This is a genomic window from Tsukamurella ocularis (genome assembly GCF_024807615.1).
Lineage (GTDB): Bacteria > Actinomycetota > Actinomycetes > Mycobacteriales > Mycobacteriaceae > Tsukamurella > Tsukamurella ocularis.
Map to the genome: position 1 here is coordinate 872,361 of NZ_JANUCJ010000001.1, position 230,147 is coordinate 1,102,507.

209 protein-coding genes, 3 tRNA genes and 3 pseudogenes (1 of these 215 only partly in view) are annotated in these 230,147 nt (G+C 67.7%); 119 read left to right on the forward strand and 96 right to left on the reverse strand.

What is annotated here, in order from left to right:
• Positions 1-91: 91 nt before the first annotated feature.
• The 11 genes from HNP44_RS04385 to HNP44_RS04435 are packed head-to-tail and all read left to right on the forward strand — an operon-like array spanning position 92 to position 9,383.
• Positions 92-949 carry an ABC transporter permease gene (locus tag HNP44_RS04385; protein ID WP_259141284.1) on the forward strand — a complete coding sequence of 286 codons (858 nt, stop codon included), beginning with the start codon at positions 92-94 and terminating at the stop codon, positions 947-949.
• Between the two features lie 37 nt (positions 950-986).
• On the forward strand, positions 987-2,102 hold the full coding sequence (locus HNP44_RS04390) for an MCE family protein (protein ID WP_259141687.1): 1,116 nt from the start codon (positions 987-989) through the stop codon (positions 2,100-2,102).
• Between the two features lies 1 nt (position 2,103).
• A complete protein-coding gene (locus HNP44_RS04395) occupies positions 2,104-3,123 on the forward strand; it encodes an MlaD family protein (RefSeq protein ID WP_259141283.1) in 1,020 nt (339 codons plus the stop codon).
• Positions 3,111-4,175, forward strand: coding sequence for an MlaD family protein (locus HNP44_RS04400; protein WP_259141282.1), 1,065 nt, complete (start codon positions 3,111-3,113; stop codon positions 4,173-4,175). Before HNP44_RS04395 ends, HNP44_RS04400 begins: the two co-directional genes overlap by 13 nt.
• Positions 4,175-5,284, forward strand: coding sequence for an MlaD family protein (locus HNP44_RS04405; protein ID WP_259141281.1), 1,110 nt, complete (start codon positions 4,175-4,177; stop codon positions 5,282-5,284). The genes HNP44_RS04400 and HNP44_RS04405 overlap by 1 nt, the downstream gene beginning before the upstream one ends.
• Positions 5,281-6,324, forward strand: coding sequence for an MlaD family protein (locus HNP44_RS04410; RefSeq protein WP_259141280.1), 1,044 nt, complete (start codon positions 5,281-5,283; stop codon positions 6,322-6,324). Before HNP44_RS04405 ends, HNP44_RS04410 begins: the two co-directional genes overlap by 4 nt.
• Positions 6,321-7,280, forward strand: a complete 960-nt coding sequence (locus tag HNP44_RS04415; RefSeq protein ID WP_259141279.1) for an MlaD family protein — start codon at positions 6,321-6,323, stop codon at positions 7,278-7,280. Before HNP44_RS04410 ends, HNP44_RS04415 begins: the two co-directional genes overlap by 4 nt.
• 14 nt (positions 7,281-7,294) lie before the next feature.
• Positions 7,295-8,029 (forward strand): hypothetical protein, encoded by a 735-nt coding sequence (locus tag HNP44_RS04420; RefSeq protein WP_259141278.1) that lies wholly within the window; start codon positions 7,295-7,297, stop codon positions 8,027-8,029.
• Positions 8,030-8,045: 16 nt separating this feature from the next.
• Positions 8,046-8,261 carry a hypothetical protein gene (locus HNP44_RS04425; protein WP_259141276.1) on the forward strand — a complete coding sequence of 72 codons (216 nt, stop codon included), beginning with the start codon at positions 8,046-8,048 and terminating at the stop codon, positions 8,259-8,261.
• Complete coding sequence (locus tag HNP44_RS04430) at positions 8,261-8,455, forward strand: hypothetical protein (protein WP_259141275.1); 195 nt, start codon at positions 8,261-8,263, stop codon at positions 8,453-8,455. The genes HNP44_RS04425 and HNP44_RS04430 overlap by 1 nt, the downstream gene beginning before the upstream one ends.
• A gap of 10 nt (positions 8,456-8,465) precedes the next feature.
• Positions 8,466-9,383, forward strand: a complete 918-nt coding sequence (locus tag HNP44_RS04435) for an oxygenase MpaB family protein (protein WP_259141274.1) — start codon at positions 8,466-8,468, stop codon at positions 9,381-9,383.
• 48 nt (positions 9,384-9,431) lie between these two features.
• Here the strand turns inward: HNP44_RS04435 and HNP44_RS04440 are convergent, their stop codons facing one another.
• Entirely contained in the window at positions 9,432-10,616 is a 1,185-nt protein-coding gene (locus HNP44_RS04440; RefSeq protein ID WP_259141273.1) for a TetR/AcrR family transcriptional regulator, read from the reverse strand.
• A gap of 128 nt (positions 10,617-10,744) precedes the next feature.
• Here HNP44_RS04440 and HNP44_RS04445 point away from each other — a divergent pair, with 128 nt between their 5' ends.
• On the forward strand, positions 10,745-11,677 hold the full coding sequence (locus tag HNP44_RS04445) for an oxygenase MpaB family protein (RefSeq protein ID WP_259141272.1): 933 nt from the start codon (positions 10,745-10,747) through the stop codon (positions 11,675-11,677).
• Positions 11,678-11,778: 101 nt separating this feature from the next.
• Here the strand turns inward: HNP44_RS04445 and HNP44_RS04450 are convergent, their stop codons facing one another.
• Complete coding sequence (locus tag HNP44_RS04450; protein ID WP_259141271.1) at positions 11,779-13,362, reverse strand: AMP-binding protein; 1,584 nt, start codon at positions 13,360-13,362, stop codon at positions 11,779-11,781.
• A gap of 107 nt (positions 13,363-13,469) precedes the next feature.
• Here HNP44_RS04450 and HNP44_RS04455 point away from each other — a divergent pair, with 107 nt between their 5' ends.
• Both HNP44_RS04455 and HNP44_RS04460 read left to right on the forward strand, forming a co-directional pair.
• Positions 13,470-14,684, forward strand: coding sequence for an acetyl-CoA C-acetyltransferase (locus tag HNP44_RS04455; protein WP_259141686.1), 1,215 nt, complete (start codon positions 13,470-13,472; stop codon positions 14,682-14,684).
• A 33-nt stretch (positions 14,685-14,717) separates the two neighbouring features.
• Positions 14,718-16,889: a 3-hydroxyacyl-CoA dehydrogenase NAD-binding domain-containing protein gene (locus HNP44_RS04460; protein WP_259141270.1), complete on the forward strand. Its 2,172-nt coding sequence runs from the start codon at positions 14,718-14,720 to the stop codon at positions 16,887-16,889.
• Positions 16,890-16,977: 88 nt separating this feature from the next.
• On the opposite strand, the gene HNP44_RS04465 is transcribed toward HNP44_RS04460, so the two are convergent.
• The 3 genes from HNP44_RS04465 to HNP44_RS04475 all read right to left on the reverse strand — a co-directional run bounded on the left by HNP44_RS04465 (position 16,978) and on the right by HNP44_RS04475 (position 19,351).
• Complete coding sequence (locus tag HNP44_RS04465) at positions 16,978-17,493, reverse strand: DUF805 domain-containing protein (RefSeq protein WP_259141269.1); 516 nt, start codon at positions 17,491-17,493, stop codon at positions 16,978-16,980.
• Positions 17,494-17,603: 110 nt separating this feature from the next.
• A complete protein-coding gene (locus HNP44_RS04470; RefSeq protein ID WP_259141268.1) occupies positions 17,604-18,365 on the reverse strand; it encodes an enoyl-CoA hydratase-related protein in 762 nt (253 codons plus the stop codon).
• Positions 18,362-19,351: an NAD(P)H-dependent flavin oxidoreductase gene (locus tag HNP44_RS04475; protein ID WP_259141267.1), complete on the reverse strand. Its 990-nt coding sequence runs from the start codon at positions 19,349-19,351 to the stop codon at positions 18,362-18,364. Before HNP44_RS04475 ends, HNP44_RS04470 begins: the two co-directional genes overlap by 4 nt.
• A gap of 78 nt (positions 19,352-19,429) precedes the next feature.
• Here HNP44_RS04475 and HNP44_RS04480 point away from each other — a divergent pair, with 78 nt between their 5' ends.
• From HNP44_RS04480 to HNP44_RS04490, 3 genes and pseudogenes are all read left to right on the forward strand, one after another.
• Positions 19,430-20,920, forward strand: a complete 1,491-nt coding sequence (locus HNP44_RS04480) for an aldehyde dehydrogenase family protein (protein ID WP_259141266.1) — start codon at positions 19,430-19,432, stop codon at positions 20,918-20,920.
• Between the two features lie 101 nt (positions 20,921-21,021).
• Complete coding sequence (locus HNP44_RS04485) at positions 21,022-21,858, forward strand: CPBP family intramembrane glutamic endopeptidase (protein ID WP_259141265.1); 837 nt, start codon at positions 21,022-21,024, stop codon at positions 21,856-21,858.
• Positions 21,859-22,422: 564 nt separating this feature from the next.
• Positions 22,423-22,992: pseudogene (locus HNP44_RS04490) on the forward strand (hypothetical protein); the annotation flags it as partial.
• A 149-nt stretch (positions 22,993-23,141) separates the two neighbouring features.
• On the opposite strand, the gene HNP44_RS04495 reads toward HNP44_RS04490, so the two are convergent.
• The 3 genes from HNP44_RS04495 to HNP44_RS04505 all read right to left on the reverse strand — a co-directional run bounded on the left by HNP44_RS04495 (position 23,142) and on the right by HNP44_RS04505 (position 28,013).
• Positions 23,142-24,824, reverse strand: a complete 1,683-nt coding sequence (locus tag HNP44_RS04495; protein ID WP_374758730.1) for a glycosyltransferase family 87 protein — start codon at positions 24,822-24,824, stop codon at positions 23,142-23,144.
• Positions 24,821-27,550: a transglycosylase domain-containing protein gene (locus HNP44_RS04500; protein WP_259141263.1), complete on the reverse strand. Its 2,730-nt coding sequence runs from the start codon at positions 27,548-27,550 to the stop codon at positions 24,821-24,823. The genes HNP44_RS04495 and HNP44_RS04500 overlap by 4 nt, the downstream gene beginning before the upstream one ends.
• Before the next feature lie 64 nt (positions 27,551-27,614).
• Complete coding sequence (locus HNP44_RS04505; RefSeq protein WP_259141262.1) at positions 27,615-28,013, reverse strand: DUF5318 domain-containing protein; 399 nt, start codon at positions 28,011-28,013, stop codon at positions 27,615-27,617.
• 229 nt (positions 28,014-28,242) lie between these two features.
• Here HNP44_RS04505 and HNP44_RS04510 point away from each other — a divergent pair, with 229 nt between their 5' ends.
• The 4 genes from HNP44_RS04510 to HNP44_RS04525 all read left to right on the forward strand — a co-directional run bounded on the left by HNP44_RS04510 (position 28,243) and on the right by HNP44_RS04525 (position 31,993).
• Positions 28,243-28,779, forward strand: coding sequence for a PadR family transcriptional regulator (locus tag HNP44_RS04510; RefSeq protein ID WP_068526204.1), 537 nt, complete (start codon positions 28,243-28,245; stop codon positions 28,777-28,779).
• Between the two features lie 11 nt (positions 28,780-28,790).
• The gene (locus tag HNP44_RS04515; protein ID WP_259141261.1) at positions 28,791-29,888 is read left to right on the forward strand and encodes an inositol-3-phosphate synthase; all 1,098 of its coding nucleotides are present in this window, start codon (positions 28,791-28,793) and stop codon (positions 29,886-29,888) included.
• 165 nt (positions 29,889-30,053) lie between these two features.
• The gene (locus tag HNP44_RS04520; protein WP_259141260.1) at positions 30,054-30,803 is read left to right on the forward strand and encodes a DUF1542 domain-containing protein; all 750 of its coding nucleotides are present in this window, start codon (positions 30,054-30,056) and stop codon (positions 30,801-30,803) included.
• 80 nt (positions 30,804-30,883) lie between these two features.
• Positions 30,884-31,993, forward strand: coding sequence for a DUF475 domain-containing protein (locus tag HNP44_RS04525; protein ID WP_259141259.1), 1,110 nt, complete (start codon positions 30,884-30,886; stop codon positions 31,991-31,993).
• 214 nt (positions 31,994-32,207) lie between these two features.
• Here the strand turns inward: HNP44_RS04525 and HNP44_RS04530 are convergent, their stop codons facing one another.
• The gene (locus tag HNP44_RS04530; protein WP_259141258.1) at positions 32,208-34,187 is read right to left on the reverse strand and encodes an OPT family oligopeptide transporter; all 1,980 of its coding nucleotides are present in this window, start codon (positions 34,185-34,187) and stop codon (positions 32,208-32,210) included.
• A gap of 126 nt (positions 34,188-34,313) precedes the next feature.
• Between HNP44_RS04530 and HNP44_RS04535 the strand changes: the two genes are divergently transcribed.
• The 6 genes from HNP44_RS04535 (at position 34,314) to HNP44_RS04560 (ending at position 40,833) form a co-directional block, all read left to right on the forward strand.
• On the forward strand, positions 34,314-35,189 hold the full coding sequence (locus HNP44_RS04535; RefSeq protein ID WP_259141257.1) for an LLM class flavin-dependent oxidoreductase: 876 nt from the start codon (positions 34,314-34,316) through the stop codon (positions 35,187-35,189).
• A gap of 212 nt (positions 35,190-35,401) precedes the next feature.
• Entirely contained in the window at positions 35,402-37,468 is a 2,067-nt protein-coding gene (locus HNP44_RS04540) for a PhoX family protein (RefSeq protein WP_259141256.1), read from the forward strand.
• An 80-nt stretch (positions 37,469-37,548) separates the two neighbouring features.
• Positions 37,549-38,034 carry a MarR family winged helix-turn-helix transcriptional regulator gene (locus HNP44_RS04545; RefSeq protein ID WP_259141255.1) on the forward strand — a complete coding sequence of 162 codons (486 nt, stop codon included), beginning with the start codon at positions 37,549-37,551 and terminating at the stop codon, positions 38,032-38,034.
• A gap of 74 nt (positions 38,035-38,108) precedes the next feature.
• Positions 38,109-39,380, forward strand: a complete 1,272-nt coding sequence (locus HNP44_RS04550) for an MFS transporter (protein ID WP_259141254.1) — start codon at positions 38,109-38,111, stop codon at positions 39,378-39,380.
• Positions 39,381-39,468: 88 nt separating this feature from the next.
• A complete protein-coding gene (locus HNP44_RS04555) occupies positions 39,469-40,152 on the forward strand; it encodes an SDR family oxidoreductase (protein WP_259141253.1) in 684 nt (227 codons plus the stop codon).
• Positions 40,153-40,194: 42 nt separating this feature from the next.
• On the forward strand, positions 40,195-40,833 hold the full coding sequence (locus tag HNP44_RS04560) for an O-methyltransferase (protein ID WP_259141252.1): 639 nt from the start codon (positions 40,195-40,197) through the stop codon (positions 40,831-40,833).
• 18 nt (positions 40,834-40,851) lie between these two features.
• On the opposite strand, the gene HNP44_RS04565 is transcribed toward HNP44_RS04560, so the two are convergent.
• Positions 40,852-42,033 carry a winged helix DNA-binding domain-containing protein gene (locus tag HNP44_RS04565; RefSeq protein ID WP_259141251.1) on the reverse strand — a complete coding sequence of 394 codons (1,182 nt, stop codon included), beginning with the start codon at positions 42,031-42,033 and terminating at the stop codon, positions 40,852-40,854.
• Between the two features lie 214 nt (positions 42,034-42,247).
• Between HNP44_RS04565 and HNP44_RS04570 the strand changes: the two are divergent.
• A pseudogene (locus tag HNP44_RS04570) lies at positions 42,248-43,240 on the forward strand (DUF222 domain-containing protein); the annotation flags it as partial.
• 645 nt (positions 43,241-43,885) lie between these two features.
• Here HNP44_RS04570 and HNP44_RS04575 read toward each other — a convergent pair.
• Genes HNP44_RS04575 through leuS form a run of 3 tightly spaced genes read right to left on the reverse strand, consistent with a single transcriptional unit; the run spans position 43,886 to position 48,431 of the window.
• Entirely contained in the window at positions 43,886-44,530 is a 645-nt protein-coding gene (locus HNP44_RS04575) for a maleylpyruvate isomerase family mycothiol-dependent enzyme (RefSeq protein ID WP_310437661.1), read from the reverse strand.
• Positions 44,531-44,534: 4 nt separating this feature from the next.
• Positions 44,535-45,539, reverse strand: coding sequence for a hypothetical protein (locus HNP44_RS04580; RefSeq protein WP_259141250.1), 1,005 nt, complete (start codon positions 45,537-45,539; stop codon positions 44,535-44,537).
• 39 nt (positions 45,540-45,578) lie between these two features.
• Complete coding sequence (leuS, locus tag HNP44_RS04585) at positions 45,579-48,431, reverse strand: leucine--tRNA ligase (RefSeq protein WP_310437655.1); 2,853 nt, start codon at positions 48,429-48,431, stop codon at positions 45,579-45,581.
• Between the two features lie 133 nt (positions 48,432-48,564).
• Between leuS and HNP44_RS20925 the strand changes: the two are divergent.
• Positions 48,565-48,795, forward strand: a pseudogene (locus HNP44_RS20925) (SdpI family protein); the annotation flags it as partial.
• Positions 48,796-48,987: 192 nt separating this feature from the next.
• Positions 48,988-49,977, forward strand: coding sequence for a bile acid:sodium symporter family protein (locus tag HNP44_RS04595; RefSeq protein WP_259141248.1), 990 nt, complete (start codon positions 48,988-48,990; stop codon positions 49,975-49,977).
• Positions 49,978-49,981: 4 nt separating this feature from the next.
• Here the strand turns inward: HNP44_RS04595 and HNP44_RS04600 are convergent, their stop codons facing one another.
• The 3 genes from HNP44_RS04600 to HNP44_RS04610 form a co-directional block, all read right to left on the reverse strand.
• A complete protein-coding gene (locus HNP44_RS04600) occupies positions 49,982-50,956 on the reverse strand; it encodes an ABC transporter substrate-binding protein (RefSeq protein WP_259141247.1) in 975 nt (324 codons plus the stop codon).
• Positions 50,956-51,957: an ABC transporter substrate-binding protein gene (locus HNP44_RS04605; RefSeq protein WP_259141246.1), complete on the reverse strand. Its 1,002-nt coding sequence runs from the start codon at positions 51,955-51,957 to the stop codon at positions 50,956-50,958. Before HNP44_RS04605 ends, HNP44_RS04600 begins: the two co-directional genes overlap by 1 nt.
• An 83-nt stretch (positions 51,958-52,040) precedes the next feature.
• Positions 52,041-52,670 (reverse strand): YqgE/AlgH family protein, encoded by a 630-nt coding sequence (locus HNP44_RS04610; RefSeq protein WP_259141245.1) that lies wholly within the window; start codon positions 52,668-52,670, stop codon positions 52,041-52,043.
• Positions 52,671-52,744: 74 nt separating this feature from the next.
• On the opposite strand from HNP44_RS04610, the gene HNP44_RS04615 reads away from it, so the two are divergent.
• Genes HNP44_RS04615 through HNP44_RS04625 form a run of 3 tightly spaced genes read left to right on the forward strand, consistent with a single transcriptional unit; the run spans position 52,745 to position 55,181 of the window.
• A complete protein-coding gene (locus HNP44_RS04615) occupies positions 52,745-54,073 on the forward strand; it encodes an MFS transporter (protein WP_259141244.1) in 1,329 nt (442 codons plus the stop codon).
• 1 nt (position 54,074) lies between these two features.
• Complete coding sequence (locus tag HNP44_RS04620) at positions 54,075-54,632, forward strand: hypothetical protein (RefSeq protein ID WP_259141243.1); 558 nt, start codon at positions 54,075-54,077, stop codon at positions 54,630-54,632.
• A gap of 45 nt (positions 54,633-54,677) precedes the next feature.
• Positions 54,678-55,181, forward strand: a complete 504-nt coding sequence (locus HNP44_RS04625; protein ID WP_259141242.1) for a hypothetical protein — start codon at positions 54,678-54,680, stop codon at positions 55,179-55,181.
• On the opposite strand, the gene HNP44_RS04630 is transcribed toward HNP44_RS04625, so the two are convergent.
• The gene (locus HNP44_RS04630; protein ID WP_259141241.1) at positions 55,178-56,650 is read right to left on the reverse strand and encodes a CCA tRNA nucleotidyltransferase; all 1,473 of its coding nucleotides are present in this window, start codon (positions 56,648-56,650) and stop codon (positions 55,178-55,180) included. The genes HNP44_RS04625 and HNP44_RS04630 overlap by 4 nt on opposite strands.
• 75 nt (positions 56,651-56,725) lie before the next feature.
• On the opposite strand from HNP44_RS04630, the gene HNP44_RS04635 reads away from it, so the two are divergent.
• From HNP44_RS04635 to HNP44_RS04645, 3 genes are read left to right on the forward strand one after another with little or no spacing between them, the layout of a single operon-like run.
• On the forward strand, positions 56,726-57,631 hold the full coding sequence (locus HNP44_RS04635) for an NUDIX hydrolase (protein ID WP_259141240.1): 906 nt from the start codon (positions 56,726-56,728) through the stop codon (positions 57,629-57,631).
• On the forward strand, positions 57,628-60,099 hold the full coding sequence (locus tag HNP44_RS04640; protein ID WP_259141239.1) for a glycoprotein: 2,472 nt from the start codon (positions 57,628-57,630) through the stop codon (positions 60,097-60,099). The genes HNP44_RS04635 and HNP44_RS04640 overlap by 4 nt, the downstream gene beginning before the upstream one ends.
• Positions 60,096-63,782 (forward strand): murein biosynthesis integral membrane protein MurJ, encoded by a 3,687-nt coding sequence (locus HNP44_RS04645; RefSeq protein ID WP_259141238.1) that lies wholly within the window; start codon positions 60,096-60,098, stop codon positions 63,780-63,782. The genes HNP44_RS04640 and HNP44_RS04645 overlap by 4 nt, the downstream gene beginning before the upstream one ends.
• Here the strand turns inward: HNP44_RS04645 and HNP44_RS20790 are convergent.
• Positions 63,754-64,641: a hypothetical protein gene (locus tag HNP44_RS20790; protein ID WP_310437656.1), complete on the reverse strand. Its 888-nt coding sequence runs from the start codon at positions 64,639-64,641 to the stop codon at positions 63,754-63,756. The genes HNP44_RS04645 and HNP44_RS20790 overlap by 29 nt on opposite strands.
• Positions 64,642-64,755: 114 nt before the next feature.
• Here HNP44_RS20790 and HNP44_RS04655 point away from each other — a divergent pair, with 114 nt between their 5' ends.
• Positions 64,756-65,358 (forward strand): DNA-3-methyladenine glycosylase I, encoded by a 603-nt coding sequence (locus HNP44_RS04655; RefSeq protein WP_259141237.1) that lies wholly within the window; start codon positions 64,756-64,758, stop codon positions 65,356-65,358.
• A 19-nt stretch (positions 65,359-65,377) separates the two neighbouring features.
• Here the strand turns inward: HNP44_RS04655 and HNP44_RS04660 are convergent, their stop codons facing one another.
• Entirely contained in the window at positions 65,378-68,833 is a 3,456-nt protein-coding gene (locus tag HNP44_RS04660; RefSeq protein WP_259141236.1) for a bifunctional proline dehydrogenase/L-glutamate gamma-semialdehyde dehydrogenase, read from the reverse strand.
• A gap of 206 nt (positions 68,834-69,039) precedes the next feature.
• Between HNP44_RS04660 and sigM the strand changes: the two genes are divergently transcribed.
• From sigM to HNP44_RS04685, 5 genes are all read left to right on the forward strand, one after another.
• On the forward strand, positions 69,040-69,672 hold the full coding sequence (sigM, locus tag HNP44_RS04665; RefSeq protein WP_259141235.1) for an RNA polymerase sigma factor SigM: 633 nt from the start codon (positions 69,040-69,042) through the stop codon (positions 69,670-69,672).
• 114 nt (positions 69,673-69,786) lie between these two features.
• Positions 69,787-70,401, forward strand: a complete 615-nt coding sequence (locus HNP44_RS04670; protein WP_259141714.1) for a hypothetical protein — start codon at positions 69,787-69,789, stop codon at positions 70,399-70,401.
• 100 nt (positions 70,402-70,501) lie between these two features.
• On the forward strand, positions 70,502-71,458 hold the full coding sequence (trxB, locus tag HNP44_RS04675) for a thioredoxin-disulfide reductase (RefSeq protein WP_259141682.1): 957 nt from the start codon (positions 70,502-70,504) through the stop codon (positions 71,456-71,458).
• A 34-nt stretch (positions 71,459-71,492) separates the two neighbouring features.
• Positions 71,493-71,816 (forward strand): thioredoxin, encoded by a 324-nt coding sequence (trxA, locus tag HNP44_RS04680; protein WP_224644759.1) that lies wholly within the window; start codon positions 71,493-71,495, stop codon positions 71,814-71,816.
• A 101-nt stretch (positions 71,817-71,917) separates the two neighbouring features.
• A complete protein-coding gene (locus HNP44_RS04685) occupies positions 71,918-73,111 on the forward strand; it encodes an N-acetylmuramoyl-L-alanine amidase (protein WP_259141234.1) in 1,194 nt (397 codons plus the stop codon).
• 81 nt (positions 73,112-73,192) lie between these two features.
• Here the strand turns inward: HNP44_RS04685 and HNP44_RS04690 are convergent, their stop codons facing one another.
• From HNP44_RS04690 to rpmH, 9 genes are all read right to left on the reverse strand, one after another.
• Positions 73,193-73,915, reverse strand: coding sequence for an acetyltransferase (locus HNP44_RS04690; RefSeq protein ID WP_259141233.1), 723 nt, complete (start codon positions 73,913-73,915; stop codon positions 73,193-73,195).
• A 6-nt stretch (positions 73,916-73,921) separates the two neighbouring features.
• Complete coding sequence (locus HNP44_RS04695; protein ID WP_259141232.1) at positions 73,922-74,947, reverse strand: ParB/RepB/Spo0J family partition protein; 1,026 nt, start codon at positions 74,945-74,947, stop codon at positions 73,922-73,924.
• Positions 74,948-74,949: 2 nt separating this feature from the next.
• The gene (locus HNP44_RS04700) at positions 74,950-75,864 is read right to left on the reverse strand and encodes a ParA family protein (protein ID WP_259141231.1); all 915 of its coding nucleotides are present in this window, start codon (positions 75,862-75,864) and stop codon (positions 74,950-74,952) included.
• Positions 75,865-77,691: 1,827 nt separating this feature from the next.
• Positions 77,692-78,363, reverse strand: a complete 672-nt coding sequence (rsmG, locus tag HNP44_RS04705) for a 16S rRNA (guanine(527)-N(7))-methyltransferase RsmG (protein WP_259141681.1) — start codon at positions 78,361-78,363, stop codon at positions 77,692-77,694.
• A 163-nt stretch (positions 78,364-78,526) separates the two neighbouring features.
• Positions 78,527-79,090, reverse strand: coding sequence for a Jag family protein (locus tag HNP44_RS04710; protein ID WP_259141230.1), 564 nt, complete (start codon positions 79,088-79,090; stop codon positions 78,527-78,529).
• Positions 79,091-79,136: 46 nt separating this feature from the next.
• Complete coding sequence (gene yidC / locus HNP44_RS04715) at positions 79,137-80,276, reverse strand: membrane protein insertase YidC (RefSeq protein ID WP_259256828.1); 1,140 nt, start codon at positions 80,274-80,276, stop codon at positions 79,137-79,139.
• 107 nt (positions 80,277-80,383) lie between these two features.
• Positions 80,384-80,644: a membrane protein insertion efficiency factor YidD gene (gene yidD / locus HNP44_RS04720; RefSeq protein ID WP_259141228.1), complete on the reverse strand. Its 261-nt coding sequence runs from the start codon at positions 80,642-80,644 to the stop codon at positions 80,384-80,386.
• Positions 80,641-81,042, reverse strand: coding sequence for a ribonuclease P protein component (gene rnpA, locus HNP44_RS04725; protein WP_259141227.1), 402 nt, complete (start codon positions 81,040-81,042; stop codon positions 80,641-80,643). The genes yidD and rnpA overlap by 4 nt, the downstream gene beginning before the upstream one ends.
• An 89-nt stretch (positions 81,043-81,131) precedes the next feature.
• Positions 81,132-81,275, reverse strand: a complete 144-nt coding sequence (rpmH, locus tag HNP44_RS04730; protein ID WP_224644767.1) for a 50S ribosomal protein L34 — start codon at positions 81,273-81,275, stop codon at positions 81,132-81,134.
• Positions 81,276-81,918: 643 nt separating this feature from the next.
• Between rpmH and dnaA the strand changes: the two genes are divergently transcribed.
• Entirely contained in the window at positions 81,919-83,412 is a 1,494-nt protein-coding gene (gene dnaA / locus HNP44_RS04735) for a chromosomal replication initiator protein DnaA (protein WP_259256829.1), read from the forward strand.
• A gap of 63 nt (positions 83,413-83,475) precedes the next feature.
• Here the strand turns inward: dnaA and HNP44_RS04740 are convergent, their stop codons facing one another.
• Positions 83,476-84,336: a hypothetical protein gene (locus tag HNP44_RS04740; protein ID WP_259141225.1), complete on the reverse strand. Its 861-nt coding sequence runs from the start codon at positions 84,334-84,336 to the stop codon at positions 83,476-83,478.
• A gap of 456 nt (positions 84,337-84,792) precedes the next feature.
• On the opposite strand from HNP44_RS04740, the gene dnaN reads away from it, so the two are divergent.
• From dnaN to HNP44_RS04820, 16 genes are all read left to right on the forward strand, one after another.
• On the forward strand, positions 84,793-85,956 hold the full coding sequence (gene dnaN, locus HNP44_RS04745) for a DNA polymerase III subunit beta (protein ID WP_259141224.1): 1,164 nt from the start codon (positions 84,793-84,795) through the stop codon (positions 85,954-85,956).
• 37 nt (positions 85,957-85,993) lie between these two features.
• Positions 85,994-86,878 (forward strand): phosphogluconate dehydrogenase (NAD(+)-dependent, decarboxylating), encoded by an 885-nt coding sequence (gene gnd, locus HNP44_RS04750; RefSeq protein WP_259141223.1) that lies wholly within the window; start codon positions 85,994-85,996, stop codon positions 86,876-86,878.
• 18 nt (positions 86,879-86,896) lie between these two features.
• On the forward strand, positions 86,897-88,099 hold the full coding sequence (gene recF / locus HNP44_RS04755) for a DNA replication/repair protein RecF (RefSeq protein ID WP_259141222.1): 1,203 nt from the start codon (positions 86,897-86,899) through the stop codon (positions 88,097-88,099).
• A gap of 84 nt (positions 88,100-88,183) precedes the next feature.
• The gene (locus HNP44_RS04760) at positions 88,184-89,503 is read left to right on the forward strand and encodes a glycosyltransferase (RefSeq protein WP_259141221.1); all 1,320 of its coding nucleotides are present in this window, start codon (positions 88,184-88,186) and stop codon (positions 89,501-89,503) included.
• A gap of 1 nt (position 89,504) precedes the next feature.
• Positions 89,505-91,217, forward strand: a complete 1,713-nt coding sequence (locus HNP44_RS04765; RefSeq protein ID WP_259141220.1) for an MFS transporter — start codon at positions 89,505-89,507, stop codon at positions 91,215-91,217.
• A gap of 66 nt (positions 91,218-91,283) precedes the next feature.
• Positions 91,284-91,826, forward strand: a complete 543-nt coding sequence (locus HNP44_RS04770) for a DUF721 family protein (protein ID WP_259141219.1) — start codon at positions 91,284-91,286, stop codon at positions 91,824-91,826.
• Positions 91,827-92,263: 437 nt separating this feature from the next.
• Positions 92,264-94,330, forward strand: coding sequence for a DNA topoisomerase (ATP-hydrolyzing) subunit B (gene gyrB / locus HNP44_RS04775; RefSeq protein ID WP_374758745.1), 2,067 nt, complete (start codon positions 92,264-92,266; stop codon positions 94,328-94,330).
• 65 nt (positions 94,331-94,395) lie between these two features.
• Entirely contained in the window at positions 94,396-96,897 is a 2,502-nt protein-coding gene (gene gyrA, locus HNP44_RS04780) for a DNA gyrase subunit A (RefSeq protein WP_259141217.1), read from the forward strand.
• Positions 96,898-96,924: 27 nt separating this feature from the next.
• The gene (locus HNP44_RS04785; RefSeq protein ID WP_259141216.1) at positions 96,925-97,644 is read left to right on the forward strand and encodes a DUF3566 domain-containing protein; all 720 of its coding nucleotides are present in this window, start codon (positions 96,925-96,927) and stop codon (positions 97,642-97,644) included.
• 53 nt (positions 97,645-97,697) lie between these two features.
• Positions 97,698-97,774, forward strand: a tRNA-Ile gene (locus tag HNP44_RS04790).
• Between the two features lie 11 nt (positions 97,775-97,785).
• Positions 97,786-97,858 (forward strand) — tRNA-Ala (locus HNP44_RS04795).
• Positions 97,859-98,088: 230 nt separating this feature from the next.
• On the forward strand, positions 98,089-99,444 hold the full coding sequence (locus HNP44_RS04800; RefSeq protein WP_259141215.1) for a hemolysin family protein: 1,356 nt from the start codon (positions 98,089-98,091) through the stop codon (positions 99,442-99,444).
• Entirely contained in the window at positions 99,437-100,429 is a 993-nt protein-coding gene (locus tag HNP44_RS04805) for a CNNM domain-containing protein (protein ID WP_259141214.1), read from the forward strand. The genes HNP44_RS04800 and HNP44_RS04805 overlap by 8 nt, the downstream gene beginning before the upstream one ends.
• A gap of 167 nt (positions 100,430-100,596) precedes the next feature.
• Positions 100,597-100,809 carry a CbtB domain-containing protein gene (locus HNP44_RS04810; protein WP_259141213.1) on the forward strand — a complete coding sequence of 71 codons (213 nt, stop codon included), beginning with the start codon at positions 100,597-100,599 and terminating at the stop codon, positions 100,807-100,809.
• Positions 100,810-100,820: 11 nt separating this feature from the next.
• Positions 100,821-101,579 (forward strand): CbtA family protein, encoded by a 759-nt coding sequence (locus HNP44_RS04815; protein WP_259141212.1) that lies wholly within the window; start codon positions 100,821-100,823, stop codon positions 101,577-101,579.
• Between the two features lie 41 nt (positions 101,580-101,620).
• Positions 101,621-101,794: a hypothetical protein gene (locus HNP44_RS04820; RefSeq protein WP_259141211.1), complete on the forward strand. Its 174-nt coding sequence runs from the start codon at positions 101,621-101,623 to the stop codon at positions 101,792-101,794.
• Positions 101,795-101,798: 4 nt separating this feature from the next.
• On the opposite strand, the gene HNP44_RS04825 is transcribed toward HNP44_RS04820, so the two are convergent.
• Positions 101,799-102,317 carry a hypothetical protein gene (locus tag HNP44_RS04825; protein WP_259141210.1) on the reverse strand — a complete coding sequence of 173 codons (519 nt, stop codon included), beginning with the start codon at positions 102,315-102,317 and terminating at the stop codon, positions 101,799-101,801.
• A 103-nt stretch (positions 102,318-102,420) separates the two neighbouring features.
• Here HNP44_RS04825 and HNP44_RS04830 point away from each other — a divergent pair, with 103 nt between their 5' ends.
• Entirely contained in the window at positions 102,421-102,954 is a 534-nt protein-coding gene (locus HNP44_RS04830; protein ID WP_224644801.1) for a peptidylprolyl isomerase, read from the forward strand.
• Positions 102,955-103,319: 365 nt separating this feature from the next.
• Positions 103,320-103,808, forward strand: a complete 489-nt coding sequence (locus tag HNP44_RS04835; RefSeq protein ID WP_259141208.1) for a C40 family peptidase — start codon at positions 103,320-103,322, stop codon at positions 103,806-103,808.
• A gap of 1 nt (position 103,809) precedes the next feature.
• Here HNP44_RS04835 and HNP44_RS04840 read toward each other — a convergent pair whose 3' ends face one another.
• Positions 103,810-104,214 carry a PH domain-containing protein gene (locus HNP44_RS04840; RefSeq protein ID WP_259141207.1) on the reverse strand — a complete coding sequence of 135 codons (405 nt, stop codon included), beginning with the start codon at positions 104,212-104,214 and terminating at the stop codon, positions 103,810-103,812.
• 54 nt (positions 104,215-104,268) lie between these two features.
• Positions 104,269-104,562, reverse strand: coding sequence for a cell division protein CrgA (crgA, locus tag HNP44_RS04845; RefSeq protein WP_259141206.1), 294 nt, complete (start codon positions 104,560-104,562; stop codon positions 104,269-104,271).
• Between the two features lie 81 nt (positions 104,563-104,643).
• Here crgA and HNP44_RS04850 point away from each other — a divergent pair, with 81 nt between their 5' ends.
• Positions 104,644-105,285 (forward strand): aminodeoxychorismate/anthranilate synthase component II, encoded by a 642-nt coding sequence (locus HNP44_RS04850; RefSeq protein ID WP_259141205.1) that lies wholly within the window; start codon positions 104,644-104,646, stop codon positions 105,283-105,285.
• A 46-nt stretch (positions 105,286-105,331) separates the two neighbouring features.
• Here HNP44_RS04850 and pknB read toward each other — a convergent pair whose 3' ends face one another.
• The 7 genes from pknB to HNP44_RS04885 all read right to left on the reverse strand — a co-directional run bounded on the left by pknB (position 105,332) and on the right by HNP44_RS04885 (position 114,973).
• The gene (pknB, locus tag HNP44_RS04855; protein WP_259141204.1) at positions 105,332-107,317 is read right to left on the reverse strand and encodes a Stk1 family PASTA domain-containing Ser/Thr kinase; all 1,986 of its coding nucleotides are present in this window, start codon (positions 107,315-107,317) and stop codon (positions 105,332-105,334) included.
• Between the two features lie 18 nt (positions 107,318-107,335).
• Entirely contained in the window at positions 107,336-108,784 is a 1,449-nt protein-coding gene (locus HNP44_RS04860) for a serine/threonine-protein kinase (RefSeq protein ID WP_259141203.1), read from the reverse strand.
• A complete protein-coding gene (locus HNP44_RS04865) occupies positions 108,784-110,298 on the reverse strand; it encodes a peptidoglycan D,D-transpeptidase FtsI family protein (protein ID WP_259141202.1) in 1,515 nt (504 codons plus the stop codon). The genes HNP44_RS04860 and HNP44_RS04865 overlap by 1 nt, the downstream gene beginning before the upstream one ends.
• Complete coding sequence (locus tag HNP44_RS04870) at positions 110,295-111,716, reverse strand: FtsW/RodA/SpoVE family cell cycle protein (protein WP_259141201.1); 1,422 nt, start codon at positions 111,714-111,716, stop codon at positions 110,295-110,297. The genes HNP44_RS04865 and HNP44_RS04870 overlap by 4 nt, the downstream gene beginning before the upstream one ends.
• Entirely contained in the window at positions 111,713-113,161 is a 1,449-nt protein-coding gene (locus tag HNP44_RS04875; RefSeq protein WP_259141200.1) for a PP2C family protein-serine/threonine phosphatase, read from the reverse strand. The genes HNP44_RS04870 and HNP44_RS04875 overlap by 4 nt, the downstream gene beginning before the upstream one ends.
• Complete coding sequence (locus HNP44_RS04880) at positions 113,158-113,622, reverse strand: FHA domain-containing protein FhaB/FipA (protein ID WP_224644811.1); 465 nt, start codon at positions 113,620-113,622, stop codon at positions 113,158-113,160. Before HNP44_RS04880 ends, HNP44_RS04875 begins: the two co-directional genes overlap by 4 nt.
• Positions 113,623-113,719: 97 nt before the next feature.
• Positions 113,720-114,973: a DUF3662 and FHA domain-containing protein gene (locus HNP44_RS04885; protein ID WP_259141199.1), complete on the reverse strand. Its 1,254-nt coding sequence runs from the start codon at positions 114,971-114,973 to the stop codon at positions 113,720-113,722.
• Between the two features lie 212 nt (positions 114,974-115,185).
• On the opposite strand from HNP44_RS04885, the gene HNP44_RS04890 reads away from it, so the two are divergent.
• Positions 115,186-115,268 (forward strand) — tRNA-Leu (locus tag HNP44_RS04890).
• A 366-nt stretch (positions 115,269-115,634) separates the two neighbouring features.
• Here HNP44_RS04890 and HNP44_RS20880 read toward each other — a convergent pair.
• The 3 genes from HNP44_RS20880 to HNP44_RS04900 all read right to left on the reverse strand — a co-directional run bounded on the left by HNP44_RS20880 (position 115,635) and on the right by HNP44_RS04900 (position 118,696).
• Positions 115,635-115,913, reverse strand: coding sequence for a nucleotide-binding domain-containing protein (locus tag HNP44_RS20880; protein ID WP_374758731.1), 279 nt, complete (start codon positions 115,911-115,913; stop codon positions 115,635-115,637).
• A gap of 249 nt (positions 115,914-116,162) precedes the next feature.
• Positions 116,163-116,924, reverse strand: coding sequence for a hypothetical protein (locus HNP44_RS04895; RefSeq protein WP_259141198.1), 762 nt, complete (start codon positions 116,922-116,924; stop codon positions 116,163-116,165).
• Entirely contained in the window at positions 116,921-118,696 is a 1,776-nt protein-coding gene (locus HNP44_RS04900) for a hypothetical protein (RefSeq protein WP_259256830.1), read from the reverse strand. The genes HNP44_RS04895 and HNP44_RS04900 overlap by 4 nt, the downstream gene beginning before the upstream one ends.
• 383 nt (positions 118,697-119,079) lie before the next feature.
• Between HNP44_RS04900 and HNP44_RS04905 the strand changes: the two genes are divergently transcribed.
• From HNP44_RS04905 to HNP44_RS04920, 4 genes are all read left to right on the forward strand, one after another.
• The gene (locus HNP44_RS04905; protein ID WP_259141196.1) at positions 119,080-120,996 is read left to right on the forward strand and encodes an ATP-dependent nuclease; all 1,917 of its coding nucleotides are present in this window, start codon (positions 119,080-119,082) and stop codon (positions 120,994-120,996) included.
• Positions 120,993-122,648, forward strand: a complete 1,656-nt coding sequence (locus HNP44_RS04910) for an ATP-dependent helicase (RefSeq protein WP_259141195.1) — start codon at positions 120,993-120,995, stop codon at positions 122,646-122,648. Before HNP44_RS04905 ends, HNP44_RS04910 begins: the two co-directional genes overlap by 4 nt.
• 310 nt (positions 122,649-122,958) lie before the next feature.
• On the forward strand, positions 122,959-123,999 hold the full coding sequence (locus tag HNP44_RS04915; protein ID WP_259141194.1) for a hypothetical protein: 1,041 nt from the start codon (positions 122,959-122,961) through the stop codon (positions 123,997-123,999).
• A gap of 140 nt (positions 124,000-124,139) precedes the next feature.
• A complete protein-coding gene (locus tag HNP44_RS04920; RefSeq protein WP_259141193.1) occupies positions 124,140-124,526 on the forward strand; it encodes a hypothetical protein in 387 nt (128 codons plus the stop codon).
• Positions 124,527-124,545: 19 nt separating this feature from the next.
• On the opposite strand, the gene HNP44_RS04925 is transcribed toward HNP44_RS04920, so the two are convergent.
• Positions 124,546-124,878: a hypothetical protein gene (locus tag HNP44_RS04925; protein ID WP_259172193.1), complete on the reverse strand. Its 333-nt coding sequence runs from the start codon at positions 124,876-124,878 to the stop codon at positions 124,546-124,548.
• A 113-nt stretch (positions 124,879-124,991) separates the two neighbouring features.
• On the opposite strand from HNP44_RS04925, the gene HNP44_RS04930 reads away from it, so the two are divergent.
• Both HNP44_RS04930 and HNP44_RS04935 read left to right on the forward strand, forming a co-directional pair.
• Positions 124,992-125,366, forward strand: coding sequence for a hypothetical protein (locus HNP44_RS04930; RefSeq protein WP_259144846.1), 375 nt, complete (start codon positions 124,992-124,994; stop codon positions 125,364-125,366).
• An 80-nt stretch (positions 125,367-125,446) separates the two neighbouring features.
• On the forward strand, positions 125,447-125,743 hold the full coding sequence (locus HNP44_RS04935; protein WP_259144845.1) for a hypothetical protein: 297 nt from the start codon (positions 125,447-125,449) through the stop codon (positions 125,741-125,743).
• Positions 125,744-126,692: 949 nt separating this feature from the next.
• Here HNP44_RS04935 and HNP44_RS04940 read toward each other — a convergent pair.
• Together HNP44_RS04940 and HNP44_RS04945 are read right to left on the reverse strand one after the other, a co-directional pair.
• Positions 126,693-127,925 (reverse strand): NAD(P)/FAD-dependent oxidoreductase, encoded by a 1,233-nt coding sequence (locus HNP44_RS04940; protein ID WP_259144844.1) that lies wholly within the window; start codon positions 127,923-127,925, stop codon positions 126,693-126,695.
• Positions 127,926-127,941: 16 nt separating this feature from the next.
• A complete protein-coding gene (locus tag HNP44_RS04945; RefSeq protein WP_259144849.1) occupies positions 127,942-128,517 on the reverse strand; it encodes a TetR/AcrR family transcriptional regulator in 576 nt (191 codons plus the stop codon).
• Between the two features lie 284 nt (positions 128,518-128,801).
• Between HNP44_RS04945 and HNP44_RS04950 the strand changes: the two genes are divergently transcribed.
• The 11 genes from HNP44_RS04950 to HNP44_RS20890 all read left to right on the forward strand — a co-directional run bounded on the left by HNP44_RS04950 (position 128,802) and on the right by HNP44_RS20890 (position 140,354).
• Entirely contained in the window at positions 128,802-129,056 is a 255-nt protein-coding gene (locus tag HNP44_RS04950; RefSeq protein ID WP_259144843.1) for an acyl carrier protein, read from the forward strand.
• Between the two features lies 1 nt (position 129,057).
• A complete protein-coding gene (locus HNP44_RS04955; RefSeq protein WP_259144841.1) occupies positions 129,058-130,275 on the forward strand; it encodes a beta-ketoacyl-[acyl-carrier-protein] synthase family protein in 1,218 nt (405 codons plus the stop codon).
• Positions 130,272-131,249, forward strand: a complete 978-nt coding sequence (locus HNP44_RS04960) for a beta-ketoacyl synthase N-terminal-like domain-containing protein (RefSeq protein ID WP_259144840.1) — start codon at positions 130,272-130,274, stop codon at positions 131,247-131,249. Before HNP44_RS04955 ends, HNP44_RS04960 begins: the two co-directional genes overlap by 4 nt.
• 4 nt (positions 131,250-131,253) lie before the next feature.
• The gene (locus HNP44_RS04965) at positions 131,254-131,724 is read left to right on the forward strand and encodes an ester cyclase (RefSeq protein ID WP_259144839.1); all 471 of its coding nucleotides are present in this window, start codon (positions 131,254-131,256) and stop codon (positions 131,722-131,724) included.
• Positions 131,721-132,455: a 3-oxoacyl-ACP reductase FabG gene (fabG, locus tag HNP44_RS04970; RefSeq protein WP_259144838.1), complete on the forward strand. Its 735-nt coding sequence runs from the start codon at positions 131,721-131,723 to the stop codon at positions 132,453-132,455. Before HNP44_RS04965 ends, fabG begins: the two co-directional genes overlap by 4 nt.
• Positions 132,456-132,475: 20 nt before the next feature.
• The gene (locus tag HNP44_RS20885) at positions 132,476-132,910 is read left to right on the forward strand and encodes a hotdog fold thioesterase (protein WP_374758732.1); all 435 of its coding nucleotides are present in this window, start codon (positions 132,476-132,478) and stop codon (positions 132,908-132,910) included.
• A 1-nt stretch (position 132,911) separates the two neighbouring features.
• Entirely contained in the window at positions 132,912-133,958 is a 1,047-nt protein-coding gene (locus HNP44_RS04975) for a ketoacyl-ACP synthase III family protein (protein ID WP_259144837.1), read from the forward strand.
• An 853-nt stretch (positions 133,959-134,811) separates the two neighbouring features.
• On the forward strand, positions 134,812-135,912 hold the full coding sequence (locus HNP44_RS04980) for a phenazine antibiotic biosynthesis protein (protein ID WP_259144836.1): 1,101 nt from the start codon (positions 134,812-134,814) through the stop codon (positions 135,910-135,912).
• The gene (locus HNP44_RS04985; RefSeq protein WP_259144835.1) at positions 135,912-137,267 is read left to right on the forward strand and encodes an aldehyde dehydrogenase family protein; all 1,356 of its coding nucleotides are present in this window, start codon (positions 135,912-135,914) and stop codon (positions 137,265-137,267) included. Before HNP44_RS04980 ends, HNP44_RS04985 begins: the two co-directional genes overlap by 1 nt.
• 72 nt (positions 137,268-137,339) lie before the next feature.
• Positions 137,340-138,770, forward strand: coding sequence for an MFS transporter (locus tag HNP44_RS04990; protein WP_259144834.1), 1,431 nt, complete (start codon positions 137,340-137,342; stop codon positions 138,768-138,770).
• Positions 138,771-139,679: 909 nt separating this feature from the next.
• Positions 139,680-140,354 (forward strand): 3-oxoacyl-[acyl-carrier-protein] synthase III C-terminal domain-containing protein, encoded by a 675-nt coding sequence (locus tag HNP44_RS20890; protein WP_374758746.1) that lies wholly within the window; start codon positions 139,680-139,682, stop codon positions 140,352-140,354.
• A 49-nt stretch (positions 140,355-140,403) separates the two neighbouring features.
• Here the strand turns inward: HNP44_RS20890 and HNP44_RS04995 are convergent, their stop codons facing one another.
• Positions 140,404-140,991 carry a TetR/AcrR family transcriptional regulator gene (locus HNP44_RS04995; protein WP_259144832.1) on the reverse strand — a complete coding sequence of 196 codons (588 nt, stop codon included), beginning with the start codon at positions 140,989-140,991 and terminating at the stop codon, positions 140,404-140,406.
• A 201-nt stretch (positions 140,992-141,192) separates the two neighbouring features.
• On the opposite strand from HNP44_RS04995, the gene HNP44_RS05000 reads away from it, so the two are divergent.
• Positions 141,193-141,615: a hypothetical protein gene (locus tag HNP44_RS05000; protein ID WP_259144830.1), complete on the forward strand. Its 423-nt coding sequence runs from the start codon at positions 141,193-141,195 to the stop codon at positions 141,613-141,615.
• 640 nt (positions 141,616-142,255) lie between these two features.
• On the opposite strand, the gene HNP44_RS05005 is transcribed toward HNP44_RS05000, so the two are convergent.
• Positions 142,256-142,588 carry a hypothetical protein gene (locus HNP44_RS05005; RefSeq protein ID WP_259144829.1) on the reverse strand — a complete coding sequence of 111 codons (333 nt, stop codon included), beginning with the start codon at positions 142,586-142,588 and terminating at the stop codon, positions 142,256-142,258.
• A gap of 84 nt (positions 142,589-142,672) precedes the next feature.
• Between HNP44_RS05005 and HNP44_RS05010 the strand changes: the two genes are divergently transcribed.
• From HNP44_RS05010 to istB (HNP44_RS05020), 3 genes are all read left to right on the forward strand, one after another.
• Positions 142,673-143,047 carry a hypothetical protein gene (locus HNP44_RS05010; RefSeq protein ID WP_259144828.1) on the forward strand — a complete coding sequence of 125 codons (375 nt, stop codon included), beginning with the start codon at positions 142,673-142,675 and terminating at the stop codon, positions 143,045-143,047.
• A gap of 544 nt (positions 143,048-143,591) precedes the next feature.
• Positions 143,592-145,349: an IS21 family transposase gene (gene istA, locus HNP44_RS05015; protein WP_231703188.1), complete on the forward strand. Its 1,758-nt coding sequence runs from the start codon at positions 143,592-143,594 to the stop codon at positions 145,347-145,349.
• Positions 145,346-146,173 (forward strand): IS21-like element helper ATPase IstB, encoded by an 828-nt coding sequence (istB, locus tag HNP44_RS05020; RefSeq protein WP_068526535.1) that lies wholly within the window; start codon positions 145,346-145,348, stop codon positions 146,171-146,173. The genes istA (HNP44_RS05015) and istB (HNP44_RS05020) overlap by 4 nt, the downstream gene beginning before the upstream one ends.
• On the opposite strand, the gene HNP44_RS05025 is transcribed toward istB (HNP44_RS05020), so the two are convergent.
• Entirely contained in the window at positions 146,170-146,421 is a 252-nt protein-coding gene (locus HNP44_RS05025; RefSeq protein ID WP_133298647.1) for a hypothetical protein, read from the reverse strand. The genes istB (HNP44_RS05020) and HNP44_RS05025 overlap by 4 nt on opposite strands.
• Positions 146,422-146,919: 498 nt before the next feature.
• On the opposite strand from HNP44_RS05025, the gene HNP44_RS05030 reads away from it, so the two are divergent.
• Positions 146,920-147,201, forward strand: coding sequence for a hypothetical protein (locus HNP44_RS05030; RefSeq protein ID WP_259144818.1), 282 nt, complete (start codon positions 146,920-146,922; stop codon positions 147,199-147,201).
• A gap of 168 nt (positions 147,202-147,369) precedes the next feature.
• Here HNP44_RS05030 and HNP44_RS05035 read toward each other — a convergent pair whose 3' ends face one another.
• A complete protein-coding gene (locus HNP44_RS05035) occupies positions 147,370-147,924 on the reverse strand; it encodes a hypothetical protein (protein ID WP_259144817.1) in 555 nt (184 codons plus the stop codon).
• Between the two features lie 554 nt (positions 147,925-148,478).
• Here HNP44_RS05035 and HNP44_RS05040 point away from each other — a divergent pair.
• From HNP44_RS05040 to HNP44_RS05115, 16 genes are all read left to right on the forward strand, one after another.
• Positions 148,479-150,185 carry a ParB/RepB/Spo0J family partition protein gene (locus tag HNP44_RS05040; RefSeq protein ID WP_259144815.1) on the forward strand — a complete coding sequence of 569 codons (1,707 nt, stop codon included), beginning with the start codon at positions 148,479-148,481 and terminating at the stop codon, positions 150,183-150,185.
• 658 nt (positions 150,186-150,843) lie between these two features.
• Positions 150,844-151,134, forward strand: coding sequence for a hypothetical protein (locus HNP44_RS05045; protein ID WP_259144813.1), 291 nt, complete (start codon positions 150,844-150,846; stop codon positions 151,132-151,134).
• 41 nt (positions 151,135-151,175) lie between these two features.
• Positions 151,176-151,532: a hypothetical protein gene (locus HNP44_RS05050; protein ID WP_259144812.1), complete on the forward strand. Its 357-nt coding sequence runs from the start codon at positions 151,176-151,178 to the stop codon at positions 151,530-151,532.
• A 63-nt stretch (positions 151,533-151,595) separates the two neighbouring features.
• Positions 151,596-151,931: a hypothetical protein gene (locus tag HNP44_RS05055; RefSeq protein ID WP_259144810.1), complete on the forward strand. Its 336-nt coding sequence runs from the start codon at positions 151,596-151,598 to the stop codon at positions 151,929-151,931.
• Positions 151,928-152,107: a hypothetical protein gene (locus tag HNP44_RS05060; RefSeq protein ID WP_259144809.1), complete on the forward strand. Its 180-nt coding sequence runs from the start codon at positions 151,928-151,930 to the stop codon at positions 152,105-152,107. Before HNP44_RS05055 ends, HNP44_RS05060 begins: the two co-directional genes overlap by 4 nt.
• 437 nt (positions 152,108-152,544) lie before the next feature.
• The gene (locus HNP44_RS05065) at positions 152,545-152,904 is read left to right on the forward strand and encodes a hypothetical protein (protein ID WP_259144808.1); all 360 of its coding nucleotides are present in this window, start codon (positions 152,545-152,547) and stop codon (positions 152,902-152,904) included.
• Positions 152,905-152,945: 41 nt separating this feature from the next.
• Complete coding sequence (locus tag HNP44_RS05070; RefSeq protein ID WP_259144807.1) at positions 152,946-153,566, forward strand: hypothetical protein; 621 nt, start codon at positions 152,946-152,948, stop codon at positions 153,564-153,566.
• Between the two features lie 101 nt (positions 153,567-153,667).
• A complete protein-coding gene (locus HNP44_RS05075; RefSeq protein WP_259144805.1) occupies positions 153,668-153,952 on the forward strand; it encodes a hypothetical protein in 285 nt (94 codons plus the stop codon).
• Positions 153,953-154,263: 311 nt separating this feature from the next.
• Positions 154,264-154,941, forward strand: coding sequence for a DUF2637 domain-containing protein (locus HNP44_RS05080; RefSeq protein WP_259144803.1), 678 nt, complete (start codon positions 154,264-154,266; stop codon positions 154,939-154,941).
• A gap of 495 nt (positions 154,942-155,436) precedes the next feature.
• On the forward strand, positions 155,437-155,682 hold the full coding sequence (gene nrdH / locus HNP44_RS05085) for a glutaredoxin-like protein NrdH (protein WP_259144801.1): 246 nt from the start codon (positions 155,437-155,439) through the stop codon (positions 155,680-155,682).
• Positions 155,683-155,738: 56 nt separating this feature from the next.
• On the forward strand, positions 155,739-156,299 hold the full coding sequence (locus HNP44_RS05090) for a hypothetical protein (RefSeq protein ID WP_259144800.1): 561 nt from the start codon (positions 155,739-155,741) through the stop codon (positions 156,297-156,299).
• Positions 156,300-156,312: 13 nt separating this feature from the next.
• Positions 156,313-156,618 carry a hypothetical protein gene (locus HNP44_RS05095; protein ID WP_259144799.1) on the forward strand — a complete coding sequence of 102 codons (306 nt, stop codon included), beginning with the start codon at positions 156,313-156,315 and terminating at the stop codon, positions 156,616-156,618.
• 57 nt (positions 156,619-156,675) lie between these two features.
• The gene (locus HNP44_RS05100; RefSeq protein WP_259144797.1) at positions 156,676-157,017 is read left to right on the forward strand and encodes a hypothetical protein; all 342 of its coding nucleotides are present in this window, start codon (positions 156,676-156,678) and stop codon (positions 157,015-157,017) included.
• The gene (locus tag HNP44_RS05105) at positions 157,014-157,385 is read left to right on the forward strand and encodes a hypothetical protein (RefSeq protein WP_259144796.1); all 372 of its coding nucleotides are present in this window, start codon (positions 157,014-157,016) and stop codon (positions 157,383-157,385) included. Before HNP44_RS05100 ends, HNP44_RS05105 begins: the two co-directional genes overlap by 4 nt.
• On the forward strand, positions 157,382-157,969 hold the full coding sequence (locus tag HNP44_RS05110) for a thermonuclease family protein (protein WP_259144795.1): 588 nt from the start codon (positions 157,382-157,384) through the stop codon (positions 157,967-157,969). The genes HNP44_RS05105 and HNP44_RS05110 overlap by 4 nt, the downstream gene beginning before the upstream one ends.
• Entirely contained in the window at positions 157,969-158,181 is a 213-nt protein-coding gene (locus HNP44_RS05115; RefSeq protein ID WP_259144794.1) for a hypothetical protein, read from the forward strand. The genes HNP44_RS05110 and HNP44_RS05115 overlap by 1 nt, the downstream gene beginning before the upstream one ends.
• 134 nt (positions 158,182-158,315) lie before the next feature.
• Here the strand turns inward: HNP44_RS05115 and HNP44_RS05120 are convergent, their stop codons facing one another.
• The 3 genes from HNP44_RS05120 to HNP44_RS05130 form a co-directional block, all read right to left on the reverse strand.
• Positions 158,316-158,609: a hypothetical protein gene (locus HNP44_RS05120; RefSeq protein ID WP_259144793.1), complete on the reverse strand. Its 294-nt coding sequence runs from the start codon at positions 158,607-158,609 to the stop codon at positions 158,316-158,318.
• A gap of 88 nt (positions 158,610-158,697) precedes the next feature.
• Positions 158,698-159,282, reverse strand: a complete 585-nt coding sequence (locus HNP44_RS05125) for a hypothetical protein (RefSeq protein WP_259144791.1) — start codon at positions 159,280-159,282, stop codon at positions 158,698-158,700.
• Positions 159,283-159,328: 46 nt separating this feature from the next.
• Positions 159,329-159,751, reverse strand: a complete 423-nt coding sequence (locus HNP44_RS05130; RefSeq protein ID WP_259144789.1) for a hypothetical protein — start codon at positions 159,749-159,751, stop codon at positions 159,329-159,331.
• A 534-nt stretch (positions 159,752-160,285) separates the two neighbouring features.
• Here HNP44_RS05130 and mobF point away from each other — a divergent pair.
• On the forward strand, positions 160,286-164,965 hold the full coding sequence (gene mobF / locus HNP44_RS05135; protein WP_259144788.1) for a MobF family relaxase: 4,680 nt from the start codon (positions 160,286-160,288) through the stop codon (positions 164,963-164,965).
• A 50-nt stretch (positions 164,966-165,015) separates the two neighbouring features.
• Here the strand turns inward: mobF and HNP44_RS05140 are convergent, their stop codons facing one another.
• The 28 genes from HNP44_RS05140 to HNP44_RS05275 all read right to left on the reverse strand — a co-directional run bounded on the left by HNP44_RS05140 (position 165,016) and on the right by HNP44_RS05275 (position 191,597).
• Entirely contained in the window at positions 165,016-165,867 is an 852-nt protein-coding gene (locus tag HNP44_RS05140) for a hypothetical protein (RefSeq protein WP_259144787.1), read from the reverse strand.
• A gap of 56 nt (positions 165,868-165,923) precedes the next feature.
• Positions 165,924-166,322 carry a hypothetical protein gene (locus HNP44_RS05145; RefSeq protein WP_259256831.1) on the reverse strand — a complete coding sequence of 133 codons (399 nt, stop codon included), beginning with the start codon at positions 166,320-166,322 and terminating at the stop codon, positions 165,924-165,926.
• A 101-nt stretch (positions 166,323-166,423) separates the two neighbouring features.
• Complete coding sequence (locus HNP44_RS05150) at positions 166,424-166,714, reverse strand: hypothetical protein (protein ID WP_259144785.1); 291 nt, start codon at positions 166,712-166,714, stop codon at positions 166,424-166,426.
• Positions 166,704-167,519: a hypothetical protein gene (locus HNP44_RS05155; protein ID WP_259144784.1), complete on the reverse strand. Its 816-nt coding sequence runs from the start codon at positions 167,517-167,519 to the stop codon at positions 166,704-166,706. Before HNP44_RS05155 ends, HNP44_RS05150 begins: the two co-directional genes overlap by 11 nt.
• A 59-nt stretch (positions 167,520-167,578) precedes the next feature.
• A complete protein-coding gene (locus HNP44_RS05160; protein WP_259144783.1) occupies positions 167,579-168,208 on the reverse strand; it encodes a hypothetical protein in 630 nt (209 codons plus the stop codon).
• A gap of 1 nt (position 168,209) precedes the next feature.
• Complete coding sequence (locus HNP44_RS05165) at positions 168,210-168,425, reverse strand: hypothetical protein (protein ID WP_259144782.1); 216 nt, start codon at positions 168,423-168,425, stop codon at positions 168,210-168,212.
• A gap of 60 nt (positions 168,426-168,485) precedes the next feature.
• On the reverse strand, positions 168,486-168,836 hold the full coding sequence (locus HNP44_RS05170) for a hypothetical protein (protein WP_259144781.1): 351 nt from the start codon (positions 168,834-168,836) through the stop codon (positions 168,486-168,488).
• 10 nt (positions 168,837-168,846) lie between these two features.
• Positions 168,847-169,566, reverse strand: a complete 720-nt coding sequence (locus tag HNP44_RS05175; protein ID WP_259144779.1) for a hypothetical protein — start codon at positions 169,564-169,566, stop codon at positions 168,847-168,849.
• Positions 169,567-169,726: 160 nt separating this feature from the next.
• Positions 169,727-170,263, reverse strand: coding sequence for a hypothetical protein (locus tag HNP44_RS05180; protein ID WP_259144777.1), 537 nt, complete (start codon positions 170,261-170,263; stop codon positions 169,727-169,729).
• A complete protein-coding gene (locus tag HNP44_RS05185; RefSeq protein ID WP_259144776.1) occupies positions 170,260-170,814 on the reverse strand; it encodes a hypothetical protein in 555 nt (184 codons plus the stop codon). Before HNP44_RS05185 ends, HNP44_RS05180 begins: the two co-directional genes overlap by 4 nt.
• Before the next feature lie 22 nt (positions 170,815-170,836).
• Positions 170,837-171,322: a MarR family winged helix-turn-helix transcriptional regulator gene (locus HNP44_RS05190; protein WP_259144774.1), complete on the reverse strand. Its 486-nt coding sequence runs from the start codon at positions 171,320-171,322 to the stop codon at positions 170,837-170,839.
• Positions 171,315-171,599, reverse strand: a complete 285-nt coding sequence (locus HNP44_RS05195) for a hypothetical protein (protein WP_259144773.1) — start codon at positions 171,597-171,599, stop codon at positions 171,315-171,317. Before HNP44_RS05195 ends, HNP44_RS05190 begins: the two co-directional genes overlap by 8 nt.
• Before the next feature lie 53 nt (positions 171,600-171,652).
• Complete coding sequence (locus HNP44_RS05200) at positions 171,653-172,009, reverse strand: hypothetical protein (protein ID WP_259144772.1); 357 nt, start codon at positions 172,007-172,009, stop codon at positions 171,653-171,655.
• Positions 172,010-172,016: 7 nt separating this feature from the next.
• Complete coding sequence (locus tag HNP44_RS05205) at positions 172,017-172,577, reverse strand: hypothetical protein (RefSeq protein ID WP_259144771.1); 561 nt, start codon at positions 172,575-172,577, stop codon at positions 172,017-172,019.
• 34 nt (positions 172,578-172,611) lie between these two features.
• Positions 172,612-173,253, reverse strand: a complete 642-nt coding sequence (locus HNP44_RS05210; RefSeq protein ID WP_259144770.1) for an LGFP repeat-containing protein — start codon at positions 173,251-173,253, stop codon at positions 172,612-172,614.
• Complete coding sequence (locus tag HNP44_RS05215) at positions 173,250-174,554, reverse strand: DUF1173 domain-containing protein (RefSeq protein ID WP_259144769.1); 1,305 nt, start codon at positions 174,552-174,554, stop codon at positions 173,250-173,252. Before HNP44_RS05215 ends, HNP44_RS05210 begins: the two co-directional genes overlap by 4 nt.
• Positions 174,555-174,903: 349 nt before the next feature.
• Entirely contained in the window at positions 174,904-175,722 is an 819-nt protein-coding gene (locus HNP44_RS05220; protein ID WP_259144768.1) for a hypothetical protein, read from the reverse strand.
• Positions 175,701-177,587 carry a type IV secretory system conjugative DNA transfer family protein gene (locus HNP44_RS05225; RefSeq protein WP_259144767.1) on the reverse strand — a complete coding sequence of 629 codons (1,887 nt, stop codon included), beginning with the start codon at positions 177,585-177,587 and terminating at the stop codon, positions 175,701-175,703. The genes HNP44_RS05220 and HNP44_RS05225 overlap by 22 nt, the downstream gene beginning before the upstream one ends.
• On the reverse strand, positions 177,584-179,143 hold the full coding sequence (locus HNP44_RS05230; protein ID WP_259144766.1) for an ATP/GTP-binding protein: 1,560 nt from the start codon (positions 179,141-179,143) through the stop codon (positions 177,584-177,586). The genes HNP44_RS05225 and HNP44_RS05230 overlap by 4 nt, the downstream gene beginning before the upstream one ends.
• Before the next feature lie 55 nt (positions 179,144-179,198).
• Positions 179,199-180,860 carry a hypothetical protein gene (locus tag HNP44_RS05235; RefSeq protein WP_259144765.1) on the reverse strand — a complete coding sequence of 554 codons (1,662 nt, stop codon included), beginning with the start codon at positions 180,858-180,860 and terminating at the stop codon, positions 179,199-179,201.
• Positions 180,857-183,049, reverse strand: coding sequence for a hypothetical protein (locus HNP44_RS05240; protein ID WP_259144764.1), 2,193 nt, complete (start codon positions 183,047-183,049; stop codon positions 180,857-180,859). The genes HNP44_RS05235 and HNP44_RS05240 overlap by 4 nt, the downstream gene beginning before the upstream one ends.
• 12 nt (positions 183,050-183,061) lie before the next feature.
• Entirely contained in the window at positions 183,062-183,805 is a 744-nt protein-coding gene (locus HNP44_RS05245) for a hypothetical protein (RefSeq protein ID WP_259144763.1), read from the reverse strand.
• 30 nt (positions 183,806-183,835) lie between these two features.
• Complete coding sequence (locus HNP44_RS05250) at positions 183,836-184,210, reverse strand: hypothetical protein (RefSeq protein WP_259144762.1); 375 nt, start codon at positions 184,208-184,210, stop codon at positions 183,836-183,838.
• Between the two features lie 33 nt (positions 184,211-184,243).
• On the reverse strand, positions 184,244-184,696 hold the full coding sequence (locus HNP44_RS05255) for a hypothetical protein (protein WP_259144760.1): 453 nt from the start codon (positions 184,694-184,696) through the stop codon (positions 184,244-184,246).
• Positions 184,697-184,728: 32 nt separating this feature from the next.
• The gene (locus HNP44_RS05260; RefSeq protein ID WP_259144759.1) at positions 184,729-186,246 is read right to left on the reverse strand and encodes a MinD/ParA family ATP-binding protein; all 1,518 of its coding nucleotides are present in this window, start codon (positions 186,244-186,246) and stop codon (positions 184,729-184,731) included.
• 77 nt (positions 186,247-186,323) lie between these two features.
• Entirely contained in the window at positions 186,324-187,040 is a 717-nt protein-coding gene (locus HNP44_RS05265) for a hypothetical protein (RefSeq protein ID WP_259144758.1), read from the reverse strand.
• Positions 187,040-188,689, reverse strand: a complete 1,650-nt coding sequence (locus HNP44_RS05270; RefSeq protein ID WP_259144757.1) for a peptidoglycan DD-metalloendopeptidase family protein — start codon at positions 188,687-188,689, stop codon at positions 187,040-187,042. The genes HNP44_RS05265 and HNP44_RS05270 overlap by 1 nt, the downstream gene beginning before the upstream one ends.
• Positions 188,690-188,888: 199 nt before the next feature.
• Positions 188,889-191,597, reverse strand: a complete 2,709-nt coding sequence (locus tag HNP44_RS05275; RefSeq protein WP_259144756.1) for a cutinase family protein — start codon at positions 191,595-191,597, stop codon at positions 188,889-188,891.
• Positions 191,598-192,136: 539 nt separating this feature from the next.
• Here HNP44_RS05275 and HNP44_RS05280 point away from each other — a divergent pair.
• Genes HNP44_RS05280 through HNP44_RS05290 form a run of 3 tightly spaced genes read left to right on the forward strand, consistent with a single transcriptional unit; the run spans position 192,137 to position 194,410 of the window.
• Positions 192,137-192,946 carry a hypothetical protein gene (locus tag HNP44_RS05280; protein ID WP_259144755.1) on the forward strand — a complete coding sequence of 270 codons (810 nt, stop codon included), beginning with the start codon at positions 192,137-192,139 and terminating at the stop codon, positions 192,944-192,946.
• Positions 192,947-192,983: 37 nt separating this feature from the next.
• A complete protein-coding gene (locus HNP44_RS05285; RefSeq protein WP_259144754.1) occupies positions 192,984-193,700 on the forward strand; it encodes a class I SAM-dependent methyltransferase in 717 nt (238 codons plus the stop codon).
• Between the two features lie 2 nt (positions 193,701-193,702).
• On the forward strand, positions 193,703-194,410 hold the full coding sequence (locus tag HNP44_RS05290) for an SDR family oxidoreductase (protein ID WP_259144752.1): 708 nt from the start codon (positions 193,703-193,705) through the stop codon (positions 194,408-194,410).
• Positions 194,411-194,678: 268 nt separating this feature from the next.
• Here HNP44_RS05290 and HNP44_RS05295 read toward each other — a convergent pair whose 3' ends face one another.
• A complete protein-coding gene (locus HNP44_RS05295) occupies positions 194,679-195,125 on the reverse strand; it encodes a helix-turn-helix transcriptional regulator (protein WP_259256832.1) in 447 nt (148 codons plus the stop codon).
• A gap of 518 nt (positions 195,126-195,643) precedes the next feature.
• Between HNP44_RS05295 and HNP44_RS05300 the strand changes: the two genes are divergently transcribed.
• The 5 genes from HNP44_RS05300 (at position 195,644) to HNP44_RS05320 (ending at position 200,408) form a co-directional block, all read left to right on the forward strand.
• The gene (locus HNP44_RS05300; protein ID WP_259144751.1) at positions 195,644-195,841 is read left to right on the forward strand and encodes a hypothetical protein; all 198 of its coding nucleotides are present in this window, start codon (positions 195,644-195,646) and stop codon (positions 195,839-195,841) included.
• A 393-nt stretch (positions 195,842-196,234) separates the two neighbouring features.
• Complete coding sequence (locus HNP44_RS05305) at positions 196,235-198,328, forward strand: hypothetical protein (RefSeq protein WP_259144749.1); 2,094 nt, start codon at positions 196,235-196,237, stop codon at positions 198,326-198,328.
• Positions 198,329-198,501: 173 nt separating this feature from the next.
• Positions 198,502-199,314, forward strand: a complete 813-nt coding sequence (locus tag HNP44_RS05310) for a ParA family protein (RefSeq protein ID WP_259144747.1) — start codon at positions 198,502-198,504, stop codon at positions 199,312-199,314.
• On the forward strand, positions 199,298-199,786 hold the full coding sequence (locus HNP44_RS05315) for a hypothetical protein (protein WP_259144745.1): 489 nt from the start codon (positions 199,298-199,300) through the stop codon (positions 199,784-199,786). Before HNP44_RS05310 ends, HNP44_RS05315 begins: the two co-directional genes overlap by 17 nt.
• A gap of 97 nt (positions 199,787-199,883) precedes the next feature.
• Positions 199,884-200,408, forward strand: coding sequence for a hypothetical protein (locus tag HNP44_RS05320; RefSeq protein ID WP_259144744.1), 525 nt, complete (start codon positions 199,884-199,886; stop codon positions 200,406-200,408).
• 28 nt (positions 200,409-200,436) lie between these two features.
• Here HNP44_RS05320 and HNP44_RS05325 read toward each other — a convergent pair whose 3' ends face one another.
• Together HNP44_RS05325 and HNP44_RS05330 are read right to left on the reverse strand one after the other, a co-directional pair.
• On the reverse strand, positions 200,437-201,933 hold the full coding sequence (locus HNP44_RS05325) for a type IV toxin-antitoxin system AbiEi family antitoxin domain-containing protein (protein ID WP_259144905.1): 1,497 nt from the start codon (positions 201,931-201,933) through the stop codon (positions 200,437-200,439).
• 169 nt (positions 201,934-202,102) lie between these two features.
• Positions 202,103-203,176: a hypothetical protein gene (locus HNP44_RS05330; RefSeq protein WP_259256834.1), complete on the reverse strand. Its 1,074-nt coding sequence runs from the start codon at positions 203,174-203,176 to the stop codon at positions 202,103-202,105.
• 191 nt (positions 203,177-203,367) lie between these two features.
• On the opposite strand from HNP44_RS05330, the gene HNP44_RS05335 reads away from it, so the two are divergent.
• The 4 genes from HNP44_RS05335 (at position 203,368) to HNP44_RS20930 (ending at position 209,004) form a co-directional block, all read left to right on the forward strand.
• The gene (locus tag HNP44_RS05335; protein ID WP_259144907.1) at positions 203,368-204,594 is read left to right on the forward strand and encodes an MspA family porin; all 1,227 of its coding nucleotides are present in this window, start codon (positions 203,368-203,370) and stop codon (positions 204,592-204,594) included.
• 68 nt (positions 204,595-204,662) lie between these two features.
• Complete coding sequence (locus tag HNP44_RS05340) at positions 204,663-206,366, forward strand: alpha/beta hydrolase (protein WP_259144908.1); 1,704 nt, start codon at positions 204,663-204,665, stop codon at positions 206,364-206,366.
• 550 nt (positions 206,367-206,916) lie between these two features.
• Positions 206,917-207,900 carry a hypothetical protein gene (locus HNP44_RS05345; protein WP_259144909.1) on the forward strand — a complete coding sequence of 328 codons (984 nt, stop codon included), beginning with the start codon at positions 206,917-206,919 and terminating at the stop codon, positions 207,898-207,900.
• 615 nt (positions 207,901-208,515) lie between these two features.
• A complete protein-coding gene (locus tag HNP44_RS20930) occupies positions 208,516-209,004 on the forward strand; it encodes an LppU/SCO3897 family protein (protein ID WP_445515061.1) in 489 nt (162 codons plus the stop codon).
• Positions 209,005-209,324: 320 nt separating this feature from the next.
• Here HNP44_RS20930 and HNP44_RS05350 read toward each other — a convergent pair whose 3' ends face one another.
• Positions 209,325-209,525 (reverse strand): hypothetical protein, encoded by a 201-nt coding sequence (locus HNP44_RS05350; protein ID WP_259144910.1) that lies wholly within the window; start codon positions 209,523-209,525, stop codon positions 209,325-209,327.
• Between the two features lie 335 nt (positions 209,526-209,860).
• Between HNP44_RS05350 and istA (HNP44_RS05355) the strand changes: the two genes are divergently transcribed.
• Both istA (HNP44_RS05355) and istB (HNP44_RS05360) read left to right on the forward strand, forming a co-directional pair.
• Positions 209,861-211,618 carry an IS21 family transposase gene (gene istA / locus HNP44_RS05355; RefSeq protein WP_231703188.1) on the forward strand — a complete coding sequence of 586 codons (1,758 nt, stop codon included), beginning with the start codon at positions 209,861-209,863 and terminating at the stop codon, positions 211,616-211,618.
• Positions 211,615-212,442 carry an IS21-like element helper ATPase IstB gene (gene istB, locus HNP44_RS05360; RefSeq protein WP_068526535.1) on the forward strand — a complete coding sequence of 276 codons (828 nt, stop codon included), beginning with the start codon at positions 211,615-211,617 and terminating at the stop codon, positions 212,440-212,442. Before istA (HNP44_RS05355) ends, istB (HNP44_RS05360) begins: the two co-directional genes overlap by 4 nt.
• Here istB (HNP44_RS05360) and HNP44_RS05365 read toward each other — a convergent pair.
• Positions 212,439-212,690: a hypothetical protein gene (locus tag HNP44_RS05365; protein WP_133298647.1), complete on the reverse strand. Its 252-nt coding sequence runs from the start codon at positions 212,688-212,690 to the stop codon at positions 212,439-212,441. The two genes, istB (HNP44_RS05360) and HNP44_RS05365, sit on opposite strands and share 4 nt — an antisense overlap.
• Before the next feature lie 136 nt (positions 212,691-212,826).
• Here HNP44_RS05365 and HNP44_RS05370 point away from each other — a divergent pair, with 136 nt between their 5' ends.
• From HNP44_RS05370 to HNP44_RS05380, 3 genes are all read left to right on the forward strand, one after another.
• Complete coding sequence (locus HNP44_RS05370; protein WP_259144827.1) at positions 212,827-212,988, forward strand: hypothetical protein; 162 nt, start codon at positions 212,827-212,829, stop codon at positions 212,986-212,988.
• 668 nt (positions 212,989-213,656) lie between these two features.
• On the forward strand, positions 213,657-214,457 hold the full coding sequence (locus HNP44_RS05375; protein ID WP_259144826.1) for a hypothetical protein: 801 nt from the start codon (positions 213,657-213,659) through the stop codon (positions 214,455-214,457).
• Positions 214,454-216,232, forward strand: a complete 1,779-nt coding sequence (locus HNP44_RS05380) for a hypothetical protein (protein WP_259144825.1) — start codon at positions 214,454-214,456, stop codon at positions 216,230-216,232. The genes HNP44_RS05375 and HNP44_RS05380 overlap by 4 nt, the downstream gene beginning before the upstream one ends.
• 505 nt (positions 216,233-216,737) lie before the next feature.
• On the opposite strand, the gene HNP44_RS05385 is transcribed toward HNP44_RS05380, so the two are convergent.
• The 11 genes from HNP44_RS05385 to HNP44_RS05435 all read right to left on the reverse strand — a co-directional run.
• Positions 216,738-217,298, reverse strand: coding sequence for a TetR/AcrR family transcriptional regulator (locus tag HNP44_RS05385; RefSeq protein ID WP_259144824.1), 561 nt, complete (start codon positions 217,296-217,298; stop codon positions 216,738-216,740).
• 420 nt (positions 217,299-217,718) lie between these two features.
• A complete protein-coding gene (locus HNP44_RS05390; protein ID WP_259256836.1) occupies positions 217,719-218,492 on the reverse strand; it encodes an isochorismatase family protein in 774 nt (257 codons plus the stop codon).
• Complete coding sequence (locus HNP44_RS05395) at positions 218,390-219,256, reverse strand: NAD(P)-dependent oxidoreductase (RefSeq protein WP_259144821.1); 867 nt, start codon at positions 219,254-219,256, stop codon at positions 218,390-218,392. The genes HNP44_RS05390 and HNP44_RS05395 overlap by 103 nt, the downstream gene beginning before the upstream one ends.
• Positions 219,257-219,819: 563 nt before the next feature.
• A complete protein-coding gene (locus tag HNP44_RS05400) occupies positions 219,820-220,422 on the reverse strand; it encodes a TetR/AcrR family transcriptional regulator (RefSeq protein ID WP_259144820.1) in 603 nt (200 codons plus the stop codon).
• Between the two features lie 612 nt (positions 220,423-221,034).
• On the reverse strand, positions 221,035-221,913 hold the full coding sequence (locus HNP44_RS05405) for an MlaD family protein (protein WP_259142236.1): 879 nt from the start codon (positions 221,911-221,913) through the stop codon (positions 221,035-221,037).
• A gap of 71 nt (positions 221,914-221,984) precedes the next feature.
• Positions 221,985-222,974 (reverse strand): MlaD family protein, encoded by a 990-nt coding sequence (locus HNP44_RS05410; RefSeq protein ID WP_259142235.1) that lies wholly within the window; start codon positions 222,972-222,974, stop codon positions 221,985-221,987.
• 56 nt (positions 222,975-223,030) lie between these two features.
• Positions 223,031-224,014: a hypothetical protein gene (locus HNP44_RS05415; RefSeq protein WP_259142234.1), complete on the reverse strand. Its 984-nt coding sequence runs from the start codon at positions 224,012-224,014 to the stop codon at positions 223,031-223,033.
• 143 nt (positions 224,015-224,157) lie between these two features.
• A complete protein-coding gene (locus HNP44_RS05420; RefSeq protein WP_259142233.1) occupies positions 224,158-225,195 on the reverse strand; it encodes an MlaD family protein in 1,038 nt (345 codons plus the stop codon).
• Positions 225,180-226,244 carry an MCE family protein gene (locus HNP44_RS05425; RefSeq protein WP_259142231.1) on the reverse strand — a complete coding sequence of 355 codons (1,065 nt, stop codon included), beginning with the start codon at positions 226,242-226,244 and terminating at the stop codon, positions 225,180-225,182. Before HNP44_RS05425 ends, HNP44_RS05420 begins: the two co-directional genes overlap by 16 nt.
• Complete coding sequence (locus tag HNP44_RS05430; protein ID WP_259142230.1) at positions 226,244-227,200, reverse strand: MlaD family protein; 957 nt, start codon at positions 227,198-227,200, stop codon at positions 226,244-226,246. The genes HNP44_RS05425 and HNP44_RS05430 overlap by 1 nt, the downstream gene beginning before the upstream one ends.
• Before the next feature lie 260 nt (positions 227,201-227,460).
• On the reverse strand, positions 227,461-230,147 hold the 3' portion of the coding sequence (locus HNP44_RS05435) for an MMPL/RND family transporter (protein WP_259142229.1). It continues 190 nt past the right edge of the window; 2,687 of the gene's 2,877 nt are visible here — the last part of the coding sequence; the start codon falls outside the window, past its right edge; its stop codon occupies positions 227,461-227,463.

Genomic DNA, 230,147 nt, shown 5'->3' on the forward strand with positions numbered 1-230,147 from the left:
CGTACGACCCTCTACGTCCCGCACGAGGGTGGGCTGACCATGCACCTCCACGCACAATCCTCTACGTCCCGCACGAGAGTCGGCTGACCGGATGACCATCGCCCCCTACCGCCCGAAGGGCCTTCGCACCGTCGGACGGCTGACCGATTCGCTGCGTGGAGCCCTGGCCCGCCTCGGCCAGATGGTCTCGTTCGTCGTCTCCTCGGTCGCGCTCATCCCCCACGCGCTCCGGAACTACCCCAAGCAGACAGTCCGCACCATCACCGACCTCACGTGGGGCCGCGGCGCCGTGATCGTCGGCGGAGGCACGTCGCTGATGATGGTCGTCCTGGGTCTCGCCGTCGGCGGCACCGTGGCGATCCAGGCCTTCGCCTCCCTCGACCTACTCGGGATGGGCCCGCTCACGGGCGTCATCGCCGCGCTCGCCAACACCCGCGAGTTCGCGCCGATCCTCGCCGCCGCCGGCTTCGCCGTCCAGGCCGGCTGTCGCATGACCGCCGAGATCGGCGCCATGCGGATCACCGAAGAAATCGACGCGCTGGAGGCGCTCGGCCTCCGCTCGATCTCCTTTGTGGTCAGCACGCGCATGATCGCCGGCATCGTCGCGATCGTGCCGATCTTCCTCATCGCGATCATCGTGAGCTTCTTCGCCAGCAGCACGATCGTCACGCTGGCGCAGGGCGACGCGGCCGGCACCTACGAGCACTACTTCCAGCAGTTCCTCTCCCCCGCCGACCTCATCGCCTCCATCGCCAAGGTGATCGTCTTCATCTGTGCTGTGATCCTCATCCACTGCTATCAGGGCTTCTTCGCCGGGGGCGGCCCCGAGGGCGTGGGCGTGGCGTCGGGCCGCGCCGTCCGGGCCTCGATGGTCGCCATCGTGGTGCTCGACATGCTGATGACCCTCAGCATCTGGGGCGCCAGCAGCGAACTGGTCTTCCGGGGGTGACGGCATGACGACGCGATGGCCTTCACCGGTGACGGGCATGATGACGCCCGGCCCCGTCCTCCTGCGGCGCGGCGTGGCCGCGGTCCTTGCGGCGCTCCTCACCATCACCGCGATCTGGGCGGTGCGTGCGGTCGTGACCGCGCCCCCGAAGACCCTCACCCTCGTCGTGCGCAGCGTCGCGCCCGGCGTCGGGCCGGGTACCGCCGTCGAGATGGACGGCCTCCGCGTCGGCGCGGTCACCGACGTCGTCGACCGCGGAGCCGGCAGACTCGGCGTGGGGATGCAATTCAACGGCGCCGCCGACGATCTGATCACCGATGCCGTCAAGGTGGCCTTCGCCCCGGGCAACACCTTCGGCATCACCGTCGTCGCGCTCACCCCGGGACGCGGCGGCCGGACCCTCGCCTCGGGCGCCTCCTGGGAGCCGCTCTCGGCCCCCGACGACGGCACGATGGCGTCCCTGCTCCGGTCACTGAGCACGATGGAGCGCGAGAGCTTCCGTCCGCACATGGCGCAGCTCATCGCGCAGATGGACACGGCCACCCGGCAGTTCCTGCCCTTCCTCGGGGCGGTCGGCGCCATCGCGGAGGCGAACGCCGACACCCAACGGATCCCGACCGCTGAGACGCTGCCGACGATCGCCGCGACACTCGGCGCACTGGACACGTCCGTCAAGCGGATGCTGCCCGGGCTCCGCGCGCTCTGGTCCTGGACCGGCCCGGACGCCCCGGGCTACCCGGAACGCCAGAAAGCCACCATCGACGCCTTCGCCTACGACTTCTCCCCGGCGCTGGCGGCCCTGCTCAGTGCGCCCAACGTCGCCGCACTCACGGAGGTGCTGGTACCCATCCGCGAACTCTCGACCCGGGCCGTGACGAGCTTCCCCGAGGCCGCCCGCAACGGACGCCAGCTCGAGGAACTCATCGAACGGATCCGACGGTCGATGCCGGACAACGGTTCCGGCCCCGTGCTGAACCTCGACGTCACGTTCCAACAGTTCCCCGCCATCGCCTCGATGTTGCCGCCCGCGCCCCAGCTCTCCGTGACGCCCCCGGGCAAGCCCACGCCGCCCAGGCGGACGACCGGCGCGACAACGCCGACCACCACCACGCCGGCCTCCGCCACCACGCGGACCACGACGAAGGGCCGCTGACGTGCGCACCGCCCGCAATCCCGGAACCCTGCTCCTGATCTTCGTCGTCCTCATCGCCGTCGGCGGGGCGTTCACCGTGCGTGCGCTCACGCGTCCGGCCCAGGCGGCGCAGACGGCGTACGCGGCCATGTTCACCAATGCCTCCGGCCTCCGCTCCGGCGACGACGTGCGACTACTCGGCGTCCAGGTCGGGAAGGTCCGCGACGTCGCCCTCGACCAGGACGATGCCGCGCGCGGCACGCTCGCCCGGGTCGACTTCACCGTCAACCGCGACCAGCGGATCACCACCGCCACCACCCTGTCGATCCGGTTCCAGAACCTGACCGGCCTGCGGTACCTGGACCTCTCGCCGAGCGCAGCGCAGGCGGCAGCGGTCGCGCCGGGGTCCACGATCGACACCGGCCGGACGGTGCCGTCCTTCGACGTGACAACGATCTTCAACGGCCTGCAGCCGGTTCTCGCCGCGATGCAGCCGGATCAGATCAACCACCTCGCACAGTCGATCGCGGCCGTCGTCGAAGGCGACGGTTCCGGGCTCGGTCCGCTGCTCGACGCCCTCCAGACGCTCGGCAGGTTCACCAACGACCGCTCGGCCCTCCTCCAGACCCTGGTCGGCAACCTCAAGGCGATCAACGACAGCCTCGGTGGGAAGTCCGGTTCCCTGCCCACCGTGATCGGCTACCTGAAGGGCATCGGCGAGGTCCTGCGGAACGCGGCGCCATCGACGAAAGTCCTGTCCGACCAAGGCGCCGAGCTCATGGCCGCGGCCGACTCGCTGCTGCGGGGAGCGGGACTGCAACCCGCCGGCAGCTCGCTCCTCGAACTCGCCCGTCCGGAAATACCGCGCCTGCAGAGCCTCGTCGACCTCGCCGCACTGCTCCCGGGCCTGTTCGCGAATCTGACCCAGCAGCAGGTCCCCTCCGCCGGTGGGGACACCGGCTGCAGCCGCGGCGAGGCGCAGCTGCCCGCCGGTGTCCTCGTCTTCCTCCGCGGATCGAAGGTGACGCTGTGCAAGCGCTGAACCTGCTCGTGCCCCTGCTCCGCGACGGCTGCGGGCTCGCGACGAAGTTGGCCTCCGGCCTCGAAGAGGCTTGGGCGCAGCCGAGTTCGAAGAACCGTCAGCTCACCTTCGGCGTCCTCGGTGTGGCGCTCGCTCTGGTGCTGATGATCGCCAGCTCGGTCCTCGCGGTCCGGCCCCTCGGTACCACCACCTACACCGCGAACTTCCCCGAGGCCGGTATGGTCCGCCCGGGCGACGACGTCCGCGTGGCCGGTGTCTCGGTCGGCTCCGTCGAACGGGTGGCACTGGAGGGCGGCCACGTGAACGTCGGTCTCCGCGTCACGAAGAAAGTGCACATCGGCGATCAGTCCCGGGTCGCGGTGAAGATGCTGACCGGCGTCGGTGGCTACTTCGTCGACATCGACTCGATCGGCACCACGCCGCTGGGTGCGACCGCGATCCCCCCGGCGCGCGTGCGGATCCCCTACAGCCTGGTGGAGACCTTCCAGCAGGCCGATCCGAAGATCCGCGCGATCGACCCGACGCCGCTGCGGGAGTCGCTGGCCCAGATCCAGCGGGCGACCAGTGGCAAGCCCGGGCAGATGAAGGAACTCCTGTCCACCCTGCAGGGCGTGGTGCAGAGCATCTCGACGCAGAAGGACGAGGTCGGTGGCTTCGTGCAGACCCTCTCGGAGTACTCGGCCGCCATCGACCGCAACGGCGACGTGCTCACGCAGGCGATGCGCGACATGAACATCTACTTCTCCACCGCGCGGCTGAACGTCGCCGGCTACCAGCGCTTCATGCGCTCGCTCGACCTGGTGCTCAAGCGGATCATCCCGCCGGCGAACTTCTACCAGGAGAATCTCGCCTCCATGGAGGCCCAGTTCAACCTCATGTCCGGCCAGATCAGCGGGCTTCTCGTCAAGTACCAGAAGATGATCGACGACGCGATGGCCCTCCTTGGGCGGATCCAGTCCTCGGTGAAGCCGGACGGCACCATCGTCCTCGACGGCTCCGTTCCCACGATCTCGTCCCAGTACTGCATCCCGCTGGAAGGGGCTCCGTGCTGATGATCTCCAAGATCCTGGGCTCGAAATGGCTGGTCACTGCGATCGCGATCACGGTGGTCGGGTCGATCATCGCGGCGGCCCTCTACGTCGCGCGCACCCCCGACAAGGCGCAGGCGCGGTACTGCGCGCTCATGCCCGACGCGATCGGCCTCTACGTCGGCAACCCCGTGACCCGGCTCGGCGTGCCGATCGGCAAGGTCACGGCCGTCAGTCCCGACAGCACCGCGGCGCGGGTCGAGTTCGACGTCGACGGCGACCAGTCCGTGAGTGCGAGCACCGGGGCGGTCACCGTCGCCGCGTCGCTGATCGCCTCCCGCCAACTCGCCCTCGTCGACGGTGCCACGAAGGGGCCTGCGCTGCAGGCCGGGAAATGCTTGACCGACACCAAGACCCCGCAGTCGCTGAGCCGCAGCCTCAGTTCCATCGGCGACGCAGCGGCGAAACTCACCACGGGCGGCGGCCCCGAACAGGCCAAGCAGGTGCAGGATTCGTTGACCTCCCTCGCGGCGGCGGTCGACGGCACCGGGCCCGACGTCAACGGCGTCATCGAGAGCCTCGCCACGCTGCTCGACGACCCCGGCCCCGGCATCGGCGACGTGGGCCGCAGCCTCGATTCGATCTCCTCTCTCACCGGCGGCATGACCTCGAACTGGAACCCGCTCAAGCAGCTCCTCGTCACCGCCCCCGACGGTCTCGCCGACATCATCGTCCCCACCGCGAAGACCACCGAGACCCTCGCCGAGGCCCTGATCCCGCTCGGAAAGCTCCTGCGCGACCTGATCTCCCACTACGGCCACAACCTGTGGCCCATCCTCGACACCGTGATCCCGGCGTCGCGACTGGTCAGCGCCGGTGTCAAGAACTGGGGCGACCTCCTCGGCTTCCTTCCGCCGCTGATCGACGCCTTCAACGTCTCCTTCGATCAGCGCACCCTGGGACTCAAAGTCGTCTTCACTCCGCCGTCGACGAAGATGGTCGCGCGGAACCCGGAACTGACCTGCGCGAACGTCAACCGGATCGCGCCGGGCCAGTGCAAGGTCGTCGACCCCGGCCACATCGACGTCGACCTGATCTCGGCCATCCTCCGCGGGACGGGAGCCGCCCGATGAACCGCCCGACTCTACGTGGCCGCATCTCCCGCGGCCTGCTCCTGCTGGTCGTCCTCGCGCTCGGCGTCGTCGGCGTCCTCCGGGCGAGCCCCTCGACGCTGCCCGACCCGACCACCTGGTCCACCTCGGGATGGCCACTGCGCGTGGAGTTCTCCAACGCCCTGAACCTGCCCGACCAGGCGCAGGTCCGGTTCAACGGCCGGTCCGTCGGACGGATGGAGTCGGTGCGGCTCGACGGGGACCGCGCGGTCGCGACCCTCACCATCAGCGAGCCGGCCAGCATCCCCGCGGACACCAACGCCGAACTGCGGCAGGACACCCTGCTCGGCGACGTCTACATCGCCCTCGTCTCGGCGCCCACCTCGACCGCGCAGCCGCTGCGGGCCGGCGGGCTCATCCCGCTCGCGCAGAGCCGCCCGCCGGACCACGTCGAGGACCTCATGACCAGCCTCTCGGGCTTCCTCGGCAGCGGCGGCGTCTCCCAGCTCGGCAACACGGTGCAGCGGATCGACGGTGCCTTCCCCGACGATCCCGCGCGCACCCGCAAGATCACCGACAACCTGGCATCCACGATCATGGCCTGGGCCAACGACACGAGCTCGCTGGACACTGCGCTCCGCTCCGTCGTCGGGGTCACCGGCACGATCGCCGCCGAACACGGGATGCTCAGCGAGTACCTCGCTCCGGAGGGCCTCCGGCGCTGGGGCGTCATCTCCGAGACCGCCCGGGTCACGGAGGTCTTCGCCTCGCTGGCCCCGCTGCTCACGAATGCGGCGCCCCTGACGCCCGGCATCCGTGATCTCGCCGCACTCTTCACACAGGTGATCAGCCCGCTCCTGCTCCTCGACCGGCCCGTGGGCGCCACCCGCCCGGACAACCTCATCAACCTGCGCAACCTGTTCCGGGACAAGATCATCCCGTGGGTGGAGCACGGCCCCAAGGTGAACGTCGTCAAGGTGTCCGACGGCCCCGCGGTGCCGACGGCCGAGAAGGCGGAGCAGGCGCTCCGCGCGATGCGCATGATCGGGGCAGTCCGATGAAGAAGGAAGTCCTTGCGAACGCGATCACGTTCACCGTCGTCCTCCTGGTCGGACTCTTCATCCTCCTCGTCGGCTACATGGGACTGCGGCCGGGCGTAACGTACACGACGCTCTCGCTCAAGCTCGCGCACACCGGACAGCTGTCAGCCGGCACGCCCATCCTCCTGCGCGGCGTCCGGATCGGTGATGTGACCGGCGTGGAGCCGTCGACCGACGGCGTGCGGATCGCCCTCAGGTACCCGGCGGAGTACCGGATCCCCGTCGACTCCGCCCTGTCAGTCGAGCAGCTCAGCGCGCTCAGCGAGCCGTACGTGGAGTTCGCACCCCGCTCGTCCGGCGGCGCCGTCTTCACCTCCGGCAGCGAGATTCCGGCGACCGCGGTCTCCCAGTCCCGGTCCGTCAGCGACGTCTTCGAAGCGCTCGCCGCGCTCAACCGCACGGCCGACACCGGGGCGCTCGGCGGGATCGTGAAGACAGCCTGGCAGGCAACGTCGGGCCGCGATGACGACCTGACCACACTGAGCCGGGCCGGTCAGCTACTCAGTTCGACGGTGCTCAGCCGGATGCCCGCGATCCGCAGCATGTTCGCCAACACCCAGGTCTACTCGGCGGATCTGGACTGGACCGCGAACGCCGTGCAGCGGCTCGGCGCCGAGTTCCAGAACACCGCGAACGTGGTGCTCAGCGCGGTGCAGGCCGTGCAGCGGATGGTGCTGACGCTCAACGCACCCGACCCGTTCGTGAACACCATCGACCCGTTCCTCAAGCGGCTCAAGCCCTACCTCGACGAGCTGCTCCCCGCACTCGCCACCACCGGCGGCCCGTTCATCTCGATCTTCTCGGCGCTCAATCGCACGGTGCCGCAGATCGATCTCAGCACGCTCCTGTCGAACGCCCTGCAGGTCGCCGGCACCGACGGTGCCGCCCGCGTCACCCTGACCCTTCCCCGCCCCTGACTCGAGAGGACCACATGGCGCAGGAGCACGATCCCGACGAAGCCGCCGCCGGCACACCGGAGACCGACCCCCGCGGCACCGCCGGCGCCCGGAAGAAGGTGCGCCCGGAGAGCGCGGAGCCGACGCGGCGGTCACCGTCGGGCACGGTGCGCACCGTCCTCGCGACGGTCGTGGTCGTGGCCCTCATCGTCGCCTCGGTACTGCTCTACCTGCAGACCCGCACGCTGGGCACCGAGCGCCAGGAGGCCGCCGACCGGGCGCGCGCGGAGCAGATAGCCTCCGATTACGCCGTGAAGGCGGCGACGATGGACTACCGCGACCTGACCCCGTGGCTCAACGGCGTGAAGGCCGGGGTGACACCGGAACTGGCGAAGAAATTCGACTCCATCCTCGACCTGATGCGGGAGGTGGTCACGCCGCTGCGGCTGACCTCCACGGGGCGAGCGTCTTTCGCCAAGACCACCTCCGAGGTGAACGGCATCTACCAGGTGAAGGTCGCCGTCGACGTCTCCTCGCAGAACGTCCAGGCCCCGCAGGGCACTGTCAGCACGAGCACCTACTCGGTGAGCCTGGACCGGAACCGCGACTGGATCATCACGGAGGCCGGCGATCCCGCGAACCCCAACGCCGTACTCAGCGGCGTCGGCGGGGGCTCTGCCCCGACCGCGAACCCGTCGGCCTCGGCCACCCCGCAGCCACCCACCCCCACCATGCCCGCGCTGCCCGCACCGTCGGGCACCCCCAACTGACTCCGAAGGACGAACGATGCTGCAGCGCTTCCTGGACTACGAGATGAAGGTCTCGGAGTTCATCGGCTTCCTGATCCTCGTCGGCATCCCCTACGGGATCATCGGCCTCATCTGGTCGCTCACCCACATGGACCACCTCGGGGATCTCACCGGGATCGACCGCATCATCTCGTTTCTCGGCGCCATCGTCTGCTGGCCCGTGCTCCTCTTCTCGAACGTGACGATGCAGTGATGGCCCTGGTGCGGATCATCGACGTGGTGGTCCAGTACGTGAAGATCCTCGGCGGCCGGCAGAAGGCGCCCGCCGTGGTCCGCTTCGCGGCGTGGCTCCTTCTCCTCGCCGCCGTTCTCGCGGCCGTCGCCGTCGTGGTCGTGGGGCTGATCCGCCTCAACGACTACCTCGCCACCCTGCCGCCGACCCGATAGGAGCACCCCCATGTCAGGCTCGTCCAGCCCCGTCGGCGACGTCGGCTCGTCCGACGGTGCGCCGCTCACCCTCGAGTGCACCCGGATCACCATCCCCGCCACCCACCGTCGGTACACCAGTCGGGATCTCGCGGTCACCGACGCCCTCGACCTCTGGGGGTTCGCCGGCGCCGCCGCGAACGTCGCGATGCAGATGATGAGCCCGGGTGTCGGGCACGGCGTCGTGGAATCGACGGTGGACAGCGGCGCGCTGATGAAGCGCCCCTGGAAGCGGGCACGCACCACGACCCAGTACCTCGCGGTCGCGATCCTCGGCACCGAACAGGAGAAGGAGGCGTACCGCGAGGCGGTCAACGTCGCGCATCGCCAGGTGAAGTCCCGGCCCGGAGCCGCGGTGAAGTACAACGCCTTCGACCGGAACCTGCAGCTCTGGGTCGCCTCCTGCCTCTTCGTCGGCTTCGAGGACACGTACCAGATGCTCAACGGGAGGCTCCCCGACAACCAGGCCGAGAGCTTCTATCAGTCCTGCGCGACGCTCGGCACCACCCTGCAGGTGCCGCGCGACATGTGGCCGGCCACACGCGCCGAGTTCGACGAGTACTGGGTCCGGGCTTGCGCCGAGGCGCGGCTCGACGAGCCCGTGGCGGCGTACGTCGACGACCTGCTGAATCTGCGGATGATCAACCTGCCCATGCGCATCGTCTTCGGCGGCCTGCTGAAGTTCCTGACGGCCGGATTCCTCGCCCCGTATTTCCGCGAGCAGATGCAGGTCGAGTGGAGCGCGGCCGATCAGCGCCGGTTCGACAACCTCTTCGCGTTCGTCGCCCTCGTCAACCGGTTCATCCCACGGTTCCTGCGGTTCGGGCCGACCCGCTCGCTCATGGTCGACCTGCGGCTGCGGATGAGCGCGGGCAAGCCCCTCGTCTGACCCGGACCGGGACCCCGGTCTGGGACCCGGGCCCCGCAACGGCTCCGCTCAGCCGGGGAAGAGCACCGCGCAGACCAGGGCGTACACCTCGGCCTGGAACTCCGGGTCGGTATCGAAGCGACGCGTGCGGCCCACGTCGAAGACCACGGCGAAGGCCGCGTGCACGAGGAAGACCGCCTCGGCGGCGCTGAGCTCGGGCCGGACCGCCACGACCGCATCGGCGAATGCTGCGATGTTGGCCCGCTGGATCCCCGCAAGCCGGCTGCGGTCGGCGTCCGGGACGTTGCCGATCTCGCGGAAATAGACGGTCATCAGCTTCGATCGCAGGAAGGACAGCTGCACGTAGGCCTGCGCGAGCGCGGCGAGCCGGTCCGCGGGATCCTGCACCGAGGTGGAGACCTCGGCGATCGCCCCCGCGACGCCGTCTGCTGCTTGATCGAGGGCGCTCACCAGGATGCCGGCCTTGCTCGGGAAGTAGCGGTACATGCCCGACGGGACGATGCCCGCGGCGCGCCCGATCTGTCCCATGCTCACGTTGTGGAAGCCGTGCTGGAAGATCTGCTCGATCGCCTCGACCAGCACCTGCTCCTGGCGACCCGCCTCCGGCGCGGGCTCGACCGGCGGTGCGACCGTGTAGGGCACCCGCGGCGCGGGCAGCGCCAGCACCTGCCGCGCGGCCGCGGTGAGCACGACCTCGGCTCGCTTCTGCGCCAACACCGTCCGGTGCGCGGTGACGCTGCCGGTCACGCTGATCAGGGCCACGCTGCGCAGGTCGACCTCGCTCCGGTCCACGCCCGGGAGCGCGGGCTGCGCGGCATCGGCGACGGTGCCGATCATCTCGGTGAGCTGCTCCCGGATCCGTGCCCTGTCTTCGCCCTCGAGGAGACGCTGCTCCCACCGGAACAGTCCTCCGGTGTTGCGGCGCTCGAAAGAGACGCCCAGGGCGGCCTCGATGATCGCGTCGACGCGCTCCCCCGGCGCCTTTCCCGCCGTGGCCTCGGCCGCATCGTCGACGGCGTGGCACAGCGCATCGGAGGCGGAGGTGATGGCGTGCTCGAGTAGCGCGTACTTGTTGGGGAAGTGCCGGTAGACGGCGGGCCCACTGATGTCGAGCGACGCGGCGATCTCCTCGATCCCGACGCCGTGATAGCCGCGCCGGGAGAAGTCCTCAGCAGCGACCCGCGCGATCTGCTCGCGCCGGTCCTTGGGCCGCTTCCGCCGCGCCTGTGTCACGTCTACTCCTCTTCACCGTCCGCATCGAGAGTACTCACTGTCTGGAACCCTTCCGCGGTGTACCGTCAACCCTATAAGTAAGTGAACATTCACACACCGATTCGGTGCAAGATCTGAGAGGACCGCTCATGACCACGAGCGCCGAGCCGAACATCGCGAGCGTGCCGGCGGCGAACGCCGCACTGTCGCGCCCCGTCGATCCGGTGGCCGAGGGCTACCGCATCACGATATCCGCGCCCGCGCGGCCTGCTCACGTCCTCACCGTGCTGTCGGACGCCATGGACGTCACCTCGCTCGCGGCGGGGGCCGCCAACGTGGTCATGCAGCTCGTGAACAAGCCCGTCGCCTACGGCGTGATGGAGTCGCCGGTCGACTCCGGCTCGCTGTACAAGCATCCCGTCAAGCGCACCCGCACCACGATCAGCTACCTCGCCGTCGCGGTACTGGGCACCCCGCAGGACAAGGCCCGGTATCGCGAGGCGGTCAACTCCGCACACCGTCAGGTCCGCAGCACCGCAGCGAGCCCGGTCAAGTACAACGCGATGGACCGGGGCCTGCAGCTGTGGGTCGCGATGTGCCTCTACATCGGCTACGAGGACACGCACCAACTGCTCCGCGGCCGCATGAACCGCGAGCAGCGCGCTCTGTTCTACCGCGACGCCGCGCCGCTGGGCACCACGCTGCAGGTGCCCGCCGACCTGTGGCCCACGACGCCGGAGGAGTTCGACGCGAAGTGGGTCGAGCTGTGCGCCACGCGGATCAACCCCGACGAGACGGCGCGCACCTACCTGCGCCAGCTGGTGGACTTCACCTTCGTCGGCAACCTGCCCACACCGGTCAAGGCCTTCAACCGGTTCCAGAACGCGGGCTTCCTCGCGCCGAAGTTCCGGGAGGCCATGGAGATCGAGTGGACCGCGCGCGATCAGCGCCGGTTCGACGCCTTCTGGCGGCTGGTCGCGTTCAGCAACCGCTTCACGCCGCTCGCGCTCCGGCGCCTGCCGTACCACCTGCTGCTGGCCGACCTGCGCCTGCGCGCGCGGCTCGGCCGCACGCTGGTCTAATCCTGCACGCACGACGAAGCCGGGCCCTCGCTCGGAGGGCCCGGCTTCCTCGTCCCCGGCACCCGCCCGACGGGGCCGGCACCGTCGGGCGGGAAGAACCGTCAGCCGAACTGCTGGCGAAGAACCGGCTTGGTGACCTTGCCCGTGGGGTTGCGCGGCAGGGCCTCGATCACGACCAGGTGGCGCGGGTGCTTGTAGCGGGCGATGTGGTCGTTGAGGAACTCCGACAGCGCGTCGACGGTGAGCTCAGCGCCGTCACGCAACTGCACCACCGCGACGACCGCTTCGCCGAAGCGCTCGTCCGGCTTGCCGATCACGGCCACTTCGGTGACGTCGGGGTGCGCCGCGACGGCGTTCTCCACCTCGACCGAGTAGATGTTCTCGCCGCCCGAGATGACCATGTCCTTGGCACGGTCGACGACGTAGACGAATCCCTCCTCGTCCATGCGGACGAGGTCACCCGAGTGGAACCAGCCGCCGTGGAAGGCCTCCTTCGTGGCCTCGAGGTTGTTCCAGTAGCCCGACATCATGTTCGGGCCGCGGTAGACGATCTCGCCCACCCCGCCGCGCGGCACATCATTGCCCTCGGAGTCGATGACCCGGGCCGCGACGGTGCGCACCACCTTGCCGACGGAACCGAACTTGCGCAAGGCATCGGCGCCCGAGAGCGCGCAGGTGACGGGCGACATCTCGGTCTGGCCGAAGACGGCGCAGATCTCGGCGTCGGGGAACGTGGCGGCGAGCTCGCGGAGCAGGGTCTCACTGGCGGGCGCGGCGCCCCACCACACGAACTTGAGCTTGAGATTGCGCGGGCGCGCCTTCTGTTCGTTCACCGCGAGCTGCCACTGCATCGGCACCATGAACATGCTGGTGATGCCCTCGCGCTCCAGCGCGTCCAGGGTCTGCGCCGGGTCGAACGCGCCGAGCGGGAAGATCACCGAGGTCAGGCCCTGCAGGAAGGCCGTCGCGAGCACGCCGAAGCCGGCGATGTGGAACAGGGGGACGGCGACGGCGCCCACGGCGTCGGCGTCGACGACGCCCGGCGCGACGAGGTTCGTCCACCCCTGCGCGGTCATGTTGACATGGGTGAGCACCGCTCCCTTGGGGCGGCCGGTGGTGCCCGATGTGTACATGATCAGCGCCGGCGAATCCTCGGGGACGTCGACGTGGGGATCGGGCCGCCCCTCCGCGACCAGGTCCTCGAAGCCCAGGGCACCCGCAGCCTCATCAGCACCGTCGAACCGGATGCGCAGGCCGAACTCGGCGCCGGTCCCGGCGACACCCGCGATGAGCGGGTCGAAAAGCGCCTCGTAAACGACGGCGCTGCACATCGTGTCCTGGACCAGGAAGGCCACCTCGGGCGGCGCCATTCGGAAGTTGACCGGGACCGCTATCGCGCCGAGCGCCGTGACGCCCAGCGCCGCCTCGACGTACTCGATGCGATTGAGGCCGAGGATCAGCACGCGATCGCCCGCACCGATGCCGCGCTCGCGCAGTGCGCCGGCGAAGGCCCCGACCCGCTCCGCGAGGCCCGCCCAGGTGACCTCGTTGTCGAGGTACCGCAGGGCCACCTGATCGCCGCGCATGACGGCGTGGTTGCGGACACTGTTGTTCCAGGTGTTGCGCTGCGAACTGCGGGGTTCCTCCGTACGCGGGAACCAGGCGATGTTCTCAAGAGACGTCATGTATGCGATTGTGTTCTAGAACATGTTCGACGGGAGCCGAATCGCGCAAAGTTAAAGAATAGTGATTCACTTGTGACATTCCCCGAGACAGTACCCATGGAAGGAACATCGTGCCCGAAGCATTCATCTACGAGGCGATCCGCACGCCGCGCGGCAAGCAGCGAGGCGGCGCCCTGCACGCCACCAAGCCCCTGGACCTGGTGGTCGGCCTGATCGACGAGCTCAAGAACCGCTACCCCACCATGGACCCGTCGGCGATCGACGACATCGTGCTCGGCGTGGTTTCCCCCGTGGGCGAGCAGGGTGGCGATATCGCCCGCACCGCTGCCACCGTCGCCGGCCTGCCCGAGACCGTCGCCGGCGTGCAGATCAACCGCTTCTGCGCCTCGGGGCTCGAGGCCACCAACATGGCGGCCCAGAAGGTCGCCGCGGGCCTGGGCGACGACCTGGTCCTCGCCGGCGGCGTGGAGTCCATGTCGCGCGTGCCGCTCGGCTCCGACGGCGGTGCCATGCACCAGGACGTCACCACCAACTACGACACCTACTTCGTGCCGCAGGGCATCGGCGCCGACCTGATCGCGTCGATCGACGGCTACACCCGCGAGGACGTCGACCAGTACGCCGTGCAGTCGCAGGCCAACGCCGCGGCCGCGTGGGAGAACGGCTGGTTCGCCAAGTCCGTCGTGCCCGTCAAGGACATCAACGGCCTGACGGTGCTCGACAACGACGAGCACCGCCGCCCCGGCACCACCATCGACGGCCTCGGCAAGCTGCGTCCGGCCTTCGACGGCATCGGCGAGATGGGCGGTTTCGACGCCGTCGCGCTGCAGAAGTACTACACCGTGCCGAAGATCAACCACGTCCACACGGGCGGCAACAGCTCGGGCATCGTCGACGGTGCCGCCCTGCTGCTGATCGGCAACGAGGCCGGCGGGAAGAAGGCCGGCCTGACCCCGCGCGGTCGCATCGTCGCCACCGCGGTCACGGGCTCGGAGCCCACCATCATGCTCACCGGCCCGACGCCGGCCACCGAGAAGGTCCTCGCCAAGGCGGGCCTGTCGAAGGAGCAGATCGACCACTGGGAGCTCAACGAAGCCTTCGCGTCCGTCGTGCTGCGGTGGATGAAGGACATGAAGCTCGAGCGCGAGCAGGTGAACCCGCTGGGCGGCGCCATCGCGCTCGGCCACCCCCTCGGCGCGACCGGCGCGATGCTGGTCTCGACGGTGCTCGACAACCTCGAGCGCACCGGCGGCCGCTACGGCCTGATGACCCTGTGCGTCGGTGGCGGCATGGGCATCGCCACCATCATCGAGCGCCTCTGACCGGCCGGAAAGACTACGGAGACAACAATAGACATGGCTGAGAACATGATCCGCTGGGAACAGGACGCCGACGGCATCGTCGTGCTGACGATGGACGACCCCACCAGCTCCGCGAACACCATGAACGACCTGTACCGCGAGTCGATGGGCGCCACCATCGACCGCCTGGAGGCCGAGAAGGACTCCCTCACCGGCGTCGTGCTCACCTCGGCGAAGAAGACCTTCTTCGCCGGCGGCAACCTGGGCCTGATCCGCCAGGCCCGCCCCGAGGACGCCGCGACGCTGCGGGACAACGTCGAGTCGATGAAGGCCGCGCTGCGCCGCCTCGAGACCCTCGGCAAGCCCGTGGTCTCCGCGATCAACGGCGCCGCCCTGGGCGGCGGACTCGAGATCGCACTGGCCACGCACCACCGCATCGCTGCAGATGCGCGCGGCTCGCAGATCGGCCTCCCCGAGGTCACCCTGGGCCTGCTCCCCGGCGGCGGCGGCGTGACCCGCACCGTGCGGCTGCTCGGGCTGCAGGGCGCGCTCATGGGCGTCCTGCTGCAGGGCCCGCGCATGAAGCCCGCGAAGGCCAAGGAGGTGGGCCTGGTCCACGAGGTCGTCGGCACCGTCGAGGAGCTGGTCCCGGCCGCGAAGGCATGGATCAAGGCCAATCCCGAGGGCGGCGTGCAGCCCTGGGACGTCAAGGGCTACAAGATCCCCGGCGGCGCGCCGAGCTCCCCCGCGATCGCCGCGAACCTGCCCGCCTTCCCCGCGAACCTGCGCAAGCAGCTCAAGGGAGCCCCGATGCCGGCGCCCCGCGCCATCATGGCCGCCGCGGTCGAGGGCGCGATGGTGGACTTCGACACCGCCAGCGTGATCGAGGGCCGCTACTTCGTCTCGCTCGCCACCGGCCAGGTCTCGAAGAACATGATCGAGGCGTTCTTCTTCGACCTGCAGCACATCAACGGCGGCGGCTCGCGCCCCGACGGCTACGACAAGTACACCGCCAAGAAGGTCGGCGTCATCGGCGCCGGCATGATGGGCGCGGCCATCGCGTACGTCTCCGCCAAGGCCGGCATCGAGGTCGTCCTCAAGGACATCGACCTCGACGCCGCCAAGCGCGGCAAGGCCTACTCCGAGAAGCTCGAGGAGAAGGCGCTGGCCAAGGGCCGCACCACCGCCGAGAAGTCGGCGGAGCTACTCGCCCGCATCACGCCCACCGTCGACCCTGCCGACTTCGCGGGCGTCGACCTCGTGATCGAGGCCGCGTTCGAATCCGTCGAGGTCAAGCACAAGGTCTTCCAGGAGATCGAGGACATCGTCGAGCCCGACGCCATCCTCGGCTCCAACACCTCCACCCTGCCGATCACCATCCTCGCCGAGGGCGTCAAGCGCTCCGAGGACTTCATCGGCATCCACTTCTTCTCCCCCGTGGACAAGATGCCACTGGTCGAGATCATCCGCGGCGCCAAGACCTCGGATGCGGTGCTGGCCAAGGTCATCGACTACACGCTGCAGATCAAGAAGACGCCGATCGTGGTCAACGACTCGCGCGGCTTCTTCACCTCCCGCGTGATCGGCACCTTCGTTAACGAGGCGATCGCGGCCGTGGGCGAGGGCGTGAACCCGGTGCTCATCGAGCAGGCGGGCCAGCAGGCCGGCTACCCGGCCGCACCACTGCAGCTCATGGACGAGCTGACGCTCACCCTGCCGCAGAAGATCCGCAAGGAGAGCCGCGCCGCCGCCGAGGCCGCTGGCACGCCGCTGCCCGCGCACGGCAGCGACGCCGTGGTCGACGCGATGGTGGACGCGGGCCGCACCGGCCGCAAGGACGGCGCTGGCTTCTACGACTACGTGGACGGCAAGCGCACCGGCCTGTGGCCGGGCCTGAAGGACCTGTTCCCGGGTGGCAAGGACATCCCACTGCAGGACATGATCGACCGGATGCTCTTCGCCGAGTCGCTGGAGACGGTGCGCTGCTTCGACGAGGGAGTCATGGACTCCGTCGCCGACGCGAACATCGGCTCGATCTTCGGCATCGGCTTCCCCGCGTGGACCGGCGGCGTGCTGCAGTTCATCAACGGCTACACCGCTCCCGACGGCACCATCGGCCCGAAGGCCTTCGTCGCCCGTGCGCAGGAGCTGACCAAGTACGGCGCGCAGTTCACCCCGCCCGCCTCCCTGGTCGCCAAGGCCGAGGCCGGCGAGACCTACGAGTAGGACGCGCCGCTAGGCCGTAGCGCGAAGGGCCCGGCACCGTCGTTCGACGGTGCCGGGCCCTTCGCCATGTCCGCGTTTCGGCGGACCGCTAGACCTGCGCCGACTGCACCGAAGGATCCCGCTGGTCGAACCGGATTCCGGCAGGATTGCTCGCCAGCACGCCGATCACGATCGGACCCACTGCGCCGATCATCGGGACGATTCCCACAACGCAGACCAGTAGGTACCACCAACCCGAGGCGTTCGCGTCGTGCAGACGGCGGACGCTGAGCGCGATGTTCGCCACCCCCATCGCGAGGCCGAGAAGCAACCCGGCGATCGCGAGGCAGAGGAAGATCCACGAGAGCACCGGAGCGGTGTTCTCGAGGGCACCGCCGATCAGGCTGCAGGCGAAGACGGCGACGAAGAGGATCACGTACAGCAGCCAGGTCCACCAGTACTCGCTCTGCGAGGCCCGGCCTCGGTAGCGGAACGCCGACTTGAAGAGGCGTTTGGTCGCTTCGCCGAAACTCGCGCCGTAGAGCGGCCGTGTCAGATCGTCGGGATTGCGCATCCCAATCACTGGTGCTTGGTACTGGTGCTGGTGTTGGTAATGGTCCGTCATGTGATTCCCCCTGGTCACTCGGCCGCTGTACGACCGTCGGGGAAAAACTTAGAGTGCCATAAGATGAACGTGCAATATGCTTTACATCACCTGGGGTTGATCAGAAGCCGTCAGTCGGTGAAGCGGGCGGGGCGCTTGTTGAGCATGGCGTCGACGCCCTCGCGGTGGTCGTCGGTCTTGAGCAGGATGACCTGCGATTCGGTCTCGCGGCGCAGGGCGTCGTCGAGTCCGGCGAGGGTGGAGGCGTTGACGGCGCGCTTGGTGGCGGCGATCGCCTCCCGCGGGCCGGACGCGAGCTGCGCGGCGGCCGCGGCGACGGCACCGTCGAGCTCGTCCGCCGGGTGGACGGCGGTGATCATGCCCGAGGCGAGCGCCTCCGGGCCGTAGATCCGGTTGCCCAGCAATGCCATTCCCATCGCGCGCGTGCGCCCGATGGCGGCGGGCACGAGCGCGGTGGTGCCCGCGTCGGGCAGCAGTCCGATGCCCACGAAGGGCAGCAGGAAGTACGCAGTGTCGGCGACGAACGTGAGATCGGCCGACAGCGCGAGGCCCACCGCCATGCCCGCGCAGGGCCCGTTCACCTTGGCGATCACCGGGATCGAGGCCCCGATGATGGCGCGGATGTAGGCGTTGACGGCTTCGAGGGCCTCCTGCGGCTCCGCGGCCTCCCCGGCCAGGTCGGCGCCGGTGGAGAAGGCGCGGCCCTCGCCGGTCACCACGAGGACGCGAACCGCCGCATCGGCGTCGGCCTCCTCGACGATGCGCGCCAGCTCCCACGCGGCGCGGATCCCGAACGCGTTCATTCGCTGCGGGCGGGCGATGGTCACCGTCAGGACGCCGCCCTCGGCGACGCGCCGGAAGTCCTCGCTCATGCCACGCCCTCCGCGACCTTGGCCAGCGGCGCGAGTCGCCGCTCGATGATGGAGCCGCCCTCGGCGATCATCCGCTCGATGAGCTGCGCGCACGTCGGGACGTCCCGAATCAGGCCCTGGCACAGGCCGACGCTCCAGATGCCGGCCTCCACGTCGCCGTCCTCGAAGACCTTGCGGCCGCGGGCACCCGCGACGAGGTGCCGGATGTCCTCGAATTCGCAGCCCTGCGCCTCGGTCTCGACGACCTCGACGGAGACCGAGTTCTTCGCGACGCGGGCGGTGTTGCCGAGCGTGCGGAAGATGAGCTTCGTGTCCAGCTCGGAGTTCGCGACGATCTGGGCCTTGACCTCGGGCGCGATCGGCGATTCGACGGTGCACAGGAAGCGGCTGCCCATGTTGATGCCGTCGGCGCCGAGCGCGATCGCGGCGACCAGGCCGCGGGCGTCGGCGATGCCGCCGGAGGCGAGGATGGGGATGTCCAGCGCGTCGGCTGCGGCGGGGATCAGCACCAGGCCGGGGATGTCGTCCTCGCCGGGGTGGCCCGCGCACTCGAAGCCGTCGATGGAGACCGCGTCGACGCCGATGGCTTGCGCCTTGAGCGCGTGCCGGACGCTGGTGCACTTGTGGATCACCTTGACGCCGTTGTCCTTGAGGTACGGCAGGAACTTCGCCGGGTTGGAGCCGGCGGTCTCGATGATCTTGATCCCCGATTCGACCGCAGCGCGCAGGTACTCGTCGTAGGGCGGCGGGTCGATCGTCGGCAGCACCGTGAGGTTCACGCCGAAGGGGCTCGCAGTGAGCTCGCGCGTGCGCGCGATCTCCTCGCGCAGGTCCTGCGGCGAGGGCTGGGTGAGCGCCGTGAGGATCCCGAGGCCGCCGGCCTCGGAGACGGCGGCGGCGAGGCGGGCTCGGCCCACCCACATCATGCCGCCCTGGACGATCGGGTACCGGACGCCGAACTGCTCGGTGAAGCGCGTGGAGAACATGCTCCGAAAGCTAGCACAGATGAGAGAACAGTCTCTAACATATCGAGCAGATACCTGTTCCGATCCTGGAGGACCGTCATGACCGCACCGTCGAAGACCGCGACCGGCGACCTGATCTCGACCGACCCGCGCACCGGCGCGGAGGTGGCCCGCTTCCCCGTCGCCGACGCGGTGGCCGTCATCGAGGCCGTCGACGCAGCGCGGGGCGCCGCGACGTGGTGGGGCGGCCTCGAGCCCAAGGCCCGCCGCAACTGGCTGCTGCGCTTCCGCGGCGAGCTCGCGCGCCGCTCCGAGGAGCTGGCCGGCGTCATCGCCGCGGAGACCGGGAAGCCGCACGACGACGCGCTCCTGGAGGTCATGCTCGCGATCGTGCACCTGGACTGGGCCGCGAAGAACGCCGAGAAGGTGCTCGGCCGCCGCAAGGTCGGCACCGGCATGATGGGCGCCAACCTGACCGCCACCGTCGAGCACCGCCCGTCCGGGGTGATCGGCGTGATCGGGCCCTGGAACTACCCCGTCTACACCCCGATGGGCTCGATCTCGTACGCCCTCGCCGCGGGCAACGCGATCGTCTTCAAGCCCAGCGAGCTGACGCCGGCCGTCGGCCAGTTCCTCGCCGACACATGGGCCGCCGCGTGCCCCGGCCAGCCCGTGCTCCAGGTGGTACACGGCTACGGCGACACCGGCGCCGCGCTCTGTCGCGCGGGCGTCGACAAGCTGGCGTTCACCGGCTCGGCCCGCACCGCGCGCACCGTCATGGCCACCTGCGCCGAGACGCTCACCCCCGTCACGATCGAGGGCGGCGGCAAGGACGCGATGATCGTGGACGCCGACGCGGACATCGACGGCGCCGTCAAGGCCGCGGCGTTCGGCGCCTACGGCAACGGCGGGCAGACCTGCGCCGGCGTCGAGCGGGTGTACGTCGTCGCCGACCGGTACGACGAGTTCGTCGACAAGCTGGCCGCCGCGTCCCGCGAGATCCACGGCGGCGAGTCCGACGGCGTCGACTACGGCCCCGCGACCATGCCCAAGCAGCTGCAGATCATCGCCTCGCACATCGACGACGCGCTCAACCGCGGTGGACGCGCCCTCGTCGGCGGCCGGGAGTCGGTCGGCGAGCGTACCGTCCAGCCCGTGCTCCTCGTCGACGTGCCGGACGATTCGACCGCCGTCACCGAGGAGACCTTCGGCCCCACGGTCGTGGTCACCCGCGTCCAGGACATCGACGAGGCGATCGCCAAGGCCAACGACAGCACCTACGGACTCTCCGCCGCGATCATGACGAAGAGCCTCACCCGCGGCCAGGAGCTGGCCCGCCGGCTGCGCACGGGCGCCGTCGCCGTGAACTCGTTCCTGTCCTTCGCCTCCGTGCCCGCGCTGCCCTTCGGTGGCATCGGCGACTCCGGCTTCGGCCGGATCCACGGCGCCGACGGGCTCCGCGAGTTCAGCAGGCCGCAGTCCGTCGCCGCACAGAAGTTCGCGCTGCCGATGGACCTGCTCTCGTTCACCCGCAAGGAGCGCGACATGAACACCGTGCGGATGATGCTCAAGCACGTCTACGGACGCTGATCCGTTCTGAAACCGCGCTTCAACGAGGTCGCGGCGACGTATTCGCGGCGTCGCTGCTCCGGAGGCCGGTTTCGAAACGGACGCCCCCGTACGGTGGGAATGTGAGGGCGTGGGCGGGTCCGGCGACAGCGGCGCTCGGCATCGGCGCGATCGGCGGATCCACACTGGTGGCCGCGACGACCGGGCGCGGCCTCCGATACACCGCCGACTCGATGGACACGATCCCGTGGTGGCAGCCCTGGGCACCGGTGGCCGCTGGCCTGCTGGTGGCGCTCTCCGTCCCCGCCCGCGGCACGGCGGCGGACGGGACGCAGGCACCGTCGGACCCCCGGCGCCAAGCCTGGATACTGCTGGCCTGCGGCGTCGCCTTCGCCGCGGCGCTCATCGTGCTCGGCCCCGAGGAGCCGAAGTACACGGCGCTCAAGCTCGGGCTGCTGCTCATGGTGCCGGCCGCCGTCTTCGCACTCGACCGGCGGTGGGGCCGGAGGTGGCCGGACCCGACGGCGCGGGCCGGGTGGACGCCGCTGCCCGCGGTGATCGCCTACCTGGCGGTGTACCTGGCGCTGAACGATCGGGGCGGGAACTTCCTCGCCGGGGTGCCGCTGCTCGACGCGGCGCTCCTGCTGCTCGTCGGGTTCGCGATCAACGCGCTGCTCGAGGAGGTCTTCTACCGGCGCTGGCTGCTCGCCCGCTGGCGCGCGCTGCTCGGGCCGTGGGCGGCCGTCGCGCTCTCCGCGGTGGTGTGGGCATCCTGGCACATGGCCATCCAGGGCACCGGCGACCTGCCGCTCGACGCGAGCAACGTGCTCGCGAACCAAGGCGTGAGCGGACTGTTCCTGGGATTCCTGTGGCTGCGATACCGCGTGATGTGGCCGTTGTTGGTGATCCACGGCGTATGGAACGCGAACCCGCTGCAGTTCCTCACGTCCGGATCGTGACGGCACCGTCGACCTGGGCCGTCCGCGCAGACAGATAGGGTGGGGCGCATGTCCCGGCCCAGCTTCCGCCCAGATCGGGTGGCGTGGACCGTGCTCGGTCTCACCGTTGCAGCGCTCGTCATCGGCTACCAGATCAAGGCCCAGTGCACCGGCACGCCCTTCGACGAGCTCGGCCGCTCCGAGGGCTTCGCGTCGACGCCCGGCCGGATCTGCTACTCCGACATCCAGTTCCTGTGGACCGGCCGGGAGGTCAACAACCACATCTTCCCGTACCTGACCGGCTGGATCGACGGCGACGGCAAGCTACAGGGCGGCGCCATCGAGTACCCCGTGCTCAGCGGACTGCTGTTCTGGATCGGCGCGATCGGCGCGCACAACGATGCCGAGTTCCTGCTGCACATGGCGTTACTGCTGGCCCCGTTCGGGATGCTCACCGGTTGGGTGCTCGCCAAGGTCTCGGGCCGCACCGCCGCGCTGTGGGCCGTGGGGCCGCCGCTCGCGCTCTATGCCTTCCACAACATGGAGCTACCGGTGGTCGCCGCGGCGACCGTCGGTTTCGGCATCATGGCCTGGGCCGACAGAACCGGCGGGTCGATCCGGATCCCCGCCATCGCCACGGCCGCGGTACTCGCCGTGGGCTTCGACCTCAAGATCTATCCGGGCCTGTTCGTCGCGCCGCTGGTGCTGTACGTGCTCACGCACGGCAGGTCGGGCACGGTCGCCCTGCCCGACGGCCCCGGGCGGCGCGCCCGCGTCGACTGGCGCCTGCTCGATTGGACGGGCGCCGTCGCCACGGCGGCGACGGCCCTGGTGGTCGCCGTCGCGATCAACGTGCCCTTCATGGTCTTCGGCTTCGAGGGCTGGCGGGCCTCGCTGAAGTTCCAGGAGCTGCGCACAGCAGACCTGTCGACCAACTCGATCTGGTACTGGGGCGTGCTCAAGGCCTTCGACGACCCGAAGGACTACGACGCCTTCGTCTCCTCCGTCTCACCGCTGCTCATCGCGATCTCCATCGCGGCGCTGCTGGTGTACGGCTGGGTGCGCTTCCGGCGCACCGGCGTGTACCCCTGGCTCGGCGTGAGCGGCGCGATCCTGGCCGCGTTCATGCTCTTCCACAAGGTGCACTCGCCGCAGTACGTGCTGTGGCTGCTGCCCTTCTTCATCCTGCTCAAGGTCGACTGGCGGCTCATCGCGGCGTACCTGCTGTTCGACCTGAGCCTCGAGCTCACGGTGTGGAACTACTTCTCCGAGCACGCAGCGCACCTGCCCATCACCTGGTGGGTTCAGTGGGGCGTCTGGATCGGAGTCTGGGGCAGGGCCGCGCTGCTCGTCGTCTTCATCTGGTACCTGCCGCGCTGCGCGCTGCGGCTGCGCAGCGAGGGGGAGTCGGGCGCACCGTCGAGCACGCCGCCCGCGGGATCGTCGAGCGGAGGCGAGTACGGGCCCGGGAACGTCGACCGGACGAGGTCCTCGTCGGGCCGGTAGATCTGCCGGATCACCAGCGCGCACAGCCCGATCACGGCGAGGTCGCGCAGCAGGACGGTGGCCGTGAAGGCCTGCTCCGGCAGGCCCTTGTTCTGCATGCCGAGGAAGTACATCATCCGCGGCACCCAGACGAGGGCGTCGATGGTCATCCAGGCGAGCAGGATCCGAGCGTGCGGGATCGCAAGCACCGCCAGCGGCACCAGCCACAGCGAGTACTGCGGGCTCCACACCTTGTTCACCAGCAGGAAGCCGGCCACCAGCAGGAAGGCGAGCTGCGCGACACGCGGTCGCCGCGGGGCCTTGAGCGCGAGGTAGCCGACGCCGGCGATCACCGCGAGGAAGAGCACCAGCGTGATCGCGTTCGCCAGCGACGAGGCACCGCCGCGCGGGCCCTGGCCACCGAACACCCAGCCGCCGGTGAAGGAGCTCATCACGGCGTAGATGGAGTCCATGTCGACCGCGCGAGTCGAGTTGCGGTGGAAGAACTCCCACCAGCCGCGCGGGGCGGCGACCAGGATCGGGAGGTTCACCGCGATCCACGTCGCGAGCGCCACCGCGGTCGCCGTGATCCAGGGGCGCAGCCGGCCCGCGCGCAGGCACAGGAAGAACAGCACGATCAGCAGGAAGGCGGGGTAGAGCTTCGCTGCGGTGCCCAGCCCCAGGACCAGGCCGGCCCAGGCATGCCTCTCGCGTGACCACAGCAGCATCCCGACGGCCATCGCGGCCACGGCGATCGCGTCGAAGTTGGTGAAGGCGTGCACGATCACCAGCGGCGACGCCGCCATCAGCATCGCGTCCCACGGACGTCGCGCGGCGGGGCGCGACGGGGACGCCACGCCGCCCGCTAAGCGCGTGGTGGCCCACACCGCGATCAGCCAGAACATCGCCAACCCGACGGCCGCGACGGTGAAGAACAGCACCACCTCGATCGCCGCGGGCACGCCCCACTTCTCATGCAGAGTCACCCACACCTTGGCGACCTTCATCGACACGTACTGGTACATGCCCGTGAGCACCGGGTACTCCATGTAGCGCTCCTGCCGGGCGCCCGTGGGATCGGTATCGAAGAACTGCGTCACGTAGGGCATCAGGCCCTCGTTGAGGCGCTCGGCGCCGTACAGCGGCACCGTGTCCGAATAGCACATCGCGGCGTACGGCCGGTTGCCCGACCAGTCCAGCACCAGCTGCCCACCGTCGGACTTCTGCTGCAGGCAGCCGGCCTTGGTGGTCCAGCCCAGGGCGAGGAAGAGGACCGCCACCAGCAGGATCAGGCGCAGCGGCGTGAAGAATCGCTGGAAGCCGACGAGCGCGTGCGCGCCCACCGGGCCGCCGAGCACCGTCGAGAAATCCCGCGCGACGGCGTCCGTGCGACTGGGCACGTCGCGGTCGGGCTCGATGACCGTGGCCGGGTCGAACGGGCCCGGGCTGACGTGGAGACGGTCGTCGTCCGCCTCGGGAGCCGCTGCGCGGGGTTCCGTCACGGCACCGGGTTCGTCACCCGCGGTGCCACCGTGCGGCCGCCGTTGCCGGGGACCGTCCCGTTACCGTTCCCGGCGCCCGGCCGGGGCCGCGTGGTCTGCCCACCGGGGTTCGTCGGGTTGCCGCCGGGCTGCGTCGTCGGGGGGTCCCACGGGAAGGTCGGCAGCGGCACGCCGGGCAGGCCCGGCACCGTGCGGGTCGCCGACCCGGTCTCGTCCGCCGACGCCGATGCCGACGCCGATCCCGTCGACGAGGTCCGCACCCGGGTCTCCACCGGGACGCCCGCCTGGCCGCCGATCATGCCGGGGGTCGGGAAGGACTCGTAGTCGGTGTCCGAGAGGGCGCCGTCCATCGTCTGCTTCCAGATGGTCGACGGGACTCCGGAGCCGTAGATGGGACCGCCCCAGCCGTTGGTGATCGGGCCGCCCTTGTCGTTGCCGACCCACACAGCGGTGGAGATCGACGGGGTGTATCCCACCATCCAGGCGTCCTTGTTCTGGCCCGTGTCCTGGTACTGGGCGGTGCCGGTCTTGGCAGCCGAGGCGCGGCCGCCCGCCAACCCGTTGCCGTTGGAGTACGAGGCGATGGGCTGGAGCGCGGCGGTCACGTTGTTGGCGACGTCCTTGCTGAAACGACGCTCACCCGGATCGTTCTGGCGGTCCAGCAGCGTGCGGCCGTCGGCGGTGGTGACCTTGGTGATCAGGTGCGGCGCACGGTAGATCCCCTCGGCGGCGAAGGTCGCGTACGCGGACGCCATGTCGATGGGGCGGCTCTGGTACTGGCCGAGGACGACGCCACCCTCGACGCCGCTGCCGTCGGTCTGCTGCAGCGTCTTCTTGATGTCGCCGAAACTCTCGGCGACGCCCGCCTTGTGCGCCGCGTCGGCGACGTCCTGGGCCTGGTTGTTCAGGTCCATCATGAGGCGGTAGTAGACCGTGTTCAGCGACATCTTCATGGCGGTCGCCAGGTTGCAGCTGCCGCAGGACTCGCCGTCGGAGTTGTTGACGGTGACGCCCTGGGCCTTGAACGGCGAGGAGGAGTAGACGCGGGAGAGGCCGATCCCCTGCTCCAGTCCCGCGACCAACGCGAAGACCTTGAACGACGAGCCCGTCTGGAGGCCGGCCTGGACGCGGTCGTAGCCGTTACCGTCGCTACCGCCGTAGTAGGCGAGGACGCCGCCCGTCTTCGGGTCGACGGAGACGATCGCCGTACGCAGGTCCTTCGGCTGGTTCTCCGTCATGTTCGCTGCGGCCTTCACGGCTGCGGCCTGCGCCTGCGCGTCGATCGTCGTGGTGATCTTCAGGCCCTGCGTGCTGAGCGTGGACTCGTCGATGCCGGCGTCCTTGAGCTCTCGCAGCACCTGCGTCTTGATGAGACCGTTCGGGCCCGCGGACAGGTCGTCGCCGGCACCGCGCCCCGGGGCGATGGTCTTCGGGAACTGCAGCTGGGCGCGCTGCGCGGGGTCGAGCGTCTTCATGTCGACCATGCCGTCGAGTACGTAGTTCCAGCGGCCGGTGGCATCGGCCAAGTGGGTCGTGGGCTCGTACAGCGACGGCCCGCGGACAAGACCGGCGAGGAGCGCGGCCTGCTCGGCCTTGAGGTCCTTGGCATTGACGTTGAAATAGGCCTTCGACGCCGCCTGGATGCCGTACGCCCCGCGCCCGAAGTAGATGGTGTTCAGGTACGCCGACATGATGTCGTCCTTGGACCAGGAGTTCGACATCTTCGTGGAGATGATGAGCTCCTTCCACTTGCGCGTCAGTGACGATTCGTCGCCCACCAGCGCGTTCTTCACGTACTGCTGCGTGATCGTGGAGCCGCCGCCCGCGTCCTCACCGTCGCCGGCGACGCCCGGAATGCGCTTCCACACGGCCCGTGCGAAGCCCTTGAGGGAGAAGCCCGGGTTGGTCGCGAAATCGCGGTCCTCCGCGGCCATGATCGCGTTCTTCATGACCTCGGGGATGTCCTGCGCGGGCAGGATCTCGCGGTTGCCCTCGGGCGGCACGACGCGCGCGATGGGGGTGGTGCCGTCCTTCATGACGATGGTCGCGACCTGATTGGTCTGGATCTCGCCCGGCTGCGGCACATCGGTGCGCCAGTAGCCGACGAGGAAGGCCAGCAGCGCGACCACCAGGATCAGCGCGACCGCGGCCACGCCGCCGGTCAGGACGCGTCGGAACAGTGAACCGCTCACGAGCGCTCGCAGTCCCTTCTTGTCGGAGTCGTCATGGTCGCCGTCATCCGGCTCGTCGGGGCCGTCGCCGTCACCGCCGCCCGGGCCGTCACCACCGGGGCCGTCACCACCCGGTCCGTCGCCACCCGGTCCCTCGCCACCAGTAGTGGCGGCGGCCGGGGCCGACTTGCGGATCACGACGGGCTGTTCGGCCGGAGCGGCGGGGCGCGACGGAGCGCCGCGGTCGGCCTCCGCCGCGAGCTCGGCGCCGTCGACGGGACGGCCGGAGAGCGGCTGGTAGGCGGTACGCGGCTCGCTCGGGCCCGACGGGGCCGGGCTCGACGGTGTGCGGCCCGCGCCGGGCGCGGAACCCGCTCCCGGGGCGGCGGGCGGCGTCGGGGCGTCCTTGCCGCTCGGCGGGACCACCGGGAACTGCGTGGTGGGCGCCGCCTGCGGCGGAGCGGGTCGCGGCGGAACCGGCGGGGTGGGGCCTCCGGGCCGCGGCGGCCCTCCGGCCGCCCCGTTCCGCTCGTCCTTGCCACCCGGGTTCGTCACCGCTGGTTCTCCGCTCGTCTCATCGTCGTCTCGTACGTTTCGTGCCGGTCCGGCCGTCGCTCGCTCAGCCGGGGGCCGCGCGGCGCTTGCGTCGCGGTCGCGGCGGGAGGCCCGCCACGTACGACTGCACCAGATGATTCCAGTTGCACGACCTGCACACTTCCACGACATGCACGGAGAATTCCACCCGTGTGGATTCCATCTCGCTGAGCTCGGCGTCCGTGCGGGCCGAGCCAGAGGCGTCGCCGAGGGATTCGCCGAACACCCAGGACACCAGGGTCAGCTGCTCCTTGCGGCAGATCGGGCAGCGCACCTCGGACGGCCGGCCGTGGAACTTGGCCGCACGCAAGAGGTACGGATCGGCGTCGCACACCGCCTTGACGGCGGTGCGCCCGGCGTTGACCGACGCGAGCAGCGATCGCCGCTGCAGCGCGTAGTCCACCGTTTGCCTCTGCGTCCGCACGGATCCAATGTACGTGTCCGGGCCGGGAGACGCCGCGACAAGGGCATACCGCCCGGGACCGTCCGCCCCGGTCGCGAGCCCCGGACGTCGCTGCGCGCCGCCTGTCGTTCATCGCCGGTTCACCTCTGAGGTATCGTTCTATATATCGGCGCGATACAACTGCCGATCGATTGATGAGATAGATCCACTCGCGTCAGCCGCTCGACACCGCGCACGGAAGGAGGCAGTAGTGCTCGAACTCGCAGTTCTGGGACTCCTGCACGACTCCCCCATGCACGGCTACGAGATCCGCAAGCGGCTGACGGAACTGCTGGGCCCGTTCCGCGCGTTCTCCTACGGATCGCTGTACCCCGCCCTGCGCCGCGCGCAGGATGCCGGGTACATCGCCGAGGAGGACGGACCGGGCCCGTCGAAGCGCCGCGCGCGCCGTGTCTACGGACTGACCCCGGCCGGCAAGGAGCGGTTCTCCGCCCTGGTCGCCGACACCGGTCCGCAGAACTACACGGACGACGGGTTCGGCGTGCATCTCGCCTTCTTCACCGCCACTCCGGCCCAGGCTCGGCTGCGCATCCTCGAGGGTCGCCGCCGGCAGGTCGAGGAGCGGCGTGAGGAACTCCGTCGGGCCCTTGCGGCCGGCGGGACCAGCGAGACGTACACGCGGCAGTTGCACGAGCTGGGACTGGAAACGACGGAGCGCGAGGTGCGGTGGCTCAACGAGTTGATCGCCGCCGAATCCCGCTCCGACGCGAAGACCGACACCGACTGAAGGGAACAACGGTGACTGACAACTCCACCAAGGTGCGCGTCGCGATTGTCGGCGTGGGCAACTGCGCCTCGTCGCTCGTGCAGGGCGTGCACTACTACAAGGACGTGGCCGACGACGCCACCGTGCCGGGACTCATGCACGTGAAGTTCGGCCAGTACCACGTGCGCGACGTCGAGTTCGTCGCCGCGTTCGACGTGGACGGCAAGAAGGTCGGCTTCGACCTCGCGGAGGCCATCAACGCCTCCGAGAACAACACCATCAAGATCGCCGACGTGCCGCCCACCGGCGTCACCGTGCAGCGCGGCCACACCCTCGACGGCCTGGGCAAGTACTACCGCCTGACCATCGAGGAGGCGCCGGGCGAGGGTGTCGACGTCGTGCAGGCGCTCAAGGACAACGAGGTCGACGTCCTCGTCTCCTACCTGCCCGTGGGCTCCGAGGAGGCCGACAAGTTCTACGCGCAGTGCGCCATCGACGCGGGCGTGGCCTTCGTGAACGCGCTGCCCGTGTTCATCGCCTCCGACCCGGAGTGGGCAGCGAAGTTCCGGGACGCGGGCGTCCCGATCGTCGGCGACGACATCAAGAGCCAGGTCGGCGCCACCATCACCCACCGCGTGATGGCGAAGCTGTTCGAGGACCGCGGCGTCACGCTGGACCGCACGTACCAGCTCAACGTCGGCGGCAACATGGACTTCAAGAACATGCTCGAGCGCGACCGCCTCGAGTCGAAGAAGGTCTCCAAGACCCAGGCCGTGACGTCGAACCTCACCGGCCCGCTCTCGGGCAAGGTGCACGACAAGAACGTGCACATCGGCCCGTCGGACTACGTCGAGTGGCTCGACGACCGCAAGTGGGCGTACGTGCGCCTCGAGGGCCGCGCCTTCGGCGACGTGCCGCTGAATCTGGAGTACAAGCTCGAGGTCTGGGACTCCCCCAACTCGGCCGGCATCATCATCGATGCCGTGCGCGCCGCGAAGATCGCCAAGGACCGCGGCATCGGCGGCCCCGTGATCCCCGCCTCGGCGTACCTGATGAAGTCCCCGCCCGAGCAGATCGCCGACGACATCGCGCGTAAGCAGCTCGAGGAGTTCATCATCGGCGCGGACTAGTCCCCGTCCGGCCGGCACGTCCGGCCTCCGTCGTAGGGCCCGTCACCCGTGGGGTGGCGGGCCCTTGTCGTACCCCCGGGAGGACACATTCCACCCTGGGCGAAAAGTCCGAATCGCTCAGCTTCTCGTCAGCCTCGCGGCGGTCGATCTCGGTACCGTCGGGTCATGGACCCCGTGCTGATCCTCATCGCCGTCGCCGTCGTCGCGCTCATCGTGGTGCTCGTGATCCGCGGCAACCGGAATCGCACGACCGCGCTCTCCGACGCGCAGGCCGACGCCCGCGCCGCCATCGACCGGCTGGCCGGCCAGGTGAACAACCTCGTCGGCGCGAACGACGCCGCCCGGCAGGCCCTCGCCGACGCGGGCGAGCGATACACCGCGGCAGGCGCCCAGGTCGGGGGCGCGAACACGCCCGCGCAGGCCCGGCTCGCCAAGCAGACCGCGCTCGAGGGCCTCTACTACGCGCGGGCCGCCCGGGTGGCGATGGACCTGGACCCGGGCCCGCCGATCCCCGAGCTCGACGGCCAGCGCACCGCCGGCTCCGTCACCGAGGACCGGACGGTCGACGTCGACGGTCGCGCGCTCGCGGCCTCGCCGTCGCCGTCCGACCGCACCCCGAACTACTACCCGGGCGGCACGGTGGCCGGACGCCCGGTGCCCGCCGGCTGGTACAGCGAGCCGTGGTGGAAGCCGGCGCTCGTCGCCGGCGCCTGGGGCGTGGGCAGCTACCTGCTGTTCAGCTCGATGTTCGTCGGGATGGCCGGGGTCGGGCCGGCCGTCCTCGCCGATCCGGGGGTCGACGGTGCCTCCGACGTCGGCGGGGACTTCGGGTCCGACGCGGGCGGATACGACGGCGGCGGCTTCGGGGACTTCGGCGGAGGTGACTTCGGCGGGGGCGACTTCGGCGGTTTCTAGGCCGCTGACCGCGAGGCCGTCATCCGAGGCATTGCCGTCGTCCTGAACGGTTGACTGAGTTGCCGGTATAGTTCGCCGACGTGTTCCGCATCTTCGGACTGTCCTTCGCGATCACGATCGCCGCGCTCGTGGCAGCGTTCCTCTACGGCGGTCCGGAGGCGCTGGTCCTGACGTTGATCCTCGGCGTCCTCGAGATCAGCCTGTCCTTCGACAACGCCGTCATCAACGCGACCGTGCTGCAACGGATGAGCCGCTTCTGGGTGCGCATGTTCCTCACCGTTGGCATCCTCATCGCGGTCGTGGGCATGCGACTGGTGTTCCCGCTCGCGATCGTGTGGATCACCGCCGGCCTCAACCCAAAGGATGCACTCGATCTGGCGCTGAACCCGCCGGCCGACGGTGCGGCCTCCTTCCCGGACGGTCGCGCGAGCTACGAGACTCTGATCACCGCCGCGCACCCGCAGATCGCGGCGTTCGGCGGCATGTTCCTCCTGATGCTGTTCCTGGACTTCATTTTCGATCCCGAGCGCGAGATCACCTGGCTCACCTGGATCGAGAAACCTCTCCAGCGCATCGGCCAGCTCAATCGCCTCTCGATCATCGTGGCGTTGGCCGCACTACTCGCGACAGGTGTGTGGGCGGCCCACACCATCGAAGAATCGCGGACCGTCTTCCTCGCGGGCCTCCTCGGCCTCGTCGCCTACATGGTGGTGAACGGCCTCGGCGAGTTCTTCCACGTCGAGGAGCTCGAGGAGGAGGCTGAGCTTTCGCGATCCGGCCCGTCGGAGCTGGCGAAGGCCACCGGTAAGGCTGGCTTCTTCCTGTTCCTCTACCTCGAGGTGCTCGACGCGTCGTTCTCCTTCGACGGCGTGATCGGCGCGTTCGCCATCACCGCGGACCCGATCATCATCGCCCTCGGCCTCGGCTTCATCGGCGCGATGTTCGTCCGCTCACTCACCGTGTACCTCGTGGAAAAGGGCACGCTCTCCGAATACGTGTACCTCGAACACGGCGCGCACTGGGCCATCGGCGCGCTGGCCGCCATTCTGCTGTACTCGATTCACACTCCGGTCCCCGAGCTGGTCACAGGGCTCATCGGCGTCGTCCTCATCGCGGCCGCACTCGTCTCCAGCGTCATCCGTAACCGTCGGCGGGCAGGGCTTCCCGACGGAGTTGCTTCACCGGGGTGAATCCACCACCAGCGACGACCCGATGATCATCGTCGCGAGAACGACCAGCACCGCTATTCCGGCGGCTGTCCACAGGCCCCGCCCCCGCCGCCGTCCCGTCCTGATCGCGAAGAATGGCGCGAGCACGAGAGCGACGGGGCGAACTCGCCGTCCGCTGCGCTCTCCGCCGATTTCTTCGCGCGCTTCTCCTCGACCATGTAGCTAGCCGTGCGGATCAGGTCGCCGCAGCGACCTTCTTGGTGCGGGCGTACAGCGCGACACAGATCGCCGCGAACAGCACGACGCCCAGCGCCTCGCCCCAGTGCAGCCAGCTCTCACCGATGAACGGCAGCGCCAGTGGCTCGTCCTTGTCGGTGGCGACGACGATGCCTGCGTAGATCACGCCGAACAGTGACTCACCCACGATGAGGCCGGTGGCGAGCAGCGTGCCGAGGCGCTTGCGCCCCTCGGCCACTTCGCCGGTGGCGGAGCCGTCCGCCCAGCGGTTGTAGAAGTAACCGAGCACGGCGCCGACCGGGATCATCAGGGTGACGCTCATCGGCAGGTACATGCCCATGCCCACGGCCAGCGGCGGCAGCCGGAACTTCGAACTGCGGGAGAGCACCTCGTCGATCAGGATGACGACGGCACCGATGATCGCGCCAAGGCCGATGAGGCCCCAGTCGAGGTCACCGCCGAAGACGCCCTTCGACAGGCTCGCCAGCAGCGAGGCCTGCGGCGCGGCAAGGGCGTTCTCGCCCGCGCCGGGGGCGCCGACGAAGCCGAAGCCGCTCTGCAGCAGGTCGAGTACCGGCGGGATGATGGCGGAGCCGAAGGCCACACCGATCACGAGCGCCACCTGCTGCTTCCACGGCGTCGCCCCGACGAGTTGACCCGTCTTGAGGTCCTGCAGGTTGTCGTTGGAGATGGTGGCGATGCTGAAGATGATCGCCGCGGTGAAAAGCGTGTATGCGATGAGCGCAGTGGCGGTATCGCCCTCCGACGGTCCCCAGACCGCGCGGATCAGCAGCGCCGCGGACAGCACGACGAGGATGCCGACGCCGGAGACGGGGCTGTTGGACGCGCCGATGAGGCCGGCCATGTAGCCGCAGACGGACGCGACCACGAGGCCGAGGACCAGGATGTAGACGATGCTCAGCGTGATGATGCCGCCGGCCTGGCCCTCGAGTCCGGTGCCGGTGGTGAACGTCCACAGGAGCACGCCGATCGGCACCAGGGAGGCGATCACGATGCCCGCCACGTACGGGAAGGGCATGTCGCGCTCGGTGATATCGACGAGCTCGCCGTCGCGGCGCTTGCGGGACGAGGCGATCGAGTCGGCGATGCCGCGCAGCACCGGGCCGAGGATCTTGATCAGAGTCCACACGGCGGCGATGGCGATCGCGCCGGCGCCGATGAGCCGGACCTCGGTGCTGAACGCGGTCGAGATGACCTTGGTGATGCTGCCGGTATCCGGCAGGTCGCCCGCGGTCCACATCGGGAGCAGCACGAAGTAGGAGATGACGAGGCCGACGATCATCGCGAAGCCGACGGTGACGCCCACCAGGTGGCCGACGCCGATGAGGGCGAAGGACAGGCCCGGCACGAACAGGGTGCCGCCGTTACCGATCCGCAGGGTCGTCGACAGGCCCTCGGCGACGAGCTTCATCTTGGCGAGCAGCGCGTAGCCCGCGGAGGCCAGCGAGCCGAGCACGATGAGACCCAGGCCGCGCTTGCTCTCGCTGGCGCCTTCGGCGGTGTCGCCCACCTTGAGTACCTCGGCCGCCGCGACTCCCTCGGGGAAGGGCAGGTCGGAGCCCGTGACCAGGGCGCGGCGCAGCGGGATGGAGTACATGACGCCGAGCACGCCGCCGATCAGGCAGACCAGGGTGGTGGTCCAGTACGGGAAGTTCGCCCACCAACCGATCATCACGAGGCCCGGCAGGATGAAGACAATGGCCGAGAGGGTGCCCGCGGCCGACGCGATCGTCTGCACGATGTTGTTCTCGATGATGGAGTGGTTCGCGAAGTAGCGCAGCAACGCCATCGAGATCACGGCCGCCGGGATCGACGTGGCGAAGGTCAGGCCGACCTTCAGGCCCAGGTACGCATTGGCGGCGGTGAAGACGAGCGTGATCAGGCCGCCGAGGAGGACGGCGCGGGTCGTGAACTCGCGGACGCCGGATTTCGGCGCGGCGGGTACCGGTGTGGACATGGATGTATCCCTTCTCAAGGACGTGGCCGGTTCGGCCGAACGTGAAAACCCTAGGTCCAAGCACGCGATCGTACGACTCGAACGCGCGAGGTCGTGCGTCGCGGTCACGAGTCGTAGGGTGGACGAGTGCGATTCGGAGTGGTGATCCTGCCCCAGTACCCGTGGCCCGAGGCGCGCCGGCGCTGGCGCAAGGCGGAGGAGCTCGGGTTCGATCACGCCTGGACCTACGACCACCTGTCCTGGCGCACCCTCGCCGATCAGCCCTGGGGAGCGACGGTCCCGCTCCTCACCGCTGCGGCCACCGCGACCGAGCGGATCCGGCTGGGCACCTTCGTCACCTCGCCCAACTTCCGGCATCCCGTCCCGTTCGCGAAGGACCTGGCCGGCGTCGACGAGATCGCCGGCGGCCGCTTCCTCCTGGGGATCGGCTCCGGCGGCACCGGTTTCGATGCCTTCGTCCTCGGGCAGCCCGAGCTCTCCCCACGCGAGCGGCACGAGCGCTTCGTGGAGTTCACCCGCGATCTCGACGTCCTGCTCCGGTTCGAGCAGGACGGGCCCCTCTCCTTCGACGGTCCGCGGTACCGTGCCGTCGACGCGCGCATGGTCGGTGAGCCCGCGCAGAACCCGCGCATGCCCTTCGTGCTCGCGGCCAACGGCCCCAAGGGGCTGCGGCTCGTCGCGGAGCTCGGGCAGGGCTGGGTCACCACCGGTCCCGACGGTGACGGCGGCGACGCCTGGTGGTCCCGCGTCGCCGGGCTGTCCCAGCGACTCGACGACGCGCTGGACGCGGCGGGACGCGACCGGGGCACCGTCGACCGCTACCTGTCGATCGACTCGGGCGGCACCTACTCCCTGAGCTCATCCGGCGCCGCCGACGACGCCGTGGGCCGCGCCGCCGAGCTCGGCTTCACCGACGTGATCCTGCACTGGCCCCGCGACGGCGAGCCCTACGAGGGCACCGAGGCAGCCCTGGACGCCTTCGCAGAGCGCCATCTGAGCTGACCTCCCCAGCCCTCCGCGCACCCGGCGCGGCCGAGCGCACGCACCGCGTGCGCGTGGCCGCCCGGTGTGCGCACGAGTACGCCCGAGCGCGGCGCCGCCTCACTTGTCCTCCGTTTACCCGAGCTTTCCCTACTGATCACGTTGCCCTCCTACTGTGGCGGGGATTCAGCCCAGCCAGCCCGATCAGCCCAGCTCAGCCACAGGGAGACCCCATGCGCCTGCCCAACCTGCGCCTGCTCACCGATCACGACGGTAAGTCGGCCCGCTCGCACACGACCTGCAAGTACAAGTGCGGCAACCAGTGCTTCCGCGAGCACGACAACCAGTCCGACAACGAGTACTTCGGCGACATCACCCGGCGCACCGTGCTCCGCGGCGCCGGCGTGGCGGCGCTGGGTGCGGGCGCGGTCACCGTCCTCGCGGCCTGCGGCGACAACGGTTCCAGTGGCGCGGGCGCCTCCTCGAGCGCGGCGGCGGGGAACGGCGCACCGGCGGAGAACGTGAACGCCCCCGGCCTGAACTTCAACGCCATCACCCCGAACAAGGCCGACGCCGTGACAGTTCCCGAGGGATACGAGCAGGCCGTGGTGATCCGCTGGGGCGATCCGGTGATCCCCGGCGCGCCGCAGTTCGACTTCGACAAGCAGACCCCCGAGGCGCAGGCGCAGCAGTTCGGCTTCAACAACGACTTCACGGATCTGATCCCCGTGGATGGCAAGCCGGACACCTTTCTCATGGTGTGCAACCAGGAGTACACGACCGGCACCGCGATGTTCAAGGGCTACAAGGAGGGCGATCCCACCGAGAACCAGGTGCGGGTCGAGATGGCCGCGCACGGCATCTCCGTGGTCGAGGTCAAGGGCGAGCCGGGCTCGGGCAAGCTGACTCCCGTTCTGGGCGAGTACAACCGGCGCATCACCGCGTCGACGGAGTTCGAGCTGCGCGGCCCCGCTGCCGGCACCTTCTTCACCCGCACCGCCGCGGACCCCACCGGCACCCGCGTGCTGGGCACCATCGCCAACTGCTCGGGCGGCATCACGCCATGGGGCACCATGATCTCCGGCGAGGAGAACTACACCAACTACTTCTCCGGCACCGACAAGCCGCCGCTGCCCGGCCTCGCCGAGGGCTGGAAGCGTTACGGCGTGGGCAAGGACGAGGACGCCCACCACTGGATGAAGTACGAGACCCGGTTCGACCTGTCCAAGGAGCCCAACGAGATCAACCGCTTCGGCTATCTCGTCGAGGTCAACCCGCACGACCCGAAGTCGACGCCGATCAAGCACTCGGCCCTGGGGCGGATGAAGCGCGAGGGCGGCAACATCTACGTCACGCCCACGGGCGAGGTCGTCACCTATTGCGGCGACGACTCGAAGTTCGAGTACATCTACAAGTTCGTCAGCTCGCGGAAGATCCAGCCGGGCAAGGGCGCCGCAGCCATGGAGTCGAACATGCGGATCCTGGACGAGGGCACGCTCTACGTCGCCAAGTTCGAGGGCCAGCAGGTCGAGAACGGCAAGGTCCCCGAGGGCGGCTACAAGGGCACCGGCAAGTGGATCCCGCTGCTCACCACCAAGGCCGACGGCAGCGCCGAGTCGCACGTCGACGGCATGCCGGCCGAGAACGTTGCACTGTGGACCCGCGTCGCGGGCGACAAGGTGGGCGCCACAAAGATGGACCGCCCCGAGGACATCGAGCCGAATCCCAAGACCGGCAAGATCTACTGCGCGCTGACCAACAACAGCGATCGCGGTACCGAGGGCAAGGCCGGCATCGACACGCCGAACCCGCGCGTGAAGAACAAGAGCGGCCAGCTGCTTGAGATCACCGATAACCACACGGGCACCGATTTCTCCTGGGACCTGCTGCTGGTGTGCGGTGACCCTGCCGCCGCCGACACCTACTACGGCGGCTTCGACAAGACCAAGGTCTCGCGGATCAGCTGCCCCGACAACGTCACCTTCGACTCCCACGGCAATCTGTGGATCTCGACGGACGGCACCAACGCCACCTTCGACAGCAACGACGGCCTGTTCGGCGTCGTCCTGGAGGGCAAGGACCGTGGCCTGACCAAGCAGTTCCTCACGGTGCCCTTCGGAGCCGAGACCTGCGGCCCCGTCGTGCGCGACAACCGCGTGCTGGTCGCCGTGCAGCACCCGGGCGAGACGGACGACGCCACCGCCGACAAGCCCACCTCGCACTGGCCTGACGGCGGCTCCAGCCAGCCCCGCCCGTCGGTGGTCGCGGTGTGGAAGAAGTCGGGGAACATCGGGTCGTAATCCCCTGCTCCTCCGGTCCGACGGTGCCGGGCTCGCCTCAGGGCGGCCGGCACCGTCGCATTTGTGCCTAGTATCGGGGCATGAATTCCGTGTCCGATGCGCCCGGCGCACCGTCGACCCCGCCCTCCGACGCCGAGGTCGACGACCTCGCCGCGCGGCTGCGATCCCCACTCCTGCAGCTCCACTTCCTGATGCGGCGCAACACACCGGGCCCGGATCTCACGCCCGCGCAGCAGTCGGCGCTGCAGAGCCTGTTGCGCCTCGGCCCCGTGCGGATGGGCGAGCTGGCGCGGTTCCTGCGGATCCGGCTGCCCTCCGCGACGAGTGCCGTCGACGGGCTCGAGCGTTTGGGGCTGGCGCAGCGCACCCCCGACCCGGACGATGGGCGCGCGGTCGTGGTGCAGCTCTCCGAGCACGGCGAGCAGCTCACCTCCGAGCTCATCGCAGCCCGCAACGCGGTCCTCGCCGAGCATCTCCACGAGCTGACGGACGAGGACCGGCGGAACCTGGACCTGGCGGTTCCCGCGCTCAACAAGCTCATCGACCGCTACCGCGACGACGACTGAGGAATCGATCACACCGACTTGTTCTTTACACGAGGTAATAGTTAGAATTTCGTAGTACCCCGAGAGGAGCTGCGATGACGACCACCGCCGAACACGACCAGACAGAGCACGCGCACCCCAGCCTGCGCGACACGCTGTCCCATCAGCCCAAGGCGGTGTGGGTCACGGCCTTCGCCGCGGTGATCGCCTTCATGGGCATCGGCCTCGTCGACCCGATCCTGGTGTCCATCGCCGACTCCCTGCACGCGACGCCCAGCCAGACCACCCTGCTGTTCTCGTCCTACCTCGGCGTCCAGGTGGTCGCCATGCTGTTCATCGGCTGGTTCACCTCGATGTTCGGCGCGAAGCGCACCGTCATCGCGGGCCTGCTGCTTATCGTGATCGCCGCCGGGGCCTGCGCCCTGGCCAATTCGATCGGCGCCCTCGTCGCGTGGCGCGCCATCTGGGGCCTCGGCAACGCGCTGTTCATCGCCACGGCGCTGGCCGTGATCGTCGCCGCCGCCACCGGCGGCCAGCAGGGCGCGATCCTGCTCTACGAGGCCGCGCTCGGCGTGGGCCTGGCTGTCGGGCCGCTACTCGGCGCCGTCCTCGGCGGCGTCTCCTGGCGCGGACCGTTCGCCGGCACCGCCGTCCTCATGCTGATCGGCGCCGTGCTGTGCGCCACGATGCTGAAGCCCGATGCGGCCGAGGCGAAGGAGAAGCGGCAGCGCGAGGGCACCGTCTCTCCCCTGGCCCCGCTCAAGGCGCTGCGCCAGCGCGGCCTGTTCCTCACCGGGCTCGGCTCCGCCTTCTACACCGCCGCCTTCTTCACCATCCTCGCCTGGTCGCCGTTCGTGCTGCACCAGAGCGCGTACTTCGTCGGCGCCGTGTTCGTCGGCTGGGGCCTGCTGGTCGCCGTGAGCGGGGTGTGGCTCGCGCCGAAGGTCGCCGCCGCCCTCGGCGAGCGCACCGGCTCCATCGTGGCCGTGCTGGTCTACGGCGTGCTGCTGGTGGTCGCCGCCATCGGGCACGAGAACGTGGCGGTGGTCGTCACCGTCGTCGTGCTCTCCGGCATCCCGTCGGGCGTGCTGAACACGCTGTTCACCGGCACCGCGATGTCGATCGCCGACGCGCCGCGCCCCGTCGCCAGCGCCGGTTACAACTTCCTGCGCTGGGCCGGCGGCGCACTCGCCGCGACCTTCGTGGCGCACTTCGCGAACTGGTTCGGCAGCCCCGCGGCCCCGTTCTACATCGGCGCGATCGCCTGCGTCGTGGCCGCCGTGGTCCTGACCCAGGTGCGCGGCAAGAACGCCGACTCCCGCGAGGTCCCGGCCGAGGCCGCCCTCGTCGGCGACGCGGAGTTCTGAGCGCTCGTTCGACACCCGAGAACCCCGGCGGATCCCCAGGATTCGACCGGGGTTCTCCCGCCCCCGGGGCCTTCGGTAGCGTGACCCCATGACCGACGACGCCCGCCCCCTCGCCCTCGTCACCGGCGCCTCCCGCGGGCTCGGCGCGCACATCGCGCGCGGGCTCGGCGGCACGCACCGGCTCCTGCTCGGCGGCCGCCCCTCCCCCGCGCTCGACGGCCTCGTCGCCGAGTTCGACGGTGCCGCAGCATTTCCGGCCGACCTCACCGATCACTCCGCAGTCCGGGAACTCGTCGCACCGATCGACCGGCTCGACGTGCTCGTGCACAACGCCGGCGTCGGCCGCATCGGGCGGATCGAGGACACCTCCGCCGCCGACTGGCGGGAGATGTTCGAGGTCAACCTTCTCGCGGTCGTCGAGCTCACCCGCGCCCTGCTGCCGGCGCTCCGCGCCGCGGGCGGTCACGTCGTGCTGATCAACTCGGGCGCCGGCAAGCGCGCCAACCCCGGCTGGTCCGCCTACGCGGCCAGCAAGTTCGGGCTGACCTCCTTCGCCGAGGCGCTCCGCGCGGAGGAGCCCGCGCTGCGCGTCACCAGTATCTTCCCGGGGCGGATCGACACGGAGATGCAGCAGGACATCTTCGCCGCCGAGGGGCGCGAGTACGCGACCGAGGGCCTGCTCCGGCCCGAGAGCGTCGCCCGCGCCGTGGTCCAGGCGATCGAGACTCCCGGCGACGCGCACGCCACGGAGATCGTGCTCCGGCCCCGCTGAACCCCGTGGCCGGGGTTCGTCGATCGGCGTAGGGTCGGGACCGTGAGCAGCGAGTCCTGGGCCGAGACGGACGACTACCTCGAGCGGACGGTGGCCGTCGACGCCGCCGCGTTCGAGCCGATCCGCGCCGCGCAGGCCGCGGGCGGCCTGCCGGACATCGCCGTCTCCGCGACGCAGGGCAAGTTCCTCTACCTGCTCGCGACCATCGCGCGTGCCGACCGCGTCCTCGAGATCGGCACCCTCGGCGGCTACAGCACCGCCTGGCTGGCGCGGGCGGTCGGGCCGTCGGGGTCGGTCGTCACCCTGGAGTTCGCGCCCGAGCACGCCGCGGTCGCGCGGGCCAGCCTCGACGAGGCCGGACTGGGCGACCGCGTCGACCTCAAGGTCGGCGCGGCGCTCGACACCCTGCCCTTCCTCGACGGTCCCTTCGGCCTCGTCTTCATCGACGCCGACAAGGCGAACAACCGCGCCTACCTGGATTGGGCTCTGCGGCTGAGCGTTCCGGGCACCGTCATCGTGCTCGACAACGTAGTGCGTCGCCTGCAGGACGAGGGGCCGGACGCCGACGGTATCCGCGGCGCCCTCGAGCGCCTCGGCTCCGACCCGCGGCTGGACGCCACCGCGCTGCAGACCGTCGGGATCAAGGGCTGGGACGGCCTGGCGATCGCCGTCGTGCGCTGATCCGGCGCCGTCCGCCGATCAGAACCGGTACGCGGGGAGGGTGATCGGGGACTTGTAGAGCGAGTTCACCCGCTCCCCGGCCAGCCAGTCCTGCAGCCGAGCGGCCTCCGCGTCGAGGGCCTTCCGCGCCGCACGGGGCGTGCCAGGGGCGAGGACCAGCCCGACGGCGCCCTCGTCGTCCTGGACGTAGGCCCCGACGACGCGGCCGTCCCACCACGCCGTTGTGCCCGCGTTGCCGGCGCTGTCGTAGATCGCAGCGGCGAACCCGGGATCGAGGTAGAAGGCGCGCTCCTTCCAGCCCATCGGCGTGGGATCGAGCGCGGGCAGGAGCGCGGCCCACGGCTCCATCGGCGCCACGGGATCCACGTCCTCCGGCAGCACCCAGCCGGTGCCATCGCGCTCCAATCGCACGTGGACCGCACCGATCTCGGCGAGCGCGGCGCGGATCGCCGTCTTGGTGGCGCCGAACCACCACACCACGTCCGTCTCCGTGACCGGGCCGAAGGCGCGCAGGTACTCCCGCACCAGAACCGCATACGCCTCCGCCGGATCGGTGCGCTCGGCCGGCCCGCCGAGCCACTCGTCGGCGCGGGACCACTGGTTCCGGTTCACCCGCCAGTGGCTCTCGTTGTGCCCACGCACCAGCTCTCCCGCCGCGCCGAGCCAGGTGAGAACCCTGGGCGCCAAGTGCATCTCGCCGCCGTACTTCTTGCCTTCCGACATCATCACCTTGCCGTCGAGCTCGGGCACCTGCTCGCGAAGCCGCACGGCGCTGAGCTCGCTGCCGCGGAGAGCGTCGAGGACCGCGGCGCGCGCCTGTGCGAGCCAGGCCTCGCCGTCGTCGGCGATACCGCCGCGGACCGCGTCCTTAGCGATCTTCGCGTGCTCCTGGGCCGCGACGCGGTCCGACGGGCCGCTGAGCGCCGGGCCGTACAGCTCGCGCGGGAAAACGAACATGGTGCGGCGCATGGCGAGCTGCTTGACGAGCGAGCGTTCCGCCCAGAGTTCGCGCTCGTACTCGTCACGGGCGAAGTCGTGCATCCGCGCGTGCACCGACAGGTACGGCGTCGCCGGCTCCGTGGCGTGCAGGACGCCGACGGCGCGCACCGCATCCAGCACTGAATCGGTGCGATGCTGCGGCGCGAGGGCGTGGCGGCGGGCCATGCGAGCGCGGCGCTCCGCATCGTCGATCAGGCGCATCCGGCGCTCCTTTCATCCCAGGACTCCAGGCTAAGGCATCGTCGTCTCGTAGGAAACATGTTCGGCTCTATTGCTCTCTCTCGCACACGCTCGTAGGATTGCAGTAACGAAAGGGGGGCGGCTCATGACCGATTCCGCCACTGCGGCTGAGTATCTCGGTGCGCTCACCTCCTTCGAACAGGCCGCCGACCGCTTGGCCGCGATGAACCCCGTCATGCTGTCCTCGCAGGAGGTCCTCGGGAGCCTCCGGCGCCTCGAGCGCGCCGCGCGCACAGTCCCCAGCAGCCAGCACTGGCTCACCGAGGTGGCCATCGAGCAGGACCTGCCGGCCCAGCTCGGCTACACGGGCGCCAAGGAGCTCCTGGTCGATCAGCTGTGCCTGGCGGGCGTCGAGGCGCGGGACCGGATCCGCGGCGCCCGTTCGCGCGCGCCGCGGCAGGAACGCGGGCACGCTCCCGAGCCGCGCCTGCCCCTCGTCGCCGCCGCCCAGCGCGCGGGCACGCTGTCCGAACGGCACGCCCTGGCGATCGAGAAGGCCTTCGACACCTGCTCCCCCAAGCTCTCCCATCCCGACCTGCACGATCTTGAGGACATGCTGGTCACCGCCGCCGTCGGCGGGTGTACGCCGGAGGACGTCGTACTCCTCGGCCGGCGTGCGTACGAGCTCCTCGACCCCGACGGTGCCGAACCCTCCGCGGAGGACGTCGCCCGCAAGCGCGAGTTGACCGTCGGCAAGCAAGGCGACGACCTCATGTCCGCGCTCGGCGGGGTGCTCTCACCGGAGGCCCGCGCGCTGATGGACACGATGCTGGAGAAGCTCGCCCGGCCCGGCGTGAACAACCCGGCGGACGCGGCGCACCCCGTCGACATCGACGATGCAGAGGCCGTCGCCGAAGCGGCGAAGCAGGATCGACGAAGCGCCGTGCAACGCAACCACGACGCGTTCGTCGCGGCACTCCGGATCGTGATCGGCTCGGGTGCGCTCGGGCAGCACCGCGGGATGCCGTGCGTCCCGATCATCACCCTGGGGATCGATCAGCTCGAGTCCGAGACCGGCATCGCCACCACCGCCACCGGTGGTCGACTACCCGTCGAGGACGCGCTTCGGATGATGGGCGCCAACCCCAAGTACGTTCTGCTGCTGGATGTCGCGTCGCGCCCGCTGTACCTCGGCCGCGAGAAGCGCCTGGCGTCCGCGGACCAGCGCATCGCCCTCTACGGGTCCGAGCAGGGCTGCAGCGCGCCCCGGTGCGATGCGCCGGCCACCCGCTGCCAGGTGCACCACAAGACGGAGTGGCGCGACGGGGGCGCCACCGACATCACGGTGCTGACCCTGGCCTGCGATGCCCACCATGGCAAGGTGGTCCCCAGTGACGACGAGGTGCGCCGCGGATTCGAGACCGTCACGCTGCCCGAGGGCGACGAGTACGCCGGCCGCACCGGGTGGCGCCGCACCGGCGATCCCACCGGCGAGTACCGCGTGAACCACTCGCACCACGCGGAGGAGCTCTACCGGCTGGCGCAGGAGCACCACCGCCAACGGCACCAGCAGTACGCCGACGAGTGGCGCGCGCAGGACGAACGCGCCCTCTACGGCGACTTCGTGGGCACCTTCCACGACGACATCGCCGCGATGCTGGACGGGCCGCACGGCCCGCCGCTGCTGGAGGACCTGCTCTCCGACCACGACGCCGACAACCATTGGCGCGAGGATCTGCCGTGGCAGCTCGCTGTCGTGGCATGCCCCGAGGTGGCATTCGGCGACTGCTCAGGCGCGCCGGCGGAGCGCACGGCGGGTCAGCACATCGGGGCCGTCGGCTCCGTGCACGGGGCACGTCCGCACGGGGCGGGCTCAGCGCGTACCGGGGGCTCCCAGGTTCCGGGTGAATCGACCCAGGCCCGGCCCGGTCAACTCGTCCAGGACGACGGTGCGGCCGCCCATCGCGAGCAGCAGCACCTCGGCCGTGCCGCGGACCTCGGGCCCGCGGCCGAAAGACCAGTCGAGGTCGTCGGCGACGAGGCGCACTCCCCTGCCCCGGACCGCGCCCCGCACCGGCGGCGCCCAGAGTGCGAAGTTCAGCGCCGGCCGGATGCGCTCCCCGGGGATCGTCCGCGGCAGGTTCAGCGGTCGGCGGACGTCCTGCTGGTGGATCATGCCGTCCAGCAAGGAGATACGGCACCCGAAGCCGGAGGTCAGTCCCGTGGGCCGCTGGTGTACGCGGAGGGCGGACACGACGTCGCCGGTGGTGAGCCCGGCGAGCTCCGCGAGGCGTGCATCGTTCGAGGAACTGCCAGGATGCGCGCGGCCGGTGACCATTCGCTGCAGCGTCTCCCGCCCAGCGAGCAGGTCGTAGCTGATGTGGTGCAACACCACGTCCCGGACGCTCCACCCCTGACACAGGCTGGGCGCACTCCACTGCGCTTCCGTGAAGCCCTCCACGAGTTCGAGCAGACTGCGCCGCTCCTCGGTCGCGAGGTGCCCAACGGATCCGATCACGGGTTCAGTCCTCCTCCGGGTGCCACAGGTCGTCGTCCCGATCCTTGACGAAGATCCGGCCGCGAGGTTCCACTTCGACGACGTCCGTGAGCCAGAAGGTGTCGCCCGGCGCCCACCCCGCGATCACCGAGTGCACTCCCGGTTCCACCTCGATCGCGGTACCGCTCGCCGCGAGGTACGCGCCGACCTGCAGGTGCACCGCGTCGTACTCCTCTGCCACGGATCGCCAATCGGGCATCACCCACCGGGTGTCCGCGAGTCCAGTAGTGGTGAGCCAGTCTCGCGATCGGTCGTTCGTGACATCGAGTGGGTGATGTCGACACAGCTCCGCCCACGACTCGCCGGAGTCGATCTCCAGGACTCGTGGTCTTGAGGACGTCACGGAATGCACGGATGCCCGTTGCTGCCCGAACCCGTCTTCGACGAGAAACAGGCCACTCGGCTCCCCTCCGGGTACCGGGCAGGTCCTGACCAGACCGAACGGTGGCGCCGACCACCACCCGCTCATGTATCCGGGAGGTTCCCTAAGGTCACGTGACCTGAAAGCCTCCGCGAGGATCTCCGCGGCCGGAGAGTCGAGAGCTGCCACCTCGTCGAACGGCAGATAGCGCACCCGGTGCTGGTCAGCAGAGAACGGTGCCGTCCACCAACCGACTTCGGGCAACGCCTCGATTCCCTGCGCGATCCTTTGCAGCGGCGACGCGAGTTGCGGCATCGACCCCACGAGCTCCTCGTCCCGCGGATCCTGCCAGTACACGGCATTGCCGACAGTGTGTTCCAGGGCGCCACGAACCGCGGCGGCATCAAGAACCTCCGGCTCGGTCAGTGCGAGCTGGAGCGACTGAACGGACCGATACTGGGAATCCGTCAGCAATCGATCCTCTGCAGCCCGATACCACGGCACGGAGCCACCCATATCCGGCTCGAGCTCGAGATCCCATAGGCTGCGCCATGCTGCGGAGGGCAGACCGGCGAAGACGCACAACGCCCGCCCGCGGGGGCCGGCCATGAGCTGCTCGGCGAGAGGACTCATGACCGGACTCCCCTGTTACGGAACGATGTTGACGAGCTTGCCGGAGACGACGATCACCTTGCGCGGGGCGCCGTCGAGCAGCTCGGCGATCCTCGGGTCCGCCAGAGCGGCGGCCTCGAGGGCCTCGTCGGAGGCGTCGGCGCCCACGGTGATCCGCGAACGGACCTTGCCCTTCACCTGCACCGGGATCTCGACGGTGTCCTGCACCAGCCACTGGCCCTCGGCGACGGGGAACGGGCCGTGCGCCAGCGACTCGGCGTGGCCCAGCCGGCTCCACAGCTCCTCCGCGATGTGCGGGGCGACGGGAGCGAGCATCAGCGTCAACGGCTCGGCGAGCGAGCGCGGCGCGCCGCCGGGGTACGCCTTGGTGAGGTGGTTGGTCAGCTCGATCAGCTTGGCGATGGCGGTGTTGTCGCGCATCTCCGCGTAGTCCTCGCGGACGCCGGCGATCGTCTTGTGCAGCACCCGCATCGAGTCGTCGGACGGCGTCTCGTCGGTGACCCGGACGGCGCCGTTCTCCTCGTCGATCACCGCGCGCCAGGCGCGCTGCAGGAAGCGCTGCGCGCCCACGACGTCCTTCGTCGCCCACGCGCGGTCCTGGTCCAGCGGTCCCATGGACATCTCGTAGACGCGCAGGGTGTCGGCGCCGTAGTCGCGGGCGATGTCGTCCGGTGCGACCGAGTTCTTCAGGGACTTGCCCATCTTGCCGTACTCGCGTTTCACCTCCTGATCGCCGAGGAAGAACTTCCCGTCGCGCTCCACGACGTCCTCCGCGGGCACGTAGACGCCGCGGGAATCGGTGTAGGCGAAGGCCTGGATCATGCCCTGGTTGAACAGCTTCCGGTACGGCTCACGCGAGGTGACGTAGCCCAGGTCGAAGAGCACCTTGTGCCAGAACCGCGCGTACAGCAGGTGCAGCACGGCGTGCTCCACGCCGCCGACGTACAGGTCCACGCCGCCGGGATCGCCCGCACCGTTGACCTCGGGCCGCGGGCCCATCCAGTAGGCCTCGTTCTCCTTGGCGCAGAACGTCTCCGTGTTCGTGGGGTCCACGTAGCGCAGCTGGTACCACGAGCTGCCGGCCCACTGCGGCATGACGTTCGCGTCGCGGGTGTAGTCCTGCAGGCCGTCGCCGAGGTCCAACTCGACGTGCAGCCAATCGGTGGCCTTCGCCAGTGGGGGAGAGGGCTGCGAGTCCGAATCCTCCGGATCGAAGGCCACGGGCGCGTAGTCCTCGACCTCCGGGAGCAGCACAGCCAGCTGGGATTCCGGCAGAGCGTGCGGCGCACCGTCGGCATCGAAAACGATGGGGAAGGGCTCGCCCCAGTATCGCTGGCGCGCGAACAGCCAGTCGCGCAGCTTGTACTGCACGGTTCCTCGGCCGGCGCCGGTCTTCTCCAGGAAGGCGATGACGGCGGCCTTCGCCTCGGCGACGCCCAGGCCGTTGATATCGAGATCGGCGTTGGCGGAGTTCACCGCGGGGCCCTCGCCGATGTACGCCTCGTCCGCGACGCCGGCCTCGCTGCCGACCACCTCGACCATGGGCAGGCCGAACTTCGTCGCGAACTCGTGGTCGCGGATGTCGTGGCCCGGGACGGCCATGATGGCGCCGGTGCCGTAGCCCATGAGCACGTAGTCGCCGATGAAAACGGGGATCTCGGTGCCGCTCAGCGGGTTCACCGCGAACGTGCCCAGGAAGACACCCGTCTTCTCCTTGCCCTCCTGGCGCTCCAGGTCGGACTTGGCGGCGATCGACGCGCGGTACCCGGCGACGGCCTCCGCCGGGGACCCGGCGCCGCCGGTCCACCGCTCATCGACACCAGCGGGCCAGGCATCGGCGGTCAGCTGGTCGACCAGCGGGTGCTCGGGGGAGAGCACCATGTAGGTGGCGCCGAACAGGGTGTCGGGGCGGGTGGTGAAGACCTCGATCCGCTCGCCGGCGGCGGTGAAAGCCACGCGGGCGCCGCGGCTGCGGCCGATCCAGTTGCGCTGCATGGACTTGACCTTCTCGGGCCAGTCCAGCACGTCGAGGTCATCGATCAGGCGGTCCGAGTACGCGGTGATCCGCATCATCCACTGCCGCAGCTGCTTGCGGTACACGGGGAAGTTGCCGCGCTCGCTGCGGCCGTCGGCGGTGACCTCCTCGTTGGCGAGCACGGTGCCCAGGCCCGGGCACCAGTTCACCAGCGAATTGCTCTCGTAGACCAGGCGGTGATCGTCGAGCACGGCGGAGCGCTCGGCCGCCGTCAGACCCGACCACTCCCGTCCGTCGTCCAAAGCCCTCGCGCCGGAGGCGAACTCGGCCTCGAGCTCAGCGATCGGCCGCGCGCGGTCCTGGGCGGCGTCGTACCAGGCGTTGTAGATCTGCAGGAAGATCCACTGCGTCCAGTGGTAGAACTCCGGGTCCGTAGTGGAGACACGGCGGCGCTCATCGTGGGCCAGGCCGAGCGAGCCGATCTGCTCCAGGTACCGCTCGATGTTCTTCTCGGTGGTGACGCGCGGGTGCGTGCCGGTCTGGACCGCGTACTGCTCGGCAGGCAGGCCGAAGGCGTCGAAGCCCATCGTGTGCAGAACGTTGGCGCCGTTCATCCGGTGGTACCGGCCGAAGACATCCGTCGCGATGAAGCCCAGCGGGTGGCCGACGTGCAGGCCCGCACCCGAGGGGTACGGGAACATGTCGAGGATGAACAGCTTCTCGGGGGGCAGCGCACCGTCGGCCACCGCCAGCGGGCCGACGGGGTTCGGGGCGTTGAAGACGCCGCCGTCGCGCCACTGATCGCGCCACCGCTGCTCGATGGTGCCCGCGAGCTCGGCCGTGTACCGATGGGCGGGGCCGGCCGACGGACTCTGTTCAACGTTCTGCGTCACCCCACCAGCTTAGTGACGGTCCTGGTCGGCCCCGCAAACACCTGCTTGAGCGCGATTTGCACGGGTCTCTAAACTAGAGATCGTGTTCGTGCTGGTTGTGATCCTCGCCCTGGCCGCCGTGGCGGCCGTTGTCGTGGGCGGCGCCGGGCTCGTCGGCCGCCTGCCGGAGAACGGTGCCGTGGGGGTCCGCACGGAGCAGACCCTCTCCGATCCGCTGCTCTGGCGCACCGCGAACCGCGTCGCGGGCCCCGGTCTGGTCGCGGCGGGCGTCATCTTCGGCGGCGGCGCGCTCACCGGCCTCGCGATGGACGTCCCGTGGTCCTACGTCTCCGTCGGCGTCGCCGTGGTCGCGGGCCTGTTCCTCGCCGGCTTCGGCGCGCTCCAGGGCGCCCGTGCGGCCTCGATCCAGGCCCACCTGCAGATGCCCGAGGCCACCTGCTGCAGCGCCGACGAGGCACCGTCGGACGACCCGGCGGACGACTGCGGCGTGACCGGCGGCTGCGGTGCGTGTGCCCTCAAGGGCATGTGCGACCACGAGGCGCGCCCGGCGTAGACGATGCGCAAGCTCCTCGGCAAGCTCTCGATCGACGGCTTCATCCTGGCGATCTTCGCCGCAGTCGCCCTCGCGGCCCTGTTCCCGGCGGAGGGGCGCGCGGTCCCCGTGGTCGACGGTGCCGTCACCGTCGCGATCGCGGTCCTGTTCTTCCTGTACGGGGCGCGGATCCACCCGATGGAGGCGCTGGCCGGCCTGAAGCACTGGCGCCTGCACGTGGTGATCCTGGGCTTCACCTTCGTGGTCTTCCCGATCATCGGCGTGCTGCTGCGCTTCGCGCCGGAAGTCCTGCTGCGGCCCGAGCTGTACGCCGGCGTGCTGTTCCTGACGCTGCTGCCGTCCACCGTGCAGTCGTCGATCGCCTTCACCTCGATCGCGGGCGGCAACGTACCTGGCGCGATCGTCAGCGCCTCGGTGTCCAACCTGCTCGGCGTCTTCATCACCCCGCTGCTGGTGCTCGCGCTGATGGCGACCACCGGCGAGGTGCAGTTCCACAGCAGCTCGATCATCGACCTGTGCCTGCAGCTCCTACTGCCCTTCCTGCTCGGCCAACTGCTGCGGCCGTGGGTGGGCGGGTTCGTGAAGAAGTACGCCGCGGCGCTCAAGTACGTAGACCGCGGCTCGATCGTGCTGGTGGTCTACTCCGCCTTCTCCGCGGGCATGCGCGAGCACATCTGGAGCCAGGTCTCCTGGGTGGGCGTCGTGCAGCTGATCGTGCTGTCCGCCGTGCTCGTGGTGGTGATGCTGTGGCTCACCCGGAGCACCGCCGAGAAGCTCGGTTTCGACCGCGCCGACATGATCGCCATCCAGTTCTGCGGAACGAAGAAGTCGATGGCCACCGGCCTGCCGATGGCTGCCGTCCTGTTCGCCGGGCAGCCCGTCGGCCTGCTGGTGCTGCCGCTGATGATCTTCCATCAGTTGCAGCTCATGATGTGCGCGTGGCTGGCCGCGCGGTACGGGCGCGAGCTCGAGCGGGAGACCGTCCCGGCCTGAGCCGTCACTCCACGACGGGTTGCTCCGCGACCTTCGCCAGCGTCGGCTCCATCGTCCGCAGGAACCAGGCCCGGCTCAGCGACGTGGGCTGGTAGACCGAGTACGTGAGATCGAGGTCGGCGACGACCGCGGTGCCGCGCTGCACCTGGGGTAGGGCCGAGTAGCCGGGCAGCCGCAGGAGATCCTCGCCCGTCGCGCCGTTGGGGTAGATCGCCATGAAATTGGCGGCCACCTTGGGGAGGAGCTCCAGCGAGACCATGCCCCGGGTCGCGGGGTTGACGAACCGAGGCTCCTCGCGGATGGCGCGCGGCACCGTCAGGCCCAGTTCCGCGAGAAACAGGTTCGTCGGGTCCTGCGGGCTCGCGATCACGTTGAAGCTCGACGCCGCGGCCGCGTACTGGGCCACGAACCCCGTCTTCCCCCGCAGGCCCGGGTACCGCTTCGCGAAGCCCGACACCAGGTCGTGGTCGGCCGCGATCACCCGCCGCGCCTCGTCCTCCTTGCCGAGGATCCGGCCGAGGGCGAGGAGCTGGGCGTTCCAGCCGGAGTCGGGACCCGACGCGGCGATGCCACCGAGCACCTTGGTCACCCCGCTCACCGCGACGAAGTTCTCGCCCTTGACCACGCGGTGGTCGCCGACGAAGAGATCCGGCTGGTACTTGGCGATCTCCTCGGCCGGCAGGCTGGTGGCGCTGGGCGCCTTGATCACCGGCACATCCTTGAGCAGCTCGCGCTGCCACGCCGCGGGCAGCGGCTGGGTCAGCTGCACGATGGCGACCGGCTTGATCCCGAGCGCCAGCACGTTGTCGATCGAATAGCCCTGCGCGACGATCCGCTTCGTGCCGACGGGGTAGTCGATGGTGCCGTTGGCCTGGGGGATGGACACCGTCGAGGACGACGGTGCCGCCTGCTCCGTCGCGCCCGAGCCGCAGCCCGCGAGCAGGGCGAGCGCCGCGACGGCCGCCGCGAGGCGCCGCATCAGGCCACCGCCTGCTGCTGCGCGGCGTTGACGAAGAGCGGCTCGAGCTGGGGCAGGATCCACTCCCGGCTCAGCGGGGTGGGCTGGTTCAGCGCGATCACCGTCTGCAGGTCGACGACCTGCGTCGCGCCCGAGGTCACCTGCGGCAGGCCGGCGTAGCCGGGCAGCCGCTGAAGGTCTGCGGCGGTGGCGCCGTTCGGGTAGATCACCATGAGGTTCGAAGCGATCTGGGGGAGCAGCTCCAGCGACACCGGGGTGCGTCCGCCCTGCTGGCCGGCTCCCGTGGCGAAGCGCGGGTTGTCCTTGATCGCCTTCGGGAGGGTCATCCCCAGTTCGGCGAACATGGTGTTGGTCGGGTCGGCAGCAGAGGAGACGAAGTTGAATGTGCTCGACGCGGCGATGTATTGCGCGAGGACCGCCGACTTGCCCTGCAGCCCCGGGTGCCGCTCGCGGACGGCGGCGAACCGCGCCTTGTCGTCCGCGAGAACACGGTTCACGACATCCGTCTTCCCGAGGATCTTCCCCAGGGCCTTGAGCTGGACGTCCCACGCGGCGCTGGAACCGTTCTCCTCGATGCCGCCCAGCACTGTGGTGACGGCGGACAACCGCTCGAAGGTGGGCTTATCGACGACGTAATTGTCGCCGGCGAACAGCTCGGGGCGGTACTTCGCGATCTCCTCGACCGGCATGGACTTCTTGTCCGGCGACTTGATGATCGGGATGCCGTCGAGCTGCTTGCCGTGCCAGGGCGCGGGCAGCGGCAGCCCGCCCTCCACCACGGCGACGGGCTTGATGCCGAGGGCGAGGAGATTGTCGATCGAGTAGCCGGTGGCGACGATGCGGGTCGGACCGACGGGGAACACGGTGACCCCGTTGACCTGCGTGATCGTGACGGTGCTCGCCGCGGGGGCGGCACCGTCGGAACCCGAACCACCGCACGCCGTCGTGACCAGCCCGACCACCGATACCGCGGCAATGAACACCGTGCTGACCCGCCTCATGAAACCCTCCCGATCGACAGGAAGGTAAGACTAGCCTAACTAGCGACGGGGTGGAACGCCTGCCTGAGTAGTCGCGGCCGAAGTCAGTTGACGGAGACGTCCACGGGGTGGGTCGCGAGCAGCGCGGTCGGCAGTCCCTGACGGCGGAGCACCCTGCCCCACAAGTCCACCCGCGAGGGCACCAGGACGTCGGTGTGCAGGGAGCCGCAGGGGATCCAGTCGTCGCGCTCGAACTCGTCGTCGAGCTGCCCCATGCCCCAGCCGCTGTACCCGGCGAAGACGCGCACGCCGTCGAGTAGCTCGTCCATCATCTCCACGTCGGAGTCGAGGTCCACGAGCACCACCCGGCCGGCAACGGGCTGCAGACCGCGGATGCCGTTCACGTCCACGCCGGCCTTCACCACGCCCAGGCACAGCGCCGCCGACTGATTGACCGGGCCGCCGACGAACACCGCCTTCGGCTTGGCCGCCAGGTCATGCCACCGGGGGAGCACCCCGTGCACCGCGGACTCGCTGGGCCGGTTCAGGACCACACCCAGGCTGCCCGACTCGTTGTGCTCGATCAGGTAAACGACGGTGCGGGAGAACGTCGGCTCGACCAGCTCCGGGGAGGCGACCAGCAACGTGCCCGAAGACACCTCGAAGCCCGCATCGGCGGGCTCGCCGGAGGACGCGCCGCCCTGCGTCGGCTCATTCGAACGATCTGGACCCACACCCCCATCATCGCACGTCGAGAACCATCGGGGTCCGCCGACGCGGATGCCCTCTCGCCGATACGCTGTAGCACGTGACGACCAGCGGAACGGACGCTCCCGCCGCCGCTGCGAAACCCGCGTGGCGGACCTTCCGCGACCTGCCCGACCTGCTGCGTCTGCTCGGCGTCCGCCTCCTGAGCCAATACGCCGAGGGCCTGTTCCAGGCCGGGCTCGGCACCGCCATCGTCTTCAACCCCGAACGGAACGCCACCCCGGCAGCCATCGCCACCGGCCTCGCCGTCCTGCTACTGCCGTACTCGGTGATCGGGCCCTTCGCCGGCGCCCTGCTGGACCGCTGGGACCGGCGCCGCGTCTTCATCGTGGCCAACCTCGTGCGCGCGCTGCTCATCGCCGCATGCGCGGGGGTGCTCGCTTCGGGGGCGGGAGAGACGGCGATCTTCGTCGTCGCGCTGGCCGTCGGCGGCGCCGGCCGCTTCGTGGCGTCCGGCCTCTCCGCCGCGCTCCCGCACGTGGTCGACCGGCCGCAGCTCGTCGCGATCAACTCCCTGACCACGACCATGGGGGCCGGCGCGACCGCGGTTGGCGCCAGCACGGCCGTCGGGCTGCGGGCGATCTTCGGCTCCGACGACGGGGGCGGCGCCTGCGTCCTCGCCGTCGCCGTGCTCGTCGCGGTCCTCGGCGCGGTGCTCTCCACCCGCTTCCCCGCGGGCGTCCTCGGCCCCGACCACGACGTCTCCGGCAAGCACGAGAAGCCCCCGACCGCGCTCAGCGATGTCGCCGCCGGCCTCGCGCACGGGGCCCTCGCCGCGTGGCGCGCACCGTCGGTCACGGCGGCACTGACCGGCATGGGGGCGCACCGAACGGTGTTCGGGTTCAACACCCTGATGCTGCTCCTGCTCACCCGGCACCACTTCACCGACGGAACCCTGGGCCTCGCAGGATTCGGCTCGATGGCCGGTGCGACCGCGCTCGGCATGTTCGTGGCCGCCGTGTTCACGCCCTTCGCGGTGGCCCGGTGGGGACGCCGTAACACCGTGGTCGGGGCGCTCGCGGTCGCGTGCCTCACCCAGCTCACGGTGCTGTCCCTGAACTTCGTGATGCTGGTCGTCGCCGCCGCGGTGCTCGGCCTCGCGGGTCAGGTGGTGAAGTTGTCGGGCGACGCGGCCATGCAGCTCGACGTCCCCGACGAGCGCCGCGGCCAGGTCTTCGCCTTCCAGGACGCCCTGTTCAACGTGACCTTCGTGGGCGCGGTCGCCTTCGCTGCCGCGGTGGTCCCGTTCGACGGCGTCTGTCGCCCGCTCGCCGGCTTCGGCGCGCTGCTGTACGCGGTCGCCGTCGGGCTCGTCGTGCTCCTCTACCGCCGCACGGGAACCCCGGAGGCCGCCGGCGCGTCCAATTGACATGGGGGACGAACTGATCGAGTACTGGTTCGGCGACGGCGAGGGCCATCTCACCCGCTGGACCTCGCCCGGTGCGCTGGGTTCGGTGCTGCTCGACTTCGACGGTGACGGCCGGATCGACGACGCGATGGTCGATCTCGACGGGGATGGCCGGGCGGATGTGGCCGCACTCGATCTCGACGACGACGGGACCCGTGAGGCCACCTTCCGCGACGACGGCTCGGGCCGCTGGGCGGAATCCACGCAGGCGCCCGGCGCGGGCCCGGTGGGGCGGGGGGTCGGGGCTGACGCCCGGCCCGATCATGTCCACAACGGGCTGCCCGGAGCCGCAGGCACACCGGCGCGAGCGGCACCGTCGGCGTGCCCCATCCCCGGCGTCACGGGCGTGCAGGCCCCCGGGCCGGACAAGCCGGTGCGGGTCGTGCCCGTGTCTGCGGAACCGGGGCAGCCGGCCCGGCAGGCCGTCGCCGATACGGACGCCGACGGTGCGCCCGACGTCCTGCTCTTCGACACCGACGGCGACGGTACGGCGGACGGCGCGACCGATCTGCAGCAGTAGTAATCAGATCTTTCGCGTGGTGTGCGCGGCGGATACGCTGGCCGCATGCGGAAGACCCTCCGGACCGCCACGGCGGCCGCCCTGCTCACCACGTCGCTGATCGCAGCAACGGGCCCCGCGGCTGCGGCGCCCACGCCCGCACCGATGCCGGGGAACACTGTGGTCGTCGACGTGCGGACCACGGTCTTCCTCGTCAGCGAGGCCCCACCGCGGACCACCGTCTACGCGGACGGGCGCATCGTCACCAAGGCCGTCGCGCCCGGGTCGAAGCTCGTCGAACTCCGCGGCAAGCCCGCCGACGTTGCGGACCTGCGCGCGATCACCGAGCGCGTGCTGCGCAATCAGCCGCAGTACGACCGGAAGGCGCAGATCTTCGACGGCTGGATCGTCTCCGCCACCGTGCGCACCACCGACGGCGCCGTGCTCAAGGCCACCGTCGACAACCCGGAGCCGCGCGGATGGCCGGCGTTGTCCACGCTGCCGAGCGAGTTGGACAAGCGGATCGCCGCGATTCCCGGCCCGCGCACCCCGTACACCGAGCCCCGCTAGGAACCCTGGCGCTCCGCCCACCACCTCGTCAGCTCGGCCTCGGCCTCGTCACGATCAAGGGGGCCGCGGTCCAGGCGCAGCTCCTTGAGGAACTTCCACGCCGCGCCGACATCCGGGCCCGGCTGCAGCCCCAGCAGCTCCATGATCGCGTTGCCGTCGAGGTCGGGACGGACCCGCGCGAGGTCCTCCTTCGCCGCGATGGCGTCGATCCGGCGCTCCAGCCCGTCGTAGGTGGCCTGCAGCCGCGCCGCGCGCCGCTTGTTGCGGGTCGTGCAGTCGGCGCGGACCAGCTTGTGCAGCCGGGAGAGCAACGGCCCCGCGTCGGTGACGTAGCGGCGGACCGCGGAATCCGTCCACTGGCCGTCGCCGTAGCCGTGGAAGCGCAGGTGCAGGAACACCAGCTGCGCGACGTCCTCGGTCACGGCCTTCGGGTAGGCCAGGGCCCGCATGCGCCGGCGGACCATCTTCGCGCCGACCACCTCGTGGTGGTGGAAGGAGACGCCGCCGTTCGGCTCGTGCCGGCGGGTGTCGGGCTTCCCGATGTCGTGCAGCAGCGCGGCCCACCGCAGGATGAGATCGGGATCGGAGTCCTCGAGGTCGATGGCCTGCTGCAGCACGGTCATCGAGTGCCAGAAGACGTCCTTGTGCTGGTGGTGCTCATCGATCGCGAGCTTCATGCCCGGAATCTCCGGGATCACGCGCTCGGCCAGCCCCGTGTCAACGAGCAGCACGATCCCGTCGACGGGGTGCGCGCCCAGGATCAGCTTGTCCAACTCGGCCCGTACCCGCTCTGCGGTGATCCGGTCGAGCTCGGGCGCCATGTCGGTCATGGCGCGCTGCACCCGTTCGGCGACGGAGAAGCCCAGTTGGGAGACGAAGCGGGCGGCGCGGAGCATGCGCAGCGGATCGTCGGAGAAGGACTCCTCGGGCGTCGCGGGCGTGTCGATCTCGCCCGCGAGCAGAGCGTCGAGGCCGTTCAGCGGGTCCTGGAAGTCCTCGGCGCCGTCGCGCCCGATCCGCACGGCCATCGCGTTGATGGTGAAGTCGCGGCGCACCAGGTCGTCGCGCGGGTTCTCGCCGAACTTCACAACGGGGTTGCGGGTGACCCGGTCGTAGGCCTCGGCGCGGTATGTGGTGATCTCGATCAGCTGGTCGGCGAAGGCGGCGCTGACGGTGCCGAACTCGATGCCGGTGTCCCACATCGCGTCGGCCCAGCCGCGGAGCAGCGCCTGGACCTGTTCGGGCCGGGCGTCCGTGGTGAAGTCCAGATCGGTCGTCAGGCGGCCGAGCAGCGCGTCGCGCACGGAACCGCCCACGAGGTACAGCTCGTGGCCCGCGTCGGCGAACCGTGCGCCCAGCGGGGCGAGGACGTCGGACAATTCGCGCAGCGAGATGTGCGCCGCCGCCAGCAGTCGGGTACGGCGTTCGGCACGCACGTCCGCCGGGCCGGCGGGGGAGCTTTCGGTCACGACCGACCAGTCTACTGCCGGGGGGAAAACGCGACGGTGGCGTATGGGAGCGCAACCGGCCAGTAGCATCGGGGGGTGACCTCCGCCGAATCCGCCGACTCCTCGGGCCGCCCGCAGCGCCCGGGGCCCGTCGGCGACTCCGCTGGCGGAACTCCATCCCGGCCGCGGCGCCGGCGACGGCGCGGAGGCCGTGGGCGCGGCCGCGGCCAACTCTCGGCCGTCACTGATCAGCAAGCGACACCGGAGGCCGCCGGCGCACCGTCGGAGCCCGCCCCGGCCGCGAAGCCCGCCCGTAAGCAGGGCACACCGACCACCAAGGCCAAGCGTCCCGTGCCCGGGCGGGCCCGCCCCGACCCGCGCATCCGGACGGTTCGCGAGACCTCGGCGGGCGGCCTTGTCGTCGCCGGGCTCGACGGTGCCGCCGAGCTGCGGGCCGCGCTCATCGGGCGCGTCGACCGCCGGGGCCGCACTCTGTGGTCGCTCCCGAAGGGACACATCGAGACGGGCGAGACCGCCGAGCTCACCGCGATCCGCGAGGTCGCCGAGGAGACGGGCCTCACCGGCTCCGTGCTGGCTCCGATCGGCAAGATCGACTACTGGTTCGCCGTCGAGGGCCGCCGCGTGCACAAGACGGTGCACCACTTCCTGCTGTCCTGGCAGAGCGGCGACCTCTCGACCGAGGACTACGAGGTCTCCGAGGTGGCGTGGGTGCCGCTGGCCGAGCTTCAGACCCGGCTCACCTACTCCGACGAGCGCAAACTCGTTGCCACCGCGCGCACCGTCATCGACGACCTGACCGCTGACCCGGACGAGCTGGCCACCCGGTTGGCCGCCGCCCCGCGCAGCGAGCCCACGGCGTACGAGCGCGCCGCGGCCGAGCGCAACGCCGTCCGCAACGATCCGCCGAAGCCGCGCCGCCGGCGCGGTGGCAGGCGCTCCCGCGGGCGCCGCGGCGGTGGTGGCGGGAGCGGTCAGACGTGACCCGGTCGGCCCGCCTGCTGTGCGTGCTGACGCTCCTGATCGCGATCACCGGCCTGCCCGCGCCGAGCGGGGCCGGCCTTCCGGACGCGCAGTTCGTACGGATCACCGTCGACGAGGTCACCTCGCGGATCACGGACACCTCTCCGAACGAGGTGGTAGTGCGCGGCAGTGTCGAGAACTTCGGCGACCGCGACGTGAGTGACTTGGACCTGCGGATCCAGCGGGCGCCGGCGGTGTCGACGTCCGCCCAGTTGCGCTCCGACCTGGTGGCCGACAACAACGTCTACGACACCCTGGGCCGGTTCGAGCCGGTCTCGAAGGTGCTCAAACCGGGGGAGAAGACCTCCTTCAACGTCGCCATCCCCGTGCGGCCCTCGCCCACGACGCGCGGCGCCACCCTCGGCATCGACCGGCCGGGCGTCTACCCGCTGCTGCTCAATCTCAACGGCAAGCCCGCGTACGGCGGCGCCGCGCGGCTCGACGATTCGCGGACCCTGCTGCCCGTCCTCGGCCTGCCCGACGGTGGCGCCGACACCCCGGGCGGCGTCGACAAGGCCGTCACGACCTCACCCGCGCAGGTCACGCTCCTGTGGCCACTGGCCGACAATCCGAAGCTCGCGGGCGGCGTGCCCGGCGGCGGCGACACTCCGGTCCGGCTGGTGGACGACGCGCTCGCCGGGTCGCTGGGCGAGGGCGGCCGGCTCGACGGCCTGCTGTCGGCCTACGAGGACGCGACCCGCGGCCCCGATCCGCGGCGCACCGCCCTACGAACGGCCGCCTGCCTCGCGATCGACCCCGACCTGCTGGTCACTGTCCAGGCGATGACCGCGCCGTACCGCGTCTCCCGCAATCCCTCCGACCCGCGCGGCCCCAGTGCTCCCGGCACCGGCAGCGACGAGGCGAGCGCCTGGTTGGAGAAGCTGCGGCGCGTCGCCGCCGACTCCTGCGTGGTCGCGCTGCCCTTCGGCCAGGTCGACCTCGAGGCCCTCGGTCGCTCCGCCGAGCCCTCGCTGCAGCGCGCCGCGCTCGACACCCCGTCCGACGTCATCGACTCGATCCTCGGCGTGCAGTCCGTGCGGGGCGTCGCGATCCCGACCTCCGGGGTCCTCCTGTCCGACGGTGCCCGGCAACTCCGGGCCTCCGACGTCGCTGCCACCGTCGTTGCCGCGACCGCGGTGCGGGCCCCCGACCGCGGCGCCGGCACCCCGTCGGGCATCGTCCCGGTGGGGCAGGGCATCGGCGCCGCCGTCTTCGACCCGAGCGTCTCCGCTGCGCTCGCCGCGATGGGGAAGACCTCCGACGGCGCCGAGGACGGCGTCGCCCCCGGCCCGACGGGCACGGTGCCCAGCTCGTCGACGTTCTCCATGTCCGAGGAGTCGGCGGCCATGCGGCGACAGGCGGCGGTCGGCGCCGTGACCGCGGCCGCGCTCGACCCGACCCAGCGCTACGCCCCGCCCGACGGGTGGGCGGCGAGCACCGCCAACGACCCCGTCGCGCGGGTGACCGGCCGATCCACGCTGATCGTGCCGCCCCAGGTGTGGGCCGCGGGCCCCGACGATGCGCGCGCGGTCCTCGACGCCGTCTCCGCCCAGTTCGGGGCCGGCCTCGCCGGTCCCCGCACGTTCCGCGACGTCGTCGCCTCCGCCCAGTCGACGGGGCGCGACCCGGTGCGCAACGCGGCGCCCTGGACGTTGCGGCAGCCGCCCGAGTCGACGGCCTCGCGGGTGCCTGACCGGATCGTCACGGCTGCCGCCGCGCACGTACGACAGGTCGACCAGCTGGGCGCTGCCCTCCTCCCGCTGCCGAAGACCTCGCTCACGCCCCGCATGTACACCTCACCGCTGCGGGAGGACGCTGTGCGCGCGCTGCGCTGGGCACCGTCGCGGCAGGCGGTCGACGGTGACGCCTCCATCCGGCTCACGGCCGCGCGGGCGTCAATGACGGCCCAGCTCGCCTCGGTGCGCTTCGTCAGCCCCGGCGGCGCGTACACCCTGGCCTCGGACAAGTCGCCGCTGCTCATCGTCGCGCGCAACGACCTGCCGCTGCCGATCCGCACCGTCATCGACTGGTCCGCCCCCCAGGGCGTGACCATCGACGCCTCCGAGGTGCAGGAGCTGCCCGCGCGCGGCACGCGGCAGATCGAACTACCGACCACCGTCGACTACTCGCGGCAGATCTCCGTGCAGCTGACCCTGCGATCGAGCAGCAACATGCCGCTGGGCGATCCGATCTCCGTCTCCGTGCACTCCAATGCGTACGGCAAATCACTGTTCTGGATCACATGCGGGGTGGGGATACTGCTGGTCGTCCTTGCCGGGCGGCGCCTGTGGCGCCGGTTCCGCGGCCGTCCCGACCCCGCAGACGCCGACCGTCCCCCCGCGGACGACCACGAGAAGCGGATCGCGAACAGTTACGCTGCACATCGACCACCTGCTACACACGAGAACCCGGAACCGAAGGACACATGAGCCGCGCCGAGCCCCGGCACATCCCGCCGAGCAGCACTCCCGCCGCCGGCGGGAAGGACGGCGGCGGTACCGCTTCCCTCCTGCGCTCCACCGGCTCGGTCGCCGTCGCCACGCTCACTTCCCGCGTCACCGGATTCCTGCGTACCGTGCTACTCGCGGCCATCCTCGGGCCGGCCGTCGCCTCCGCGTTCAGCATCGCCAACGCAATGCCGCAGCAGGTCTCCGAGCTCGTCCTCGGGCAGGTCCTCACCGCTCTGGTCATTCCCGTGCTGGTCCGGGCGGAGATGGAAGACAGGGACCGCGGGCAGGCCTTCTTCGAGCGTCTCTTCACGCTCTCACTCACGATCCTCGGCGTCGCTCTGGTCGTCTCGCTCGCTCTGTCGCCGGTCCTCGTGGGCCTGCTGGTCGGGGGCTCCAAGGTCGACGAGGGCCTGACCCAGGCGCTGGTCATCATGTTCCTGCCGCAGTTGATGTTCTACGGCCTCTCCGCGCTGTTCACGGCGATGCTCAACACTCGCGATGAGTTCAAACCCGGTGCGTGGGCGCCAGTCGCCTGCAACAGCGTGCAGATCGCGACCCTGGTGACCTTCTACCTCATGCCCGGAGAGCTGACCCTGAACCCGACCGCGATGGGGCAGCCCAAGCTCCTGGTCCTGGGCATCGGCAGCACGCTGGGTGTGGTGTTGCAGGCACTGATCCAGATCCCTGCCATGCGCCGCTCCGGAATCAAGCTCCGCCTGCGCTGGGGCGTCGACAGCCGGCTCAAGCACTTCGGCACCATGGGCATCGCGATCGTCACCTACGTCTTCATCTCGCAGGCCGGCTGGTACGCCGTGACGCCGATCCTCTCGCACGCCTCCGACGGCGGCCCCGCGATCTACCAGTACGCGTGGATGGTGCTCCAGCTGCCCTACGGCGTCATCGGCGTAGCCCTGCTGACCGCGGTGATGCCGCGGCTGTCGCGCAATGCGGCAGACGGCAACCGCAATGCGGTCCTCGATGACCTCTCCGTGGCGACGCGCCTGACGATGGTGGCGTTGATCCCGATCGTGGCCTTCATGACGGTCTTCGGGCCCTCCATCGGCCGCGCGCTGTTCAACTTCGGCCAATTCTCCCAGGATGACGCCAACTTCCTGGGCACCGCGATCTCGTTCTCCGCGTTCGTGCTGGTCCCCTACGCGATGGTGCTCATCCACCTCAGGGTCTTCTACGCCCAGGAGCGCGCCTGGATCCCGACGGGGATCGTGGTCGCGATCGTCGCCGTGCAGATCGTGCTGTCGTACCTGGTACCGGTGTTCGTGGAGGACGACCACCGGATCGTCGAGTTCGTCGGCACCGCCCGCGGCCTGGCGTACACCGCCGGCGCGATCATGGGTTGGTACCTACTGCGCCGCACGCTCGGCCCGCTGCACCTGACGAACGTCGCCCGCACTCTGGTCCAGACCACGACCGTATCCGTGCTGGTCACCGTGACGATCTATCTCGTCATGCGGCTCGACGTGCTCAAGGCGATCGATCGCAGCGGGCCCGCCGGCGCACTGCTGTACCTTGCAATCGCAGGCATCCTCTGCATGACGTTGATCTACGCGCTGCTCGCCCTGTGGCGAGTACCGGACGTGCTGGCGATCCTGGCACCTCTACGGCGCATCGCGGCCCGGTTCGTCCCGGGCCTACGGCCAAGCGCACCGTCGGAACCGGAGCGCGCGGACTCCCGTGCCCCGGACACCCGGGAGATGCGGCTCGACGAACTGGAGGCCTACGCGAGCCTCCGGCGCGAGGAGATCACCGCCCAGCTGCCGCGGATCGCCGACGACATCGGCCTCCCGTATGCTGGTCAAAGCCATGTTCCCCGGCGCCCGCGGGCGAGCGCAGAACTACCGACCACGGGCCTTCGATACCGCAGAAGAGGAGCATTCGCAGTGACCGAGGACGACTCCGCACGCATGCCCGGCCACGAGGCACCCAGCACCGGTCAGATGCGACTGCCGTCCCAGCCCCCGGCGCAGCAGGCGGGCCTCCCGGCAGTGCCCGAGCCCGCCGATCCTGGGGCGTGGGACGACGCCCCGCGCGGTCCCGAGCTGATTCCCGGCGCGGTCGTCGCGGGCGGCCGGTACCGCCTCATCGAGCACTTCGGCGGCATCCGCGGGCTCCAGTTCTGGCAGGCGCGCGATATCAACCTCGACCGCGACGTGGCCCTGACCTTCGTCGATTCGGAGCAGACCGCGCCCGTTCCCGAGCGCGGAGCGCAGATCAGCCTGCGCGGCGAGGGCCCGCAGTCCATCCTCTCCCGCACCCTGCGCCTGGGTCGCGTGCACTCGAACGGATTGGCCCGCGTACTCGACGTGGTGCGCGGCAGCTCCGGCGGCATCGTGGTGGCCGAGTGGATTCCCAGTAGCTCGCTCGCCGACGTGGCCGGTACGCATCCGTCGGCGATCGGCGCGGCGAAGGCCGTCCGCGCCCTCGCGGGCGCCGCGGAAGGCGCGCACCGCGCCGGTGCCGCCCTGTCGATCGACCACCCTGACCGCGTGCGCATCTCGCAGGACGGCCACGCCTTCCTCGCCTTCCCCGGCACCCTCGCGGATGCCTCGAAGGAGTCGGACGTCCGCGGCCTCGGTGCCGTGCTCTACGCACTACTGCTGGAGCGGTGGCCGCTCGACGACGCGACGGGCCGCATCGTGACCACCGGGACGGGCACCGTCGCCGGGATCCAGCAAGCGGACGCTGACGCGAACGGAAACCCGGTGGAACCGCGGGACGCCAAGCGCGACATCCCGTTCGAGATCTCCGCGGTCGCGACCCGCACGCTCGAGGGTGGGCAGGGCATCCGCACCGCGGCCACCGTACAGCAGCTGCTGGACCAGGCCTCCGTGGTGGACGTGAAGACGGACCTGCTCGCACCCGTGCGAGAGGAGGCCCCCCGGGAGGCGCCGCGCCAGTCCCCGGCAGCCGCCGCGCGTCCCGCCCAGCCTGCCGTACCGCTGGATCAGCAGCCGACGCCGGTCAAGCGCATCCAGTCGAAGCAGCCTCTGCTGCAGCGTATCTCGGGCGGCAAGAAGAACGTGCCGCTGCTGGTGATCGCGGCCTGCGCGGTGGCGCTGCTCGTGATCATCGGGCTCACGCTGTTGATCAGCAGCCTCACCGGCGGCAAGGACACCCAATCGGGCGTCGGCTCGCTGTACACCTCCAGCGCGACCGCGGGCGGGAGCGCTGCTCCCGCACCGGCTCCCGGCGTCGGGTCACCGGTGAAGGCAACCGATGTCGCGCTCGTGGACTTCTCCTCCTCGAAGGACCCGGCGACCAATCTGGCGAACGTGCTCACCGGCAAGAACCCGCCGTGGAAGACCGATACCTACAAGGCCGGCCCGGTCTTCGGCAATCTCAAGAAGGGCGTCGGCTTCCTGGTGACGCTGGACAAGGCCGTCTCGCTGACCCGCGGCACCATCGTCTCGCCCAGCGCCGGCACCACCGTGGAGGTGCGCACCTCCACGAAGGACACCGTCACGTCACTGGACGACACCTCGCTGGTGTGGTCCGGCTCGCTGCGCGCGGGCTCCAACGACTTCCACGTGAGCACCGTGGCGCCGCGCGCCCGCTACGTGCTGGTCTGGATCACCGGGCTGACCAAGCAGTCCGGCAACGACTGGTACTCCACGATCAACCAGGTGTCGTTCCAGGGCTCCTGACGTACGCGGCATCGGCCGTCGCGGCCCCGACGCTCGCCGGCCCCTCGTCCGGTACCGAGATCACCAGCGGCCGAGCAGTTCCCACGTCCCGATAGTCGAGAAACCGCACGACCCACCCAGTGCGCGTGCGGAGCGCCGCTTCCACCCGCACTTCCTCCGGGATCTGCAGCCCGCGGGAGCGGGCGTGGTCCGCGGCGGCGACCAGCGCCTGCTCAGGGGTGCGCCCGGGCACCCCGTCATACCTGGGCCCCTCACCCGTCCACCGGGTCAGACCGGATTCCTTGAGCTCGCTCCATGATTCGTCGACGAGGCGCTCCGGCGCGAGCGAACCGAACGCGGCCCACCAGGAGGCGGCGTCGAGCCACTCGTACTCGCACATCCGCACCAGGTGATGCAGCGCCTCGTCGTGCTCGAGTCGTCCTCCGAGCGCGGTCGCCACCTCCGCGGACGTGCCTACTGGGGGAAGCGGCGCGCCCGGCAGCGGATCCTCGGCCGTGGCGAAGGCCGCGTCGTCCCAGACCCCGGTCCACGCGTACCGTCCGGCACTGATGCGGTGATCGAGGATCGCGACGTGTTCGAGCCACGGCGGACCGCCGGCGATGCGCTCCGCGGGTCCCGGGGCGCCCGGAACGCGCCAGCCGAGGTCTCCGCAGGACAGCACGGCCCGGTCGGGCCCGAACCAGGCGAGCGTCGCACCCGCCGTCGACGAGGCGTCGTACCGAGCCACGCCCCGCTCGCCTCCGTCGACGGTGACGCGGAAGGGCAGCGGCGCTCCGGCGGCGGCGAGCACGGGCTGCGCGGCCGCGAGCAGGCGCCAGCGGGCGCGGATGAGCCGGAGCGGCACGGCACTGTCGGACATGACCGGATCCTCGTCCACGGGGCTGAACGCGCGCTTGTCGCGGACTTGTCGGTGCCGTGCTCTACGGTGCGAAGACGGCGCCCCCCGGGCGCGCTCGATTCGAGGGGGAACGAGATGACGGAACCGACCGACGGTGTGGTGATCGGCGAGGACGGGTTGGCCCGGCCCGCATGGGCGGCCGACGGGCTGCTGCGCGAATACTACGACACCGAATGGGGCATGCCCATCCGCGACGAACGGGGGCTCTTCGAGCGGATCGCCCTGGAAGGCTTCCAGGCGGGCCTATCGTGGGCGACGGTGCTGCGCAAGCGCCCGGCGTTCCGCGCGGGCTTCGCGGGCTTCGAGCCCGACGTGGTGGCGGGGTTCGACGAGGGCGACGTCGAGCGTCTGCTGGCCGACGCGGGGATCATCCGCAACCGGCAGAAGATCGAGGCCACGATCGGCAACGCCCGGGCCGTGGTCGCCCTGCGGGAGGACGGCGGTCTCGTCGACCTGGTGTGGTCCTTCCGGCCCGACCGCACCCCCGCACCGCGCACGATGGCGGAGGTCGCCGCCACGTCACCGGAGTCGGTGGCGCTCTCGAAGGAGTTGCGCCGCCGGGGTTTCCGGTTCGTGGGGCCCACCACTATGTACGCGCTGATGCAGGCGGTGGGCATCGTCGACGACCACCTCGTCGACAGCCACCGGCGCGGCACCTCGGGGGTGTGGAGGGAGTGACGCCGTCCGGCGGCCGCGCCTAGTGGCCCGTCCCGCCGGCGAGGTGCCCGTAGCGATGCCGAGTGGTGCTCACCGCCTGCTCGCGCAGCACGCTGAGCAGCTCGCGGCGGCCGGAGAGCAGCACCGGCCCGCGGAGCACACTGTGGCCGTGCTCGGCAGCCGCGGCCGCCACCTCCGGTTCCGGCGCGCCCAGCACGCGGATCCGGACCGGCTCCGCGCGACCGGCCAGACCATCGGCGTAGTCCCGGGCGGTGTGCACCGGAGCCTCGAAGGGCATCGACGGGGCCTCCGGGCTCACGGTGACGTCGAGCCGCGTGCCGGTGCGAGCGGCGGCCAGCTGCAGCCGCATCAGGTCGCGCGGGCGGGCCCCGGCGCCCACGCGCACCTCCAGGTGGGGGAGCGGCCGGTACCGGAAGACATTCGTCTCGCTGACCAGGCCGGTGGGGTCGTGCTCGACGCCGAACTCGGTGTTCCATGCGCGCTCGTCGGACGCGGCGGCGGCGTGCAGCCAGAGCGCGTCCTCGGAGGCGAGCTCTCCGGCGGCCGTGATGATCCGCTCGCTGAAGACCGTGGGTGCGACCTCGGGTGCGGTGGGCACCGCGGTGTCGGCCCAGCGGCCGAACTGGGCGACGTAGTTCGGGCCTCCCGCCTTCGCGCCGGGGCCGATCGCGGAGCGCTTCCAGCCGCCGAAGGACTGCCGCTGCACGATCGCGCCGGTCATGTGCCGGTTGATGTAGAGGTTGCCCGCCTCCACCTTCTCGCGCCAGTGGTCGATCTCGTCGGGATCGAGGCTGTGCAGCCCGGCGGTGAGGCCGTAGCCGGTCGAGTTCTGCAGGCGCAACGCCTCGTCGAGCGTCGCGGCGCGCATGATGCCGAGCACCGGTCCGAACAGCTCGGTGGTGTGGAACCAGCTGCCCTCGGCGACACCGTCGAGCACACCGGGCGACCAGAACCGGCCGGCCTCGTCGATCCGACGCGGCTCCACGAGCCACCGCTCGCCCGGGCCGGGTTCGGTGAGGCCGCGCAGCAGCTTACCGGCGGCGGGCTCGATGAGCGGGCCCACCATGGTGCCGAGGTCGTGCCCCTCGCCCACGACGAGGGTCCGCACCGCGTCCTGCAGCTGGCCGAGGAACCGCTTCGACGAGCCGACGCTACCGACCAGGATCCCCAGCGACGCCGCGGAGCACTTCTGCCCCGCGTGGCCGAAGGCGCTGCGCACCAGGTCGTTCACCGCCAGGTCGGGGTCGGCGGCCGGCGTGACGATCATCGCGTTCTTGCCGGAGGTCTCGGCGAGCAGCTCGAGTTCGGGCCGCCAGCCGCGGAACAGGGCCGCGGTCTCGCTCGCGCCGGTGAGCACCACGGCGTCGGCGTCGGGGTGGGTGATCAGGCGGCGCCCTGCGTCCGCCTCGTCGGCGTTGACGAGCTGCACGAGGCCGGCCGGCACGCCAGCGGCGTGCAGGGCGGCGATCGCCGCGGTGCCGCAGCGGATCACCTGGGGCGCGGGCTTGATGATCACGGCGGCGCCCGCGGCGAGGGCCGCGAGCACGCCGCCGAGGGGGATCGCGACCGGGAAGTTCCACGGTGGCGTGACCACGACGAGCCGATGCGGGGTGAAGGAGGCCTCGTCGTCGCGCAGGTCCAGAACGCTCTGCGCGTAGTAGCGGGCGAAGTCGATGGCCTCGGAGATCTCCGGGTCCGCCTCGGCGACAGTCTTGCCCGCCTCGTAGGACATGACGGTGAGCAGCTCGCCCCGGCGGCGGGCCAGCTCGTCCGCGGCGCGATGCAGCAGCGCCGCGCGCTCGGCCGCGGGAAGAGCGGCCCAGTCCCGTTGCGCCGTCAGCGCGGTCGCGACGGCCGCGTCGACGGCGGTCGGATCCTTCACCCGCGCGGGCGGTTCAACGGTGTCCGGAGCCGCGAGGGCGGCGCGGGCCCACGCGCGGTTCGCGGGCGTGGCAGGGTCCGTGTCGGGCTCGCCGACGAACGGCCCATCGCCCGGGGCTTCGGTCGCTGCCGCCCGGTCCTGCACCCGGTTCGGGCCGTCCTGCACGGCGGCACGTCGGGCTAGGGCGGTGCGGAACCGCTCCTCCTCCAACGTGATCGCACCGGGTTCGGGGCTGAACATGGAGTACAGGAAGTTGTCGCTGGAAGCGTTCTCCTCGAGCCTGCGCACGAGGTAACTGACCGCGACGTCGAAGTCGCCGGAGTGCACCACGGGTGTGTAGAGGATGAGCGATCCGACGTCGGCGCGGACCGCGGCGGCCTCCATGGGGGCCATGCCCTGCAGCATCTCGATATCCAACTGGCGCTGCACGTGCCGCTGCTGCGCCAGCTCCACCGCGTAGGCCACCGAGAACAGGTTCTGAGAGGCGACGCCGATACGGAGCGCGTCCGCGTTCGCCGAGCACAGCGCGGTGTCCACCATGCGCAGATAGTTCGCGTCAACGTCGGCCTTGCTTCCATACGTGGCGAGCGGCCAGTCGTGCACCTCGGCGTCCACCCGCTCCATGGCGAGGTTGGCGCCCTTGACCAGCCGTACCTTGATCGGGGCGCCGCCGGCGGCGACGCGGCGGCGCGCGAATCCGGTGAGCCGAGCGAGGGCTCCCATCGAGTCCGGCAGGTAGGCCTGCAGGACAATTCCCGCGGTGAGGGAACGGAATTCGGGCTCGTCGAGCAGGGCGGTGAACACCTCTATCGTCAGGTGCAGATCCTTGTACTCCTCCATGTCGAGGTTGACGAACTTCCCACCGTCGCGGGCCGTCCGGTACAGGGGACGCAGCCGCTCGATGATCCGATCGCGGTTGCCCTCGAGGTCCCACGGGACGAGCTGAGCGACCACGGACGAGACCTTGATGGAGACGTAGTCCACGGACGGGTCGGCGAGCAGCTCGTGCGTGCGAGCAAGCCGGCGATCTGCCTCGCCCTGTCCCAGCACCGCCTCGCCGAGCAGGTTGAGGTTGAGCCGCACCCCCGTCTCGCGGGCACGGCGCAGGCGCCGCTGCAGGTGGTCACCGTCGGCATCGAAGACCAAGTGGCCCACCAGCTGCCGCAGCCGCAGCCGCGCGACGGGCATCGCGATCGACGGTGCGATCCCCGCGGCGACCGTGCCCGCGCGCAGCAGTGCCGCGTCGACGGGGCTCATGAAGGCGCGCCCGGGTGCGCCGCCCGCGGCGGGAGAGACGAGACGCCGCAGCGCCTTCGCCGCGACCCGGTCGTCCTCGGGGCGCGCCACCTGGTCGACGAACCCCATGGTGAACTCGACGCCGCTCGGATCGTGCAGCAATGCCGCGAGGCTGGAGGTGGCGGCGGCCTCCCGGCGGCCGACCTCGGAAGGGCGGGGGCCGCGGCTCGTCCGCAGCCACCGCTGCGCGCGGGCGACGGCGGTGTCCGCGATGCGGGTATCGCTGGGATCTGCGGCGTGCGCACCGGGGGAACCGGCGGATGGCAGGGGAGTGGACAGACGTGACGAATCGACCATGAAAGGCCTCCTGAGTAGCTCGCGCAGTGAATTGGAGATTCCACAGCGACGGGTGCGCCACCTGGCCTGTACCCGAGTGTAATACCGCTCACAGGAATTCCGCGACCCCTATGCGCTATCGCAAATCCGTTCGGGGATTCCATGTCGATGATTGAATAGCAAAGAAACGTGCTGAACCGGCACTGGCCGCCTCTACGATGCCGTGCATGACCGAGTGGGGGAACACCATCTCGCGGTCCGCCGGGTCGGGGGATCCGGTGACCGAAACGCCGCACGAGGCCACGTGCACACCTCCGTCGGGCACCGGGCGCTCTCCGGTTTCCGACGAGAAGCTGCTGGCCGATGCGGCCCGCGGCGACGGCGACGCCTTCGCGGAGCTCTTCGAGCGGCACGCGCGCCAGCTGCGGGCGACAGCGCTGCGCACGATTCGCGACTACGCGGACGCCGAGGACTGCCTGCAGGACGCCATGCTGCGGGCTTTTCAGCTCTCGCCGAGCTTCCGCGGGGACTGCAAGGTGGGGAGCTGGCTGCACCGCATCGTCGTCAACGCGTGCCTGGACCGTGCGCGGCGCAACCAGGTGCGCACGTCCCTGCCCATGCCCGACGACCTGAGCGGCCTCGCTTCGGACGAGGGCCGCGGCGCGGAGGAATTGGACCGTCGTCTCTCGGTGGAGGCCGCGCTACGGATGCTGCCGGAGGACCAGCGGGCCGCGGTGGTCGCCGTCGACATGTACGGGCTATCCGTCACCCAGGCCGCAGAGCAGCTCGGCGTCGCGCCGGGCACGGTCAAAAGCCGTCGGGCGCGGGCCCGCGTCCGGCTCGAGCGCCTGCTGCGCTGATCAGTCCGTTCCCACCCCCACGAGCGGGCCTTTCGCGTACCGCACAACAAATATTGAAATCGGTGGGAACCGATCGGCGGGCTGGTGCGTCCAATTCATGAGGGGAGGTTTCCGATGGGGAAGGCAGTACCGCCGGCGGACGGCGAGGACGACGGCCGGCCGCTCAGTCGCGCGCAGGAGGCGCGGCTCGACGCGGCGCTGGCGGAGTACCGCGACCGCACGTTCGCGCAGTGGGCCGCGCCGGACGGATTCAGTCCTGACTCCCCGCTCGGTGACCGCCGGATCTCGGCCGCGATCCGCGCCGCTCGGCCTCCGGTCCTGCCCCGTCGCCGGCTCCGCTACTCCCTGACGGCCGTAGCGGCCGTCGTCGGGGTGTTGGCGGTCACCGCCGCACTGAGCACCGTCCGGGACGCGCCCGGGGAGCCGGAGACCGGGGTGCTCCTCGCGGCCGCGACGCCGGGCGGCGACCGCGGCCCCTTCGCCGACGGCGCGGCGCTCTCCCGTTGCCTCGACGCCGCGTCCGTGCCCGCGCTGCAACGGACCCTGCTCGGCGCGGGGCTCGTCCATGTACGGGGCGATCGGGCGACGGTGCTGCTCCTGCCGGGCGGCAGACTGGGCGACCTGCGGCTACTCGCGGTGACCCCGGCATGCGCCCGGGGAGAGGCCTCGTCGGTGCTGGTCGACCGCGTCCTCACCGGCGACGCGGCCGGGCGGGCGGCCACGCCGTAATCTGAGAGGAGGCGGCGCGGGAACATTGTCGGGCCCGGCGCCGTTGGCACACATGTCGGCCCGGGACAACCGGGCGCTTCTTCAACAGGTTGGGTGGGTAATGACTGCAGCGGGCACCGATATCGCGGACGTGATCATCATCGGATCGGGTCCGGCCGGATACACGGCGGGCGTCTACGCCGGGCGCGCCGAGCTGAGCACCATCCTGTTCGAGGGCACCAACTTCGGCGGCGCTCTGATGACCACCACCGAGGTCGAGAACTACCCCGGCTTCCGCGAGGGCATCATGGGCCCGCAGCTCATGGACGAGATGCGTGAGCAGGCCATCCGCTTCGGCGCCGACCTGCGCATGGAGGACGTGGAGTCCGTGCAGCTCGACGGCGAGATCAAGCAGGTCGTCACGGCCGAAGGTACCTACCGCGCCCGCTCCGTGATCCTCGCGATGGGCGCCGCCGCGCGCTACCTCGGCATTCCCGGCGAGGAGGCCCTGCTCGGCCGCGGCGTGAGCGCCTGCGCCACCTGCGACGGCTTCTTCTTCCGCGACCAGGACATCGCCGTGGTCGGCGGCGGCGATTCGGCGATGGAGGAAGCGATCTTCCTCACCAAGTTCGCCAAGTCCGTCACGCTGATCCACCGCAGCGAGAACTTCCGCGCCTCCAAGATCATGCTCGACCGCGCCCGCGCCAACGAGAAGATCCGCTTCCTCACCGACGCCAAAGTGAACGCCGTGCAGGGCGAGAAGTCGGTCGAGTCGCTGCTCATCGAGAACACCGTGACCGGCGCCGTGGAGACCCTCGAAGTCACCGGCCTGTTCGTGGCAATCGGCCACGACCCCCGGTCCGCGCTGGTCGCAGGCCAGGTCACCGTCGACGACGAGGGCTACGTGCAGGTCGAGGGCCGCAGCACCGCCACCGGCGTGCCCGGGGTCTTCGCGTCAGGCGACCTCGTCGATCACACCTACCGCCAGGCCATTACGGCGGCCGGCAGCGGCTGTTCCGCCGCCATCGACGCCGAGCGCTGGCTCGCGCACCACCGCGAAGCCGCCGTCGCCCAGTAGACCCGTCCCCCGAACCGTACCGAGGAGTACCGCCATGGCCGAGATCGTCACCCTCACCGACGACACCTTCATCGAGCAGGTCCTACAGTCCGAAAAGCCCGTGCTCGTCGACTTCTGGGCCACCTGGTGCGGCCCATGCAAGGTGGTCGCGCCCGTGCTGGAGCAGCTCGCCGCGGAGCACGGCGACAAGGTCACCTTCGCGAAGATCGAGGTCGACCAGAACCCCACCGCGCCCCGCGACTACCAGGTGCTCAGCATCCCCACGCTGATGCTCTTCCAGGGCGGCAAGCCGACCGCCAAGCTGGTGGGGGCGAAGAGCAAGTCGGCGATCCTCAAGGAACTCGACGGTCTGGTCTGACGCGCCGTCGCGTTGGGTCGGAGGGCCCCGAGGCCGTATCGTGTACTCGATTTCCCGTCCTGCGGGCCGCCCGCCCGCAGGAAGCTACCGAAGGGTCCTCCATGCCACGCATCAGCCTCGGTGATCACGGTGGCGCCGTGGCGGAGATCCGCGGCATCCTCGCCGACCAGGGCTTCCTCCGGGACTACGTGGCACCCACCGACCTGGTGGTCGGCGGGTGGACCGTTCCCGAGGCCGTCTTCGACCGCCGCCTGGATCGCGCCACCCGCGCCTTCCAGCAGCAGCGCGGTCTGCTGGTCGACGGTGTCGTCGGCCCCGCCACGTACCGCGCGCTCCGCGAGTCCACCTACCAGCTGGGCGCGCGGACGCTGAGCTACATCGCCTCCGCGCCGCCGTCGGGCGACGATGTGGCGGCCCTGCAGGCACGCCTGCAGAACCTCGGCTTCTACGCCGGCATGATCGACGGCCTCTTCGGCCCGCAGACCCACTTAGGACTCTCGGCCTACCAGCGCGAGTTCGGCCTCGTCGCGGACGGCATCTGCGGGCCCGCCACGCTGCGCTCACTGACTTTCCTCGGCTCCCGGGTGACGGGCGGCTCGCCGCACGCCATTCGCGAGGAGGAGCACGTCCGCAGCTCCGGCCCGCGCCTGTCGGGCAAACGCATCGTCATCGATCCTGGCCTGGGCGGCCCCGACCGTGGCGTCGCCGTTCGCGGGCCCGACGGTCGGCCGATCACGGAGGAGGAGATCCTCTGGGACCTGGGCTCGCGGCTCGAAGGCCGCATGGCCGCAGCTGGCATGGAGACCTACCTGTCGCGACCACGCGGAATGGACGCCAGCGACAGCACTCGCGCGTACACGGCGAACACCTTCGACGCCGATATGATGATCGCGCTACGCACCGCGCACTACCGCAACGAGCGCGCCCACGGCGTGGCCTCGTTTCATTTCGGCAACACGCACGGGGCCAGCTCCAACATCGGCCGCAACCTGGCGGGCTTCATCCAGCGCGAGATCGTGGCGCGGACGCCGCTCACCGACTGCCACTACCACGGCCGCACCTGGGACATCGTGCGTCTGACGCGGATGCCCACGGTGCAGATCGATATCGGCTACACGACCAACCCGCACGACGCGGCCGTCCTGGCCTCACCGCAGATGCGCGACACCATCGCCGAGGCGATCCTGGTTGCGGTCAAGCGCCTGTACCTGCTGGGCGAGAACGATCGCCCCACCGGCACCTATACCTTCGCCGAGCTCCTCGAGCTCGAGGAGAGCGCCGAGAACCGGGCCTGACGGTCCGCGTCGCCCTCCCGTCAGGCGCGGATTCCGGGGGAGGGGAGCGCATCGTCGGGGCCTGAGCGGCCCCGTGCGGCATCAGCGGTCTTCGGCCCTCCCCACGGGCGTCGCGGTGTCCCCCGTGCCCTCCAGCGCGCTCCTGAGGGCCGCTTCGGCTGCGCCGGCGGCCAGGAGCTGCTCGAGGGCGTGCTCGACGCCTGCCTTCCAGCCGAGTCCCTCGGACAATTCGAGGCGCAGCCGCGGGAAGCGATGGTGCGGGGCGACGGTCTCGAAGCCCATCTGCTCCAGGAAGTCGGCATCGGTCAGGGGCGGGGTTTTACACCCACACGGGCCGCAATTGATCTGTGCCACAACATCTTCCGTCACCATCCCGACGGGGGTGAGTAGCGCGAAGGCCTCCACGGCGCGGACGCCGCGACGCACCAGGTCGGTGCACACGGCGGTGACCAGCTCCTCCTTGACCCGCACATCCATGCCCGGCTCGGAGCCCGCCCAGGTCAGCAGGACCGCGTCAGGGCTGACAGGGGCGGTGGGGAAGTCGGCGACCCGGGGAACGCTGCGGGGCGGCGCGTAGAAGGCCACGCCCACCACCCGCTCGGTGCCGTCGACGGCGTGGTCGATCGCGACCTGCCCACAGGAGCCCCACTCCAGCATGAGCATGGACAGCCACGCCTCTTTGTCAAACTCGGTGTCGGTGAGGGTCTCACCGTCCGGTGCGACCTCCCAGTACACGCAGCGACGGATGCGCCGCGGCAGGTCGTCGAAGCCGCCGAGGGTGAGGGGGACGATCGTCAGCGCCATGCCGGGTCACTTCTCGGCGAGAAGGGCGACGATGCGCTCGAGATCGTCGGCGGAGCCGACCTCCACGACGATCCTGCCCTTGCGCTTCCCCATGGAGACGGTGACCTTGGTGTCGAGGCGATCGGCGATCCGATCGGCCACCTCGCGCAGACCCGGGTCGGCCTGCTGCGGACGCTTGGGCGCCGCAGGCACAACGGTTCCGTCGCCACGGTTGGCGAGGGTGACCGCCTCCTCGGTGGCGCGGACCGACAGGCCCTCGGCCACAATCCGGGCGGCGAGGAGGTCCTGCGCCTCGGCGCCGGCCTCCAGGGCGAGGAGGGCCCGCGCGTGCCCGGCGGAGAGCACCCCCGCCGCGACGCGACGCTGCACAGCGACGGGCAGCCGCAGCAGCCGGATCGTGTTGGTGACGACGGGCCGCGAGCGCCCGAGGCGGGTGGCGAGCTCGTCGTGGGTGACGCCGAACTCCTCGAGCAGCTGCGCGTAAGCAGCCGCCTCCTCGAGGGGGTTCAGCTGAACCCGGTGGATGTTCTCCAGGAGAGCATCGCGGAGCATGTCGCCGTCCGCGGTCTCGCGCACGATCGCGGGGATGGCGGCAAGACCGGCCTCCTGGCTGGCGCGCCAGCGCCGCTCGCCCATGACGAGCTGGTAACGCAGCTCGCCCTGCGGCCGGGGGAGCGGGCGCACCACGATCGGCTGCATGAGCCCGAACTCGCGGATCGAGTGAACGAGCTCGGCGAGCCCCTCCTCGTCGAAGACCGAGCGGGGCTGCTGCGGGTTCGGCTGAATCGCTGTCGGCGGGATCTCCCGGTACACGGCGCCGGACTCCGCGAGGTCCGACGGTGCCGGATCTTCCGTCCCGGGCCGCGCCGGCCGCCGGGACCGCTCCCGTGGGCCGTCCGGCGCCGGGGCCGCCGGGCGCGCGCCGATGATGACGTCGGCGGCGGCGCTCCCGAGCCGCGGGCCCTCCTCCGGGCCGGTGGGGATGAGTGCGGCGAGTCCGCGGCCGAGTCCGCCCTTCTTCTGCGTGGCCATGACTACACCGCCTGCCCGGCGCCGCGGAAGGCGAGCTCGCGGCCCGCGTCGAGGTAACTCATCGCGCCACGGGAGCCCGGGTCGTAGTCGAGGACCGTCGTGCCGTAGCCGGGCGCCTCTGAGACCTTGACGCTGCGCGGGATCGTCGCGCCGAGGACTCTCGCACCGAAGTGGTTACGCACTTCCGCGGCCACCTGGTCGGCGAGCTTGGTCCGGGCGTCGTACATCGTGAGCAACACGGTGGAGACGTGGAGGTCCTTGTTCAGGTGCGACTGCACCAGCTCGATGTTGCGCAGCAGCTGCCCTACGCCCTCGAGCGCGTAGTACTCGCACTGGATGGGGATGAGCACCTCCTTCGCCGCGACGAGCGCATTGACAGTGAGCAGACCGAGCGACGGCGGGCAGTCGATGAAGACGTAGTCGATGTCCTCCGCGGCCGCGACGCTGAGCGCGTTCTTCAGTCGGGTCTCGCGGGCCACCATGCTGACGAGCTCGATCTCGGCGCCGGCGAGGTCGATCGTCGCCGGTACGCAGAAGAGGTTGGGGGAATGCGGGCTCTGCGCCATCGCCTCGTCGAGCGTGGTCTCGCCGAGCAGGAGCTCGTAGGTCGACGGGACGCCCGAGCGGTGATCGACACCGAGCGCTGTGCTCGCGTTGCCCTGCGGGTCGAGGTCGACGACGAGGACCCGGAGCCCCTGCAGTGCGAGCGCCGCGGCAAGATTCACCGCCGTGGTGGTCTTGCCGACGCCGCCCTTCTGATTGGCGATCGTCAGGACGCGGCGCTCCAGGGGCTTGGGCAGGGTGCCCGCCGCCCCGGGAGTCAGGACCTGGCTGGCACGGCGGGCGGCCGCGGCGATGGGGGTGTCGTCTTCAGTGGTTCCACGTGAAACGTCGAAGCCGGATTCGTGATCAGTCACGCGCTCTCCTCAGCTGTTGACCCCATCCTAGTTTCTCTGTCGGGGTGCGTCAGCCCGGCCTCTGCGACTCGCCACCCGATCCGCCATCCACCCGCCGTCGCGCGGAGGTTCCACGTGAAACGTGGTCGCTCCGACGCATGTCTCCTCACCGACGGTGCGCCTCCGATCGCTGCGCCGAAGGTGTGTGGTGCGCCGGTATACGGCCACGGCGCCAGGCTCGTCGATTCGTGCCGCGCGCTGATATCGCACCGCCGGGGGAGCGGACCCGACGGCGCCGACCCGGCGCGAACGTGCCACCCGCGTTCCGTCCTCTCGCGCGCGGCCGCAGGCGTCCGTGTGCGGCGTGCTCGGACGGCGAGTCCCCGTGTGCCGCCCCGGAACGTTGCCCCGTGACCTGCGCCGCGGTGCCGTGTGTTCCACGTGAAACAGGTCCCCGCCGGGATCTGGCGGATGGTGGCGGCGAACCGCACCGATCCATCACCACATCGTCGAGCACCGATGCCGGACAGCGTGCGATGGCGCGGCGCATATCGATGCGGCAGCGGCGGAGTAGCCCTCGCACCTCAACGTGCCTCCCGAAGTGCCGTCCGTACCTCGCGTCCCGGGTCACCGCGCACCTCCCTGCCCGCAGCCGTCGCTGTCCTGTGGCCGCAGAGTGAGCGGTCTCCTTCTCGGCGGGCTCACCGCGGTCGACGGGCGGTGTGTCCGGAGGGCGCCTGAAGCCGTCCTTGCCACTCCGCGCGCACGAACGGTCGCGCCGTCGTCCTCTGCAGTCGGGGCGGGCACGCGCCGTCGAGATCGTCTTCACACACATGTCCGCGTCGTTCTGCAAGAGTCTGCTCCGCGCTCATGGCCGTCGGGATCCGGTCCGCCAGCGAGTTCCACGTGGAACATCCGGTCCGCTCACACACGGCCTCAGTGCGAACGCTTGCCCCCGACGTCGCGTCACGTCCGGTTCGTACTCCCGCCATCCCGCCGGGGCACGTCGCTGGCTCGACGTGAACCTCACGCCCGTCCGGTAGGCATCCGAGTCGACTCGCCCCTCACGTACCGTCACCACGGCGCGCGCGTCAGGCATCCCAATACGCCGCGGACACGTCGCTTCCCCGTCCATCCAACGATCGGGCCAAACTCTTCGCTCCCCCCGTCACCGCAGCAGGCGCTACGGTGCCCACACCGCGAACGCGGTCCGCCGAACGATGTGGGCCGTTCCACGTGAAACGTCGCCTCGCCTGCCCGAGCATCCCAGGCAAGCCTGGTCCTACGCCGGATCCGTCCGAAGCGCGATCGGATGACCGGCGCGTCTCCTCATGGACCCGTGCCGGCAGCTCTGCCGTTACACATGCAACACGGCGACCCCCGCGAACCGCCCCGCCCTGCTGCCGTCACTATCCATGTGAGCGCCATCTGCCCGTGCCGGGCGATCGTCGCCCAGGAACCGGGACCGTCGCCCGTCCCGAGTAGCGCGTCGTTCGGATCCCTCGTCGACGCGGCTTCTCCGAATACCCCGTCCGTCGGCAGTGGAGATAGGCCACCGTCCGTCGCGGATGAGCTGTGGGACCGGCCTCCTTCGCGCGGCGTCAGCACCAGCCGGGGTTCGCACCAGCCGCGGCCCACGGCGCGGACGCAGGGGAGACCGAGGGACGAGGGGGCTCCCCAGCGGCCGGACGGCGCGCCTACTGCCGGGTATTTTCTCGTACGTCCGTACCAAAAACGCGCGCCAAGAGCTCTCCGCGGAGCCTTCGGGAACACCCCGGTGTCACGTGTCGAAACAATCCGTGGGTAGTCGGGTGCACCTGAAACGCGTCGTAAATGTCCCGTTTCCGACTACCGGCGGGCCTTGGCTCGCTTCTTCTTCACCGGCGCGCGACGGACTGCGCGCACCACGGTGGTCGCGGGATCGACGATGCCGACGCCGCACAGAACGACCTCCGGATCGCGCAGCCCCGCCTTCGTCAGGATGGCACCGTGCTCCTCGATCTCCTCAGCCGCGCGCGAACCCTTGAGCGCGAGCAGCCGTCCGCCGTCGCGGAGCAGGGGAGCGGACCACGGGGCCAACTTCGGGAAGCCAGAGACCGCGCGCGACGTCACCGCGTCCGCGCCGCCGACCGCGTCGACGACGGACCGCTCCTCGGCACGGCCGCGGACCACCCGGACGTTCGGCAGCCGTGGCCCGCAGAACTCCTCGAGGAAGACCGCGCGACGCAGCAGCGGCTCCACGAGGATCACCTCGACGTCCGGCCGGGCGATCGCCACCGGTACGCCCGGTAGTCCGGCGCCGCTCCCGATGTCGACCAGGGTCTCGCCGGCCTCAAGCAGCTCGCCGAGCACGGCACAGTTCAGCACATGCCGCTCCCAGAGCCGAGGCACCTCTCGCGGGCCGATCAGCCCACGCACGACGCCGTCGGTCGCGAGCACCCGGGCGTACTCCTCGGCCAGTTCGAGCCGATCGCCGAAGACCTCCCGCGCGACCGGGGGAGCGGGGGGCAACGCGTCCACACTCGCCTCGTCGTCGGCGGGATTCTCCGCCACCTCGTCGCGCCGTTCCACGTGAAACCTCTCCTGTAACAATCTCACACACCATTTCCGGGTAATCCGTGCCCGAAAACGACGATGGGCCCCAGGCGCACGGCCCGGGACCCATCGTTCACCTACGTCCAGTCTAGGCGTTGGGTAGCACCACAACGCGACGGTTCGGTTCCGCGCCCTCGCTCTCCGAGCGGACACCGTCGACCTTGGCGACGGCGTCGTGGACGATCTTGCGCTCGAACGGCGTCATCGGCTTGAGCGACTCCTTCTCGCCGGACTGCGCGACTCGCTGCGCGATCTCGGTGCCGAGGCCGGAAAGTCGGGTGCGGCGGCTCTCGCGCCACCCGGCGACATCAAGCATCAGGCGGCTACGGTCGCCGGTGGACTGCTGCACCGCGAGACGGGTCAGCTCCTGGAGGGCGTCGAGCACGTCGCCGCGCTGGCCGACCAGCTTCGTGAGGTCATCGCCGCCGTCGATCGCGACGATGGCACGGCCACCCTCCACATCGAGGTCGATATCGCCGTCGAAGTCGAGGATGTCGAGCAGCTGCTCGAGGTAGTCGGCCGCGATCTCGCCCTCCTCGACCAGTTCGTCGACCTCGTCCGCGGGGCTCTCATCGACGGGGCTCTCAGCCGGGTCCTCGGCGACAGCCTCGGTCACGGTCTGCTCCTCCTCGACGGTCACGTCGTCAGGCATGGGTACTCCTTGGGAATTCGATCATCAGGGGTTCGTGGGGCACCGCTCAGCGCCTGCGCTTCTTGCTCCGATTGCGCTGCTGCTGGTTGCGCTGCTGCTGCCGCGCATTGGCGGAGGGGTGCTGGGGCTTCGGCTTGGCACCGGGGGTGGGCTTCGACGGTACCGCCTCCTCCGCTGCGTCCTCGACATCGTCGGACACCGTCTCCGCGGCCTTGGTGACGGACGTCACCGTGCCGGCCTTCTTGGGCTTCGCACCGGGCTTCGGGGCGTTCTCCGCCCGCTTCTCCTGCGCCAGGCGCTTCTTCTCCTCGTCTTCCTTGTCGAGCTTGCCGAAGACGATGTGCTGCTGGCAGTACGTCCAGATGTTCTGGGTGACCCAGTAGATCAGGATGGCCACGGGCAGGAAGAAGCCACCGACCAGGACGCCGATGGGGAAGACCCACAGCATGAGGCGGTTCATGATGGCCGTCTGCGGGTTGTCGAGCGAGGCGACGGGCTGGCGGGCGATCGACGCGCGCGAGTTGAAGTGCGTGGCGAGGGCCGCGACGATCATCAGCGGCACCGAGAGCGCGATGATCCACCACTTCTGGAAGTTCGGCTCGATGTACGCGAGGTCCGGGCCGACGGGCATGAAGGCCTGGAACTGTGCGACGGGCTCCTGGACGTACGAGGACAGCGGGACGCCGAAGAGGCGCGCGTCGAGGAAGCTCTGGACGTCGGTGGCGGAGAAGAAGTAGTTCGCCGTGTGCCGGGTCTCGTAGGCGTTCATGTCCGGCGAGCCGAACATCTGTGCAGTACCGCCACTCATCCGGTTGAACGAGCGGAGCACGTGGAACAGGCCGATGAAGACTGGCACCTGCAGCAGGGCGGGGAGGCAGCCGAGCAGCGGGTTGAAGCCGTGCTCCTTCTGCAGTTTCTGCATCTCGAGGGCCAGCTTCTGCCGGTCCTTGCCGTACTTCTTTCGCAGCGCCTGCATCTGCGGCTGGAATTCCTGCATCTGCCTGGTCGTCTGGATCTGCCGGACGAAGGGCTTGTACAGGATGGCGCGCAGGGTGAGCACCAGGAAGATCACGGAGAGGGCCCACGTGATCCCGCTGTCGGGGCCGAGGCCGGGCACGAAGGAGAAGACCTTGTGCCAGACCCACATGATGCCCGACACCGGGTAGTACACGTAGTCCAAGGACATCGGATTGAAACTTGACACGGGGCGGTGCTCCTTGCCGATCTATTTCGAACAGGTTCGTGGGCGCAGTGATTCGCGCATCGGATAGTGGAAGCCGTTGGCGGCGGCAGCTATTCGGGGACGGGGTCCCAGCCGCCGCGGTGCCAGGGTCCGCACTTGAGCAGGCGAATGGTACTGAGGTACACGCCCTTGACGGCGCCGTGCGCCGAAAGTGCCTCCACTGCATACTCGCTGCACGTAGGAGTGAACCGGCAGGTGGGCGGGCGCACGGGGGAGATCCACGTCCGGTACAGCTGCACCAGAGAGATCAATGCCCGCCGGGGCACCGCGCGCAGCGTGTTCCCGGCGCTCGTCCGTGGCGCCGCAGTCACAGCGCACCCAGTTTCGTCAGACCCGAACGCAGTTGCGCGGTCAGCTCGTTCGCGTCGTCGTCCGCCGCCGCACGCAGGGCGCGGACGACGACGAGTGCCCCGTCGTCGAGCTCGCCGGCCACGGAGGCGACGGCTGCGCGCAGTCGGCGTGCGACAGAATGCCGAATCACGGCGTTACCCACCGCTTTCGAGACGACCAGGCCGATACGCGGCGCCGGCGTCACCGGATCGTCCGCGGACACGACGACGCCCGGTCCCCCCTCGGAAGCGGGGACCGGGCTCGTCTTCGTCGATGTCGCCACATGCACCACGATGGAGCGGCGGCCCACACGTCTACCGCCTTTGACCGCCGCGGCGAAGTCGCGCGACGAACTCATGCGGTAGCGGGCGGGTAGCACGTCAGTGGTCTGCCTTCTCCATCGCCTTTGCAGAAGCGCCACCGCGACCGGGCGAACCGGTACGCGGTGGCGCTACGCGAGAGGGGAAATCAGGCCGTCAGCTTCGCGCGGCCCTTGGTCCGACGCGAGGCGACGATCGCGCGCCCGGCACGGGTGCGCATACGGAGACGGAAGCCGTGCACCCGCGCGCGGCGACGGTTGTTCGGCTGGAACGTCCGCTTGCCCTTAGCCACGGTGACACTCCTTGTTCAGTGGACGGCGCTCTCGCGCCGCCGTTCGGTTAGACGGAAATCTTCGGCGGCACATGAAGCTCGACTTGAGGTCGAACCCGCCCGACGAATCGGTGTGCGCACAGACCGGTCAAGACTACTTATCCCCACTGACAAGGTCAAACCGGGGCACGCGCAACCGCGTGACGCGCCTCACAATGCCTCCGTGACGACACGCCGAGCATCTCCGACATCCCACCGCTTCCTGCGGGAATGTGCGTTGTGTTGAGGACCGCGCTCCACTCTGTTAACTTTGCCGAATGCGATTGCTGAGCACGGCCACGGCACCCCGTGGACCCCGAGCACGGCAGCTTCGGGCCGAAGTGCACCGGGCGTGTAGCGAGCTCGGTGCTGCACCGTAATCCGGTTCGACCGGAGCACTGACCCGCAGTTCCACGACCTCGTCGTTCCCAGCCGAAGCCAACGGCTGACAACACCTGTACCCCCAGTCCTCCACACCTGTGGATGAACCTGTGGAGTACAGTTCATGCGCAGGTCGGGCGGGGTGCGGCTATGCACAGCCCGACATGGACGTGTGAACGTGCGAACGAGAACGCCGGTCGGAAGCCGGAGACCGAAGGCTTTCAAACCCGGTGTGGAGGACCTGATGACCGTCGATCCGCTGATCGAGACGTGGACCGCCGTGGTCGACGAACTCTGCGGAGACAACACCGACCGCACTCTCACCAAGCAGGAGAAGGCCTGGCTCAAGCTGGTCCAGCCACTGACCCTGACCGAGGGCTTCGCGCTCGTGGCGGTGCCCTCCCAGCTGATGAAGGACGCGATCGAGCGCAGCCTCCGCGAGCCGCTCGTCGCTGCGCTCTCCACCCGGCTGGGGCAGGACGTGGAGCTCGGTGTGCGGATCTCGCCCGACGCCACACCGCCGGCCGCGGCGCAGGCCCCCGTCGCCGTCGTCGTCGACGAGGGACCCTCCGGGCCGAGCACAGCGGACCTGACCGTTCCCGTCGGTGGGATCGCTGCGGGGTCGCCCGGCGCGCCCGCACCATCGGTCCAGCTACCCCCTCCCATGACCGGCCCGGCGAGCAATGGCACGGCCATGACGGGATCGTCCGGCTCGAGCCTGAACCAGAAGTACACGTTCGAGACCTTCGTCATCGGTGCCTCGAACCGATTCGGGCACGCCGCCGCCTTCGCGGTGGCCGAGGCGCCGGCCCGCGCCTACAACCCTCTCTTCATCTGGGGCGAGTCCGGACTGGGCAAGACCCACCTGCTGCACGCCGCGGGCCACTACGCCCGACGCCTGTTCCCCGGGATGCGCGTGAAGTACGTGTCCACGGAAGAGTTCACGAACGACTTCATCAATTCGCTCAAGGACGACCGGCAGGTCCAGTTCAAGCAGCGCTATCGCGACGTGGACATCCTGCTGGTCGACGACATCCAGTTCCTCGAGGGGAAGCTGGGTATCCAGGAGGAGTTCTTCCACACCTTCAACACGCTGCACAACGCGAACAAGCAGATCGTGGTCTCCTCCGACCGCCCGCCGAAACAGCTCGCGACGCTGGAGGATCGGCTGCGCACGCGGTTCGAGTGGGGCCTGATCACCGACGTCCAGCCGCCCGAGCTGGAGATCCGGATGGCTATCCTGCTCAAGAAGGCGCAGATGGAGCGGATCCACGTGCCGCCGGACGTGCTGGAGCTCATCGCGACCCGGATCGATCGGAACATCCGAGAACTCGAGGGTGCGTTGATCCGCGTCACGGCGTTCGCCTCGCTGACGCAGACCGACGTGACCTACGAGCTGGCCGAGATGGTGCTCCGCGATCTGGTACCCGACACCACGACCATCGAGATCTCCTCCAGCACCATCCTTTCCGTGGTGGCCGAGTACTTCGAGATCTCGGTGGCCGACCTCAAGGGAGTCGAGCGCGCACGGGCCGTGACGCACGCGCGGCAGATCGCCATGTACCTGTGCCGCGAACTGACCGAGCTATCGCTGCCGAAGATCGGGCAGATCTTCGACCGCGACCACACCACGGTCATGTACGCCGAGCGGAAGATCCGCAAGGAGATGCCGGAGCGGCGCCGGGTCTACGACCAGGTGCAGGAACTCACCACGCGCATCAAGCGCCGCAGCCAGTAGTCGCACGCGACCTCGGGCCGGCACCCGTCGGCACCGACCAGCGGTCACATCGGCGGCGCGGAGTCAGCGACCCGCCGTGCAGATCAGCGGTCCGCCCGAGCCATCGGTGCTGCTCTCCTCCGAGACGACCTTGCCGTTGCGGGTGATCGAGCAGCTCACATCTCCCGTGTAGCCGAGCACCGTCACCGTGACCATGAAGGCGTCCGAGGTGAACGTCTTGGACCACGGGAGCGGCTGCGACCCGAAGAGATTGGTGTCCGGCACACCCACCGTGACGAGCTGCGCCGAGCCGCTTCCCGTGACCTCCACCCGCCATTGACGCGCGTCCGGCCCCGTGCTCGAGCCACCGCCGAAGATGGGCGGGATCGAGATCCCCGACGGCACACCGCTGGGCAGCGTGATGCCTCCGGGCTTGGTGCTCGTGGTGGTCGTGGTCGGGGGAGCGGTCGTCGTCTCGGACGAGGCCGTCGTGGTCGACGGGCCGCCGCTGGTCGCGACAAGTGCGACGATCACCGCGAGGACGAGCGCGAAGACCACGGCCGCTGCGGCAATCCACAGCAGCTTCCGGTTGCCGCCCGAGCCGTCACCGTCGCCACCCGAACCACCCCCCGGGCCACCGGGGCCCGGGGGAGGACCCTGCGGCGGCTGGAGGCCGTCCTGGTGTCCGTACGCGCCGGGCGCGTAGCCGAGCTGATAGCCACCGTCGTACTGCTGCATGGGCGGCTGCTGCGGCCCCGGTCCGACGGGCCCCGCGGGGCCTCCGATAGCTGCGGGCGGACCCTGCGGCGCGTCCGGATCGACCGGTCCGTCGCCGGGGCGCTCGTACTCGCGTGTCGGTTTCGGCACATTCGGCGCGACGGGGCCGACGGGGTAGTTCTGCCCGCCGGGGTGCGCTCCCGGGCGCTGTGAATCCGGATATCCCATGGTCACACCGTACGCGCCGGGCTGCCGCCGGAGAACTGTGAGTTACTCACCAGTACTGCACACAGCCTGTGGATAGATTCCCGAAATCCCAGGAGTGACCTGGGGAGAGTTCATCCACAGGTTTCCACAGGCAGCGTTCCTCACCAATCACACAGATGTAGTTCCACAATCGCTGCGGCGCGTCGTCAACACCCCGACACGCCACCCGCGCTGCACCGACGGTGAGTTTCCACATCCTCCACAGGCCTTATTACGATGACATATTTCTTCACTAGATACTTCTTCTGAAAAGAGGCGCAGTGAAGGTCCGGCGGGCACTGCTGGCCCGAACCCGTGGTTCGGGCCAGCGGCCACCTGAACGCCACCGGATCAGTCCGGCTCCTATAGCATCGAAGACCTCACGGTCGTGCCCGCCACGCCGTACCCGAACGACCCCCACCGAAAGGCCCCGTCGGCATGAAGTTTCGCGTCCCGCACGAGGAGTTCGCCGAATCCGTCGCGTGGGTGGCGCGCAGCCTGCCCTCGCGCCCCCCGGTGCCGGTGCTCGGCGGCGTCCTGCTCACTGCGGGTGACGATGGCCTGACGGTCTCGGGATTCGACTACGAGGTCTCCGCGCAGGTGCGCGTCGGAGCCGAGGTCGCAGACGAGGGCCAGGCGCTGGTCTCCGGCCGCCTGCTCGCGGACATCACGAAGGCGCTGCCGAACAAGCCCGTTGACGTGCAGCTCGACACCACTCGTGTCGCGATCACTTGCGGTAGCGCGAAGTTCTCGCTGCCGACGATGCCCGTCGAGGACTACCCACAGCTGCCCGAGCTGCCGCAGCAGACCGGCGCCATCGAGCGCGGCACCTTCGCGGAGGCCATCGCGCAGGTCGCCATCGCCGCAGGCAAGGACGACACGCTGCCGATGCTCACCGGAATCCGGGTCGAGATCGAGGGCGAGCGCGTGGTGCTCGCGGCCACAGACCGGTTCCGCCTCGCGGTCCGCGAGTTCGACTGGCAGCCCGCCTCGTCTGACGTCAAGGCCGCCGTTCTGGTCCCGGCGAAGACTCTGTCCGAGGCCGCGAAGACCTTCGCGGTCGACCCGGAAGTCGGTATCGCGCTGGGCGCCGGCTCGGCCGTGGGCGCCGACGGCCTGCTCGGCGTGGTCGGAGCGGACCGTCGCACCACCACCCGACTCCTGGACGCGGACTTCCCGAAGTTCCGGCAGTTGTTGCCCGCCTCGCACACCGCTATCGCCACGATGGAGATCGCTCCGCTGCTCGAGGCCATCAAACGCGTCGCTCTCGTCGCCGACCGCGGCGCGCAGGTCCGGATGGAGTTCGCCGACGGCTCGCTGCGGCTCTCGGCCGGCGGCGACGACGCCGGCAAGGCCGAGGAGGAGCTGCCCGCCGATTTCCAGGGAGAGGCGCTCACCATCGCCTTCAACCCGGGCTACCTGCTGGACGGCCTGGCGGCGATTCACACGGAGTCGGTGACCTTCGGCTTCACCACGCCCAGTCGGCCTGCGGTGCTGCGACCCGCGGAGGAGAATGGCTACCAGCCGGACGACTCCGGCGCGTTCCCCGCGCCGCAGAGCCCGTACACGTACTTGCTCATGCCGGTGCGCCTGCCCGGCTGATCGAACCATCGTCTCCGCACGAAAGGGTGCCGCGAACATGCAGTTGGGTCTGATCGGTCTGGGCAAGATGGGCGCGAACATGCGCCAGCGGATCCGCAACGCCGGCCACGAGGTGATCGGCTACGACCCCCGTCCCGAGGTCACTGATGTGCCCTCGTTGGAGGCGCTCGCGCAGTCGCTGGCCGCCCCGCGGACCCTGTGGGTGATGGTGCCCGCCGGCGACATCACCCGCGAGACGGTGCGCAAGCTGGCCGACATTCTCGAGCCCGGCGACCTGGTGATCGACGGTGGCAACTCTCGCTACACGGACGACCAGGTCAACGCGGAACTGCTCTCCACCAAGGGGATCGGCTACCTCGACTGCGGCGTCTCTGGCGGCGTCTGGGGACTGGAGAACGGCTACGGCCTGATGGTCGGCGGCTCACAGGCCGACGTCGAGCGCGCCATGCCGATCTTCGACGCGCTGCGGCCGGAGGGTGTGCGTGAGGACGGCTTCGCGCACAGCGGCCCCGTCGGCGCGGGCCACTACGCGAAGATGATCCACAACGGTATCGAGTACGGCCTGATGCAGGCCTACGGCGAGGGCTACGACCTCCTCGAGGCCGAGCCGCTCATCGAGAACGTCGCCGGCACGCTCCGGGCCTGGAGCAAGGGCACCGTCGTGCGGTCCTGGCTGCTCGACCTGCTGGTCAAGGCCCTCGAGGAGGACCCCGGCCTGCAGGAGATCACCGGCTACACAGAGGACTCGGGCGAGGGCCGGTGGACCGTCGAGGAGGCGATCCGGCACTCGGTGCCTGCTCCTGTGATCGCTGCTGCCCTGTTCGCGCGATTCCAGTCGCGACAGGACGATTCGGACACCATGAAGGCGGTGTCCGCGTTGCGCAACCAGTTCGGCGGGCACGCCGTGCGGCGCGCGGACTGACCGGGGCCGACCGCTCCTTTGTACGTCCGCCGGCTCACCCTGCACGACTTCCGGTCCTGGGACGACGTCACCGTCGGCCTGGAGCCGGGCGTCAGCGTCTTCGTGGGCCGCAATGGCTTCGGTAAGACCAACCTCGTCGAGGCCCTGAACTACCTCGCGACGCTGGGCTCGCACCGCGTCGCCACGGACCAGCCGCTCATCCGGGTCGGCGCCGAGAGCGCTTCCGTCGTGGCGATCGTGCACAACGCGGGTCGCGAGCTCACCGCGGAGATCGACATCGTCGCCGGCCGGGCGAACAAGGCGCGGATCAACACCGCGCCCTGCCGCCGGCCTCGCGAGCTGCTGGGGATCCTGCAGTCCGTTCTCTTCGCGCCCGAGGACCTGGCCCTGGTGCGCGGTGAGCCCGGCGGCCGCCGCCGCTTCCTCGACGACCTCGCGATCGTCCGCACGCCCCGGATCGCCGCGGAGAAGGCCGACTACGAACGGGTTCTCAAGCAGCGGACCGCGCTCCTCAAGACGGCGTACGCCGCCGCCCGTCGCGGCGGTCCCGACGCCGAGTCCATGCTTTCGACCCTCGACGTCTGGGACGCGCAGCTGGCGCGGTTCGGCGCCGAGGTGCTCGCGGCCCGTTTGGAGGTGGTCGCCTCGTTGGCGCCGCACCTCACCGTGGCCTACGCCTCGTTGGCGCCGCATTCGCGCGCCGCGACCGTCGCGTACACGAGCTCGCTGTTCGAGGGCTACGACGGTGACCCGTCCACCGCGTCCGTGGCGGAGTTGGAACGGCTGATGCTCAACGGCCTCGCGGCTGCGCGGCAGCGGGAGATCGAGCGCGGCGTGTGCCTCGTCGGACCGCACCGCGACGACCTCGACCTGCGGCTGGGGAACGAGCCGGCCAAGGGCTTCGCCTCGCACGGCGAGTCCTGGTCGTACGCGCTGGCGCTGCGGCTCGCCTCGCTGGAGTTGCTCCGCGCCGGGGGTTCCGAGCCGGTGCTACTGCTCGACGACGTCTTCGCCGAGCTCGACGCGAAACGGCGCACCGCGCTCGCCGAGGTGGCCGCCGACACCGAGCAGGTGATCGTCACCGCCGCGGTTCCGGAGGACCTGCCGCCCGCGTTGCGGGCCGCGACCTTCCGGGTCACCGTCGACGGACCGACCGACGCGCGGGTCTCCCGCCTGGCCGACCGGGACGACGGGCGGCCGGGGGCGACTGCCACCCCGTAACCGGTCGCCGCGTAGAGTGCCAGGGTGCGCCGAAAGCAAGAGGCGCCAACAACATTCGATACATGGTAAGGAAAGGCGGATCGGGTGCGCATCGCGATCGCATGCATGGGCTCGCGCGGCGACATCAGCCCGCTCCTGGCGGTGGCCGGCGTGCTCCGGGAGCGCGGCGACGACGTACGGGTCGGCTGCACGGTCGAATCCCAGGCGTACGTGGTCGCGCACGGCTTCGAACCGCGCATCCTGACGACGCTGAACCTCAAGGAGTTCCTGCAGTCGCCCCAGGGCCAGGAGAAGTTCTTCGGCGCGAGCACCACCACCCAGCTGCGCGAGGTCGGCAAACTCGCGGACTCGCATGCGGACGAGTTCGATGAGCGCCTCGCCGAGCTTTGCCGGGACGTGGACTGCGTCATCAGTACCCGGATCATCGAGGAGCGCGCCGCATTGGTCACGCACCGCGCGGGTGTGCCGCTCGTCATGGTCGAGTACTTCCCCGGCGACGTGCACAGCACCGTCCCCAATCCGCTGCTGGGCCCGCGCCTGCAGGATGTCACCGCGCGGATCCCGGTGCTCCTGCCCCTGACCTACCGGGTCTTCAACCTGGGCTGGGCCCTGAGCATCTTCGGCAAGACCGTCGAGCTGGCGCGGCGGGTCGAGTACCCGCGGCGAGTGATCAATCCCCGGTCGGTGCTCGCAGGCCGCGACATCCTGCGCGTCGAGGCCTTCGGCCGGGCGCTGGTGCCGCCGCGCTCGCGCGAGGATGCGCGGCACCCTCGCATCGGCTTCATCCGCATTGAGGGCCGGCCGGCGGATCGCACCGAGCGTGACGCGATGATCGAGACCTGGCTCGCGCAGGACGACCGTCCCGTCGTCTACGTCGGATTCGGCAGCATGCCCGTCGTCGATTTCGACGGGGTGGTCGGCGGTCTGGCCGGGATCCTGGCCGGGGACGGGATGCGCGTGCTGGCCGTGCCGGGCTGGTCGGCGCGGACCCGCGACGAGGTGGTGAACACCCCGGACCTGCTGATCGTGCCCGACGTGGACCACGACACCGTCTTCCCGCGGTGCGCCGCGCTCGTCCACCACGGAGGTGCCGGGACGACGGCGATCGCCGCCGCGTCGGGCCGACCGTCGCTGGTGTGCAGCCAGGCCTTCGACCAGCACTTCTGGGGGCGCCGGATTGAGGCCGTCGAGGCCGGTGCGATCCTTCCGCGGCGCCGGATGACCGCGCGGACCATCGCCGAGGGCGTCCTGCGCCTGGTGCGGGACGAGCGCATCGTCGACGGCGCCCGGCGTACCGGCGTGGCCGCCGCCGCGGACCTGGGCGGACGGGACGAATTCCTGGCCGCCTTCGATGCCTTCCTGGCCGAGGTCGACGGTGCCCGCGCCGCGGCCACCGATCGCTGACATGGTCGTCTCCGCCGGTGGTCGGTCCGGCACGGCGCGCTGGATCTCGCTCAGCACCCTGTGCATCGCCGTACTGATGACCGGCATGGACAACAGCATCGTCACCATTGCTCTGCCCACCCTGAGCGAGGAGTTCGGCGGCGGCATGAGTGCGCTGCAGTGGATCGTCGACTCCTACACGCTGGTCTTCGCGGGGCTGCTGCTCGCGACGGGCTACCTCGGCGACCGCCTCGGCCGAAGGAAAGTGCTCATCGCCGGCCTGCTCTGCTTCGTCGCGATCTCCGTGCTGGCGACGCGGTCCACGTCCTTGGCGGAGCTCATCACGGCCCGGGCCGCGCTCGGCGCCGCCGCGGCGCTGATCTTCCCCGCCACTCTGGCGATCATCTCGGACCTGTTCCCGGAGAAGGAGGAACGGACCAAGGCCATCGCCGTGTGGTCCGCCGCGGCCGGCGCGTCGATCGCGATCGGCCCCGTGGTGGGCGGCTACCTCGTCGAGCACTTCGCCTGGTCGTCGGTGTTCTGGATCAATGTGCCCATCTCGATCCTCGCGATCACCGGCTGCCTCGCACTCGTGCCGGAGTCCTTCGGCTCGGAGCGCCCGTCGTTCGACCTGCTCGGTGTGTTGCTGTCGATCTCCGGGATCACGCTCCTGGTGTGGGCGCTGATCGAGGCGCCCAACTTCGGCTGGGGCAGTGCGCCTGTCGTGGGTGCGCTCGTCGGCGCGGCGGTGCTTCTGGTGTCGTTCGTCGGCTACGAGAGACGGCACCGCAATCCGGTGCTCGACGTGACGCTGTTCCGCTCGCGCGGCTTCGCGATGGGCTCCTTCGCGATCTGTGCAGGGTTCTTCTGCCTCCTCGGCTTCGTCTTCATCACGATCATGTACTTCCAAGCGGTGCTGGGATACGGGCCACTGGAGACCGCTGTGAGGGTGATCCCGTTCGCGCTCGCGGCCGTCGCGGTCACCCCGCTCGCGGCGCTGGCGAACACCGAGCGGCGGATGCGGTTCACGATCTCGGCGGGGCTCGCGATCATGGCCGTCGGCTTCGTGCTGACCTCGCGGCTCACGGAATCCGCCGACTACCTCACGCAGATCCTGCCCGCGATGTCGGTGATCGCCGTAGGCCTGGGCCTGCTGCAGGGGCCCGCGACAACCTCGGTGATGACGTCCGTGCCGTCGGGTGAGGCCGGCGCCGGCTCGGCGGTCAACGACACCACGCGCGAGGTGGGCGGCGCGCTGGGCGTGGCCATCCTGGGATCGGTGGTCGCGCACCTGTACTCCGCGAAGGTGGCGGAGGACGTGGCGCGGCTGCCCCTGGCGCCGGACGCCCGGGCCGAGGCCGAGTCCTCGGTGATCGGCGGCATCCGCGCCGTCGCCTCGGCGCCGTCGCCCGAGCTGCAGGCCGCGCTCGGGCACAGTGTGCAGCAGGCTTTCGTCTCCGCCATGCAGTCGGCGAACCTCGTCGCTGCGGGGGTGGGCGCGGTGGCGTGCGTCGTCGTCGCTGTCCTCCTCCGCACCCGCCCGCCGTCGCGGCACCGTCGGGCGGCGGAGGGGGGACAGGTCACCGTGCAGGAACTCTTACTCCGCGAGCCGGTCCGGGCGGCGCCCTCGGCAGCCGCCCGGTGGGAGGACGCGGCGACGGTGCGGTTCCGGCGCCCCGGCCTAGGCACAGGCTCTGCACCCGCCTCCCGGGGCGATGTCGTCGACGGGGCTTGATCGCCGCCGGAAATGTCGGTGCGGGTGAGTAGCCTGGTGTCCACAGGCTCCGGCGAGGGAGGTGTCATGGCTGAGCAGAACAGCGACGGGCCGTTGCACGGCTCCGATATCGCGCGGCGCGCCCTCGAAGAGGCGCGCGCGGCGGCGAAGGCGGCGGGGAAGTCCGTGGGCCAGGGTCGCTCCGAGCCGATGACCGGCGGGGTCCGCCGGCTGCGCCGCGGCTCCAAGCGATGGAGCGGGCCCTCGCCCGACAACCGGGATCCGCAGCCCTTCGGATCCCTGATCGGCGGCATTGCCAAGGCTCGCGGGTGGGACACGAAGGTCAATGAGGGGACGGTGCTCGGCTGCTGGGAAACCGTGGTCGGGGCCGACGTCGCCGCGCACGCCCGCGCCGTGAGCCTGCGGGAGAAGGTGCTCTACGTGAGTGCCGAGTCCACGGCCTGGGCCACGCAGCTGCGGCTCATGCAGTCTCAGCTGCTCGCGAAGATCAACGCGGCCGTCGGGCAGGGCGTGGTCACCTCGCTGAACATCACCGGGCCCAGCGCGCCCAGCTGGCGCAAGGGCCCGCTGCACGTGTCGGGCCGCGGCCCGCGTGACACCTACGGCTAGGCCGAGGGCGGCTTCGGCGGGGAACTGTGAGGTCGATGCTGCATCGCGCGATACAGGGGATAGGTCTGCTCGTACCCGCAGACCGGCGGCGGCTGTCGGGTCGAATCGCGTGAGTGTCTGCGTCCACCGGGTGGGGTAGTCGTCGATCTCGGCGCGATCCATGCCTCCGACTCCACGATCGATTGCCGGTTCACGCCCCAGCGTCGCCGTGTGCGCATCGGATCCCATTTCGGAGTGAGCGGACCGAAACGAGGTTGATCGCGCCTGCGACGCGATGAGGGCGTGGCAAGCGCATTCATCGTCGTGAAGAGGAGTAGACTAGAAGGGCAAGAGTGCCTCGTCTCCTCGGGGTGCTGTCCGATCGCCATCGCGGCGGCTGCGGCCCGTGGAAGTTCACGGCTGTTCGCCGGGTGGTTTCGACGAAGGAGCGCCAACACATCGTGGCGGCTGACAACAACGCGGACAAGCCCAAGGGCTCGTACGGCGCGGAATCCATCAAGCAGCTCGAGGGCCTGGAGGCGGTGCGCAAGCGCCCCGGCATGTACATCGGTACCACCGGACCCCGCGGCCTGCACCACATGATCTGGGAAGTCGTCGACAACTCCGTCGACGAGGCCATGGCCGGCCACGCGACCCGGGTCGACGTGAAGCTCCGCGCTGACGGCGGCGTCGAGGTGATCGACGACGGCCGCGGCATCCCCGTCGCGATGCACGCCAAGGGCGTCCCGACCGTGCAGCTCGTGCTCACCTCGTTGCACGCTGGCGGCAAGTTCGACTCCGATGCGTACGCGGTCTCCGGCGGTCTCCACGGCGTCGGCATCTCCGTGGTCAACGCGCTCTCGAGCCGCGTCGAGGTAGAGATCGATGTCGACGGCTACCACTGGCAGAACAACTTCCACTGGGACGAGAAGAAGCGCGACTCCGTCGCCGAGGACCTGATCAAGGGCGAGCCCACCACGCGGACCGGTACGACGGTGCGATTCTGGGCCGATCCGAAGGTCTTCACCGAGACGACGCACTACGACTTCGAGACGGTCTCGCGGCGCCTGCAGGAGATGGCCTTCCTCAACAAGGGCCTGACGATCACGCTCACCGACGAGCGTCCCGTCGCCGTGGAGGTGCCCGACGAGGACATCTCGGAGGAGGCCCCGTCGGCGCACGAGGAGGTCGTCGCCGCGGCGCTCGCCGAGGTTGCACCGAAGAAGCGTGAGCGGATCTTCCACTACCCGGACGGCCTCGTCGACTACGTCAAGCACATCAACGCGCGCACGTCGAAGTCCCCGATCCACAGCTCGATCATCTCCTTCGAGGGCAAGGAGAAGGGCCATGAGATCGAGATCGCGATGCAGTGGAACTCCGGCTACTCCGAGTCGGTGCACACCTTCGCCAACACCATCAACACGCACGAGGGCGGCACCCACGAGGAGGGCTTCCGCACCGCGCTGACCGGTGTCGTCAAGGCCTACGCCAAGGACAAGAAGCTGGTCAAGGAGAAGGACGGCGAGCTCTCGGGCGACGACATCCGCGAGGGTCTCGCGGCCGTCATCTCCGTGAAGGTCGCCGAGCCCCAGTTCGAGGGCCAGACCAAGACGAAGCTGGGCAACTCCGAAGTCAAGGGCTTCGTGCAGAAGGTCTGCCGCGAGCAGCTGCAGTTCTGGTTCGACTCGAACCCGGCTGACGCGAAGACCATCGTGCAGAAGGCCGCCGCCTCGGCGCAGGCCCGGCTCGCGGCACGCAAGGCGCGGGAGCTGGTGCGCCGCAAGAGCGCGACCGACATCGGCGGCCTCCCCGGCAAGCTCGCAGACTGCCGCAGCAATGACCCCGACAAGTGCGAGGTCTACATCGTGGAGGGCGACTCCGCCGGCGGCTCCGCCAAGAGCGGTCGCGACTCGATGTACCAGGCGATCCTGCCCATCCGCGGCAAGATCATCAACGTCGAGAAGGCGCGGATCGACCGGGTGCTCAAGAACACCGAGGTCCAGTCGATCATCACGGCCTTCGGCACCGGCATCCACGACGAGTTCGACATCGCCAAACTGCGCTACAAGAAGATCGTCCTGATGGCCGACGCCGACGTCGACGGCCAGCACATCGCGACCCTTCTTCTGACCCTGCTGTTCCGGTTCATGCGGCCTCTGGTGGAGCACGGACACGTCTACCTCGCGCAGCCGCCGCTGTACAAGCTCAAGTGGCAGAAGGGCGCCGAGCCGCAGTTCGCCTACAGCGACAACGAGCGCGATGTCCTGCTGGCCGACGGCCTGCAGAACGGCAAGAAGATCAACAAGGACGACGGCATCCAGCGCTACAAGGGCCTCGGCGAGATGAACGCCAAGGAGCTGTGGGAGACCACGATGGACCCGGCCGTGCGCGTGCTCAAGCAGGTCACGCTCGACGATGCCGCCGCCGCCGACGAGCTGTTCTCGATCCTCATGGGCGAGGACGTGGTGGCCCGCCGCTCGTTCATCGCGCGCAACGCCAAGGACGTGCGGTTCCTCGACGTGTGACCGCCGGCGCGCCCGCACACCGGGCGCGCCGCGCACCGTCGAACCGATGAACTCGAAGGACTGAAATGACTGACACCACTCCGCCCGCCGAGACCGGCGGCCACGACCGGATCGAACCGGTCGACATCCAACAGGAGATGCAGCGCAGCTACATCGATTACGCCATGAGCGTGATCGTGGGCCGCGCCCTCCCCGAGGTGCGCGACGGCATGAAGCCGGTGCAGCGCCGCATCCTCTACGCGGCCTACGACGCCGGCTACCGGCCCGACCGCGGCTACGTGAAGTCGGCGAAGCCCGTCGCCGAGACGATGGGCAACTACCACCCGCACGGCGACTCGTCGATCTACGACGCCCTCGTGCGTCTCGCCCAGCCCTGGTCGATGCGGTACCCGATGATCGACGGACAGGGCAACTTCGGCTCGCCGGGCAACGACCCCGCGGCCGCCATGCGCTACACCGAGGCGCGCCTGACGCCGCTGGCGATGGAGATGCTGCGCGACATCGACGAGGAGACCGTCGATTTCACGCCGAACTACGACGGCAAGACGCAGGAGCCGACGGTGCTTCCGTCGCGCGTCCCGAACTTGCTGATGAACGGCTCCGGTGGCATCGCCGTCGGTATGGCGACGAACATCCCGCCGCACAACCTGCGCGAGCTGGCCGACGCGATCTTCTGGTGCCTGGACAACTTCGAGGCCGATTCCGAGGCCACCCTCGAGGCGTGCATGGAGCGCATCAAGGGCCCGGACTTCCCGACGCACGGCCTCATCGTGGGTGGCCAGGGCATCAAGGATGCGTACTCGACGGGCCGCGGCTCGATCCGGATGCGCGGCGTCGTCGCCGTGGAGGAGGATTCCAAGGGCGCAACGGAACTCGTCATCACCGAACTGCCCTACCAGGTGAATCCCGACAACCTCGTGCTGTCGATCGCCGAGCAGGTGCGCGACGGCAAGATCGCCGGCATCAGCAAGATCGAGGACCAGTCCTCGGATCGTGTCGGCATGCGGATCGTGGTGCGGCTCAAGCGTGATGCCGTCGCCAAGGTGGTGCTGAACAACCTCTACAAGCACAGCCAGCTGCAGACCAGCTTCGGCGCGAACATGCTGTCCATCGTCGACGGCGTGCCGCGCACGCTGCGCCTGGACCAGATGATCCGCTACTACGTGACGCACCAGTTGGACGTCATTGTGCGGCGCACCCGGTTCCGGCTGCGCAAGGCAGAGGAGCGGGCCCACATCCTGCGCGGCCTCGTCAAGGCCCTCGACGCGCTCGACGAGGTCATCGCCCTCATCCGGCGGTCGGAGACCACCGAGATCGCGCGCGCCGGCCTGATCGACCTCCTCGACGTCGACGAACTGCAGGCCAATGCGATCCTCGACATGCAGCTGCGCCGCCTGGCGGCCCTCGAGCGGCAGAAGATCATCGACCAGTTGGCCGAGATCGAGCTCGAGATCGCCGACCTCAAGGACATCCTCGAGAAGCCGGAGCGCCAGCGGGCCATCGTCCGCGACGAGCTCGGCGAGATCGTCGAGAAGTTCGGCGACGACCGCCGCACCAAGATCATCGCCGCCGATGGCGACGTGACCGATGAGGACCTCATCGCCCGCGAGGACGTGGTGGTCACGATCACCGAGACCGGCTACGCGAAGCGCACCAAGACGGATCTGTACCGCAGCCAGAAGCGCGGCGGCAAGGGCGTCAAGGGTGCTGACCTCAAGCAGGACGACATCGTGGCGCACTTCTTCGTGTGCTCCACCCACGACTGGATCCTGTTCTTCACGACGAAGGGCCGCGTGTACCGCGCGAAGGCCTACGAGCTGCCCGAGCAGAGCCGCACCGCGCGCGGCCAGCACGTGGCCAACCTCTTGGCCTTCCAGCCGGAGGAGCGGATCGCCCAGGTCATCCAGATCAAGGCCTACGACGATGCGCCTTACCTGATCCTGGCCACCAAGAACGGTCTGGTGAAGAAGTCCAAGCTGGAGGACTTCGACTCGAACCGTAGCGGCGGCATCGTCGCCATCAACCTGCGCGACGAGGACGAGCTGGTGGGCGCGGTGCTGGCCTCCGAGTCGGAGGACCTGCTGTTGGTGAGCAAGAAGGCCCAGTCGATCCGCTTCAAGGCGACCGACGAGGTGCTCCGCCCCATGGGCCGCGCGACGTCCGGTGTGCAGGGGATGCGCTTTAACGATGACGATCAGTTGCTGGCGCTCAACGTGGTTCACGAGGATACGTACCTGCTCGTCGCCACGTCGGGCGGTTACGCCAAGCGGACGTCGATCGCTGACTACACTCCTCAGGGGCGTGGCGGCAAGGGCGTGCTGACGATTCAGTTCGACCCGAAGCGCGGCGAACTGGTGGGTGCACTCATCGTCGACGACGAGACCGAGCTGTACGCCATCACGTCCGGCGGCGGAGTGATCCGCACGGCGGCGCGGCAGGTCCGCAAGGCGGGCCGGCAGACCAAGGGCGTCCGGCTGATGAACCTGGCCGAAGGCACTAGTCTTTTGGCCATCGCCCGCAACGCCGACGAGAGCGACGAACCCGAGCAGGCGGACGGCGAGGCATAAGCCGCCGCGGAGCACGAAGGAGCGCATGTGAGTACCCCTGGAACCGGATCCGGCCAGCCGCCGGAGTCCGGACCGGAGGCGGGCCGGCAGCCCGTCCGGATCCCGCGACGCGACACCGACGTCGGCCGCGTGATCGATGCGCCCACCGAGGGCGTGGAGCGCGACGCGCTGCCGAAGAACCTGCCCGACCTGGACAAGATCCATCAGGTCGCGCCGGCCTCGGCACCGACGGTGCCGGTCCCCGCCCAGCCGGCCGCCGACGCACCCGCGACTCCCGCGGCTGCGGCGACGGAGCCGGCTGCCTCGGCCGGTGAGACGGCATCGTCGAACCTGCACACCGTGGGCGGCGCGCCGGCCCGTGCGGCGGGTGTGAAGACCCAGGCCGCGAGCGGGCCGGTGCGGGCGGGGATGCAGCTGCGCAGCATCGACCCGTGGACCACGTTCAAGCTCAGCGGCGTGGTCTCCGTGGTGCTGTTCTTCGTGTGGATGATCGCTGTCGGCGTGCTGTACATCGTGCTGAGCGGCATGGGCGTGTGGAGCAAGATCAACGACAGCTTTCAGACGCTCACCAACGAGCAGGCCGGCGTCAGCCTGCTGACCGCGGGCAATGTCTTCACCTACGCCGGCCTCGCGGGCCTCGCGAACGTGATCCTGCTGACCGCGCTCGCCACCGTCGGCGCGTTCATCTACAACCTCTGCGCCGACCTCGTGGGCGGCATCGAGGTGACCCTCTCCGATAGGGATTGACCAGCAGTTTTGTAGAACCTGAGGTGCGCTGGTAATGTTCCACCTCGGTTCACGGGCCTATAGCTCAGGCGGTTAGAGCGCTTCGCTGATAACGAAGAGGTCGGAGGTTCAAGTCCTCCTAGGCCCACCACACCCCCACTCGGGGCCTTAGCTCAGTTGGTAGAGCGCCGCCTTTGCAAGGCGGATGTCAGGAGTTCGAATCTCCTAGGCTCCACAGACTCTTCATGTGCGATTCAGGCGGTTTCCGGGTCCTTCGGGAGTCGCCTTTCGTCGTTTCCAGGATGTGTGACCAGCGCCGATGCCGAATCGGCGATCTTGACCTACTCTTTACTCAGTGACCTGCGAATCGGCAGGCCCGAGACAGAGAGACTCGATGAGACGCGCCTCGCGCAAACGACGAAGACCCCGATCCGCTCAGCCCGCGCCCCACCGAGGGGCCGCCGCGTGATCACCCTCCTGACGATCCTGGCCGGCGTCGTCGTCGTGCTCGCGATCACCGCGTTCACCGGCTACTTCGTGGCCCAGGAATTCGCGTACATGGCTGTGGACCGCTCGCGACTCGCCGCGCGCGCTCAGGCCGGGGACGAGGCCTCCGCCCGTGCCCTGCAGGTCACGCGCCGTACCTCCTTCATGCTCTCCGGCGCCCAGCTCGGCATCACGGTGACCGGCCTGCTCGTCGGCTACGTGGCCGAACCCCTGATCGGCCGAGGCATCGGTACCCTGCTCGGTGGTGTCGGAGTGCCCACCGGAGTGGGCATCGCCGTCGGTGCGATTCTCGCGGTCGGGCTGTCGACCGTCGCGCAGATGGTCTTCGGCGAGCTCTTCCCGAAGAACCTCGCGATCGCACGGCCCGAGCCCCTCGCCCGCCGCCTGGCGCTCTCGACGACGCTGTACCTCCGCGCGTTCGGCTGGCTTATCCGGTTCTTCGACCAGGCCTCCAACCTGCTGCTGCGCGCCGTGAAGATCGAGCCCGTGCACGACGTCGAGCACTCGGCGACGCCGCGGGACCTCGAGCACATCGTCGCCGCCTCGCGCGACGCGGGCGAACTGCCCCGCGAGCTGTCGACTCTGCTCGACCGGATCCTCGACTTCCCCGGCCACACCGCCGAGCACGCGATGATCCCACGCGCCCGCGTCGGCCTGATCGCCGCCGACGAGCCCGCGGCCGCTGTGCTGCAGCGCATGGCGGACGGCCACACCCGGTACCCCGTGGTCGGCGCGAGCGCGGATGACCTGATCGGCGTCATCACACTCCACGACCTGCTGGGCGACAGTTCGGGGACCGCGCGCTCCCGCTGCCGCCCGGCCGTGATCGTGCCCGGCTCCATGCCGCTGCCCGCCGTCGTCGCGCGACTGCGGGACGCGGGCCAGGAGATGGCCCTCGTCATCGACGAGTACGGCGGCTTCGACGGTGTCGTGACGGTCGAGGACATTGCGGAGGAACTGGTCGGCGAGATCGACGACGAGCACGACGGCGCCGATCCAGCGCCCGCCGTGCCCGACGGCGACGGTTGGTTGCTGCGCGGCGACGTGCACCTCGACGAGGTCGAGCGCCTGCTCGACGTCGACCTCGAACCCGGTGACGCCGAGACCCTCGGCGGCGCCGTCACCGCGCGCCTCGGGGCGCTGCCCCGGCCGGGCGACGTCACCGACCTGCCCCTACTGCCCGACCCCGCGGCGGCGCCCGGAACCGACCGGCCCGCGCTCCGGGCCGAGGTGCGCACCGTCGAACGACGGGTGCCGGCGGCCGTGCACCTGAGCCTGCCCGCGATCGACCGGACGGAGGACGGCGATGAGTAACCCCTGGACGATCGTGGCGATCACGGTCCTGTTGATCGCGGCCAGTGCCTTCTTCGTGGCCGTCGAGTTCTCGCTCATCGCCGCGCGCCGGCACCGGCTCGAGGACGAGGCGGCGCACAGCGCCTCGGCGCGGGCCGCGCTGCGCAGCTCCTCGGAGCTCTCGCTGCTGCTCGCGGGCTCGCAGCTCGGCATCACCGTGTGCACGCTGGCGCTCGGCGCGATCACCAAGCCGGCCGTCGACGGGTGGCTGACGCCGCTGCTCGCGGCGACGGGGATGCCGGGGTGGATCGCCGACGTCGGCGGCTTCGTACTCGCCCTGCTGATCGTGACCTTCCTGCACCTTGTGGTCGGCGAGATGGCGCCGAAGTCGTGGGCGATCGCGCACCCGGAGCGGTCGGCGATCCTGCTGGCCCTACCGATGCGCGCCTTCATGGCGGTGTTCCGCCCGCTGCTCCTGGTGCTCAACGAGGCGGCCAACCGATGCCTGCGGCGCGTCGGCGTGACGCCCGTGAACGAGGTCGAGTCCGGCCAGGACCCGGCGGCGCTGCGCCACCTCGTCGAGCACTCCGCCACCGTAGGAGCACTCGACGAGCAGCACTCCGGACGGCTGACCAGCGCGCTCGAGCTCGAGGCGCTGACAGTCGGGGACATCGCGCAGTGGGACGTCGCGCCGTCGTCCGTGCCCGGTTCGGCGACGCCCGCACAGGTCCGGGAGGCAGCCGACCGGACGGGCCACCTGCGGCAGCTGGTGACTGACGGTGCGGGCCTCGGCGTGGTGCACGTGCGCGACTGCCTGCGCGCCGACCGGACGGCGTCCGCCGCGGACCTCATGCGGCCGGTCCTGATCCTCGACGCCGACGAACCGGCGTACGCGGCCCTCGCCACGATGCGGGAGTCGCGGGCGCACCTCGCCGTAGTGGAGCGCGACGGTGCGCGGGCGGTGCTCACCCTCTCCGACCTGCTCGGCAGGTTGATGCCCGTGTGATCGCGGTCTCCGGCCCGCGGGGTTACACTTCGCGGGCCGGATGCGGAATCCCCTCGGGAGCGGTCGCGCCACTGTGAAGCCAGACCCGCACCGGCACGCCCGGGCGACCGGGCACCGTCGAACCCCGCCTACCCGGGCGCGAAACCCCGGACGAAGGAGCGCCGCCCATGGCGAACGCATCCACCACCGCGCATGCCGGTGACCTCTCCCTGCACGTCTCCCGCCGCGCGGTGTGGCTTTCCGCCACACTGCTTCTGGCCGTGCTGGCGTACTACTTCATCGGCATCGACCAGGGCGCCGTCTCGGTGTTCGGCAACGACATGCACGTCCACGAGTTCTTCCACGACGCCCGGCACTTCCTGGGCTTCCCCTGCCACTGATCGGGGGAGACATGGAGAAGCACGTCATCGCCCGTGGCGCACTCGCCGGGGCGATCGGAGGACTGCTCGCGTTCGTCTTCGGGCGGGTCATGGTGGAGCCGATCATCGGCCGCGCCATCGATTTCGAGGAGGCCCGCAACGCCGCGGAGCACGCCGCCCACCCGGGCATGGCGATGGAGGAGACGGAGCTGTTCACCCGCGCCGTCCAGCAGAACGTCGGGCTGGGCGCCGGCCTGATCCTGTTCGGCATCGCGATGGGCGCCCTGTTCGCGGTGGCCTACTGCGTCGCGGCGCCGAAGCTCGCGCAGTGGACGCCGCGCGCCGTCGCGCTGGCCGTCGCCGGCTCGCTGTTCGCCGGCATCTACGCGCTGCCGTACCTGAAGTACCCGCCGAACCCGCCCGTCGTGGGCGATCCCGAGACGATCCGCGAGCGCACCGGCGCCTACCTGCTCATGGTCGCGATCTGCCTGGCGCTCGTGGCGGCCGCCTGGGTGATCGGTCTCGCCGCCGTGCCCCGGCTCGGGGCGTACGGTGCCGCGCTCGCCGGCGGGGCCGTCGTGATCGTGGGGCTTGTCCTCGCCTGCATGGTGCTGCCGGCGACGGTCGCGACGCCGGAGGGCTTCGACCCCGACGACCTGTACTGGTTCCGCACGTACTCGTTCCTCGCGCAGGCGATCCTGTGGGGCGCGATCGGGCTCGTCGGCGCGGAGCTGCTGCAGCGGCTCACGGTGCGGAAGGGCGACGCGACGCGCACGGCCGTCTCGGCCTAGCCTCCTCGCAGAACGACGCAGCGGCGGCATACCCTGGGGGTATGAACCGCCGCTGCGCTCTGTGCTGGGTGGCCGCGCTGATCTCGATCATCGTCTCCGCCACCGTCCACTACCGCGGGGGCAGCGGGGGCCTCGACGGCCTGTTCTTCGTGATCGCGTTGGCCTGGGCACTGGTCGCCATCCAGGCGCACCAGCCGGCGGGCTGGCGCGGCTAGGCGGCTACTCGCCCTTCTTGCGGGGATCCTCCTCGACCGGCGACTCGACGGCCACGTCCTCCTCGGTCTCGTCGACCTGCTCCAGCTCCTCGATGGGGGCGCTGTCGCCGGTGGCGCCACTCGCTGGGCGCAGACGAGGCGGCTCGGCGGCGACGGGCGGCGCCGACGGGGTGCGCAGGAGCTTGAAGGCGATCCCGCCCACGGCCAGCACCAGCGCAAGGATCGCGCCGACCAGCAGCGGCGTGCGCAGGGCCGGGCGGGAAGGCGCACCGTCGGACAGGGTGATCGCCCGCTCGGGATCGACCTCGGCGGGGGCGATCCACGACCGCACCAGCCCGTAGACGCCGGCGATCAGCTTGCCGGCGAGGGACAGGCCGAGGCCCGAGAGCGCGCGCAGGATGTTGGCGGGGCCGACGATGCTCTGGCCGAGGCCGGAGACGAGGCGCTGCACGTTGGAGGGGGCCGACGGCGCCGGAGCGGCGTCCGTGCCGGGGGCGTCGTCGAGCAAAGGGGTGGTGGCCATCGGTGGCGTGATCCTTTCGAGCGGACGAGAGTGCGTCTTTCCACCACCGATTCTTATCCGATCTCCTGGGGTTCGCACTTGCAGAAAATGGCAGAATGGTGGTGTGACCAACTCCAACGCTACCGCCCACGTGACCCTGCACACCTCCGAAGGCGACATCCGTATCGCGCTGTTCGGCAATCACGCTCCCGTGACCGTGGCGAACTTCCTCGGACTCGCCCAGGGAACGAAGGAATACACGACCACCAACGCCTCCGGCGGCGACTCGGGACCGTTCTACGACGGCTCCGTCTTCCATCGGGTGATCGACGGCTTCATGATCCAGGGCGGCGATCCGACCGGCACCGGCACCGGTGGCCCGGGCTACGACTTCGTTGACGAGTTCCATCCGGAGCTGCGCTTCGATCATCCGTACATCCTGGCGATGGCCAACATCGGCCGCCCGGCGACCAACGGCTCGCAGTTCTTCATCACCGTCGGCAAGACGCCGCACCTGAACAACCGGCACACGATCTTCGGTGAGGTCGAGGACGAGGCCAGCCGCAAGGTGGTCGACGCCATCGGCGGCACGCAGACCGACCGTGCGGACCGCCCGGTCAAGGAGGTCACCATCAACTCCATCACTGTCGAGGAGTAGTCGCCCCTCCCCACGCTCTGCCCGGCCGGGTGAACCGGCCGGGCTTTCGTGTCTCGAGAGGCGCCCGGACCGTTACCTCGCCCGCTCCGAGTCGTCTGCGCAGCAAATTTACTTCGCCTAACTCCTCCATCAGTATGGATCGGAATCCGTACGGAATTCCGGATGGGTCAAGGATTGATGTGAGCTGGATCTCGATCGATGCGGCTCGGTGAGCATCTTCACGGCACATCGCCGGTTCTCAGATGGACACCCGCCGTCCGGTCTTCGTAACGTTGCCGTGATCTTGTGGAGACCGAGGCGTGACCGACACGCCGCTCTACGGAGTCGGGAGTTCGACGAAAGTGACCAGCGACAGTACGAAGACCATGACCGTCCGCAGCACCCGCCGCGGCACGATGCGCGCGGCCCTCGGAGCCGCAGCCGCCGTGATCGGAATCGTCGCCGCACCCGCCGTGGCGCAGGCCGCCCCCGCGCCCGCACCGCAGGCCCCCGTCGCGCAGGCTGCGCAGGCCGCCGGCCCCGACCGGTCGTCGGTCGTGCAGGCTGCCCTGACCCGCGTCGGCATGCCGTACTCCTACGGTGCCGCCGGCCCGAGCTCCTTCGACTGCTCGGGTCTCGTCACCTGGGCCATGAACCAGGCCGGTGTCAGCGTGCCACGCAGCAGCTACTCGCTGATGAGCGCCGGAACCCAGGTCTCGCAGGCACAGCTGCGCCCCGGCGACGTGGTGATCACCAACGGAGGCGGCCACGCCGCGCTCTACATCGGCAACGGCCAGGTGGTCGAGGCCGTGACCTCCGGCGTGCCCGTGCGCGTCGCCGGCATCCGCGGCTTCGTCACCGCGCGCCGCTACTGATTCAGGCGGGCCGCAGGGCCTCGAGCTGCTGCGCGACGAGCGTGGGCGCCTCGCCCAGCTCCCAACGGCCGAGGAAGAGTAGATCGTCGCCGCGTGTGAGCTCCAGCAGCACCGACTCGCGGCCCCAGTGCCGCGTGGTCGTGCGCTTGATCTCCAGGCCGTCCCACGGGAAGACCTTGCGGCCGAACGCTCCGCGGTAGACGACGCCGGCATCGTTGGCGGACAGTCGCGGGCGGAGCACGAGCACCTGCGCCCCGAGGTAGATCAGGGCGAGCACGCCGACGCCGACGAGGACCATGCCGACGGGGTCCTTGATGGCCTGGAAGCCGATCGCCGCGGCGCCCAACAGGACGCCCGCGACGAGCAGGACCACGCCCACGCCGCGCGGGGCGCTCCAGTTATCCACAGGTATATCCACAGCTGGGGATGAATGACATCGATGTGATTTCGCTGGTCAGGACTACTTCCACCACATCGTCATCAACAGACCGCTGATCATGAGGCCGAAACCGATGGCGAAGTTCCACGCCTCGAGGTTCGCCATCCACTCCAGCGGCTTGCCGGGCGCGCCCAAGCCGTTGGGGTCGGCACCGACGTAGTACACGAGCAGCCAGGCCAGCCCGGCGAGCATGAGCGCCAGGAACGCGACCACGAACCACCGGCCCGACGGAGCGCTCACCTTGACCGGTGTGCGCGAATCCGTGGCGGTGTTGATCGTGTAATCGGTCTTCTTCCGGACCTTCGACTTCGGCATGGCTTCCTTCTACCAGGGTGCGTTTCACCTGCCAGGTTATCGGATGTACCTGCGCCACCCCACCCCGCTACGCTGGACCGCGTGCGGATCCTCGTCGTCGACAACTATGACAGCTTCGTGTTCAACCTGGTCCAGTACCTCGGCCAGCTGGGCGTGGAGGCGGACGTGTGGCGCAACGACGATCCGCGGCTGGACGATCCGGCCGCGGCGGCGGCGCTGTACGACGGCGTGCTGCTCAGCCCCGGCCCGGGCACCCCGCAGCGTGCGGGGCAGACGATGCCCATGGTCGAGGCCGCCCGCGATGCCGGCTCCCCGCTGCTGGGCGTGTGCCTCGGGCACCAAGCGATTGGGGCCGTCTTCGGTGCGACGGTCGACCGGGCGCCTGAGCTGCTGCACGGCAAGACCTCGTTGGTGCACCACAACGGCCACGGCGTGCTCGCCGGCCTGCCCGACCCCTTCACCGCGACCCGCTACCACTCGTTGACTGTGCTCGAGCCCACGATCCCCGACGAGTTGGAGATCACCGGCCGCACCGATTCCGGCGTCGTGATGGGCTTCCAGCACCGCGAGCTGCCGATTCACGGCGTGCAGTTCCACCCCGAGTCCGTGCTCACGCAGGGCGGCCACCGCATGCTGGCGAACTGGCTGGCCGTGTGCGGCCTGGCGATTCCCGAGGCGCGGGTCGCCGAGCTCGAGCAAGAGGTGGCCGCGGCGCTCGGGTGAGCGCCGCGGACCGTCGGGCGACAGTACCGGTCGTCCCGACTCCGGCCTACGACCGGCGGACGTGCAGGACGATCGTCGCCGACGAGTCCACCTGGGCCCCGACATCGGGATCGGTACGCCACACCCGGCCGCGGTCGAACAGGCCCGACGGGGCGTCGACCACGGTGCGGATGTTCTCCGCCGAGAAACCGGCCTGGATCAGCGCGGCGCGGGCCGCGTTCTGATCCTGGTTGATCACGTTCGGCATGGTGATCGGCTTCGCTCGAGCGACCTGCAGGGTCACGGTGCTGCCCTTGTCGGCGTTAGAACCGCCGGTCGGGTTCTGACCCACGACGGTGCCCGCGGCGGCCGGATTGTCGACCTGCTGGACCTGGACGAGGAAGCCGAGGCCCTTGAGGTTCGAGGTGGCCTGGTCGACCTGTGTGTTGGTCACGTCGGGGACGCGCACCTGCTCCTTGCCGGAGCTGACGGTGAGCTGAATCGGCGTGCTCTGCTGCGTGTTCGTGCCGATCGCCGGGTTGGTGGAGATGACATTGCCCTTGACCACCGTCGGTGACGGATCGTTCTTGACGTCCTTGGCCACGGTGAAGCCAGCCTTCTCGAGGATCTGGCGGGCCTCCATCTCGGGCTTGTTCGCGACATCGGGTACGGCGGCGATCTTCGGGCCGGTGGAGACCTGCAGGACCACCGTCGAACCCTTCGCGGCGCTCGCGTTCGGCCCGGGCAGCGTCGAGATCACGTGCTCGGCGGGCACGGTGTTGTCGGGCATGCGCTGCACCTCGACGGTGAAGCCCAGCTTCTGCAGCGCCACCTGGGCGTCCGCGGCGGGCTCGCCGATCTGCGAGGTCACGGTGGCGGTCTGCTCGCCCCCGCGGCTGTTGAGCAGGTACCAGGTGGTGCCGCCGACGAGGACGAGCGCGATCACGGCCGCCGAGAGCAGCAGGAGCAGCTTCGACCTGCCCCCGGTCTTGGCCGGAGTGGAGTGCCGGCGGCGGGCCGGTGCGTCAGCGGGGGCGGTCGTGTCGACGATGGCCGTAGGCGGGTCGTCGCCCGATGGCTCGGTCGCGGCCGCGCCTGCAGCGCCTGCAGCGGCGACGGGGGCCGCAGCGGCCCGGCGACGGGGCTTCGTCGGCTCGGTGAGCAGCGCGTCGCGCTCCTCGTCGGAGAGCACCATGGGCGCCTCGGGCTTGCGGCCCGCGAGCACCCGGATCAGGTCCTGCCGCATCTCGCCGGCGGTCTGATAGCGGTTCGCGGGGTTCTTCGACAGCGCCTTGAGCGTGATCGAGTCCAGCTCGGGCGGGATCGTGTCCAGGACGGCGGACGGGGTCGGCGGATCCTCGCGGACGTGCTGGTAGGCCACGGAGACGGGCGAGTCGCCGGTGAACGGCGGCTGGCCCGTGAGCAGCTCGAAGAGCACGCAGCCGGCGGCGTAGACGTCGGAGCGGGCGTCGACGGAGTCGCCGCGGGCCTGCTCCGGCGAGAGGTACTGCGCGGTGCCGATCACGGCAGCCGTCTGCGTCATCCCGGCCGATGGGTCGCTCATCGCCCGCGCGATGCCGAAGTCCATCACCTTGATCTCGCCCGCGCGGGTGAGCATCACGTTGGCGGGCTTCATATCGCGATGCACGATGCCGTTGCGGTGGCTGAAGTCCAGCGCCGCGCAGACGTCGGCCATCCACGTCATCGCCGCCTGCGGGGCGATGGTCCCGTCGCGGCGCAGTACGTCACGCAGGGTCTCTCCGTCGACGTACTCCATCACGATGTACGGCAACGGTCCGCCGCTGGTCTGCGCCTCGCCCGTGTCGTAGACCTGCACGATCGTCGGATGGTTCAGCGATGCCGCGTTCTGCGCCTCCCGCCGGAACCGCTCGTAGAAGCTCGGGTCACGGGCCAGGTCGGCGCGGAGGACCTTGATCGCGACGTCGCGCGACAGACGCGTGTCCCGGGCCAGGTGCACCTCGGACATGCCACCGAACCCGAGCGTTTCGCCCAGGTCGTAGCGGTCGTTGATGCGACGCGGCGGGGTAGTCATCTGCTTGTCCGTTATCCGTCAGTTGTTGGGGCAGGGGAGAGGGATCCCGAAGATACCGGTGCACGGCGGCTTCGTCGTCGGCTCACCTCCGGTGACCGGCGGCTCCGAGGTCGTGGTCGGCGGCGGGGTCGTCGTGGTCGGCGGCGGCGTGGTCGTCGTCGGCTTCGGCGGCGGGGGCGGCGGCGTGGTCGTCGGCTGCACCGTCGACGTCTCGGTCACTGTGCGCGGCGCCTCCGTCGTCGTCCGTGGCGGCACCGGCCGGGCCGGCGTCGAGGTCCCCGTCGGCGGGGGCGCGACTGTCCCCGTGTCGGTCACACTCGTCGACGGCAGCGGCGTCTCATTACCGGTGTCGCGCGTGATGAAGTAGCCGCCGATGATCGCCGCGGCCAGCAGCAGGAGCGCGACCGAGACCCCGAGGATCGTCTTCTGTGCCTTGGTCCAGCCGCCGCCGTCCGAGTAGGCGGCGGGGGCCGCGGCCCGCGGCGTCGGGGTGGAGTTGCGTGAGACGGGCTGCGGGCCCGGTCGCGACGCCGGCGGCACGATCGCCGTGGCGGCGGTCTCCGGGACACCGGTCGCTGCGGCGGCCGCCGCCGGAGCGGCGCCGGTCCAGCCGCGCGGCATCGGCGGGCGCTGCCCGGCCTTGACTGCGGCGACGGCGTCGGCGAACTCGCCGCCGTTCGCGTACCGCTGCCGCGGGTCCTTACCCAGGGTCAGCGTGATCAGCTCGCGCACCGGCGCCGGCAGGTCGCTGGGCAGCGGCTCCGGCTGGTCCCGGATGTGCTTCATCGCGACCGTGATCGCCCCGTCGCCCGAGAAGGGACGCTTGCCCGCGAGGCATTCGTAGCCGACGACGCCGAGGGAGTAGACGTCGGAGGAGGCGGTGGCGTCTTCGCCGGAGGCCTGTTCGGGGGAGATGTATTGGGCGGTGCCCATGACCATGCCGGTTTTGGTGACGGGTGCGGCGTCGACGGCTTTGGCGATGCCGAAGTCGGTGATCTTGACCTGTCCGGTGGGGGTGATGAGGATGTTGCCGGGTTTGACGTCGCGGTGTACGAGGCCGGCGGTGTGGGCGACTTGGAGGGCGCGGCCGGTTTGTTCGAGGAGGTCGAGGGCTTGGGCTTGGCTGAGGTGGCCGAGGCGGCTGAGGACGGCGTTGAGGGGTTCGCCGTTGACGAGTTCCATGACGAGGTAGGCCAGGGGTGCGCCGCCGGCTTGGTCGGCGGTTTCGCCGTAGTCGTAGACGCCGGCGATGCCGGGGTGGTTGAGGGCGGCGGTGGTGCGGGCTTCGTTGCGGAAGCGGGCGAGGAATTCCTGGTCTTCGGAGAATTCGGCTTTGAGGACTTTGACGGCGACGCGGCGGTCGAGTCGTGTGTCCATGGCCTCCCAGACCTGGCCCATGCCGCCGGTGGCGATGAGCCGGAGGAGTTCGTAGCGGTCGGCGATCACCGATCCGGTCTGCAGACTCATCAGTTCCCCTGCCCGTTCACCGCGGCGCCAATCACCGCTCGTCCGATCGGCGCGGCGAGCGACCCACCGGTCGCCGCCTCGCCTTGATTTCCACCGTTCTCAATGATGACCGCCACCGCTACCTTCGGATCGTTCACCGGGCCGTACCCGATGTACCAGGCGTGCGGTGCCTCGCCGCCGCGCTGGCCCTGAGAGTGTTCCGCCGTACCGGTCTTCGAGGCGATCTGGACCCGGCCGCCTGACCCCTTGGTGTGCTGCTCCGACGCGATCATCAGCTCCCGCATCTGCGCCGCGACCTGCGGCGAGATCGCCTGTCCCAGCCGCTTCGGCGAGGTACCGCCAAAGGTGCTCAGGTCGGGCGCCTGGAAGGAGTCCACCAGGTAGGGCTGCATGCGAACGCCGCCGTTGGCGAGCGTTGCCGCGATCACCGCGTTCTGCAGCGGGGTCAGCGCCACATCGAGCTGGCCGATGGCCGACTGGCCCGTCTGGGCCCCGTCGGACAGCGGACCGGTCACCGACTGCGCGACCCGCAGCGGGATGGGGTCGGGCGTCGAGTTGACGCCGAAGTTGTTCGCCATCGCCTTGATCGCCTCGCCTCCGTCCTGGATCTTCGTCGTGGCCAGATCCACGAACGCCGTGTTGCACGAGTACTGGAACGCCTGCAACAGGCTGACGGTACCGCCCGAGGATTCGGGACACGTCATCCCCGCGTAGTTCTGCAGTGTCGTGCCGCCGCCGCCAGGCAGGGTGATCTGCTTGTCGGCGGTGAGCCGGGTGTTCAGGTCGACGCCTTTACCCTGCGCCAGCGCGGCGGCCGTGGTGATCACCTTGAAGGTCGATCCGGGCGGATAGGTCCAGCCGGTCGCGCGGTTGTCCATGGGCTTGTCCGGGTCGTCCTTGAGCTGTTCCCACGTCTTGGTGACCGCGCTCGTGTCGTGCGAGGACAGCGGATTCGGGTCGTAGCTGGGGGTCGAGACCATCGCGAGGATCTTGCCCGTCGCCGGCTCGATCGCGACGGCCGCGCCGTGGCACGGGCCGTTCGGGCCGCACGCCGTCGTCAGCTTCTCGTATGCGATCCGCTGCATCGTCGGATTGATCGTGGTGATGACGGTGCCGCCGCTCGGGTCGCGCCCGGACAGCAGGTCTACGACGCGGCGCCCGAAAAGCCGGTCGTCGCTGCCGTTGAGCACCGACTCCTCGGCGTGCTCGAGGCCGCTGGAGCTGTAGATCATCGAGTAGTAGCCGGTGAGCGGCGCGTACGCGCGCGCCATGTTCTCCGGGTAGGTGCGCAGGTACTTGTACCGGTCGTCGGTCTTGATCGACTGGGCCATGACCTGGCCGCCCGCCAGGATGGAGCCGCGCTGGCGCGCGTACTCGTCGAGGAGCACGCGCTCGTTGCGGCTGTCGGCGCGGAGGTCGTCGGCGCGGAAGACCTGTACCCAGGTGGCGTTGGCGAGCAAGGCGATCACGAGCAGGACCACGACGACGGAGATGCGGCGGATCGGTGCGTTCATACGCGCTTCACGATCTCGGTCGGCCGGTCGGGGACCGGTGCGCCGGGCTTGCGGGCGATCTTGGGCTCGCGGGCTGCGTTGGAGATGCGCAGCAGCAACGCGATGAGAGCGTAGTTCGTGAGCAGCGACGAACCGCCGTAACTCATGAAGGGCGTGGTCAGGCCGGTCAGCGGGATCAGCTTGGTGACGCCGCCAACGACGACGAAGAGCTGGATCGCCATCGTCGACGCCAGGCCGGCGGCCAGCAGCTTGCCGAAGCTGTCGCGCACCGTCAGGCTCGCGCGGAAGCCGCGGAAGATCAGCACCAGGAACAGCATCAGGACGGCCGCGAGGCCGATGAGGCCAAGTTCCTCGCCGACCGCGGCCATGATGAAGTCCGTCGACGCGAAGGGCACCATCGTGGGCCGGCCGGAACCCAGGCCCGTGCCGGCGAGCCCGCCCGTGGCCAGGGAGAACAGGGCCTGCGCGGGCTGGTACCCGATGGTCTCGTACGCGGCGAACGGATCGCTCCACACCTCGACGCGCACGCGCAGGTGCGGGAAGAGCTGGTAGGCGGCGACGGCGCCGATCACCGCGAGGCTCAAGCCCACGACGATCCAGCCGATCCGTTCGGTGGCGATGTACACCATCGCGAGCACGGTGAAGAAGATGAGCAGCGGCGTACCGAGGTCGTTCGCGTAGCCGAGCACGCCGAGCGCGATGATCCATACCAAAAGCAGCGGCGCAAGATCGCGGGCGCGCGGCAGGTCGATCCCCAGGACGCGGCGGCCCGCGGAGGTGAACAGGTCGCGTTTGGAGACCAGGAAGGCCGCGGTGAAGATGATCAGCAGGATCTTGCTGATCTCGCTCGGCTGGATGTTGAACAGCGGCGTCTTGATCCAGTTCTTCGAGCCGTTGATCTCCGACAGGCTGGACGGCAGCAGCGCGGGCAGCGCGAGGAAGACCACGCCCGCCAGGCCGATCGTGTACGCGTACTTCGACAGCGTCCGGTGATCGCGCAGCAGCGCCAGCACCCCGACGAGCACTGCCAGGCCCAACAGCGTCCACAGGACCTGCTGGTTCGCCTCCTGCGTCTGCGTGACGCGGCCGTTCTCTGCGTGCGCGTTGCCCAGGTCCATGCGGTGGATCAGCACCAGGCCCAGGCCGTTGAGCATCGCGACCACAGGCAGGATCACCGGGTCGGCGTACGGCGCGAACCGACGCACCGCGTAGTGCGCCGCGCCGTACAGCACGATGAAGGCGACCACGTACTTCGCCAGGTCAAGCGTGACCCGCTGCTCCTGCGCCCACTCCACCAGAGCGAGCGAGGTCCCCGTCACCACCGTGGCGGCGCCGAGGAGGACCAGCTCGTAGGTCCGGGAACGTCGGTTCGGGTCGAGGGCGATGCCCGCACCGGGAGTGATGACGCCCGACGTCACGAGGGGCCTCCGCGGCAGGGCCGCTCCGGCGTCGACGTCTGCGTGACGACCTTCGTGACGGGCGCCGGAGGCGGCGCGAGCGTCTCGCCGGCCGGCGGCGCCACGGTGGTCGACGGTGCCGGGACCGTCGGGTCCTGCGGGGTCGGGGGCGCCGGTGCCTCGATCTCCGTGGTGATCGCGCACCGCTCCATGAGGTTGTCCCGGTCCGTGAGGTTCCGGGCCTGCTCGCGGGCATCGTCGAGCGAGCTCGCGTACGGCAGACCGGCGAGGTTGGCGCGGCCGCGTGGCGTCAGGTCGCCGACGGTGAGTGGCGTGCAGCCCTGCGGGGCGCGACCGTCGGCGGCGGTGGTCTCCGCGATGCAGACGACCTCCTGCTCGGAGTTCAGTGCGCGCCCGAAGATCGATACCTTGACACCGTGCGAGATGGTGATGGTGCCCTTGTCGGTGGCCGCCACGAAGTAGCTGGAGTTCACCACCGAGCGGGTGACGATCAGGCCGACGGCGGCACCGACGAGCAGCACCAACAGCACGCCGAGGGCGATCCACTTGCGGCGCGAGCCGGTCTCGGGCTCCTCGTCGACCTCCGTCGCCACGACGCGGCGGGGCGCCTTCTTCGGCGGCCGCAGCGCGGCGGCGCGGCCCGCCGCGGTGTTGGCGGGCGGGACGTAGTCCTCGTCGTCGTCGTTCGCGGCGCCGCCGACGATGGGCCGGCTCTGCCCGACGCCGCCGTCCTCGACGCGGGCCACGACGACGGTGACGTTGTCCGGGCCGCCGGACTTGAGCGCCAGTTCGATGAGCCGGTCGGCGGCGGCGCCGACGCTCTCGTTGGCCATCTCCAGCGTCTCGCCGATGGTCTCGTCGCTGACCACGTCGGACAGGCCGTCGGAGCACAGCAAGTAGACGTCGCCGGCCTTGGCCTCGCGCAGCGTCAGGGTGGGCTCCACCTCGTGCCCGGTGAGCGCCTTCATGATCAGCGAACGCTGCGGGTGCGTGTGGGCCTGCTCCGCGGTGATCCGGCCCTCGTCGACGAGGGTCTGGACGAAGGTGTCGTCCTTGGTGATGCGGATGAGCTCGCCGGCGCGCCGCAGGTACCCGCGGGAGTCGCCCACGTGGATCAGCCCCAGCTTGGAGCCGGCGAACAGGATTGCGGTGAGGGTGGTGCCCATGCCCTCGAGCTCGGGGTCCTCGACCACCTGCTCGGCGATGGTCTCGTTGCCGGCGACCATCGCCTCCTCGAGAGTGTCCAGCAGGTCGCCGCCGGGCTCGTCGTCGTCGAGGGGGGCGAGCGCGCTGATCATGAGCTGCGAGGCGACCTCGCCCGCGGCGTGGCCGCCCATGCCGTCGGCCAGCGCCAGCAGGCGGGCGCCGGCGTACACGGAGTCCTCGTTGTTGCTGCGGACGAGGCCCCGGTCGGAACGGGCGGCGTATCGAAGGACGAGGCTCACGGGCGCAACTCGATCACTGTCTTGCCCACGCGCACCGGGGTGCCGAGCGGGACGCGGGTGGGAGTAGTGACCTTGTTGCGGGCCAGGTAGGTGCCGTTGGTGGAGCCGAGGTCTTCGACGTACCAGTCGTCACCGTCGCGCGAGAGGCGCGCGTGCCTGGTCGACGCGTAGTCGTCGTTGAGCACCAGGGTGGAGTCGTCGGCGCGGCCGATGAGCACGGGTTGCTGGCCGAGGGTGATCCGCGTGTTGGCGAGTGGACCGTGGGTGACCACGAGGTACTTCGCGACCTTGCTGGTGCGGGAGAAGAGGGCCCGACGGGGCGCCTTGGCCTCCTTCTGGCGGGGCCGCAGGCCCGACGCCAGCCGTGCGTCGGACCGCAGCGCGCTGATGACCAGCCAGATGCACAGCCACAGCAACAGGAGGAAACCCGCCCGGGTCAGCTGCAACACGAGTCCCTGCACGGTGTCTCCCTCCTGGTCGTATCCGACGCACACTCGTCCAGCGCCCGCCGTGCGGGCGCTGTCTTACGGGTCTGCTTTCGCCGCCCCGACGTGAAATCTACTGGAAGCGGACCACGATGTCGGAGTGGCCGACGCGGATGCGGTCGCCGTCGGCGAGCTCCCAGTTGGAGACTGGCACGTCGTTGACCGAGGTGCCGTTGGTGGAACCGAGGTCGTTGAGGACAGCGGCGTAGCCGTCCCAACGGATCTCCACGTGCCGCCGCGAGACGCCCGTGTCCGGGAGACGGAACTGGGCGTCCTGGCCGCGACCGATCACGTTCGTGCCCTCGCGCAGGGCGAAGGTGCGGTTGGAGCCGTCCTCCAGGTACAGGGTGACCGCCTGCGGCTGGGCATAGCCGCTCTGCGGCTGCTGGTAGCCCTGGTCGTAGCCGGGCTGCTGGTAGCCGCCCTGGTCATACCCCTGCTGCTGGTAGCCCTGGTCGTACGCGGGCTGCTGCTGGTAGCCCTGGTCGTAGCCGGGCTGCTGGTAGTTCTGCTGCCCGTAGCCCTGGTCGTATGCGGGCTGCTGCTGGTAGCCCTGGTCATACCCCTGCTGCTGGTAGCCCTGGTCGTATGCGGGCTGCTGCTGGTAGCCCTGGTCGTAGCCGGGCTGCTGGTAGTTCTGCTGCCCGTAGTTCTGGTCGTATGCAGGCTGCTGCTGGTAGTTCTGGTCGTAACCTTGCTGCTGGTCGTAGCCCTGCTGGCCGTAACCCTGGTCGTAGGCCGGCTGCTGGTAGTTCTGCTGGCCGTAGTTCTGGTCGTACCCGGGCTGCTGCTGCTGGCCGTAGTTCTGGTCGTACCCCGGCTGTTGCTGCTGCTGGTAGCCGCCCTGGTCGTACTGGCCGCCGTGCCGTCCCTGGTCGTATCCGGGATTGTTGCTCATCGAATCGGCTCCTGATTCTGCAGGTGGTCGCTGGGGTACAAGGTTCTGAGGGACTGCATCCGGATCCACGGTGCCGCGGGCCCGGAACTGGCCCGTGTGCAGGCCTGGTGACTGCTCGAAGTGCACGACCACGTCACCATAAGTCTGCCAGCCGTTGTCATGGATGTATTCGTCGAGGTGCTTCGAGAAGGCACGGATCGCGAGTTCGCGGTCCGCCTCGAAGGTCTCCTGATCGGTGGGGGAGACTGCGATGACGTACTTGTTGGGTACCAGGTACGCCCCGTCTCCGAGGGATTGCAGCTGATCCTCTGCCTCGCGCTGGAGAGCTGCCTCCACTTCCTGGGGGACCACCTTGCCGCCGAAGACACGGGCAAAGCCGTCGCCCACCGCGCCCTCGAGCTTGCGCTCGAACCGCTGCAGGATTCCCATGGAACGACTTCCCCCTTCCTCAGCGTGTCGTGATGCATGTACTGACCAATGATGATAGCCGCGATCCTGGCACGACGAAGTCAGCGTAACCCCATTGGTCCCAACTGTCCCTTTGGTAGCACGAATGTGTGCGGGCCGGCAAGGTCGGAGTGCCAGGTCGGGGTCCGATTTCGCCGGCCGCATCGCCTCGTGTTAATCTTCTCCGGTCGCTCGGGCGAGTGGCGGAATGGCAGACGCGCTGGCTTCAGGTGCCAGTGTCCTTCGGGACGTGGGGGTTCAAGTCCCCCTTCGCCCACACACGAGCAGTTCTATGAACTGCCGCACCCGAGGTCACGAACTCACAAGAGCTCGTGACCTCGGGTTTCGTCGTTTCTGGAGCGAGGTGGTGAGCGCGGTCGCCGTGTGGCGTCGGAAGTGGGGTTAGCGGGTGACTCCGGGTGTCAGGCCCGGAGGTCGGATAGCGATTCACCGGCTCGGCGCCTTGCGGCGGACCCGCGAGTGCGGGCTGAGGAGTGGCGGCACCCAACGCGAGTGCTGAGGCGCGGCGCTGGCCTATTTTTCAGGCTCGCTCGCCTGCCGTGCCCTACCTTCGGCAGATCTTCCGCCGATTGCGCGACAGTCGAGGCGGGAGTGGGTGCGCTGGCATCGTTGAGGCGTCTGTTCAACGAGCCATGATCGTCACGTCTTGGGTCGCAGTAGCTACCGCGACTCCGTCCTTGACGATCCACGCTGGCACCCAGTGCGGTCCGGGGAAGTCACTTGTCTCGCGGATCACGCGGCCGCGCTGGCGGATCTCACCCCGGAACGCATTCCGGCTTGCCGCTTCAGGGCCCGCGTTTCGCACCTTCCAATACACGCTGTATGGCTCTTGCACGCTGCATGACTCGACTCTGAACTCGAGGGTCCGTCCGATGGGCACCAGGTTTCCGTTCGCGCTCAAGGGGCGCGGTATCGCCCTCTGCCGTTCTTAGTTGGGGACATTCGGCCGACGACGTGAACGGTGTCGGCGGCAGTCAGACGTTCAGGAAATCCGAATTGCTGAGTTATGGTCAGTTCACCAGGCGCCATCTGATGCTCGTAGGTCAGCAGTACCGGTGGTGTCGCGGACGCGGAGAGAGAAGACGTTGAGGTGGCGCTGTTGGTGCCAAACCCGTCTCCGAACAGGACTCTCCACCTGTCGGGGCGCGCCCTAGTGGTCGTCCTCGTTGCGCGGCAGCGGCACGAGGCGATGCTGATCACCGCCCGCGGACGGCGGGAGGTGAAGCCAGGTGTCCGCCGTTTCCTCCGGGGTCCCGCCCTCGCAGGTCCCGCAGCTCGCACGTCCGGCTCGGTGCACCGGTGCCCAGCGGTAGGGCTGCTGTGAATGCAGCCAGGCGCGCACGTGGGGCGAGCCGCTGTAGGGGCGCAGCCCTGCTGAGTTGGTTGGCCAGCGGCGGGCCGGTGCCGCGAGTTCCGCGCCGTGCAGGTACACCCATCGTCCGATGCCGACGCCGATGAAGTGTTCCGGGTCTCCGAAGTAGGTGTCGTCGAGCTTGCCGATGAACGCCTTCGGCGTTCTGGACTTCGCGGAGGCGTCGGAGGAGATGCGCCCGTCGTGGTAGAACTTCACGCCCATGCCGCTGAGGGGTTCGATCACCGACGTGTAGTCGTCGTCATGGCGCACACGTAGGTTGTCGCCCCCGGCTCGGGCCCGTGCCACGCATTCGCGGTAGGCCGATTGCCAGAGCCGGATCGCCCGGTACATGCGCCTCGGCGAGCGTGTGTCGGCGGTGGCGGAGGCCGCGATCGAGACGGCGAGCTTCCACCGCGCGTATGGGCTTCCGGCGAGGGCGTGCTTCATCTCGGCGCGGCGCTCGTCGTTGCTGAGGTCGTTCTGTGGGACGAGGTGGTCGAGGAGCGCGGTGTAGGCGGCATCCATGCACTCCCAGTTGATCTGACCCATGCGGATCATGCCGATTCGCTCGCGGAGGTCGTGCCAGGGGCCTCGTGATCGGCAGGGTCGGGGCGCGGCTGTTCAATCCCCTTCAGCCCCCAGAGGCTTTCGCTGAGCGTGTTTCGACGCTCGTCGAGTCCCTCGGTCAGGGTGAGGTAGAGGAACCCTCCGTCGCTCGGTGCGAACCTGACCGAGACCTCGTCGGTGTCGCCGCTCTCGAGCGCTGCGATCACCTCCGGGCCGTTGACGGCCACCGCGCTGGGATGGAAAACGGTCACTCCCCCAACACGCATCGTCTTCCCAGCCAGCTCGACCGCGAGCTCGCGGGCCGGCCATTCCATGCGGAACGGCCCGGCGAGCAGCGCGCGCAGCTGCGGGCTGTCCTCGACGCAGTCGAGGGGCAGGGTGTAGCTGCGCGCGGAGGGAGAGGCGGCCAGGCCGCCATCGAGGAGGATGCGCGCGACCCTGAGGTCGGCCCGCTCCTTGTCCGTGAACTCGGAGGGGAGGGTGAAGTGGACGCCGCTGTGGCGCTGCAGGACGTCAAGGTCCTCGGCGATCTCCTCGAGGATGGCGGACTGCTCATCATCGCCACCAACCGGCTGGTTTGTGTTGAGGGCCATCAGCAACCCCTCCCCGGCGAGGTGCAGTTCGAACCGCGGCGCGGTCTTGATGCCGCGGGCCAGCGCGAAGACCTGCAGGACCTCGTAGGGCAGGCAGTCCGCGAGGTCGTAGGAGAGGCAGATCGTGCCGGTGTCGCCGGGCCCCATATCTCGCGGGTAGAGCAGCTGCACCGTCAGCTTGCCGTGGCAGAAGGCGAGATCGAGGGAGAAGCCCTCCGTGCCGTCACCAGCGTAGGAGACCTTCCCGTCGTGGGAGTTCGTCAGCTCGCCGTTCTCGTCGAGGATGCGCAGCTCGACCGTCATCCCGATCCCTGGTGCCTCGCTCACCGGGGACAGGAGCAGCTTTACGGGGGTCGTCTCGCTGGCGACGAGCTCGGGCCCGTCGACTCGGAAAGAGGAGAGCACCTCGGCGGGGAGCTCGACGACGTCTGCGGTTCCGAAGGCAATTGACCGCTGTAGTTGCCGCTCGAGGTCGGCGTGCTCGGGCCCGAAGGCTGCGCTGAAGGAAACCCGGATCGGGCTGGTGATGTGGGCGCGGTTGTGCCGGGGACGCAGGATCTGGGTGATCTGGTCCCCGTCGCGACGGAAGTCCAGGGTCCAGTCGGAGTCTACGGCATCGACGATGGAACCGAGGTCGCGAACACGCTGAGCGAGGTCGCGTTGCGGGTCGAGAAGGAGACTGGTCTCCTGCTGGTACAGCTTCGCGGCCTCCCTGAGGGAGTCGCGATTCCACCATCGATCGACGTCAGGGTTGTCGATGACGAGGTCGTCAAGTTCCTTGCGCCCGATGATGTTGATGATCGGCGCGTCGGGGTCGCCGGCGCTGAGGCCTTCGACGAAGGTCCGCTCGTCGGTGGTCAGGTTCCGAGGGACGACGAGGACCCATTCGAACGGGTTGTGTCGGAGTGCCGAGTTGTAGGACTTCGTGATCTGCCGTTGGCGGGTCTGCTTGAATCCGCCGGAGAAGCCCTCGGGGAAGTACTTCAGCTGGAATATCCGAGTCCGGTTGCCCTGGCGGATGACGATGTCTTTGCCGCCGTCGCCGCCGTCGCCGCCGCGGCCGTCGACGGCGTAGGCCTGGTCTGCGTCGGGGTACCGGCGGCAGATCAAGTTCTCTGCGACGCGATCGAAGTTCAGTTGCCCGATGGTGTCCCAGTTGATGCCGGTCAAGATCACCGAGCCCCTCCACAATTCACGAAGGCCTAATAGCCCCCTCCACCTCGGAGTCTATCGAGTTCCTTCGATGGTGGCTCGGACCTCAGTCAGGGGCGGAAGGAGCTCACTTCGGCCAGGGACTGGCCCGAACTCGACGGGCCAGCGGGTGACCCGGTGCGCGATGCCGGCGTCACACGTGAAGCCTCCAGCGAGCACATTTCTACTTCCTTTCACAGGTAGGAGGCGGCGATCTCCATGGCCCGCCCTGGCGCTCTCGACATGACAAGAGACCTGCTATAAATCCGCGGCCCGCGCGATGTGTGCGCGATCATGGACGCAGGCAGGTCGGCACTGATCCGTCTTCTCTTCTCGGCGCCCGGGGCGCGGACAGGCTGGGCATGAAGATCGTTACGTTGAGATTGAGCAACTTTCAGTCATTCGGCCCGGAACCCACGGCGATCGACCTATCTGATCTCACCTACGTGCTGGGACCGAACGGGTCGGGCAAGACGGCGGTTCTCGAGGCATTGTCCAGGCTCTTCAGCCCGATCCTGCCGCAACGCACTATCCGCCCTGCTGACTTCCACGCTCCTTACAGTTCTGCGGCCAACACCGACGACGTGCCGTCGACGTTGTGGCTCGAGGTTGATATCGCGCTACCGGAGAGCGGCGACGATGGGCAGCACGCGTCGGTACCTCCGAACTTTGCCCATATGCGGATCGCAACCGAGGACGACGTTCCGCAGGTGCGGGTGCGCCTGACCGCCACCCTCGCCCCGGATGGAGTGGTGGACGAGAAGATCGAGTACGTGCTGGAGTTCGACGAGTTGGGGAACCCGTGCAAGACCGAGTCGATGTCGCGCTACGACAGGGGCCACATCGAGGTGCACTACCTTCCGGCACGCCGCGACCCGAGCGACCATATCGCTTACACGACGTCGTCGTTGATCGGGCGGACGCTACGCGCCGCGGACTGGGCAGCGGAGCGTACCAAGCTCAGCAATCTCAGTGACGAGATCACCAAGACCCTGACCATGAACGCGGCAGTCGCGAGGATCGGCATCGATCTCTCCGCCGAATGGCAAGGGCTGCACAAGGGCTCCTTCTTCGCCGATCCGGCCATCGCGTTTGGCAGAGGCGAACTCGAAGGAGTATTGCGTCAGATCACCGTCGCGTTCAGCCCTTCCCACGACGGAGCAGCGTTGCCGTTCGAAAGGCTCTCTGACGGGCAGAAGTCGCTGCTGTACATCTCTCTGGTGCTGTCCTGGCAGGTGCTCGCGCGCCGCGTCCTCGCTGGCAAAGCGAGTTCGCTGGACCCGGACAAGCTGCGGCCGCCTGTGCACACTGTGATCGCTTTGGAAGAGCCTGAGAACAGCCTTGCCCCGCAGTACTTGGGCCGTATCATCCGTCAGCTACGCGGTGCGTGCGAAGAAGGCGACGTGCAGAGCGTGATCGCCACGCACGCGCCTGCACTACTGCGACGTGTCGACCCAGAGGCTATCCGCTTCTTGCGACTGAACAGCGAGCGGCAGAGTACGGTGCATCGCGTCGTGCTCCCCGACAGCAGCGAGGAGGCGTCCAAGTACGTGCACGAAGCCGTAAAGGCGTACCCCGAGCTGTACTTCTCCCGTCTCGTCGTATTGGGCGAGGGGGCCAGCGAGCAGGTCGTGATCCCGCGCGTTTTGGCCGCCGCTGGCATCGCTGAGGATGATGCGTCCGTGTCCGTCGTCCCGCTCGGCGGGCGACATGTGAACCATTTCTGGCGTCTCCTGAACGAACTCCACATCCCGCACGTCACATTGCTTGACCTGGACAGCGGCCGGTACCAGGGCGGGTGGGGCCGTGTACGAAACGCAGCGAACCAGATGAATAGGGTCAAGTCGACCTTCAAGCAGGAGCATATCGACAAGCTGCCGAGTTGGGACGCCGATCGAGACTTCCCTGAGTTCGCTGAAGGAAAGAACGCCGTCTTCGCGCTGGAAGGGAAAGGCGTGTTCTTCTCTGCGCCGGTCGATCTGGACCTGATGATGCTGAGCGCATTTCCGGATACGTACGACGTGAAACCGAGCGTGCCGGACGAGCAAGCGATCGTCGCGATCCTTGGGAAGAAGCACGTCAACCACCAGCGGCTCGAGAATGACGTGCTTGCCCTATTCGACGACTACCACGCAAAGTTCAACCTGAGCAGTAAACCGGCCACTCACTTGACGGCGCTTGCCTCTCTCGACGACGAGGCACTCAACGAGGGTCTGCCGGGCACGCTCCGTAGGCTTGTGGCACATGTGCAGGCCAGGCTGACGGAGCTGCCGGAATGATCGGCCCGGAAGACTGGACTCCCGCCGACGGCAAACAACTGGAACGCAACGCCCTAACGGCAGTAAAAGCCGATACCGGGAGCGTTGTGGTGGCTGCGGGACCGGGCGCGGGCAAGAGCGAGCTGCTAGCGCAGCGTGCGGACTTCCTCTTCCGCACCGGCGCGTGCCCCTACCCGCGCCGGATTCTCGCGGTGTCGTTCAAGGTCGATGCGGCGAGGAACCTGCGCGACCGAGTCCGCCTGCGTTCGGGCGCCCGCTACGCCGCAAGGTTCGACAGCTTCACGTTCCACGCGTTCGCGAAGCGAATCATCGACAACTACCGCCCCGCCTTGACGGGCCAAGACGCCCTGAACCCCGACTACCGGATCGACCAGACCACTCGGATCGAAGGCGAACAGATCACGTTCGCGGACATGGTGCCCCTCGCGCTCGACATCATCGAGAACAACCCCTACGCGCGCGGCGGAATCCGCCAGACCTACAGTCACGTGTTCTTCGACGAGTTCCAGGACGCTACTAGTGCCCAGTACGACCTCATCAAGGCCGCCTTCGGTGATTCGACTGCGCTTCTCACCGCAGTCGGGGATGTCAAACAACGTATCATGGCGTTCGCTGGCGCTCTGGATGGGATTCTGCAAACGTTCGCTGACGACTTTGACGCCATTTCTCTTCCGCTGTTCCAGAACTTCCGCTCCGATCCACGGCTACGGCGCATGCAGAACCGAATGATCGCTGACATGGACCCCGAGGCGACTAGTGACCTAGAGAGCCTTGCCGGCGACGACGGCGTTATCGACATCTGCGGATTTGACTCTGATGTGGAAGAGGCCGATTTTATCGCCGGTCTCGTGCAGGAACGCCTCGACGCCGGCACTCCGCGATCCGAGGTCGTGGTACTGATCAGGCAACAACCTCACCTTGTCGGTTCCAAGCTGTTCAACGCGCTCACCGCACGTGGCATCCCCTTTCGCAATGAGCAGAAAGAACAAGACCTCGCCGCTGAACCTGCTGCAGCGCTCCTCTTCAACTTCATCCGCGTGGTCGCCGACGATCGTCAGCCCGCCGCCTACGGAGACCTGATGCGCGTTGCCTCCCGATCAGACGCCTCCGAGGAGCCGCTCCGCTCCGACCGTCAACTCAAGAGGCTCCTCCAAGACGCCCGTGGAACGCTACGGGCTGCTCCGGAACTCGGCTCTGACATAGATTTCTGGCGGGGATGGACGGACAGGCTGATGGTCCTGGTGACCCGCCCGGTCCTGCTGGCGTTGTCGCCTGGATATGCACAAGGTTCCCGATTCGATGACGTTGTTGCACAGGCCTTGGACGCATTCGAGGCCGCCCTGAGTCTCGACGCAGCTCCGTCTCGTGCAATCCAGCACCTCTCGGACGTAGACGCCACTCGAATACTGACGATCCACAAGTGCAAAGGACTCGAGTTCGAACACGTCATCATCCTCGGCGTCGAGAACGAGACGTTCTGGGGCAAGCCCGACCGGGCCCTAGCGGAGTTCTTCGTCGGCGTCTCACGCGCGAAACACCGACTCACCCTCACCTGGGCAAAGCATCGAGAGCGCCCGCATGGGCACCGCGGGAGATGGGACACAGCCCGAACAGCGCACGAAATCTACCTGGACTACGCACTCGACGTGTAGGGCGAAACGGTCGATAGCGGCTGTTAAGGGCGAGCGATCGGCCGGGGGGAGTAGCCATCGCAGAATTGGTAGGGCGCTGACGGAGCGAACGGAGCAGTTCGATGAACTGCGGGGCCGGGTCACGCAGTCGTAAGAGTCGTGACCTGGGCGTCATTCATATCTGGATTGGTGAGGCGGATCGACAACGAATGCTGCTGCATCGATTCCGTCGGGTGCGATCGGCGAGGATTGCATACAGCGGCACTAGCGTGACCACCACTACTCCAGCACAGGCTGCTTAATGACCATCTTTGGGTGTACACTGCCCGACATGGATGCAGATGTGTTGCTCGGGTCCACCGAGACGAAGATTGTCGCCGCGCTCACGCGGCGCACCCTCGACGGCTACGCTGCCGTGGACCTGACGGACCTCATCGAGGACACCGCGGAGCCCCGGACGACGGTGCGCCGCGCTGTCGAGGATCTCGCAGACCGCGGTGAGGTTGAACTGGTGCGCGCCGGCCGGCGCGCGATCAGCGTCAAGCTGGCTGCCAGGCCCGCGGTCCTCACCGGCCTCGAGCATCTCGTCGTAGCACGGCAGGGGCCGCGCTACGCCGGGCCTTTCCACCGCACTGCCGGCCCTTACGGCGTATGCCCGTGGCTCGCCGGCGACTACACCGACCACCCCGAACTGGTGGTGCACGCCGACCTGGAGCTGCCGGGTGAGCAATACCCGAACCACACTCTCCCCCTGGGGCACGCGCGGATCCTCGCCGACCATATCGAGCGGATTCTCATCCCACTGTGGTCGGTCGAACCCGCGCTGCAGGGCGCATACCGCGTGGGTCATTCCGACCGGGCCCGCGCACTATGCCGGTGGGCGCAGAGCGCGATCGGGGACTTGCCCGCCCCCCACTTCGTCCTCCGGCAGGCCGCGGGGTGGGCAGAGCGGGGCGGTCACCACTCCATCGGAATGAAGGCTGAGCAGCGTGTCGCGCTCGACCTCAAGATCGCCGCAGCACACCTGACCAGGTGGGCGGAGGAGCTTCACGAGCTCACGAGAGCCACGCATGTTCGTGACGACGAGGCCCGTGAAGTCTTCCAGCTGCGCGGCCAGCTGCTGCGCGCCATCGACGGCGACGACGATCCCTTGTACCAGGAACACCTCGTCGAGCAGATTCGCATCCACGAGGGCAGGCTCGCCGCCGCCCGCGAGGGCCTGGTCTTCGCCTCCGAGCGGACCTCCGGATTCGGCGGGCCCGCCGACGACGTCGGCAACGCCGGCGAGGCGCTCCTCTCAGGTCTTTTCGACCGGGTCGCCCAGAATCTCACTGAGGTCGCTACCGACTTCCAGCCCCGCGCAACTACTTGAACTCTCCGCGCGCTACTACGGTCCTGGGCTTGTAGGGCTGACTATCAGAGTTGAGACGCGGTTTTCGAGCGGCCCAGTGACCTATTCGGGTCAGGCCCTTGCGATCGCCCCAGCTGCGTCCCCCCTGGCACACTCAGAGCATGGACGACGTTCTGACTGAGGATGCCCTCGCAGGTATTCGTGCACGTTTTCTCCCCGGGGCGTACCCGATGTTAGACATCCAGCCTGGGTGGTACCCGATCGTTGTTGACCTCGATCGAGAGCTCAATTCGATCGATCCGGAGTATCAGTTGGTGCAGGTCAAGGAGAAGTTCGGTGGTCTGCGCTACTACGTGGAGTTTGCGCCCGACAGGCCGCGTCCCGGGTTTGATGCCCTGATTCGGGCGGCGGAGCTGCGGTCGGAGCGAACATGTGAGGTATGCGGCGCTGAAGGGGGGCCGGCGCATCGGGGGAGCTGGGTTCGGACGCTCTGTGCTGCCGACGCGGCGGCGGACGATTTCGTCCCGGATGCGGACATCGTGGACTGATCCGCGAAGCCGGGGGTGCTCATCTGTCGGTCGCGGCGCCGATCTGTTCCAAGGGCACGGTGACCTCGTGATCGCCGTAGGTGAGGGTGATGCCGACCTCGCGGACACCAGCAGCGGCGGGGTGGACCTGTAGCGCCGCCAGAACGTCGGTGACTTCGGCGGTGCCGGTTGCGGCCACGAGGGTAGCTACTGCGCCGCGGAGAGTTTCGATGGCGCCGCGGTGACGCTCGTCGATCACCTGCTGTTCAGCGAGGATCGCGTCGACGTGCGCACGAAGCTCTGGATCGGACGGTATCCGGTCGAGGCGCTCATTGCCGGACCTGAGTCTGGCTGATCGGTTGGGCCTGGTCATGTGTGGAGTATCCACCCTGGGGCGCGGATCGGGGTGGACAAGTCTGACGGAATCACAGGATCATCGACACCGTGACAGACGATGCTGCGACCCCACTGGACGCTGGTGGCAACGTGCTTGACGAGATCGTCGGGCCGTTCTGGGATGCTGACAGTGCCGCCGCCTACCTGTCGCTGCGCGCGGACGAACTCGCCAGGAAGATCGAATCGGATCAGATCATCTGGGTGCCCCTCGCGAGCGGCACGCGGGTGTTCCCCGCCTGGCAGTTCGCCGCCGATCGCGAAGCTCAGGACAGGCTGCTGATCGTGTGGAAGGCGCTGCGAGCGGACGCAGATCCCTGGACCGCCGCGGTCTGGATGTGCTCGCCGGCGCGCGACCTCGACGGACAGTCGGTCCTCGACTACCTGGTAGGCGATCCATCGGATCCCCATCGTCTCGCGACGGTGATGGACCTTGTCGCCGTGGATACCGCAGGATGGCGGCAATAGGCGTGGCCGGCGGACAGGTTCAGGAGCCTACTGAGGGCGGGAGTTATGAAGGGCACCCTCGCCACGGAGGGCGATACCTGGTGCGCTCACGCAGCGCGGGCACGGATGTGTGGGCCGCTCTCGAGGTCGACGGAAAGTTGTACTGCTACCTCCCCGCGTCGGGGAGCTTCCATTTCAATCGGGGCCTCACGGCTGACTGGATATGGGACCGCGAACTGGATTACCAGCCAATCACCACCGCGCAGGTTCGCGATTGGACCGCCGCCGGCGCGGTCGGCGCGCTCGATCCGGTCGAACACAGCGCCGTTCTCCGTTCATTGCTTGAGGCGCGCTTGCTGACCGACGGCGCACTCAATTTCGTCGTCGAATCCGATTGACGTGCCGAGGCTTTCGTGGTGCCTCGACGCGAAGCCGTCGGCCTCCAGCCTCTCGGTTTCCGCCATCGTTGAGATCCCCAGTTTGTCTCGGTGCAGAACCAGTACGTTTAGATTCCGTTCTGCGGCACCGTCGTGGTCGTTCACTCGCTGGAATACGAGCGAGTGCGCGAGGAGATCGTCATAGTCATCGTTGCGGATTGATCAAGACGTCGGGCAACGATTCCGTCGAACGTGCTCGCCGCCAGCAGGAGCTACAGCCGTCGATGCGGCGCCCCGTGCTCCCCACGGTCGCGCGACCGCTCCAGACCGTCGCGTCGATTTCGATGAGCTGGACGGGCGCCCGGGTGGCAGCGGTGGCTATCGACCACGCTTCGGGTTCATGCACGACGCTTCTCGATCACCACAGCCCAAGACCACCGGCGCTCCAAATACGACCAGCCCTTCAGTTTGGACGTCGGGTGTCGGACTGGCATCTCTGCCACTCCGCCGTTGCGACCGTTGATCCAGAGCTGGATCTCGGCCCCACGTCGACCAGTCGCCATAGATGAGCAGGCAAGTTTCCGCCACGTAGTCAGCGTCGGCGTGGCGATAGCTGCGGACCCGTACGGCCTGCTCGCCGGCCTCCGAGATTCGCAACGCCCATGAACGGCCATCCACGGATTCCCACGAGCTTTATCTGCGGCTCCGCGACTGCGGCTCTACTGGAGAGCAACATTCTTGACCGGGCATCGGCGAGGCGCCCGGAGTACCTGAGAGCAGTTACCGCACATAGATCGAACGGACTTACCACCGCTGACTCCAGGAGACTCGACTGGCTTGGTCGACGGCCATCGAATACGTGGCGATCACCGGCATAGCAGCGCTGCGGCGTGACGCCGCAACTGTCACCGGTGCCCAGTCCAAGGAGCTCAGGCTCCTGGTCCGCCTTGGCTGAAGTGAACCTCGTAGATCAGCTCAACCGGCCAAGTGCCGCTCGAAGAGTGGCGGGTGCGGCCAGGTAAGAGCTTGCCGAGATCTGTCGAGATCCAAAGGCGTGAAATCGGTTCGCCTCGGTGGAGTCGCGCGCGGCCGCTGAGTACAGGATTCGTTCGAATAGATTGAGTCGTCTTCCGCTGGCGTACCCCTGCATGAGATGTGTATGCATCTTGGTCCCTGCCGATCGTCGTCGCTCGTATGTGCGCAGAGCTGCATCGATGGACTCGTAGCCGTCGAGGGTCCGCTTAGATGCTACATTTCCAATGCTGTCCGCAAGCCACTGCGCGCTAAGTAGAGCCCAGGCACATCCGATGCCCCAGAGAGGGTCGTTAGCACCAACAGCGTCTCCGATAAGCGCTGCTCCTGAGCGTGCCGCATCACGGTAGTAGAGAGGATAGTCGACAGTACCAATGATCTTGCCAGCGATGTTTTCGCGACCAACGCGAGGCGCGCCCGGAAGCCGATTAACGAAGTCAAGATAGGCCGCAGTACGGTCGTTCTCGAAATCCTTGTACTTGGACTTTTCCGGAATCACTGCCAAGACGCTAAGGTCGCCGTCGTTAGGCATTAGGTACGCGACGTCAGGGTCAAGGAACCAAGAAAGGGTCCGGTCGTCATCCGGACGCTCGATGTTACTGAGGTAAGCAAAGTAGCTAAACCGACCGTTTTCGACGATGCGGGTCGGGCTGCCTAGGCATTCGGCGATCTTCGAGTGCTTGCCATCTGCGCCGACGATTAGGTCTGCTTGCAGGACTACCTCTTCGCCATGACTCTTTCGGCAGACGAGCCCTTTGGCTCTTCCGTGCTCGAACACAACGGACTGAGTTTTCAGACCCAGGTGCAGGTCAACGTTGGGGTGGGCCGCGGCGTGTTTCCGAACAATAGGGTCCAGTGTTTCCCGGCGAATGTTATAGCTGGCGTTCAGACCGTGCTTTACAGGATTATCCGGGCTAATCCAGCCCCAGCGCGTCCAGTATTTGGGCACGGTTTCGACCATGCCGGCCCTTAGCAGTTCATCCGTGACCCCGATTCGATCGAGTACGGGGGAGCCGCAGCCATGAATGTGGTGCGTGCATAGGACCTTGTACGAGTCAGACGAGCTCCTAGCCTCGACCAACGCGACTCGATTACCTTGCTCAGCGAGAAGGATAGCGGCTGCGCATCCCGCAATACTTGCTCCGTTGATGATGATGTCGTAGCGGTCCATGGTGTGTGTGAGCCTTTCAGTTGCCGCCGATATATGCATAATCGGCCTCGGTGATTACGCGGGTGTCTCCATTGTTCTCAAAGTCAGGACCGACGTTCGTCGCGCCAATTATCGCCATTCCATTTAGGTGTTCACCAAGGGCCATGAACACCCGAAACTCCTCAATGGGTACGTCCTTCACGGCTTTGCGAAGGCGAGTCCAGTGATCGCGATACGCGTCGCGCACAGCAGCGGTCAACTCCGGATTATCGGCTGCCGCGAACGCCTGCAACTTCAGGACAAGTGGCGAACGATCTTGGACCAGCTTCTTGTAGTGGCGGCCCATAGCGACTAGGCCTGCTGTGCCAGTGGCGCCCTCGGCAGCGGCAACCATGCCGTCTGTCAGGTCAGACATGACGGACTGGAACGCCTCGGCGAACAGTCCTGCCTTCCCAGCGAAACTCTTGTAGACGTACGGCGTCGACACTCCAGCTTCGCTTGCGATGGCCTCTATCGAGGCACCGGCGTAGCCATCACGCGCGAAGTGGACAGCCGCAATCGTGCGCAACTGCAACAATCGTGCCTGCCTGGACATCCGTGAGCCAGTCTTCATGTACACACCGTCCTCGTCTAGACCTTCGTCGCGCCGACGGTCCGTCAGACCGCCGGCACACTGTAAGTTACTACTCACTTCACAGCAGCGCCAGCTAACTCTCCAACTGGCCTATTGTCCCAGGTCAGCACTGTTACGAGGTTGTGAACATAAGTATACGTTCTATGACCATCGCTTGCGGAGGAGCAAGTGGAGCCCTACTGTCGGCGTGTGGGCGCCAACCAGCCCGCGACATATCGGGAGGTTCTCGCGCAGGCGAGGGCCATCGCAGAGAGGTGCAGACCGTGACCGCAGCAGATATCACGCCTGTTGAGATCGACAAGAAGTTGCGCGAGATCGTCGTCGATGTATTTGAGATCGGCGATCCACAGTCGCTCACCCTGACGAGTAGCTTCGTCGATGACCACGAAGGCGACTCTCTGGGCATGATCGAGATCGCATCTCGGGTCGAGGCGGATCTCGCAATTGTCATTCCGACAGAGCGTCTTGAATCCGTCGACAACCTCGGGGACCTGATCCGCGTTGTGGTCGGCAACTGAGGTGAGCCGTCGGCACCGAGTCCTTGTTACCGGAATCGGCACCGTCTCGCCTGCGGGAGCGCACGCGGGGCGCGCGTTCGGGCAAGTTCTGCAAGCGAATCGGTCTTACACCGGGCCAATCAAGTCCGTTGACGTGCGAGATCTGAAGGACCAGTGCGGAGGCGAAGTTACCGTGGCACTGCCCGTCCTCAGGTCGAACAGGGGCGGCCGCGCGTCGACCCTTGCCGCCTACGCCGCGGAAATCGCGATCAACGATGCCCGACTTGACGACGCGCCTCAACGGCGGGTCGCTGTCGCGGTCGGTACTACCAACGGTGAGTCGGCCAGCATTGAGGATTGGGCTCGTCGCGAGGGTCAGGACTCAAGATCCAAACAGGATTGCCATATGCAGCCGTCGGGCTCCGGTCTCGAGCCGCATAGCCTGACTGCGTCCGTCATCGATCATCTACGACTTCAAAGCGTCGAGTCTCAGACATTTGCCACTGCGTGCGCAGCTGGCAATTACGCGATCATGTATGGAGCCGAGTTGATTGCGCACGGAGACGCCCAGGTGGCAGTTGTCGGCGGAGCCGACGCCTACAATCGTTGGGGCCATGTAGGATTCGCTCGCCTCGGCGCGGTCGCGGCGAGCGAGTGCAGGCCGTTCGACGCGCATCGGGACGGCATGCTTCCATCGGAAGGCGCCGCATTTCTGGTGTTGGAGTCCGAGCAATCGGCGCGTAAGAGGTCTGCGCGTGTTTACGCCGAACTTCGTGGATCGGCATTGACTTGTGACGCTAAGCATCCAACGGCTCCGGACCAGGCGGGGGTCGTCCGCTGTGCTGAGCTCGCACTCGAACGCGCGCGGCTCGATCCGTCCGAACTGGACTACATCTCGGCTCATGGAACCGGCACTCACGCAAATGATCTCACTGAAGCGGGAGCTATGGCGCTGGTGCTCGCTGCATCAGGTAGAGCAACGCCGATTAGCTCGGTCAAGTCTAGCCTCGGCCACATGATGGGCGCAGCGAGCGCTATCGGGGCGGCCGCCAGCTGTCTCAGCATCTCGGGGCAATTCGTGCCCCCCACGGTTCATCTTCGCCACGTAGACCCCGAGTTGGAACACGCTTCTCTTGACTTCCCGCGCAAGGCGCGGCCGGGACGGGTAAAAGCTGCGATGAATAACGGATTCGCCTTCGGCGGAAACAATGCAATAACTGTCTTCGGAGAGTACTCATGAACAACGAAGACGCGCTGATCGTCGACTATGTCTCGGCAAATCGGCCAATTGCCGGGTTCCGGGCAGAGTCAGAACAAATGGCGGCTATGCCAAAAGGCACTAAACATCTTGATCAATTGTCGAAACTCGCCATTGGCGCAGGCATGGAGGCATCGGCAGCGCGGCCAGAGTTGGCTGACCGGAGAACAGCTGTTATAACGGCAACCTCCGGAAGTCTACAGAGCGCAGTCGACTACTACGTTCGCAGCGTCGACAATGGGGCATCGACGGTGAGCCCACGAGGCTTTCCATCAACTGTACTCAATTGCGCATCCAGTCAGATCGCACTCCACATAAAGTGCGAAGGCCCCAATGCGACGCTAACCTCCGGCAATACATCTCTCGCCGCCGCGCTTCGATACGCGCGCCTACTCTTCCGTAGCGACCTCGCTGATCGGGCGCTTGTTGTCGGAGCCGAAGAGAAGACCGTATCGCGCGTACACGAGAGACTCGCGCGGGGAGCTCTCGCTGAAGAGACAGACCTAGGCGAGGGCGGGATCGCCCTAGTTGTGCGTCCCAACGACGGGAAATTCGAGGCGGGCGCCAAAGCACCGTTGCGCGTGCTAGCAGCGGCACGAATCGCTGGAGGGGCAAAAGCCGGAGTATCCCTAACGGAGGCGATCGAACGTGCGCTCGACGAGGGAGGCTTGGAAGCCAGCACGGTCAACGAAGTCCGCACCACCTGCGACTTCAGACCGGATCTTCGCGACATAGAAAGACAGGTTGTCGAATCCGCGCTGGCCAGGACGAACGCTGAAGTTATTCCGCTGAGCCCTTCGATCGGAGATTTGGGGGCCGCGACATCAATGACTCGGATCAGTGAAATCGCGACTGCGGTCCTAGGAACCGTCTGTCTAATAACGTCAATTGAAAGCGATGGCTCGGCCGGCGCTGTTGTCGTCGCGGTCGGCACTAGCGATATTGAGGAAGGGTGATGGTATGACCGATATTGGATTTGAGACGACGATCTGGCGCCATTGGACCGCGCTCTGGAACGGGGAAATCGATCAGGCCGATCCCGAATCATTTATTGCAGACGAGACCCGGGTCCATCTACCCAAGTTCGGTATGCCCCCCGAGCACACGCTCGCTACACGGTCGTCAGTAGTCAACTGGATTAATGGCTTCCGGAGCTTCTACGCGCCAGACGCGAGGTTTGCCGCAGAACTTGGTCCATGGTTGATCGACGAATACGTAATTGCGCGGTGGAAATTCACAGGCACGTGGATATCTGGCGCGCCAGCAGGGGCACTCGCGGCGTCAGGGACGGCGGTGGCAATCTCAGGCGTCGACATTCTCCGCATCGACAACAGCAAGCGGATCGCAGAGTACTGGCTCACGGACGACCAGCTCGATCTATATAGCCAGCTCGCCGCTCCTGTTCCCGTCGGACAGAGGAACGAAGTATGAGACCAGTCGCCGTAATTACCGGTTCATCGAGAGGCCTTGGTGCAGCGCTGATGGTCTCGTTCGCCCAGGCGGGTTATGACGTTGCCGGGTGCTACCGGACGCATCCAGCGGGCACAGACCGGGTACGGCTAGCCGTCGAGGATACCGGCGCGCGGTACCTAGGTGAGGTGTGTGACATAGGAGACGTGAAGGATGTTAAGCGCTTCTTTGCTACCGTAATCGACACCCTCGGCGCGCCAAGTGTAGTCATCGCAAATGCAGGGATCACTGAAGATACGCCCATAGCACTCATGTCCGACGACCAATGGCAGCGAGTGATCGATACCAACCTTACGGGATCATTTTACGTGATGCGCGAGGCTGCCGCTGTCATGAGACGGCAGCGGCAGGGCGCAATCATCGCGATGTCCTCGGTAGCCGGGATGCGCGGCCAGGTGGGACAGGCGAATTACGCGGCAGCGAAGTCGGGACTGATTGCCGTTACGAAGACGCTTTCACTCGAGGTTGCCCGTCAGGGAATCCGGGTCAATTCGATCCTGCCCGGCTATATCGCGAGTGACATGACACAGGCAATGCCCGAGAAGACACGAGACAGAGCGATGAGCTCAATTCCACTCCGGAGGTTCGGAAAACCCGAGGAGGTTGCTGGAATGGCTCTCTATCTCGCCTCAGACGCAGCGGCGTACGTAACCGGACAATCATTTGTCATTGATGGCGGGCTGACAGCGTGAATAGAACATTCGGAGAAGCGGTGCAACTCCCAGGCAACGTTACGACGCTACTCGATAACAGGGGGCTTACCGAGGGGGAACTATATTTCGCGCTAGGAATTCAGATCGACGAAGCATCGGCCACGGGAGGTATCGCCTCAATTCCTGTGTCTGGAAACACGCAGCCATACGGACTGCTTCACGGCGGCGCAAGTATTGCCCTAGCAGAGACGATTGCTTCGCTATGTGCCATGCTTTCATGCCGACAGGATCAAATTGCGGTTGGTACACGTGTTGAAGCTAGCCATATCCGGCCGGCCAGGCGGGGTCGAGCAACCGCGCGGGCGGTAATGGTAGCGCGTACAGAGAGCCTGAGACAATATAAGGTAACCGTCTCTGACGATAGTAGACACATACTATCCGAGGTCGACATCGAATGCCGAGTTCTCGACGCCCGGAAGCCTAAGGGGATTTGACATGCAACAGATCTGCGTTGTCGGTAGCGCTGTTCACCTACCTGCCGGGACAGAGACGGTAGACCATGCGATTGAGCAAAAGATGATTACCCGGACCGAGGCCGGCGGGCTTGGAGTCGAGCGCGTGCATATCGCGGGGAAGGAAGAGAACGCGCCAAACCTCGCGGTACGCGCAGTCAAAGAATCGCTTAGGTCCGCCGCTGTGGAGCCTCGGTCCGTTAGCTTCTTCGGGTACGGCCACACCTATTACCAAGGCCATGACTTCTGGTCGCCGGCGCACTACGTCGCGCGGCAAACGGACATGCTGAATGCGACCCCGGTGTCAATAAATCAAATGTGCAATGGCGGTGCAGCCGGACTATCCATCGCCAGCTCCCACTTACGAGCGACTCAAGACAAGGGAGCCGCGGTGGTAGCCACATCCGACGTCTTCAAATCGCCGGGATTCAACAGATGGTCGGGCGATTACGATACCGCATACGGGGACGGTGCCACAGCTACAGTACTCGCGAATTTCACCCCGAGCGCACCACACCTTCAGCTCCTGGCGTGCCAATCCACCTCCTCCTCACGGTTCGAGGCAATGTATAGAGGCGAAGACCAATTTATGGCAGTGCCGCACGAGCGGCGCAAGGCTATCGATATCAAGGCGACAAAGAGAGCATTCTTTCGAGCCGAAGGCGGTGCAGCGGCATTTCGTGAGGAAGCAACACTAGCCATTTCGAGGCTATTTATTCGAGCACTCGGGCAGGCGCGGGTTCGATGCGACGAACTGTCATATGTCCTGTTGCCGCGCCTGAGTCCGAAAGTGCTTGATCTGATGTACGCGCCTTTGCTTGACGGCACTGAGGCTATCTGCCTGAGATCAGATACTGGGCACCTAGGCGCTGGCGACTTCCTCGCAAATCTCGATTACGCGGTGCACGACGACTCCCTTAAGGTTGGCGGCACTGTCGCGGTCATCGGCGGCGGAGGAGGATTTACTTGGACGGCAGCGGTATTCAGAAAAGCGGAGGGGAGAAGCCGTGACCTCGTCAAGCGTACTTAGAACCGGGATGCCGATAGGAGCGTCGATCCGCCGGACCTCAGTTGGTCGGATGGAAATCGGGTTCCCCTCGGCGGCGGCCCCCTATGAGTCGCACTTTCCAGGTTACCCCGTCATCCCGGCGGTAAGCCTTCTTGCGGCGGTAGTGACGGCAGTACAAGCCGACCTGCCTTCTCATTCGCATCTCTCGGAGCTCGGCCCTACTGTCTTCAGGGCACCTGTGATCCCAGGTGCAGTCCTTAATGCTTCTGTTAACACCGACCCAGTCAACGAGTGGACGGACTTCCGACTCCAGACGGGCGTAAACAGTCGATCCGTGGTCCGTGGAACGCTCAAGATTGCGGAGAGGTCGCGCCTATCGGCCTTGGAGGAACCGCAGCAGGCTGGTTCCGCCAATGCGACGCCCTCCAATGCCATCTATAGTCGACTCCCGCACCGCCCACCGATGTTGCTCATTTCGGCGTGGTCCGAAGAGGCCGAAATAACGACCGATACTGTTCCCGTCGTCGGATCTCCTTCAGAGGTACGACTACTTATGCTTGAGGCTTGGGCGCAGGCGGCATGTCTACAACTGAACACAGAGAAGGGCAGTCTTCCGGTAATTGCATCAATCGAGTTCGCCCGGTGGACTGCGCCGACGGATTCCGGTAGCCGCGAGCAGCAGTGGCGTCACCAGATAGAGGACGCAAGGGACCTCCCGAGCACAGGAATGAAGCGAGTTGAAGGCCGAGTAGAACTCGCCGGACGAAGCATATTAGAGGCTGCGGTGGTCGTTGCTGCTCGGCCGGTCATCTAGCACTCAACCAGCCGTTGCTAGCAGACAGAATTCACCCAAAATTGTCACAGGAGGCCATCAATGCCCGATATCCTTCAGCCTTGCCCAGTACAAGGCTTGATCACGGATCTTGAAATGCAACGGCAGTATATCAGTGAACTGATGCGCTGGCACTTCTCAGAAAGTACAGGGTCTCCGTTCTGGCTCTCAAAGAGAGACAGCCTGGGATTTGACCCCATCGCTGACGTACATACTTTCAGTGATCTGACGCAGTTCCCAAATATCGTCGATGAGCTCCGCGGAGTGGCTGTGGAGGATCTGGTGCCGGCGGGCCTTAGGGACGCGGACGTTGCGGCCGTTCTCGAGTCAGGAGGTACGACGGGGGCGCCTAAGCGGTTCCTAATGTTTGAGGAATGGTTTGGCGCGTACTTCGGATGGGCTGGTATGCGGTCACCGTCAGGACTCGCCGGAAGCGGTGCAAACCTCCTCGCCACTACTCCGACTGGTCCACATATGATCGGTGAAGTAACTGTCCGTCAGGCGAAGTCAATGGGGGGAAGGAGGTTTACGATCGATATCGATCCGCGGTGGGTGAAGAAGCTTCTTGCAAACGGTGAGAAGGCTCAGGCGGACGCGTATGTTGAACACTTGGTCGACCAAACGGCCGATATCTTGGAAAGCCAGACCATCGGCGCAATCCAGACAATTCCGGTTATTCTCGAACGGCTCGCAGAGCGCCCCAAGCTCGTCGAGAAGATTCGCGAGGACGTGAAGCGAATCGCATGGGGCGGCGCGCATATGGACGCCGATACGCGCGACTTCTTGAAGACTGAAGTCTTTCCAGGTATTCCGATCGTGGGTGGCTATGGAAGTACGACGATTATGAGTGTAGCGGTGGAGTGTGGAGCACCTCGGAGCGATGGACTGGCACAGTTCGAGCCGTTTAGCCCTTACGTCTTTTTTGATATCGTTGATGAGCTTGGCAACGTAGTGCCGGTAGGCGAACGGGGCCAGGTGCGTATGAATCATGTTACAAAGTACGCCTTCGTGCCAAACAACCTTGAACGCGACACCGCAATCAGGGCGCCTATGAGTGACGAAAGACTTGTGGGTTCGGCCGCGGTTGATGTTCGACCAATTTCTGAGTTTCAAGGGATTGCCGTCAATGAGGGTGTTTACTGATGACGAACGCCACGATCATCCGTCCGTTCGGTCCGGACTATGGTCCGACTGAAACGCGCAACTCCATTCTACTTGACTCGGGCAGGTCGGGTGAACCGTCTGAGGTCTATACTGTTCCGGCGCTTGTAGCACGCGCAATGATCAATCGTGTGGCCGGAGCGCTGCCTATTCGGACTACCGCGGCGCTTGAGCAGATGGGTGTCGCCGCGGAACTGTTCGCTGATTCGACTGTCGATGGCGTTGATTTTGAAGGGTACCTAGGCGAGCTCGAGGAATTCTGTGGCCTTTCTTCCTCGGTAGCCCGCAGGTCTGCCGAAGGCATCGTAAGGGCGCTGCGCGAAGCAGGTCAGGTGCTCGAGGCCGAGCGACCAAGGGGAGCAGAGCTGTATGGAGCAACCTTGGACGCAGGCGGTGGGGGTGCAGTATGGTCACGCAGAGGCCGCTCCCTCGCGGTGATTGCCCCTGGGAACACGCCGGGCGCCCATAGTCTTTGGCCTATCGCTCTGGCGTACGGATACGGGGTTGTGGTTCGTCCTTCCGTCAAGGATCCGTTCACTCCTTACCGCTTGGTTAAGTGCTTGGCGAACGCCGGATTTGACGATCAGATCTCCTACATTCCTACAAGCCACGAGACTGTGGATTCGATCGTCGAATGCGCTGACTTTACGCTGCTTTACGGAGGGAGCGACGTCGTAGCCAAGTACGCCAACAGCCCTAAAGTTGTTACGCAGGGCCCAGGACAATCGAAGATTGTTGTAGATTGCTTGGCGCAAGCGCTTGAGCATTTGGATTTGATAGTCGAATCAATCACTGATCACAATGGCGCGGCGTGCACGTGCGCAACGAGCGTTTTGACCCTATCTGGTGATCACGAGGAGATTGCGAAAGCGATCGCAACGCGAATTATGGAGACCGAGTCGGATCGGCCCGTAATTCGATTGCCTGACGGTCGAGCGGCTGCGCTTCGGGCAGCGGTGCTTGCTGCAGCTGGTCCCTCAAGAAACTATATCAACGCGGAAATCGCTGATGCCGATGGCAGCGGCTACTCGACCGTTCGACCTGCGGTGTTCTCGGTCGATTCTGACGTTAATACTCGGATAAATAGCGAATTTGGCTTCCCCTGCGTGTGGGTGGCGTCAGTGGCAGATGATGAGCTCCAGCGTGCGATATCGACTTCCCTGGTGCTTACGACAATGAGTACGGACAAGAGAATCGTCGATTTCGCTTCCGCTGATCCTACGGTGCGGAACATTTATGTGGGGCGACAGAAGACAACGTGGATGAGTCCGGTTGTTCCGCACGACGGGTACTTGTCGGAGCATTTGATGTTCTCGAAAGGGGCGATCAGTTGTTAGAAGGACGCCTCGAACCGCGTGTTGGTTCGCGATATGCCTATCCAAGACAGATGACAGGAACGAGGTTCCGAAGTGAGCGTAGCTCGCCCCTCCTCTGGTGACGTGGTGAAAAGATTCCATTACCGCCGGCGCACCTACGAGGCTATTGTATTTGTGGTCGTGTGTTCAGCTTTCGTCCTCACAAGCCTCGATATGATGGTCGTGAACGTAGCGTTCCCTGATTTGCTCCGAGAGTTTAAGGGGACTTCGACAGGGACATTGAGCTGGACGCTGAATGCTTACACGGTAGTTTACGCTGCTCTAATCATCCCAGCGGGACGCCTTGCTGACCGTTTTGGACGCAAGCTCGTCTTTTTGGCGGGGCTTGGCGTATTTACTTTAGGTAGCGCTCTCTGTAGCGCTGCACCAGGTATCGAGGCGTTGATCTTCGCAAGGGTGGTGCAGGCTGTAGGGGCAGCATTCTTGACTCCGTCATCGATGGGCCTCCTCCTACAGGTGTTCACCCGCAAGGAACACCCACGCGTTGTGGCTAGCTGGTCGGCAGCTGGTGGGCTTGCTGCGGCGCTCGCGCCAGTTGTAGGTGGGCTGTTGGTGCAATTCGACTGGCGTTTGATATTCCTAATTAATGTTCCTATAGGAATTGCAGCCCTCGCTGTCGGAGTTCGGTACTTACCTCAGAGGCCGACGCGGCACGATAGAGCGCATCAGAATGTTCTCCCGGTAGTGGCCGTGATCGCGAGCTCTGGAGGACTAATTGGCGCGTTGGTCATCGGCAACGACGCGAATGACTCCGCCGTTCGGTGGTGCTTGCTCGGTGTGGCCGGCATCTTCGGCGTGTATCTAGTCATGGATACTAGAAATGCCGCAGACCCATTGCTTTCTCGGGTACTTGTCAGTAACAAGGCGTTTAATGCCGTTAATGCCGCAGGCTTCTTCTACAGTGTTGCATTCGGAATAATGATGCTCTCGATCGTCATGTACGCGCAGGATGTCCGCGGATTTTCACCTCTCCAGACAGGTTTAGCGATTGCGCCCGGTACGCTCCTCATGCCGATTGCTGCCCGTATGACTCCGGCTATCATTAGTAGGCTCGGCGCCGCGCGTACAGGAGCTGGCTCTTGTCTTCTCCTCGGTGCTGGCATGTGCTGGTGGACGATTACCGTCTCAACCCATTGGCCGTACGCGGTGGCAATGATGCCAGGTTCAGTTCTCGCGTCGATAGGTACCATCTGCGGCATGATTACGCTTGCAGGTAGTGTCGCCTCGGTTTCCCCTAAGAACCTCTATTCGTCAGGATCCGCGATTCACACAATGGTGAAACAACTTGGCATTGCTCTCGGGGTGGCCGGACTTGTCGCCTGCACGCAACAGGTCCGTGGTTTAGATACAGGCCTCCGGGGCGGTTGGATAATCGGGGTTGCGAGCGCAGTTGTCGCGAGCATCATATTACTCTCGCTCGATCGCAGCGAGCGGAGGCCTACTACAAACGGAGGAAGAGCATGACGAGTGTCCGTGAAGTAAGCGTGACAGAGGCAGAACAAGTCTGGACGCAGTGGCTATCAATGTGGAATGAGGAGCCGAGCGTGGCGAGGAGGATCGTGTCTACAGAGCGATTCTCCTTACACCTCCCTGACGCGACTGCCACCATCGATCCGTCACTTATTCGTGGCGGGATAGACCTAGAGGACTGGGTCAGGTCATTCTCCGCTCGGTTCGACAACCTGCGGTACCAGACCGACTTCGGTCCACTGATTGATGGCGACCGGTTCGCGTTTAGGTGGACTGGTACCGCGCGGTGGACTGGCCGGACTGGGTGGCCTCTTGATGTTCCCGGGTCGAATGTTCTGTTCGTTGGCGTTGACATATTCAGGTTGGATGCGGAGGGTCTGATTATTGAATGCTGGTCCCAAGGCGCTGTCACATCGAGTGTCTGAAGTTTCCACGCACGTCCTCCTCTGGTCGCGGACGCGATCCCCATACGCTGTAGACGAATAAGGAGTTCAGTTGTTTCAATTGCTCAAGCATTCAATTCGATCATGTTCTATGGTCGGTCGGTGCGATGTTTAGTGACTTGGTTGATCGTAGAAGTCAGGGGCTGTTGCTATGATTCCGATTCTCACAAGTGCTGCACTGATCCCCGAAGACGTGGAGGTTGATGGGCGCCCCACGCTTCTTGATGATGGGTCGGTGGCGAAGGGCGTGGATTCCTTGCCGATTGGCGATGCACCAGCGCCAGACCTCGCTGTTCGAGCTGCGCGAGAAGCACTGAAGCGTGCAAACCTTCACCGCGATTCGATTTCTTTGGCTATGCACTGCTCTGTATTTCACCAAGGGCATCACCGCTGGTCTCCAACGCATTATATTCACGAAGAACTCGGCTTGAACGAAAGGTGTGTTCCTGTGGGCATCTCGATGCTGTGTAGCGGTGGTGCCGTAGCCCTTCAGGTCGCTGCCCGCTATCTTGCTGAGGGTGGTGCAGCGTTGATTACTTCAGGGGAACGCTATCGTGGTCCCGCTTGGGATCGGTGGGAGACTCACCCGGATATTGGGTACGGGGATGGTGCAGCGGCTGTCGTGATTGGTAGCCCTGGAGGATCAAGCGAGTACGCGATTTCTGGTATATCGCAAAGGACCGATTCGAGGTTGGAAGGTATCGAGCGCGGTGACCGTCCGTTCACTGAGCTGCCTGGGGCATGGCCATCTGGTGAGGAGTTGTCGGAAGCCAGGGAGGAGTTCTATGCGCGCGTCGGCCGGGATATGTTGCGTGAGTCGGCCGGAACCAACATGGCGGCGTGCGCGGAGGAGGCGTTGGCTGACGCGGGTTTCCCTGAGATTGTGTTCGCGGTTCCGCCAAGGTTGGGGCCAAGACTGCAGCGGGTTCTATTCGGCGAGGCTTTGCGCTCTCTGAGCACCGATTGGAGACAATTGGGTCGCAATACTGGTCACATGGGTGCCGGCGATTCGCTCGTTGCGATCGCTCAGATCATGGAAGGTGGGCTACTAGAACCTGGGCAGAGCGCTGCCGTCGTAGGCGGTGGAGGAGGGTTTACCTGGAGTTGCGTCATATTGACGAGACACTCAATTTAGTCATAAGCGCCGCATGTCTCCGTCGGAGTGGCATGGCTGCTTGCTTCTCCTAGAAGGAGAAGCACCTGGTCGTGACGGCGTGCGTAACGTCGGCCGCCCAAGCGTCGGACTCCACGAGCGATGTTAACCCCAGTTTCGCGAGAGAAGTGTTTTGTTGGCATAGGGCAAACAGTATTTTGATGTGAAGTGGCGCGAGTCCGGTGACGTCGCGGATGGCGCGCCACCGATAAGCCATCTGCGCGTGAACGGCCTCCCGAAACACCTCATTCGTAGCAGACGCGGCAAAAGCTTGCAACTCGAATAGTGCGTCGACGTCCTGTCGGCGAGTAAGAATCATGTGGCAGTTGTATACAGCGAGGGCAGCTTCTTTGCCATGAGGAAAACCTGTAGCAGCTGCGGCCATATTCTCTGACATGCGGGCGAAGGATAGGTCTATGCACTCCTCGAAGATCCGAGACTTCGACTTGAATAGGCGAAGTAGATATGATGGCGAGATACCGGCTGCTGCGGCGATTGTCTCGACTGAAGCCCCTCGGTATCCGACTTCGGAGAACGTCCTGATGGCCGCTTCGATGAAGAACTCGCGGCGCAGGACGGTTTGCGAGGGACCGTCCGCGGGCACGAGTGAGAGGGTCATAGGAGTAAGTGTATCGCACGTGCTCGCGTTGCGGAAAGCGCGTGCAGGGGATATGGTATGTGAGCGGAAGTAATGTGATTCGGTGTCGGTGGGCTTGCGTGATGCTGAGCGCATCCCGTCCTTTACGAGGTGCCTTTCCGGATGTCCTCCGACCTTTCGCAACGATCGGACTCAAGATGATCTCTAACGAAGGGAATAGCAATGGGCAACTTGTCGGCGGAGGAAGCTCGTAGTCGGATCCTCTTGTGGACTCGCATGTGGAATGGCGAGGTGGAGCTGGCGCGTGATATTTGTGCGAGCGATGTCCGCATCTTCTTTGGGCGGGATGCGTCTCTTCACGATGGAGATTCGATTTCGACGGTCGATGAACTTGTTGCTTTCGTAGAGGCATTCCGTGAGACATCTGGCACTTTTGATCCGGGGGTCGCGAAGGTTGCCGTTGAGTTTACTGATGTCGCCCAGAAGGTCGGACAAGATTTGTCGTGGGCTACGTCGCTCTGGAATGTCGCGGTCGGCAACCGCAATGCCGGCGGGATCGATTTGTTCGAGTTCAACGACGAGGGCCTGATCGAAGCGGTGTATTCGGTTACAGGTCAGCGTCCGGTGGTGTCGATTCAGCGCTGACGCGTTTCCGGAGGTTAGGGCGGCGGCTCCGCGGGGCGGGCTTGGCGGAGGATCTGCCGGAGGGTCAGACTGCGGCGTCGCTGGTCGCGGGATGGTGCCTTCGTCGGTTCTTTGCAGTCCGGCCAGGTAGGTATTGGCTGGTGAAGTGATTGCCCCGAACGTCAGCTCGCAAGGGTGTACGCGCGGCGGTAGTCTGAGTTCTGTCACCACACGTCTCTTGATGACACCCTCCGAGGATGGATGACAATCTTACCCCGGACGCTCCGGCGGGCGTTCGCGCCCGTTTTCTTCCTCGCGCCTATCTGCCTTGGATATCGGTCCTGGTTGGTACCTGATCGAGATTGACGTTGATCGAGAGCTCCGCTCAATTGATCCAGAGTGCCGGTTGGTGCAGGTCAAGGAGAAGTTTGGCGGTCTGCGCTACTACATCGAGTTCGAGCCCGACAGCCACGTCCAAGGTTCAATGTGCTGATACGGGCAGCCGAGCTTCAGTCGAAGCGCACGTTCGATGTTTGCGGTGCTTCGGGTGGGCCGGCGCAACGCGGGAGCTGGCTTCGGACGCTCTGTGCCGTGGATGCGGCGGCGGACAGTTTCATCCTCGACTCGGACGTGTCGAACTGACCCCGTCGAACGGAGCTGGTCAGCTGTCGGGTGCTGCGAGGATCTGCTCCAACGGCACGGTGATCTTGTAACCACCGTAGTTGAGGGTCATGCCGACCTGGTGGACGCCGGCATCGGCCAGCCGGCGCTGCAGAGCTTCGAGGACGTCCGTGACTTCGATGGCACCTGTTGTGTCCGTCAGTGCGGCAATTGAGTGGCGGAGTGTTCGAAGGGCGTTGCGATGCCGGTCGTCGATGAGGAGCTGCTCGGCGATGATCGTGTCGACCCGCGCTCGGAGTTCCGGCTCAGACAGGATTTGGCGGAGACGATCGTTACCGGAGACGAACCGCACTGGGCTGTAGGGATGAGCCATCCCTCAAGTATCCACCTCGGATGATCGAACGAGGTGGACAATGTGACTGAGGATGCGGCAGCCGCGCCTTAAGGCGCTGAGAAAGTGCTTGACGAGATCGTTGGGCCCTTCTGGCACTCCGAGACGGTTGCCGCTCACCTGAACTTGCCTGCAGGTGAGCTCGCGGACGACGTCGCAAAGGATCAGATCGTCTGGGCGCCGCTCGCGGATGGCACGTCCGTGTTTCCCGAGTGGCAGTTCGTTGCCGATCCTGGCGTCCAGGACAAGCTGCTCACTGTGTGGCGGGAGCTACGCAAGGCCGCAGATCCGTGGACTGCGGCGGTCTGGATGTGCTCGCCGGCGCGAGAGCTCGACGGGCAGTCGGTCGTCTCGTGTCTGGCGGATGATCCGTCGGACTCGAACCGCTCCGCGGTGGTGACGGATCTTGTCGCCGCGGATACCGCCAGGTGGCGGCACTAGCGTCGACAACCGTTTGATTCGGCAGCACGTCACGCGAGCGCTGTCCAGTGAAATTTCCGAGCGCATACCACTGAGTGTGCATATGTGTCAAACAACCTTGCCTTAGAATTTTCGAGTTTGGTTGTTTGACAATTGGCCGGGCGATGTGCGTTCCGCGTTCTAGGCGCGCGACACGCGGACTAAATGCGTCTGTTTGTGGCCGGAGGAAATGAACTTAAAATAGTTCATTTCGAGCACGGTTGGCTGATTGCCTGTTGAATTGGGTTGCAGTGTAGAGGATCTGGTAACGGCTGCTGATTTTGGAGCGGGCGTTACGTGCCAAGGTTCGGGCCGAGTTGGAAGGACTGGTGATGAAGCGGCCCTTTGTGGACGAAGCGTGAGTTTAGAGTTGATCTGGCTATGACAGCTTGAAGAGGCCCCGGCTCGACGGCTAGACCTGGCCCCGTTTGCGACTCGCCGGGTGGTGTTGCGACGGTTTGATCTGGCCCCACCTGATGGTTGCTCGTGAACATCGTTTCCGAGCCGAAGCAGGTGGTGGCCAATGATGGGATCGAAGGTGGAGCTGTTCGCGCAGATCCGGCGGGACGCCCGGGTCGAGGGCATGAGTATCCGGGCGTTGGCTCGCAAGCATGGCGTGCACCGGAGGACGGTGCGGCAGGCGTTGTCATCGGCGGAGCCGCCGCCGCGGAAGACGCCGGAGCGGTCGTCGCCGCGGTTGGACCGGTTCAAGGCGGCGATTGATGAGATGTTGCGGTCGGATCTGGATGCTCCGCGTAAGCAGCGGCACACCGCGACGCGGATCCGGGAACGCCTGGCGATCGAGCACGATGCGGTCGAGTTGTCGTATTCGACGGTGCGGGACTACGTGCGGGTCCGGCGGGCGCAGATCGAGGTGGAGGCCGGCCGCCGGACGGAGGTGTTCATCGCCCAGGACCACGCCCCGGGCGCGGAGGCGGAGGTCGACTTCGGCGAGGTCTGGGTGATCCTGGGCGGGGTGAAGACCAAGTGCCACATGTTCGTCTACCGGCTCTCGCACTCGGGCAAGGCCATTCACCGGGTCTATCCGACCGGCGGGCAGGAAGCGTTCCTCGAAGGGCACGTCGAGGCGTTCCGCGAGCTCGGCGGGGTCCCGACCCGGCATATCCGCTACGACAATCTCACCTCGGCGGTGGTCGCGGTCCTGCAGGGCGGAGACCGGCGGCGACAGGAGAACCCGCGGTGGACGTTGTTTCACTCGCACTACGGATTCGATCCGTTCTACTGCCAGCCCGGCATCGCCGGGGCGCACGAGAAGGGCGGCGTTGAAGGCGAGGTCGGATGGTTCCGCCGCAACCGGCTGACCCCAATGCCGCAGGTCGAGTCCCTCGATGAGCTCAACGAGCAGATCAAAGCCTGGGAGGACCGCGACGAGGGCCGCCGGATCGACGGACGACTGCGCACCATCGGCCAGGACTACGAGCACGACCGAGCAGCGCTCGCGCCGCTGCCGGTGGAGGATTTCGACCCGGGCCTGATCCTCACACCACGGGTCGATCGGTCGGCGATGATCACCGTTCGGATGGTGAAGTATTCGGTGCCGGCGCACCTGATCGGCCGCCGAGTCCGCGTCTCACTACAAGCCTCCCAGCTGCTGGTCTACGACGGCCGGACCCTGGTCGCGCGGCATCCACGGGTCGCCGGCCGCGGCACCGCGAAGATCGACCTCGACCACTACCTCGAGGTGCTCAAGTTCAAACCCGGTGCCCTGCCGGGATCAACGGCGTTGGCGCAGGCCCGCGCTGCCGGGGTGTTCACCGCCAGCCATGATGCGTTCTGGGCCGCCGCCCGACGAGTCAACGGCGACACCGACGGCACCAGCGAGCTGATCGACGTCCTGCTGCTGCACCGCAGCCTGCCCGCCGCGGCGGTGATCGCCGGCATCGATGCTGCATTGCGGGTCGGGGCGGTGAGCGCCGAGGTCGTCGCCGTTGAGGCTCGCCGCGCCGAAGCCCGCCTGCTCGCGCACGCCTCGGTCGCTGCCGACCAGACAGGTGGGGCCAACGCTGGCCGTCATCTCGATCGCCATGCCGAACGACGCGAGCAACGAGTTGTCAGCCTCACCCAACGACGGCTCGCAGACCCCGCGGCGGTGATCGCCGGCCTGCCACCCGACCGGCGACCGCTGCCCAGCGTTACGGCCTACGACCGCCTGCTCCCGCAGCACCGGCGACGCACTGCCTCCGACGCGCTACCTGCGTCGCTGGACCCACCACCGATTGAGTCGCTGGACCCACCACCGATTGAAAGGCCCACCCGGCTATGACCGCAACCGCCAATAAGAACCAGACGAATGCGCTGGCCCCGTCGTTGCGCCGCCGGGGCGGCCTCACCGAAGAAGCCGCCCTCGCCGCCGTTGACCAGGCCTGCCGGCGCCTACGCCTGCCGACAGTGCGGTCGATGATCGACCAGCACCTCACCGCCGCCGCCAAGCAGCAATTGTCCTACCAGGGGTTCCTCGCCGAACTCCTGCTCGCCGAAGTCGACGACCGGGACCGCCGCTCCACTGTTCGCCGCGTCAAAGCCGCGGGGTTCCCGCGGGAGAAGTGGCTGGCGGACTTCGACTTCGACGCCAACCCCGACATCGAACCCGCCACCATCCACCAGCTCGCCACCGGCGACTGGATCCGCCACGGACTGCCGCTCTGCCTCATCGGCGACTCCGGAACCGGCAAATCCCATCTGCTGATCGGATTGGGAACCGCTGCCGCCGAGCAAGGCTTTAGAGTCCGCTACACCCTCGCCACCAAACTAGTGAACGAGCTGGTCGAGGCCGCTGACGAGAAGCAGCTCGCGAAGACCATCAACCGCTACGGCCGCGTTGACCTGCTCATCATCGACGAGCTCGGCTACATGGAACTCGATCGCCGCGGCGCCGAACTGCTCTTCCAAGTCCTCACCGAACGCGAAGAGAAGAACAGCGTCGCGATCGCTTCCAACCAGTCCTTCTCCGGCTGGACAGACACCTTCACCGACCCACGACTCTGCGCCGCGATCGTCGACCGGCTCACCTACCGCGGCACCATCATCGAAACCGGCACTCACAGCTACCGCCTGGCTCACACCGAAGCAGCAGCTACCGCGGGCTAAGCGCGGCGTTCGTCCTTGACTACCGACAGATGCCGGCGCAAGGCCCGGTTCTGGTGAGTGACATAAACCACGGTCCACCGGGTCGTCAGGTTCGGCAGTGGCTCCCCGTCTTTAATCTTCACCCGGACCGATACCTGATCACCGAGCTGATCATCACGCGCGATCACGAACTCGGCATACGCACGCACCGACTCGCGATCCCAACCAGTCGGCGCAACCACACTGCGCACCCGCGGCCGCCCATCCACACCCCGGACTCTAGCGGCTCAGGGCCCCACTCAGGTGGGGCCGAATGAAACCGCCCTACCGGGGCCAGATCAACTTGACATAGCCAGGGGCTCCGGGCGGCCCTGTGGGGGCCGCACTCCGTACATGGCTCGCTGCGCTCGCGCACCCCCAACCCCCTGAAGGGGGCTCCGCGGCGACCGTGGTCGGGTTCTCGAGGTGGTCGGCGACCGTGGCCGGGTGATCGAGCGCGAGTTACGTTGGGGGAGCGCAACGCTTCTCAGTCTACCGTCGTGGGGGCCCGAGCCATCAAGCTCCGGCGCTGATCCGCCCCGCCCGTCCTCTGGTCGCTGCGCTCCCGCCGGCCGTGCGTCTCCGACCAATTTCAACCCACACTCGCTACGCTCGCTGAAATTGGCCTCCCGGCGGGCGCCTCCCACTTGACGGCCCACCCTCACGCCGGTCGACCGAGCCGCGTCAGCGCCCCACCCCACGGGGCGCACCAACCGAAGGGGCTCACCATGAACAGCATCGACCAGACCCGGTTCGTCATCACCGACGAGGATCCCGCCATCGTCCGCGCCGCCAAGCAGGGCAGTCTCGACGGCATCGCCCACGCAGAGCAGGTACACGCCGAGCAGCTCGCCGCCGGCACCGTCACCAGCTTCCCGACCTTCCTCGAGGCGGCGGCCGAGGCCAGCACCGCCGGCGCCGCCCTGAGCGACCACGAGGCCGAGGTCTACAGCACGGGCTTCGTCAACTGGGGAACCCTGCGGTGGTGGGAGCTCACGGACCTCCGCTGAGCATCCGCCTGGACCGCCGGCACCGTCGGCCCCATTGCGGGCCCGACGGGCCGCCCACCCGCGGGCGGCCCACACCGGCCACCTGCCGCGCCTGCGGCGCGGGGAAACGGCCGCTCCGCGGCTCTGCTCACCGTGCCCGCTGCGCGGGCACCAGGGGCGCCAGCGCCGCTACGCGGCGCTCTGCGGCGGCGGGACTTCCTCGCGCAGCTCGTCGAGCGCGTGCCTGACTCGTTTGAAGCTTGCACTCAACTGTGTCTCCACAGATTTCCCTAATTGTGGGCGCATTTGCGGAACCGTTTTTGTGTACAGATCGCCTTGCAAATATTCATTCAATGTGCCCACGAAGACGTCTCCGTCTCTTGCGATCTTAGAAACCTCGTTCAGGAAACGGAGTCTGCTAACGTTCGGCAGTCGAGTAGCGGGACCAATGTCCTCGATAGGTTCGAGCCACACGCCGAATATCTCACGAGTGATGCTAGCAAGCGTCAGTCCAAAGCTCTCGTATTCACGTCGGAGTCGCGCAAGTACGGCGAGCTCCATCGGCAGATTCTTCCATACGAGATCGTCTGTGGCGTCACGCTTGTCCAGGTCGTTAATTCCCATCGGACTTGAGGTCACCACGGTCAACAATTCGATGTCAGCCGCGCGCAGTCGGGCTGCTTTCACCGTCTGTTGCGCCAGGTACACGTGCTGCTCTGTCCAAGCACTCCACTCTGATGCCACTGGAGCTACCTTCCTGTAGTGCGGATACTCACGTCATTGCACCAGGTGAACGAGGTGCCACCGTCATTTTATCCCGCTGTGAGCAGTAGGAAGCGTTCAAAAGATCAAAAGCCGAAAAACGTTTTGTGCTACCGCGGCCCGCGCAACGCTGCCGGACCCCCGTCGCTCCCGCACAATCACCCCCAGTGCCCATTGCGTTCGAGCCACTCGCCTTCCGGCTTCAATCGCTCGTTATCGCCGTGATAGAACCTCGCCAAAAGGGCGCAACGTACAGGATGTAGCTACGAGGGTGCCCGAACGCGGCATTTACAGGAAAGTAGGCGAGGGGGTCGATATTGGCTCCTGGCTCACGCTAGAAAATTTCTCAGAAATAATTTCCGACCAGGCGCGAAAGAGGCAAAACCTGTCAGTGGGGACGAATACAATAAGGGTACAAGCAAGGAGAAAGGGGGAGGGTTCCACCGAGGCGACGAACGTCTCACCCACGACATGAAAGAAGGCCGGAAGCGCCACACTTCCGACCTTCAAACGATCAACACCTAGAAGGATACATCATGACCGCGACGATCAACACCACCGTCGACACGACCGAGCTGCAGCACGTCGCCCCCGGCGAGCTGACCATCGCTGAGAACGTGCGCACGAGCACCCTCAACATCACCGAGACGTGGATCGACAACCTCCGCGAGAACGGAGTTCTCGTACCCGTGCGGGCCACCCGCGACCCCGACGGCACCCTCCGCGTCGAGGACGGCCAGCGCCGCACCCTCGGCGCGATCGCCGCCGAGCTGCCGACCATCCCCGTCTACGTCATCGGGGACACCCTCGGCGGCGACGAGGGCACCATCGACCGGATCACCGGCCAGCTCGTCACCAACGACCAGCGGACCGGACTCAACCAGGCCGAACGCGTCGAGGCCGTCAACCAGCTCGCCCTCATCGGCGTCAGCGCCGCGCAGATCGCCAAGCGCACCGGCACCGACCGCGCGACCGTCGACCGGTCCCTCAAGATCGGCACCTCGCAGGCCGCGCGGGCCGCGCTGCAGACACCCGGTGACCTCACCCTCGATCACCTCGCCATGCTCGCCGACTTCGACGGCGACGAACAGGCGCAGGCCCGAATCATCCAGGCATTCAGCGGAAACCGCGTCCACGTCCATGCCCGCCTGATCCAGGAACGAGCCGACCGCGCCGCGTACGACCAGCACGCAACCGAGTACGCCCAGCAGTACGCCGCCGAGCACGGCACCGCGTACCTCAGTGTGCTGCCGTTCAACGCGAACGGCCACTACGGCGCGACCACCGAGACCCCGGACGGTGAGACCGTCTACAAGCTCGGGTACCTCTACACCGAAAACGGAACGGGGGAGGCCGCTGAGCTGAGCAACGTCACCGATCCCGCCCGCCTGTGGGTCTCGTTCAGCAGCGAGACGACCTACCGCACCGCCGACGGTGAGACCGTCGAGCCCTGGCAGGTCGAGGACTGGCAGGATCCCACCGAGAACGACGGTATCGACCCCGACACCGACGAGCCGTGGGAGGTCGACCCCGATCTGATCGACCCCGCCACCGTCGCCGAGACCACCGAGTGGACAGCCACCTGGTGGGTCGCGGACCCCGCCGCCGACAGCCTCGCGCGGCGCAGCTACAACGGCCAGCCCATCATCCCGACCGGGCAAGACGACGCCACGAGCGCCGAGGAGGAGGCCGAGGCGAAGAAGGTTGCACGTCGCCAGCTCATCGCGTTCAACAAGGCAGCCGACGCCGCCCAGACCGTCCGGCGTGAGCACCTGACCAAGCTGCTCACGCGCAAGACGCCGCCCAAGGGTGCCGCCGAGCTGACCGCCCGCGTCATGATCGCCGGGGGAGCGGGCCACCGCCAGGTGTCCGACCCCGACGTCAAGAGCCTCGCAGCGAAGCTGCTCGGAGAAACCAGCTACGGCAGCTCGTGGGCCACCAAGCCCATGACCCCGGGCCGCGCCCAGGTCATCGCGCTCGCGTACGCGCTCGCCGCGCACGAGACCGGCTACGACCGCGACTCCCATCGCCAGGAGAGCCGCCACCCCGCGCTGCGCGACTACCTCGCGTTCCTCGTCACCACCGGCTACACCGTGGCCGAGGTCGAGACCATCATCACCGACCAGGCCGACCGCGCCGCCGTCCTCGCCGCGCTCAAGGGCGAACCCCTCGCCGACGATAGCGACGACGAGGACCACACGGACGAGTGCGACGTCCCCGACGCCGACGACGAGGAGGAGTAACCACACCAGCCTGGCGCGCCCGCCCCACCAGGGACGGGCGCGCCGCGCTGCGCGCGGCCCGGACTGCACCCTGACGGGCGCATCGGCCGGACACCCAACTGTGGACCGCGCACCCACCGCCCTCATGGGCACGGACTCCGACAGACCTTCGGAGCCTCCGCCGCACCCAATCGGGCGGGCGCGGACCCACAGCCGGGCACCGCCCGAGGATCGCACTGGAGGACGCCCTACGGGCGAGGTCACACGGCGGCTTCGCCGCTTGCACCCCTCCCAACCTCCCCTCAACGAGGGGAGGAGTCCACACGCTTCGCGGTGGGGCCGGCTTCGCCGGCATCGAGCCTACGGCCCTCATCATCAAGAGCGGGTGTTCTTGTGCCGCAGTCTATGACAGCCCGGCCTACGCCGAAAATCTGAACTCGGCAAGCCTCGACCCGGCCCTCGAAATTTCCGCAGAAAACCTTTCCGCCGCCGCATCGTCCCCGAGGCCGGCCTACGCCAAGCAGTCAGCGGCGACGCAAAGCTCGCTTCGCGCCCTTCGGGTTTCACGGAATTTTCGAGGGCCGGGCAATCAGATTTGCAGCTCCGGCCGGGCTGCTCATAGAGCGGCAATTACAAGAACAAGCCACCACCTCAACGCCAGCGAAAGGCTCAGCCCGCCATGACTGTTCACGACAACCCCGTTCGTCCGCTCGGATGGAACACCCCCGGCGGCCCTACCGTCAGCGTCGCCGAGCTGTTCGGCTACAGCAACCCGGAACATCCTGACTACATCGCCGGGACCGAGCAGCCCACCGCCGCCGAGTGGACCGACGCCGACGAGATCGCCGCAGAGTACGACCTCCCGCCGCTCACCCGCACCCGGCCCGACGAGACCCCCGGGAACCGCGCCTACCTCCGCGCCCAGCTGCGCCGCGCCCTGTGCCGCGCAGGCGTCGACGTCATCGCATAACCCGACGCCACCACCCCGACCAGCCGAAAGGAAAGCCGCACATGGCGACTCAAGCACCGAACATCACCCGGACATCCCCCCAGATCGACGACCCGCGCCGCGTCCTGCCGACCTTGCCGGGGATGGTCTCCGGCATCGTCGCGACCGGCACCGATGAGCGCGGCAAGACGACCGCGACCGTGCAGTGCGCGACGTGCCTACGGACCGCGACCGACATCGTGATCCTCGCGGTGAACTGGGCCGACTTCGGCGGCGACGGCGACCGATCCAGCGCGTACAACCCGCGCGGCCCCCGCCGACCGTATCGCCGGTGCGCCGAATGCCAGCTGGCAGCAAGGCACCCCGAACAGGTGAAAGTTGAGAACGAAATGGCGGATCAGAATAACGCCAACGAATAGCGAACAGCAGCAGAACTTGTCAGTGGGAACGATTAGAATGAAGGCAACAGAAAGGGGAATTCAATGCTAACAGCACCGTGGGCGACATTGATTGTCGGACTTATCGGTGTCGCCGGTGTGCTGCTGACGATGTGGCAGCGTAGCCGCTCCGAGGCCAAGGACCGCGCCCACCGCGCGATGCACGACGGGCGTACGGAGTGGTGGCGGCGCTACCAGTGGGCGGCAGAGCAGGCCAACCAGGCCGAGAACTTCGAGGCCCAGGAGTTCGGCAAAGCCGTCTTGAGCGCACTGACCGACGAGACGGAGACCATCACCGGCAGCGAGCGCGCGATCCTGCGGGCGGTAGCCAAACGCAGGACGAAGAGGGACAATCGGAACCAGAGGAGGAACGCACGATGACTGCAACCGTGAACGAGAGCGCCGAACAGCGCGCGAACGCCGACTACGAGCTGACCGGCGACACCCCCGAGTCTCGCCGCCTCAGCGCCGAAATCCTGGTCAAGCTCGACCGCCAGGAGGGCAAGACCCCCGATCAGTGGGTTCTCGACGTCGCAGAAGGCCGACTGCCCGCCTAAGCCTCGCAGACCCGCAAGGAGCCGCCCCACCGCCAAGGTGGGGCGGCTCCCGTCGTTCTGGGGGCCTCACGCGCCGCCGGCGCGTCGCCCCTGTGCGCAGCCGCCGGCCCACGCCGGCCGATCGCAAGCTCCGCCCGAGCGGGGCCGGCGTCCGCGCACAGGGGCGCTCTTCGCCCGGAGCCGTCCCCGACCGCTCGAGCTCGGCGCACGTTGGGCCGTTTCCCTGGCGCCGAAATTGTATCTAGTGGGGCGGGAGGGAATGTCAAGTTGCTCACAAAACTTTTTCGGAATTTCTTTCGGGGCTACGCCCTATCCGAAAAAATTCCAAGAAAAACTTATTGCTCGCTGCCTTGACATTCCCTCCCGCCCCAAGAGATCGGCGTGTACCAGGTAAAGGCCGAAACCGAATCGGCCAGAACCTCACGAAAGGCGCGGGAATGGACACCATCGCACGACAGCTCCCCACGAGGCACGGATTTGCCCTGTGGGACTACTTCGCCGTACTGACCACCGAGCACGAGACCACCGTGACCGTCGGCACCGTCGAGGCCACCCACCTCATCACCGCCCGCCTGTTCATCGCGGACGCGCTACCCGGCGCGCCCCGCCCGATCCCCGGGCAACCCGCGTGGTGGTGGAGCCAGCCGACCGGCTGCGAGCTGCTCCACGCCCGGCCCAGCGGATCCAGCTTCCGCGCGTACCGCTGTGAGGCATACGCCCGCCGCGAGAACACCGGCGTGACAGTGATTCTCGCGCCCCGCTGGCCGCTGCGATTCAGCATCGCCAACGAGCACTGACCACCCACCCGTCTCACCGATCCGGAAGGACACCCCAGACCATGAACAACACCCCGATCAACTACAGCCGCCACATCAACGGCCCGCGCTCGCAGAACGTCGGCGGCGCGATCGTCACCCGCGTCTCGCTCGACCTCACCGGCGAACTCAGCGGCAAGGTCACCGTGACCGACGCGGGCACCGCAGGCGCAAGCCTCACCGTGGAACTTGCGAACCAGCTGGTCATGCACTTCTTCTCCGCCTACCACGTCCAGCACGTCGCCGGATTCCTCGCGCTCGCGCGACAGGCGAGTTTCGGACTCGCGGCGGATCACTCCGCCGCCTGGCCGCAGGCCCACAACCGCACCGGCGGCATCGCCCGGACGGTACTCACGTGGACCAGCGCCCCGGCGGGCACCGCCGAGCGCCGCGAGTTCGCGCACCCGATCAGCGGGAAGGTGTGGCCGCTGGTCTCGCTCACCCTGCGGCCCATCACGCTCAACGTGCTGGACCGCGCCGCGCTCGATTCGCTGCTCGACCTCATGGGCCGCGCACACGCCGCCGCCGTGGCGAACCTGCCCGACGGTGCCGAGGCCACCGCGAACCCGCTCGCGCCGAGCTGGAAGCCCCGCGCCGTCGCGCACCGCACCATCGGCGAAGGGTGGATCGACAACCGCGCCTGACCGCGCGATCGCGCGCACAAGTTAGCCGACGAAACCACTGGTCTGTGGATGACCAGTGGTTTCGCCGTCTCCGCGCCGACGCGGGGGAGCAGACTTGACGCATGATCACTTGGAGCATCGGCATCACCACGTTCGACACGACCACCACCACGACCAGCCGCAGCGGCGCAGCGTTCGAGCGCGCCGACGCGATCGACGAGGCCCGCGCGGCCGCGCACGAGCTGCTCGACCAGCACACCGCCAGCACCGGCGGCCGAGGCCTCGCGCACCTGTCCATCACCATCGACGACCAGGTGGTCGCCGTCGTCAGCACTGGAGACGCCCCCGGCACACCCGACACCCTGCAGGCCCACCAGGACCTCGATGAGCTGCACATCGACGCCTGACCTTCAAAAGTGTTGCACTGAAGTGGATTCAGCCGCTAGGCTGCGAATGCACGCCAGCAGCGCGGGACCATCCCAGCGCCAGCGTGAACCCCGGCCCGGCACACGTCGTGTTCGACGTCGCCGTCGTCGCCGCCACCTCTCAACACCCCTCACGAACGAATAGGTGGCGGCGCCGCCGTCAACGTCGAACACGAGGCGCATCCGCTCCGCGGACGCACACCGCGCGCTCCGCAAGCGCGGTGGCCGGCTTCGCCGGAACGACCGGCTCCGCCGGACTCCCTACCACTTCCCACAGCAGCAGGAGCCTCACCATGAGTAGCGTCCCCGCACCGCAGACCACCAGCGCGACCAGTCCGGCGGTCCGCGCCGGCGCGCTCGTCCTCACCGCGGCGGTCGCCGCCGGCGCCTTCGCCGTCAGCTTCCACGCGCTCACCGAGTTCGCCGGCCGCAACGCGGTACCCGCGCACCTCGCGTGGATCTGGGCCGTCGTCGTCGACGCGACGATCCTCGCCGGCACCCTCGCCCACGTCGCCCTTCCCGCCGCGCGCCGGCCGAAGATGATCTTCCTCGGCGGCACCGCCGTGTCGATCGCCGCCAACGCGGCCCATGCCTGGCCCGCGGGCGCGGCCGCGGTGGCCGTCGCGATCGTGCCGCCGGTCGCCCTGGCCGTCCTCGTCGAGCAGTGCATCGACCTCGCCCGCACACGCAACAGCGCACAGGAGCAGACGATCACCGCACCGCCCGCGCCCGGCACCGTCGCCCGCCTCGAGGAGCCGGTCCCGACGCCGGCCACCGAGACCGGCCCCACCTCGAGCACCGCGGCCACCGTCCGGCCGCTCTTCCCCGCCGGCCAGCTCGCGCCCACCGTCGACCTCACCGCCGGCCAGCTCGCGCCCACCGTCGACCTCACCGCCGGCTGGCGGCACAGCGCGCCCCGCGGCCGCAGCGCCGGCCGAACCCGCCTCACCGAAGCCGCGCGCGCCGCGTAGCCTTCGCGTACCGTCGACCCCGAGCCGCCCGCGCCGCACCCGTCCCCCCACGGAGAGCGCCGGGCGGCTTCTCCATGCCCACCTGCCGGCGGACGGGCGATCAGCCCGCCACCAGGCCGGCCCGGCAGCGCGCGCACCCCCGTGCCGTTCCCTGAAGCCGCAAATTATATCTGGTGGTGAGATATTGCCTGTCAAGGCGCGAAAAACTTTTCTGCAATTTCGGGGCTACGCCCAATTCCGAAATTACAAGAAAACTTTTTCGCTTCATCCTTGACAGGCAATATCTCACCAAGAGCGCGGCATCTATCAGGGAAAGGCCCACTCTAAACGGGCACCTAACGCCATTGTTTCCACCAGTTCGGAGGCCGGAAAAATGATCAAGATATTTCTAGGAAAGGGTGGACAATAGCCCGCCATTACTATAGACTGGAAGCATCAAAGGGAAACGATCTTCCCGCCCCCGAAACCATTCCACCACCGCGAGAGGTGAATTCCATGAACACCACCACTGTCACCGTTTACACCAAGCCCGCCTGCGTCCAGTGCACCGCCACCGAACGCGCACTCACCAAGGCCGGCATCGCCTTCAACAAGGTTGACGTGACCGAGGATCCCGCCGCCCGCGACTACGTCCTGGCCCTGGGCTACCTGCAGGCCCCCGTAGTCGTGGCGGGCGAGAGCCACTGGTCCGGATTCAGGCCGGATCGAATTTCCGCACTGAAGGCCACCATCGCCGCCTGAAGAGCACGACACCACCGCCGGCCACCCACCACTGACGAACGGAAGGAACCAGGACCATGACCGCCACCCTCGAGCACCACGCCGCTGCACAGGCCCCCGTGATCGACGGGGCGGACCTGGACTTCACCCCCGAGCCTGCCGCGCCGGCCACCGTCGAGCAGCTCGTCCTCGCCGCGCTCCTGCGCGCCACGCAGACCGAAGCGCTGTCGTACCTCGCGCACCTCGACGCACAGGACTTCACCGGCAGCCACCGCGTGATCCTCGACGCGATCGCCGCCGTCACCGCCGACATTGCGCCGGCCGCGCAACTGGTCCTCGCACATCTGCGTGAAACCGGACACCTTGCAGGTGACAAGGGCAACCTGAACCGCAACGCCCTCCGGGTCCTCGTCACCGTCGACGCCGAGCCCAACGGCCTCCGGTTCTACGTGCACGAGCTGCTCACCACCAGCCTGCGCCGCGCGATCAGCGAAGCCGGCCACGCCATGACCGCCGCCGCCGAGGAGCTGCCCACCGCCGACCTGTGGGAGCAGTTCCAGAGCATCGGCCGGCGGGTCCGCGACGGACACCAGGCCCGCCTCACCGCCTTCCGCGCCGCCCACAACCTCCCGAACTGACCAGGAGCCCGCCATGCCGAACCGCACACAGATCCTCACCGCCGCGGCCGCGATCGCCGGAACAGCCGGCGCGCTGCGCATCATCGTCAGCGAAGTCCGATTCCGCGCCACCCTCGCCGACCGCAAGCGGCGTTTCGACGCCTATTTCGCCGCCAGCGACGAGCTGCGCGCACTAAGCAAAGAGGCCTTCGAGCTGTATATCGCCGCCGCCGATCCTTTCTCCGAGGAGGCGCAACGTGCATACGACCTCGACAAGCGCGCGTTCGACATCTTCATGGCCGCATCGTCCCGCTTCCAAGAGATGCACGCCCACAGCTGACCGCCCAACGCCTCCGCCACCACAAGCACCCCGACGTACGGGAAGGACCCCCCGACCATGACCGCGATCATCAACCTCGAAGCGAACGAGTACCGGATCCCCGGCGTCCTCGACGAGCTGCCCGAGATCATGCCCTCCAACATCGTCGAGCGTCGCGAGTTCCTTCGCCGTCACGACGACGAGGAACTTCGGGGCCGGATCCACGCCCGCCGTGAGGCCGCGGTCGACATGGCCCGACGGTGGCTCCACCTCGCGGAGGTGTGCCTGTGCGGTGATTTCGACCCGGATGAGCCGGGCGATCTGCAGGCGTTCGAGTACGCCGCCGACAACGTGCGCAAGCTCCTCGCGGAGGCTGCACGACTCGACGAGCTGCTCAAGCCGCCGGCGGAGCGGCAGTGACTGCCGACGTGCCGGCGGCGGACGCCGACGAGACCGAGGAGCAGGCCCGCCCGCGCCCGCTCCTCGAGGAGATCCGCGAGCTGGAGAACGACTTGAAGACAGCCGGCCTTAAGGCCGAGCTGAGCACCTGGCACGACGTGCTCCTTATCGGCACCGCCGGCGGCGGCATCATCACCGCCGGCCTGAGCAGTGACCGATCCACCTGGTGGGCGAACGGCGCCGTCGGATGCTTCGCCCACGATCTCACCGGCGACAGTCTCACGGCCGCCGTCATGGCGGAGATCGCCAGGCACGGCAAGATCGCCGCCGAGGCGGACCACCGCGACGCGCTCCGACGCGACGCCGCGATGCTGGAGCAGATCGCATGACCACCCGGCGAACGCGCACCGTCCGCTCGGTCACTGCGCTTGTGGCGATCGTCGCCGCCCTCGCTCTCACCTGGAACACCTACGCGCGGAGCCAACCCGACGCCGCGCGCGCCGCGATCGCGCCCGCGCGACCCACCGCCGCGATCGACGGCCCGTGGCGCGTCGTGCGCGTCACCGATGGGGACACGATCAGCGTCGCGCGAACCGGCAGCGGGGGAGCGGTCACCGTCCGTCTCCTGGGCATCGACTCACCCGAGACCGTCGACCCGCGCAAGCCCGTCCAGTGCTACGGCCGCGAGGCCAGCGCATCCCTCAAGCAGCTCCTTGCCGGCCGCACCGTCGACCTCGAGCACGGACCCGAGGCGACCGACAAGTACGGCCGCGTACTCGCGTACGTCTGGATCGGCGACGAGCTCGTCAACTACCGCCAGGTCCTCGACGGCTACGCCCGCGAATACACCTACGGCGCGCGGCCGGCACAGCATGCCGCGGCGATCCGCGCCGCCCAGGCCGAAGCCCGCACCGCCGGCCGCGGACTGTGGGCGCCGGCCGGGTGCAACGGAACGACGGAAGGACCGCGTTGATGAACCACCAACAGGATGATCCGGCCGGGGCTCCGGCAGCGTTCGATCTGTACGACCGAGAGGCGTGGACGCTGCGCCATCGCGACCGCCTACCGTGGGCGGCGATCGCCACTCGGCTCGACGAGCCCGAGGTGCACGTGAAGATGCGCGTCAACCGCTACATCGCAGCGACCGACGCCGCGGCCGACGCCGCGCAGGGCACGTTGTTCTGACTCACAGGTCTGGCACCCCATCCGTTCCGTGGCGTGCCGAAGGCCCCTCAGAGGCTTTGAGACGACCGTGGCCCCGACCTTCCATAGGGTCGGGGCCACGAGGCCGAGCAGTGAAGCACAGATCGAATCAGACGTTACGAGGGCGCAATCAGCCGCAGCGGCGAGACGCGCCACGCGGCGCGCCCGAGACGCGTGCGCCACTGCCCGGACTTGAGTCGGTGCACCAGGTGACCGAACAGCCACAGCGCCAGGCCGCCGCCGACGCGCCAGGCGAATCCGTGGACGCCGGAGACATCCCAGGCGTGCCACCACAGGGTGAGGATCCCGTCGACCGCGAGCAGCCCGCCGGCCACGCGGAGAATCCACGGAGCGAACAGGCCGAGTACCAGGACGCCCGCGATGCCGAGACCGATCATCGAACCAGGCATGTGAGCCCCTTCCGCTTGCAGTTGCCCAGGACGATAGACCCGCCCACCGACACGAACGCCTCGATCGCCGGCGCGCGGCGTGCCGGCCTCACCACAGCGTCAGCCGATCCGGATCGTCCCAAGCTGCCTCGAACCGTCGCCGGTCCCACCCATCGGCCAGCGCTTCACGTAGCCGGCGCGATCGTGCCGCCCGCGCGGCGACCTCCTGCCCGACCCAGTACCGCCCGCGGTTCTGCCGGCTCATGTGCGCCAGGTTCTCCGCCTGCGTCCCGGCCCGCGCGTGCTTGGCCGCCGGCCGCACGCACGCAGGGTTGTCGCAGTCATGCATCGCGACCACATCGGCGCCGATCCACCCGCCGATGATCTCCTGTCGACGCAACTCCGCCTGCAGCGCGACCGCGCCCAGGACGCCCGCGGCCGCAGCGTCGACGGCGACGCCGATCGCCGCGCCGCCCGCCACTGCGTACCGGTTGGCCCGGACGACATCGCGGCCGGGCCGACCGAGCCAGAACCGGCCGTAACCGTCGTCGCCGAGCGCTCCCATCCATACCCAGCAGTCCCGAGGTTCGGGTCCGCCGACGATGAACGATGCGAAGCGCACCAGCTCCGCGACGTGGTCCGCGTCGGTGGTGTCGACCTCCAGACCTAACGCATCGGTGCTCGCCCTCGACATGGCGCGCCCCTAACGCATCCCGGCAGAGCCGAGCGGCCGCCGCCGCTCAGGCCGCGTCGCTTGCCGATCCATCCGCTGCATCGTCGTCGGCGCCGGGGCCCGGCTGCTCCGTTGCGGCCGCGTCCGCGGGGGCCTCCTTGACGGTCTCCTTCGGAGCCGCCTTCTCCGCTGCGGGTGCTGCCGGCGCTTCGGCCCGGGCCCGGTGTGCCGCCGCGAGCTGGCTCAGCTTGGCCGCCGGCCATCCGACCAGATCCGACAGGTACGAGGCGGACATGCCGCCGTCCAAGATCCCCGCCGTCGTCTCGCTCAGGCGTTCCTCCCACTCGGAGACCTTGTCGGCCACGGTGAAGAAGTCCGTCACCGCCTTCGTGTCCGCGCGTTGCTTCTCCTCGATGAGGCGCTTCTGCTCCTGCGCCCGTGCCGCCAGAGCGGACCGTGCGTTCTCCCGGGAACTCGTAGTTGATGCCATCGGTGATACCTCCATCGCTCTCTGCGCCCCGGTCCGCTCTCCAACAAGCAGGCGAGGCATGAACTTGTGCCAGGTCCGAGGGTATCGCTCGGCCGGGGCCTCCCGCCAGCATCGGGCCCGATTTCCCCGCGCCGCACGAGCACGGCCGCTCAGCCCGAAATCGAGCCGCCCACGGGCGGCGCTGCATCGTCGCCGCTGCCGCGGCGGGGTGCGGCCCTAGCCCGGAGCGGGCGTGCGTCCCGCGCCCGGCTCGCGCATGGCCCCGCACGCGGGGCCCCGTCCAAGTTGAGAGGGCCAAGACTCGTTCGCACGTCGAACGATGGGTGCCTGCCGTGAAGATTTGGGAGCCCAGGGTCTTCGTCGGCTGCTGCGCTATCGCTCCGCAAAACGCCTCCTCGTGTCCGCTGCACTCCAGCCGCCGGCAGTCTCCGCTTCGCTCCGCCGCCAACGACCTCCGTTCCGCTACCACCAAAGTTGTACACACCTCTGGCACTAATAGTGGTTTATGGCGGGTCGGGGTGCCATGATGGGCGCATGATGACCATCCACGCGCTGCACGCCGGGGATGGCTATACCTACCTCCTGAAGGAGGTCGCGACCGAGGATCAGCGACTCCAAGCAGGGCAATCGCTCGTCGACTACTACCAGGTCCAGGGCTGCCCGCCGGGCATCTGGGGCGGCAAAGCCGCAGAGATCCTCGGCGTCTCCGGTGAGGTCCGCGAGGACCAGATGCGCGCCCTGTTCGGCGAGGGCCTGCACCCAGAAGCCGACGCCATGATCGCCAAGTGGATCGACGACCACGGCCAGTCACCCGTGCAGAAGGAGACGGCCCGCCAGATCGTGATCGCGCGCGAAGAACTCGGCCGCGGCCTCACCGAAGGCGAGCACGCCGACATCACCCGCCAGGCCGTCGTCGACGTCTTCACCGAAGAACACGGGCGCCCGCCGGCCAGCGACGACGGCGGTCGCGAGCTACGCAAGTTCCTCGCCCGCCAGCGCGGCTACGACGCCCGTAGCTCCAACCGGATCGCGGACGACGCGATCAAGCACGCCCGCCTGGGCCGCCGCTTCGCCACCTTCAAGAACGACGTCCCGCTCATCGTCGCGACCCGCAAGGCGCTGCGCGACGAGCGCGTCGCCAAGGCCGGATCGCTCACCGAGGCCGAGCGCGCGAAGGTCAAGCACAAGGTCGCGGTCGACGAGTTCACCCGCGAGGTCGGGCGCGCACCAGCCAACGACGCCGAGCTGACCCGATTCGTCGCCGCGCAGCAGTCGAAGGTGCGTCAGCCGGTCGCCGGTTTCGACATGGTCTTCACCCCACCCAAGAGCGTGTCGGTGCTCTGGGGCCTGGGCGACGACGAGACGCGCCGCGCCATCGAGGACGCCCACCACGCCGCCACGCAGGAGGCGATGGACTGGCTCGAGAACAACGGCGCCTTCACCCGCGTCGGCGCCGGGGGAGTGGGCCAGCTCGACGTCAAGGGGATCATCTACAGCAAGTTCGATCACCGCGATAACCGCAACGGAGATCCGAACCTGCACACCCACGTGACCGTCAGCAACCGCACCCCGGGCGCCGACGGGAAGTGGCGCACTCTTGACTCCCGGACCCTGCACAAGCTCGCCGTCTCCATGAGCGAGCGGTACAACACGCACCTGCCGCAGCAGATCCGCAACCGCCTCGCCGGCGTCGAGTTTGAGCCCGTCGTCAAGCGTGACGGGGCGCAGCCCGTCTTCGAGGTCGCCGGCATCCCGGCCGCCGTCCGTGACGAGTTCTCACGCCGCCCGCAGATCGAAGAACGCCTCCGCCAGCTCGCCGTCGAGTACGAGCGCGACCACGGCCGCAAGCCGTCGAAGTCCGTCCAGTACCAGCTTGCTCAGCAGGCAACCTTGGAGACCCGCGACAGCAAGCCGGCCCCGCGGTCGCTGGGCGAAATGCGAGCTGAGTGGGCCGACCGTGCGGACACCCTTCTGGGCGGACCGAAGAAGACGCGCGAGCTCATCGAGCGCGCGCTGGGGCGTGACAGCTCTCGGCGCCAGGAGGTCACCGTCGACCCGGCCACCGCCGATCCGAAGGAGATCGCCGCCAAGGTCGTCGACCGCCTCGCGGACAACAAGTCCGTATGGAACCGCTGGCACGTCGAGGCCGCGGTCCACCGCGCGATCGCCGCCGAAGTCCTCCCCGCCGACGCGACTCCTGAGCAGATCGGCGAGTTCTCCGACCGGGTCACCGAGGCGGCAATGGGGGAGCAACTGTCGGTCCTGCTGACCCCGGTCGAGAACCAGACCCCGGACACGCTGCGCCGCGCCTCCGGCGCGAGCATCTTCACCGTCGAGGGCGCGCAGATGTTCACCAGCGCCCGCGTCATCGGCACCGAGAACCGTCTCATCGAGGCCACCAAGACGCCGGTCGCCTACATGTCGACCGACGCCGACTTCGCCGCCGCGCTCGCCCTCGTCCGCGAGCGGGAAGGATTCGAGCCCAGCGCCGAGCAGCAGGCCTTGGCTCGCCACTTCACGCACACTGGGACTCTCCTCGCGGTCGGTGTCGGTCCCGCCGGCACCGGCAAGACCACGTCCATGAAGCTCGCCGCCGAGGTCTGGCAACTCGGCGGCGGCCGCGTCGTCGCGCTCTCGCACCAGGGCGCCGCCGCTGACATCCTCGCGGCCGAGATCAGCAGCCCCGGACGCAAGATCGCCGGCAACACGATCAAGATGCTCGAGCTCGGCCGCGTCGACGTCCGCGCGGGTGACATGCTCCTCGTCGACGAGGCCGGCATGGCCTCCCGCGACCAGCTCGACGGCATCGTTGCCCTGGCCGCGAGCAAGGGCGCCGTCGTGCGGCTCCTCGGAGATCCGCAGCAGCTCCCGTCGATCGAAGCGGGCGGCACCCTCGGTCTGCTCGCCGCCGCGACTGACGCGCCCTCGCTGCGCGAGGTCCGCCGATTCAACAACCCCGAAGAGGGTGACATCACCCTGCGGTGGCGCGACGGCGACACCTCCGTCGTCTCCTGGTACCACGCGAACGATCGCATCATCACCGGCCGGATGGACGAGCTGCCCGATCTCGTCTACGACCGCTGGAGGCAGGTCGAGGCCGACGGGAAGATCGGGCAGATGATGGCGCCGACCAACGAGCTCGTCACCTCGCTCAACGCGCGGGTCCTCGCCGACCGCCGCACCGCCGACGACCAGCCCGACCGGCTCCGTGACCGCGTGCGACGTCTCGGCCGGCCCGACCGCGAAGCGACACTCCGCGACGGGCTCACCGTCCGAGAGGGCGACCGCATCACCACCCGCAAGACCAAGTACAGCTTCCGGCTCACCGGTAGCCGAGAGCCCGTCCGCAACGGCCACCTGTACCAGGTGAGCCGCATCCACGCCGACGGTTCAATGACCGTGACCCGGCTCGATCGCAAGACCCGCGAGGCGCGGCGCAAGCCCGAGAAGACCACCCTGCCGGCCGACTATGTCAAGGACTTCTGCGAGGTCGGCTACGCCAGCACCGTCAACGCCGAACAGGGCGACACCGTCGACGTCGGCCTGGGCATCGCCCAGCCCGGAATGAACCGGCAGCAGGCCTACGTCGAGACCACCCGCGGCCGCGACGAGAACCTGCTCTTCGTCCCGACGGACGCGCTGATCGACGTCGACCAAGAGCGGCCCGATCCCGAGATGGACCCGGCCGACGCACTGCTCAAGCAGATCATCGCGAACGACGGTGCGCCGCTCTCCGCCGCCGAACAGGCCGACCTCGAGAAGGTGAAGATCCGCGCCCTGGACACAACCATCCCGGCCTACGAGTACGTCAAGGACCGCCTGGACCGCCAGGCCATGCACGCGACCATCACCCGCGCCCTGGACGGCACCACCGACGACCCGAAGGGCGCCGCCTGGGAGCTGATGAACGAGCCCGCATGGTCGAGCCTGCAGCCCAAACTCGACCGCGCCCAGCGCATGGCCGGCGGCGACGCCAACCGCCGCCACGAGCTCGTCACCCGGCTCATCACCGAGACGTGCATCGACCCGGCCCAGCAACGGGCCAACACCCTCGCGGTCGCCAGGATCCTCGCGGCGACCAACCTCGCACCGACCGACGGCCCAGCTGCCGCGGGCGGCGCCGGCACGCAGGCCGGCGCCATGCGCGCGCTCGCCCTGCAGAAGCTCATCGCCGCCAACATCGATCCCAATCCCCGCGGGACGATGGCCGGCGCCGAGAGCCCCGCGAAGGTCCTCCACTACCGCCTGTCACTGCTTCAGGCCGCGGACCGTCGCAAGGCCGCGGCCTGGCTGCAGGCCAACCGCGAACACCTCGTCGAGCAGCTGCCCGAGCTGGCCTACACCGCCACGCAGGCCGCGAACGTCCTCGCCGCAGGCAAGGCCGAGCTGGCCGCGCACCAGCAGGACGCGATCGACGCCGTCGACGTCCTCTCGCGCCAGCCCGTCCCCGGCGTCGCCGTCGCTCAGCTCGCCGAGCACACCGCGCCGCCCGAACCGATCATCGAACGGCCCGAGCCGGAGGCTCCCGAGCCCCCGGACCCTGAACTCGACCTCGATCTACCGCCCCAGGAAGAGCCCACCGCCCGCGACGACGGGGCGCTGCCACCGGCCCCGCACACCACCGACGCCGACTTCCTGGCCGTCGCGTGCGACGACGCGGAACGCCGGCGCGTCGCGGCGACCGCCGGCCGAGACCCGATGCTCCCCACGTGGGTGACCGACCCCGGGCGTGCGCACTGGGACGGTGGCGACCAAGAGCTCATCACCTGGCAGAAGTACCAGCACGACAAGATCGCCGCTCGCACCCAGGAGCTCGCCGACCAGATCGCCACGCGGCCGCCCGAGTGGGCCAAGCCCTACGGGCCCGCTCCGGCCGAGGACACCAACGAGCGCCGCACCTGGGACCGCACCGTCGGACAGATCGCCGCGTGGCGCGAACAGCACCGCCTCACGCACCCGCGCGATGCTCTCGGAGCCAAGCCCGCCGGCAGTGAAGCACGCGGCCACTGGCAAACCCTCAGCGACCAAGGCCGGCGCCTCGAGCAGCAAGCCGCCGAACGTGCACGCCGGGCAGAGGAGCAGCGTCGTCGGGAGCAGGCCGCACGGGCCGAGCAGGCCCGCCTCGAGGCCGAGCGCCGGCGACTCGAACAGCAACGAGCCCAGCAGCGTCCCGGTCCCGGCGCCGGCCCGACACCACGCGGACCCCGCATCTGACCGCGGTTCGTCCGTCGCGAGGCGACGACCCGGTCACCGGGGCGAAGAAGTCACGCGCGCGATGCCCGCCTCGGGATCCCGTGCTTGTCCCGGGTCCAACCCGGCGGCGCCGATCGCTCCGCGCGCGGGCCGCTCTGGATATGCGGCCACACCACGAACATGCCGGCAGCGTCCTTCGGCGGGGAGAGTGAGATCACCTTTCCATCCGCGCCCTCGCACGCCACGACATTCTGCAGCGATCCAAGCTCCCGTTTCACAGCCGCTTTCGTAATGGGGTTATTGGATCGCCATCCGTCGACGTCTGACTTATTCCGTCCGGGAGCCCCCGTGGCCAATGCCCACCCGGACTTGTACGCAATCCAAATCTCGTCCGAACTCGTTCCCAGCCACACTTTGTCGCGGATGTCTGAAACATGCATCAGCGGATAAACGCGCGGCCCTGCCGACTCCAGATTCGGTGAGGATTCGACGGCGTCAGCGACATTCCATCCGAACCGGGCGTCCTCATCGAATACCGCGAGGAGCAGCTGCAGCTCGACCCCCGGATGCTTCCGAACGTAGTCGACCAGCCTCTCCTGCAGAGAGCCTTGCGGCTTCCGCGTCTCGGTGACCACGAAGTCCTCCAGGCCGTTCTCCTGCAACGTTCTGTTGCGGTAGAACACCGCCGCCTGCCGCGGGTCGGTGCCGTACCAGCGGTCGATGTCGATGCCGGCGACCGCGGCCACGTCCGCGAGCGGAAGATCGAGTTGCGCTGCCACCTGGTCGTTGCTCATCCGCCGGCGGAGCACGATCACGGCGAGCTGCTGGATGTCCGCGCTGGCTTGCGCCCACGCGGCCGCGTGCCCGCGGCTCTCGTTCAGGGCTTTCACCACGTTGACGGTGCCCGGGGTCTCAGCGTCCATGCCCGCGAATATACCGGCCTCACCTGCTGCGACAGGCCGTCGCCAGCGTCCCGGGTCTACAGTCCGTCGTCGCCGGCCACGCGGAGCGCATCGACAGGAAACCAGCCAGCGATCGCCGCGGCGTCGACGGTGCGCCGGCGGCCGCGAATGCTCACCTCGGCGCTGTATCCCGCCGCGCCGGCGATTCGACGGTACGGCCGTTCGATCTTGATCACCGTCGGCGCGGCCGCGCTCTGGGTTCTGACCACGATGTCGCCGGCGCGAAGACTTGCCGGTGCCGCGATGCGCTCCGCCCGCGTGGCCATCCAATCCGCCAGGTCCTCGTCCTCGATCCCCAGCGCCGCGGCAAGCTGGTGAAACGACACCGCGGTATCGCCGAGCGCGTCGACCACCGCCGCGATCTCGTCCTCATCGGTGACCGCGCGCCGGATCCGGTCAATTCCGTCTGAATACACCCGGCCAGTATCGCCGATCAGGCACTACGTCAAGACGACCAAGGCGAAGCCGGTCACCATCAGCGCCAGGGCGATCGCCAGGCGCGCCGCGGCGTGCGGCGTCATCCCGCGGACACCCTGTCGCGGACCTCACGGAGCCACGCGTGCGTGCGCTGCAGGCCGTCCTCCTCGTCCTGCAGCCCGCCGTCGAGGCCCCACAGGTCATACGCCAGCCGGAGGGTCGTCGACTGCTCCGACTCGTCCAGCTGCGCCAGGACCTCCGCGTCGTCCAGGACGAGCGCGACGATCGCGGCCTGTCCCGTCGACCACACCCACTGAAACTCAGGCCAGCCGTGAGTCCGGACCAACTCGACTCGCTCGACGACATCGGCCGCCAGCTGCTCACTCTTCACGGTATGTCGCCTTCCCGGCCTTCCCGTGCTCGATCATCTTCTGAAGCATGATGATCTCCCGCAGCTCCGCGTCGCCGGCGGACCTGCGCGTCTCGTACAGCATGACCAGGTGGTGCGCGATCGCCTCGACGGTAGCCCTGCTCTCCTGCAGGATCCCGCGCGCGCGATCGGTCGCCGCGATGATCAGCCCGTCCGCCGTCATCGCCCCGTCGTACCCGTCGGGACGGTGCCCGCACGACAGCAGCGCCATCGCGTGCTGCCACGCCTTCCCGAAATCGAACGACGACCCACCGTCGCGCTCATCGCGCTCGAGGTCGATCACGTTCCCCGCGACGCTCGTCACCAGCCACGCCCACTCGACCTCACCACGCGAACCGAGCGGGAACATCCCGGACACCTGGCCGCCGCTGTTCCCTCGCGGGTTGCAATCCGCTGACCTGACGGTGCCGCCCATCGCGATCATCACGTAGGCATGGGCAGCCTCGTGGTGCGCTCGCCGGTCGATCGACATCGGGCCGACGTCCTCGGCCGGCGCGGCCACCGCCTTCGGGAGCGTCGCCCCTGAGACCGTGGCCACCGCGGCGCCAAGGGGCGCCGAGGCGCGATAGATGGGGAGCGGACGTCGCCGCTCGATCCGCACCGCCCAGCGAAGCACGAGCACGCCGAGCACGCCGACTCCCAACCAGGTCACACCGGCGCGCGACTGGATCGCCCGCCACACCAGGTCGGCACCGTCGGAGATCCAGAAGCCGGCCGCCACCATCGCCATGACCGCCACGACCAACGTGGAGAAATGCCGCGACACGACGCTTATCACTGCGCCGAACCGGCGCGGCCGAATCTCACCGGACAGGATCGACGCACTCATGACACCCTCTCTGCATCTTCCGATTTCGCGCCACCGCGCGCGGCGGCGTCACGCTGTTCGCCGTGAGCCTCCCCGCCTTTTGCTGCGAAGTGCCGTGCCCCTCGCGGTACGACCAGCTCCACGATCGTGACTGGAACAGCGAGCCCGCAGGCAGTGAGCGTCGCCAGCCTGCCGACGTTCCCCGGCGGGAATTGTGTCGCTGCGACCCACGCCACCCCGCCCGCCACCAGCACCACCACGCCCAACATCAGCAGCGCCCGTCGAAACGCCCTCCGGGCCTCGTCCTCCGTGCCACGGGCGCCCACCACCCGGCGCACATACGGCCCCGGGTCGTTCAGGACTCTGAGAAGCATCACGCCGACGATGTTCGCGCCGACCAAGAAGAACCCCGCGACGGTGGGAATCATCGACTCCCAGTAGCCGGTGAACCAGAGCGCACCAAGAGCCAGACCCAGCCCCGCCACGGGAAGGATCTTCAGCCACGTCGGTACCGCGCCAGGTTCGATTCGCCGCGCGCTCATCACCGCCAGGGCGCCGATGAGTAGTAGCCCCGACCCCGCAAGGAGATACGGCGCGATGTCCGCATACTGCTCCAGATCCACCAACGGCGTCACCTTGGTACTCACGCTAGGCCAGCCAATAGTCAAGGTCTGCGCGCACATTCGGGTGAATCACCGTCTTGCTCGATGCCGACTCGTCCACGAACTCGATGCTGAGGTCACCGGGCTCAGCGTTTCCGGGATCGGGGGGCCCGATCTTCGTCACGATCAGCGTCTCGCCGTGAGCCCCGCGGACTCGGTCTCCGACCACGAGTTTTGCGGCCTTGATGGTGGTGTTGGTCATGCTGTTCCCTTTGCTCGTTGGACGATGTGCTGCGCGTGTGAATCTCGGGAGAGGAACTGATCAACCCGGCCGGTGATCGGCTGGTTGTTGGCGCTCTCGATCGCGGGCTGCAGCGGCTTGGCGTCGATCGCCAGCAGGTGCGTCGCCGATCACCTCGCCACCCACGTCCACGAACATCCCGGCGGCCTCGATCGCGTCGATCTTGGTCCGCACGTCTGCGGGGAGCGCAGCGCGGTTCAGCAGCTTCCGGTGCTGCGGCTTCGGTAGAGAAGTCGGGCCGAGCTCCCAGGCCCACGTACGGCCCTCTGAGACGGCCTGTAGCGCCGCAGCGCGACGCTCCGGGCTCACCGCGTCGAGCGACGGGGCCACCACGCTCTCCGTGGGGATGAGGCTCTTGGGCGTCTCGTCCATGATGACCTGCTTATCCTTCTCGGCCCTCGTCGAAGGTCTGGATCCACCAGCCCTCGGCGGCGGCGAACCTCCAGGCTCCGTGCTCGTACGTCGTGCCGTCGGCCACGCCCTCGGGGAACCCGAAGTGCTCGTGCGCCCAGCTCGCCGGGATCCGGCGGTACCACGTCAGCGGATGCGCCGGCGGCAGGAGCCGCTCCGCTCGGACAGAGGGAACGAGCAGGTCATCCGGGGTGAACTCCTCCGAGAACTCGTGCAGGCGCTCCCGGGCGTCCGTCTCGAATTCCGCCATCTCCGGGTCGAGGCCTCCAGGGAAAGCAGGCTGCAGAGCGGCCCAGATCGCACCGAACGTCGGCCGTGGCCAACCAGCATCCTCGAACTGGGCGATGACGTACTCGCAGTAACGCGCGAGCAGCGCCAGGCCCTCGTCGGGATCGACGTCTCGCACCCACGCGATCACCATGCCGATCGAATCGCCGGCGTGCCGCAGGATCCACCGGTCACCGGGATCGCGGAACCGCGCGCCGTTCTCGATCCGCGCGCGCAGCTCGCGCGCGGCCTCAGCTGCCGTCGACCGCAGGAGCGTCTTCATCACCTGGTCCCGCAGCGGTAACGAGCCCCACGACGGCGGGGCCAGCACCGCGGCAACCGTCGCGCCCTTGGTGATGTACGTGGGCCTACCCGTCGTGGCCTCGTCGACCAGGTTGTTCAGGTTCGAGCGCGCGTCCGTCACGGACCGCATCCGAGAAGCGTTAGTGATTCGCACCATGAGGCAACCCTACCACCACGTACCGAATTCGCGCGTGTTTCCAGTACGTCTTTCAGTACCGAAAAAGAGCCGATAACTGGTATTACGTAAACTACCCAGCTCAGAAGGGGTGCCCGGGGCGCGCTCAGCGTTCATGCTCACGCTCGTTCGTCCGTTCGCGTGCTCGACGGAGAGCGCGTTCGTGCGCCTCCGCTGCCGCACGTTGACGAACCTGGTCCTTGGTCGGGAGCGGTTCGCCGTCGCGCTCTTTGTGGCGGCGTCCGTGGTTCCGCATCACCAGCTCGCGTTCCGAGTCTCCGTCGTCGGGTACCTCGCTTGCCGGCGGCCCGCTCGCGACGAGCCGGCCGAAGCCGATCACTCGCAGTTTCATCTCTAGCGGCGCCCACCCGTTCTCCGCGAGGCATCTCCGTAGGTACGACGCCCCGGGCCAGCCGCCCAGGAAGTCCAACGCCGCCTGCAGCCGGTCCTCGACCAGCGCGTGCAACTGCGTCACGGATGTCGCCCCGCGGTAGTCGAACTCGAACTCGTCGAGCATCGCGAAGACTTGCTCGCCGGTGCCCGGGCGCACCGGCCGGTCCGGATCGAGCAGCTCCGCGTCGAGCTCGTTCGCGATCCGCCGGCGCGTGAACGCGTCCAGCGGCGGCGTGCTGCCGGGCGTCATCGGCGGCGTACCGCGGCGCCGATCGCCGCGCCGATCCCGCCGCAGAAGACGATGCCGAATCCGACGATGAAGATCAGGACGATGAGCGCCTTCCCTCCGTCGATCTGGGGCTCTCCGAAGGACGTCTTCTCGGCCGCGCTCTGGTACATGCTCGCTGCCATCAGCAGGAAGACGAGGAACCCCCCGATCGCGCCCACCACGGCGCCGAGGATCCCGCCGAGGAGGGCGTGCGATCGCCGAGCGGGCCGGGCAGGCATCATCGGTGCACCCGCGGTCGGCTGCCAGGCCACCGGTACCAGGTAGTGCACGAGCATTCCGCCGATGTTGATGCCCGGCGCGTGGTCGAGCAGGGCGGGGTCGAAGCACATCACGGTGCCGGCGGGATACGGGGTCTGGCTCGCGAACAAGGCCCGACGACCGTCGGGGAACTCCACCGGCTGCACGCTCGTGTACACGAGGTCGGTGGTGCGCTGCGCCGGCGGAGCCCCGGCGACGCGCGGAGGCCCCGCCGGGGAGGATGCCTGCTGTTCAGGCGATGCAGCGTTGGACATGGGGTTGGTCTCCTCGTTCGATCTACTCGACGACTTCCCTCATAGTGTGGGCCACATCACCGACACGCACTGCGGGACCTCTGTCCGATTCCAACATCGCCTCGAGGATGCCGACCGCCCGGCGAAGCGTCTCCCGGTCCTCGTCGGTCATGTCGATGAGCTTCTGGCGAAGCCACTCGTCCCGTGTCGCGGCCTCGCCCACGATCACGCGCTCGCCGGCCTCCGACAGCTGGACGACGACCTGGCGGGCGTCCGAGGGGTGGGCGGTCCGGACGACGAGCCCCAGAGCGCCCAGAGCCGCGATCACCCTGGTCATCGTGGGTGGGCGCACCCGCTCGCGTGCTGCGAGCTGCCCGGGGGTGAGCGGCCCGTCGTTCGCCAACGCGAACAGCACGGATAGCTGGGGCAGCGAGACCGTCGATTCTCCCGTGCGTGTGCGCAGGTACCGGGCGAAACGAACGGTGGCCAGCGCGAGATCCCCGGCGAGCCCGCCGGCGGACTCACGCATCGTCATCACCACGGCGCCAATCGACGGTGGGGATCCCCAGTCGCCGCCCGCGAACCCTATCGACCAGCACGAACGCGTACAGCGCGGCGCCCATCAACGCAGCGGTACCGAAGGCGACGAGAAGAAGTTCAGCCGGGCCGCCCGGTGCAAGCATGTAGCACCCGCTGGGATCGGAGGGCGGAGGGCACACGCCTTTCCAGTCCCACGATCCCCAGGTCCAGAACGCCACCCCTACCGCGATGATCACCGCACAACGGCGCATCAACACGCGGCGCACGCGGCGACGGTGGTGGTCCGTGAGACGAGCGTGCTCGTCCGGGGCAGGGGATGTCATGGCCCGATGTGGGATAGGTGCCACAGACCGTCCTTGGTCCCTCCGACGGCGGCGGTCGAGCTTGCTCCGCCGTCCGGGCCGATGCACGTCAGGGGGTAGCGAATCAGCTCCACTCCCCTCGGCGTGACCGCGAAGAACTCGTACACGCCCCCGCGGGCGGCCTTCGTGGCCTCGCACTGGGCCTGGGTGTCGTGCACGCTGCACAGCGTCTCGATCCAGGCGCCGTGTGCGATGTCCTTCTTGCACGCCGGCAGTGGGCCGGCGGCCGCCGGCGCCGCGGTCACCGCGGCCGCGCCTCCCACGATCAGCACGACGGTGCTCGCCGCGGCCGCTATGCCGCGCCTGGTCCTCATCGCCATCTCAGTAGTCCTGCACGACGTTGGTGTTCACCGTCGCCCGCCCCAGCGCGTACAGGACGCCGGCGATGGCCACGACCAGGAGCGAGTTGAGCAGTCCCGTCGAGATCCACGCCTGCCAGGTGCCGAGCGCGCCGCTCACCCAGGCCCACACGAGGAGCACGATCACCGCGCCGCCGGCGAGGCAGCCGAACACCAGGCCCGGGCGCGCGGCGCTGTAGACCAGCCCAACCAGCACGGCCGCGGCCACGAGGGTCAGCAGGCCCGTGCCGATCGCCGCAGACTCCGGGTCCCGGTGCAGCACGGCGCCCGCTGCCGTGGCGGGCAGGTTGTTCGTCACCGTCACCAGTGCCCACGCGATCGCGCCGGCCGCGACCGCCACGAATGCCGCCGAGACTGCGAACCTCGAGAGGTTCATCGGCTGCGGCTTCGGCGGTGCGCCCCATTGCGGATCCTGCCGAGGATCGGGGCGCTCCTCGTAGTCACGTCGCAGGGCGGGGTCGGATCCGGTCGAGTAGGTCGAGCTATAGGCCCGGGTGGGATCGTTGCTGTCGTACGGGTTCATGATCTCTTCTTTCGTGATGCGGTGCGGTCCTGGCTCACGGCCAGGTGATGGTTGCGTTCTGGAACTGCTGGCTGAACTTGCCGTCCGGAGTTCGGGTCTCGTCGCTCGTCGGGTAGCCGATCTTGGCGATGCCGCCGGCGGTGTCGAATTGCCGCTTGATTTCGCCCCAGACGGCGTGAACGCCCGTCGTGGGGCTCCAGTAGACCGATCCGCCCTGGAAGTCGTTGTAGGCGCCGAGGACGACTTGCTGCCAGTTGAGGGCGGGGATGTTCGCGCGGGTCTGGCGGCGCTCGTCGCTCACCGGGTACCCGAGAGGTCCGGTCTCCCAGCCCTTCGAGCCCCAGAGGTCGCGAATCGCGCCGCCCACCTGGTGGGCGTTGCCGCCGTCGGCGGTCGGGCTGAAGTAGAACGAGGTGGCCTTCGTATCGAACTTCTGGAGGCGCCCGCCCCGGCGATCGGGCAGCTCCGGCGTCGTCGGCGGGCCCCAGCTCGCCGTGCCGCCGGTGGCGAAGAAGCTGGTCTCGATCCGGCCCATGACCATGAACGCGCCGACCTGCTGGTCCGCGTTCGCGGCGCCGGGGGTGATCGCTGCGGCCGCGGCCAGGCCGACGGTGAACGCCGCAGCGGCGCACCGTCGACGGCGCACCGTTCGGGGTGTGTTGGAGGTGATGTTCATCGGTCCTGCCTTTCATCGGTGGGGGTGGTGCTCATGGGGCGACTGCTCGACCGTCCGGGAGAGGGCAGGTCGGGCATGTAGTCGGAGGTGATGTCCCAGTGCCACAACTGCATTCCGGACTCTTCGGTGAGCTTGGTGAGGTCCGCCGGCGCACGCGTGGCGTCGGAGATGTGGCACACCGTCGCCGGGGTGGAGTCGGTCAGCGTGAGCGTCGCGATCGACTGCTCCGGCGGCAGGTTGTAGCGCAGGCTCACGGTGAACCGGCGGTGCTCGTCGACGGCGACCCGCAGCAGGTGCTCCGGGTAGATCCCGTCGACGGGCAACCACTGGTCGGTGACGGCCATGACCGCGGCGCTGTGGAGTGTTCCGACGCCGGCGTTGCCGACGCTGAACGTCCCGATCAGCATCAAGTGCCCGTGCCGGTCACCCTCCTCGAGCTCGAGGTTGGTCGCGAACCGCTCCATCTCGACCGGGAAGCGTTTGACGAGTTGCGGCACGAGGCCTTCGGGCGCGATGAAGGGCAGGTCGGGCAGGTGCTTGAAGATGATCCGGTGCCCGTGAGCGGCGGGCTCGATCGTTTTGACCTCCGCGATGAGCAGCATGTACCGGGCGGGCTTGCCCGGCGCCGGCGGAAGGGCCGGCTGCAGCTGTCGCAGGCGTCGCGCGGCGAGCAGGTGCCGCTGGTCGGCGTTGTACGGCTCAGGGGTGAACAGCCGGCCGCCCAGGCCGACCTTGCCGACCGTCGTGTCCTCGGCCGCCTGGCGGAGGTAGTACGAGATGACCTTCCACGATCGTTTGCCCTGCATCGCAGGGGACCAATGCGTGAACCCGGCCTCGTCCCAGAGATAGTGCAGCAGCCCGCGCAGCGTCAGTTTCGACGGGCTCGGTGTCGCATCCTTGCCCGCACCGTCGCCGGCCGACGGTGGCGGCGCCGATCGCGAGCTCGCGCCGAGGGGAACCGCCAGGCGGAGCGCGGTCGCCCCGTCGTCGGTTGTGGCGATCGCCCGCCCCGTGAGTGGGCCGCGGCCGGACACTGCCTCCGGTGGCGCCCAAGACGCGCACGTCGGGTCGTGCAGGTGTCCGGTGTCGGGCATCCGCTTGATGGTGTATCCGGTGGATGTCCGCGCGATGTACATCCCTACTCCCCCGGGCGCTGCGCGGCACAAGCACACCGGGCGCACGTGCTCGCGGTGTGCGGCCGCGATCAGCGCCGCGGGTAGATCCCCCACCCTGTCGAACGTGCGGTGTCCCAGCCGGATGCTTTGCGCTGTCTGGGTTTTGTGCTGGAGGTGGGTCGTCATGATCTCTCCTTGAGGGAGGTTGGTGGGTTGGTGCGGTCCGCGGCCGAGTCGTCTGCAGAAGCCCTCGCCGGGCGTCGTCTCGTCGGTCCCTTCGGGGGTGGCGCAACGGTGATGTGGGTTTCGTGCCAACCACTCCCGCGGGCCCGGCGACGACGCCGGCAGTAGCCGATGGGCGTCCAGGGCGACGAGCTCGGCCGCGGACCGCACCGTGGCCACGCTCGGTCGGGTCGGGTATCAGGTGCGAGCTGACCCCCGGCACGACGCAGCGTGACCAGATCGGGGCGCCGTGCCCTACCGCGCCGCGCCGCCCTGGTCGGGCTGGTGCGGTGCGGTCGGGCCGGCGCGTGGGTCATGGCCTCTCGCCTCCCCCGCCGGTGGCCTCGCCGCGCGGGCGATAGCTCCCTGACCTGGCATCATGCGTCCATACCTGGCCCGCGTACTCCGCGTCCGGCCACATACCGACGCTCTGGTCGTCGGCGCCGTGCACGACGCGCGCCGCGCCCTCAGCGAGGTAGGCGGCCATGTCGGCCGACGGGATGACCTCAGCCGCGGCAGGCTCGCCGGCACCGTCGCTCGAGCTGGGCGTCGGCGCCGCCGTACCGGCCGCCGCGGCCGAGGCCTTCAGGAAGGCCTCCGCTCGCTCGTCTCGCACCGACGGTGTGGCGCGGCTCTCGATGTCCGCGGCGATCCAGTCAGGCAGATCCGGGTAGAGATCGACGATGTGGCCGCGGCCGCATTCCTTCGGGTCGTGATCGTGTGGGCCGATCTTGTTGGCGTCAGCGATCAACGGCCAGAAGAACGTCCGATGCCAGTACGCCGCGGCCGAGGTCTGCTGCGCAGCCGCGTACGCGATCGGAGCCTGGTCCTCGATGGGCGTTCGCTGGTGCGCGGCCAACCAGGCCTCCATCAGCGCGGTCAGTTCCTCGATCCACGCCCCGTGACGAAACCAGCACGGCGGGATCTTCTTGTCCTCGAGCTGGTAGCGATGGCGGAGCCAATCGACCCACTCGACGAGTTCGACCCACAGCTCGTCGGCCTCGTCGCGCGATAGGTATGCCCAGCAGAACCGTGACGGGATCACTTCTGGCGGGGTGTGCGCGAGCAGTTGCGCGGCGCGCCGCTGCGGTGCTCGGACCGCGGCCGCGGTCACCGCCGGCCGCCGTTCCACGGGGTGAACGGCGCGATGAGCTTCTGGCTCGACTGGAAGCCGGTCCCGGGGACCTTCTTCTTGCCGGCGCGCACGTCCTCGAAGAGACGCATCGACGATTCCACGCGCGCTTTCGAGTCGGGGAAGTCCCAGACCGAGGGCACGTGCAGCAGGATCGGCCGGGCGGCTCGCGGCAACATGAACGCTTGCCCCTCGTCCATCGTCCGGATCTCGGAGTCGTACATGACGGGCCGCGTCTGCAGCGTCGAATGCCCCGTTGCGTCAGCGACCCACTCCCGCCGCGGGCCGCTCAGCTCCTCGAGCGACTTCAGCTCCGCCGGATCAGCCAGGCCCGGCAGGATCACCCGGACGGGCGAGTTGATGGTGAACATTTCACCCTGGGTCTGGCCCCACCGTGCGATGTTCTGCAGGCGGTTGTGCACGTACGCCCAGATGGAAATGCCGGGCCCACCGCTGTCGGTGATGAGCGACGGCAGATCCGGGATCGGGGCGACGTTGTTCACCTCGTCGAGCACCATCCGCATCACGGGATCGAGCTGCAGGCCGGGCCGACGCTGGGATTCTTCGTAGGCGAGGTGATGCATCTCGTTCGCCAACGTCGATACGTACGGCGCCGAGGACACGGTCTTCTTCCCCGAGGAATGCAGGTAGAGCGTGTTGTGGCTGCCGTCGAAGAGCAGCTCGCGGAGGTCGACGCTCTCGGACTGCGGGACGTCGAGCATGCTCATCAGGGCGGGATCAGCGAGCGGTGCCAGCACCCGCGCCGCGGCGCCGATCATGTCGTCGGTGGAATCCGAGCCAGAGTGGAGGATCTGTTCGAGCTCGTCGGCCCAGTCCTCGCGATCGCCGGCCTTGAGGATGGAGAGAACCGTGGAGTTCGAGCGCCGGATGACCCACTTGCGGACCTCCTTCATGCCCTTCTCCTCCAGGGCTGCGGCGTGGATGTAGCACCGGAGGAGGTCCGCTGCCTTCCCGTCCCAGTAGGACGAATTCTTGGTGCCGTCCATCGGGATCGCCTGCACGAGTGCGTTCGCGCGGCGGATCGCGGTCTTGGGGTCGGTGCAGCCGCCCATGATCGCCCAGCGCAGCTGTTGCGGCCACCCGGTGATGTTCTCGAGGTCCATGACCTCCACTCGGCCCATCGCCGCCCGCTCTTCCACGGTCGCAGCGAGAACGTCAGCACGGGTCGTGGTGACGAGAACGAACCCTGGCGCGTCCCAGACGCGGGGAACGACGCTGCCCCAGGTCTTGCCGGAGCCCGTCGGACCCTCGGTCATCACGCCGTCGCGGTGCTGGACGAACACTTCCGGCCGATCCGGAAGCATGTCGTTGCGGCCGATCATCACCGCCTCGCGGTACGGGTCGATGGCGTTGGTGTCGACGTCCTGCAGGCTCTTCCGGGTGCGCTTGGCCTGGGCAACGGCCTTCTCGCCGGTGAGCTTGCGCCGCTCCATCATCTTCTCGTCGGAGAAGCCCTCCTGGGCGACGCGGCGGCGGGACAGGCGTCGGTTGTTCGCGTTCCATGCGTACGCGCAGAGCGCCAGCCACCCGAGCAGCGCAGCGAACAGTGAGCCCCACACGAGCGCCGCGGGCGCATCGAGGGGCTTGTTCTTGGGCCACGCTGCCGACGGGTTGCTGAGCACGTCGGGCGTGACAAACAGGCGTTTGAGAACGCCCAGGATCTCGCCCAGGCTGAGCGGGATCAGACCGTTCCCGCTCAGCAGGCCGGCCAGCAGCGTGCCGGCGAACATGGTGAACGCGAGCCCGCCGATCAGGACCAGGAACGGCGCCAGTTCCCACGGCACCGAGGACCGCGACGAGGGCGGCGTCAGGGAGGACGGGCCCGAGTCCCGCCGACCGCTCATGCGTGGGCCTCCGCATCCATACGCTCGGCGGCCGACCACAGCTCGCCCGTCACCGACCGCCCCGTGATCACCTCATCGGTATCGGTCCAGACCACTTCCTGCGGGGAGCGCACGTGCTCCATGACCACCGGCGCCGCGGTGCCGATCTTCGCCAAGCACACGCCGCGCGGGAGGTTCATCAGGATGTCGATCGTGCCGGGCGGGAAGTCGAACATCTCGCAGACCTCGCGCGCGTCCTTCGCGCGGCCCTGCCGGTAGCAGAAGATGATCCCGTTCTCCTTCATGATCGACTGTGCGGCTGAGCCTTCGGGGAAGTCCGAGGGGCGGTGGAAGGTGGTCTGCGTCGCGAGCGCAAGGCCGCGCGAGAGCTTGAGGTTTCGGCGCACCAGCGCGCCGGTCGTACCGTCGGCGACGTGCCACGCCTCCTGGATGTCCTGCACCGTCTGCAGACGTTTGCGGGAGCGTTCCAGTGCGATGTTCGACACCAACGTGTTGAGCACGGTCATCACCACGCGAATCGCCGGGCCACCCTCTGGGAGGCCGGATACATCGAAGTGCACGAACGGGTGCTCCAGGGCCTCGGTCACGTCGTCGGTGGTCTCACCGTCGACGAGCCCCCGCAGGTCGCCCTCGCACATGCGGTAGAGGGCCAAGCCGGGGTCACGGCCCCAGTCCAACGCCCGCTCGGACCAACGGCCGAACATCCTCATGTCGTCCGGATGGGGATCGAGCAGCCGCTCTGCGAGCTTGGGCACCGTCGGGACGTTCCTATCGGTGCGCTCGGCCGAGACGGCCAGCAGGGCAGCGTTGAGCGCCGAAGTCTCGGTCTCGGACAGGCCGCGGCCCATCGCGTCCTCCAGGACCGCCTTGACCAAGGTCTGCTGGCTCGACGGGGCGTTCGCGCCCAGGTCGGCGGACGAGGCCACGATCATCGGGTCCAGCAGGTTCAGTCGGGTACCGCCGGCGCCGAACCGGACGCTGTTGACGCCCAGATCCCGGGCGAACTTGCTCAGCTCCCCCTCGCCGGCTTGCGGCTTCTTGTCGAAGTTGAACACCTTGCGGTGCAGGCTCAGGTGCCGCGCAATGTTGGTGATCATGATCGAGGTCTTGGCCACGCCGATGTCGCCGATGGCCGTGCTGTTGATCGACTGCAGGTTCGCGCCGTAGAGCGCGAAGCCGTCCGCGATGACCGGTGTGCGGGTCGCCAGATCGACACCGCCGATCAGTCCTCGTAGGTTCTCCGACCGACGGAACTGTGCGAGGTTCAGGGCCTCGCCTTGTCGGGTGGTCGTCAGCTGCGGTGTGGCGCGGGGCTGGTACCAGCCCCACTTGTCGAGCGTCCGGTTCCGCTTCGGGGCGTCGAACAGGGACTCCCAGTGCCGCACCATGTCCGGGAACTGCGCGGGAGGAACTACGGGGACCCCTTCGCGCTCGTCGTCCTCCGGGCGGTCGAGGACCGCTGTCGCTGTGCCGCCGCCGCGGCTAGCGTGCTCGTCACCGGCGGTCTCCCGTTCGAGGGCGGCGGCCCTTGCCTTGATCTTCCGAGAGCGGAACATGGTCTCTCCTGGTCTTGAAGTGCGCGTGCGTGTTTGGTTGTCTTGTGTGCTGCGGTCAGGCGTACTTGGTGACGTGCTTGTGCACTTCCATCCCGAGCCCGAAGGGCAGCGTGTTGAACAGCGCCACGTCGTGCCGGTCGTCCTGCCATTCGATGTTCGTGATGGCCGAAACCGAGGTCGCTTCCACGAACCGGGCCACAGCGCGGTCGAGGTCGTCGGGGGTGCGGCCGGTCACTGCGAACCACATGCTGTAGGTCATGCCGTGATACGGATTGCCCGGGGCGAGGTCCGCCTGCCGGCGTGCGGAGGCGCCCATCATCACGTCGCTGGTGCCGTCGGTGACCTTGCCGTCCTTTGCTTCCTTGATTTGGCGTGCACGGTCCTGCGCCTGGTCCTTGCGCGCGGTCTCGCGGGCGCGAGCTGCGGGGATGAGGTCGAAGCGCACGGAGACGGTGCGGATCGTGGGCATGGCCGCGACCTCTTCGTCGCCGGCGTCGGGGGCGACGCCGGTCAGGACGTTCGCCATCCACTCCGGTCCGAGGGGCGCCGGCGCGATACCGCCGACCGGGACCATCCCGACGCGGGTGTACCAGCGCGGGGACAGCTGCTCGAGGCCGGTGCCCTCGTCCGCGTGGCTGAGGATCTCGACGCTGTCTGCGCCGCCGATGTAGCTGGGGAACGCCGACCACCAGTCCACGTCACCGTCGCGGTCGAGCGCGAAGTTCGGGTCGATCATCGCGCGGATCACGGCGCACGTGCGGCGCCGGCCGAGCAGCACGACGTTGCCCAGCCCACCGGGGCCCGACATGTAGCTCATCACCCGCTCGGTCTCGTCGAGCACGATCTGTGCCATGCCGCCCTCGAACCGCTGCCCCTTCGCTTCGGCGCGACGGTGCGCGTCCGCCTTGAACTCCGCCGTCTCGTAGAACTTGAGCAGCAAGTAGTCGCGGTGCTCCTCGAGGTTGGGGGCGATCTCGTCGAGCAGCTGCCCGTAGCTGTCGACCAGCATGTCCAGCCGCTCGTCGGCGCCGTCGCGCACGCGCACCCGTACGAGCTCCTCCTGGTACCACTCCAGGTGCTCGGTGATGTCGGCCGGGACACTGCGGTGGATCGACTGCCCACCACGCACGTAGCTGGTCCGCTTGGCCAGCTCGTTGAGCAGGTTCCCGTACCGCTCCGCCGCCTGGTTCATCTCCGCCGGCGATCGGATCGCCGAGCCCGAGCCCTGGACGGCGAGCAGCACGGCGTAGAACGTGGGCTCGCCCGGGTTCGAAATTCGGAGGATGAACATCTTGTCGAGCCCGGTCCCGGTCAGGTCGACCACCATGCACCGCCCGAGCGGCGTGGGGATCTGCCATCCGGGGTTCAGGTCCTCGTCCGCGGCGTCGGGGTGGAGCACGTTGAAGTACACGTGCTCGCCGATGCCGCGGCGCCCCTTCGTCAGGTAGGGGAATCCGTACTCGCGCACGCGGTGCGCCCACCGCTCCCCGATCGGCTTCTGGTTCCCCAGCGGAGTGGTCACCGACACGGTCAGCAGCAGCAGCGCGGCCACGACGCCGGCGGAGATGTAGCCCCATCCGACGGTGAAGAACAGCACGGCGCCGACGATCACAACCGCGGCGTATGCGTACTTGACAGGGCCGGAGAGGCGGCGGGATGCGACCTCGCCGGATAGGACCGAGTTCCGGGCCTCCACGTAGTTCTCGGTCATCGTCATCGGTCAATTCCCTTCGCGCTGGTTGATTCGAAGTCGGTTCGCGCCTTGCGCACGGCCGCCGACGCCCCGGCGCCCGTGACCATCGCCGCGGCGGAGAGCGGACCGCCCACGGATCCGACGGCGGTCCGTGCTGCGGAGAGGAATTGCTGGCCGTGGCCGCCGACGCGGCCCGACCGGCCGGCGCCGCGCGATGCGTTCGCCGGATTCGCGGCCGGCGCGCCGCCTGGGCCACCAGGCGTCCCCGCCGTGCCGCTCGATGCCTGCGCCGGTGCTGCAGCCGGTGCGGACCTCCCCGCACTGCCGGCGCCGCCGCGGCCACCGCCGCCGCTGAAGCCGCGCGTCATGGCGCTGCGGGCAGCGAACGAGCCCGCCGCGCCTCCAGCCGCGGCGCCGATCACCGAACCGCCCTGGGAGCTGAAGCCGGGAGCGTCGTCGCCGGACGGCAACACGGGTGCCCACTTCAGCAGGGAGAATGGGGCAAGCCCCATCACCACGAAGCACATGGCGACGAACAGCAGCGCCCCCAGCGACTTCACGTCGCCGTCGCCGGTCACGTTCCCCTTCGCGGTCAGGCTCATCATCCACATGAGCACGCCGAGCAACAGGAACAGCAACGGCGTCGAGAAGATGATTGCGAGCAGGGTCAGCACCGGCCGGAGCGACTTCGCCCGCATCTGCGGGTTCACGTACATCCCGAGGGAGATGCCGACGGCGATCGTGCCCAGCGGGACGGCCAGCATGTGCATCATGAAGCCGAGGTACATGGAGAACGCTCCGAGGCCCATCGCCCCGTAGCCGATCAGGCCCGAGATCGTCCCGCCGACCAAGGTCTGGTTGTTGAGCGCGGAGAACATCGTCGTGATGTTCGAGATGGCTTCCTGCGTCGTTGTGCCGGTCTTCTCCGATAGAAAGTCGGTGAGCCCGTTAGCGACTGGAAGAATCAAGGTGCTGATCAGGAGCGGCACCGCCGCCATCGTGATCAGCGTCCCGGGCGCGTACGCGAACATCGACTTCATCACCTCGGACAGGGGCATCTTCTCCTGATTGCCCTGCACGATGGTGATCAAGAGCATGATCATCATCGTTAGCCAGCCCAAGGTGATCGAGATCCCGTACCAGGCGATGAATCCGGGTGCTGTGTAGTCGAATCGGCCGACCGAAGCGAGCCCCTTGAGGACCTTGGGCGTCATCGACATCGCCCAGTCCTTCATGTCGTTGGCCCACGAATCGGCGTACGACTTGGGGTCGGCGACGAACTTCACGATCCCCGATCCGATCTTCCACAGGGTGTTCCAGGCCTGCACGTACGGCGCGGTGTTCTTGTCCCACGACTGCGAGATCCGATCGCCGAGCGACATGTTCTTCACGATCCAGTTCCACGTCCCCGCGAAGAGCTTGCCGACCGCGTCGTTCCAGCCCCGGCACCGCGCGACCTGGTCCGTCGACGTCGCGTTCGCGTTCGCATCGCAGTCGAGGAAGAACGCGTGCGCCTTGAACGGCCCCTGAGCCTTGTCTGCGTTGAAATTCGCGCGCGAGAACTTCGGATTCGCGGTGTCCTCGATCAGCTTGGCGGCGGGGCCCGTCGTCACGAGGTCCCAGAATCCGGGACCGTCCGGCGAGATGCCGAGCCGCTTGGCCATCGAGACGAGCGACGTCCGGTCCGGGGTCTTCGCGAAGTCGAAGCCCCACACGGACAGCGTCGTCGATCCCCACCGCTTCATGTCGTTGACGCACATGCCCGTCGGCATGAAGAAGGCCGAGTCGCCGGCGGGGAACGACGGGAGTTCCTTGCTGTCGGCGCCGTTCTTCTTCCGGTCCTCGTCCGATTGTGCCCAGTACAGCAGCTTGCCCTCCACCGGCAGCGTCGCGTTGATGTACGCGCCGATGTCACCGCCCTTGTCGGCGCACGATCCGGAGAACCACGGGCCCTTCTTGAATTCCTCCGTTCCACCCACGTACTGCTTGAGATCGGCGGGGAAGCCCTCCGGCAGGGAGCTGCCGTTGATCGAGCTCGCGGCGCCTTGGCCACCACCAGGGACGGCGGGGGCCGGGTCTGCCGACGCGATTCCCACTCCCACCGGCGCCGCGATCACGATCAGCGCGCACACGAGCGCACTCACCAGCCGCGCGAGGCCCGCACGCACCGCGGCGGACCTTCCGACGCGAACCTTCTCCTGATTGGTGTCCATAGCCCCGCGCTCCTAGTTCACGACGAGGGTGTAGGTGCCCTCTTGGAAGCCCTTGACCAGCGGGTCTTCCGGGTTCACGCCGGTCACCGCATCCGGGGTCGGCCCCGTCTTGTACTCGTAGCTGCGCACCAGCCACGTGCTCTTGTCCGCGTCCCAGAGCAGACCCACTCGCGAGGTGCCCCAGACCGCGGTGACGTTCGTCTGCTGAGGAGCACCGTTCTGCGTCTTCGGCGGCGTGAACAGGCTCAGCCCCACGCCCCATGCCGTGACGGTCGCTTCCTTCGGGTTGAGGTTGCTCACCGCCAGTGAGACCGGCTGCTGGTTACTGCCCTGGCCGGACGCCTTCTCGCGGCCCTTGGCGTTGTCGAGCAGCGTCAGTAGCGTTCCCTCGGGACTCGGCACCACCAGGGTCTCGCGGACCTTGTTGACGTCCACGCCGCCGGCGTTGGCGCGGGTGATGGCCTGCAGGAAGTTCGCGCCCGCGGCCGCGGCGCCACCCTCGTCCTGCGTGTAGCCCGACGGGATCCCGTTCGTGATCACCCGGGGTCCGTGCGGAGTCCCGATCTTGATCTCGGCCTTGCTCGTGCCTCCGCCGGTGGGCCAGAACAGCCAGCTCAGGCCTCCGACGACGACCACCACCGCGAGCACGAGCGCGAGGATCTTCGGGTTGCGCCACACCGGGGTCTCGGTGTTGGCGGTCGCCGTCCTGCGGGCTGTAGAGCTCTTCGTAGTGACGCTGGAAAAGTCTTTAGTCACAGTCTCATTCCCTTCTGAGTCGCTTCGAGTTCAATTGCTCTTGATGACGTTGAGCGCCGCACGACGGCGCTGCACCACGCGCGCCGCGACGGCCACCATCGCGATCGCGACCACCGCGACCGCCAGGGCCAGCCAGCCGTAGCTCGCGGTGTGCTCGGTCGCCGTAGCGCCGGCGGAACCGGAGCTCATGGCGTCGCCGTTCGGCACCGGGCCCGCCGGCACCGCACCGTGGGCCTTGGTGCCACTCGTGTCGAGCGATCCCAGTACCCAGATCAGGCCTGCGACGGAAAAGCCGATCAGCACCGCGAGATTCCAGCGGTTCTTGTACCAGGGCTGCCGGCCGTGCGGGTTCGCCGCTCGCTTCTTCGCCGCCCCGTAGCCGCCGCGGTTGTACTTCTGTCCCATTGTTCTGCTCCGTCTTCTGTCGTTGTGGGGGTGTTATGCGTTGACCGCGAACAGGATTGCGCCGACGATGATCGAGATACCCGATGCCATCGCGAAGCGGATTCCGGCGTCACGGAACGCATCCGTCGACTCGGCGAGATCCGCGGAATGGCCCTGGCGGGACGCCTGGGAGCGCTTCATCAGCGCCATGACCATCTGCCCGCCGAGGATGATGAGCGCGAGCGCCCAGATCGCACCGAGCAGGCGCTTCCAGGCCGTGTTGAGCGCCGTGCCCAGCAAGCCCGGGTCGGGTTTGACGTCGGTGAACGGGTTCAGGCCGTCGGCGTGTGCGACACCGTTCTGCGCGATCAGGAGCAGGTACACCAGGGCGACCGTCGTGCCGGCGAAGACGAGCAGCGTGTACCGCCGCCACCGAGCGCCGGCGCGCGGCTCCTGCGCCTCGTCGACGTCAGCGATGTCCGCGTCGAGGTCGATTGTCGTTGTCATGGAATCGGATTCCTCTCTATACCGGGTGCCTTCTAGCGGCGGTGGGTGCCGGCCATGTCGGTGGTGTCGTACGAGTAGCCGGAGAACTGCGCGCCCGGATCGAGCGGCTGCTGAGCGTTCCGTCCGTACTGGTTCACGGCGACACCGCGGGGGCCGGCCTGCTGCGGCACCGCGACCTGCGCGAGGTCGCCGCTGTACCCGTAGCCGGCCTGCTGCGGGGCCGGGGCCTGCCACTGCCCCGTGTACTGCTCCGGCGGCGCCGCGGCGGTCATGCTCACGCCCGCGGTGCGTGCCTGAGCGTTCAGGCGGGCGGTGATCATGGCGCACAGCTCGACGTACGCGCTGCGCGTCTCGGGCAGCAGATCCTCGAACACGATCCGCGAACGGTGCCCCGCGAACGCCGGATCGAAGGGCATGTGCAGGATCGTCGGGATCTTGAACTGGCTGAGCATGCTTTCGACGAGCTGGAGGCGGTCCGGCGTGACCGGCGCATCCGGGAGGGGCGAAAGCAGAACGATCGCCTGCGAGACCTTCTCCGAGCCGATGTCCGGGTCACCCTGGGCCAGGGTCAGCATCGCCTCGACTTCCTGGATGGTGTCGTCGCACGCGGTCATCGGGATCACGATCTGATCCGCGCGGACGAGCGCCCACTGCAGGGACTCCGCCAGGTGGTTGTTCTCCGTGTCGACGATGATCAGCCGACGGTGGCGGCGCAGCACCGCGTACGTCGCCTCGCATGCGGACCAGTCGAGCATCCGGCGGCTCGTTCCGGAGTCGTCGGCAGGGAGGACCTCGTCGAGCGTGGGCTGCCGGATCATGAACTGGTCGATCGCGGTATGCGGCACGTCCTTGCTGCAGAGCTGCTTGGCGATCTTCAGCAGGCCCCAATTGCTGCGGCGGTCGGTGCGCCCGTTGTGTGCGCGCATGGCCATCGAGCCGAACGACGAGCTCGCATCCCACGCGACGACGCCGGAACCGGTGTGGGTGCCGAACGTGGCGCTCATGGTCAGGGCGGTTCCGGTCTTGTTCTCGCCGCCCTTCGGGTTCGCCACGGTGATCAAGGGAACGCCGGGCGTGCCCTCCTTCAGGGTCTCGACGCCGAGTCGGTAGTCCACCTCGGGGCTGGGATTCTTCGGGGAGAGGCTCATTCCGAGAGTGCGGTTGCACCAACCTCGCCATCCCCAGTCCGCCGGCCGCAGGGCCGTCGACCGGGATCCGAACGCCTCCTGGCGGCGGTCGACCGACGACCCGACGTAGTCGTTCTCGCCGGCGACCTCGCCCGGCTTCCCCGACTTGGCCGCGGGGATGTTGTTGGCCTCGAGCGCGGCCTGGCCGACGCCGTAGGGATCCGGGATGGCGCCCTCGTCGGAGTCGGTGGAGCCCTCGTCGACGTCCGTCGTGGCGTCGTCGGCCGCCGGCTCCGGCACCGGGGCCGGGCGCAGTCGCTGCTCGCGCGGGTTGATCGGTGCCTCGGTCGCGTGGTTGGCGTATCGGGCGGCCGCGAGCTCGCCCGAAGGGTTCTCGTCCTCGAAGTGATCGATGTTGCTCATGTGGGGTATTCCTTCGTGTCTCGATCGTGCGGAATTGTGTTGTCAGTCAGTCGAAGCGCTTGGTCTCTCGGATGCGGTCAGAGTTCGGTCACGTCGTCTACCTCCCAACCTGTGGGGCTGTTCGCCAGCGCCACCGCGACGATCCGGCGCGCGGTCTCCCCGACCGGTTTCCCGTCGGAGGTAACCGGCACGATCTGGACCGAGAACTTGTACGCCGCGGCGAGCGCGGTCGGCTTCTGTCCTTCGGTCTGCGCCGGGCCCACGAGCGGCGCCGTCAGCGCGTTCCGCGACGCCCAGGTCGACCACTCCGCGCCCTGGCCTGGCAGCACAGTGGCGACCTGGGCGCGGAGCTTCGCGGTGAGCAGGGCGCTCGCCCGCGCCGGGCCCGCGCCGGGGCCCTTGTCCAGCGCCGTGTTGTAGGTGAACCAGGCGTGCACGACTGCCTTGGCCACAGCCTCCGGATTCGACCGGTCCACAGCCTTCGCGTCGACGGGCAGCACGGGCGGGCCGACCGGCGCCGTCCTCGCCGGCGGCTGCGTCGTCGTCGGCGGAGCCTCGCCGCCCACCGTCGAGCTCGTAGACGGTGCCGCCGCGTCGCTCGTCGTCGGCATGCCGGGGATCCAGCCCCGCGCGCCCGTGGCCGGACCGCCGGTCGTGGTCGTGCTCGAGGTATCGCTGCCGTCCGAGCCGCCGCAGGCCCCGACGAGCAGGGAGATCGCGACGAGGACCATCGCCGCCGCTCGGCGGCTGCGGCGCCCCTGGACCGGGGTGGTGGGAGTGCTCTGGGTACGCATCAGCTGAACCTCCGTGCGGACTCGTAGTTGTAGGGCTTGTAGTCGATTTCCTGCACAAACGCGCCCGACTGGGGGGCGTCGATGACCTTGCCGTTGCCTACGAACACGGCGACGTGGCCGAGGCCCTTCTGGAACACGAGGTCTCCTGGAGCCACCTGGTCGAGCGCCACCGGCACGCCGCGCGGATCGACAACCTGGTCGGTGGTCGAGTGCGGCAGAACCAAGGTCTTGCCCATCGACTTCGCCGCCTGGGCGACCGCGTAGAGCGTGAGCCCGGAGCAGTCGAAGCCCAGCACGCCGGCATCGGGTGCGCGGCCGATCGTGGGGCCGTTGGCGTCGCCGCCGGCCCACGCGTACCGCACTCCCAGCTGTGTGCGAACAGCCTGAGCGACCCGCGCGCCGAACTCGCCGGCCAGCTGCCCGCCCGCCGCGCCCGCCTGGGCCTGCGGCGCCGAGAACCACGTCCTGGCCCTGTTGGGGATGTTCTTGACGTACGGGAGCGTCTGGCTGTTCTGGCAGACCCGACCACCGGCATCCGTATTCGCCTCGCCGCAGTTGTACGCCGAGAGCATCAGCTCAATCGGGTCACCAACGGCGCGTTTTTCCGCGACGGCCTTTTTGTACTTGTCGATGAGTTTGCAGTCGAGCTTGCCCTGGGACATGACTGCGTCAGCGATATTCCACACATCGCGGATACCGTCACCGTCGCCGTCAACGGATTCCGCCGCCCACGTCGAGTCAATGAATTGTGCGGCACCCTTTGCTGTGCCGATTCCCGGCCCATTGTCCCGCGACTCCGCGAGGCGGTTGAAGGTACTTTCGTTCTCCAGCTGCGCCGCGATCAGCGGGGCTGTGATGTCTGGGCAGGTCTGCGCAGCCTTCTTGATCCACGGCACGAACTCCTTCGGCACGCGAGCCTCGTTGAGGCCCGCACCACCGAGGGTGCTGCAGGTGACGCCGATCGGCTGCGTCGCCGCCACGAGATCGACGCCCGGCGGAGGACCGCGCGGAGCTGTCGGATCGACCGAGGGGTCCGCTGGAGCACCGCCGGCCGCGCCAACGTCCTTCGCTGAGGCGAGGAACGGGGCGGGATCAACAGCCTTACCGCCGTCGAGCCGCCCGCCCTCCCAGATTTCGAAATGCAGGTGCGGCCCGGTGACCTGTCCGTTTCCGCCCTGCTTGCCGATGACCTGGCCAGCTTTGACCTGGTCACCAGTCTTAACGAGGACTCCCGCCGGCCACATGTGGCCGTAGACGGCGGAGTACTTCTTTCCGCCCAGCTTGAAGTCGAGGATGATCCACTTGCCGAAGCCACTGGCATCGCCAGCCTCGCGCACCGTGGAGTCGGCGAAGGCGATCAGGTCGGGTTCGCCGGGGCCGGCGAGGTCCTGGCCCTGGTGCATCGTTCCCCACCGCGGCCCGAACCCGGACGTCAGCTCGTAGGTACCGGCGCGCATCGGCTTCACGGTCGATCCAGGAGGAACGTTTACCAGAACGTCGGAGCCAGCAGTCGGGTTGCACGGGTCGGCGGTGGTGGCAGGCTTTCCGCTGCCGAAGATGACCACGCCCGCGAGCAGAAGAATGCCGACGACCATCACGGCAATGAGCGCCGTGATGACTTTCGTCGGTTTCTGCTCCGTACCGGACATCGCCGAAAAACCCTTCTTTCACCGTTGCGTCACATTCCCTGTCGCCTCGCACAGCGATAGTTCTGTGGCATCTTTTCCGTTCACCCACTGAACGGTCTAGCAGTTGGATCGTTTGTTGCTTTGTGCCTGTTTGAGTGTGTGGTCAGGGAATGCGGGTTAGGTGACTCGCCTCACCTATTCCGCATTCATTTGGCTATTTCTATCCGCCGATGAGCCCCTTGATGTCGCTGGTCATCGTGTCCAGGCCGGACTTCCCGTTGGCGCCGGTTCCCGGCTGGGAGTAGGCGGTGTGCGGCTGCGCGCCGCCGCCGAAGAAGCTGCCGAACTGGATGCCTTCGCGCGCCATGTCGAAGAGGTTGCCGGCGGACGGCGACTGCATGACGGTGCTGGCCACCTGGGCGACCTGGAACGAGCTGCCCGACGCGGCCGCGGCGTTCATGCCCGCGCCGTTCGCCGGCAGCGCGCCGAGCTGGGCGGCGCTCATCTTCGTTCCGCCGCCCGTCGCGCCCTGCGCGGCCACCGCGGCGAGATCCACGCCCGCGGGGATGGCCTGGCCGATCACCATCAGGTTCCCGGTTTCCAGGAACTCGAACAGGGAGTCCTTGAGCGAGACCGCGTCGTTGTACAGGCGGACGTAGTCGACGTTGCCGGCGATCTGAAGGCCCAGTCCGATGATCGCCGCGGTACCCGAGGTGTCGGGGATCATCGAGACGGCCTTGCCGATCTGCGACCACGGGATCGCCTGGGAGATCGCCGCGGCGGGCTTGAGCATCGTGAAGATCAGGTTCGCGGCCTGGTGAGCTGCGGGGATCGCGCCGATGAGGATGTTCCGCACGAGGCTCGTCGCGTCGCCGAGGAGCTTCTGCACGTCGAGCGTCGCGAAGAGCTGGAGCATCGCGCCCATCTGGTTCAGCATCGTCTCCGGCTGCAGGGAGGCGAGCTGCGATCCGGCCTTGTTCAGCACGTCGACCGACTTCTTGCTGAACTCGACCGAGTCGCCCAGCAAGGTCTTCGCGTCGTTGACGGAGACCTTGAGCTGGGTGAACACCTTCTGCCGGTCGCGGGCCGCGTGCTCGGTGCTGTTGCCCTCGAGCTGCGAGGAATTCGAGACGGGTACGCCGTACTTGTCGACCAGGACGCCGCCCTGCGACTCGCCGCCCCCGCCGCCGACGCCGCTGGAGACCGTCGTGACGCCGTCGAGGAACTTGCCGAGCAGGTCGGTGCTCCCGCTACCCGTGACGCCCGTCTGCGGCGTCGCGGTGCCGCCCGTCGTCGCAGTCTGTGCGGTCTGCCCGGTCGTCTGCTGGACCGTCGCCCCGGTCTGCGGAACCGTCCCGGCCACCGCGGGCCCGGGCACCGTCGCGGTCGATGGTGCGGCGGCCGCGCTCGTCGTCGCTGCAGCTGCGGCGGTCGGGGTGACCGTCGCGGACATCGTGACCGCCGTGGCGGGGCCACCCGTCACGCCGCCAGCGCCGTTGAGAACCGTCAGCGCGCGATCGATGGTGTCCCGGATCCCCGTCACCTTCGTGATGTCCTGCTGTGCCTGCCCCGGCGTCAGAGACGTCATCAGCGAGCGGACGTCCGCTAAGGGCGAGTCCTTCGGTGCCTCGGTGACCTGCTTGTTCACGGCGGGGTTGTCGGTGACGAACTTCATCGCGCCGCTTACGGGGATCAGCGTGTCGAGGATCGACTGGGCCTGCGTCCGCGCCGTCGTCAGGCCTGTGGCCTGCGCCGGCGAGACGACGCCGCCGGTCTGCCCGATCGAGTCCGTCGTACTCGTGAGGTTCTGCGTCAACGAGCTGATGTTGGCCGGCAGGAGCGGGAGTGAGGCACGGGAGAAGTCGAAGGGCTGCAGGGCGCTCGCGAATGCCGAGAGATCCGTGCTCGAGCCGGTCGACGTCACGGGCTTACCGCCAGTGAGCGCCGTCTGCACGTTCGGACCCACCAGGCCACCGACACCCGACACCAGACCGGTCACCTGGGTAACCACGTCGGCGCCGTCCTGCGGAGCCTGCTGCCGCACCACGCCCGGACCGCTCACGGGGGCCGTAGGCACCGCGGGAGCAGGAGTTACCACGCCCGGCGCGCCCACGGCGCCACTGAGGCCCTGAACCGCCGACGCCACTGACGCCGACGGGTTCGGCGCGGAGGGGGCTTGCTGGCCCGTGATGCCGGCGACCGCGGCCGCGGCGTTGGACGCGCCCTGCTGCACCTGCGCGGCGCCGCTTCCCGCACCGTCGGTCGGGCCATTGCCCGCGAGGAGCTTGCCGATGCTGGAGGTGATGGGGTTCTGCTGGGCGCTGGTGTTGCACCACATGTCGTCGGCCTTGGGGTTGCAGACCGAGAAGACCTTGCCCGAGAGCGATCCGAATCCGCCGGCGCGGCCACCGCCGATGCCGGTGGCCTTGCCCGCTCCGCGATCCACTTGGCCGGCAGTGCCGTTGCGGGGATCGGCAAGCAGCGAGCCGCCGAGGATCTTGCCCAGGTCCGGGAGCTTGCCCTGGCCCGCTTGTGCGAGCACGTCGCCGGCGACCGCCGCTCCCTGTGAGTAGCCGACCGGGATCTTGCGCGAGTTCGGGCACTCCCCCATCGCTGAGATGAGGTTGTTCACGCCGATCTGACGCGAGGCGTCGTAGGTCTTGCCGCCTGAGAACGCCTGTGCGGGATAGGAGATGAAGCGGGTACCGACCTGGGATCCGTACTCCGACTGGATCCTGTTCGCGACCGACGTCAGCATGCCGCGCGGACCGGTGCCTGCGTTGTCGTTCGTCTCAGTCGTACCCGGGACGAAGTACACCATCGTCGGGGCGCAACCCGCCGCGAACGCCGGCGCTACTACGGCCAGGGGGATCCCCAGCATGATCATCACCGTCGCAACCGTCGAAGCGACGACCTTCCGAGCTCGCATGGCCCGTCCTCCCAGCATCCATCCAGCAAGAACTTGCGGATGGATGCGGGGGCGTTCCATAGCTCACGATGCCGAGCGCACGTACACTCGACCCCGCGAGGGTTCCAACGCCCCCGCACCCAAGGTGGCCCTGCTGCCCTGACGGCCCGGTGTGCTTGTGCCAACATCGCTGCACCGGAACCACCCGCCTGGGCGGCAGGTCCATCACCCAGCGCCGCTCACGCAGCGTCTTGATGACGAACCCAGAGTATGAAAAATCTGCGTCGCGCAACCCCCCAGGTACAAAAATGTTGGCGAATCGCATCTTCGCGATTAGGAACTCTGCGATGGGCGAATCGGCTTGCGGCCCTGGGGTCCCGCCCGGAGGGGGCCGCGCCACTGCATCGTGGATTATGTTTCCCGAACTGTTGAGCTCGCACTATCCTATGCACATGCGCGCACCTAACAAGTGGATCGCTGTCGACCTCCTGGGGCCCAGCGGCCGCAACATGCTCGTTCACTCGGCCGGCGGCGCCAAGGTCGCTAAGGCCCTTCGCCGAGTGGACGCCTCCGAGCTCGGCTTCGATGAGACCAGCCGGCGGATCTTCACTGCCTACGCCGACTCGCTGCGTAGTGATACCGACACCGCGATCGAGCTGCCGGACGACCTCGGCAACCTCCGCATCGAGCACCACCTGCTCACCGCGGCCGATGGCAAGAACATCACCGCGATCATCTGGTTCGGCGACACGGAACCCACACCGCGACCTACTTACAACGCGTGGGTCGCTGACCTCTACAACTTCACGACCGCAACTACCGGCGACGACGTGAAGCTCATCGGCGACGACCGCGAGGAAGGCGAGGAGCGGCACGCTCAGCACCTCTTCCGCTACCTCACCCCCGAGGACGCCTGGCGCATGATGGGCGGCTACTACGACGCGTTCACTGGCGATGACGGCCTGTATGTCGACGCGAACTGGACGCTGAACGTCCCCGACAACCCCGTGCACTTCTACTCGGGCTGCAGACTGGTCGTCACCGACACGACCCGACTGCTGTACGGGACCTCCATGCAGATCGCAGCTCGCCCGGACTATCAGAGCAACATTGCGACCTTGGTAGGCGGCGGCGACCGAACCCTACTTCTGTTCGAGGCCCGCGGCCCGCAGCCGCTCACCTCCGTCGGCGCAGAGGCTCCCGTCTCCCCGGAGTTCTACGAATCCGTCATGAAACAGGTGGATCTGAAATCCCCCGGCCAGGCTGAAATCGTTGTGCAGGGCAAGGAGTTTACCGCCATGCTGTTCCCTCTCCACTCGGTTCAGGAGCAGCACGGCGACCCTGTCGCGATCCTGCTGACCGCGAAGTAGCCGACCCTCGGCGGGTGTCTACACCGTCCTTGTTACCGTGCACCCGCCGATCGGCACAGCCCCCAACGAACGGATTCAGATGCTCTACGCGCGCGCCGACGGCGCTTCCGAGACCTTCTACAACGCCGCGACCCTCAAGCTCTACAACACCGTCGTCCTCGGCATCTCGAACGATCACTTCTGGCGCTGCCCGACCGGCGTTATGGAAGCGGCCTACACCGCATACGCCGGCGCGCAGCATCTCGACATCGGGCCAGGAACCGGCCACTACCTTGCTCACCTACCCGATCGCACCGTCGACGTGACCCTGGTCGACGCCAACCTGCACTCTCTCGACGCCGCCGCGGCGCTCCTCGCCGGCGCCGGCCGCACACACCGCGCAGTCCAACAATCAGTCTTCGACCCACTCCCCGGGGAATTCGATTCCATCTCCGCGAACTACCTCTTCCACTGCATCGACGATGACGCGAAGTGGGACAAGGCGACTCGCACGATCGCTGATGCCCTCCGGCCTCATGGAACCTTCTTCGGCGCAACGATCATGCCGGTCTCCCGACCCGGACTGCTCGATGCCCCGGGCCGCCTGCTCAACGCGGCGTACAACGCCGTCGGCGTCTTCACCAACGAGAACGACGACGAAGACCGTCTCGCCGCCGCTCTCGGCGCACGATTCGACGAAGTCCAGATCAATCGCCGCGGGTGGGTCGTCCACTTCGCCGCACGTCAGCCCCGCCCCCACCGAAAGGATCAGTGAGAATGCGAGTTCTCGTCACAGGCGCCACTCGAGGAATCGGCCGCGCGATCGCCGCCGCGCTCCGTGCCGACGGGCACGACGTCATCGGCACTTACCGGTCGACCGCCGCCGACCTCCCAGAGGGCGTCCACGGCGTCCAGTGCGACGTTGCATCCACGGAGAGCGTGAACGCGGCCTACGCGCGGATCTGGGCCGACTACGGCCCCGTTACCGCCGTAGTCGCCAACGCCGGCATCACGCAGGACACCCTTCTCATGCGCATGTCCGTCGAATCCTTCGAGGACGTACTGAACACCAACCTGACCGGCGCCGTCCGCGTCGTCCAGCCCGCGCTAGAGCACATGGCAGAGGCGAAGGAAGGCCGCATCGTCCTCGTCGGCTCCGCATCCGGTCTCTCGGGCATGCCGGGGCAGGCCAACTACACCAGCTCGAAGTCCGCGCTTGTCGGATATGCCCGCGCGATCGCCCGCGAGCTCGGCCCCGAAGGCATCACCGCGAACGTCGTCGCACCCGGATTCACCGTCTCCGACATGACCGATACCGCGGTCTCCGACGCAGTGAAGGAGATCGCCCTCAAGGCGATTCCCGCTGCCCGGTTTGGCACGACTGAAGAGATCGCCGGCGCCGTGTCGTACCTCCTTGGCCCCTACGCGGGCTACGTCAACGGCGTAGTCCTCAATGTCGACGGCGGCGTGGGCATGGGCCACTAACAACAGCCTCAGCGGGGTGCTTGCACCCCCGAACTGCACGGCCCCGAGTTGCGCATTACTATGTGTTCCGCGCAACTCGGGGCCGTTCTTCGTATCGGCTCCTCGTTGGAGTTATCTCGTCCGCGGCGGATGCCCGGCCGGTCGCACTCAGGCCCGTGAAGGCCCGTCGCACCTCGTGCGACGAACGTCTTCGCGGTGGTTCTTCTATGCCCTGACTGCCACCGGAAGGAGTGCTCTGCATGACGATCGCGTCGACCGACCCTGAGCGCTACGGCTGCGTACCCATCGGACGATGGCGTACGCGCTCGAATGCCCGCTGCACTTCATCAATGGAGATTCCTAGGGCCGAGGCCAGCGCGTCGGCCCTTGCGTCCGTCAAACGAACCTCTCCTCGCTCCATCGCGCTCAGCGCCGGCGTGCTCACATCGAGCTCCTTCGCGAGCTCCATCTGCGTCTTGCCTGTCAGTATTCGCCAGTCCACCAGCGTTCGATCGTCAACAGCCACTTGTACCAGCTCGTCGATCCGAACCCCCAGCGCCGCCGCAACGCTCGCAAGAGCATCGACCTGTGGTGCTCCTGCGCCTCGCTCCCACTTGCCGACTGTGCCGCGTCCGAGTCCGGCAGCTCGGCCGAGTTCGGCGATAGACAGGCCGCGCTTCTCTCGAAGGGCTCGTAGCCGGTCACCGTCGAAGCCGCGCATCACGGACCGGCTCATCCGGTGACCTGCTCCATAGCCAGTCATATTTGCGCCTCCTCCCCCCGCTAGGCCACTAGGGGTACTATATCGAGGCAGAATAACGTAGCCAATCGAGGAGAGACCCTCAAAATGCGACCGATTGCCAACATCCGATCGCAGCAAGACCGCCGACGCCCTTGCGCCTCCGCACCAGAGATGTGGAGTCTCGAGAAGGATGCCGACGGGTGCTTCCCCGCACCACGACAAGTGCGAATGGCTCAGCGGCAGTGCACTATCTGCCCGTTCCTGACGCAGTGCGAGCAGGAGACCGACGAGGTCATTGCCGCCGCGGGCCGACTCATGTCCCCGATGATCAGGGCTGGCCGCTTCTTCGGGCACGGGGGGACTGAGGTGCAGGGCAGGACGTACCTGAACCCTTCGGCCTCTCGCCGCGTTGCCGCCCCTACCCCGAAGTCCGCCGCTTCATGACCTATCGCAAGTACTGCCTGCGGCGCGCCTCCTTCGGAATCCGCGATGTTGCTAGCAGGATGGCAGGCATGGCAGCGCAGTACAAGGGAGACCGCAAGGTGTTCTTCTCGCGCCTCGACGCCAAGCTGGCGGACAGGGGCGCGAAGAAGGCTCAGGACCAAGGGCTTTCGATCAGCGACTACGTCGCCATGCTCGTTGCTCGCGACATCGGCCAGCCTGAACTCGGGCCGGCTATCCAGGAGGTGCTGTTGCCGCACGCTTCCTGAGTCTGAGCATCGTGCGCCCAACACGTGGGTGCGCGGCCCTACTACCCAAATTCCATAGCGGAAGCGCAGAACACAAGCGGTCGCCCGCTCCAGGTTCATCGGGAACGAAAAAGACCCCCTAGCGCCAACTAGGAGGCCTTTCCGAAAGTTTCTCGGGTCAGAGTAGCCAGCTCTGGATCCCAGATGCGTTTCCGCACCTACCCGAAAGGGATCATGTCTTTCCAGGACTGGTCTCAGGATAGCGCGCACCCTGAGTTCGACGCAACGAATCAGGCGAGTGTGGGCGCGTCGTCACACCTCCCCGAAGTGGACGCCCACTCGCAACCGTCTTCCACCTGCGAAGACGCGCTGCCAGATGTGTCTAATGGTGCGCCTGTTGCTGATGAGGTCCGCGTGTCGCCCGACTCGGCATGGGACTTCAGCAGGCAGTTGTCGCCTCGGCGGTACGTCCGCGTACGCGAGTGGGACGGGAAGCGATTCGCGTACAAGGACCTCCGCTACCTGAGCACGCCGGCACCGTCAACGGCGTGGGCGGTGCACCTGACCGACCAGGACGAACAGTTCGCGTTCCTCGCGTTCGACTTCGACGCCAAGCCGCCCACGCCGAAGGAGCACGGCCAGTACGCCGCCCGCGCTGACGCTGATACCTCCCGTCTGGTGCAGCTGCTCACCGCCCACGGCATCGAACACACCGTGTGCGCATCCGGGCCCGGCGCCGGCCGGCACGTGTGGGTCGCGCTGGCGGACCGCCTTCCGCTCGATACCGTCAAGCATCTCGCGCGCTCGTTGAAGCAGCTCTGCGAGTCCTTAGACCTCGCGCCGCTGAGCAACGCCAGGCGCGGTCTGGTGCGTCCTCCTGGCGCACTGCACTACGCCGGTGGACGCTCACGCTGGATCGCCGGCGCCCACCCGGAGAGCCTTCTGACCCCGTCGGCGACGGCCGCGCAGATCGCCGCGCTCACCGCCGACGTCGACGAGCTCGCCGCGGAAGCCCTCGCGGCCCGGCTGAGTGCCCCGCCGCCCGATCGCCGCACCGCAGGCGATCTCGACCCCACGGAACTGCGCCCGGACGGTCCGCTCCCGGTGGCGATCGCCGCCGACGGTGCGCCGCACCTGCCGGGTGCCCGCCGCCCGCTCCCCCGCCGGATCGTCGACCGCGCGAACACCCCACTGCGGCCCCACGAGGACGGCTCGGCCGAGCAGTTCCGGGTCCTGTGCGCCGCGGCCGCGTGCCGATGGACCTACGCCCAGGTCCTCGCCGAGCTGGCCCACCTGCCCGGCATGGAACACGCCCGCACAATCCGCGTCGACGGCGGCCGCGTGCCACGCACCCCGGAAGCACAAGCCGCCGGACTCCTCGAGGACTGGCGCCGCGCCGTCAACCGCGTCTCCAGCCGCAGCGCACCCCGCCGGGAGCACACCGGGCCCACCGATCTCGGATTCGACGAGGACGCCGCGGCGATCTGCGCCGCCGTCGAACACCTCCGCCTGCGCGCGGACCTGTCCTGCGGCCGATGGAGCACCCCCACAGGCGCCATAGACCGCCTCGTGCTGGCCACGCTCATGAGGATCGCCGTCGACACCGTCAAGACCGTCATCGCCGCCAGCACCCGCACCGTCGCGATCCGCACCCGCTGTATCGGCCGCGAGAGCGCCCGTGAATCCCTTCAGAGGCTCGCCCGCGACGGCTGGATCGGCCTGCACGCAGAAGCCGTAGGCACCGCCGCAGCAGAGTGGGAACTGCTGCCCCACGGACCGGAAGCGCCCACCCAGGCACCCGCCACGACCAGCGAAAAAAACGACGAGGCCGAGGTTATCCACAGGGAAAGCAGTAGCTCACGGTCACACCAACACACACGGGCGGGCGCGCCCCCCTCCCCCGCACCAACCCCCGGTAGCGCCCGCCTGGCCGAACTTCGAAGTCGGTACCGAAAGGAACAGGAGCTCTCCGGGCATGACTGCTTTACCGCCGACTCCTACGGTGGGCTCGGCGCCGCGGCCGCGTGGGTCTACAGCCAACTCCCAACCACTCCAACTCCTAGAGAGGACCTGTCTATCGCCGGGTTCCCAAGGGCAGACACCGACAGGGCCCTCGAGACGCTCCACGCCGCGGGTTTGGTCACTACTACGGCACAAGGGATCGCGAGGACCGATCCCGCGGCGCGGGACGCCTACGCCCAGTACGTAGGTCTTTCCGGGCTGGCAGCGGCCCGCGCGGAGCAGTACGCGATCGAATCCGAGGTCTGGGCATGGTGGTGCAGCGAAGAACACGTCGTCGCAGCCCACGCGGCGACCCCGCAGCGCAGCTCCGATACCAGCCGAGCCCGCATCCGCGACGGGCAGCAGACGCTCGAGCTCGAGACCACACCGGCCTGGGCAGCGCTGCCGCCGTACCCACGTGGGCGACTGGGCCGGCCGAACCATCGGGCCGCGTACGCCTTCATTGCTCGGCGCCGCGAACGGCAACGCCTCGACGGTGCTGCGTGACCGAACTCCCCCTCACGCTCGGTGCCACCGGTCCCGCACGAACATAACCGCAGGAACAGACGTACTTATACCGCTATAAGTAACGACGTAAGTAACAACGTAGATAGATAAGTAGATTTATAAGTAAGACACATAGGTTGACAGGAAGTAGCGGTGCGGGTAACCTCGCACACATGAGCATCCTCACAGCAGTACAAAACGCTGTCACGGTTCTTGCTGTTGCCATGCAAAAGGGTGGTGTAGCAAAAACCACTACAACCATCAACTTGGCGTATGAACTGACGCTTCTCGGTAAGCGAGTACTCGTCATCGATCTCGACCAACAGGCCAATGCCACGAGTGGACTCGGCATCACCCTTGGAGCTGACGACGGCACGATGTTCGAGGTGCTGACGGACGAGCGCTCCGACCGCGTTCCGCTTCCGGAAGTGATCCAGAAGTCAGAGCACGGGATGGATGTCGCTCCTGCGCACCTCGCGCTGCGCAAACTCGAGCGCACAGGTCTCGGCGCCGGCGGGCAGGGACGTCTTGCCCGTGAAATCCAACAGGTGGCCAGCGACTACGACGTTGTACTGATCGACTGCCCCCCTTCGCTGGGGGAGCTCACGACCGCGGCTTTCACCGCAGCCACCACCATCCTCGCTGTGGTCCAAGCGGGACCCGACGAGCTCGAGTCGCTCGCCACGATGGAGAACACCGTGCTGGACGTCCAGGAGGGACTCAATCCCAACGTGAGCATCGACCACGTGCTTCTCACCCGCTTCAACGGTCAGACGATCGTGAGCCAGCAGGTCCAGGAGACGCTGAAACGGGATTGGCCTACGGAGTACCTCGGAGAAATCCGCACCAGCGTCAAGGTCACTGAGGCGAAGTCCCGGCAGTTGCCCTTGAAGATTCACGCACCTCTTGGCACCGCCACCACTGACTATGCCCTCGCCGCTTCAACTCTTGCAGGAAGGATCTTCAACGATGACATCACGCACTAATTCCGGAATGGGGCAGGTGGGACCGACGCGCGCTGAACGACGTGAGCAGGCGGCCAGGGTCAGTGAGAACGGCCCTGGCAACCAGGTCTCCAACGAGACCGGAGACGACTCGGGTACGAATCCGGCCCCCACGGACTCCGCGGCGGCTATCGACGGGCAGACCGGAGGCGCCGGGGAGATCGCGCCGGACCAGAAGTCGGACGTCCCCCGCGGCCGGGAGGTCGTCTCGCCGACTCCGCTGTCCACGACCGCGAGCCTCCAGGCCCTCGCGAGTACGTTCCGCAGCGAGAAGCCGGCGAAGGAACAGTGGGGAACGCAGCTCCCGTCTCCGCTTACGCGCAGGATCAACCTCGCGCGCCGGATACTCAACGTCCCGCTGACAGACCTCGCGGAGCGCGTCTTCACGGAGTGGCTCGACGCGAACGGTCTTCCGCACGCCGACGAGAACGGCGACGCTGTGCCGATGGCATAGCCCGTCGAACTGCCCCCACCAAACGACTCAGGGCCGACCCACACCGGGGCGGCCCTGAGTTCTGTTCGGCGTCGGCCACGCCGCGATCGCGTCAGCCGTGACCCACATCGTCATCGACGCGATCGCGTCACCGATCGTCGGGCGGATCCGGATGCAGCCGAGCCATTGGCCGTCGGTCCTGTTCTCTGCACTAGGCGCGGCCCTGTGTGGAGATGACCGAGAGGGGGCATTGGCTATACTCGATCACATGTTCGAGTCGTGGCGCACTGAATACGGCCGGCGGGCGCTGCGTGAGTTCGAGCCGCCGCGTCCGGTGCTTGTAGATATGCGCGCGGTACTGCCGGGAGGTCTTGGTGCCGCTCGCATCCGATCGCAGCTCCCATTGTGGGTCAGGGCGGTGGGGCTGCGCTTCGAAGCGGTCATGGCTGGGCGTCAGCTGTGCTGGGTGATCGATACGGAGGGCGCCTGGTGGGCGATGGTCGAGGTGTCGGTGCGGTCGAGCAACGGTTCTGCGGCGCTCGACGCGACGATCTGGGCCCGTGCGGAGCACGTCACCGTTGACACTCCGGAGAACCGGCGCCGCCTCGGCTTCGTCGACCGTCCTCCCTATGCCGTCTCCTGACCGAACCTCTCCAGGACTCCCGGCTGAGTCACGCGAGCCGATCCAGTTCTGGGCTGCCGCAGTTCAGCTCGCGGGTGACCTGTTCGGTGGTGACAGGAAGGCCGCGGATGAGGGTGATGTCCGCTGGCGTGAGTGGGCGGGTGCGGTGGGCGATGATGTCGGCGCGTTTGAGGTGGCGAGTCTTTGACCCGAGTGCGAGGTGATACGGCGCTCCGGGGACTTTGCCGGCGTGGAGCGCGTCAGCGGTGGGCCCGGTGATCACTTCTCGCATCGTGTGGGGGCGTTCGTCCATGGGGCTGCGGGTGTCGGCGGCGTACCAGGCGGCGCGGAGGCGGTGCAGGTGCGTTAGCGGGTGGGGGAGGGTGGTGTAGACGCCACGGTTGTTGGTGCGGTGGATGAGCCCTTCGGCGACGAACGTGCGCAGCTGTTGCGGGTTGACGCCGTGGCGGCCGGCTTCGGCGCTGGTGACGATGCTGTGATGGGCGCGGGCGATGTCGGCGACGAGTTCGCGGGCCTCGTCGATCGCCGTCCCGGCCAGGGGAGTGGCGGCCGGCGCAGCCGCAGCGGCGGCACGGGTCACGTCGCAGGCTTCGGGCACGTGGAGGCGGATGCGTTCGGTGCGGGTGCCGTCGAAGAGCGCGACCCGCTGGCGGGTGGCAGCGGAGAACCGGTGCAGATACTCCTCGGCGGCGTACGCCGCAGCGGCCTTGTCTGGGGCTGCGAGCGCGGTGCAGGCGTGGGTGAGCGCGTCGACGTAGAGGTCGGTGATGGCTGTGCGGTTGTCGTTCTTGCTGATCTGGATGCGCCAGAACCCGACCTGGTGCCAGTCGACGCCCAGGATCGCCGAGCGGACCAGGGCGGGGTTGGCGGCGGTGCGGGTGAAGAGGTCAGCGAGGATCTGGCGGGTGTCGTGTTTGGACCAGGGGTTGCCGAGCACGTAGCCCAGCCGCTCGGGCACATCGCTCCAGTCGGCGCCGGCCGCGACCGTCGTGGCGAGCAGCCGCGCCACCGGCTGCTCGGGGTGAGGGCGGTAGGTGCGCATCAAGTCCACGATCGCGGTCCCCACGGTCTGCACGGGCAGATCGTCGACCTGGGTGAGCTCGTCGGGGTCGATGGGCTGGCGGTGGGCGATGATGCCGGGCCGGTTGATCAGGCGGCTGGTCGAGCCCAGGACGAACTCGAACGGTTCGCCTGGTTGGCGGCCGGCGTGCAGTTCCAAGGCGGTGTGATGGGAGACGATGTTCGCGGCCTGGTGCACTCGCTCCCACGGCGGGGAGGTGAGGTCGATCGCCGTCCACGCCGCCTGCAGCCGATCGCGCGCTGAGAGCAACTCCGGCGGGAAGACGGAGTACACGCCGCGGTTGCCGGTTGGGTGGACTGTGCCGCGGGCGACAGCTCGGGAGAAGGTGGCCGCGTTGATCCCTTCCGCGGCGGCGGCGCGAGCGGTGACGATGCCGCGGCCGCGATAGGCGAGCCGGCGGATCGTGGCATCCGTCGCAGCGACAGTCTCGTTCGATCCGGTCATGTAAGAGAGCTTTCCTGAGCGGCTTCGTCGTGGGCCCACGGCATGGTCGTCGATGCTATGGGCGGCGCGAGCGCGATTGCTTGAACCTGCATAGAAGTCGGTGTGTCGGACCGTCAAACAGGAGAAGCGGATTCCGAATCTTGGTGGCCGCATGATGCGGGGATGGGGGCTATTGCTTGTTTGCTCTGCTGTGGCGGGGGAGGGCGATGTGGTGGCGGTGTAGGTAGTCGCGGGTGCGGTCAACGTTCAGGTCGAGGCGTTCGGCGAGGCCGCGGGTGCCGACACCGCGCTGGTCGGCCCACTGCGCGGCATCGGCGAGGCTGGCGAACCCCGCCCGGGCGAGGGCCGCGGCGAGGTGTTCTTCGGAGACGCGCCGTGTTCCGACAGGGGCGGCGGTGCCGTCGTGTTCGGCACGTTCGTAGGTATTGAGCATCCACTGCGGGTCAAGCAGAAACAGTTCGTCGCTGACCGGCCCAGGAAGGCCGCGTTTGACGCGCGCTCGGGCGTCTTTGACCCAATTGCGTAGCTCGCCGGGCGGATCCGACAGATTGTTGCCGGCGGCGACGTGGGCGCGGGCCAGGGCGAGGTTGCGGTCGGTGACGGTGGGGATGTGCAGGCCGGCGAGGCGAATCTGCTTGGCCAATGTCGAGGCGCGAACGCCGAGTTCAGCGGCGAGAGCTTTGAGGTCGTCGCCGCGGTCGATGGTGGCGGAGACCGCGTCGCGGAGGCTGCGGTAGCCGTGCTCGGCGAGGACCGCGTCCCAAGGATCAGCGAGGTCGCCTGGGCGGGTGTCGCGGTTGCGCCAGCGCTGTGCGAACCCGGTGGAGGTCAGCGGCTGCCCGAGCAGGCCGTGCTCGTGCCGATAGCTCTCGCTGCTGATCTGGTGCGCGGATTGCACGTGTTGGGCGAGGGCGTGAAACCACAGCCCACACACGTGGCATTGCACCCGCTCGCCGTCGTCGGCGAGATGGCCGTGCCGGGACTGCAGGAGTGGGGCTACCAGCGCGGGTGTGTCCGGGTGCTGGCACCACTCTGGGCGCATACGCTGCCGGATCCGCTGCGCCAGACTGGCTGAGCCGAGCTTGACGGCGATCTCATCGGGGCCGAGGTGCTGGCGCGCCGCCCACAGGCCAGCATCACGCCAGCTCGACCACCCCACCTGCGTCAGCCGCTCCTCGAGCGGCATACGAGGAGGAAACCCCGGCGGGGTGTGCGCCGGCTGGTCATTGAAACTGCTGGTCACGGCCATAATCCTAGCCCACACTGAGTTAAACCCAAGGATGCGGCAACCGGATCCCACACTGTTTCATTTCGATAACGATCGGAATCTCAGGTTGCTTTCAGCCAACCCTCCGTGGTCCGATTCGTGACGCAAGTGACTGATGTGACAGCTGTGATCGTGCCTGTGAGCGGGCGCAGAAGGTTGGGGGAATCGTGACCAGTAGTTCTCGCGGGTGCTCGCGCGCTGATCGGCGGCGCGGCAACCTCGAACAGAAGCAGCACGACCGCGGTATCCGCCGGCGTCTCCGTAAGGCCGGCGCCTTCGCGGTCGTCGGTGGCGTGATGGTCGCGGGCGGCATGGCCGCGGCGGCACCGCCCGCCCCTGACAAGGCGCCCTCGCCGGGTGCGATCCGCACCGGCCTGTTCGCCGACACCTCCCGCGCGCTCGAGACCCGCGAAGGGTATGTGATCCGTGCCTGGAAATACGGCGAGGCGATGCGGTCGATCCTCCCGCTCGGGCGTGCGCTGAACACATATGAGGCGATCAATTCCCTTGCCGGGGAAGGCATTGTGGAACTGAAGGACCCGAAGGTCAAGCCCAAGTACCCGGTCAACAGCGCGTCGATTGTGGTGGGCTGGACGATTGCTTGTAGCGCTACTCCGCAGTCCTTGCAATTGGGTGGGACGTTGTCGAACGCGGTCAATGTCTCTGTCACCCCGTCGATTTCGGGCACCGTCGGCGGCACCGCCGGTGGCTCCGGTGGCTCCAACGGCGGCGAGGGCAACGGTTCCGTGAACGGCTCGATCACCCCCGGCGTCTCGGGAACGCTCGGTGACACGGTCACCACGTCCGGGACCATTCAGGGCACCATCGCCCCCGGCACCAGCAAGGACTTCCCCGTGGCGAAGAAGGCCCTCACCGGTGAGCGCGGGTACGTCGTAGCCAAGGAAACCCGGATCAGCATGGACTCCTGCCTCGGCGGCGCACAGATCCGCTCCTACGCCACCGCCACCATCTCCACCAACCTCGGCGACTCCTCGATCACCACCTACGGCAAGCCGTTGTTCATCGAGCGCGACAACCCCGGGCCGGCGAACAACCCGCCCAAGACGCCGCCGAAGATCAAGGAAGACCCCAAGCCCGCACCCGCCCCGGCAGTCGCCGGCACCGCCATGGCCGCACCCAAGAAACAGGCCTCCCCGGTCAAACCCGCACCGGCGCCGGAGAAGAAGCCCGACAACACACCTGCCCCGAAGCCGACGCCTGCGGCAGCGAAGAAGCCGGAGCCCGCACCCAAGCCCGCTCCGGCTCCGGCTCCGAAGACCGAGTCCACGCCTGCTGCGAAACCGGCCCCTGCGGCGCATGTCAAGCCTGAGCCCAAGCCGGCTCCCGCCCCGAAGCCTGCAGCGGAGGGCAAGCCCGCGCCCGCGAAGCCGTAACCCAGGTGCACACGCTCGCCGGTCGCCGAGGGCTCGAGCACCGCACGACGACAACAGCAGTAGTGTGCGTGATCGTTGTAGCCGGGCTGGTGGCGCTGTCGGGGTGCGGGCCGACCAGCGGCGAACCTGGCGATGACCGGGCCTCCTCGACGAGCGCAGGCGGCAGGGCCGTCATCGACAATCTGCCCGGGCGGGGCATCGAGCGGTTCTACCGCCAGCACGTGACCTGGGCACCGTGCCCCAGTGAGAGGTTCGCTGGCGGGTCGGCCGGCACGGTAGGTGGCGCGTCGGGCTCCCCCGGGGATGAGGGAGCGCGACGGATCATCGAGTGCGGCACTATCGCCGCCCCGCTCGACTACACCCGCCCAGACGGGCGACAGGTCCAGCTCGCACTGATCCGGGCCCGCACACCCCACACCGATCCGAGTACCGGCAGCAAGACTGGTCGCGACGGCGGCAGGGTCGGGTCGGTGCTGGTCAACCCCGGCGGCCCGGGGGCCTCCGGCGTCGAGTTCGTGGCGGAGCAGACCGAGCAACTCGCTGCCGGTGTCGGTGACCGGTTCGACATCGTCGGGTTCGACCCACGAGGCATTGGGGCTTCCACGCCGGCGATCGAGTGCCTGACCGCCAACGAGCGAGACCGACGACGCGCATCGCACTCGCGGACCGATCACACCACTGCCGGCATCGCCCGGCAAGAACAGCAGGCCCGGGACTTCGCCGACAAATGCGCCCAGCGCACCGGCCGTGACGTGCTTGCCCATGTCGGGACCGCGGACACCGTCAACGACATGGATCTGCTTCGCCAGGTGCTCGGCGACGAAAAGCTAACCTTCCTGGGCTACAGCTACGGCACCTTCCTAGGTGCCCGCTACGCCAGCAAGCACCCAGAGCGGGTGCGGGCGATGATTCTCGACGGCGCGGTCAACCCCGCCGAGAACACCGCCACGATGACCATCAACCAATACGCCGGCCTCCAACAGGCCTTCTCCACCTACGCCGCCGACTGCGCCACCCGCCGCATGACGCAATGCCCTTTGGGTACCGACCCCACACCCGCGGTCACCACCGCGGCGTTCCAGCAGATCGTGCGCCCGCTGATCGACCGCCCCGCACAGGCCGGCAGCGCAGGACAGGGCACCGGGGCCGGCCGGGTGCTCAGCTACGGCGACGCGATCGACGGCACCATCCAAGCCCTCTACAGCCCGAGCCTATGGCCCTACCTGACCGTCGGGCTACGAAACCTCCGCGACCGCGGAGAGGGACGCACGCTCATGCAGCTCGCCGACGCCTACAACAACCGCCACTCCGACGGAAGCTACAGCAACGCCACCGACGCACTGACCGCAATCACCTGCCTCGACACCGACCCCATCACCACCCAAGCCGCCGCCGGAGCCCTCGCCCAAAACGTCCGCACAGTAGCGCCCTTCGCCGACGACGGCCGCGCAAACCCCAGCCCTGACGGTCAAGCGGCGGCAGCACGCGACGCATGCTCGTTCTGGCCCACCCCACCGACCACACTCCCGCAACCGATCAACCCCGGCCCACAGCTCCCGCCCGTGGTCGTGGTCTCCACCACCGGCGACCCCGCCACCCCCTACGCCAACGGCCTCGCACTCGCCCAGCAACTCCGCGGCACCGTCCTCACCGTCGACGGCACACAACACACCAGCTCCTTCACCGGCACCACCTGCATCGACCAACCCCTGCGCACCTACCTCGAAACCGGCCAACCACCCGCACCCGGCCTCACCTGCGCCGTACAGTAACCCCACAGCCACCCGGCAGGATGCGCGCCAACTGCACGCCCTACTCGCCAACTGCCACGTGCACACCAAGGCCGTGACCAGCCGATAGCCACCTTGCTAATTCCGGTATTGCATATTCCGCACAGCGAGGTATATTCCCAAACGAACTTTAATCCTCACGCAAACAGTCGTGCCGACCGGAAGGCAACCCGTGCCACGCACCCGCAGCTCGACCCACCAACACCCGAGCTGGCGCCACCGCGCCGCTCGGGGAGCGCTCGCGGTCTTCGCATCAGCAACCCTCGCCGCCGGCGCCCTGACCGTCCCCAGCCAGATCGCCCCGCAAGAGGTGCTCCCGCAAGCTGCCGCCGCGCCTTGCCCCGACGGATCCGGCAACACCTGCGGACCGCAGCCCACCCAAGGGCCACAGCCCACCCAGGGAGGCCAGGTACCCACCACAGCACCCGGCGCCCCACAGACGACGATCCCCGGCCAGGCCCCGGACACCGGCCTCCAAGCGCCCACCCAGGGCAACGTCCAAACCCCCACCGCCCAGGGCAACGTGCCCACCATGCCCACCGTCGCACCCACCGAGTCGGGCTGCATCCTCAACTGTCCCGAGCAACCGGCACAGAATCCGACCGCGCCGACAACGCAGCCGCAGGCCGAAGCGCCCACAGAAGCGCAGGCTCCGCCACAAACTTCGACACCCGACCGGGCAGCGAGCTCTGAGCAAGTCTCCAATCGCGACCTCCTGCAACAATGCCAGGCCGCCGCAGTCGAACTCGGATACAAGGCCGAAGATGTCGTACTTCTCGCCGATGGGCTCCCGACCGGCGGAGGCGCTGGCCGCGTTTTCATCCCCCGGGATCCCTCAATGGATAGTGGCTGTGGCATCTGCCAGCGAGGAACGTACATAGGCTCAGGCGATGGCGATCGCCCGAGCGTACTTGGGAACGTCTGCACCAAGCCTGGTCAGTACGCCGTTCCGGACAGCAGCGCAGGCTTTGGCAACGGAGTCGCCTCCGAATTTGGCCTCCCTCATCTTGTATCGAAGTGCGTCAACAAGATCGATCCGTACATCGTGGACGTTAAGCCAGACGGCAGCCCGTACATCCCCGCCGACCAAGTCCCCCTGGTTATCTGCGGATACAACGTATCCGAATGTAAAGTAACGCAATCTTCAGAATTTCAGGCTACAAACTCGGTAAGCCAAGAGGTAGTGCGTTCTGCGAACGCTGGCCTAACTCTCGACAAAATCAACGCAGAGGTGTCCAGTTCAGCTTCCCGAACAACATCGAGCTCGATTTCCACAACTAAGAAGATTGAGGTAGGGACAACCTTGAATACCTCCGGGCTCAAGCCCGGGCAGAGTATCGCAGGGTATGTTGCCTACCAGCGTTTCACGTACACCCTAGTGCTTTATGACACGACGACCGGCAAGGCGCGGGAGATCCCCGCCACGTTCGTAGCTCCGGTCGGAGGACTCATTCCAGGAAAGCCGTTCGCCTCACCTCCAATCACCGGAGCAGGCCAGCCGGGAGGTGCCAAGTAATGGCGCACGATGACAATGCGCCTGTGGCGGGGTCGGAATTGGGTGGCGGTCGGAGTTGGCCCGTTCGGCGCACCTTGGTTGTCTCGTTAGTGGGGATCCTGCTACTCGTTTGCGCATGGGTAGGACTTCGAAAGACCGTTTTCGCCCCAGAGTATCCATCGCTGCCGAGCGCGACTGAGTCGGTACGTGGCTCCACCGGTCCTTTGCCTCGAAAGACCCGCTTCGTCCCTTTCTATTCCTTGGCTGGAAAGAAATATACGGAGGTGGCGAGGCTTCTCGCGAACGAAGCCGTCGCCGGCGGCGCACTGCCGCTCATTCGGATTCCGATTCCACAAGACTCGGTACTGCCGGGTTCTGACGATTCCTTAGTCGTCACTGCGGCATGCGCGAAGAATTCAAATGGTCCGATTCAGGTGTACGTGGGAGTCTCAAGCAGCTTGTCGCAGGTTGACATAGATCGACTCAAGGCGACGCCAACAGTGTTCGCCGGTGACCTGGAGAAGGCTACTGGCTGCCTCGTACCCTCCGAGGATAATAAGGTCGACATTCCTGCCGGGGTGAATGTGTATGAATAACGCAGCAAAGGCGCTCCTTCCCGCGATCGGAGTGGTAGCGATGGCGCTTGCGGGGTGCGATAATGGTCCACAGGACCGCGAGGCGAATCTGGCGGAAATTCCTGGGCAGCTGAGTGCACCTTCACGATCTATTGATGGAGCACCAGAACTATCCAGCTGCGGCAGGCTTGAAGGTGACCCTACAACCGCTCGGTACGTTCGTACAGCTTGCGACGAGGTCACTGCCGCCTTTAAAGTTGTCCAGGTTGTGGGCACGCCAAAAGAATGCGTCGCTGATGCAGACTGGCGCTATTTTTCAGGAAAGTCAAACCAACAGTGGACTGCGTGCCTCGACTACAACTGGACCGCTAAAGGGTGCGTCGATGTGGAAAGAAATCCGTCCCGAAGCGGGAGGTGTGGAGATCTGCAGGGAGCAGGGTACCGACCTGAGGGGATACTCGTTGGCGTCACCTCGACTTCCGGTTGCAAAAATAAGGGAATCGCGCATCCTGTTCGAAAGTTCACGATCTGCATTGTGAAGTCGAGCTAACACTTACGCGCGAACCAGGCATGGTGCGGGTGTCAGGGAGCTGGCTGTAAATCCACGCGGCAGCGGCGCCGAGCCCGCCGTAGTGATCCGCGGTGAAGCTCCCCACCCCAGCGCAATGCGTAGGACCAGTTTGTGGCGGCTCGCCGTCAAACATCCATCCCGTGCGGAATTTACTGTCTGCCTAGAAAGGCCTTAAGTATCGCCTGCAGAGGCATAGGGGTCGCACTCCGTGCATGGCTCGTTGCGCTGCGCCCCCGTACGCCCCTCCAAGGGCGGCCCCTACGCGGCGACCGTGACCAGGCCTGGGGGTGGGCTCTTGACTAGTGCAGAGAATTGAGTCGTGCCCACCGAAGCAGCTCGGCGTCCATCTCGTCCTCGAGGCGCACGCCGTCGGCGCGTAACCACAGCGGGAGCTTGTCGGCGCGGGTCGAGCCGCGGGCGAGGTGGGGGAGTGCCTTGCTGATCGAAACCCGGCACGGCACGGGCACGGCCTTCTCTCGCCATACCCGTGAATCGAACACGATAGCGATTCTACGACCTGACGCCGTCTCCGTGCCACAACTGCTGTGACGTGCTCGAAATATAGTAGAGACCCCGGCCAGTCTGCGGCTTCCCTCCGTGCCAGACCGGGGCCTCATCGAACACTCTAACGTATATGTTCGAATGTCGTGGCCCAGCTCCGCCTGGCATCGCCGCGGGAGGGGCTTGGCTATGACAGCTTGAAGAGGCCCCGGCTCGACGGCTAGACCTGGCCCCGTTTGCGACTCGCCGGGTGGTGTTGCGACGGTTTGATCTGGCCCCACCTGATGGTTGCTCGTGAACATCGTTTCCGAGCCGAAGCAGGTGGTGGCCAATGATGGGATCGAAGGTGGAGCTGTTCGCGCAGATCCGGCGGGACGCCCGGGTCGAGGGCATGAGTATCCGGGCGTTGGCTCGCAAGCATGGCGTGCACCGGAGGACGGTGCGGCAGGCGTTGTCATCGGCGGAGCCGCCGCCGCGGAAGACGCCGGAGCGGTCGTCGCCGCGGTTGGACCGGTTCAAGGCGGCGATTGATGAGATGTTGCGGTCGGATCTGGATGCTCCGCGTAAGCAGCGGCACACCGCGACGCGGATCCGGGAACGCCTGGCGATCGAGCACGATGCGGTCGAGTTGTCGTATTCGACGGTGCGGGACTACGTGCGGGTCCGGCGGGCGCAGATCGAGGTGGAGGCCGGCCGCCGGACGGAGGTGTTCATCGCCCAGGACCACGCCCCGGGCGCGGAGGCGGAGGTCGACTTCGGCGAGGTCTGGGTGATCCTGGGCGGGGTGAAGACCAAGTGCCACATGTTCGTCTACCGGCTCTCGCACTCGGGCAAGGCCATTCACCGGGTCTATCCGACCGGCGGGCAGGAAGCGTTCCTCGAAGGGCACGTCGAGGCGTTCCGCGAGCTCGGCGGGGTCCCGACCCGGCATATCCGCTACGACAATCTCACCTCGGCGGTGGTCGCGGTCCTGCAGGGCGGAGACCGGCGGCGACAGGAGAACCCGCGGTGGACGTTGTTTCACTCGCACTACGGATTCGATCCGTTCTACTGCCAGCCCGGCATCGCCGGGGCGCACGAGAAGGGCGGCGTTGAAGGCGAGGTCGGATGGTTCCGCCGCAACCGGCTGACCCCAATGCCGCAGGTCGAGTCCCTCGATGAGCTCAACGAGCAGATCAAAGCCTGGGAGGACCGCGACGAGGGCCGCCGGATCGACGGACGACTGCGCACCATCGGCCAGGACTACGAGCACGACCGAGCAGCGCTCGCGCCGCTGCCGGTGGAGGATTTCGACCCGGGCCTGATCCTCACACCACGGGTCGATCGGTCGGCGATGATCACCGTTCGGATGGTGAAGTATTCGGTGCCGGCGCACCTGATCGGCCGCCGAGTCCGCGTCTCACTACAAGCCTCCCAGCTGCTGGTCTACGACGGCCGGACCCTGGTCGCGCGGCATCCACGGGTCGCCGGCCGCGGCACCGCGAAGATCGACCTCGACCACTACCTCGAGGTGCTCAAGTTCAAACCCGGTGCCCTGCCGGGATCAACGGCGTTGGCGCAGGCCCGCGCTGCCGGGGTGTTCACCGCCAGCCATGATGCGTTCTGGGCCGCCGCCCGACGAGTCAACGGCGACACCGACGGCACCAGCGAGCTGATCGACGTCCTGCTGCTGCACCGCAGCCTGCCCGCCGCGGCGGTGATCGCCGGCATCGATGCTGCATTGCGGGTCGGGGCGGTGAGCGCCGAGGTCGTCGCCGTTGAGGCTCGCCGCGCCGAAGCCCGCCTGCTCGCGCACGCCTCGGTCGCTGCCGACCAGACAGGTGGGGCCAACGCTGGCCGTCATCTCGATCGCCATGCCGAACGACGCGAGCAACGAGTTGTCAGCCTCACCCAACGACGGCTCGCAGACCCCGCGGCGGTGATCGCCGGCCTGCCACCCGACCGGCGACCGCTGCCCAGCGTTACGGCCTACGACCGCCTGCTCCCGCAGCACCGGCGACGCACTGCCTCCGACGCGCTACCTGCGTCGCTGGACCCACCACCGATTGAGTCGCTGGACCCACCACCGATTGAAAGGCCCACCCGGCTATGACCGCAACCGCCAATAAGAACCAGACGAATGCGCTGGCCCCGTCGTTGCGCCGCCGGGGCGGCCTCACCGAAGAAGCCGCCCTCGCCGCCGTTGACCAGGCCTGCCGGCGCCTACGCCTGCCGACAGTGCGGTCGATGATCGACCAGCACCTCACCGCCGCCGCCAAGCAGCAATTGTCCTACCAGGGGTTCCTCGCCGAACTCCTGCTCGCCGAAGTCGACGACCGGGACCGCCGCTCCACTGTTCGCCGCGTCAAAGCCGCGGGGTTCCCGCGGGAGAAGTGGCTGGCGGACTTCGACTTCGACGCCAACCCCGACATCGAACCCGCCACCATCCACCAGCTCGCCACCGGCGACTGGATCCGCCACGGACTGCCGCTCTGCCTCATCGGCGACTCCGGAACCGGCAAATCCCATCTGCTGATCGGATTGGGAACCGCTGCCGCCGAGCAAGGCTTTAGAGTCCGCTACACCCTCGCCACCAAACTAGTGAACGAGCTGGTCGAGGCCGCTGACGAGAAGCAGCTCGCGAAGACCATCAACCGCTACGGCCGCGTTGACCTGCTCATCATCGACGAGCTCGGCTACATGGAACTCGATCGCCGCGGCGCCGAACTGCTCTTCCAAGTCCTCACCGAACGCGAAGAGAAGAACAGCGTCGCGATCGCTTCCAACCAGTCCTTCTCCGGCTGGACAGACACCTTCACCGACCCACGACTCTGCGCCGCGATCGTCGACCGGCTCACCTACCGCGGCACCATCATCGAAACCGGCACTCACAGCTACCGCCTGGCTCACACCGAAGCAGCAGCTACCGCGGGCTAAGCGCGGCGTTCGTCCTTGACTACCGACAGATGCCGGCGCAAGGCCCGGTTCTGGTGAGTGACATAAACCACGGTCCACCGGGTCGTCAGGTTCGGCAGTGGCTCCCCGTCTTTAATCTTCACCCGGACCGATACCTGATCACCGAGCTGATCATCACGCGCGATCACGAACTCGGCATACGCACGCACCGACTCGCGATCCCAACCAGTCGGCGCAACCACACTGCGCACCCGCGGCCGCCCATCCACACCCCGGACTCTAGCGGCTCAGGGCCCCACTCAGGTGGGGCCGAATGAAACCGCCCTACCGGGGCCAGATCAACTTGACATAGCCAGTTGATCTGCCCGGTGTCTGCCGGGTGATCTCAACAAGGTCGGAGGCGCCGTGGCGAAGAAGCGAGATCTCGAGCGCGGCGACGTCGTGCGTGTCGAGTTGAGGCTTTCGCGTGTCGTCGCGGACCAGCTCTACCGGCTCGCGGAAAATGAGCGATCAACAGTCACAGCGGTAGGAGAACGTCTGATCAAGGCTGGCCTGGAAGCGACATGAGGGGTATGCGGAGATGGCCCCGGGAACGATCGGCCAAGCCTCAGTGGGCTTCGACGGTCGGCACGTAGCGAGCACGGGCCTGTCTGGACGGTGTCAGCCTGTGCTGCGCGTAGCAAGTCGATTGATGGAACGTCCGTTGATCAGAATGGAGTGGAGGAATCTGACCAGTAACTAAACAACTATGAATGCGCCGTTGGCGCTATACGCCGAAGGCCCCCTGGCGGGAACCGGGGGCCTTCGGAGCGGCCATTTCGACCGTACTTACTTGCTCGTATATTCCTCAGGAGGAGGACTGTGTCTATTTCAGCGTACCTGCGTGTGGGTGTCAAGTGTGACGTTCGGTGTGTCGGTGAGGTGGTGGCCTGATGGTTCGCTACCGCAGTCAGAGCTCGGCGCAGATCTCGCCACAGCTGTCGTTGCCAATTCCAGAGTTCGAGCCTGCGAACGTAGCAGCCGTTTCAGGTTCCGTCGTTGGGCCTCGGTTGCTTGGCAGGTTCGTCGGTGATCCTCGGGAGTGGGTTCCTGCAGGTGAGGAGGAGCGGTTCGAGCGGTTGTGTCAGCGCACGACGACTGTGGGCAGACCGGAGCTGCGGGAGCCGGCGGCGTGGATAGGTGCGGCGTTGCAGTGTCAGATTCCGGGGCGCTCTGATCAGACGGATCGGAGCGCGGTGGGGCATGTGCTGAGGTTGATCGCGGGCTATCTGGAGCCGGCGTTGCCCATCGATGTGTCCGAGGTGTTCCGAAGGTCGGTGGTCGACGGGTACATCAATCACCTCGCCGCAACGGGCCGCGGGGATGGTGCCCGTCAGACACGTGTGGTGCTGTACGCGTTGGGCCGGCTCGTGCATCCTCGGGAGTACCCGATCTCCCGCGCAGCCGACAGTCTGCCCCAGAAGCGGGCGAAGAAGCCCGCCACGGACGCGATCATCGCCGACTGGTACAGCACCGCGGCCTCCCTGCCCGGAGAGCCGGGCCGCCGCGCGTACGTCAGCCTCGACCTCGCACTTGGGGCAGGTATCCGGCAGGGTGAGTTGCTGCGCGTTCGTGGAACGTCGGTCGCAGCAACAAAGTACCAAGGTCGCGAGTACGCAGTGGTCACGCTGCCGAACCGTGCAGGCGGTGTCCGCCATGTCCCGGTCGCCGATGTCGATAGGTCTCGCCGGATCTTGCAGCGGGCCGCTGAGGTCGGCGACGGGAGCATGCTCGTACCCGGATGTGGGAACCCAGAACGCAACATGGGCAATCGTCTCAACGAGATGCTGAAGATGAGAGGACAGCGACCTATCGACATCTTGGCTGCCAGGGAACGATGGATCTTCGATCTGGCGCTGACCGTGCCTGCGTGTCTGCTGGTTCAGCTCTCGGACATCAACGACTTCGACGCGATGCGACACTACCGAAAACAGTTCCCTACCTACGGAATCCGCGCCACAATGGTGGCGCTCGAACCCGAGGGGCGGGCGAGTTGATCACGAGGATCCGGCCCACGCTGACAGTGTCGAGTGACCTGTTCGACGAGGCGATCGACGTGATCAACCGCTCGGGTGCAGATGAGCGCCTTGAGAACATCTACCGGGAGTGGGCAGGCGTCGGTGGGCGCCGCGCGACCGGCATCCGGTACTCGATCCGAGGGTTTCTCACCGCTGCTCTGCTGTGCGTGAGCCTTAAACGTCCGCCGACCATTGCGGGGATCCTTCAGATGCTCACCGACTTCACGGTCGACCAGCTGGCAACAGTTGGGATGGGTGGGCAGGACTTGTCCGTTGTGCGGACTGACTCAAGTGCGGAGTACGCGAAGTTCCACGCGTGGGTCAGTCGCCGTCTCGAACCGATTGATCCCGATCGTGATCTGCCCGCTCGCCGGATCACCAATGCTGAGAACCAGCGCATCATTGACAGCCGCCGCGAAGCTGACCGGGAGGCGTCGCAGCGATCCCGTGACTTGCTCAGCGAGGTGATCAACGACATCGTCAAGGGATCGGTATGGGAGTTAGCTCCGACCGGGTGTGTCGGCGACCTCGTCGTCGACGAATCGATCTACGACCTCGCCCGACATACCTATGGCCTAGGAGTGGCACCGGATCGCCGGCGCGGAGCGGCACCCGGAAGCCGCCCGTACGGGCGCGACCACAAGCACAATCTCGGAGCAGGCGATAGTAAGAAGGCGCTCCGTAAGAGCGGCATCGGGATCGGCCTGACCGCACTGACGAGAATCGGCGAGCCCCATCGGCTGAACTCAGTTGCGCCCGTGATCATCGGCATCGACGTTCACGCACCGACATCCGGCGATCCCGGTGCCGTGTTGCGCGCACTGGGACGGGCTCGTGAGAGCAACCTGACGGCGCGCAGTGCGGTCTCCCGAGCGCGGTGGCCCTATCTCACCGTCGACATGGGATACAACTCGAAAAAGGGATTCGCCGACGCGATGATCCGCCAGCAGTACGCTTACGTCGGCCGATATCCCCAGAAGTGGGGCACCGTTCACGCGTCTGCACCGGCGAAGCTCGGCGAGCAACAGCCAGGCCCCGTGATGGTCGCGGGAGACCTGTACTGCCCAGCGGCTGTGAAGATCGCGTCGACGATAACGGTCCCACCGGCCCGTGAGCTCCTGAAAGCCAGCCCCGCAGGCTTCGCCGATCACGACCGCAGACTACAGCGGATCCTCCCGCTGCTAATGGGGCGGAACTCAAGGCCAGTGCACGGAAGCGTGCAACGCGGTCCAAAAGACCCGGACCGCCAGGCCGCCGCCGACACGGTGAAGATCCGTGTGGTGTGTCCTGCAGCGTTCGAAAGGGTGCGGTGCCCGCTCAGGCCCGCCACCATGTCGCTGTCAGGGGACCTCCCGACGCTCGAGCCGACATGGACCCCGCAACAGTACGCATGCTGCGAAAAGGGCACGATCACAATCGGTCTGACGCCAGATCAGGTGCGCATGGGTCAGTTCGGGTACACCCCGGGTTCTTGGGAGCACATGCTCTACTACGAAGCAGCACGGTCACTGACGGAGCGACAGTTCAGCGTCCTCAAATCCAGGACCGTGACGGGCCTCGCGGACTTGACGGTCGGACCACGACGGCAGCCCATGCTCGCGATCAGTCTGGCGATGGCCGTCGCGGTCACGAACCTGGCTACGCAACGGGCGCACGAGGAACGCCGACCGCGCGGCGGATCGATCCGCCGACGACTGAAGCACCTTGAAGCAGACCTTGGCTACCCACCGACGATGACCCCCGCTCGAACGTAACCAACCACGAACCGTGGCCGGCCCAGCATCCTGGGCCGGCCACTTTTTCGTATCTCAGTCCACTAATTTCTGTGGAGAATCGCACGTCAACCAAGCCGCTTGACAGCATCGCGGCTGAGACACGCACCAGTCACTAGCCGACAACCGGCTACATCTCGTCATCGAGCGCCAGTCCTTGAGGCACACAGCCCCAGCGCGCCCGCGCGCGATGCACGTCGCGCGCGCTGCAAATTCTGTGGAGATTCGCGGACAATTCTGTGGAGATCGCGACCACACACGACCAGTGACCTGTGATCGCGAACCGCTCACACACGAGCAGTTCCACGAACTGCTGGACCCGAGGTCGCGAACTCACCAGAGCTCATGGCCTCGGGTCTTTCATATCTGAGTGATGTGACGGCACGGTGCATGATCGCCATCTGGTTGAGACCGGTGTAGCTCGCCATGTGTGTCGCCGCACGGTGTTCTTGCCACTGTTTCCGCCTGGTCAATTCACTGTGATCGGTCAGCCCACCGCGCGAAGAAGAATCCGGTGGACCCGCTCGACGTCGGGCGGCACGGTTCCGAGCAGCACTGCGGTCGACAGGCCGTCAGCGGTCGCCGTCAGCGCGACGATCGCGTCGGGATCGGTCGTCACCGTCGCGGCGAGACGCTCCACGTTCTGACGCCATCGTCCGGCCACCGGGAGTAGAGCCGGTCGGCGCACGGACAGCGTGCACAGTTCGCGTTCGGCCAGCGCGCGTTCCCTACCCTCACCGGCGCATTCGACAATGAGCTCGGCCAGCCCGCGAAGGTTGTCATCCGGCCCGTTCAGGATCGCCTCGATCCGGTCGGCGTACTCGTCAGCCACGGCGGAGAGCGCTGCCACCAGCAGATCGTCGAGCGAAGCGAAATAGTAGACGCTCAGACCGACCGCGATCCCAGCTTCCTGAGCGACCGCGCGATGCGTCACCCCGGACGCCCCGTCGCGATAGACGACCGCGAGGGCCGCCTCGATGATCTGGGTGCGTCTTCGCTCCCCCCGGGGGCTGCGCGCCGGGCGGCCTCCCCCCTCGGTTTGGTCCATAGCGACCTAGAATAGGCGAGCGACTCGAAGCCAACGCGGGCCTCACACGCCGAAGTCTTCTGCTGAGCGCACCACAGCAACTTTTCCGCCATCTCTAGGGCAGAGATTGGCGATCGTTCGCTCAGGGGCCAGGGGATACACCTCGCGCTCGTCGAGCGCGAGGCGCCGCACCGCTTCCAGGAGTACTCGGCGAGCCCCGCCATCGAAGGACTGCACAGGCGTCAGATCGGATGCCGCCCGTGGCTCGGTGCCGCTGGACTCGACGGCCTCTCGGACTACTCGCTCAGCACCGGCGAAGCGGATCCCGTCCTGCAACTCTATGTTGCGGACTGCGCTGGTGTCGGGTCCGAGGACCCGATTCGAGCGCACCACTGAACGCGCTGCCGGCGGGATCGGTGATTGCATGAGCTGGGCGTCCGATCAGTGGTGGAACAGTTCGCCAGTCGCCTGCCCCAGGTCACGTTTGCGACGGAAGTAGTCGTTGATGACCGTACGGTAGAGATCGGCGTCCGCCCGGGCCCAGTTGCGCATCAGCTCGCATCCGAAGGACAGCGAGGTGATCGGCTGAGCGCCCGCCTGAACCATCCGCTCGATAGCGGTTCGATGTGTCACCTCCGACACCCCGCCGACTGCGTCGATCACCGGGTAGATCTCGTACCCCTCCCGAAGCATGTCCAGGGTGGGGAACGCGAGGCATACCTCGGTCCACAGACCGGCCATGACGATCTTCTTGCGGCCGGTCGCCTCGATCGCGGCGCGGAAATCGACGTCCTCCCAGGAGTTCACCCCGGTGCGATCGATCTCCGCAACGCCGGGCAACTCGCGGGTGAGCACCTCGACGGTGGGCTTGTTGACGCCCATTTCCACCGCGACGGTGGTCAGGACCGTCGGAATCGCGTATGCGCTCGCCAGCTTCGCGAGAGTCACGGCACCGAGATCGATCTCGGCGCGGCTCGCCGAGCCCGTTGTTGCGTACTGACCCTCTTGATAGTCGATGAAGACGACTGCGCAGTTCTGCGGCGTCAGCAGATGGTCGGCCGCGGGATCTCGGATCGGCTCGGGCGCAATCTTTCCGGTCATGGTCTCGGTCCTCAGTTCGATTCGGTGGCGCGAAACGCTTTCCGCGAGGTGGTCTTTCGGGTCAGGTCGACGAAGTTCGGCTCGAAGTCCGCTACGACGGTTACCGCGTCCCATAGTCGTTTGCTTCCCGCAGTGGTGATCGGAAGGATCTCGTCCGCATCGGCCACCGCCGAGAGCAGCGTGTCGTCGTCCTCCGCGGAGCGTCGCAGGGGACGTGGGTTGGACTCGTCGAGCGCCCTCTCCACGATCGCCCTCATGGGCCCCTTGGTCATCAAGCTCAGAGCGGTCTCGTAGTCACGGCCGAGGACGTCAGCGAGGTCGAGTGCCTCGCGCAGACCGGCCTCCGCCGCCATGACGGCGACATTGGTGATCAACTTGTAGTCCACTCCCGCTCCGAAATCGCCCACATGCACGGGCTTGCCGACCACCTCGAGCAGCGGAGCCAAACGATCGAAAACGTACTCGGTGGTCCCGACCAGGAAGGTGATCGCTCGCTCCCGGGCGTACCGGACTCCACCGACGATTGGAGCATCCACGACGGCCACACGTTCGGGAGCCGCAGTAGCGACTTGGCGGGCCAGCTCTGGCGTCGTCGTCGAACACAGGACCAGGACCGCCCCTGGGGCGGCCCCGACCAGCACCCCCTCTGCAGAAAGGAATGCGGCCGGGATATCTTGTGACATAACGAGACCGAAGATCGTCTGAGCGCCGCGTGCAGCCGCTGCCGCCGATTCCGCGACGGTGAAGCCGGCCGTAGCTGCCGCTTCCCTCCGAACCGGAGCAGTATCGAACACCGTCACCGCATGGCCCGCATCGCGAAGATGCGGGGCCATCTCAGCGCCCATGTCCCCGAATCCAATAATCGCAACTTCGCCCACGTTGAGACCTTTCGCCGCCCGACTAGTGACTTGAACTATAGTTCAAGTAAGGGACTACGCCAACAGGGCATCCGCAGGGAAGGTGTTGGGAGAACCTCTCACACGGAGGTCAGGTCCGCGCGCCGCGGATGCGGTAGCGGAGTTCGCGGCGACGGCTCTAGAGATGCCACTCGCACGGCCGACTCCACAGAAGGCCTTCGAGCGGTGCGGAGTTCCGTGAACTGCGGCACCCGAGGTCGCGAACTCAGAAGAGATCGTGGCCCGGGATTTTGTCGCTTCTCAGGTGCTGTCACGAGCGGGGTCGCCGTGTGGTGTCGGAATTCCTGTTGAGCGACTGGTTGGCCGTGGTGCCTCGTTGAAGGACCGCGCCGCCTAGGTCGGGCCGGTTGGTCGGCCCCGCATCGAACTGATGCTGCCGCGTTGGTTGAGTTCGTTGGCGAGCGGCGGACGAGATCAGGTCCTCGATCTGTCGACGTGAGTCGGTCACCGAACGATCCACGCCGCTGAGGTCGCGGTCGGGACCAACCGCATGCCTCCGAGGCGAGCCTGAGCCCGTTGACGAATTAGGGTGTTCGGTCGACGTACTCGGCGGATGTCTGGGCGATCGTCCGTAGCAGGGCCGATTCGACCCTCCTCAGGGGTTCCGTCGACGATGTAGCCAGGCACATCGCGATCGCACCTTCGATCGCTGCAACGACCGTCGTCGCCATGTCTCGCGCCGGTTCAGTGGGCACACCGGATCGAGTCAATGAGTCGGTGACCAGGTGGATCCAGTCGCCGAATGCGATCCCAGCTGCGTCCGAGGCAGTGGGGGCGTCGTGCCTTCCAAGGGCGGCTGCGAGGACCGGGCATCCCGACCTGTGGTGGCTTCGCTCAAGGGTCGATGTCCAGCCGGCGATCAAGGTACGAAGAACCTGATCGGTGGGCTGGGTGCTTATCAGCGCATCGATACTGCGACTCGTAGCCGCGCCGGCGAATTGCGTCGCTTCCCTGACCATTTCTTCCTTACCAGCCGGGAAGTTGAGGTACACGGTTCGCCGCGAGCGACCGCTGGCCTTGATGATCTCGGCCAGTCCCGTACCAGCCACTCCGCGACGGCGCACGAGATCGATCGTTGCGAAGATCAGGTTCTCCCGCGCAGAGGCCACAGTATTCTCCCTGGTCATGACAGTACGTTCGCGAGTATACTGCCGGCTCGACCCTCGTTGCCGCTGTCTGCTTCACGAATCCTGTCTTGGAACGCGAGACGTCGACCGTTCGCCGCTGCATGGTGCGGACCGCAGCCGCTCTGTGGTGCGCGGGAGTCAATGAGGCCTACTGGCCAGTGGGTTTCGCTACTCCGATACTCGGAAGGGGATGGCGCCGGGGCCAACAGATGTGGCGATCTATCCCGGTAGGAGACGGCCGCAAGCATGTCTCGCAACATCCGGTGCGAAGGGTTGCTGAAATCGACTATCTTCTGCGGCTGAACGACCAGTGATGGCACCGCTTGGGGTAATCATCGTGGTCCCGGTCGGTCGTCGCCTGGCGAATCCGCCGCTGGTAGAAATTCAAGTTGTTGGAATCTCGGGTTGCTGCTGCAGCGATGGCAGCGAGTATGACAAGAGCAACGACGGTTTCCACGGCGGTTCCTCCGAAATGTATGCAGATTCTTTCGCGCGACCAAACATCACGTGCTGGAGAGGTGCAGCACACTCCCAAGCTGATATGAGATCGGGCTGTGCATTCGTAGCCTTGTTCCCGTGTGGGCTCTCAGAAAGAGTGCGCGATTCATTCGATCAGTTGGTTCGTTTCAGACTGATTCGAAATGATCCATCCGGGTTGACGGATCGCACGGTGTTGGCAAGAAGTTCTGCAAGATCGATTCGTTGTTCTTGCGTGGTCAGTTCGCGGATCGCCGGCGCCAGCGGAGCTGCAAGGGGTCCGAGTGCCACGAGTAGACGATTCGCGTCGTGCCCTATCGTGTTGATGAAGGGGGTGATGACTTGCCTATTGGTCGTCGGCACGTCCGCATCGTGCACGACGCCGTCGATCGCAGGGAGGTAGAGATTAGCTTGATTGAGGACGTCAGTGAGCGCACTCAGTGCGCTGTCAGCCGCACCGGGAAACCATTCGGAATTGGCTTGGTATTGTTGAGATGCGGCGAGCATCGCGGTGATCTGCGGTAGACGACTTGCGACTACTTGCTGGAACAGTTGACCGGACTGCTGTAGGCGGGAGAGTGCAGTCGCGGAGGCGCTTGTCGCCTGGCGGAGGCTTTCGAGTAGACCTGCGATGTCGTTGCTTTCGATCGCATTCGTCAGTGTGCCGATTCGCTTGAAGACGTCAGCGGTCTCGATTGGAGCGGTGATTTTTTCAGCTGCGACCGTTGCGTTGTCCGGTAAATACGGTCCTTGGAGAACATCCGGCGTGAAATCGATGAACGGCTCTCCCACGGCCGAAAGTTGCTCGACCTTGACTCGGCTGTTCGCCGGGATTTGGTGTTTGCCGTCGATGAGTAGGGTCAGTTCCGCTCTGTTGCCTTCGCGTTGGACTCTGCTTACTGATCCGATGCGAATTCCGTGGAGGTTGACGGGTGAACCGACGTCGATCTGGCCGCGGGTCGGCAGTATCATGGTCAATGTCGACTTGTTGGCTAACGGGTTGGCGTCTAGCACGCCGACTCCGATGTACGCCGCACTGGTCGCAGTGACCGCCGCTAGTGCGATTGCGCTGAGTGTTCCGGCTTTCATTGGATTGCCCCGATCATTCGCAGGTTCCGCACCATCTGTTTTGCTGTCTCGGAGTCGCTCGGCCCTGACGAGACGGATTGCACGTTCAGACGGGAGCCGCTCCTGAGGAAGGGGAGGATCTTCTCGCGGAGAAGCTTCTCCAGGATTGCGACGTTGCTCGGTCGGTCGTGACGTGGATAGCCCGGCTGCACAATGGGATTGATGACTCCGTTGATCAATCCCGTTGCTGAGTCGAGGTGGGGCGCGCTACCCGCGAACGTGGAGAGCAACTGGCCGAGCTCGGTATAGATGTTGGCGGTGTACGCCATCACCGCCAGGTTCGACCCGAGGAAGGTCCGGTCGCGTTCCCCGAACAGTGAGGAGATCGTCTTCTGGTGTTCAACCGCAGTGGAGGTGATGGACGACAGGTTGCTGATTATCGCGTCGACCGACTTACTCTGGGAAGCAAGATCATTGACGGTGCGACTGACTGAGCTGAAGGTCTTCCTCAGGCGGTCGGGATCGTCAGGTAATTGACCGACGATTGTGGAGAAGGTCGCTTGCAGGTCCATCAGGGAGCCGCCCCCGAGGAACTTGGCCAAGTCGATCATGATGTCTTCCACTACTGCCGCTGGTTTGGTCCGCGACATCGGAACGGTGTCACCGGCGTCATATGTGTCTGCCGCGCCGGCGGGGGCGTCGATCGCGAGGTACACATCGCCCAGCACGGTGTCCTGGGTGAGAGCTACCGTCCCTGCCCGCGGGATCCGAACACCGTTGAGGATGGTGACTGTCGCGAGTGCATTCGCCGGCGTCAATTCGACCTTCTCGAGTCGACCGGCCGGTGCGCCGTTGAGCACGACCCGCGCACCTCCGGGCAGATTCAGAACGTTCGCGAACTCGATTTTCAGTGGGTAGCCGGCTCCCGATCCTGGGCGCCCGGGCGCTGGGATCGACGAGGGGTCGAAACCAGCGCCGCAACCACCCAACAACACCAGAACGGTCACAGTGGAAACAGCTCGTGCGATCACGGTAGTGCGCGGGCGTCGTCGTGCGACACGGGTCATCGTTCAGCTCCCGACAGTGCGAGGGTAGCGGTCAGCGGGTCTACTCGTGCCTGTCCGTCTTGCACGCTGCATGTGCGGGGTGAGCGTTCGTTGACTTTGCGGCACAGTAGCTGGGGGTCGGCCACTCGAACGTCTACCTCTTTGGCTTGGTAGGCAATGGAGATGGCGGTGCCGCCACCGGTGCCGGGGACGATGGTGAACATCCGCTGCAGCGGAGGGATCAGCTTGAGTCCTGAGACGATCGCCGGCATCTGGTTTGCCGCAATTTCGGCGGTAGGTGCTGCCAGCTGAAGGGCCGGGATGGCGAAGACGCCGTACTTGGAGATGACCGACCGCAGCGTGAGCAGGACGTCGGTCAGGCCAGGAGCGAAGACGTTGCCCGCCTGCAGTAGTTTCACGAGTCCGTTCTCGAGGTTCGTCCCGAACGGGGTCAGCAGTTGCTCGATTTCCTTCCAGTTCGTGGCAAGTCCGCCGGCGGCTGGCCCGAGGGCGTCGAGTATCGCTGCCACGTCACTCATCCCGGGTCCAGGGTCGCGCATGAGTTCGGCAAGACGTTCGGTGAGTTCAGTGGTCTCTGGGCCGGTGCCGTGCAGTGACCGGCGCAGCTGCGGGAGGGCTTGCATTGCCTTGCGGAACTGCTCTTGCCCGCCGGCCGAGGAGATCTGGTCCACGACGCCCGAGAGTGCGTCGAGGGACTCGGTCACGGTTTTTGGTGTCTTGGAATTCGATATGCAGGAACGGAAGTCGAAGGCAGGTCCCCCCTGATGAGGCGTGCCCACCAACTCCAGCCGGCGCTGTGCCACGAGTGAGTCTGCGACGGTGACAGCGCCGACGTCGGCCGGGAAAGTCTTGTCGGCTTGCACTGAGAACCGCATACGCACCCTGTTGGCGCGCCCAGGGGACCCTCCGGCGATCGGCTCGATGGCTTCGATGGTTCCGATCTGCACTCCGAATTGGCTCACTGCGTTTCCGGTGAACATGCCTGTGCTGTCGGGTAGTTCAGCACACCCTGATCGCATGGGGGTAGTCGCTGTCCGAATTGAGGTGATCGCGAAGACTGCTGCGACGACAGCGAGGACCACTGCGGCGGTGAGAGCTCCGCGGCTCGCCAAGAAGCGGCGTATCAGCATGTCACCACCGCGCTGGGAAAGCAGAGATCCGATGCGAGGAGAGCCTGGCCGTCAGCGCCCAGATGCAGAGTCCCTGTGGGGCCGAGCGCCTTCTTGATGCGCTCTATCGCGACGGTCGCTTGTGTTGTCATGGGTTCGAAGTCTCGAACCGCCTGGCGGGCACGAGCGAGGAGCCCGTCGATTCGTGCCGTGAGGGGATCGATCTCGTTCAAGTACAGTCGCAGCGCTGGACGGATCCGTTGCATCAGCTCAGCGATTTGCTGCAAGTACAATTCGTGGCCGCGCAGGTTCTGATTGACCGATGCGAAGAAGACGCCGAACTTGCGGAGGGCGGCGAACAGTACCTCACCGTTGGAGTTCGCGACGGTCGAGTATTCGTTCATGACTTTGACGAAATCACCGATCTGCGTCTGCTGCCGCAGGGAGTTCTCGACCATCCCGTTCAGAGTGCTCACTGTGTTGCGGATCGTGTCCGGCTGTGACGATAGGGCAGTGTCGAGCTGCGCGAGGGACTCTCGCGCGGGCTGTACCTTCAACTCCGACACCTTCGGGGTCGCCTCTTGGAATGTCTCCATCAGGCTGTAGGGAACACTGACCCGGTCGGCACTGATCGGCTTCGTCAACGGCTGACGTCCCCGGGGAGTCAACGCGAGGTAGTAGCCGCCCACGGTGGTCAGCATCCGCATGTCGATCGTCGACGCGTCGCCGACGAAGACATCTTTCTTCACGCGGAATGTGACCTCGACGTGATCGAAATCGATGCGGACATCCGATACTTTTCCGACGGGGATACCTGCGACGCGGACGTCGATTCCCTCTTGCACAGTCTGGGCCTCCTGAAATCGAGCCGTGAACTCTCGCGTACCGGGCTGTGTCACGTACACGAATCCGAATAACAACAGCGCCACCACCGCGACCGCGGTCCCCCCAATACCCCACCGGAGCTGAGCACGACGGTCAGACGATTCGGACGGGATGGGACGTGCCCCCCACCCGCTGAGCCGACGTCGACCACTCACGGTGCGTTGCATACGATCACCTCCTGGCCGGCGACGAAAAGTGATGTCAGCGGCGGCAGCGCGGCGCGCCCGCGGCTGCAGCCACGCGGCGTGACCGCAGGCTCGCCCAACTGCGCAGAAATCGCGGGAATCATCGAGGCGATGTCCAGAAGCTGCCCCGCCGTGGTCAACGCGCCGTCAGCCAGAGACACGATCCCAGGGTTGCCGTCCTTCGTCAGACCGACAGAGCTGAGGAGCTGATTGATGTGTACCAGGACCTGTGACGACTCGTCGGACCATGTCCGGACGTCCGAGGCGAAACCAGCGAGGATCCCTGCGGTCTGATCGGTCTCCCGAAGCAGGCTCGCCAGACCCGCCGAATTGCCACCCAACGTTCCTGCGAGGGTTCCGAGATTCGCGATGAGACCTGTGAGGAGCGATTGCTTGGAATTGATTGTCGTGCTGAGCTGGTCGATCGATTGAAGCAATGTGCCGATCCCCTTGCCGTCGCCTTGAATCACAGTCAGCGCGCTTTGCATAAGGAGATTGACTTCGTCCGGTTGGAGTGTCTTCAGTACCGGCCGAAGGCCATGGAAGATCGTCGTGATGTCGAAGGAGGCTGTCGTGCGGTCGACGCCTATCGTCGCACCCGCGACGAGCGGGGAGGCCTTTGTGGAGGCTCCGCCGTTCGCGGACCCACCTTGCTCGGTGATGTCGACAAATCTTGTGCCAGTCAGGTTTTGGTAGCGGATTGCGATTGCTGATCGGTCGGTGGGTGGACTCGTTCGCAGCGCCGAAAACCGCACTTCAGCCACAGGAGCCGAGGGGTCGCCCGCAGCATCCCGGCCATCCTGGCGGACAGCGATAGCTTGTACCTTCCCCACCGGCACTCCACGCAACCGCACATCGTCCCCGACCCGCAGGCCCGAGACATTACTGAAGAGCGCCGTGTAGGAATCTGCGGCGCCTGTGACTGGCCGTGTAAGCAACTGCAGGACGCCCCACAGCAGCAGAAGCATGACCATGGCGAACGCACCGACCTTGAAAGCCGTCTTCGCAGTGGAGGAACGTTCAGCCGCCATCATCTGCCCCCTGCGGACTCAGAGGTGGTTGGTTGCCCGATGACGGACACATTGAGAACGGGGGCACCACTCACCGTTGGCATCGCCGAATAGAAGGCGTGGAGTACCTTTTCAAGATCGATGCCGACCTGCCCGCTGCGCCCGCCCAGTGAAGCTGTGATCGGGTTCGCCAACGCTGACAACAGCGGTGCCGCCTGATCGAGGCTGCGAGCAGCCTCTGGAGTGAGAATCGCCCGGACCGCGCCGATCGTGCTGCCTGTGCCCGGTGCAGCGTTCGCATCCACCGCGTCGTTGAGCAACGAGGCCCAGTTCCGGTCGTGGCCGGGCGCGAAGCTGTTCATCGTGTCGAGGGCATCGAGAAGCGAAGGGAGCCGTCCGCTTGTCGTACGAAGGAGTTCGGCCCACGTCGGAAGCGTGTCGCCCGGACGAACCTTCTCCGTGTCGGACACAGCAGCAGCAAGCGATCCGAGCGTCGTCAACCACGGCTGCACAGCACCAACGGTCCGATTCGCATTGGCCAGCAACTGCCCCGCGTTCGGACGAATCGCTTCCTGATTGACCGCCCCGACCAGGTCGAGGATCGATGCGATCGTGTTATCGGCCGGCGCTGCGGCCGGCGACCACACCATGCCATCACGCAGTGGGCCGCCACCTGATCGCGGGCTCAGCACAACTGCCGCGACACCGAAGAGGCTCCCCGAGCCGAACTCGACATTCATCGAGTCGGTCAACCCTTGACTGTCCGACAGACTCAGGACAACGCCGGTCTGACCGCTCTCCAGCGACACCACATCACGAACCTTGCCCACCCGAAAACCAGACGCTTCGACGGATGTGCCGCTCTTGATCCCAGGCGCAACGCGCGACACTCGGAGCGTCACCTCCGTGGTGGAACCCGACACTCCGAGGGCGAAGGCGCCTGCCCCGGCGACGACCGCGGCGATAAGGACGCTCACCAGCCCCCTCTGCCGGAGCAGCCTCGGAGCCAGGTGCAGTCCCGGCACAGGCTTGATATCCACAACAGGGACCTCCCGCGTTCTCGATGGGTGAACTGGTGATTGCCGACGCGCTGGTGGTACAGGTATACCGATCGGTATAGGATGAGCGTAACGAACGATAGGCGTTCGCGCAATACCTATCACCAGGCTTCCGTACCTGTTCGTTCCGCCAGAACTCTGTGATCGGTCGGCGGACCAACAGGACGGCGAGCTGGGCGTTAATCGCCCGCGGTGGCGCTTGGTCTGGCGGGCTCTGGAGCTGGATGCACGAAGTTGGTCGGCCACCAGAACCATCGCCCGGAGAGTCGTGCTAGGGCAGGCATGACAAGGGTTCGGACTATGAGGGTGTCGATGACGAGGCCGATACCTACCGTGGTGCCGATCTGGGCGACATTGTGCGCGTAGCTCGCGAGCATGGCGAACATGGTGGCGCCGAAGGTGAGGCCGGCCTGCGTCACGACGCTCCCGGTCCCGACCATTGCGCGGATGAGGCCGACGCCCGGCCCCGCGCCGTATTCCTCGCGGAGTCTGCTGACCAAGAGCATGTTGTAGTCGGCGCCGACGGCGACGAGGAAGGTGAAGGCGATGGGGGCCACGGACCAGTGCAAGGGGTTGCCGATGATGTCTTGCCAGAGGAAGACGGCGATCCCCATCGCGGCGAGGTAGGACAGACCGACGGTTCCGATGACGGCGAGCGCGGCGATGAGGCTTCGGAGGAGTACGAGAACGACGCAGAACACGAAGGCGAATGCTGCGACGATGATGGCGATGAAGTCCTCATGTGCGAAGGATTCGATGTTGAGCAGCGTGCCGCCAGGGCCGCCGATGCTGACAGTCGAGCCTGCAAGCGAGGTGCTCTTCATGGATGTGAGTGCTGTTGGGATCACTCGTGCGCTCACGTCCATGGCATCGCGGCTGAAACCTTCGCGCTCAGGTGTCACGACCATGCGAGTGGCCTTGCCGTCTGCGGAAAAGAAGTACGGCATGCCGCTCTTGAACAGGGGACTCTCAAGGGCCTGGCTGGGCAGGAAGAAGGAGCTACCGGGGTTTCCCGCGGCGTATGCGGAGCTGACCTCGTTGACGAACGAGGTGATTTCGCCGGTCTGGGGAATGAGCGCGCCGAGCGTGGTGCGGAGAGGTGAGATGAGTTGGCGGGTTTGCGTGATCGCAGTGCGGAGAAGGGGGATCTGGCGGGCCGCACCGGGCAGTGCGTTTCCGAGAGACTTAGTGCCGTTGGCGAGCGAATGGATGGACTCGCGCAGTTGGGGGAGTGTATCGATCACTGACAGTCCGGTAAGCGCTGTCTGGCATGGTGCGAGCGTGGGACACTGGGGGATTGAGCTGATGAGTCCCCGTGCCGGAGCGAGGGCCTTACTGAGTTCCTCCACCTTGGCCAGCGCGGAGTCGCTCGTCGTCGCCAGGGTGGTGGTTGCCTTCGTAAGGGAGTCGGCCCCCGCCGCGCCGTTCTGCAGCGCAGTTTCGAGACCGTCGATTGCTGCATCGAGGCTATCGATGCTGGTGGAGATGGTGTCGATATCGGTGAGCCGGTCGCGCAGCAGCGTGGTCATCTGCGTGAATCGATTGGTGATGTATGCGGCTTGGCTAGTGAGAGAGCCCTGGTCGAAGGGCTGCCCGAGGGGGCGGGTTATTCCCTGGACCGCGCTGATTCCATCGATCGACGCAATCGCGTCTGTGAGGTTGGCCAGCGCGAGAAGGTCTGCGGAGTTGCGCATGTCGTGGTCGGACTCGACGATCAGCACACTGGGGGCCATTATGTTGGGCGGCAGGTGGCGGTCAGCGGCGGCGAACCCTACGTTTGCCGGCGAGTCGGACGGTTGGGCCCGACGTTCGTTGTAGCTGGGCGCGTAGAAGGCGAGCGGAACGATCATTACAGCGAGGATCGCCAGTGCCCCGGCGAGTACGGGACCAGGCCACCTCGCGACGACTGCAGCGATCCTGTGCCAGCGTCGTTGCGATGCACTTTCACGTGGTTCGACGAAGCCGAGCCGGGTTGTGATCGCGAGAATGGCAGGCCCCAACGTCAGGGCGGCCGCGAGAGTGACGAGGATGGCGATCGTGCAGGGCAGGCCCGAGGTGCTGAACATCGCGAGTCGGGTGGCGGCCAAGCACGCCATCGCGCCTGCGACGGTGAGCGCCGAGGCTATGACAATGTGTTGAACCCCTGCGAGCGCAGCGTAGTAGGCGTCCTCCCGGCTTAGTCCGTTTCGACGGGATTCCTGATAGCGACCGACGAGGAAGATCCCGTAGTTGGTCCCGGCACCCAGGACGACAACGGCTGAGAGTGATGCCGCGAAGATAGAGACCTGTATGACGTCGAGTTCGGCAAGCAATGAGATCGCCGCTCGTGCAACCGCGAGCGCAATCCCGACGCCGAGCAGTGGAACGAGCGCAGTCACCACCGATCGATACGCGAGTATCAGGACCAGCGACACCAGGAGCGAACAGAGGACGATGAGCAGGATCATCGAATCGTTGATGGCGACCATCTCGTCATTGACGACGGCCGATGGGCCCGTGACATGAGCCGTAATCCCAGGCGGGGGTGGGCTAGCGGCGATGATGTCCCGGGCCGTCTGCGTCGACTCCATAGCCAGGGCGGTTCCCATGTTTCCCGTGAGATTGACTAGGACGTACGCGACCTTGCCGTCACGGCTTTCCGCGACTGGTGCCAGTTCAGGATTCGACCAAAGATCCATCGCGGAGCCGACATGCTTCGTGTCAGCGGTGAGCTTGCTCAGGAGCTCCGTGTAGTACGCGCGCGCATCGTCACCGAGGGGTCGGTCACCCTCCAACAGGACGTAGACGAAATTGTTGCTCCCGCCGCCCCCAAAGTACTTCCCCATTTTCACCAGCGCTTGTACAGAGGACGCCTCGTCCGGGAGGA

What these genes read in the sequence shown, in the direction of transcription:
- HNP44_RS04385 (WP_259141284.1), top strand. Translation starts at nt 92, where the DNA reads ATGACCATCGCCCCCTACCGCCCGAAGGGCCTTCGCACCGTCGGACGG.
- HNP44_RS04390 (WP_259141687.1), top strand. Translation starts at nt 987, where the DNA reads ATGATGACGCCCGGCCCCGTCCTCCTGCGGCGCGGCGTGGCCGCGGTC.
- HNP44_RS04405 (WP_259141281.1), top strand. Translation starts at nt 4,175, where the DNA reads ATGATCTCCAAGATCCTGGGCTCGAAATGGCTGGTCACTGCGATCGCG.
- HNP44_RS04410 (WP_259141280.1), top strand. Translation starts at nt 5,281, where the DNA reads ATGAACCGCCCGACTCTACGTGGCCGCATCTCCCGCGGCCTGCTCCTG.
- HNP44_RS04415 (WP_259141279.1), top strand. Translation starts at nt 6,321, where the DNA reads ATGAAGAAGGAAGTCCTTGCGAACGCGATCACGTTCACCGTCGTCCTC.
- HNP44_RS04420 (WP_259141278.1), top strand. Translation starts at nt 7,295, where the DNA reads ATGGCGCAGGAGCACGATCCCGACGAAGCCGCCGCCGGCACACCGGAG.
- HNP44_RS04425 (WP_259141276.1), top strand. Translation starts at nt 8,046, where the DNA reads ATGCTGCAGCGCTTCCTGGACTACGAGATGAAGGTCTCGGAGTTCATC.
- HNP44_RS04430 (WP_259141275.1), top strand. Translation starts at nt 8,261, where the DNA reads ATGGCCCTGGTGCGGATCATCGACGTGGTGGTCCAGTACGTGAAGATC.
- HNP44_RS04435 (WP_259141274.1), top strand. Translation starts at nt 8,466, where the DNA reads ATGTCAGGCTCGTCCAGCCCCGTCGGCGACGTCGGCTCGTCCGACGGT.
- HNP44_RS04445 (WP_259141272.1), top strand. Translation starts at nt 10,745, where the DNA reads ATGACCACGAGCGCCGAGCCGAACATCGCGAGCGTGCCGGCGGCGAAC.
- HNP44_RS04450 (WP_259141271.1), bottom strand. Translation starts at nt 13,362, where the DNA reads ATGACGTCTCTTGAGAACATCGCCTGGTTCCCGCGTACGGAGGAACCC.
- HNP44_RS04460 (WP_259141270.1), top strand. Translation starts at nt 14,718, where the DNA reads ATGGCTGAGAACATGATCCGCTGGGAACAGGACGCCGACGGCATCGTC.
- HNP44_RS04465 (WP_259141269.1), bottom strand. Translation starts at nt 17,493, where the DNA reads ATGACGGACCATTACCAACACCAGCACCAGTACCAAGCACCAGTGATT.
- HNP44_RS04470 (WP_259141268.1), bottom strand. Translation starts at nt 18,365, where the DNA reads ATGAGCGAGGACTTCCGGCGCGTCGCCGAGGGCGGCGTCCTGACGGTG.
- HNP44_RS04475 (WP_259141267.1), bottom strand. Translation starts at nt 19,351, where the DNA reads ATGTTCTCCACGCGCTTCACCGAGCAGTTCGGCGTCCGGTACCCGATC.
- HNP44_RS04480 (WP_259141266.1), top strand. Translation starts at nt 19,430, where the DNA reads ATGACCGCACCGTCGAAGACCGCGACCGGCGACCTGATCTCGACCGAC.
- HNP44_RS04520 (WP_259141260.1), top strand. Translation starts at nt 30,054, where the DNA reads ATGGACCCCGTGCTGATCCTCATCGCCGTCGCCGTCGTCGCGCTCATC.
- HNP44_RS04530 (WP_259141258.1), bottom strand. Translation starts at nt 34,187, where the DNA reads ATGTCCACACCGGTACCCGCCGCGCCGAAATCCGGCGTCCGCGAGTTC.
- HNP44_RS04540 (WP_259141256.1), top strand. Translation starts at nt 35,402, where the DNA reads ATGCGCCTGCCCAACCTGCGCCTGCTCACCGATCACGACGGTAAGTCG.
- HNP44_RS04545 (WP_259141255.1), top strand. Translation starts at nt 37,549, where the DNA reads ATGAATTCCGTGTCCGATGCGCCCGGCGCACCGTCGACCCCGCCCTCC.
- HNP44_RS04550 (WP_259141254.1), top strand. Translation starts at nt 38,109, where the DNA reads ATGACGACCACCGCCGAACACGACCAGACAGAGCACGCGCACCCCAGC.
- HNP44_RS04555 (WP_259141253.1), top strand. Translation starts at nt 39,469, where the DNA reads ATGACCGACGACGCCCGCCCCCTCGCCCTCGTCACCGGCGCCTCCCGC.
- HNP44_RS04565 (WP_259141251.1), bottom strand. Translation starts at nt 42,033, where the DNA reads ATGCGCCTGATCGACGATGCGGAGCGCCGCGCTCGCATGGCCCGCCGC.
- HNP44_RS04580 (WP_259141250.1), bottom strand. Translation starts at nt 45,539, where the DNA reads ATGGCCGGCCCCCGCGGGCGGGCGTTGTGCGTCTTCGCCGGTCTGCCC.
- HNP44_RS04595 (WP_259141248.1), top strand. Translation starts at nt 48,988, where the DNA reads ATGCGCAAGCTCCTCGGCAAGCTCTCGATCGACGGCTTCATCCTGGCG.
- HNP44_RS04600 (WP_259141247.1), bottom strand. Translation starts at nt 50,956, where the DNA reads ATGCGGCGCCTCGCGGCGGCCGTCGCGGCGCTCGCCCTGCTCGCGGGC.
- HNP44_RS04605 (WP_259141246.1), bottom strand. Translation starts at nt 51,957, where the DNA reads ATGAGGCGGGTCAGCACGGTGTTCATTGCCGCGGTATCGGTGGTCGGG.
- HNP44_RS04620 (WP_259141243.1), top strand. Translation starts at nt 54,075, where the DNA reads ATGGGGGACGAACTGATCGAGTACTGGTTCGGCGACGGCGAGGGCCAT.
- HNP44_RS04625 (WP_259141242.1), top strand. Translation starts at nt 54,678, where the DNA reads ATGCGGAAGACCCTCCGGACCGCCACGGCGGCCGCCCTGCTCACCACG.
- HNP44_RS04645 (WP_259141238.1), top strand. Translation starts at nt 60,096, where the DNA reads ATGAGCCGCGCCGAGCCCCGGCACATCCCGCCGAGCAGCACTCCCGCC.
- HNP44_RS20790 (WP_310437656.1), bottom strand. Translation starts at nt 64,641, where the DNA reads ATGTCCGACAGTGCCGTGCCGCTCCGGCTCATCCGCGCCCGCTGGCGC.
- HNP44_RS04655 (WP_259141237.1), top strand. Translation starts at nt 64,756, where the DNA reads ATGACGGAACCGACCGACGGTGTGGTGATCGGCGAGGACGGGTTGGCC.
- HNP44_RS04660 (WP_259141236.1), bottom strand. Translation starts at nt 68,833, where the DNA reads ATGGTCGATTCGTCACGTCTGTCCACTCCCCTGCCATCCGCCGGTTCC.
- sigM (WP_259141235.1), top strand. Translation starts at nt 69,040, where the DNA reads ATGACCGAGTGGGGGAACACCATCTCGCGGTCCGCCGGGTCGGGGGAT.
- HNP44_RS04670 (WP_259141714.1), top strand. Translation starts at nt 69,787, where the DNA reads ATGGGGAAGGCAGTACCGCCGGCGGACGGCGAGGACGACGGCCGGCCG.
- trxB (WP_259141682.1), top strand. Translation starts at nt 70,502, where the DNA reads ATGACTGCAGCGGGCACCGATATCGCGGACGTGATCATCATCGGATCG.
- trxA (WP_224644759.1), top strand. Translation starts at nt 71,493, where the DNA reads ATGGCCGAGATCGTCACCCTCACCGACGACACCTTCATCGAGCAGGTC.
- HNP44_RS04685 (WP_259141234.1), top strand. Translation starts at nt 71,918, where the DNA reads ATGCCACGCATCAGCCTCGGTGATCACGGTGGCGCCGTGGCGGAGATC.
- HNP44_RS04690 (WP_259141233.1), bottom strand. Translation starts at nt 73,915, where the DNA reads ATGGCGCTGACGATCGTCCCCCTCACCCTCGGCGGCTTCGACGACCTG.
- HNP44_RS04695 (WP_259141232.1), bottom strand. Translation starts at nt 74,947, where the DNA reads ATGGCCACGCAGAAGAAGGGCGGACTCGGCCGCGGACTCGCCGCACTC.
- HNP44_RS04710 (WP_259141230.1), bottom strand. Translation starts at nt 79,090, where the DNA reads ATGCCTGACGACGTGACCGTCGAGGAGGAGCAGACCGTGACCGAGGCT.
- yidC (WP_259256828.1), bottom strand. Translation starts at nt 80,276, where the DNA reads ATGTCCTTGGACTACGTGTACTACCCGGTGTCGGGCATCATGTGGGTC.
- dnaA (WP_259256829.1), top strand. Translation starts at nt 81,919, where the DNA reads ATGACCGTCGATCCGCTGATCGAGACGTGGACCGCCGTGGTCGACGAA.
- HNP44_RS04740 (WP_259141225.1), bottom strand. Translation starts at nt 84,336, where the DNA reads ATGGGATATCCGGATTCACAGCGCCCGGGAGCGCACCCCGGCGGGCAG.
- dnaN (WP_259141224.1), top strand. Translation starts at nt 84,793, where the DNA reads ATGAAGTTTCGCGTCCCGCACGAGGAGTTCGCCGAATCCGTCGCGTGG.
- gnd (WP_259141223.1), top strand. Translation starts at nt 85,994, where the DNA reads ATGCAGTTGGGTCTGATCGGTCTGGGCAAGATGGGCGCGAACATGCGC.
- HNP44_RS04765 (WP_259141220.1), top strand. Translation starts at nt 89,505, where the DNA reads ATGGTCGTCTCCGCCGGTGGTCGGTCCGGCACGGCGCGCTGGATCTCG.
- HNP44_RS04770 (WP_259141219.1), top strand. Translation starts at nt 91,284, where the DNA reads ATGGCTGAGCAGAACAGCGACGGGCCGTTGCACGGCTCCGATATCGCG.
- gyrA (WP_259141217.1), top strand. Translation starts at nt 94,396, where the DNA reads ATGACTGACACCACTCCGCCCGCCGAGACCGGCGGCCACGACCGGATC.
- HNP44_RS04805 (WP_259141214.1), top strand. Translation starts at nt 99,437, where the DNA reads ATGAGTAACCCCTGGACGATCGTGGCGATCACGGTCCTGTTGATCGCG.
- HNP44_RS04810 (WP_259141213.1), top strand. Translation starts at nt 100,597, where the DNA reads ATGGCGAACGCATCCACCACCGCGCATGCCGGTGACCTCTCCCTGCAC.
- HNP44_RS04815 (WP_259141212.1), top strand. Translation starts at nt 100,821, where the DNA reads ATGGAGAAGCACGTCATCGCCCGTGGCGCACTCGCCGGGGCGATCGGA.
- HNP44_RS04820 (WP_259141211.1), top strand. Translation starts at nt 101,621, where the DNA reads ATGAACCGCCGCTGCGCTCTGTGCTGGGTGGCCGCGCTGATCTCGATC.
- HNP44_RS04825 (WP_259141210.1), bottom strand. Translation starts at nt 102,317, where the DNA reads ATGGCCACCACCCCTTTGCTCGACGACGCCCCCGGCACGGACGCCGCT.
- HNP44_RS04835 (WP_259141208.1), top strand. Translation starts at nt 103,320, where the DNA reads ATGACCGTCCGCAGCACCCGCCGCGGCACGATGCGCGCGGCCCTCGGA.
- crgA (WP_259141206.1), bottom strand. Translation starts at nt 104,562, where the DNA reads ATGCCGAAGTCGAAGGTCCGGAAGAAGACCGATTACACGATCAACACC.
- pknB (WP_259141204.1), bottom strand. Translation starts at nt 107,317, where the DNA reads ATGACTACCCCGCCGCGTCGCATCAACGACCGCTACGACCTGGGCGAA.
- HNP44_RS04860 (WP_259141203.1), bottom strand. Translation starts at nt 108,784, where the DNA reads ATGAGTCTGCAGACCGGATCGGTGATCGCCGACCGCTACGAACTCCTC.
- HNP44_RS04865 (WP_259141202.1), bottom strand. Translation starts at nt 110,298, where the DNA reads ATGAACGCACCGATCCGCCGCATCTCCGTCGTCGTGGTCCTGCTCGTG.
- HNP44_RS04885 (WP_259141199.1), bottom strand. Translation starts at nt 114,973, where the DNA reads ATGGGAATCCTGCAGCGGTTCGAGCGCAAGCTCGAGGGCGCGGTGGGC.
- HNP44_RS04895 (WP_259141198.1), bottom strand. Translation starts at nt 116,924, where the DNA reads ATGATCCGCATGGGTCAGATCAACTGGGAGTGCATGGATGCCGCCTAC.
- HNP44_RS04905 (WP_259141196.1), top strand. Translation starts at nt 119,080, where the DNA reads ATGAAGATCGTTACGTTGAGATTGAGCAACTTTCAGTCATTCGGCCCG.
- HNP44_RS04910 (WP_259141195.1), top strand. Translation starts at nt 120,993, where the DNA reads ATGATCGGCCCGGAAGACTGGACTCCCGCCGACGGCAAACAACTGGAA.
- HNP44_RS04915 (WP_259141194.1), top strand. Translation starts at nt 122,959, where the DNA reads ATGGATGCAGATGTGTTGCTCGGGTCCACCGAGACGAAGATTGTCGCC.
- HNP44_RS04920 (WP_259141193.1), top strand. Translation starts at nt 124,140, where the DNA reads ATGGACGACGTTCTGACTGAGGATGCCCTCGCAGGTATTCGTGCACGT.
- HNP44_RS04925 (WP_259172193.1), bottom strand. Translation starts at nt 124,878, where the DNA reads ATGACCAGGCCCAACCGATCAGCCAGACTCAGGTCCGGCAATGAGCGC.
- HNP44_RS04940 (WP_259144844.1), bottom strand. Translation starts at nt 127,925, where the DNA reads ATGGACCGCTACGACATCATCATCAACGGAGCAAGTATTGCGGGATGC.
- HNP44_RS04945 (WP_259144849.1), bottom strand. Translation starts at nt 128,517, where the DNA reads ATGAAGACTGGCTCACGGATGTCCAGGCAGGCACGATTGTTGCAGTTG.
- HNP44_RS04960 (WP_259144840.1), top strand. Translation starts at nt 130,272, where the DNA reads ATGAACAACGAAGACGCGCTGATCGTCGACTATGTCTCGGCAAATCGG.
- HNP44_RS04965 (WP_259144839.1), top strand. Translation starts at nt 131,254, where the DNA reads ATGACCGATATTGGATTTGAGACGACGATCTGGCGCCATTGGACCGCG.
- fabG (WP_259144838.1), top strand. Translation starts at nt 131,721, where the DNA reads ATGAGACCAGTCGCCGTAATTACCGGTTCATCGAGAGGCCTTGGTGCA.
- HNP44_RS04975 (WP_259144837.1), top strand. Translation starts at nt 132,912, where the DNA reads ATGCAACAGATCTGCGTTGTCGGTAGCGCTGTTCACCTACCTGCCGGG.
- HNP44_RS04980 (WP_259144836.1), top strand. Translation starts at nt 134,812, where the DNA reads ATGCCCGATATCCTTCAGCCTTGCCCAGTACAAGGCTTGATCACGGAT.
- HNP44_RS04985 (WP_259144835.1), top strand. Translation starts at nt 135,912, where the DNA reads ATGACGAACGCCACGATCATCCGTCCGTTCGGTCCGGACTATGGTCCG.
- HNP44_RS20890 (WP_374758746.1), top strand. Translation starts at nt 139,680, where the DNA reads ATGCTGTGTAGCGGTGGTGCCGTAGCCCTTCAGGTCGCTGCCCGCTAT.
- HNP44_RS04995 (WP_259144832.1), bottom strand. Translation starts at nt 140,991, where the DNA reads ATGACCCTCTCACTCGTGCCCGCGGACGGTCCCTCGCAAACCGTCCTG.
- HNP44_RS05000 (WP_259144830.1), top strand. Translation starts at nt 141,193, where the DNA reads ATGGGCAACTTGTCGGCGGAGGAAGCTCGTAGTCGGATCCTCTTGTGG.
- HNP44_RS05005 (WP_259144829.1), bottom strand. Translation starts at nt 142,588, where the DNA reads ATGGCTCATCCCTACAGCCCAGTGCGGTTCGTCTCCGGTAACGATCGT.
- istA (WP_231703188.1), top strand. Translation starts at nt 143,592, where the DNA reads ATGGGATCGAAGGTGGAGCTGTTCGCGCAGATCCGGCGGGACGCCCGG.
- istB (WP_068526535.1), top strand. Translation starts at nt 145,346, where the DNA reads ATGACCGCAACCGCCAATAAGAACCAGACGAATGCGCTGGCCCCGTCG.
- HNP44_RS05030 (WP_259144818.1), top strand. Translation starts at nt 146,920, where the DNA reads ATGAACAGCATCGACCAGACCCGGTTCGTCATCACCGACGAGGATCCC.
- HNP44_RS05040 (WP_259144815.1), top strand. Translation starts at nt 148,479, where the DNA reads ATGACCGCGACGATCAACACCACCGTCGACACGACCGAGCTGCAGCAC.
- HNP44_RS05045 (WP_259144813.1), top strand. Translation starts at nt 150,844, where the DNA reads ATGACTGTTCACGACAACCCCGTTCGTCCGCTCGGATGGAACACCCCC.
- HNP44_RS05050 (WP_259144812.1), top strand. Translation starts at nt 151,176, where the DNA reads ATGGCGACTCAAGCACCGAACATCACCCGGACATCCCCCCAGATCGAC.
- HNP44_RS05055 (WP_259144810.1), top strand. Translation starts at nt 151,596, where the DNA reads ATGCTAACAGCACCGTGGGCGACATTGATTGTCGGACTTATCGGTGTC.
- HNP44_RS05060 (WP_259144809.1), top strand. Translation starts at nt 151,928, where the DNA reads ATGACTGCAACCGTGAACGAGAGCGCCGAACAGCGCGCGAACGCCGAC.
- HNP44_RS05065 (WP_259144808.1), top strand. Translation starts at nt 152,545, where the DNA reads ATGGACACCATCGCACGACAGCTCCCCACGAGGCACGGATTTGCCCTG.
- HNP44_RS05070 (WP_259144807.1), top strand. Translation starts at nt 152,946, where the DNA reads ATGAACAACACCCCGATCAACTACAGCCGCCACATCAACGGCCCGCGC.
- HNP44_RS05075 (WP_259144805.1), top strand. Translation starts at nt 153,668, where the DNA reads ATGATCACTTGGAGCATCGGCATCACCACGTTCGACACGACCACCACC.
- HNP44_RS05080 (WP_259144803.1), top strand. Translation starts at nt 154,264, where the DNA reads ATGAGTAGCGTCCCCGCACCGCAGACCACCAGCGCGACCAGTCCGGCG.
- nrdH (WP_259144801.1), top strand. Translation starts at nt 155,437, where the DNA reads ATGAACACCACCACTGTCACCGTTTACACCAAGCCCGCCTGCGTCCAG.
- HNP44_RS05090 (WP_259144800.1), top strand. Translation starts at nt 155,739, where the DNA reads ATGACCGCCACCCTCGAGCACCACGCCGCTGCACAGGCCCCCGTGATC.
- HNP44_RS05095 (WP_259144799.1), top strand. Translation starts at nt 156,313, where the DNA reads ATGCCGAACCGCACACAGATCCTCACCGCCGCGGCCGCGATCGCCGGA.
- HNP44_RS05100 (WP_259144797.1), top strand. Translation starts at nt 156,676, where the DNA reads ATGACCGCGATCATCAACCTCGAAGCGAACGAGTACCGGATCCCCGGC.
- HNP44_RS05110 (WP_259144795.1), top strand. Translation starts at nt 157,382, where the DNA reads ATGACCACCCGGCGAACGCGCACCGTCCGCTCGGTCACTGCGCTTGTG.
- HNP44_RS05115 (WP_259144794.1), top strand. Translation starts at nt 157,969, where the DNA reads ATGAACCACCAACAGGATGATCCGGCCGGGGCTCCGGCAGCGTTCGAT.
- HNP44_RS05120 (WP_259144793.1), bottom strand. Translation starts at nt 158,609, where the DNA reads ATGCCTGGTTCGATGATCGGTCTCGGCATCGCGGGCGTCCTGGTACTC.
- HNP44_RS05125 (WP_259144791.1), bottom strand. Translation starts at nt 159,282, where the DNA reads ATGTCGAGGGCGAGCACCGATGCGTTAGGTCTGGAGGTCGACACCACC.
- HNP44_RS05130 (WP_259144789.1), bottom strand. Translation starts at nt 159,751, where the DNA reads ATGGCATCAACTACGAGTTCCCGGGAGAACGCACGGTCCGCTCTGGCG.
- mobF (WP_259144788.1), top strand. Translation starts at nt 160,286, where the DNA reads ATGATGACCATCCACGCGCTGCACGCCGGGGATGGCTATACCTACCTC.
- HNP44_RS05140 (WP_259144787.1), bottom strand. Translation starts at nt 165,867, where the DNA reads ATGGACGCTGAGACCCCGGGCACCGTCAACGTGGTGAAAGCCCTGAAC.
- HNP44_RS05165 (WP_259144782.1), bottom strand. Translation starts at nt 168,425, where the DNA reads ATGACCAACACCACCATCAAGGCCGCAAAACTCGTGGTCGGAGACCGA.
- HNP44_RS05170 (WP_259144781.1), bottom strand. Translation starts at nt 168,836, where the DNA reads ATGGACGAGACGCCCAAGAGCCTCATCCCCACGGAGAGCGTGGTGGCC.
- HNP44_RS05180 (WP_259144777.1), bottom strand. Translation starts at nt 170,263, where the DNA reads ATGACGCCCGGCAGCACGCCGCCGCTGGACGCGTTCACGCGCCGGCGG.
- HNP44_RS05185 (WP_259144776.1), bottom strand. Translation starts at nt 170,814, where the DNA reads ATGTCCAACGCTGCATCGCCTGAACAGCAGGCATCCTCCCCGGCGGGG.
- HNP44_RS05190 (WP_259144774.1), bottom strand. Translation starts at nt 171,322, where the DNA reads ATGCGTGAGTCCGCCGGCGGGCTCGCCGGGGATCTCGCGCTGGCCACC.
- HNP44_RS05200 (WP_259144772.1), bottom strand. Translation starts at nt 172,009, where the DNA reads ATGAGGACCAGGCGCGGCATAGCGGCCGCGGCGAGCACCGTCGTGCTG.
- HNP44_RS05205 (WP_259144771.1), bottom strand. Translation starts at nt 172,577, where the DNA reads ATGAACCCGTACGACAGCAACGATCCCACCCGGGCCTATAGCTCGACC.
- HNP44_RS05210 (WP_259144770.1), bottom strand. Translation starts at nt 173,253, where the DNA reads ATGAACATCACCTCCAACACACCCCGAACGGTGCGCCGTCGACGGTGC.
- HNP44_RS05215 (WP_259144769.1), bottom strand. Translation starts at nt 174,554, where the DNA reads ATGACGACCCACCTCCAGCACAAAACCCAGACAGCGCAAAGCATCCGG.
- HNP44_RS05225 (WP_259144767.1), bottom strand. Translation starts at nt 177,587, where the DNA reads ATGAGCGGTCGGCGGGACTCGGGCCCGTCCTCCCTGACGCCGCCCTCG.
- HNP44_RS05230 (WP_259144766.1), bottom strand. Translation starts at nt 179,143, where the DNA reads ATGTTCCGCTCTCGGAAGATCAAGGCAAGGGCCGCCGCCCTCGAACGG.
- HNP44_RS05235 (WP_259144765.1), bottom strand. Translation starts at nt 180,860, where the DNA reads ATGACGATGACCGAGAACTACGTGGAGGCCCGGAACTCGGTCCTATCC.
- HNP44_RS05240 (WP_259144764.1), bottom strand. Translation starts at nt 183,049, where the DNA reads ATGGACACCAATCAGGAGAAGGTTCGCGTCGGAAGGTCCGCCGCGGTG.
- HNP44_RS05250 (WP_259144762.1), bottom strand. Translation starts at nt 184,210, where the DNA reads ATGGGACAGAAGTACAACCGCGGCGGCTACGGGGCGGCGAAGAAGCGA.
- HNP44_RS05255 (WP_259144760.1), bottom strand. Translation starts at nt 184,696, where the DNA reads ATGACAACGACAATCGACCTCGACGCGGACATCGCTGACGTCGACGAG.
- HNP44_RS05260 (WP_259144759.1), bottom strand. Translation starts at nt 186,246, where the DNA reads ATGAGCAACATCGATCACTTCGAGGACGAGAACCCTTCGGGCGAGCTC.
- HNP44_RS05265 (WP_259144758.1), bottom strand. Translation starts at nt 187,040, where the DNA reads ATGCGTACCCAGAGCACTCCCACCACCCCGGTCCAGGGGCGCCGCAGC.
- HNP44_RS05270 (WP_259144757.1), bottom strand. Translation starts at nt 188,689, where the DNA reads ATGTCCGGTACGGAGCAGAAACCGACGAAAGTCATCACGGCGCTCATT.
- HNP44_RS05275 (WP_259144756.1), bottom strand. Translation starts at nt 191,597, where the DNA reads ATGCGAGCTCGGAAGGTCGTCGCTTCGACGGTTGCGACGGTGATGATC.
- HNP44_RS05290 (WP_259144752.1), top strand. Translation starts at nt 193,703, where the DNA reads ATGCGAGTTCTCGTCACAGGCGCCACTCGAGGAATCGGCCGCGCGATC.
- HNP44_RS05295 (WP_259256832.1), bottom strand. Translation starts at nt 195,125, where the DNA reads ATGAGCCGGTCCGTGATGCGCGGCTTCGACGGTGACCGGCTACGAGCC.
- HNP44_RS05300 (WP_259144751.1), top strand. Translation starts at nt 195,644, where the DNA reads ATGGCAGCGCAGTACAAGGGAGACCGCAAGGTGTTCTTCTCGCGCCTC.
- HNP44_RS05310 (WP_259144747.1), top strand. Translation starts at nt 198,502, where the DNA reads ATGAGCATCCTCACAGCAGTACAAAACGCTGTCACGGTTCTTGCTGTT.
- HNP44_RS05315 (WP_259144745.1), top strand. Translation starts at nt 199,298, where the DNA reads ATGACATCACGCACTAATTCCGGAATGGGGCAGGTGGGACCGACGCGC.
- HNP44_RS05325 (WP_259144905.1), bottom strand. Translation starts at nt 201,933, where the DNA reads ATGACCGGATCGAACGAGACTGTCGCTGCGACGGATGCCACGATCCGC.
- HNP44_RS05345 (WP_259144909.1), top strand. Translation starts at nt 206,917, where the DNA reads ATGCCCACCGTCGCACCCACCGAGTCGGGCTGCATCCTCAACTGTCCC.
- HNP44_RS20930 (WP_445515061.1), top strand. Translation starts at nt 208,516, where the DNA reads ATGGCGCTTGCGGGGTGCGATAATGGTCCACAGGACCGCGAGGCGAAT.
- istA (WP_231703188.1), top strand. Translation starts at nt 209,861, where the DNA reads ATGGGATCGAAGGTGGAGCTGTTCGCGCAGATCCGGCGGGACGCCCGG.
- istB (WP_068526535.1), top strand. Translation starts at nt 211,615, where the DNA reads ATGACCGCAACCGCCAATAAGAACCAGACGAATGCGCTGGCCCCGTCG.
- HNP44_RS05385 (WP_259144824.1), bottom strand. Translation starts at nt 217,298, where the DNA reads ATGGACCAAACCGAGGGGGGAGGCCGCCCGGCGCGCAGCCCCCGGGGG.
- HNP44_RS05390 (WP_259256836.1), bottom strand. Translation starts at nt 218,492, where the DNA reads ATGGGACGCGGTAACCGTCGTAGCGGACTTCGAGCCGAACTTCGTCGA.
- HNP44_RS05400 (WP_259144820.1), bottom strand. Translation starts at nt 220,422, where the DNA reads ATGACCAGGGAGAATACTGTGGCCTCTGCGCGGGAGAACCTGATCTTC.
- HNP44_RS05415 (WP_259142234.1), bottom strand. Translation starts at nt 224,014, where the DNA reads ATGTTCACCGGAAACGCAGTGAGCCAATTCGGAGTGCAGATCGGAACC.
- HNP44_RS05420 (WP_259142233.1), bottom strand. Translation starts at nt 225,195, where the DNA reads ATGCAACGCACCGTGAGTGGTCGACGTCGGCTCAGCGGGTGGGGGGCA.
- HNP44_RS05425 (WP_259142231.1), bottom strand. Translation starts at nt 226,244, where the DNA reads ATGGCGGCTGAACGTTCCTCCACTGCGAAGACGGCTTTCAAGGTCGGT.